The sequence below is a fragment of the Microbacterium galbinum genome, assembly GCF_023091225.1.
Taxonomy (GTDB): domain Bacteria; phylum Actinomycetota; class Actinomycetes; order Actinomycetales; family Microbacteriaceae; genus Microbacterium; species Microbacterium galbinum.
In genome coordinates, this window is sequence record NZ_JAHWXM010000002.1 from 281,893 (window position 1) to 508,095 (window position 226,203).

General features: G+C 68.8%; 218 protein-coding genes, 6 tRNA genes, 1 other RNA gene and 4 pseudogenes (2 of these 229 cut by a window edge). 66 read left to right on the top strand and 163 right to left on the bottom strand.

Annotation, left to right across the window (positions count from 1 at the left end; translation table 11 throughout):
• The 5 genes from KZC52_RS15450 to pstB all read left to right on the top strand — a co-directional run.
• Positions 1–761: the 3' portion of an NUDIX hydrolase gene (locus KZC52_RS15450; RefSeq protein ID WP_247625029.1), read on the top strand. It extends 214 nt beyond the left edge of the window; the window shows 761 of its 975 coding nt (coding positions 215–975); its start codon lies beyond the left edge, outside the window; its stop codon occupies positions 759–761.
• Positions 762–915: 154 nt separating this feature from the next.
• Positions 916–2,019 carry a phosphate ABC transporter substrate-binding protein PstS gene (locus KZC52_RS15455; protein ID WP_247625030.1) on the top strand — a complete coding sequence of 368 codons (1,104 nt, stop codon included), beginning with the start codon at positions 916–918 and terminating at the stop codon, positions 2,017–2,019.
• 100 nt (positions 2,020–2,119) lie between these two features.
• Positions 2,120–3,082 carry a phosphate ABC transporter permease subunit PstC gene (pstC, locus tag KZC52_RS15460; RefSeq protein ID WP_247625031.1) on the top strand — a complete coding sequence of 321 codons (963 nt, stop codon included), beginning with the start codon at positions 2,120–2,122 and terminating at the stop codon, positions 3,080–3,082.
• A 1-nt stretch (position 3,083) separates the two neighbouring features.
• A complete protein-coding gene (gene pstA / locus KZC52_RS15465) occupies positions 3,084–4,184 on the top strand; it encodes a phosphate ABC transporter permease PstA (RefSeq protein ID WP_247625032.1) in 1,101 nt (366 codons plus the stop codon).
• 28 nt (positions 4,185–4,212) lie between these two features.
• Positions 4,213–4,992, top strand: a complete 780-nt coding sequence (gene pstB / locus KZC52_RS15470) for a phosphate ABC transporter ATP-binding protein PstB (protein ID WP_247625033.1) — start codon at positions 4,213–4,215, stop codon at positions 4,990–4,992.
• Positions 4,993–5,100: 108 nt separating this feature from the next.
• On the opposite strand, the gene KZC52_RS15475 is transcribed toward pstB, so the two are convergent.
• From KZC52_RS15475 to sigK, 4 genes are all read right to left on the bottom strand, one after another.
• Positions 5,101–5,985, bottom strand: coding sequence for an aminodeoxychorismate lyase (locus tag KZC52_RS15475; RefSeq protein ID WP_247625034.1), 885 nt, complete (start codon positions 5,983–5,985; stop codon positions 5,101–5,103).
• 193 nt (positions 5,986–6,178) lie between these two features.
• The gene (locus KZC52_RS15480) at positions 6,179–6,808 is read right to left on the bottom strand and encodes a DNA-directed RNA polymerase subunit beta (protein WP_247625035.1); all 630 of its coding nucleotides are present in this window, start codon (positions 6,806–6,808) and stop codon (positions 6,179–6,181) included.
• Between the two features lie 29 nt (positions 6,809–6,837).
• Positions 6,838–7,638: an anti-sigma factor gene (locus tag KZC52_RS15485; protein ID WP_247625036.1), complete on the bottom strand. Its 801-nt coding sequence runs from the start codon at positions 7,636–7,638 to the stop codon at positions 6,838–6,840.
• Positions 7,635–8,234, bottom strand: coding sequence for an ECF RNA polymerase sigma factor SigK (sigK, locus tag KZC52_RS15490; RefSeq protein ID WP_247625273.1), 600 nt, complete (start codon positions 8,232–8,234; stop codon positions 7,635–7,637). The genes KZC52_RS15485 and sigK overlap by 4 nt, the downstream gene beginning before the upstream one ends.
• A 292-nt stretch (positions 8,235–8,526) precedes the next feature.
• Between sigK and KZC52_RS15495 the strand changes: the two genes are divergently transcribed.
• Both KZC52_RS15495 and KZC52_RS15500 read left to right on the top strand, forming a co-directional pair.
• Positions 8,527–9,189, top strand: a complete 663-nt coding sequence (locus tag KZC52_RS15495) for a fasciclin domain-containing protein (RefSeq protein ID WP_247625037.1) — start codon at positions 8,527–8,529, stop codon at positions 9,187–9,189.
• A gap of 136 nt (positions 9,190–9,325) precedes the next feature.
• A tRNA-Lys gene (locus tag KZC52_RS15500) sits at positions 9,326–9,398 on the top strand.
• A gap of 18 nt (positions 9,399–9,416) precedes the next feature.
• Here KZC52_RS15500 and KZC52_RS15505 read toward each other — a convergent pair.
• Positions 9,417–10,046 (bottom strand): HD domain-containing protein, encoded by a 630-nt coding sequence (locus tag KZC52_RS15505; RefSeq protein ID WP_247625038.1) that lies wholly within the window; start codon positions 10,044–10,046, stop codon positions 9,417–9,419.
• A 122-nt stretch (positions 10,047–10,168) separates the two neighbouring features.
• Here KZC52_RS15505 and KZC52_RS15510 point away from each other — a divergent pair, with 122 nt between their 5' ends.
• Positions 10,169–10,717: a type 1 glutamine amidotransferase domain-containing protein gene (locus tag KZC52_RS15510; protein WP_247625039.1), complete on the top strand. Its 549-nt coding sequence runs from the start codon at positions 10,169–10,171 to the stop codon at positions 10,715–10,717.
• A 29-nt stretch (positions 10,718–10,746) separates the two neighbouring features.
• Here KZC52_RS15510 and KZC52_RS15515 read toward each other — a convergent pair whose 3' ends face one another.
• A complete protein-coding gene (locus KZC52_RS15515) occupies positions 10,747–11,268 on the bottom strand; it encodes a CGNR zinc finger domain-containing protein (RefSeq protein ID WP_247625040.1) in 522 nt (173 codons plus the stop codon).
• Positions 11,269–11,293: 25 nt separating this feature from the next.
• Between KZC52_RS15515 and KZC52_RS15520 the strand changes: the two genes are divergently transcribed.
• Complete coding sequence (locus KZC52_RS15520) at positions 11,294–11,533, top strand: hypothetical protein (RefSeq protein ID WP_247625041.1); 240 nt, start codon at positions 11,294–11,296, stop codon at positions 11,531–11,533.
• Here KZC52_RS15520 and KZC52_RS15525 read toward each other — a convergent pair.
• The 10 genes and pseudogenes from KZC52_RS15525 to KZC52_RS15570 form a co-directional block, all read right to left on the bottom strand.
• Positions 11,523–12,056, bottom strand: a complete 534-nt coding sequence (locus KZC52_RS15525) for a DUF1697 domain-containing protein (RefSeq protein WP_247625042.1) — start codon at positions 12,054–12,056, stop codon at positions 11,523–11,525. The two genes, KZC52_RS15520 and KZC52_RS15525, sit on opposite strands and share 11 nt — an antisense overlap.
• Positions 12,053–12,634, bottom strand: coding sequence for an isochorismatase family protein (locus KZC52_RS15530; RefSeq protein ID WP_247625043.1), 582 nt, complete (start codon positions 12,632–12,634; stop codon positions 12,053–12,055). The genes KZC52_RS15525 and KZC52_RS15530 overlap by 4 nt, the downstream gene beginning before the upstream one ends.
• 68 nt (positions 12,635–12,702) lie before the next feature.
• A tRNA-Thr gene (locus tag KZC52_RS15535) sits at positions 12,703–12,775 on the bottom strand.
• A 103-nt stretch (positions 12,776–12,878) separates the two neighbouring features.
• A complete protein-coding gene (locus KZC52_RS15540; RefSeq protein WP_247625044.1) occupies positions 12,879–14,438 on the bottom strand; it encodes an alpha/beta hydrolase in 1,560 nt (519 codons plus the stop codon).
• Positions 14,435–15,592, bottom strand: a complete 1,158-nt coding sequence (locus tag KZC52_RS15545; RefSeq protein ID WP_247625045.1) for a DNA polymerase III subunit delta' — start codon at positions 15,590–15,592, stop codon at positions 14,435–14,437. The genes KZC52_RS15540 and KZC52_RS15545 overlap by 4 nt, the downstream gene beginning before the upstream one ends.
• A 68-nt stretch (positions 15,593–15,660) precedes the next feature.
• Positions 15,661–16,290, bottom strand: a complete 630-nt coding sequence (gene tmk / locus KZC52_RS15550) for a dTMP kinase (protein WP_247625046.1) — start codon at positions 16,288–16,290, stop codon at positions 15,661–15,663.
• Positions 16,287–19,133 (bottom strand): type I DNA topoisomerase, encoded by a 2,847-nt coding sequence (topA, locus tag KZC52_RS15555; RefSeq protein ID WP_247625047.1) that lies wholly within the window; start codon positions 19,131–19,133, stop codon positions 16,287–16,289. Before topA ends, tmk begins: the two co-directional genes overlap by 4 nt.
• A gap of 79 nt (positions 19,134–19,212) precedes the next feature.
• Positions 19,213–19,542: a helicase gene (locus KZC52_RS15560; RefSeq protein WP_247625048.1), complete on the bottom strand. Its 330-nt coding sequence runs from the start codon at positions 19,540–19,542 to the stop codon at positions 19,213–19,215.
• Positions 19,542–19,898 carry a TadE family type IV pilus minor pilin gene (locus tag KZC52_RS15565; RefSeq protein ID WP_247625049.1) on the bottom strand — a complete coding sequence of 119 codons (357 nt, stop codon included), beginning with the start codon at positions 19,896–19,898 and terminating at the stop codon, positions 19,542–19,544. The genes KZC52_RS15560 and KZC52_RS15565 overlap by 1 nt, the downstream gene beginning before the upstream one ends.
• Positions 19,898–20,008: pseudogene (locus tag KZC52_RS15570) on the bottom strand (DUF4244 domain-containing protein); the annotation flags it as partial. The gene KZC52_RS15565 and the pseudogene KZC52_RS15570, both read right to left, overlap by 1 nt.
• 32 nt (positions 20,009–20,040) lie before the next feature.
• Between KZC52_RS15570 and KZC52_RS15575 the strand changes: the two are divergent.
• A complete protein-coding gene (locus KZC52_RS15575) occupies positions 20,041–21,528 on the top strand; it encodes a recombinase family protein (protein WP_247625050.1) in 1,488 nt (495 codons plus the stop codon).
• Between the two features lie 64 nt (positions 21,529–21,592).
• A complete protein-coding gene (locus KZC52_RS17655) occupies positions 21,593–22,426 on the top strand; it encodes a GIY-YIG nuclease family protein (protein ID WP_372491587.1) in 834 nt (277 codons plus the stop codon).
• 359 nt (positions 22,427–22,785) lie between these two features.
• Here the strand turns inward: KZC52_RS17655 and KZC52_RS15580 are convergent, their stop codons facing one another.
• The 5 genes and pseudogenes from KZC52_RS15580 to KZC52_RS17660 all read right to left on the bottom strand — a co-directional run.
• Positions 22,786–23,439, bottom strand: coding sequence for a hypothetical protein (locus tag KZC52_RS15580; RefSeq protein ID WP_247625051.1), 654 nt, complete (start codon positions 23,437–23,439; stop codon positions 22,786–22,788).
• Between the two features lie 74 nt (positions 23,440–23,513).
• On the bottom strand, positions 23,514–24,668 hold the full coding sequence (locus tag KZC52_RS15585; protein WP_247625052.1) for a plasmid recombination protein: 1,155 nt from the start codon (positions 24,666–24,668) through the stop codon (positions 23,514–23,516).
• Between the two features lie 262 nt (positions 24,669–24,930).
• The gene (locus KZC52_RS15590; protein ID WP_247625053.1) at positions 24,931–27,648 is read right to left on the bottom strand and encodes a hypothetical protein; all 2,718 of its coding nucleotides are present in this window, start codon (positions 27,646–27,648) and stop codon (positions 24,931–24,933) included.
• Between the two features lie 239 nt (positions 27,649–27,887).
• Entirely contained in the window at positions 27,888–28,025 is a 138-nt protein-coding gene (locus tag KZC52_RS15595) for a hypothetical protein (RefSeq protein ID WP_247625054.1), read from the bottom strand.
• Positions 28,026–28,031: 6 nt separating this feature from the next.
• Positions 28,032–28,235: pseudogene (locus KZC52_RS17660) on the bottom strand (helix-turn-helix domain-containing protein); the annotation flags it as partial.
• A 451-nt stretch (positions 28,236–28,686) separates the two neighbouring features.
• Between KZC52_RS17660 and KZC52_RS17665 the strand changes: the two are divergent.
• From KZC52_RS17665 to KZC52_RS15615, 5 genes and pseudogenes are all read left to right on the top strand, one after another.
• A pseudogene (locus tag KZC52_RS17665) lies at positions 28,687–28,779 on the top strand (DUF2510 domain-containing protein); the annotation flags it as partial.
• Between the two features lie 63 nt (positions 28,780–28,842).
• Complete coding sequence (locus KZC52_RS15600; protein ID WP_247625055.1) at positions 28,843–30,006, top strand: hypothetical protein; 1,164 nt, start codon at positions 28,843–28,845, stop codon at positions 30,004–30,006.
• A gap of 105 nt (positions 30,007–30,111) precedes the next feature.
• Positions 30,112–31,203 (top strand): hypothetical protein, encoded by a 1,092-nt coding sequence (locus tag KZC52_RS15605; RefSeq protein ID WP_247625056.1) that lies wholly within the window; start codon positions 30,112–30,114, stop codon positions 31,201–31,203.
• Positions 31,200–31,847: an HNH endonuclease gene (locus tag KZC52_RS15610; RefSeq protein WP_247625057.1), complete on the top strand. Its 648-nt coding sequence runs from the start codon at positions 31,200–31,202 to the stop codon at positions 31,845–31,847. Before KZC52_RS15605 ends, KZC52_RS15610 begins: the two co-directional genes overlap by 4 nt.
• A gap of 32 nt (positions 31,848–31,879) precedes the next feature.
• The gene (locus tag KZC52_RS15615; RefSeq protein ID WP_247625058.1) at positions 31,880–32,056 is read left to right on the top strand and encodes a hypothetical protein; all 177 of its coding nucleotides are present in this window, start codon (positions 31,880–31,882) and stop codon (positions 32,054–32,056) included.
• Positions 32,057–32,167: 111 nt separating this feature from the next.
• On the opposite strand, the gene KZC52_RS15620 is transcribed toward KZC52_RS15615, so the two are convergent.
• Positions 32,168–33,700 carry a recombinase family protein gene (locus tag KZC52_RS15620; protein ID WP_247625059.1) on the bottom strand — a complete coding sequence of 511 codons (1,533 nt, stop codon included), beginning with the start codon at positions 33,698–33,700 and terminating at the stop codon, positions 32,168–32,170.
• Between the two features lie 21 nt (positions 33,701–33,721).
• Here KZC52_RS15620 and KZC52_RS15625 point away from each other — a divergent pair, with 21 nt between their 5' ends.
• Together KZC52_RS15625 and KZC52_RS15630 are read left to right on the top strand one after the other, a co-directional pair.
• A complete protein-coding gene (locus tag KZC52_RS15625; protein ID WP_247625060.1) occupies positions 33,722–34,951 on the top strand; it encodes a LexA family protein in 1,230 nt (409 codons plus the stop codon).
• 413 nt (positions 34,952–35,364) lie between these two features.
• A complete protein-coding gene (locus KZC52_RS15630; protein WP_247625061.1) occupies positions 35,365–35,967 on the top strand; it encodes a GIY-YIG nuclease family protein in 603 nt (200 codons plus the stop codon).
• Positions 35,968–36,306: 339 nt separating this feature from the next.
• Here KZC52_RS15630 and KZC52_RS17670 read toward each other — a convergent pair whose 3' ends face one another.
• Together KZC52_RS17670 and KZC52_RS15635 are read right to left on the bottom strand one after the other, a co-directional pair.
• Positions 36,307–36,645, bottom strand: a complete 339-nt coding sequence (locus tag KZC52_RS17670) for an SdpI family protein (RefSeq protein WP_372491588.1) — start codon at positions 36,643–36,645, stop codon at positions 36,307–36,309.
• A gap of 9 nt (positions 36,646–36,654) precedes the next feature.
• Positions 36,655–36,966, bottom strand: a complete 312-nt coding sequence (locus KZC52_RS15635; protein ID WP_247625062.1) for a hypothetical protein — start codon at positions 36,964–36,966, stop codon at positions 36,655–36,657.
• A gap of 377 nt (positions 36,967–37,343) precedes the next feature.
• On the opposite strand from KZC52_RS15635, the gene KZC52_RS15640 reads away from it, so the two are divergent.
• Positions 37,344–39,041 carry an AAA family ATPase gene (locus tag KZC52_RS15640; protein WP_247625063.1) on the top strand — a complete coding sequence of 566 codons (1,698 nt, stop codon included), beginning with the start codon at positions 37,344–37,346 and terminating at the stop codon, positions 39,039–39,041.
• Between the two features lie 1,134 nt (positions 39,042–40,175).
• Here the strand turns inward: KZC52_RS15640 and KZC52_RS15645 are convergent.
• From KZC52_RS15645 to KZC52_RS15655, 3 genes are all read right to left on the bottom strand, one after another.
• Positions 40,176–40,901 (bottom strand): HNH endonuclease, encoded by a 726-nt coding sequence (locus KZC52_RS15645; RefSeq protein WP_247625064.1) that lies wholly within the window; start codon positions 40,899–40,901, stop codon positions 40,176–40,178.
• A 154-nt stretch (positions 40,902–41,055) separates the two neighbouring features.
• Positions 41,056–42,594, bottom strand: a complete 1,539-nt coding sequence (locus tag KZC52_RS15650) for an ATP-dependent nuclease (RefSeq protein ID WP_247625065.1) — start codon at positions 42,592–42,594, stop codon at positions 41,056–41,058.
• A 283-nt stretch (positions 42,595–42,877) separates the two neighbouring features.
• Positions 42,878–43,735: an AbiV family abortive infection protein gene (locus KZC52_RS15655; RefSeq protein ID WP_247625066.1), complete on the bottom strand. Its 858-nt coding sequence runs from the start codon at positions 43,733–43,735 to the stop codon at positions 42,878–42,880.
• Between the two features lie 348 nt (positions 43,736–44,083).
• Here KZC52_RS15655 and KZC52_RS15660 point away from each other — a divergent pair, with 348 nt between their 5' ends.
• The 4 genes and pseudogenes from KZC52_RS15660 (at position 44,084) to KZC52_RS15670 (ending at position 47,742) form a co-directional block, all read left to right on the top strand.
• Entirely contained in the window at positions 44,084–45,190 is a 1,107-nt protein-coding gene (locus KZC52_RS15660) for a DUF4236 domain-containing protein (protein ID WP_247625067.1), read from the top strand.
• 7 nt (positions 45,191–45,197) lie between these two features.
• Positions 45,198–45,308: pseudogene (locus tag KZC52_RS17675) on the top strand (DUF2510 domain-containing protein); the annotation flags it as partial.
• Between the two features lie 231 nt (positions 45,309–45,539).
• Positions 45,540–46,736, top strand: a complete 1,197-nt coding sequence (locus KZC52_RS15665; RefSeq protein ID WP_247625068.1) for a PASTA domain-containing protein — start codon at positions 45,540–45,542, stop codon at positions 46,734–46,736.
• A gap of 226 nt (positions 46,737–46,962) precedes the next feature.
• Positions 46,963–47,742 carry a DUF4839 domain-containing protein gene (locus KZC52_RS15670; protein ID WP_247625069.1) on the top strand — a complete coding sequence of 260 codons (780 nt, stop codon included), beginning with the start codon at positions 46,963–46,965 and terminating at the stop codon, positions 47,740–47,742.
• Between the two features lie 227 nt (positions 47,743–47,969).
• Here KZC52_RS15670 and KZC52_RS15675 read toward each other — a convergent pair whose 3' ends face one another.
• The 4 genes from KZC52_RS15675 to KZC52_RS15690 all read right to left on the bottom strand — a co-directional run bounded on the left by KZC52_RS15675 (position 47,970) and on the right by KZC52_RS15690 (position 52,227).
• The gene (locus KZC52_RS15675; protein ID WP_247625070.1) at positions 47,970–48,809 is read right to left on the bottom strand and encodes a hypothetical protein; all 840 of its coding nucleotides are present in this window, start codon (positions 48,807–48,809) and stop codon (positions 47,970–47,972) included.
• Positions 48,799–49,848 (bottom strand): type IV toxin-antitoxin system AbiEi family antitoxin, encoded by a 1,050-nt coding sequence (locus KZC52_RS15680; protein WP_247625071.1) that lies wholly within the window; start codon positions 49,846–49,848, stop codon positions 48,799–48,801. Before KZC52_RS15680 ends, KZC52_RS15675 begins: the two co-directional genes overlap by 11 nt.
• 478 nt (positions 49,849–50,326) lie before the next feature.
• Positions 50,327–51,220, bottom strand: coding sequence for a type II secretion system F family protein (locus KZC52_RS15685; protein WP_247625072.1), 894 nt, complete (start codon positions 51,218–51,220; stop codon positions 50,327–50,329).
• Positions 51,214–52,227, bottom strand: a complete 1,014-nt coding sequence (locus KZC52_RS15690) for a TadA family conjugal transfer-associated ATPase (protein ID WP_247625073.1) — start codon at positions 52,225–52,227, stop codon at positions 51,214–51,216. The genes KZC52_RS15685 and KZC52_RS15690 overlap by 7 nt, the downstream gene beginning before the upstream one ends.
• A gap of 359 nt (positions 52,228–52,586) precedes the next feature.
• Here KZC52_RS15690 and acs point away from each other — a divergent pair, with 359 nt between their 5' ends.
• Positions 52,587–54,554 (top strand): acetate--CoA ligase, encoded by a 1,968-nt coding sequence (gene acs / locus KZC52_RS15695; RefSeq protein ID WP_247625074.1) that lies wholly within the window; start codon positions 52,587–52,589, stop codon positions 54,552–54,554.
• A gap of 159 nt (positions 54,555–54,713) precedes the next feature.
• Here acs and KZC52_RS15700 read toward each other — a convergent pair whose 3' ends face one another.
• Positions 54,714–55,172, bottom strand: coding sequence for a RidA family protein (locus KZC52_RS15700; RefSeq protein WP_247625075.1), 459 nt, complete (start codon positions 55,170–55,172; stop codon positions 54,714–54,716).
• A complete protein-coding gene (sp36, locus tag KZC52_RS15705) occupies positions 55,169–55,393 on the bottom strand; it encodes a Sp36 family protein (RefSeq protein ID WP_247625076.1) in 225 nt (74 codons plus the stop codon). The genes KZC52_RS15700 and sp36 overlap by 4 nt, the downstream gene beginning before the upstream one ends.
• Positions 55,394–55,482: 89 nt before the next feature.
• Between sp36 and KZC52_RS15710 the strand changes: the two genes are divergently transcribed.
• The 6 genes from KZC52_RS15710 to KZC52_RS15735 all read left to right on the top strand — a co-directional run bounded on the left by KZC52_RS15710 (position 55,483) and on the right by KZC52_RS15735 (position 61,280).
• Positions 55,483–58,023: a transglycosylase domain-containing protein gene (locus KZC52_RS15710; protein WP_247625077.1), complete on the top strand. Its 2,541-nt coding sequence runs from the start codon at positions 55,483–55,485 to the stop codon at positions 58,021–58,023.
• On the top strand, positions 58,020–58,955 hold the full coding sequence (locus KZC52_RS15715; RefSeq protein ID WP_247625078.1) for a metallophosphoesterase: 936 nt from the start codon (positions 58,020–58,022) through the stop codon (positions 58,953–58,955). The genes KZC52_RS15710 and KZC52_RS15715 overlap by 4 nt, the downstream gene beginning before the upstream one ends.
• Positions 58,956–59,008: 53 nt before the next feature.
• A tRNA-Pro gene (locus KZC52_RS15720) sits at positions 59,009–59,085 on the top strand.
• Between the two features lie 68 nt (positions 59,086–59,153).
• Entirely contained in the window at positions 59,154–59,630 is a 477-nt protein-coding gene (locus KZC52_RS15725; protein ID WP_247625079.1) for a VanZ family protein, read from the top strand.
• Complete coding sequence (locus tag KZC52_RS15730; protein ID WP_247625080.1) at positions 59,627–60,382, top strand: HAD-IIB family hydrolase; 756 nt, start codon at positions 59,627–59,629, stop codon at positions 60,380–60,382. The genes KZC52_RS15725 and KZC52_RS15730 overlap by 4 nt, the downstream gene beginning before the upstream one ends.
• A 55-nt stretch (positions 60,383–60,437) precedes the next feature.
• A complete protein-coding gene (locus KZC52_RS15735) occupies positions 60,438–61,280 on the top strand; it encodes a DUF1295 domain-containing protein (protein WP_247625081.1) in 843 nt (280 codons plus the stop codon).
• Positions 61,281–61,324: 44 nt separating this feature from the next.
• Here KZC52_RS15735 and KZC52_RS15740 read toward each other — a convergent pair whose 3' ends face one another.
• From KZC52_RS15740 to ffs, 16 genes are all read right to left on the bottom strand, one after another.
• Positions 61,325–62,605, bottom strand: coding sequence for an alpha-hydroxy acid oxidase (locus KZC52_RS15740; protein ID WP_247625082.1), 1,281 nt, complete (start codon positions 62,603–62,605; stop codon positions 61,325–61,327).
• A 10-nt stretch (positions 62,606–62,615) separates the two neighbouring features.
• On the bottom strand, positions 62,616–63,362 hold the full coding sequence (locus KZC52_RS15745) for a FadR/GntR family transcriptional regulator (protein WP_247625083.1): 747 nt from the start codon (positions 63,360–63,362) through the stop codon (positions 62,616–62,618).
• 140 nt (positions 63,363–63,502) lie between these two features.
• Positions 63,503–64,129 (bottom strand): thymidine kinase, encoded by a 627-nt coding sequence (locus KZC52_RS15750; protein ID WP_247625084.1) that lies wholly within the window; start codon positions 64,127–64,129, stop codon positions 63,503–63,505.
• 9 nt (positions 64,130–64,138) lie between these two features.
• Positions 64,139–65,566 (bottom strand): malate dehydrogenase (quinone), encoded by a 1,428-nt coding sequence (mqo, locus tag KZC52_RS15755; protein WP_247625275.1) that lies wholly within the window; start codon positions 65,564–65,566, stop codon positions 64,139–64,141.
• Between the two features lie 149 nt (positions 65,567–65,715).
• Positions 65,716–66,780, bottom strand: a complete 1,065-nt coding sequence (locus tag KZC52_RS15760) for an aspartate-semialdehyde dehydrogenase (RefSeq protein ID WP_247625085.1) — start codon at positions 66,778–66,780, stop codon at positions 65,716–65,718.
• A gap of 130 nt (positions 66,781–66,910) precedes the next feature.
• Entirely contained in the window at positions 66,911–68,191 is a 1,281-nt protein-coding gene (locus KZC52_RS15765; RefSeq protein WP_247625086.1) for an aspartate kinase, read from the bottom strand.
• A 119-nt stretch (positions 68,192–68,310) separates the two neighbouring features.
• Positions 68,311–69,234, bottom strand: coding sequence for a DMT family transporter (locus tag KZC52_RS15770; RefSeq protein WP_247625087.1), 924 nt, complete (start codon positions 69,232–69,234; stop codon positions 68,311–68,313).
• A gap of 22 nt (positions 69,235–69,256) precedes the next feature.
• Entirely contained in the window at positions 69,257–69,850 is a 594-nt protein-coding gene (recR, locus tag KZC52_RS15775; RefSeq protein WP_247625088.1) for a recombination mediator RecR, read from the bottom strand.
• Positions 69,850–72,261 (bottom strand): DNA polymerase III subunit gamma and tau, encoded by a 2,412-nt coding sequence (locus KZC52_RS15780; RefSeq protein ID WP_247625089.1) that lies wholly within the window; start codon positions 72,259–72,261, stop codon positions 69,850–69,852. Before KZC52_RS15780 ends, recR begins: the two co-directional genes overlap by 1 nt.
• Before the next feature lie 70 nt (positions 72,262–72,331).
• On the bottom strand, positions 72,332–74,839 hold the full coding sequence (locus KZC52_RS15785; RefSeq protein WP_247625090.1) for a glycoside hydrolase family 65 protein: 2,508 nt from the start codon (positions 74,837–74,839) through the stop codon (positions 72,332–72,334).
• Positions 74,836–75,597 (bottom strand): HAD family hydrolase, encoded by a 762-nt coding sequence (locus KZC52_RS15790; RefSeq protein ID WP_247625091.1) that lies wholly within the window; start codon positions 75,595–75,597, stop codon positions 74,836–74,838. Before KZC52_RS15790 ends, KZC52_RS15785 begins: the two co-directional genes overlap by 4 nt.
• 105 nt (positions 75,598–75,702) lie before the next feature.
• Positions 75,703–76,923 carry an acetate/propionate family kinase gene (locus KZC52_RS15795; RefSeq protein WP_247625092.1) on the bottom strand — a complete coding sequence of 407 codons (1,221 nt, stop codon included), beginning with the start codon at positions 76,921–76,923 and terminating at the stop codon, positions 75,703–75,705.
• Complete coding sequence (gene pta / locus KZC52_RS15800; RefSeq protein ID WP_247625093.1) at positions 76,920–79,037, bottom strand: phosphate acetyltransferase; 2,118 nt, start codon at positions 79,035–79,037, stop codon at positions 76,920–76,922. The genes KZC52_RS15795 and pta overlap by 4 nt, the downstream gene beginning before the upstream one ends.
• Positions 79,038–79,113: 76 nt before the next feature.
• A complete protein-coding gene (locus KZC52_RS15805; RefSeq protein ID WP_247625094.1) occupies positions 79,114–79,680 on the bottom strand; it encodes a hypothetical protein in 567 nt (188 codons plus the stop codon).
• Between the two features lie 110 nt (positions 79,681–79,790).
• Positions 79,791–80,387 carry a rhomboid family intramembrane serine protease gene (locus tag KZC52_RS15810; RefSeq protein ID WP_247625095.1) on the bottom strand — a complete coding sequence of 199 codons (597 nt, stop codon included), beginning with the start codon at positions 80,385–80,387 and terminating at the stop codon, positions 79,791–79,793.
• Between the two features lie 41 nt (positions 80,388–80,428).
• An RNA gene (gene ffs / locus KZC52_RS15815) (signal recognition particle sRNA small type) lies at positions 80,429–80,525 on the bottom strand.
• A 50-nt stretch (positions 80,526–80,575) separates the two neighbouring features.
• On the opposite strand from ffs, the gene KZC52_RS15820 reads away from it, so the two are divergent.
• The 4 genes from KZC52_RS15820 (at position 80,576) to KZC52_RS15835 (ending at position 88,031) form a co-directional block, all read left to right on the top strand.
• On the top strand, positions 80,576–83,470 hold the full coding sequence (locus KZC52_RS15820; protein ID WP_247625096.1) for a DEAD/DEAH box helicase family protein: 2,895 nt from the start codon (positions 80,576–80,578) through the stop codon (positions 83,468–83,470).
• Between the two features lie 115 nt (positions 83,471–83,585).
• Complete coding sequence (locus KZC52_RS15825) at positions 83,586–84,563, top strand: AAA family ATPase (protein ID WP_247625097.1); 978 nt, start codon at positions 83,586–83,588, stop codon at positions 84,561–84,563.
• Between the two features lie 8 nt (positions 84,564–84,571).
• On the top strand, positions 84,572–85,762 hold the full coding sequence (locus KZC52_RS15830; protein ID WP_247625098.1) for a DUF58 domain-containing protein: 1,191 nt from the start codon (positions 84,572–84,574) through the stop codon (positions 85,760–85,762).
• Entirely contained in the window at positions 85,749–88,031 is a 2,283-nt protein-coding gene (locus tag KZC52_RS15835; protein ID WP_247625099.1) for a transglutaminase TgpA family protein, read from the top strand. Before KZC52_RS15830 ends, KZC52_RS15835 begins: the two co-directional genes overlap by 14 nt.
• A 74-nt stretch (positions 88,032–88,105) precedes the next feature.
• Here KZC52_RS15835 and trhO read toward each other — a convergent pair whose 3' ends face one another.
• Positions 88,106–88,996 carry an oxygen-dependent tRNA uridine(34) hydroxylase TrhO gene (trhO, locus tag KZC52_RS15840; protein ID WP_247625100.1) on the bottom strand — a complete coding sequence of 297 codons (891 nt, stop codon included), beginning with the start codon at positions 88,994–88,996 and terminating at the stop codon, positions 88,106–88,108.
• A gap of 65 nt (positions 88,997–89,061) precedes the next feature.
• On the opposite strand from trhO, the gene KZC52_RS15845 reads away from it, so the two are divergent.
• Positions 89,062–89,149, top strand: a tRNA-Ser gene (locus KZC52_RS15845).
• A 101-nt stretch (positions 89,150–89,250) separates the two neighbouring features.
• On the opposite strand, the gene KZC52_RS15850 is transcribed toward KZC52_RS15845, so the two are convergent.
• From KZC52_RS15850 to KZC52_RS15890, 9 genes are all read right to left on the bottom strand, one after another.
• The gene (locus KZC52_RS15850) at positions 89,251–89,436 is read right to left on the bottom strand and encodes a hypothetical protein (protein ID WP_247625101.1); all 186 of its coding nucleotides are present in this window, start codon (positions 89,434–89,436) and stop codon (positions 89,251–89,253) included.
• A 128-nt stretch (positions 89,437–89,564) separates the two neighbouring features.
• Positions 89,565–90,167 carry a GNAT family N-acetyltransferase gene (locus tag KZC52_RS15855; protein WP_247625102.1) on the bottom strand — a complete coding sequence of 201 codons (603 nt, stop codon included), beginning with the start codon at positions 90,165–90,167 and terminating at the stop codon, positions 89,565–89,567.
• Positions 90,168–90,176: 9 nt separating this feature from the next.
• Complete coding sequence (locus KZC52_RS15860) at positions 90,177–90,842, bottom strand: phosphatase PAP2 family protein (RefSeq protein WP_247625103.1); 666 nt, start codon at positions 90,840–90,842, stop codon at positions 90,177–90,179.
• Between the two features lie 52 nt (positions 90,843–90,894).
• A complete protein-coding gene (locus KZC52_RS15865) occupies positions 90,895–92,265 on the bottom strand; it encodes a multidrug effflux MFS transporter (RefSeq protein WP_247625104.1) in 1,371 nt (456 codons plus the stop codon).
• Between the two features lie 166 nt (positions 92,266–92,431).
• Positions 92,432–93,586, bottom strand: coding sequence for a cystathionine gamma-synthase (locus tag KZC52_RS15870; RefSeq protein WP_247625105.1), 1,155 nt, complete (start codon positions 93,584–93,586; stop codon positions 92,432–92,434).
• Between the two features lie 69 nt (positions 93,587–93,655).
• Positions 93,656–95,032, bottom strand: a complete 1,377-nt coding sequence (locus KZC52_RS15875) for a cystathionine beta-synthase (RefSeq protein WP_247625106.1) — start codon at positions 95,030–95,032, stop codon at positions 93,656–93,658.
• Positions 95,033–95,100: 68 nt separating this feature from the next.
• Positions 95,101–96,072 carry a carbohydrate ABC transporter permease gene (locus KZC52_RS15880; protein WP_247625107.1) on the bottom strand — a complete coding sequence of 324 codons (972 nt, stop codon included), beginning with the start codon at positions 96,070–96,072 and terminating at the stop codon, positions 95,101–95,103.
• Positions 96,072–97,412, bottom strand: coding sequence for a carbohydrate ABC transporter permease (locus KZC52_RS15885; RefSeq protein WP_247625108.1), 1,341 nt, complete (start codon positions 97,410–97,412; stop codon positions 96,072–96,074). The genes KZC52_RS15880 and KZC52_RS15885 overlap by 1 nt, the downstream gene beginning before the upstream one ends.
• A 109-nt stretch (positions 97,413–97,521) precedes the next feature.
• Complete coding sequence (locus tag KZC52_RS15890; protein ID WP_247625109.1) at positions 97,522–98,847, bottom strand: ABC transporter substrate-binding protein; 1,326 nt, start codon at positions 98,845–98,847, stop codon at positions 97,522–97,524.
• Between the two features lie 304 nt (positions 98,848–99,151).
• On the opposite strand from KZC52_RS15890, the gene KZC52_RS15895 reads away from it, so the two are divergent.
• Positions 99,152–100,156 (top strand): LacI family DNA-binding transcriptional regulator, encoded by a 1,005-nt coding sequence (locus tag KZC52_RS15895; RefSeq protein ID WP_247625110.1) that lies wholly within the window; start codon positions 99,152–99,154, stop codon positions 100,154–100,156.
• 65 nt (positions 100,157–100,221) lie between these two features.
• Here the strand turns inward: KZC52_RS15895 and rplL are convergent, their stop codons facing one another.
• Both rplL and rplJ read right to left on the bottom strand, forming a co-directional pair.
• On the bottom strand, positions 100,222–100,605 hold the full coding sequence (gene rplL, locus KZC52_RS15900; protein ID WP_247625111.1) for a 50S ribosomal protein L7/L12: 384 nt from the start codon (positions 100,603–100,605) through the stop codon (positions 100,222–100,224).
• Between the two features lie 48 nt (positions 100,606–100,653).
• A complete protein-coding gene (rplJ, locus tag KZC52_RS15905) occupies positions 100,654–101,142 on the bottom strand; it encodes a 50S ribosomal protein L10 (protein WP_247625112.1) in 489 nt (162 codons plus the stop codon).
• Between the two features lie 388 nt (positions 101,143–101,530).
• Between rplJ and KZC52_RS15910 the strand changes: the two genes are divergently transcribed.
• Positions 101,531–102,211 carry a YqaJ viral recombinase family protein gene (locus KZC52_RS15910; RefSeq protein WP_247625113.1) on the top strand — a complete coding sequence of 227 codons (681 nt, stop codon included), beginning with the start codon at positions 101,531–101,533 and terminating at the stop codon, positions 102,209–102,211.
• 25 nt (positions 102,212–102,236) lie between these two features.
• On the opposite strand, the gene KZC52_RS15915 is transcribed toward KZC52_RS15910, so the two are convergent.
• Genes KZC52_RS15915 through KZC52_RS15935 form a run of 5 tightly spaced genes read right to left on the bottom strand, consistent with a single transcriptional unit; the run spans position 102,237 to position 105,371 of the window.
• Positions 102,237–102,716 carry a hypothetical protein gene (locus KZC52_RS15915; RefSeq protein ID WP_247625114.1) on the bottom strand — a complete coding sequence of 160 codons (480 nt, stop codon included), beginning with the start codon at positions 102,714–102,716 and terminating at the stop codon, positions 102,237–102,239.
• Positions 102,717–102,760: 44 nt separating this feature from the next.
• Positions 102,761–103,426 (bottom strand): LAVTG motif-containing sortase-dependent surface protein, encoded by a 666-nt coding sequence (locus KZC52_RS15920; RefSeq protein WP_247625115.1) that lies wholly within the window; start codon positions 103,424–103,426, stop codon positions 102,761–102,763.
• Positions 103,423–104,037 carry a signal peptidase I gene (locus tag KZC52_RS15925; protein WP_247625116.1) on the bottom strand — a complete coding sequence of 205 codons (615 nt, stop codon included), beginning with the start codon at positions 104,035–104,037 and terminating at the stop codon, positions 103,423–103,425. Before KZC52_RS15925 ends, KZC52_RS15920 begins: the two co-directional genes overlap by 4 nt.
• A gap of 34 nt (positions 104,038–104,071) precedes the next feature.
• Positions 104,072–104,728, bottom strand: coding sequence for a SipW-dependent-type signal peptide-containing protein (locus KZC52_RS15930; RefSeq protein WP_247625117.1), 657 nt, complete (start codon positions 104,726–104,728; stop codon positions 104,072–104,074).
• Between the two features lie 7 nt (positions 104,729–104,735).
• Positions 104,736–105,371: a SipW-dependent-type signal peptide-containing protein gene (locus KZC52_RS15935; RefSeq protein ID WP_247625118.1), complete on the bottom strand. Its 636-nt coding sequence runs from the start codon at positions 105,369–105,371 to the stop codon at positions 104,736–104,738.
• Between the two features lie 278 nt (positions 105,372–105,649).
• Here KZC52_RS15935 and KZC52_RS15940 point away from each other — a divergent pair, with 278 nt between their 5' ends.
• Positions 105,650–107,347 (top strand): MDR family MFS transporter, encoded by a 1,698-nt coding sequence (locus KZC52_RS15940; protein WP_247625119.1) that lies wholly within the window; start codon positions 105,650–105,652, stop codon positions 107,345–107,347.
• Positions 107,334–107,828, top strand: a complete 495-nt coding sequence (locus KZC52_RS15945; RefSeq protein ID WP_247625120.1) for a MarR family winged helix-turn-helix transcriptional regulator — start codon at positions 107,334–107,336, stop codon at positions 107,826–107,828. Before KZC52_RS15940 ends, KZC52_RS15945 begins: the two co-directional genes overlap by 14 nt.
• Here the strand turns inward: KZC52_RS15945 and KZC52_RS15950 are convergent.
• On the bottom strand, positions 107,819–108,697 hold the full coding sequence (locus tag KZC52_RS15950) for a LysR family transcriptional regulator ArgP (RefSeq protein ID WP_247625121.1): 879 nt from the start codon (positions 108,695–108,697) through the stop codon (positions 107,819–107,821). The genes KZC52_RS15945 and KZC52_RS15950 overlap by 10 nt on opposite strands.
• Positions 108,698–108,767: 70 nt before the next feature.
• Here KZC52_RS15950 and KZC52_RS15955 point away from each other — a divergent pair, with 70 nt between their 5' ends.
• The gene (locus KZC52_RS15955) at positions 108,768–109,421 is read left to right on the top strand and encodes a LysE/ArgO family amino acid transporter (RefSeq protein WP_247625122.1); all 654 of its coding nucleotides are present in this window, start codon (positions 108,768–108,770) and stop codon (positions 109,419–109,421) included.
• Between the two features lie 15 nt (positions 109,422–109,436).
• Here KZC52_RS15955 and KZC52_RS15960 read toward each other — a convergent pair whose 3' ends face one another.
• The 5 genes from KZC52_RS15960 to rplK form a co-directional block, all read right to left on the bottom strand.
• Complete coding sequence (locus KZC52_RS15960; RefSeq protein ID WP_308194267.1) at positions 109,437–110,264, bottom strand: amino acid ABC transporter ATP-binding protein; 828 nt, start codon at positions 110,262–110,264, stop codon at positions 109,437–109,439.
• Positions 110,251–110,916, bottom strand: a complete 666-nt coding sequence (locus tag KZC52_RS15965) for an amino acid ABC transporter permease (RefSeq protein WP_247625123.1) — start codon at positions 110,914–110,916, stop codon at positions 110,251–110,253. The genes KZC52_RS15960 and KZC52_RS15965 overlap by 14 nt, the downstream gene beginning before the upstream one ends.
• A 3-nt stretch (positions 110,917–110,919) precedes the next feature.
• The gene (locus tag KZC52_RS15970) at positions 110,920–111,738 is read right to left on the bottom strand and encodes an amino acid ABC transporter substrate-binding protein (RefSeq protein ID WP_247625124.1); all 819 of its coding nucleotides are present in this window, start codon (positions 111,736–111,738) and stop codon (positions 110,920–110,922) included.
• A gap of 190 nt (positions 111,739–111,928) precedes the next feature.
• A complete protein-coding gene (gene rplA / locus KZC52_RS15975) occupies positions 111,929–112,615 on the bottom strand; it encodes a 50S ribosomal protein L1 (protein ID WP_247625125.1) in 687 nt (228 codons plus the stop codon).
• Positions 112,616–112,626: 11 nt separating this feature from the next.
• Positions 112,627–113,058: a 50S ribosomal protein L11 gene (rplK, locus tag KZC52_RS15980; RefSeq protein WP_247625126.1), complete on the bottom strand. Its 432-nt coding sequence runs from the start codon at positions 113,056–113,058 to the stop codon at positions 112,627–112,629.
• A 252-nt stretch (positions 113,059–113,310) separates the two neighbouring features.
• On the opposite strand from rplK, the gene KZC52_RS15985 reads away from it, so the two are divergent.
• Positions 113,311–113,895 (top strand): hypothetical protein, encoded by a 585-nt coding sequence (locus tag KZC52_RS15985; protein WP_247625127.1) that lies wholly within the window; start codon positions 113,311–113,313, stop codon positions 113,893–113,895.
• A gap of 63 nt (positions 113,896–113,958) precedes the next feature.
• Here the strand turns inward: KZC52_RS15985 and nusG are convergent, their stop codons facing one another.
• The 3 genes from nusG to KZC52_RS16000 all read right to left on the bottom strand — a co-directional run bounded on the left by nusG (position 113,959) and on the right by KZC52_RS16000 (position 115,456).
• Positions 113,959–114,993 (bottom strand): transcription termination/antitermination protein NusG, encoded by a 1,035-nt coding sequence (gene nusG / locus KZC52_RS15990; RefSeq protein WP_247625128.1) that lies wholly within the window; start codon positions 114,991–114,993, stop codon positions 113,959–113,961.
• Between the two features lie 78 nt (positions 114,994–115,071).
• A complete protein-coding gene (gene secE / locus KZC52_RS15995; protein WP_247625129.1) occupies positions 115,072–115,344 on the bottom strand; it encodes a preprotein translocase subunit SecE in 273 nt (90 codons plus the stop codon).
• A 39-nt stretch (positions 115,345–115,383) separates the two neighbouring features.
• Positions 115,384–115,456, bottom strand: a tRNA-Trp gene (locus KZC52_RS16000).
• 192 nt (positions 115,457–115,648) lie between these two features.
• Between KZC52_RS16000 and KZC52_RS16005 the strand changes: the two genes are divergently transcribed.
• A complete protein-coding gene (locus KZC52_RS16005) occupies positions 115,649–117,481 on the top strand; it encodes an HSP90 family protein (RefSeq protein ID WP_247625130.1) in 1,833 nt (610 codons plus the stop codon).
• Positions 117,482–117,503: 22 nt separating this feature from the next.
• Entirely contained in the window at positions 117,504–120,302 is a 2,799-nt protein-coding gene (locus KZC52_RS16010; protein ID WP_247625131.1) for a hypothetical protein, read from the top strand.
• A 69-nt stretch (positions 120,303–120,371) separates the two neighbouring features.
• Here KZC52_RS16010 and poxB read toward each other — a convergent pair whose 3' ends face one another.
• The 7 genes from poxB to gabT form a co-directional block, all read right to left on the bottom strand.
• The gene (gene poxB / locus KZC52_RS16015) at positions 120,372–122,096 is read right to left on the bottom strand and encodes a ubiquinone-dependent pyruvate dehydrogenase (RefSeq protein ID WP_247625132.1); all 1,725 of its coding nucleotides are present in this window, start codon (positions 122,094–122,096) and stop codon (positions 120,372–120,374) included.
• A gap of 155 nt (positions 122,097–122,251) precedes the next feature.
• Entirely contained in the window at positions 122,252–123,616 is a 1,365-nt protein-coding gene (locus KZC52_RS16020) for an NAD-dependent succinate-semialdehyde dehydrogenase (protein ID WP_247625133.1), read from the bottom strand.
• Between the two features lie 65 nt (positions 123,617–123,681).
• Positions 123,682–125,157 (bottom strand): NAD-dependent succinate-semialdehyde dehydrogenase, encoded by a 1,476-nt coding sequence (locus KZC52_RS16025; RefSeq protein WP_247625134.1) that lies wholly within the window; start codon positions 125,155–125,157, stop codon positions 123,682–123,684.
• Between the two features lie 28 nt (positions 125,158–125,185).
• Positions 125,186–126,727, bottom strand: coding sequence for an APC family permease (locus tag KZC52_RS16030; protein WP_247625135.1), 1,542 nt, complete (start codon positions 126,725–126,727; stop codon positions 125,186–125,188).
• A complete protein-coding gene (locus KZC52_RS16035; RefSeq protein WP_247625136.1) occupies positions 126,727–127,611 on the bottom strand; it encodes a universal stress protein in 885 nt (294 codons plus the stop codon). Before KZC52_RS16035 ends, KZC52_RS16030 begins: the two co-directional genes overlap by 1 nt.
• Entirely contained in the window at positions 127,608–128,987 is a 1,380-nt protein-coding gene (locus KZC52_RS16040; protein WP_247625137.1) for a flavin monoamine oxidase family protein, read from the bottom strand. The genes KZC52_RS16035 and KZC52_RS16040 overlap by 4 nt, the downstream gene beginning before the upstream one ends.
• A 139-nt stretch (positions 128,988–129,126) precedes the next feature.
• Complete coding sequence (gabT, locus tag KZC52_RS16045) at positions 129,127–130,488, bottom strand: 4-aminobutyrate--2-oxoglutarate transaminase (RefSeq protein WP_247625138.1); 1,362 nt, start codon at positions 130,486–130,488, stop codon at positions 129,127–129,129.
• 94 nt (positions 130,489–130,582) lie between these two features.
• On the opposite strand from gabT, the gene KZC52_RS16050 reads away from it, so the two are divergent.
• Positions 130,583–132,103: a PucR family transcriptional regulator gene (locus KZC52_RS16050; RefSeq protein WP_247625139.1), complete on the top strand. Its 1,521-nt coding sequence runs from the start codon at positions 130,583–130,585 to the stop codon at positions 132,101–132,103.
• A 56-nt stretch (positions 132,104–132,159) separates the two neighbouring features.
• Here KZC52_RS16050 and KZC52_RS16055 read toward each other — a convergent pair whose 3' ends face one another.
• Entirely contained in the window at positions 132,160–133,284 is a 1,125-nt protein-coding gene (locus KZC52_RS16055; protein ID WP_247625140.1) for a DUF6226 family protein, read from the bottom strand.
• 67 nt (positions 133,285–133,351) lie between these two features.
• Positions 133,352–134,824, bottom strand: coding sequence for an XRE family transcriptional regulator (locus KZC52_RS16060; protein WP_247625141.1), 1,473 nt, complete (start codon positions 134,822–134,824; stop codon positions 133,352–133,354).
• Between the two features lie 134 nt (positions 134,825–134,958).
• Between KZC52_RS16060 and aceA the strand changes: the two genes are divergently transcribed.
• From aceA to KZC52_RS16080, 4 genes are all read left to right on the top strand, one after another.
• Positions 134,959–136,287 (top strand): isocitrate lyase, encoded by a 1,329-nt coding sequence (gene aceA, locus KZC52_RS16065; protein ID WP_247625142.1) that lies wholly within the window; start codon positions 134,959–134,961, stop codon positions 136,285–136,287.
• A gap of 61 nt (positions 136,288–136,348) precedes the next feature.
• Entirely contained in the window at positions 136,349–137,974 is a 1,626-nt protein-coding gene (aceB, locus tag KZC52_RS16070; protein WP_247625143.1) for a malate synthase A, read from the top strand.
• A gap of 76 nt (positions 137,975–138,050) precedes the next feature.
• Positions 138,051–138,482, top strand: a complete 432-nt coding sequence (locus KZC52_RS16075) for a hypothetical protein (protein WP_247625144.1) — start codon at positions 138,051–138,053, stop codon at positions 138,480–138,482.
• Positions 138,483–138,714: 232 nt separating this feature from the next.
• Positions 138,715–138,942 (top strand): hypothetical protein, encoded by a 228-nt coding sequence (locus KZC52_RS16080; protein WP_247625145.1) that lies wholly within the window; start codon positions 138,715–138,717, stop codon positions 138,940–138,942.
• A 9-nt stretch (positions 138,943–138,951) separates the two neighbouring features.
• Here KZC52_RS16080 and KZC52_RS16085 read toward each other — a convergent pair whose 3' ends face one another.
• Complete coding sequence (locus tag KZC52_RS16085) at positions 138,952–139,470, bottom strand: Lrp/AsnC family transcriptional regulator (protein WP_247625146.1); 519 nt, start codon at positions 139,468–139,470, stop codon at positions 138,952–138,954.
• A gap of 107 nt (positions 139,471–139,577) precedes the next feature.
• Here KZC52_RS16085 and ald point away from each other — a divergent pair, with 107 nt between their 5' ends.
• From ald to KZC52_RS16105, 4 genes are all read left to right on the top strand, one after another.
• Complete coding sequence (gene ald / locus KZC52_RS16090; RefSeq protein ID WP_247625147.1) at positions 139,578–140,663, top strand: alanine dehydrogenase; 1,086 nt, start codon at positions 139,578–139,580, stop codon at positions 140,661–140,663.
• Between the two features lie 41 nt (positions 140,664–140,704).
• Positions 140,705–140,854, top strand: a complete 150-nt coding sequence (locus KZC52_RS16095; protein WP_247625148.1) for a hypothetical protein — start codon at positions 140,705–140,707, stop codon at positions 140,852–140,854.
• A gap of 2 nt (positions 140,855–140,856) precedes the next feature.
• Positions 140,857–141,069 carry a hypothetical protein gene (locus tag KZC52_RS16100; RefSeq protein WP_247625149.1) on the top strand — a complete coding sequence of 71 codons (213 nt, stop codon included), beginning with the start codon at positions 140,857–140,859 and terminating at the stop codon, positions 141,067–141,069.
• Positions 141,070–141,154: 85 nt separating this feature from the next.
• Positions 141,155–142,357: a pyridoxal phosphate-dependent aminotransferase gene (locus tag KZC52_RS16105; protein WP_247625150.1), complete on the top strand. Its 1,203-nt coding sequence runs from the start codon at positions 141,155–141,157 to the stop codon at positions 142,355–142,357.
• A 27-nt stretch (positions 142,358–142,384) separates the two neighbouring features.
• Here KZC52_RS16105 and KZC52_RS16110 read toward each other — a convergent pair whose 3' ends face one another.
• The 53 genes from KZC52_RS16110 to KZC52_RS16370 form a co-directional block, all read right to left on the bottom strand.
• Positions 142,385–142,786: a VOC family protein gene (locus tag KZC52_RS16110; RefSeq protein ID WP_247625151.1), complete on the bottom strand. Its 402-nt coding sequence runs from the start codon at positions 142,784–142,786 to the stop codon at positions 142,385–142,387.
• Positions 142,783–144,171 carry an AMP-binding protein gene (locus KZC52_RS16115; RefSeq protein WP_247625152.1) on the bottom strand — a complete coding sequence of 463 codons (1,389 nt, stop codon included), beginning with the start codon at positions 144,169–144,171 and terminating at the stop codon, positions 142,783–142,785. The genes KZC52_RS16110 and KZC52_RS16115 overlap by 4 nt, the downstream gene beginning before the upstream one ends.
• Entirely contained in the window at positions 144,164–144,802 is a 639-nt protein-coding gene (locus tag KZC52_RS16120; RefSeq protein WP_247625153.1) for a phosphohydrolase, read from the bottom strand. Before KZC52_RS16120 ends, KZC52_RS16115 begins: the two co-directional genes overlap by 8 nt.
• Positions 144,795–146,639, bottom strand: a complete 1,845-nt coding sequence (locus KZC52_RS16125; protein WP_247625154.1) for a VWA domain-containing protein — start codon at positions 146,637–146,639, stop codon at positions 144,795–144,797. Before KZC52_RS16125 ends, KZC52_RS16120 begins: the two co-directional genes overlap by 8 nt.
• Positions 146,636–147,328 carry a potassium transporter Kef gene (locus KZC52_RS16130; RefSeq protein WP_247625155.1) on the bottom strand — a complete coding sequence of 231 codons (693 nt, stop codon included), beginning with the start codon at positions 147,326–147,328 and terminating at the stop codon, positions 146,636–146,638. The genes KZC52_RS16125 and KZC52_RS16130 overlap by 4 nt, the downstream gene beginning before the upstream one ends.
• Positions 147,325–148,896 carry an AAA family ATPase gene (locus KZC52_RS16135; RefSeq protein WP_247625156.1) on the bottom strand — a complete coding sequence of 524 codons (1,572 nt, stop codon included), beginning with the start codon at positions 148,894–148,896 and terminating at the stop codon, positions 147,325–147,327. The genes KZC52_RS16130 and KZC52_RS16135 overlap by 4 nt, the downstream gene beginning before the upstream one ends.
• Before the next feature lie 23 nt (positions 148,897–148,919).
• Entirely contained in the window at positions 148,920–150,098 is a 1,179-nt protein-coding gene (locus tag KZC52_RS16140) for an AAA family ATPase (protein ID WP_247625157.1), read from the bottom strand.
• Positions 150,095–150,700, bottom strand: a complete 606-nt coding sequence (gene pnuC, locus KZC52_RS16145; protein WP_247625158.1) for a nicotinamide riboside transporter PnuC — start codon at positions 150,698–150,700, stop codon at positions 150,095–150,097. Before pnuC ends, KZC52_RS16140 begins: the two co-directional genes overlap by 4 nt.
• Positions 150,701–150,707: 7 nt before the next feature.
• A complete protein-coding gene (locus KZC52_RS16150) occupies positions 150,708–151,838 on the bottom strand; it encodes a UDP-N-acetylmuramate dehydrogenase (RefSeq protein ID WP_247625277.1) in 1,131 nt (376 codons plus the stop codon).
• A 14-nt stretch (positions 151,839–151,852) separates the two neighbouring features.
• Entirely contained in the window at positions 151,853–152,251 is a 399-nt protein-coding gene (locus KZC52_RS16155; protein WP_247625159.1) for a MaoC/PaaZ C-terminal domain-containing protein, read from the bottom strand.
• Positions 152,251–152,697 (bottom strand): FAS1-like dehydratase domain-containing protein, encoded by a 447-nt coding sequence (locus KZC52_RS16160; protein WP_247625160.1) that lies wholly within the window; start codon positions 152,695–152,697, stop codon positions 152,251–152,253. Before KZC52_RS16160 ends, KZC52_RS16155 begins: the two co-directional genes overlap by 1 nt.
• Positions 152,698–152,747: 50 nt before the next feature.
• Positions 152,748–153,551 carry a sulfite exporter TauE/SafE family protein gene (locus tag KZC52_RS16165; protein WP_247625161.1) on the bottom strand — a complete coding sequence of 268 codons (804 nt, stop codon included), beginning with the start codon at positions 153,549–153,551 and terminating at the stop codon, positions 152,748–152,750.
• Positions 153,552–153,599: 48 nt separating this feature from the next.
• Complete coding sequence (locus KZC52_RS16170; RefSeq protein WP_247625162.1) at positions 153,600–154,448, bottom strand: ion transporter; 849 nt, start codon at positions 154,446–154,448, stop codon at positions 153,600–153,602.
• Positions 154,449–154,531: 83 nt separating this feature from the next.
• Positions 154,532–155,065, bottom strand: coding sequence for a 50S ribosomal protein L17 (gene rplQ / locus KZC52_RS16175; protein ID WP_247625163.1), 534 nt, complete (start codon positions 155,063–155,065; stop codon positions 154,532–154,534).
• Positions 155,066–155,098: 33 nt separating this feature from the next.
• Positions 155,099–156,088, bottom strand: coding sequence for a DNA-directed RNA polymerase subunit alpha (locus tag KZC52_RS16180; protein ID WP_247625164.1), 990 nt, complete (start codon positions 156,086–156,088; stop codon positions 155,099–155,101).
• A 149-nt stretch (positions 156,089–156,237) separates the two neighbouring features.
• Entirely contained in the window at positions 156,238–156,636 is a 399-nt protein-coding gene (gene rpsK / locus KZC52_RS16185) for a 30S ribosomal protein S11 (RefSeq protein ID WP_017829189.1), read from the bottom strand.
• Positions 156,637–156,667: 31 nt separating this feature from the next.
• Positions 156,668–157,042, bottom strand: coding sequence for a 30S ribosomal protein S13 (gene rpsM, locus KZC52_RS16190; protein ID WP_017201568.1), 375 nt, complete (start codon positions 157,040–157,042; stop codon positions 156,668–156,670).
• Between the two features lie 131 nt (positions 157,043–157,173).
• Complete coding sequence (gene rpmJ, locus KZC52_RS16195; protein WP_005050492.1) at positions 157,174–157,290, bottom strand: 50S ribosomal protein L36; 117 nt, start codon at positions 157,288–157,290, stop codon at positions 157,174–157,176.
• 64 nt (positions 157,291–157,354) lie between these two features.
• Positions 157,355–157,576 carry a translation initiation factor IF-1 gene (gene infA / locus KZC52_RS16200; RefSeq protein WP_017201569.1) on the bottom strand — a complete coding sequence of 74 codons (222 nt, stop codon included), beginning with the start codon at positions 157,574–157,576 and terminating at the stop codon, positions 157,355–157,357.
• A gap of 225 nt (positions 157,577–157,801) precedes the next feature.
• Positions 157,802–158,461: a DsbA family protein gene (locus KZC52_RS16205; protein ID WP_247625165.1), complete on the bottom strand. Its 660-nt coding sequence runs from the start codon at positions 158,459–158,461 to the stop codon at positions 157,802–157,804.
• 163 nt (positions 158,462–158,624) lie between these two features.
• On the bottom strand, positions 158,625–159,473 hold the full coding sequence (gene map / locus KZC52_RS16210) for a type I methionyl aminopeptidase (RefSeq protein ID WP_247625166.1): 849 nt from the start codon (positions 159,471–159,473) through the stop codon (positions 158,625–158,627).
• A gap of 11 nt (positions 159,474–159,484) precedes the next feature.
• Positions 159,485–160,081: an adenylate kinase gene (locus KZC52_RS16215; RefSeq protein WP_247625167.1), complete on the bottom strand. Its 597-nt coding sequence runs from the start codon at positions 160,079–160,081 to the stop codon at positions 159,485–159,487.
• Positions 160,078–161,400 (bottom strand): preprotein translocase subunit SecY, encoded by a 1,323-nt coding sequence (gene secY, locus KZC52_RS16220; RefSeq protein WP_247625168.1) that lies wholly within the window; start codon positions 161,398–161,400, stop codon positions 160,078–160,080. The genes KZC52_RS16215 and secY overlap by 4 nt, the downstream gene beginning before the upstream one ends.
• A gap of 129 nt (positions 161,401–161,529) precedes the next feature.
• Positions 161,530–162,165 carry a 50S ribosomal protein L15 gene (gene rplO, locus KZC52_RS16225; protein WP_247625169.1) on the bottom strand — a complete coding sequence of 212 codons (636 nt, stop codon included), beginning with the start codon at positions 162,163–162,165 and terminating at the stop codon, positions 161,530–161,532.
• Positions 162,165–162,350, bottom strand: a complete 186-nt coding sequence (gene rpmD, locus KZC52_RS16230) for a 50S ribosomal protein L30 (RefSeq protein ID WP_017201575.1) — start codon at positions 162,348–162,350, stop codon at positions 162,165–162,167. The genes rplO and rpmD overlap by 1 nt, the downstream gene beginning before the upstream one ends.
• Positions 162,350–163,027 carry a 30S ribosomal protein S5 gene (gene rpsE / locus KZC52_RS16235; RefSeq protein ID WP_282185367.1) on the bottom strand — a complete coding sequence of 226 codons (678 nt, stop codon included), beginning with the start codon at positions 163,025–163,027 and terminating at the stop codon, positions 162,350–162,352. Before rpsE ends, rpmD begins: the two co-directional genes overlap by 1 nt.
• 20 nt (positions 163,028–163,047) lie before the next feature.
• Positions 163,048–163,407 (bottom strand): 50S ribosomal protein L18, encoded by a 360-nt coding sequence (gene rplR / locus KZC52_RS16240; protein ID WP_247625170.1) that lies wholly within the window; start codon positions 163,405–163,407, stop codon positions 163,048–163,050.
• Positions 163,408–163,409: 2 nt separating this feature from the next.
• Positions 163,410–163,946: a 50S ribosomal protein L6 gene (gene rplF, locus KZC52_RS16245; protein ID WP_247625171.1), complete on the bottom strand. Its 537-nt coding sequence runs from the start codon at positions 163,944–163,946 to the stop codon at positions 163,410–163,412.
• Between the two features lie 6 nt (positions 163,947–163,952).
• Positions 163,953–164,351: a 30S ribosomal protein S8 gene (rpsH, locus tag KZC52_RS16250; protein WP_247625172.1), complete on the bottom strand. Its 399-nt coding sequence runs from the start codon at positions 164,349–164,351 to the stop codon at positions 163,953–163,955.
• Between the two features lie 132 nt (positions 164,352–164,483).
• A complete protein-coding gene (gene rplE, locus KZC52_RS16255; protein WP_247625173.1) occupies positions 164,484–165,074 on the bottom strand; it encodes a 50S ribosomal protein L5 in 591 nt (196 codons plus the stop codon).
• Entirely contained in the window at positions 165,074–165,433 is a 360-nt protein-coding gene (gene rplX / locus KZC52_RS16260) for a 50S ribosomal protein L24 (RefSeq protein WP_247625174.1), read from the bottom strand. Before rplX ends, rplE begins: the two co-directional genes overlap by 1 nt.
• Before the next feature lie 3 nt (positions 165,434–165,436).
• Positions 165,437–165,805, bottom strand: coding sequence for a 50S ribosomal protein L14 (gene rplN / locus KZC52_RS16265; RefSeq protein ID WP_045253838.1), 369 nt, complete (start codon positions 165,803–165,805; stop codon positions 165,437–165,439).
• The gene (gene rpsQ, locus KZC52_RS16270; RefSeq protein ID WP_247625175.1) at positions 165,802–166,119 is read right to left on the bottom strand and encodes a 30S ribosomal protein S17; all 318 of its coding nucleotides are present in this window, start codon (positions 166,117–166,119) and stop codon (positions 165,802–165,804) included. The genes rplN and rpsQ overlap by 4 nt, the downstream gene beginning before the upstream one ends.
• Positions 166,119–166,436: a 50S ribosomal protein L29 gene (gene rpmC, locus KZC52_RS17485; protein ID WP_050722500.1), complete on the bottom strand. Its 318-nt coding sequence runs from the start codon at positions 166,434–166,436 to the stop codon at positions 166,119–166,121. The genes rpsQ and rpmC overlap by 1 nt, the downstream gene beginning before the upstream one ends.
• A complete protein-coding gene (gene rplP / locus KZC52_RS16280) occupies positions 166,436–166,855 on the bottom strand; it encodes a 50S ribosomal protein L16 (RefSeq protein ID WP_247625176.1) in 420 nt (139 codons plus the stop codon). Before rplP ends, rpmC begins: the two co-directional genes overlap by 1 nt.
• Positions 166,855–167,610: a 30S ribosomal protein S3 gene (gene rpsC / locus KZC52_RS16285; protein WP_017201587.1), complete on the bottom strand. Its 756-nt coding sequence runs from the start codon at positions 167,608–167,610 to the stop codon at positions 166,855–166,857. Before rpsC ends, rplP begins: the two co-directional genes overlap by 1 nt.
• The gene (gene rplV / locus KZC52_RS16290) at positions 167,610–168,008 is read right to left on the bottom strand and encodes a 50S ribosomal protein L22 (RefSeq protein ID WP_247625177.1); all 399 of its coding nucleotides are present in this window, start codon (positions 168,006–168,008) and stop codon (positions 167,610–167,612) included. The genes rpsC and rplV overlap by 1 nt, the downstream gene beginning before the upstream one ends.
• Positions 168,008–168,289, bottom strand: coding sequence for a 30S ribosomal protein S19 (gene rpsS, locus KZC52_RS16295; RefSeq protein WP_017201589.1), 282 nt, complete (start codon positions 168,287–168,289; stop codon positions 168,008–168,010). Before rpsS ends, rplV begins: the two co-directional genes overlap by 1 nt.
• A 12-nt stretch (positions 168,290–168,301) precedes the next feature.
• Positions 168,302–169,141, bottom strand: a complete 840-nt coding sequence (rplB, locus tag KZC52_RS16300) for a 50S ribosomal protein L2 (RefSeq protein WP_247625178.1) — start codon at positions 169,139–169,141, stop codon at positions 168,302–168,304.
• 20 nt (positions 169,142–169,161) lie between these two features.
• Positions 169,162–169,485 (bottom strand): 50S ribosomal protein L23, encoded by a 324-nt coding sequence (gene rplW, locus KZC52_RS16305; RefSeq protein ID WP_247625179.1) that lies wholly within the window; start codon positions 169,483–169,485, stop codon positions 169,162–169,164.
• The gene (gene rplD, locus KZC52_RS16310; protein WP_247625180.1) at positions 169,482–170,144 is read right to left on the bottom strand and encodes a 50S ribosomal protein L4; all 663 of its coding nucleotides are present in this window, start codon (positions 170,142–170,144) and stop codon (positions 169,482–169,484) included. The genes rplW and rplD overlap by 4 nt, the downstream gene beginning before the upstream one ends.
• A 2-nt stretch (positions 170,145–170,146) precedes the next feature.
• A complete protein-coding gene (rplC, locus tag KZC52_RS16315) occupies positions 170,147–170,806 on the bottom strand; it encodes a 50S ribosomal protein L3 (RefSeq protein ID WP_247625181.1) in 660 nt (219 codons plus the stop codon).
• A gap of 8 nt (positions 170,807–170,814) precedes the next feature.
• The gene (gene rpsJ, locus KZC52_RS16320; protein WP_030147986.1) at positions 170,815–171,123 is read right to left on the bottom strand and encodes a 30S ribosomal protein S10; all 309 of its coding nucleotides are present in this window, start codon (positions 171,121–171,123) and stop codon (positions 170,815–170,817) included.
• A 777-nt stretch (positions 171,124–171,900) separates the two neighbouring features.
• Positions 171,901–172,113: a hypothetical protein gene (locus tag KZC52_RS16325; RefSeq protein ID WP_247625182.1), complete on the bottom strand. Its 213-nt coding sequence runs from the start codon at positions 172,111–172,113 to the stop codon at positions 171,901–171,903.
• A 46-nt stretch (positions 172,114–172,159) separates the two neighbouring features.
• Positions 172,160–181,351 carry a DUF11 domain-containing protein gene (locus KZC52_RS16330; protein WP_247625183.1) on the bottom strand — a complete coding sequence of 3,064 codons (9,192 nt, stop codon included), beginning with the start codon at positions 181,349–181,351 and terminating at the stop codon, positions 172,160–172,162.
• A gap of 311 nt (positions 181,352–181,662) precedes the next feature.
• The gene (gene tuf / locus KZC52_RS16335; RefSeq protein WP_042538710.1) at positions 181,663–182,853 is read right to left on the bottom strand and encodes an elongation factor Tu; all 1,191 of its coding nucleotides are present in this window, start codon (positions 182,851–182,853) and stop codon (positions 181,663–181,665) included.
• Positions 182,854–183,000: 147 nt separating this feature from the next.
• Positions 183,001–185,115 (bottom strand): elongation factor G, encoded by a 2,115-nt coding sequence (fusA, locus tag KZC52_RS16340; RefSeq protein ID WP_282185368.1) that lies wholly within the window; start codon positions 185,113–185,115, stop codon positions 183,001–183,003.
• Between the two features lie 85 nt (positions 185,116–185,200).
• A complete protein-coding gene (rpsG, locus tag KZC52_RS16345; RefSeq protein ID WP_017201608.1) occupies positions 185,201–185,671 on the bottom strand; it encodes a 30S ribosomal protein S7 in 471 nt (156 codons plus the stop codon).
• 5 nt (positions 185,672–185,676) lie between these two features.
• On the bottom strand, positions 185,677–186,045 hold the full coding sequence (rpsL, locus tag KZC52_RS16350) for a 30S ribosomal protein S12 (protein WP_017201609.1): 369 nt from the start codon (positions 186,043–186,045) through the stop codon (positions 185,677–185,679).
• 228 nt (positions 186,046–186,273) lie between these two features.
• Entirely contained in the window at positions 186,274–186,921 is a 648-nt protein-coding gene (locus KZC52_RS16355) for a spermidine/putrescine ABC transporter substrate-binding protein (protein WP_247625184.1), read from the bottom strand.
• 70 nt (positions 186,922–186,991) lie between these two features.
• Positions 186,992–187,429 (bottom strand): DUF6121 family protein, encoded by a 438-nt coding sequence (locus tag KZC52_RS16360; RefSeq protein ID WP_247625185.1) that lies wholly within the window; start codon positions 187,427–187,429, stop codon positions 186,992–186,994.
• Positions 187,430–187,494: 65 nt separating this feature from the next.
• Positions 187,495–188,544 carry an ABC transporter gene (locus KZC52_RS16365; protein WP_247625186.1) on the bottom strand — a complete coding sequence of 350 codons (1,050 nt, stop codon included), beginning with the start codon at positions 188,542–188,544 and terminating at the stop codon, positions 187,495–187,497.
• Positions 188,545–188,666: 122 nt separating this feature from the next.
• Entirely contained in the window at positions 188,667–188,819 is a 153-nt protein-coding gene (locus KZC52_RS16370) for a hypothetical protein (RefSeq protein WP_247625187.1), read from the bottom strand.
• A 116-nt stretch (positions 188,820–188,935) separates the two neighbouring features.
• Here KZC52_RS16370 and KZC52_RS16375 point away from each other — a divergent pair, with 116 nt between their 5' ends.
• The gene (locus KZC52_RS16375; RefSeq protein ID WP_247625188.1) at positions 188,936–189,424 is read left to right on the top strand and encodes a YajQ family cyclic di-GMP-binding protein; all 489 of its coding nucleotides are present in this window, start codon (positions 188,936–188,938) and stop codon (positions 189,422–189,424) included.
• Between the two features lie 42 nt (positions 189,425–189,466).
• Here the strand turns inward: KZC52_RS16375 and KZC52_RS16380 are convergent, their stop codons facing one another.
• Positions 189,467–189,982 (bottom strand): GNAT family N-acetyltransferase, encoded by a 516-nt coding sequence (locus KZC52_RS16380; RefSeq protein ID WP_247625189.1) that lies wholly within the window; start codon positions 189,980–189,982, stop codon positions 189,467–189,469.
• A gap of 265 nt (positions 189,983–190,247) precedes the next feature.
• Here KZC52_RS16380 and KZC52_RS16385 point away from each other — a divergent pair, with 265 nt between their 5' ends.
• Positions 190,248–190,880, top strand: a complete 633-nt coding sequence (locus KZC52_RS16385) for a GntR family transcriptional regulator (protein WP_247625190.1) — start codon at positions 190,248–190,250, stop codon at positions 190,878–190,880.
• A 27-nt stretch (positions 190,881–190,907) separates the two neighbouring features.
• Here the strand turns inward: KZC52_RS16385 and KZC52_RS16390 are convergent, their stop codons facing one another.
• The 5 genes from KZC52_RS16390 to KZC52_RS16410 form a co-directional block, all read right to left on the bottom strand.
• Entirely contained in the window at positions 190,908–191,930 is a 1,023-nt protein-coding gene (locus KZC52_RS16390) for an alpha/beta hydrolase (RefSeq protein WP_247625191.1), read from the bottom strand.
• A gap of 24 nt (positions 191,931–191,954) precedes the next feature.
• The gene (locus tag KZC52_RS16395; protein WP_247625192.1) at positions 191,955–193,328 is read right to left on the bottom strand and encodes an FAD-dependent oxidoreductase; all 1,374 of its coding nucleotides are present in this window, start codon (positions 193,326–193,328) and stop codon (positions 191,955–191,957) included.
• Positions 193,329–193,391: 63 nt separating this feature from the next.
• Complete coding sequence (locus KZC52_RS16400; RefSeq protein WP_247625193.1) at positions 193,392–194,453, bottom strand: polyprenyl synthetase family protein; 1,062 nt, start codon at positions 194,451–194,453, stop codon at positions 193,392–193,394.
• A 20-nt stretch (positions 194,454–194,473) separates the two neighbouring features.
• On the bottom strand, positions 194,474–195,205 hold the full coding sequence (locus KZC52_RS16405; protein ID WP_308194268.1) for a class I SAM-dependent methyltransferase: 732 nt from the start codon (positions 195,203–195,205) through the stop codon (positions 194,474–194,476).
• A gap of 9 nt (positions 195,206–195,214) precedes the next feature.
• Entirely contained in the window at positions 195,215–195,808 is a 594-nt protein-coding gene (locus KZC52_RS16410) for a DUF402 domain-containing protein (protein WP_247625194.1), read from the bottom strand.
• Positions 195,809–195,844: 36 nt separating this feature from the next.
• Here KZC52_RS16410 and KZC52_RS16415 point away from each other — a divergent pair, with 36 nt between their 5' ends.
• On the top strand, positions 195,845–197,104 hold the full coding sequence (locus KZC52_RS16415; RefSeq protein WP_247625195.1) for an isochorismate synthase: 1,260 nt from the start codon (positions 195,845–195,847) through the stop codon (positions 197,102–197,104).
• A gap of 26 nt (positions 197,105–197,130) precedes the next feature.
• Here the strand turns inward: KZC52_RS16415 and KZC52_RS16420 are convergent, their stop codons facing one another.
• From KZC52_RS16420 to KZC52_RS16430, 3 genes are all read right to left on the bottom strand, one after another.
• Positions 197,131–197,973 carry a PPK2 family polyphosphate kinase gene (locus tag KZC52_RS16420; protein WP_247625196.1) on the bottom strand — a complete coding sequence of 281 codons (843 nt, stop codon included), beginning with the start codon at positions 197,971–197,973 and terminating at the stop codon, positions 197,131–197,133.
• Positions 197,974–198,169: 196 nt separating this feature from the next.
• Entirely contained in the window at positions 198,170–199,879 is a 1,710-nt protein-coding gene (gene menD, locus KZC52_RS16425) for a 2-succinyl-5-enolpyruvyl-6-hydroxy-3-cyclohexene-1-carboxylic-acid synthase (protein ID WP_247625197.1), read from the bottom strand.
• The gene (locus KZC52_RS16430; RefSeq protein WP_247625198.1) at positions 199,876–200,274 is read right to left on the bottom strand and encodes a PLD nuclease N-terminal domain-containing protein; all 399 of its coding nucleotides are present in this window, start codon (positions 200,272–200,274) and stop codon (positions 199,876–199,878) included. Before KZC52_RS16430 ends, menD begins: the two co-directional genes overlap by 4 nt.
• A 74-nt stretch (positions 200,275–200,348) precedes the next feature.
• On the opposite strand from KZC52_RS16430, the gene KZC52_RS16435 reads away from it, so the two are divergent.
• Complete coding sequence (locus tag KZC52_RS16435) at positions 200,349–200,738, top strand: hypothetical protein (RefSeq protein ID WP_247625199.1); 390 nt, start codon at positions 200,349–200,351, stop codon at positions 200,736–200,738.
• A gap of 75 nt (positions 200,739–200,813) precedes the next feature.
• Positions 200,814–201,506 carry a DsbA family protein gene (locus tag KZC52_RS16440; RefSeq protein WP_247625200.1) on the top strand — a complete coding sequence of 231 codons (693 nt, stop codon included), beginning with the start codon at positions 200,814–200,816 and terminating at the stop codon, positions 201,504–201,506.
• A 30-nt stretch (positions 201,507–201,536) separates the two neighbouring features.
• Here the strand turns inward: KZC52_RS16440 and KZC52_RS16445 are convergent, their stop codons facing one another.
• Positions 201,537–203,405: a glycerophosphodiester phosphodiesterase gene (locus KZC52_RS16445; RefSeq protein WP_247625201.1), complete on the bottom strand. Its 1,869-nt coding sequence runs from the start codon at positions 203,403–203,405 to the stop codon at positions 201,537–201,539.
• Between the two features lie 52 nt (positions 203,406–203,457).
• Between KZC52_RS16445 and KZC52_RS16450 the strand changes: the two genes are divergently transcribed.
• Positions 203,458–204,264 carry a tyrosine-protein phosphatase gene (locus KZC52_RS16450; protein WP_247625202.1) on the top strand — a complete coding sequence of 269 codons (807 nt, stop codon included), beginning with the start codon at positions 203,458–203,460 and terminating at the stop codon, positions 204,262–204,264.
• 15 nt (positions 204,265–204,279) lie between these two features.
• Here the strand turns inward: KZC52_RS16450 and KZC52_RS16455 are convergent, their stop codons facing one another.
• Positions 204,280–205,377, bottom strand: a complete 1,098-nt coding sequence (locus KZC52_RS16455) for a PQQ-dependent sugar dehydrogenase (protein ID WP_247625203.1) — start codon at positions 205,375–205,377, stop codon at positions 204,280–204,282.
• Positions 205,378–205,447: 70 nt separating this feature from the next.
• Here KZC52_RS16455 and KZC52_RS16460 point away from each other — a divergent pair, with 70 nt between their 5' ends.
• Positions 205,448–207,535, top strand: coding sequence for a bifunctional lysylphosphatidylglycerol flippase/synthetase MprF (locus tag KZC52_RS16460; protein ID WP_247625204.1), 2,088 nt, complete (start codon positions 205,448–205,450; stop codon positions 207,533–207,535).
• A 146-nt stretch (positions 207,536–207,681) separates the two neighbouring features.
• Complete coding sequence (locus KZC52_RS16465; protein WP_247625205.1) at positions 207,682–208,830, top strand: baeRF2 domain-containing protein; 1,149 nt, start codon at positions 207,682–207,684, stop codon at positions 208,828–208,830.
• A 93-nt stretch (positions 208,831–208,923) separates the two neighbouring features.
• Here the strand turns inward: KZC52_RS16465 and KZC52_RS16470 are convergent, their stop codons facing one another.
• From KZC52_RS16470 to KZC52_RS16485, 4 genes are all read right to left on the bottom strand, one after another.
• Positions 208,924–209,592: a magnetosome magnetite crystal formation protein family gene (locus tag KZC52_RS16470; RefSeq protein WP_247625206.1), complete on the bottom strand. Its 669-nt coding sequence runs from the start codon at positions 209,590–209,592 to the stop codon at positions 208,924–208,926.
• Between the two features lie 116 nt (positions 209,593–209,708).
• Positions 209,709–210,173 carry a hypothetical protein gene (locus KZC52_RS16475; protein ID WP_247625207.1) on the bottom strand — a complete coding sequence of 155 codons (465 nt, stop codon included), beginning with the start codon at positions 210,171–210,173 and terminating at the stop codon, positions 209,709–209,711.
• 92 nt (positions 210,174–210,265) lie between these two features.
• The gene (arfB, locus tag KZC52_RS16480; RefSeq protein WP_247625208.1) at positions 210,266–210,706 is read right to left on the bottom strand and encodes an alternative ribosome rescue aminoacyl-tRNA hydrolase ArfB; all 441 of its coding nucleotides are present in this window, start codon (positions 210,704–210,706) and stop codon (positions 210,266–210,268) included.
• Positions 210,707–210,731: 25 nt separating this feature from the next.
• Positions 210,732–212,033, bottom strand: a complete 1,302-nt coding sequence (locus KZC52_RS16485; protein WP_247625209.1) for an MFS transporter — start codon at positions 212,031–212,033, stop codon at positions 210,732–210,734.
• 70 nt (positions 212,034–212,103) lie between these two features.
• Here KZC52_RS16485 and KZC52_RS16490 point away from each other — a divergent pair, with 70 nt between their 5' ends.
• Both KZC52_RS16490 and KZC52_RS16495 read left to right on the top strand, forming a co-directional pair.
• Positions 212,104–212,727, top strand: coding sequence for a TetR/AcrR family transcriptional regulator (locus tag KZC52_RS16490; RefSeq protein ID WP_247625210.1), 624 nt, complete (start codon positions 212,104–212,106; stop codon positions 212,725–212,727).
• Positions 212,728–212,749: 22 nt separating this feature from the next.
• Complete coding sequence (locus tag KZC52_RS16495; protein WP_247625211.1) at positions 212,750–213,970, top strand: alpha/beta hydrolase family protein; 1,221 nt, start codon at positions 212,750–212,752, stop codon at positions 213,968–213,970.
• A gap of 23 nt (positions 213,971–213,993) precedes the next feature.
• Here the strand turns inward: KZC52_RS16495 and KZC52_RS16500 are convergent.
• The 6 genes from KZC52_RS16500 to KZC52_RS16525 form a co-directional block, all read right to left on the bottom strand.
• Positions 213,994–214,069, bottom strand: a tRNA-Met gene (locus tag KZC52_RS16500).
• 94 nt (positions 214,070–214,163) lie between these two features.
• On the bottom strand, positions 214,164–215,585 hold the full coding sequence (locus tag KZC52_RS16505) for a DUF6716 putative glycosyltransferase (protein ID WP_247625212.1): 1,422 nt from the start codon (positions 215,583–215,585) through the stop codon (positions 214,164–214,166).
• On the bottom strand, positions 215,582–216,454 hold the full coding sequence (locus tag KZC52_RS16510; RefSeq protein ID WP_247625213.1) for an N-acetylneuraminate synthase family protein: 873 nt from the start codon (positions 216,452–216,454) through the stop codon (positions 215,582–215,584). The genes KZC52_RS16505 and KZC52_RS16510 overlap by 4 nt, the downstream gene beginning before the upstream one ends.
• A gap of 96 nt (positions 216,455–216,550) precedes the next feature.
• On the bottom strand, positions 216,551–217,759 hold the full coding sequence (locus KZC52_RS16515; protein WP_247625214.1) for an acylneuraminate cytidylyltransferase: 1,209 nt from the start codon (positions 217,757–217,759) through the stop codon (positions 216,551–216,553).
• Position 217,760: 1 nt separating this feature from the next.
• Positions 217,761–219,137 carry a polysialyltransferase family glycosyltransferase gene (locus KZC52_RS16520; RefSeq protein WP_247625215.1) on the bottom strand — a complete coding sequence of 459 codons (1,377 nt, stop codon included), beginning with the start codon at positions 219,135–219,137 and terminating at the stop codon, positions 217,761–217,763.
• Positions 219,134–220,114, bottom strand: coding sequence for a glycosyltransferase family 2 protein (locus KZC52_RS16525; protein ID WP_247625216.1), 981 nt, complete (start codon positions 220,112–220,114; stop codon positions 219,134–219,136). The genes KZC52_RS16520 and KZC52_RS16525 overlap by 4 nt, the downstream gene beginning before the upstream one ends.
• Positions 220,115–220,238: 124 nt before the next feature.
• Here KZC52_RS16525 and KZC52_RS16530 point away from each other — a divergent pair, with 124 nt between their 5' ends.
• Complete coding sequence (locus KZC52_RS16530) at positions 220,239–221,129, top strand: hypothetical protein (RefSeq protein WP_247625217.1); 891 nt, start codon at positions 220,239–220,241, stop codon at positions 221,127–221,129.
• A gap of 46 nt (positions 221,130–221,175) precedes the next feature.
• Positions 221,176–221,484 (top strand): DUF4229 domain-containing protein, encoded by a 309-nt coding sequence (locus KZC52_RS16535; RefSeq protein ID WP_247625218.1) that lies wholly within the window; start codon positions 221,176–221,178, stop codon positions 221,482–221,484.
• Between the two features lie 57 nt (positions 221,485–221,541).
• On the opposite strand, the gene KZC52_RS16540 is transcribed toward KZC52_RS16535, so the two are convergent.
• From KZC52_RS16540 to KZC52_RS16550, 3 genes are all read right to left on the bottom strand, one after another.
• Positions 221,542–222,537, bottom strand: a complete 996-nt coding sequence (locus KZC52_RS16540; protein WP_372491589.1) for a 1,4-dihydroxy-2-naphthoate polyprenyltransferase — start codon at positions 222,535–222,537, stop codon at positions 221,542–221,544.
• 62 nt (positions 222,538–222,599) lie between these two features.
• Positions 222,600–222,890: a DUF4287 domain-containing protein gene (locus KZC52_RS16545; RefSeq protein ID WP_247625219.1), complete on the bottom strand. Its 291-nt coding sequence runs from the start codon at positions 222,888–222,890 to the stop codon at positions 222,600–222,602.
• A gap of 19 nt (positions 222,891–222,909) precedes the next feature.
• Entirely contained in the window at positions 222,910–223,365 is a 456-nt protein-coding gene (locus tag KZC52_RS16550; RefSeq protein WP_247625220.1) for an Lrp/AsnC family transcriptional regulator, read from the bottom strand.
• Positions 223,366–223,437: 72 nt separating this feature from the next.
• Between KZC52_RS16550 and KZC52_RS16555 the strand changes: the two genes are divergently transcribed.
• Together KZC52_RS16555 and KZC52_RS16560 are read left to right on the top strand one after the other, a co-directional pair.
• Positions 223,438–224,877 carry a DUF6421 family protein gene (locus tag KZC52_RS16555; RefSeq protein WP_247625221.1) on the top strand — a complete coding sequence of 480 codons (1,440 nt, stop codon included), beginning with the start codon at positions 223,438–223,440 and terminating at the stop codon, positions 224,875–224,877.
• Between the two features lie 31 nt (positions 224,878–224,908).
• Positions 224,909–225,550, top strand: a complete 642-nt coding sequence (locus KZC52_RS16560; RefSeq protein WP_247625222.1) for an SDR family oxidoreductase — start codon at positions 224,909–224,911, stop codon at positions 225,548–225,550.
• Between the two features lie 28 nt (positions 225,551–225,578).
• Here KZC52_RS16560 and KZC52_RS16565 read toward each other — a convergent pair whose 3' ends face one another.
• A protein-coding gene (locus KZC52_RS16565) for an MFS transporter (RefSeq protein WP_247625223.1) crosses the window boundary here: on the bottom strand, positions 225,579–226,203 show its 3' end. The gene runs 767 nt beyond the window's last position; 625 of the gene's 1,392 nt are visible here — the last part of the coding sequence; its start codon lies beyond the right edge, outside the window; it ends in the stop codon at positions 225,579–225,581.

A 226,203-nucleotide genomic window follows, 5' to 3' on the forward strand; every position in this document is an offset into this window, starting at 1 on the left:
GCATCCGCGTCTCCCTGGGCGTTCCGGTGGGCGTGAGCCGCTACAACCTCGCGTCGATGAAGCAGAAGGTCGTGCACTACTGGGCCGCCGAGGCCACCGACGACGCGATCCGCGCGTCGACGTTCGTGCCCAACCGGGAGATCGCGGCGATCGAGTGGGCCAGCGTGAAGAAGGCCAGGGAGCGCCTCAGCTACCCGGTCGACCACGAGATCCTCGATTTCTTCGCCCGTCTGGTCGAGGACGGCGCGCTGCGTACGTTCCCACTGATCGTGCTGCGGCACGCCAAGGCGTTGTCGCGTTCCGAATGGGACGGTACGGATGCCGAGCGCCCGCTCGCCGATCGCGGGCGCCGACAGGCGAAGTCGATCGTCGGCCCCCTGCGCGCCTTCGGCGTGCGGAAGATCGTGACGAGCGACGCCGTCCGATGCGTCGAGACCGTGAAGCCGCTCGCCAAGGCGCTCGATCGCAAGGCCGTGCGCACCGAGCTCATCAGCCAGGACGCCTGGGAGGACGGAACCTCCGATCTGCGCTCGGTGGTCGGGCGGCGCGTACGCTCCGGCAAGCCCGCCGTGCTCTGCAGCCACGGGCCCGTTCTGCCCGGCCTCCTGTCCGAGATCGCGCTCGCGACCGCGACGATCCAGGGCTCCTACCTCAGCAGCGCGGCCGACCTCGAGCCGGCGGCGTTCTCCGTGGTTCACCTCTCGGCCACGAACCCCGGATCCGGCATCATCTCGATCGAGACGCACATTCCGAAGGTCTGACGCGGCCCGGAATTCCGGGGCTTGCACCCCAGAGAGTCGACAGCCGTTCACCTTCCGTTCACCCGCGCGGGAGAGTCTCGTTAACCGCCGCGCTTAGCGTCACTGTGTGCCCTGCACCGGGCCTCAACCCCTCCCACGATCGAACGGATCCACAGTGAAGATCTCCCGAATCGCTCGCATCGGCGCCATCGGCGCCGTCGCTGCTCTCGCCCTGGCCGGTTGCGCCGCGAACGAAGGCGGCACCGGCGGCTCGTCCGAAGCCCCCTCCGACTCCACGCTCTCGGGCACCATCGACGCCACCGGCGCGTCGTCGCAGACCGCTGCGCAGGAGGCGTGGGTCGCCGCGTTCCAGACCGCGAACCCCGACGTCACCGTCAACTACGAGCCCACCGGCTCCGGCACCGGCCGCGAGAACTTCCTCGAGGGCGGCAGCAACTTCATCGGCTCCGACCGTGCGTTCAACGACGAGGAGATCGCCGCCGGCGGCTTCGGCGCCTGCGTGACCGACGACATCGTCGAGGTCCCGCTCTACATCTCGCCGGTCGCCGTCGCGTTCAACATCGAGGGCATCGACACGCTCAACCTCGACGCCGCCACGATCGCGGGCATCTTCGCCGGCACGATCACCAACTGGAACGCTCCCGAGATCGCCGCGCTGAACGACGGCGTCGAGCTGCCCGACCTGGCGATCTCGCCGGTCCACCGCTCCGACCCCTCGGGCACGCAGGAGACCTTCACCAAGTACCTCTCGGCGACCGCCGGTGACGTCTGGACCTACGAGCCGGCCGATGTCTGGCCGATCGAGGGTGGCGAGGCCGCTCAGGGCACCTCGGGTGTCGTCCAGGCCATCACCGCGGGCAACGGCGCGATCGGCTTCGCCGACGCCTCGCAGGTCGGCGACCTCGGCCAGGTGCACGTCGGCGTGGGCGGCGACTTCGTCGCCTACTCGGCCGAGGCCGCTGCCGCGCTCGTCGAGGGCTCGCCCCTCGTCGAGGGACGTGGCGCCGGAGACCTCGTCTTCGACGTCGACCCGGCATCCGCTGCCGAGGGTTCCTACCCGATCGCCCTGGTCAGCTACCTGATCGCGTGCGAGCAGTACGAGGACACCAACGTCGCCGAGCTCGTCAAGGAGTACCTCACCTACATCGCCAGCGCCGAGGGCCAGGAAGCCGCCGCGGACAACGCCGGCAGCGCCCCGATCTCGGACTCGCTGCGCGAGCAGGTCCAGGCCGCGATCGACCTGATCCAGGTCGGCTGATCCAGCCGATCGACTGATGGCGGTGCCCCCGCGTCCCGATCGGACGCGGGGGCTCCGCCCGGTCAGCCCCCGTTCCACCCCGCCCCGAAACAGGGAGACCATGAGCACGACCGCGCAGGCGCCCGCAGCGCCGCACGCACCGATCAAGGCCAAGCAGCGTCTCGGCGACCGGGTGTTTTCCGGTACCGCTCTCGGAGCGGGGATCATCATCCTCGTCGTCCTCGCGCTGGTCGCCGCCTTCCTCATCATCCAGAGCATCCCGGCGTTCCAGCTCGACACCACCGGCAACCACATCCTCAAGGGCGAATCCTTCTGGGTGTACGTCTGGCCCCTCGTCTTCGGAACGCTCTGGGCCTCGTTCATCGCGCTGCTCATCGCCGCACCGATCTCCATCGGCATCGCGCTCTTCATCTCGCACTACGCGCACCGTCGCCTCGCCGCCTTCCTCGGCTACGTGATCGACCTGCTCGCCGCGGTCCCCTCCGTCGTCTTCGGTCTCTGGGGCGGCCTCGTGCTCGCCCCCCTCCTCCAGCCGATCTACGCCTGGCTCAACACCCACGCCTCCTGGGTGCCGTTCTTCGGCGGCCAGGTGTCATCGACGGGAAAGACGATCCTCACGGCATCCCTCGTGCTCGCCGTGATGTGCATCCCGATCATGACCGCCATCTGCCGCGAGGTCTTCCTGCAGACGCCGAAGCTCCACGAGGAGGCGGCGCTCGCGCTCGGCTCCACCCGCTGGGAGATGGTGCGGATGGCCGTTCTGCCGTTCGCCCGCGGCGGTATGGTCTCGGCGGCGATGCTCGCCCTCGGCCGCGCACTCGGCGAGACCATGGCCGTGACCATGGTGCTGTCGCCCTCGGCCGTCGTCAGCTTCCTCGTGCTCACCGCGACGAACCCGACGCCGATCCCCGCCAACATCGCCCTGGCCTTCCCCGAAGCGCACGGCACCGGAGTCAACACGCTCATCGCGACCGGCCTCATCCTCTTCATCGTGACCTTCGCGGTCAACGCGTTGGCGCGATGGATCGTCGCCCGCCGCGCCGAGTTCTCGGGAGCGAACTGACATGACCGTCCTCACCCCCACCCCGACCGCCGTCGCCTCGGCCCCGGCAGCGTCGCTCACCGCGGGCAAGCTCCCCCGGTGGGCCCCGTGGGCCCTGCTCGGCGGATCGCTCGCGGTCAGCGCCGCCGTCTTCGGCGTCGCCGCGATCGGCACCAGCCTCGCGGACTTCAACATCGCCGGCACCGTCATCATCGGGCTCCTGCTCTACATGGTGCTCATCACGGTCATCTCCTCGATCGTCGAGAGCCGCCGCAAGGCCGTCGACCGCCTCATGACGGCGCTCGTCGCGACAGCGTTCCTCATCGCCCTGCTGCCGCTGATCTCGCTGCTGTGGACGGTCGTCTCCAACGGCATCGAGCGCTTCGATGCCGAGTTCTTCAGCTACTCGATGCGCAACGTGATCGGCGACGGCGGCGGCATCGTCCACGCGATCTGGGGCACGCTGCTCATCACCCTCACGGCGACGGTCATCGCGGTGCCGATCGGACTCATGACCTCGATCTATCTCGTCGAGTACGGTCGCGGCAAGATCGCGAAGGCGATCACGTTCTTCGTCGACGTCATGACCGGCATCCCCTCGATCGTCGCGGGTCTGTTCATCTACGCGGTCTTCGCTCTGATCTTCAAGCCGGGCATCTCGATGGGCATCATGGGCGCCCTCGCCCTGGCCGTGCTGATGACCCCGGTCGTCGTGCGAGGCAGCGAGGAGCTGCTCAAGATCGTGCCGAACGAGCTCCGCGAGGCGTCGTACGCACTCGGTGTGCCGAAGTGGCTGACGATCCTCAAGGTCGTGCTCCCGACGTCGATCGCCGGCATCACGACCTCGGTCATGCTCGCGATCTCGCGCGTGATCGGCGAGACGGCTCCCCTGCTGCTCACCGCCGGGTTCACGCAGAGCCTGAACACGAACATCTTCAACGGCCAGATGATGACCCTGCCGGTGTTCGCCTACAACCAGTACATGAATCAGGGCACCAACCCGGACGCTTCGCTCGCCCGGGCCTGGGCCGCTGCTCTCACCCTCATCCTCATCGTCATGGTGCTGAACCTGCTCGCGCGCCTCGTCGCGAAGCTGTTCGCCCCGAAGACCTCCGGCCGCTGAGCGCCCGACCACTCAGAACAGGAAACACGTGTCCAAGAGCATCGAAGTCAACGACCTCAACGTCTACTACGGCAACTTCCTCGCCGTGGAGGGCGTCTCCCTCGACATCCAGCCGCGCAGCGTCACCGCGTTCATCGGCCCCTCGGGCTGCGGCAAGTCCACGTTCCTCCGCACCCTCAACCGCATGCACGAGGTCATCCCCGGCGCTCGCGTCGAGGGCGAGGTGCTCCTCGACGGCAAGGACCTCTACGGCCCCGGCGTCGACCCCGTGCTCGTGCGTCGCCAGGTGGGCATGGTCTTCCAGCGCCCCAACCCGTTCCCCACGATGTCGATCAAGGAGAACGTGCTCGCGGGCGTCAAGCTCAACAACAGCCGCATGTCGAAGAGCGACCAGGACGACCTCGTCGAGAAGTCGCTCACCGGCGCGAACCTGTGGAACGAGGTCAAGGACCGCCTCGACCGTCCGGGTTCCGGCCTCTCGGGCGGACAGCAGCAGCGTCTCTGCATCGCCCGCGCGATCGCGGTCTCGCCCGAGGTGCTGCTGATGGACGAGCCGTGCTCGGCCCTCGACCCGATCTCGACCTACGCGATCGAGGAGCTGATCGGCGAGCTCAAGAATGAGTTCACGATCGTCATCGTCACGCACAACATGCAGCAGGCGTCGCGCGTCTCCGACAAGACCGCGTTCTTCAACATCGCCGGCACCGGCAAGCCCGGCAAGCTGATCGAGTACGACGACACCACGTCGATCTTCACCACCCCGTCCGTGCAGGCCACCGAGGACTACGTCTCGGGCCGCTTCGGATGATCTGACGCCGTCGGCCGTCTGACAGGGCTCGGGGACTTCGGTCGCCGAGCCCTGTCGCGTGCCCTCCCCGCCCCGACCCCGCACGACTTCGGGGACCTGGTGCCCGCCTCAGTCGCGGGGCGAGAGCAGGTACGTGTTCAGCTCGTCGGTCAGAGGCTGGTCGACCGGGAGAGCGGCGCCGTCGACGGCGGTGATCGCCGCCGCGAGGCGCACGCTCGACACGAGCCACGCGGCATCCGCCCGGGGAAGATCGGATGCCGGGATCCGGTCATACCCGACCTCGAAACCGCGGGCGGCGAGGTGCTCGTAGACGCTCAGCTGCGTGGTGCCGTGCAGGATGCCGCCGTTCGGCGCCGGCGTGACGAAACGGTCTCCGAACCGGAGGATCAGCGACGCGGTCGGCGCCTCGAGCACGAAACCGTCGCTGGAGAGGAAGATCGCGTCATCCGCGTCACGGCGGAGCGCCTCCCGCAGTGCGGCCATGTTCACGGCGTACGAGAGGGTCTTCGCCCCCAGCAGCAGCCACGGCGCCCGTTCGGCGGCGCCGAGGTCGTAGCCGCGGTCGAGGGTCACCACACGCACACCGTTCGCGCGCACGGCACGGAAGTCCGCCGCCGGGGCCGCGGTCACCCATGCCGTCGGCGTCGGTCCGTGCTCCACTCCCCTGCTGAGGATGAGCTTGATGACGGCCTCACCCTCGCCGCACTCGTCGGCGGCCTGATCGATCGCCTGCCGCCACTGCGCCAGGTTCGGCGCGGGCAGGTCGCAGAGGCGTGCGGAGTGCGCGAGACGCTCGAGGTGCGGCAGGACCTCCTGGGCGTGTCCGTCGACCACTCCGATCGACTCGAACACGCCGTCGCCGCGCTGCGTGCTCAACTCGCCCACGCTGAGGGCGGGAGCCGCCGCGTCGACGTGGGTGAACGTGTCACCGTAGTCGGCACGCTGCTCGTCGGCGGTGACGGGATCGATCATGAGTGCGAAGCGCCGGTTCATGATCCGAGCCTAGAGCGCCGGGAATACCTTCGCTCGTCTCGCGTTACACTGGTACAGGCCGGGCCGCATAACCCCGGGCTCCATTTTTCGCCGCTGCGAGCGGCCTTCCGCCGAGAGGCGTTCTTGCGGCCCGGTCTTTTTTCTTGCCCGGACTTCTTGCCCGGACTTCTCCCTCCGGGCCGCACTCGTTCGCTCAGGCCAGCGCGCCCGACCGCCACAGCACACTCGCCGCGGAGAGGTCCTGCGCATAGCTGCTCAGTCGCAGCGCCCGGGTCGTCAGTTCACTGGCCCGCCCCGGCTCGGTCGCCTCGTAGTCGTCGGCCGTATGCGTCGCTCCGGACGCCTGTACGCGGCAGAACGCGGCCGCGCGCTCGAGCGCCACCGCGAAGTCGCCGCGGAACGCTCCGCGCAGGATCGTGTCGACCAGCGCGACGATCTCCTCCGGGCTCGCCGGGACCGGGGCACCGGCGATGGCGGCGTCGACCGAGGGAAGCTCGACCCGTCCGCGCTCGTACAGCAGCGCCGAGGTCTGCGGATCGGTGTGGATCGCCAACTGCAGCAGGTACAGCCGCCAGAGCGCACCGGGAAGCGTGCGCGAGGGCGCCTTGGACCACAGTTCCGCGATCTCGTCGATCCCATGCTCGGCCGTGAACGCCACCAGGCGATCGGCGCTCACACCGCTCTCGTCGGCGCGCACCCGCGCCAGCAGGGCGGATGCCGTGGCGTGCGCGATGCGCGTCTCCTCGGCGGGATCGTGCGCCCCGACGAGGTTGTCGAAGGAGGCGGAGGGGCGTCGCACGGGGCGGTGGTGCTGCTCGGGCATCCCACCAGGGTACGCGCGATCGGTGACGCTCAGGCCGTGGGGATCGCGATGATCGGGTCGGTCGTGGGCAGGCCGCTCGGCGAGCCGCCCTCTTCCTCGACCGTGACGGCGATGACGTCGCCCTCGTGCATCGAGCCGGAGAGCACGGCAGTGGCGGTCGTGCCATCGGCGTCGAACACACCGGCCGGAACCGGGGTCTCGCCGCGCACGAACCACATCTCGTACGTCTTGCCGTCGGCCGGAGCAGCGAGACCGTCGGTCACGAGCACGGCGGAGCCGAGCGATGCCGACCAGTGGGCCGTGGCCGTGGTGCCGTCGTCGAGCGTAACACTCGCCTGCGCGGCATCCGACGCTCCCGTGATCTGCTCGAGGGCCACGACGCTCGCCGGACGGTTGAGGTAATCGTTCAGCGCGACGGAGCCGATGCCGACGCCGACCAGGAGTGCGAGGCACGCCGCGAGCGCGAAGATCGCGCGTGACCATCGGCGGGGCGGGCGGATGCTGTCGACCGTCGAGGTGTCGGCCGATCCGGAGGACGCTGCGGCAGGCGCGGCCTGCTCATCGTCCGTGCGGCCGTCCTGCGGCATCTGCACGCCCTGCACCTGCGGCGTCTGCGCGATCTGCGAGAGCAGCGCGGCGCGGATGTCGGGCCGGGGCACTTCACCGGTGAACGGGGCCGAGAGTGTAGCGGCGGTGGCGGCATCCGCCTCGACGATGCGCTCCCACTCGGGGTGCTCGTCGAGGGTACGACGGAAGCGCGCCTCGTCCTCAGGAGAGAGCGCGTGCAGGGCGGCGCCAGCCGCGAGCTCTGCGAAGTCCTTCTCGTTCATGCCATCACCCCCATCGCCGACCGGAGCCGGGTGAGTCCATCCCGCATCCGTGTCTTGATCGTTCCCAGTGGCGCCCCCAGGAGCGCCGCGATCTCGTTCTGACTGTAACCGCCGTAGTAGGCGAGGACGATCGCTTCACGCTGAGCTTCGGGTAGGCCGGAGAGTGCGCCGACGACGCGCTCACCTTCCATGCTCAACTCGACCTGCTCCGCCACGCTGTCGTGGGCCACCCCGATGTCCCGCAGTCCCGCCCGGACATCTCGATCCGAACTGGACTGCGAGGATCGGACGCGGTCCACCGCCCGGCGGTGCGCCATCGTCATGATCCATGTTCGTCCTTGCCCCTTGTTCGGAGCGAAGCGCGAAGCGGATTGCCAGATCTCGAGAAAGACCTCCTGGAGCACTTCCTCGCTCTGCGAGCGGTTCACGAGGACTCGGAGGATGAGACCGAACACGCGGGAGGAGAGGAGGTCGTAGAGCTCCGCGAAGGCCCGCTGGTCGCCGGCGGCGATGGCGAGGAGGAGGTCGGCGACGGCATCCCGCGCCGCGCCGTCCTCGGGAACATCCATCCCATCGATGACCATCTCCATAAGCATGCCGTATTCCACCCCTCCTGCTCTGCATCCGACGCCCGATATCCGCTGATTCCTCGCGGAATTCTCGAAGATTCCGCGGCCCGCGCCCCGCATCACGATCGCGTCACGCTCGCGCGCGTGCTCCTTTTCCGTCGGATGTCGTTCGTGCTGGTGCGCCGATCGGATCGGTGGGGCCGTTCGAGACGGATCTCGAAGAAATCTCGAATTCTTCCCATCCGATCGGCGAGGGGTTCCGAACACCTGTCAACGCCACGGAGAGGCCGTGGCGGTAGTTCATCTGAAGGAGCTCGAAATGTTCAGCACCAAGAAGAAGGTCACCGCAGCACTGACGCTCACGGTGGCGAGCGCGTTCCTGCTCTCGGCATGTTCCATGGGCAGCGGCGAAAGCACCACCGAATCCGAGGAGCCCATGGCGCCGGAGAGCTCGCAGTCGTCCGAGCCCATGGAGATGGACCCCGCGGCCAACCTCGTGGGCCCCGGTTGCGCGGCCTACGCCGAGCAGGTTCCGGACGGCGCGGGTTCGGTCGAGGGCATGTCGAAGGACCCGGTTGCGGTCGCGGCATCCAACAACCCGATCCTCACCACGCTCACCGCAGCGGTCAGCGGACAGCTCAACCCCGACGTCGACCTCGTCGACACGCTCAACGGTGACGAGTTCACGGTCTTCGCACCGGTCGACGACGCCTTCGCGAAGATCGACCCGGCCACCATCGACGCCCTCAAGACCGACAGCGCCACGCTGAGCTCGATCCTGACGTACCACGTCGTCCCCGGCCAGATCGCGCCGGACGACATCGTGGGCACGCACCCGACCGTCAACGGAGCCGACCTCGAGGTCACCGGTAGCGGCGACGAGCTGCAGGTCAACGGCGCCAACGTCATCTGCGGCGGTGTCCAGACCGCGAACGCCACCGTGTACCTCATCGACACGGTGCTGATGCCCCCGGCTGAGTAAGAGCGGGAGAGTGCCGATGGGGACCTCGGCACGACGACCTCCGTCATCCGGGGAGGGATGACGCGGGGCTGAAGAGGGCCGTTGACGATAGCTGTGTCGTCAACGGCCCTCTTTCTGCGCCCTAGACTGGGAGCACGGGCCTCTAGCTCAGTTGGCAGAGCATCGGACTTTTAATCCGCGGGTCGTGGGTTCGAGCCCCACGGGGCCCACCGCATTCCCCTCACCGTTCATCGGTCGGGAGAGACCTTCCACGCATCCTCACCCGTGGCGATTCGCTTCGAGGCGTTGAGCCTCGCTGCGGCCGTCGCGGGTTTGCGCGCCGCCTGGTCGGCGATCGCGGCCGAGAACTCCTCGGCGAACGTCAACCGCGGCACCCGCCGCACGATCTCGGCGATGAGCTGCGCATCCCACAGATCTGCCGCAGCGTGCGCGACATCGAGGCTGGTCGCCGCCTCCAGCAGGTAGCCCTCGGGATCCTCGTCGACGTCGACGCTCACCCACATGTGCCGCTGGATCACCTGGCCGAGCCGCTCGCGGCGGTGCTGCGACCACCCGGCTCCGGCAGCGAAGACCTCCGCGACTGCCGCCCCCGCATCTTCGAAGGCCACCGTGTGGCTGTCGAAGGCGGGCACGATCCCGACGTCGTGCAGGACGGATGCCACGAAGAGCAGTTCCTCGTCGATTTCGAGGCCCCGCGAGTCGGCGAGGGCTTTCGCCCAGACCCACGAGCGGAGGGAGTGGTTCAGCACGGCGGGCGTGCACCACTGCCGCGCGACCTCCAGCGCACGCTCCGACGCCGCCGTGGGCGGCACGAGCAGACGGTCGGCGACGGCGGAGACGGGCGCGGGGGTCGACATGGTGCGAGCCTAGCGGCGCGGCCGCTATCACCCCTGCCGCGCACTGGCCACCCCCTTCACGGCATCCGCCCCTCGCGGCAGAGTCGGAGCATCCACTTCCCCCTCCTGAAAGGACGACGACCATGGCGACTCTCACCGGAAACCGCGTGGCATTCCTGGCGACCGACGGCTTCGAGGACAGCGAGCTGACCAGCCCGTGGGAGGCGGTGACGGCCGCGGGTGCGAGCGCCACGTTGATCGCCCCGGCGGCGGGCAGCATCACCGGCAAGAACGGACACGAGCAGGCCGTCGACCTCATCTCCGGCGACACCAGCGCCGATGAGTTCGAGGCGCTCGTTCTGCCGGGCGGCGTGGTGAACGCCGACCACCTGCGGCTCGACGAGGCATCCGTCGCCCTCGCGAAGGAGTTCTTCGCACAGCACAAGCCCGTCGGAGTCATCTGCCACGGAGCCTGGATCCTCATCGAGGCCGACGTCGTCGACGGGCGCACGCTGACCAGCTACCCGAGTCTCAAGACCGACCTGCGCAACGCCGGAGCGACCTGGGTCGACGAGGAGGTCGTCGTCGACGCGGGCCTCGTCTCGAGCCGCACCCCGGACGACCTGCCGGCGTTCAACGCGAAGGTCGTCGAGGAGATCGGCGAGGGTCGCCACGAGGGCCAGACCGCCTGACCCGCATCACCATCGCGCCCGGGGCAGGATCAGGCACCTCCCCGGGCACGATGCCGTCGTACCGCGGCCCGGTTCGCGCATCGCACCGAACAGAATCGTTGGCGGCCGTTCCGGGTGACGTCGGCGACGACGTTCGTGCAGGGGGATGCCGCGCAGCGGCCGAGCCTGCTCATGCCACGAGTGACCAGGTGGAGCGAGGTGCCCAGGTTGATGATCGCCCGCAGCACATACGGAAGCGAGGGCACGTCGTCGCGGTAGTGCAGGTGCCAGCCCTCTCCGTCGTGATTCGTGAGCCGCGGGTACGCAGCCGCCTCCGCGAGCTGGGCATTGAGAAGTTCTGCACGCGCGTCGGGGGCGGCTTCGTCGACGATCCGGAGCCAGTCGTCGATGACGTCGCGCACGCGGGCGTGGTCGTCGGCGGCGGGCGGGAACGTCATCGTCATGCCCATCTCGATCGTGCGCTCCTCGATCCCGGCACGGTCGGCGGGCCAGTCGTTGGCGAGCGAGGTCGCCAGGAGGACCGCGTACTCTCCGTAAGGGTTGAGATGCATAAGGCCATTACATCACGCTGGTCTCATGACCTCCACGGACACCCTCCCGATTCTCCGACCGACCACCGCCCCGATGGCGCACGAGCACTTCTGGCTCACCGAGTCCCGCCATTCGACGAGCGAGGGCATCGTCGTCTACGTGCGGTGCGGGGCGTGCACCGCACGTCGCATCGATCTGCGCCCGTCGAGCGCTGCGCCGTCGACCTCTCTGCCGCCGATCGCGATGAGCCGCAGCGTCGGAGAGTCGCCGAACGTCAGGCCGTGAGCTCTGCGAGCTTTCTCACCGTGCGCAAGTTCCGCGCCGTACCGGCGACCCCCAGCGCGCGATCGAGAATGGCTTTCGTGAGCTTCGACGCATGCACTCCGGACTCGGCGTAGGAGACCCACAGATCGTGCCCGACGAGGGCGATCTCCTCCCCCGGCACCAGACGCTCACGCAGCGCCGCGACCGCACCCTTCTGCGGAGCGCCCTCCAGGAACATCGCATGCAACAGCTTCTCGACCGGATCGACGAACGGCTGCGTCGCGAGGGCTCGCGCGAGCGCGTCGTGCGTGCGCAGGATCACCGGAGTGTCGACTCCGAACTCGTCATGGATGAGCGATCGCACGCGCGCGCAGGCCGCGACCGGATCGGACGGATGCCGACACACGATGTTGCCGCTCGCGATGTACGTCGAGACGTCGTCGAGCACCCCGGCGTCGTTCAGCGCCGAACGCAGCTCGGCCATCGGCACGCGATTGCGACCGCTGACGTTCACGGCCCGCAGCAGCAGGACGCTGCGGCTCACGCCTCGGCGCTCACGACGAGCTCGGCGCCCGCGTGGGCGAGCTCGATCAGCGCAGCCTCGCTCGACTCGGCACCGACGCCCGCGACCAGATCGGTGAGCACCCGCACGCGCACCCCGTGGGCGACGGCATCCAGAGCGGATGCCCGAACGCAGTGATCCGTCGCGATCCCCACCACATCGGCGCTGATCACCCCGGCCGCCGTCAGCACGGCTCCGACCGTCTCGCCGGAATCCGTGACACCCTCGAACATCGAGTAGGCGGGCAGCCCCTGCCCCTTTCGCACGTGGTGGGTGACGGCATCCGTCTCGAGCAGCGGGTCGTACTCGGCGCCCGGCGTGCCCGCTACGCAGTGCACCGGCCAGGAGTCGACGTAATCGGGGCTCTCGGCGAAGTGCCCGCCATTGTCACCCTCGGCGTCGTGCCAGTCGCGCGAGGCGACGATCACGTCGTAGTCGCCGGCGTGGGCGGCGAGGTATGCCGAGACCGCGGCGGCGACCGCATCACCGCCCGCGACCGCCAGGGCACCGCCCTCGGTGAAATCGTTCTGGACATCGACGATGAGAAGCGCTCTGCTCATGATTCGAGACTACGCCGCCGGGAAAAGGAAAGCCCCCGTGATGTTCTTCGCATCACGGGGGCTGTCGGAGCCGCTTGTCAGAATCGAACTGACGACCTTTTCATTACGAGTGAAATGCTCTGCCGACTGAGCTAAAGCGGCGTGCGACGGACGAACCGGCGCGATCACCGATATTACCCTGTCTCGCGCTCGCTCGCGAATCGAGCACGACGCACGCGCGTGTCACGCGCGTGAGTCGCGGACGTCACTCGCAGCGGAGGCCGTCTTCGGGCACGACGTCGTCGAGGAAGAACGCCTCCACGGCGTTGTCGACGCATCCGTTGCCCTTGTTGTAGCCGGTGTGCCCCTCGCCCACGCGGGTGATGAGCACGCCCTCGTCGAGCTGATCCGCGAGCGCTTCCGACCACTCGTAGGGCGTGGCCGGGTCGTTGGTCGTGCCGATGACGAGGATGGGTCCGGCACCCTCGGCCGTGATCTCCCCACGGGTTCCCGTGGGCGGGTAGGGCCACACCTCGCACGAGTCGGGGCCGGTCCAGTACGGCGCGATGGTCGGCGCACCCTCTTCGATCTTCTTCGTGGTCGCAGCTTCGGCGGCGGGGTCGTCTTCGACCGGGTAGTCCATGCAGTTGTAGGCGCGGAATGCCTCGGTCGCGTTGTCGGTGTACGAACCGTCCTCGCGACTGTTGTAGAAGTCCGCCAGCACGAACGCCGTCGACGGGTCGCCCTGCAGCGCCTGGTCGAGCGCCTGCGTGAGGAACGTCCAGCTGTCCTGCGAGTAGAGTGCCGCGATGATTCCCGTCATCAGGGAATCCGCACCGAGCATCCGTCCGTCGCCGTTCTCGAGCGGCGTGCGATCGACGCTCGCGAGCAGCGCCCCGAGATCCGCCATGGCGTCGTCCACCGAGCCGTTGAACGGGCAGCTCCCGGAATCGAGGCAGTCCTGCATGTACGCGCGGAGCGCGGATTCGAATCCGAGAGCCTGCGTCGCACCGACCTCGAGCCCGGGAACCGACGGGTCGATCGCGCCGTCGAGCACGAGGCGCCCGGCCTTCTCGGGGTAGAGGTTCGCGTAGGTCGCGCCGAGGAAGGTGCCGTAGGAGTAACCGAGGTAGTTCAGCTGCGAATCGCCGAGCACGGCACGGATCAGGTCCATGTCGCGTGCCGCGTTGATGGTGGTGATGTACGGCAGGATGCCGTCGCTGTTCGCGTCGCACGCCTCGGCGAACGCGGTGTTGCGCTCGGTGAGCTCGGCCTCCCACTCGGCGCTGCCGCGGGGCGAGGTCGGGACGTCGTAGAGGTAGGCGTCCATCTCGGCCGCGTCGAAGCAGCGCACCGCCGTCGACTCGCCCACGCCGCGCGGGTCGAAGCCGATCACGTCGTAGTTCTCGATGAGGTCGGCGCCGACCGCGTAGTCGAGGCTGTCGCGGATGAGGGCGACGCCACTGGCGCCGGGACCGCCGGGGTTGGTGAGCAGGGAGCCCATCGGCGTCTGCTCGGCCTGGTGCCGGATGATGGAGAGCTCGATCTCGCCCTCTGCGGGGTTCTCCCAATCGAGGGGTGCGGTGACCGTCGTGCAGTCGAAGCCGGCGCTGCCGCAGGACTCCCAGGTCAGCTCCTGCGAGTAGAACGGAAGGAGTTCTTCGGATACCCCGTCGGTGTCGGGCGCACCGGTCGCCGACGGGCGCGTCGCCGTCTCCTCGGGGATCATCGAGTAGAGGCAGCCGGAGAGCGCCACGGCGGCGACGGCGAGGCCGGCGACGAGTGCGGCGGCACGGCGGAGGCGGGAAGTCTTGCGGATGTTCACGGTGTCCTCCCGCTCGTGATGGTCACGAGCAAGCTCTCAAGGGCGAGCAGCGGTGCGACGTTTCGCTCCAGCGCCTGCCGGGTGTCGGCCAGGTGGTCGAGTACGACCAGCGTACGGGTCTCGGGCCAGGCTTCGGCGAGCGCGCTCAGCTCGGCCCGGAGCTCACGGTTGATCAGTTCGTCGGTGCGGCCGAACTGCAGCATCACGACGTCGCGGAAGAGCGACTGCATGTCGGTGAGCACGCGGTCGATGCCGTCGCGCAGGCTGCGGGTGGCGCGCTTCTTCTGGTCGTCTTCCAGGGCCGAGAGCTGGGAGCGCAGTGCCGGGGGGACGGCCTGCCCTTCGGCGACGCCCACCATGCGCAGCAGGTTCGCCCGCTCGGCCGCGTCGCGCTCGGCGGTCAGGGCCTTCGCATCCTCGGTGGCGGCCTGGATGATGCGTCCGGCGACCTCGACGGCATCGCCCACACCGCGCACGCCGATCACCGAGCGGAGAGTGTCGTCGCGCCGGCGACGGGCGGCCTCATCGGTGGCGAGTCGCTGCGCCATACCGATGTGCCGCTGGGAGTGGCGGGCGGCCTGCTCGGCCACGACCTCGTCGACACCCGTGCGCAGACTGATCAACCGCGCGACGTCCGCGACGTCCGGTTCGCGGAGCCGCAGCGAGCGCACGCGCGAACGGATGGTCGGGAGCAGATCGGCCTCGCTGGGGGCGCAGAGGATCCAGACGGTCTTCTCCGGCGGCTCCTCGAGCGCCTTCAGCAGGACGTTCGAGGTGCGCTCGACCATGCGATCGGCATCTTCGACGACGATGACGCGGTAACGACCGGCCGAGGGAGCGAAGTACGAACGCTCGACCAGGGCGCGCGCCTCGGCGATCGTGATGATGACTTTGTCGGTGCGCAGCGCCGTCACATCGGGGTGCGTGCCCGCGAGAACCTGCCGCATGGTCGCCTCGTCATCGGGCCGGTCGGCGACCAGCGCCGCAGCGAAGGCGTAAGCGAGGGTCGAACGCCCGGACCCCGGCGGACCGGTGATCAACCAGGCGTGCGACAGCGCCGACGGATCGGATGCCGCGTCGCGCAGAGTCTCGACCGCGGCATCCTGCCCCCACACATCGGCCCACGGGAAAGGGGCGGCGATGGTCTCAGGCATGCACTCAGCCTAATCGGCACCACCGACACCGACCGCATGCGGTCGTGGCGCTGTGCGGAGGAGGGGGCTCAGGCCAGGAACGACGCGACCCGCGCACGGATCTCGCCGGCGATCACGTCGACCGGCGAGGAGGCGTCGATCACGAGGAAGCGTTCCGGTTCTGCGGCGGCGAGCGCAAGGTACGCATGGCGCACTCGACCGTGGAATTCGGCCTTCTCCGCTTCGAGCCGATCGAAGGGCTTGTCTGCCGAGTCGAGCCGGGTGCGGGCGGTCTGCGGGTCGAGGTCGAGCAGCACCGTGAGGTCGGGCAGCGCCCCCTCGGCGGCCCAGAGCGACAGCTCGCGGATCTCGGTCGCATCGAGCACGCGGCCCGCGCCCTGGTAGGCGACGGACGAGTCGAGGTATCGATCCTGCAGCACGATGTCGCCCCGCTCGAGCGCGGGGCGCACGACGGTCGCGACGTGATGCGCCCGGTCCGCCGCGTACAGCAGGGCCTCGGCACGCGGCGCGATGTCGCCGCGGTGGTGGAGCACGATGTCGCGGATCAGCTGGCCGACCTCCGACCCGCCGGGCTCGCGCGTGCGTACGACCTCGTGGCCTGTCTCCGACAGCCAGGAGGCGAGCAGGTCCGACTGCGTGGTCTTGCCCGAGCCGTCACCGCCCTCGAGCGTGATCCAGCGACCGCGGCCTTCCGTCACGAACCGGCCTTCTTCGCGGCGGCGTTCGCGGCGCGCGTCGCGGCCGCCTTCTTCGCCGCAGCCGAGCGTGCGGCCGCCTTCTCGGCATCCGTCGGAGCCTTCTTCGCTGCAGCCTTCTTGGCCGGAGCCTTCTTGGCGGGAGCCTTCTTGGCGGGAGCCTTCTTGGCCGGCGCTTTCTTCGCCGCCGCACGCGAGCCGCGCTTGGGAGCGGGGCCCTTCGCGCGCTTGTCGGCGAGCATCTGCACGGCGATCTCGAAAGTGATGTCCTCGGGCTTCTGGCCGCGTGGGATCGTGACGTTGGTCTCCCCGTCGGTCACGTAGGCGCCGAATCGACCGTCACGAATGCGGATCGGCTTGCCGCTGACCGGGTCGGCGTCGAACTCGGCGAGCGCGCTGGATGCCCGTCGGGCACCGTACTTGGGCTGCGTGTAGATCTCGAGCGCCTGCTCGAGGGTCACGTCGAAGATCTGCGATTCGCTCTCGAGCGAGCGCGAATCGGCGCCCTTCTTCAGGTATGGACCGAAGCGGCCGTTCTGGGCGGTGATCTCGTCGCCCGATTCGGGGTCGACGCCGACGACGCGAGGCAGGGTGAGCAGCTGCAGGGCGGTGTCGAGATCGATCGCGTCGACCGACATCGACTTGAAGAGCGATGCGGTGCGCGGCTTGGGCGCGGTCTCCTTCTTGGCACCGCGCTTCTTCGGAGCTTCGACGACCTCACCGGTCGTCTCGTCGACCGCGGCGTCCTCGGACACCGGGTCGTTCTCCTGCACGTAGGGGCCGAAGCGTCCGTCCTTGACGACGACGATCTTGCCGTTCTCGGGGTTCTCTCCGAGAACGCGGTCGCCGGCGACCGGAGCGTCGATGAGCTCCTGCGCCTTCTCGGCCGTGAGCTCGTCGGGCGCGAGGTCTTCCGGGACGTTGACGATGCGCGGCTTGGCCTCGGGGTTCTCGGGGTCGGCGACCTCGAGGTAGGGGCCGTACTTGCCGAAGCGCAGGGTCGCGGTGTCGGTGATCGGTGTCGAGTTGAGCGCTCGCGCATCGATCTCGCCGAGGTTGTCGACGACCTTGCGCAGGCCGACGTGCGCGTCGGAACCGAAGTAGAAGCCCTTCAGCCACTCGACGCGGTCCTGCTCGCCGCGTGCGATCGTGTCGAGGTCGTCCTCGAGCGAGGCCGTGAAGTCGTAGTCGACCAGCTCGGCGAAGTGCTCTTCGAGCAGGCGGACGACGCTGAAGGCGAGCCACGTCGGCACGAGCGCCTGGCCGCGCTTGACCGCGTAGCCGCGATCGAGGATCGTCTCGGGGATCGTCGCGAACGTCGACGGACGCCCGATGCCCTTCTCCTCGAGCACCTTCACGAGCGATGCCTCGGTGTACCGCGGCTTCGGCGTCGTGCGGTGCCCCTTGGCCTCGGCTTCGGCGACCGACAGCTCATCGCCCACGGCGACGGCCGGGAGCGACTGGTTCTCGGCGGCATCCGCATCGCCGCGCTTCTCGTCGCGACCCTCTTCGTAAGCCTCGAGGAATCCCTTGAAGGTGTAGACCGTTCCGGATGCTGTGAACTCCGCGACCTGCCCGGCAGCGTTCACCGCGATCGTGACGGTCGTCGTCTCGTACTTCGCGTCGGCCATCTGGCTGGCGACGGTGCGCTTCCAGATCAGGTCGTAGAGGCGCTGCTCGTCACGGTCGAGCTCGGACGAGAGCGACGCGGGGGTGCGGAAGTTGTCGCCCGAGGGACGGATCGCCTCGTGCGCCTCCTGCGCGTTCTTGCTCTTCGACTTGTACACGCGGGGCTTGAGCGGCACCGCGGAGTCACCGTAGAGCGCGACCGCCTGGCTCCGCGCCGCCTGCACCGCCTGGGTGCTCAGCGACGTGGAGTCGGTACGCATATAGGTGATGTACCCCTTCTCGTAGAGGCGCTGGGCGACGCTCATCGCCTGCTTCGCCCCCATCGAGAGCTTGCGCCCCGCCTCCTGCTGCATCGTGGAGGTGGTGAACGGGGCGTAGGGGCTGCGGGTGCCGGGCTTGGCCTCGACCTTGGTCACCGTACCGGCGCCGGCCGATTCGACGGCCTGGGCGAGGGCCTGCGCCTTGGCTTCGTCGAGGACGACGACGGCCTTCTTCAGGGCACCGCGGTCGTCGAAGTCGGTGCCGCGAGCGAGCTGTCCGCCGTCGACGCGCACGAGGCGGATGCGGAACGACGTTCCGGTCGCGGCCGCAGCGGCGTCGACGTCCCAGTACTCGGCCGAGACGAACGCCATGCGCTCGCGTTCCCGGTCGACGATCAGGCGGGTGGCGGCGGACTGCACGCGGCCGGCTGAGATGCCGGTCTTGACCTTGTACCAGAGGACGGGCGAGACATCCCAGCCGTACAGGCGGTCGAGGATGCGGCGGGTCTCCTGCGCATCGACGAGCGCGTGGTCGAGCTCGCGGGTGTTGCCGACGGCTGCCTGGATCGCGTCCTTGGTGATCTCGTGGAAGACCATGCGCTTGACGGGGACCTTGGGCTTGAGGGTCTCGAGCAGGTGCCAGGCGATCGCCTCACCCTCGCGGTCCTCATCAGTGGCGAGCAGGAGCTCGTCGGCGGTCTTCAGGGCGCGCTTGAGCTCGGCGACCGTCTTCGTCTTGCGATCGGAGACGACGTAGTAGGGGTCGAAGCCGTTCTCGATGTCGATCGAGTACTTCCCGTAGGCCTCCTTGTCGGCGGCCGGGATGTCCCGCTTGTCGGCGAGGTCGCGGATGTGGCCGACCGAGCTGAGCACCTCGTAGCCGTCTCCGAGGTATCCCTGAATAGACCGCATCTTCGTCGGAGACTCGACGATGACGAGCTTCTTGCCTTCAGCCAAGGGGGCGTCCTTTCTTCGAAGCACACCATACACACCCCTGCTATCCGGGTGCGTCGCAGTGAGGAGGTACGTTCTGCCGTCATTCGCCCTCGGGTGGCCCGGCACGGGCTCGGGAGACGGCAACGACTCCAGCGTACGCCGACTCCACCTGCACGGTCGCCACGAAGCCCTCGATCGAGCATCCGGTGAGGGTCGCACCCGCAGCCCCGGCCACCCGCGCGGCGACGGCGCAGGGCTCGTCGGCGACGACGACGGCACCGCTGACGGCATCCGCCGCGGCGAGCGCCGCGGCATCCGCCGCGCCGGCGACCCGTTGCGCGGTGACGGCGGCGCCACCGACCGCGGCAAGGCCTATGGCGAGGCCGGCCGCTGTCACCAGAACGCCGGTGGCGAGCGCGGATCCGGCCATCAGAGACCACCTGCCAGGGCGCAACTCGATGCCTGCAGCGGCACGGTGAGGAGATTGCCGACGGCCACCTCCGCGTGCGCCGTCACGCAGACGAGGTCGCCGGAACTCGCGGACGACATGGTGGCACCCGGCGCCGCGCGCGCCACGGCATCGGCGGCGCGCCCCGTGTCTTCGCCTCGCCCGAGGAGGCGGGCGGCATCGGCCGCCGCATCCTGCAGAGACACCTGACGCGTGGCGGCGCCGAGCGCTCCGACGCCGAGGGCGAGCACGAGGACGACCGCCGGCAGCGCGAGGGCCAACTCGGCGGCGACCGATCCCCGGTCACCGCCGAGCCGTGCGAGTCGGAATCGCGGCATCACGCCACGGTCAGCGCCCGGCGCACCAGGTCGGTGAGGATGCCGCGTACCTCGTCGGAGCGCATGATGACGACGAGCAGACCCGCGAAGGCCACGGCGGCCACCGTGGAGGAGTGAAGACATACTCTGGGAGGATGGCCGTATGATCCTTTCAGACCCTTACGTCCCGCGCGTTGCAATCTACGCCAGGCAGTCAGTCGATGAGGATCAAGGCATCGCTCAGCAGCTCGACGATTGTCGCGCAGAAGTGCAGCGCCGTGGATGGCGCGTCGTCTCGGAACACCAGGATAACGACACCTCCGCGTCCAAGGAACGAGGACCGAAGACCGCGTGGTCAGCGATGCTGAAGGCGTTCGACGCCGGTGAGTTCGACACCGTCATCGTTACCGAAACGTCCCGCATCACGCGCAGCCTTGTCGACGTGCTCGACATTCGACCGCCGCGCCGCGACATCCGCGTCGTCGTGATCCGCGAGGGCATCGATACTGAGCTCGATGATTTCATGCTCAAGCAGCTCGTTCTCCTGGCGGAGCGTGAAGTCCGAATCAAGACGGAGAGAGCCGCACGCTATGCCGTGGGGCGGCGGCTCGCAGGGCATCCCACGCCAGGCAAGCCCCCACACGGGTACAGCTGGGTGCCGAGCATCGAACGCGATGCTGCCGGCACGAGGTACAGAGTCAACGACGCCGAAGCAGCAGACGTTCGACACATCTTCCGCGAGTTCCTCGCTGGGGCTCCACTCGCTCAGATCGCTCGAGATCTCAGCGACTCTGGCAGGTTGACGCGACGAGGCGTGCGCTGGCAGTCAACGACAGTGCGACGGGTCCTGCTGAACCCGCTCTACGTTGCGCTCCTCCCGCCAGCTCAGCCGACGGGCGAGTTCGACGCGACCGCCATCGACCTTGAGTCATGCACGCCTGGCGCATGGGAACCCATTATCGAGCGCGAACAGCTAGTTGCAAGCCGGGGACGCCTGATCGGCGTACGACCGAACCACAGCGGCACTGCACGAAAGTGGCTCCTATCCGGGCTCGCTGTGTGCGCGATATGCTCGCGCTCCGTCCGTTCGGCCCGCGGCGAAACCCATCCCACAGGACGTAAGGGTGGCGGTGGCGCGGCGCCGTCGCGTCGCTACCATGCGTATCGGTGCCCAAATAGTCACTTCATGCGCAACGGCGACATCATCGACCAGTACGTCGCGGAGGTCTGCATCGCGCGCCTCGCAGAGAAAGACGCTGCCGACCTCGTGGCCCCGCGTTCAGACTCGATCGACATCGCCATGCTGAACTCGACGCGCGAAGCGTTGAAGCGCCGCCGACAGTCGATCGCGAGCTTTGTCGCGCGCGGGCTGATGACCGACACCGATGCAGACGAGAGCCTGGTGAGCATCGCAGGCGAGCTACAGACCATCGACGACCAGATAGCGCGCGCTGTTCTGAATGACCCGCTGGCTGAGCTGGCGCTTGTCGACGACGTCCGAGCATGGTGGGGTGGGGCGACTTTGGCTCGACGACGCCTCCTCGTCGAGACGCTCATGGTGGTCAGAATCCACCCGGTGGGCCACGGCAAGCGAGTCACGAATCTCGACGATGCCGCAGACAGCGTCACCTTGCAGTGGACCAAGAGGTGAAGCGTATGCCTGCGGTCTCTCGGCGGCCTTCCGCCTGGTTATCGACGGCGGTATGGTGCACCGCATGGCTCCGAACCAGCACCTGTACTTCTTGGTACACGCCTCGCATGAGCGGTTCAAGGTTGGCCTAGCGACGAACCCCCGGTTGCGCTGGGCCGGGATCCAGCCTCGTGCTCAGACAGATTTCGCGAAGTCGCTCGTATTCGACGTCAGCGGCGAAGTTCGAGCCAAGTGGACCGAGGAGACACTCCACCGTGCGTTATCCGACTCGCGCTTCAGGATGCCCTCCAACATCGCCGGCCACAGTGAGTGGTTCAACTTCACTGCCTTCGACAGAGCGCGCGCGTACGCGAGCTCGAACCGCGAATTCCTCGGCATCAGCGAGGGGTACACGATCCCCGCTCAGCCGCGGCCGCCCTCTGGAGGGGACGGAGGTACGCGAACTACGTCGCGAATGTCTCTAGCAGAGCGGATTGCACTATCCGCTGTGTACAACGCATCCACTGCGGACAAGGTCGAGGCATACACATCAAGACTGATCGCTAGCGGCGCACTTCTCGGTTCCGCTGCCGATGAGCGCGGGGAGATGAATCTCTATCTGCATCTAGACCGCATCACACTCGAAGAGGTTCGTTCGTCAAACCAAATCCCTATGTGGGAATCCGGCCCGCGATTCGCGCACATCTTCGGGAGCATGAGTTGGAACGACACCTTCATCCAGCTTGCCGTCCACTCGCCGTTCGACGGGTCAGCGGAGCGCGACTTCGCTACGTGGATACCGACAGCTCCCGGATTCGAACGAGTTCGTTTGGCTATTGACCGCCTCATAGCAGCGACGCCCACCCTCCCCGTTGCGCACCCCGCACGCGTCCTGGATTCTCACGATTTCTGGCCGTAGCCAACTCTGTGCAAGCCTCGGTACAGGCTTCGGAGGACCAACGATACGAACCACGTTGACCGCGCCATCATGACACGTCTCAAGCTATACCGACAGGTGGTCTCCAACCGGCCTTGACGTGACCACTATATGGTCACGATGTCGGATAGGGTGATTGAGATGGTCGGCATGTGGCCACCTCATGGCCGGGCGAAGACCAGGTCGCGGCCACTTTGCGACTCCCTCATTTCTCGAGTTCGCAGGTGTCCACTATGTGGTTTCTTGGTGGTCTCCCGGTGACCACGGGGAGACCACTAGGGTAAGTCGCCGCAGCACGCGTACAGCGTTAGCGCAGGCACCGTACCGAGCGATCCGATGTATCAGCGCCACCGCTGTGCCTCAAGGGTCCTTTCGAGCGCGTCGATCCCGCCGCCGATTCGGAACCATTCAACTGGCGTGTGCTGACCCTCGGCGATCATCGTTGATTGAGGCGTGGACATCAGCCCAGATACCGAGATCCAGTGCTGGCCCCCAAGGAGCGCGATGATCTCGGTCAGGTGCGGCAGAAGTTTGCCGGGTGACGACAGGCTGAACTGCCACCACGGGAAGCGGCGATGACCCGCGACATCGACGGCGTAAAGTCTCCCCGCGGTTACCAGGTCGTCGAGTTCCTGATCGTTGAGATCCAAGAAGCCTCGAACGGCGTCGTCCGACATGCTTCGGTGAAGCCCCGCGACGAGGGTGTTCGCGGCGATGGCGGGCAACGAGCCCCGACGCACTCGTAGCTCGATGTCGTCGAATTCCTCGGCAGTGAACTCACCGGAGGTGATCAGGAAGTTGATCTCGTCGGGGGACAACGATGGCTCGTCGACTATCGGGCGTTCGGCAAGAAGCGACTCGGTCAGCGCCCGGGCGATGTAGTCACCGTCCCCGTTGAGGCGGGCGATCGCATCCTCCAACGCGCGCATCGCGTCTTCTGAGGGACGAGGCGTCAGGTGTGCAGTGGCTCTCGATCGGGATTCGTCTTTGGTCATGCGACCAGCGTAGAAGCGGCCGGGGACGTTGAGGAGGCGCAGCCCTATTCGGCTGCGCCTCCTCCAAGCGAGCTCTAGAGTTCGAGTGCGTCGCCCGGATTGTCGATCTGAGTCGAATATGGGCCTAGCTTGTCTCTGATCTCGCTACGCATCTTGATCCGATCCGCTTCGAACCGCTTTCGGATCGGCTGCCCCTTGACGGTCGTCTTGTCGAGCCAGTGCTCGAAGAAGGGCGGGAGGATATCCAGACGCTGATTGTTCAACGCCAGGCGGTCGCGCTCGGCTGCGGCTTCTTCGCGAGCACGTTCTGCCGCCAAGTGCGCCTCGCGAGCGCGTAACGAGGCGGTTCTTGCCGCCGCAGCTTCATCCGCCGCTCTTGCTTGCGCGGCAGCAGCTTCTCGTTGGCGCTCGGCAACCAGCATCTCGCGTTCCGCAAGATCCTTCTCCCGCTCATCCAGGGCGGTGGAGCGGTTGGCGAGGCTCTTGTTTCTCTGCAGACTTACGTCCAGTTCGAACTCGAGTGCACTCGTTGCGTCACGGAGCCGGTCCGCCTTCGCCTGGAACTCACTGCTACTGAGGTGCTCGCGTGAACGCTCGGTGACCCGATACTCAACGTTGTAGCCTCCAGCGGCCACGGCGTCGCGGACTCCCCGGTGCTGCCGCTTAAGGTCCGCCGGCCCCTTAAAGAAGTCCTTCTGGGCAAGCCGTCCGTCAGGCGTGATGGGGGTGATCATGAGCTGCAGCCCGGGATTCACCTCATCGAGGTGCATCGACATGCCAATGATGTTCTCTTCTCCGAACTCGCCACGAGCCCAACGGATCGCAGCGTGCGTGTACTCGGCTGCTCGCCGATTCAACCCCTCCTCGCGCCAATCGGGGTTGTGCTCTTCGAACCACTTCGGATCGAGCTGGAGCACCACGCCTCGGATGAGAACGGCATCCTTCCGCAGCGCACGCGTGACCGTGCTGAGACGCTGCTGAAGGTAGTCATCGAACTCGTCGCTCGGCGGCCGACCGTCGACCGACTGAGGACGCCTGTAGCCGCCCTTGCCGTCGTTCACGAAGGTGCTGTTCAGTACCGTCCGGTCCGTCACGATGTTGCGATTGGCCTGAGGAAATGAGAAGCCCGCCGCTTGATCCACGTCTCTCGCGATGTGTCGGAAGAAGGCCTTCGCGTGTCCTCCGCGTCCCACCTTGTGGGACACGTCGTAGGTCATGGTGTAGCTCATGCGTCGCTCCTCTCGACCTCTTCCGTGGCCTGTTCCGTCCTCGACGCAACAGACCACGGAGCCTCCGGCGGCTCTCCCGAGGGGCTTCTCCTGTCGCTCATCCGAACACCACCCCTGTGCTTCCTTCGGTGGGTGGTGTTCTCCTTCGCGTCAGAAGAAGGTGTAGCCCCATACACTTCTGAGCCCGCTTCGCTCGTCAGAAGCTCCTGGTGCCCTCCGGTGGCCGCTGCGCGGGGCAGGCAACAACAGCGTCGACGAACGCTCATGACGCGCCTCCCAGGGCCGGCAGCGGAAGATCGTTGATCCGCGCGGTCATCATCTGCGAGAGCCAAGGCTCGAGCTCTGAGAGGGGCAGCATCTGAGATGTTCGCTCAGGTCGACGAGCGTTCTTCCAGTCGCCTTCGCTCACCGTGCCGAGCCCCCATCGCGCGAGCCACTCGAGACGCTCGGCAACGGTGAGCTCACGAGTCGCCAGCGTTGGAATCGTGACGACGCCCTGTCGGTGCGCCATGACGATCGACATCAGCACAGCGCGACGAGGGGTGACGATCCTGTGCCCTTTGCCGTGAGCGAATCGAACGTGCCAATCCCTCCATTCGTCGACTGTTCGTAGACAGCCAGTGTTCGCAATCTCTCGAGCGATGGCTCGTGCGCGCAGACACTCCTCGATGGTTTCCCACGGAGCTGTCGGGAAAGTCGCCAACTCGTGTGTGGACCCGTCTGGCAGAGGAACTCGCTCTGCCACGATCGAATCCATCAGCGGTCGACGTTTGAGGTCGAAATCCATGCTGACGGCACGCTCGACGTGGGACGGAACGAAATCCTTGCGCCCTTCCTTCCGAGAGAGTTCCTGAAAGCTAGGGAATCGCCGGTAGGCGTTCTCGACCCGACCCTCGCGGGTGACAACGCTCGCCAGGAGTTCTTCACGATCCTCTCGACTATCGGCGGTGATCCCCTCCGAGCGCTTCAGCCCGTTATGCGCACAGACGCCGTTCACGCTGAGCGAGACGTTGCCGCGCGTGGTGAAGTTCACCAGGTCGTTCTGCTCGTGCTTGGCCTCCCAGATGGTCGGGTCTCCGGTGAGCGCTGTACGTGCCTCCCTGAGGTGGCCAGCGAGACCGAAAAGATCAAGAGCTTCGACGTCACCTACTGTCCAATCAGTGATGAAGCCATCTGTCGTGACCGAATACACCTGGCCGCCTCGTTCAGCGATCTGATTCATCGTCGCCAGAAGTTGGGCCCGGACGAGGCTGGTCGTGGTCGCTGCGTGAGACGGGCTCGAGATCGCGGATCCACCCACGTTGTCCATCTCCTGCTTGTAGGCATCCCACGAGCGCTGTTCCGCGACATCCTGCGCGGTCTTCCCGTAGATCGTGTTAACACTCGTCTTGAGCGTCTGTTCTTCGAGCGATCCCTTCCCGAAGAGACGTTTGGCGGTCGCCCGGTCCTCGATCAGTTGGCGCACACCATGACGCAGCGAAAGGCTCAGCGAGCCATCGGAGCGTCGAGCGACTCGTCCGGCAAACCCGATCTGGCAGAAAACGGTCGCGCCGAGCTGGAGCGCGAGCCAGAGTTCAGGCCCGCAGACCCAGGTACCGGCTACTCCCTCGCTCGTGCGCGGATAAATGAGCGTTCCGTCTCCCACGATCGGGAGCGTCGGATAAGAGACATTCTCGGGGAAGTCGAACGACACAAACCCGACGAAAGAAGAGGTGGGTTCCGGCACGTCATCGCGAGTCAGATGCCGCTCATGGATGACGTTCTCGATGCACCCCGTCTCCCAGTCGAGATCGGGCACGAGCGCCATGGCTGTTGGGTACGCGTTTTTCGCATCGATGTCGATGGTGCGCATTGGGTAGTAGCCCGGCGCAGGACAGCCGTTCAAGCCGCCGTGATACGCAGAAGCGAAGGCTTTGCTGAGCTGAGCCGCAGCGCCATCGACAGGCGCCCGTCCTCGCTTCGCGTAGAACGTCAATTCGTCGCCTTCCTCGACCACATCCACCGCTTCCTCCTCAACGAGCCCCGAGAATGCGAGCCTGAACTCCTTTGGCGTAGTAACCCCGAAGTACTCGGACCCTGAGGCAACAAGGGACGCGGCGGCGCCACCGCCGAGCGTTACGGGAGGGAGCACGCCTTCGCCCCAAATTCGCGCAAGAAACTCCACGACGATCTCCGCGTCGTTCACGCCGTAGTCCAGAAATTCGCTGAGATGATGGTGGCGGTATTCAGCCATCCGCGAGATCCAGTCGCCTGGCACTTCGAGCTTCTCGACGCCAGCGGCCATGCCGATGGCCGCGAGCGTCCTCTGCCCTGCCGGAGCGTGTGTCATCGTGTCGCGGACGGTGACGCTCAACGACCGCCACCAGCCGTAGTCGTCGCCTCGCTGATCGCCGTTTTGAAGGCGGAAGGGCAAAAGCGTAACGAGCCCGCCGGCAGCGGACGTCAGCCGCGTGAGGTGATCCGTAACCCGGCCGCCACCTCGGAATGTCGTGAGGTCTGCCGCACCGAAGTGACAGGCGAGCACGATGGGAACGCGCCAGGGTGCGAGCGCAGCCGCGCGCGCCTCCCAATCGCGTGGATCGGCGGCCCAGGCGCGAGCGGCATCCCCGGAAGGCCCGGCGCCAGCGCGCTCAAGGACAGTACTTCGGCGCACGCCGCGGTCGTCCACGCCGTCCCGAACGAGAGGCGATCGCCACAGAGACGCAGCTTGAACGACCTCCCAGAGGGCAGTGTGCATCCCGATGCGTCGCCCGTTTAGCGGCAAGATGACGATCTGAACCATCAGCGTCGGATCATTCAGGTCGGGCGTCGCGAACTGCCAGCTGTCAACGTTCCGCACGCCCCCGAGGGTCGTGAACTCCGTGTCGAAGCCCACGATGATCGCTCGGCGCTCAGTTCCCATCGAGCGGACCGAGACAAGATCACCGAAGTTGGCGCCCGCGCTGGCGAGAACGCGGGAGTTCGCGCGGCCGGCGGACACGGGGTCATAAGCACGGGGACCCATAGGGGGCTTATGACCCCGCGGCGAGATCCGCGGAATATCAAGGGTTTCATGCGCTCGCTTGCGCTCGATTGCTGGGGGTCTTGTTTGAAGACCCCCAGCAATCGAGCGCATCTGAGCGGTCGGCACTTGACGCGGTACCCGGCGGCTAAGTACCTGGAACCGACCGCCGGCGTCTGTCAGCTCTTTCGCTTTCCAGCCTGAGTGAAAGGGAGTGTTCATGCGGCACCCCCGATGATCACGGCGAGCCGCTCGCGTTGCTCCGCAGTGAGGCGGGGAGCAGCCGCGACGACGCGCGCAACGGCGGAGTCGATCTCCTCAGCTGCGCGCGGTCGGCCGATGGCCGGGGTAGCCATCGCATCGAGGTGTGCGGACTGCACATAGATTCGGCGACCGATTCGCTCTGCCGGCAGCGTGCCGTCAGCGATCCACTTACGAAGTGTCGAATAGCCGATCCGTCGAGCGTGGGCAGCTTCCTGGAGGGTGAGTAGTGGCCGGGTCTGGGTTACGGCGTGAGCAGGCAAGCCCGCTCCTCTCTTTCGAGAAGGAGCACCTGCATGTCTCACGGGACACCTGCCAGTGCCACCCCGCCAGGATCGCGTCTTTACAATCCGTTGTTCACCAGAGCGTTGACCCAAGGTTCAAGCACGCACTGGTGATCGCATTCGCCTTGGGCTTTGGCCTCTTCTGTAAGACGGGCGGGCGGCCATCCCCGGTTCCGTCTGGTGCAGCCCGAAGCTTTATCGAACCGCTACTAAATTAGCGATCAGTAGCGCTCATGTCAATCGAATCTGCTCATCTACGAGCAAGAAATCCATTATCAGCGAGTCCCGCGGTTGTCTTCGTATTGCTGAGCCCGAAACGAAGCTGATGGCACGGGGCTCGTCGACGATCGCGGGTGCGTGAAGTCTTGACGCGGCCAATTGAAGGTCGATCCGACTGATCCGACTCTGTTGGCACTGGGCTGATGGTGACCGCACCGCTGTGAGTCGATCGTCTCGGTCCTAGAATGTGCGCGTGACCTCGATACCAGCTGATTGGCACCCCGACCCGACTGGCCGATTTGAGCGGAGATTCTGGGACGGAGCGGCCTGGACCGAGCATGTATGGACCGCAGGTCGACAATCGGTCGACCCTTTAGTGTCGTCGGGAGTAGCGCACGAGAGTCGCGACGTGGTGCACAGCAGAACGGTTGTCCGTCAAGGTTTTGCCACCCCGGATGCTATCGGGCATCAGGCACCGAACGCCGGCAGTGTCGTGGAAGCGAGAATAACCGCGGCGACACCGCTGTCGTCGCGCTCTTTCCCCGGATGGCCTGAAAAGAAGAGGGCACGCAAGACCGCCGAGGTCGTCCGATTCCTCCTCCCCGACGAATCCATAATCTACTTCGGTCCCGGGTCGAGCCTGCGACCAGCAGGGAACGAACTCGTAATTACCAACGTGCGGGTGTTCACGTACCTACCCGAGCGGATAGCAGCATGCATGGTGCTTGATTCGATCGCCGACATGCAGGTCCTTGACTCCAAACGGACACTGTCTCTAACGGATCACGCGGGACGCGCGATGAAGGTGAGGGGGTTCGCGGCGGGAGAGGCACCGCACATCCAGGCCGCCCTAGAGGCAGCGCGGGCCAGCCCACGGCCAAGCAAAGCGCTAGATGCCATTCGACATGCCGAGGAGACAGCCGCGGAGGCAGCTCGTGTTGCTGCGATGACGATGCACGAGCGCTGGCCGCGAGCAACGATTCTCGGTAAGCAAACGCGCAAGGGCGAAGAGGCGATCAAGCGGCTGAGCCTCGGGGAGGAAGCCCCGTGGCTTGTGCTTGCTCCTGGCTTCGCTCAGGGGTTGCTCGTCGCCTTCGAAGACCGTCTCGCAATCATCAAGACCGGTGCAGCGACGAGCTTCATGGCGGGCTCCCTCGGAGGCGAGCGAAGCACGACCTTCTACTTCACCGACATCAACGCCATCGAGTACAACTCCGGAATCGCCTCCGGGGTGCTCGAAGTGCTGACAGCCAGCTACCAGGGCAGTGCGAACAAAGACTTCTGGCGCGGCACGATGGACTCGCGAAATGCGGACAAGAACGACCCGTACACGCTCAGCAACACTCTGCCAATGGCGAAGGTCGTCTACAACGAGTGGTCCTCGCACATCCAGGAGCTACGGGCACGAATTTCGGCGTCGAAGCGCCCAGCATCAATCGTCATGGCCCCGGCGCCACGCGAGACGTCTTCGGACCTGGTCAGCCAACTGGAAAGGCTCTCGGCGTTGCGAGCCGCAGACGTCCTCACAGATGAGGAGTTCGTCGCAGCCAAGGCGCGTCTGATGAAATCCTAGCGAGGCGCCCAGCGCGGTCGGTGGCGCACACTTTCTGCACGACCATGATCATCTCTCAGCCGCCGGGGCCCGAGCCCGCGTTGCTTCCCGTGAGATCCTGGCGACATGGACCTCGAGATCACCGTCACCCCGCGCGAGACGCTCGTCTGGGCACCAAGCGCCACCGAAGCAGAGCGACTCCGTCGCGGTCTCAGCGATGACGGTTACCTCGTGCTCGACGCGGTCCCGTTTGAGCTGACCGAGGCAGGGCTCATCCCTGAAGGGGAGCACTCCGAGTTCGACTCGACTCGGATCTTCAACGTCACGACCGGTCCCAACGCGAATGCGACCCTGCATGCCCTGACCGACGACGGGCACCGCCTCATCTGGCACCGATTGCAGACGAAGCGACTCGCTCGCAAGGTCTGGGGTGTCACCGTGGCGATCCCCCGCAAGAACCAGCCTCGGCCCGGGTCGACCGAGAGCGCTACGCACTTCGCGACCACCGTGCGCAGCACTCGCGGCCTCGGCCTGCGGATCTCTCGCGACACCTACGCGACGATCAACAAGCGCGTGTCGACAGCGCGCTGGTCGCGGGACGACGACCCTGAGTTCTGGGATGCCGTCGACTGGAAGTACGAGGACGCCGAGCACCGCATCCACACCGACGAGTGGTGCGAGAAGCACCGCGAGCGGGCCCTGGCGAACTTCGACCTGAACATGGCTCACTTCGCCTCCCTCGACCGCGATGAGTTCGAGCAGGCTCTGCAGGAGGTCGTCGCCAGCAACCCCGGCATGGTCGAGGTCACGGATCTCGCGAAGTGGGACGGCGTCGGCGGGCTCTACATCATGGTGCTCGACGAGTACCGCCAGGTGTACGTCGGCGCCACGAACGAGTGGACGGGGATCGCCAAGCGCATCCGCCAGCACTGGACAAGGCAGAAGCACTTCGACCGCCTCATCTGGGGCGACGTCGAGTCGTCGATCCTCTCAATCGACAGCTTCCGCGCCCTCGACACCACCCGCATCTTCGCGCTGAAGAGCGCGCGCTCTTTTGAGAGCGAGGACGACCTGCTCAAGCAGTTCCCCGCGAAGTACACACTGAATCGCGTCATGGGAGGCCGCAACGTCGCCCGCTTCGCCACCTTCGCCGGGCTCTCCTATGTGATGCGCCTCCGCGACGGCGACGGTGCTGGCGAGGAGTTGGATCCGTCGTGACACGCGAGATCCACGCGCTCCGCGACGATGCGGCTGCCTGGTACAGCAGCATCCTCGACGAGGTCGCCGCGGCGCTGCCGTCGTCCCTCGATCGTGCCCGCCAGCTCCTCGAGCCGATCGCCGGTGAGGTCTGGATGGGCAGCCTCACCCTCCACGGCACGACCACGATCGGCACCGACGCGCGCACCTCGCGGCGAGTCCCCGACCGCACGCGTGCGGAGGTGTTCCTCCGCGACGGCTTCACCTGCACATATTGCGGCGGCCGCACGATCCCCCGGTGCGTCCTCGTCGCGATCAGTGACGTGTTCCCCGACGACTTCCCCTACTACGCGCACTACCGCCGCGGCACCGTGCACCCCGCGTACTGGGCGCTCGCGCCCGAAGCCGACCACGTGCTTGCGCACGCCAACGGCGGCTCCAGCGACGCGGCGAACCTCACGACCCTGCACGCGATGTGCAACACCCGGAAGTCCATCCTCGCCGCAGACGCCCTTCCCATGGTCGACGCGACGCCCATGCGCGATCCGGAATGGGACGGACTACTCTCTCGATACGCGGATATCGTCGTCGCGGGTGAGGCTCATGGCCGTCGTCATGCAGCGCCGAACTATCACAACGCCTGGCTGCGCCGCTTCGGACGGTAGTCAGATGCGGCCCGCCTTCGAAAGGAACGGCCATGACTGAAATCGACGACACCAACCGTCGCTCGCGTCTGCGTCAACTCCGAGCAGGCCTAGAAGAGCTTCACGCAGTCGCCCTTGCCGAGCGCAACGGTGAAGCCTTCACAACCAAGGAGACGCTCGTTCACATTAGTCGAGACCTCGTCACCGAGACTACGGCGAGCTCGGTCTAGGACCTGCCCTCTGCTCCCTAGGGCGGATTCCTCGTATGTGTGTGGAGACTGACCTATCGCGGACCTGTTCGAGCAGGCAAAGCAACGAGCTTGCGTCTCCGATAGGTGTCGTCACCGCCACACTGGCTCAACACGCTGTTCGTTAAGTTCTCGTCGTCCCCGTTTTGCTCGTTCGAGGCGATGGACGCGTGGCGTCAGGACCGCGCGAACGATTCTGCGCTGATCTGCGAGGTCCAGCTCTTTCCACTGGACGTCAGGTTCGCCGCGATCAATGAACTCGCGAACGTACGGGTCGATCGCCGACATCTCTGCGAGTGCTTCGCGGCAGTCACGGATCAGGGGTTGCAGGCGTGACTCTTGGTCGATAATGAGGTCGAACCGTTGTAGCGCGGCCGCGTCCGCCCGCACGGAATCTAGGTAGTCCTCGTACGCGGCGATCTCATCGATGAGGCGACGACGTTCCGTTTGAGCTTGCTTACCTTGGTTTGCGGTACCCGACGTGAAATCGGCCGAACTGAGCCGTGCGAATAACAGCTCGCAGACGATCTCATCGAGCGTCTGCACGCTGATGCTGACATGAAAGCCTCTCGGCTCGTCGGGTGCTGCCAGCCCTGGAAGCCTCCCGCACGCGTAGTTCAGATAGCCCCTTCGCGGCGCTGGCGAACCGTCCGAGAGTGGCTTTCGCGGCGTGTAGTGATTCGTCCAGCACTTCAGCGGAGCGTTGCATACTCCGCATCGGGCGATCGTCGACAGAAGATGTTTAGCCGTGTGATCGCGCGGACGTTTCCGATCGCTCTGGCAAAGGATTGCCTGCAGCTCTTCCCAAGACTCGGGGTCGATCAAAGGCCCCCAGATAGCATCAGCAACGACATTCCCCCGAAGCACTCGCTTCCCCACATACGCTGGTTGGCGCAACATCGCTTTGATCGCGGCGGGGTTCCAGCCCCCTGTCCCATCCAAGGGGTGCTGTCTAGGGCACCTTGGTGGCACACCTCTCCGATTGAACTCTCTAGCAACGGAGTAGATCGAGTCGTGGCGCATAATGCGCATTGCCGCTTCCTTGACGATTGGCGCCTGATCCGGGTGCTCTTCGACCCGAACAAGTTCGCGCGTCTGCTCGTCGTACACGCGCCGGTAGCCGTACAGGTTTCGACCGTGCGGGCGTCCTTGCTCAGCAGAGGCGCTCGAACTCCTCCGCCGCCGTTCAGAGGTCTTCTCAGATTCGTACTCTGCGTCGACGGCGTCCTCGAGGAGACTGCGCCGGTCGCGGGCGTTGGCGGGGTCATAGAGGCGGTTGTGCGTAGTGACCCAGATGCGGACGCTTCGCTCCCTGCAGAGGTCCACGAGGTCTACCCACTCGCCCACGCGACGCGACCCGCGGCTCGACTCCCAGATCGCAAGGACATCGGCATCGAAGGTGCCTGACTCAAGGTCCCCGATCAAACGCTTGAAATCCTCGCGCTCCTTTCTCGCGTATCGACTCGCACTCCGGTCGGCATCTCGGTATGGCGCGGCGGAGTGAAGGGCCCACCCTTGAGCCTCAATCGACGTCTTGTTCTCTCCATGTTGTTGATCCGGGCTTCTGCCCGTGTCATGGATATCCCTCGACACCCTCAGATACTCACGAACCGATAGCCGCTTCATTCGCCCAGTAGACACCCACACGTGCCGCTCGACCAGGGGTTCCCGTCGACCGCTCAGGAGTACTACGACGGCCAGATCGACCTGACTAAAATGCTCATCGACGACCAAGCCGCGACATTCGTCGTCCGCGCGGCCGGCGACTCGATGCTCGGCATCGACATCAGATCGGGTGATGAGAGCCTCATCACCCGATCGAAGCATCCGCTCAATGGAGGATGTCGTGGTCGCGATCCTGAACGGCTAGCTCACGCTGAAGCGGCTTTTCCTAATGTCGGCATCCAGAGTCGCCCCGCTCAGCGCCTTCTCGAGCAGGTTCGCGCACAGTTCCTGAGGCACTTCGAAGCGCTCCATGTTCTCCACCAGGAACGTCGTGAGTTCAGCGTCTCGGAGCAAGGTCGCATCGCCTATAGCGTTCGCGCGGCATACACCGCCGCGCACAGACGCACCCTCGATCAGATCGAGGGTGTGAGGCAACCGCTTCCACTCGGTAGATTGCTGCGCATGACTGAAATGTGGGCCGCGCTAGCTGGTGCCGTTGTGGGTGCCATTGTCGGTGGCTTGCTCTCCGCGTGGGTCGGCTCGAAGCAGACGGCAAAGGTGCTGAAGCATGAGACCGACATGGCGGCCGCCGAGCGGAAAGAAGCACAGCGCGCCGATGAAGAGCGACGGCACTCAGCGGCCGCTGACCACCTGATCACAGCGCTAGCCGAGTACATGACCCTGAGTGGAAGCGTGCACGATGGCGGCCGCGCGGTGGAGCACTTTGTGCGGATGGCCACGACAGCAGACGTTCATCGTGACAGGGACCGCCGAACGGCAGCTCTCCTTCAAGCGAGCGCAAGCTACGCCCATGCACTGCCTGAAGAAGTGCGCGAGAGGTGGGACGCCTTGATCTGGGTGGTGCGCTTCAACTCAGCCAAGCAGTCCGAGCGGTCGGACGGAGATCGGCGGCGCGACTACAGCGATCTGAGGAACTACAGCGAGTACGTCCGCCGCTCGCTCACCGCTGTGACCGCGAAACATCCAATGCCGCCTCACTACCCTGCCCCGGACGTTCGCCGCGAAGAGCGCAAGCCATGGGGCTACTCGCCAGAGGACGCCGAGAAGGAACCTGACCTTACCGACTGGCAACTCAGCGACCGTTTGGTCGGCAGGGTGTCCTTCTCCACAGGAGAGCTGCGGTGGTACGGCCCCAATGGCCTAGTTGAAGATCTTCCCCGAGCAGAAGCCGCGCCCACTGCGGAGGATTAACTGTATGGGAGGTCACCGACTTGATCTTCGGCGTGGGCGACAAACTGCAGGTAGGTCTTGTGTCGGCGAAAAGTGCTCGTGCATGGGCGACGGCCAGTGAGGCCTGGGTCGCTGACGCCAAGTAACTCGCCGGGAACCACCCACCGTCCACGCCGCTAGGGTCCGCGCCGTGCCACTGTCTCCAGGTCGATAGTCTCAGACGCATGTCCGTGACGCTCGTAACGATCCTCGATTCGGAGTCGCTGCCTCTCCAGGATGTGCTGGTCATCAGGCACGCCTACAACGCCGAGCCTGCGTCGAGCCGCCTTGCCGGTGTCCAGGCAAATTCGACGGACGACGATATCCTCGCGTACACGCGCCGCCAGTCAGCGAAGCCACGAATTTTCCCAGTCACCCCTCCGCGATGGTGGGTCGTGCTCCTTCCGGAAGGCGGTGACCGCGGACGCCTCTGGCGCGTCGTCGAGAATCGAGGGGAGATCTCGAACGACGGTGAGCTCCGAGAGTTCGACCTCGTCTACAGCGATCACCTGCAGGACTTGCTCGGCCGACTTGTCATCGGTTGGAGGGCGGGTCGGGTGTGGCGCGTCCGTGGCACGACGGCAGCGACCTACCCGGTGCTCGAGATCGCCGACGCTCAGCCTCCCCGCTTCCCGGGCTTCGACAAATTGATCGTCTCGTACGAGATGTTGCAGGCCGTGGTGAACGAGCGCCGGTACGCCGCCTGGCAGACAGCGCTCTCATCGATTGTCGGTATCTATCTGATCACCGACACCCTCGACGGGCGGCACTACGTCGGCAAGGCAGACGGCGCCGAGAACATCTTGCAGCGATGGCGCACCTACGCCACCAACGGGCACGGCGGCAACGTCGCCCTGAAGCTGCGGGATCCGTCGAGCTTCCAGTACTCGCTGCTGCGGGTCTTCGACCCCTCGACGCCACTCCGAGATATCAACGCCGCAGAGAGCCACTTCAAGCGCGCACTAGACAGCATCACCCACGGACTCAACCGCGGCTAAGGAGCTCGGTGTAGTCGCTCACTGCGAGAAGTCGCTCAGCGCGGGAAGCTCTCGGCCTTCCACAGCTGACTCTCGGCACAGCAGCACAGCACCGCAGAGGCGACGACGAGAGGCGAATCGTTCGCGACTTTCTCGCAGGCCTAGAAGACAGCGATCACCGCCCCGCCTGATCCGCTGACAACCTCCAGGAGATGATGGCGACCCCGAACTACAGCTACGACGCGCAACTGGGTAGGACACGCGCTCCTCACCAGTTGGAAGGTCACCAGTGGCGATCGCTGAAGGAGATCAAGCGCGCGCTGAAGGCGGACGAGATCGGGTGATCCGGCCGGGCCTCGTTTAGGGCGACGTGGACGCCCTGCCTGCGCGATTCGCTACAACGAGTGCGATCACCGTGGTGAGGACGAAGATGACGACAACCGCGATCGCTCCGATCGTCGTCACGATCCCGCTGCTCGCGAAAGATACGACGGCCGCAATCACACTCGCAGCGAATCCAACCCAGACGGAGGCTGACGCGGACCGGTGAGAGGCAGTCCAGGAAGCGTCGCTTCTCATGGTCGCGACCGTGCGGATGCCGGCAAGACGATTCCGTCGGAGATCCCCCCGCGCGGCGAGCTCGACTACGATCCCGGTCACCAAGAGCAGGACTGGGAACACCCCTGCGATCACCTCCACGGGAACACCCTACGAAGCCTCATTCGAGCGTCCAGCGCGAGCGACGCGACGATTGTGCAACGCCAATACGGCGAAAGCCGCTGCGGGGCCACCGATGACGATCATCATCACCCACTGCCACCCCTCGCCTGCAACGAGCACTGCGCCCAGCACGATCAGCCCTGCGCCGATCCCTCGCATCGTCGCGGATCCGCGCGGCGAGGTCTGCGGGCGCTTCCCGAACGGGATCGGCGTCAGCTCGTTCGCTCGAATGGTTCGAGAAAGCGCTGTGTGAAACAGCACGATGCCGGCGACTGACGCAACGATTCCGACTACGAACATGCCCTCGACGGTATCAGCGGAGCCCGGACCTGTCGCGAGGCCAGCGACCTCACGGTACGACTTTGCGACGGCGCGAACCCTCGCGATCCTGCTCGGCGACTGGCCAAGAGCCGTACACCAACTCAGCCCCATCTCACTTCAACGTCTGGCCCATTACCGACGATAAGAACACTTATCCGGACTATCGGCGCAGCCGAGCCTCAATCACCGGCGGGCCCACACTCCGATAAGGCGCCAGGAGGGCCTTCAGCGCGAACCCGTGTCTCGTGGGCCGGGGTCCACGACCCGCCTCCGACACTCGCATGCATGCTCAACAGGTCTAAGTTCATGACCCGCGGTTCATGTCGGGAACTGCGGGCCTCCGCGATACTGGGTTGGTGACACTCATCGAGGGTTTCCGCTTCCGCGGGTACCGCAGCTTTCCTTCGGACGACCTAGCCACTCTCGCCCCCTTGAACAAGATAAATCTGATCGCGGGGCAGAACAACGCTGGGAAATCCAACGTGCTCCGAGTAGTGATGAATGCGTACTCCCGAGAGAATCAACCGTCTTCCACATGGGACCGACCGCTACTCGACGCAGATCATGAGTTCCGAAGGTCTCAGTTGTACCGCGTCGCCGAGGTCATGACATGGCCGGGGCTGGCACAACTTGACCAATACGTACGCGACCGCCTCCGTGACTTCTTACACGCTCCCTTGCTCGGAGGCTCCGACGGTCAACTCTGGTTGCCTATCGCCAGTGGGGGGAACGTGGACGATACGGCGCTCCGTGACGTCTCGTTGCGAGTCGGCGACAGTCCCGTTGCCTCAGACCTTTCCATGACGTTGACCCACACCGGCGGCGGGGGGCAAGGCGAGGACGCCTATCGGATCCTGCAGCACGTAGCGGCGGCGAAGCCCGTGCCTCCGGAGGCGTTCCTCATCGGCGGTGTCCGAAACATCTCGCAGGAGAGCGATCAAACGCCGGACCTCAATGGATTGAGCATCAAACGTCGGCTGATGGAGCTGCAGAACCCTGCGACCGAACGGCTGTCAGACAAGGAGCGGTTCGTCTCTGTGCAGGAGTTCGTGCGCGCTGTGCTCGAAGACCCGACAGTAACGATCGAGGTGCCACACGATCTGTCGACGATCCACGTCACGCAGTCCGGGCGCACACTCCCGATCGAAAACTTGGGCACAGGGGTACATGAGGTAGTCATTATCGCCGCTGCGGCGACGGTGATCCAGGATTCTGTCCTGTGTATCGAAGAGCCAGAGGTACACCTACATCCCGTGCTGCAGCGCAAGCTCCTTCGATACCTCGCGACAAGCACAAGCAATCAGTACTTCATTGCTACCCATTCAGCGCACATGCTCGACTCATCGATTGGTTCGATTTTCCACGTAACCATGGACGAGGGACGATCTCGGGTCCGTTATGCGGGTATGGCACGCGACAGATCGCTAATTTGCGCGGACCTCGGCTACCGCCCGTCTGACCTGGTTCAGACGAACGCCGTGATCTGGGTCGAAGGCCCTTCTGATCGGATCTACATCAAGTCGTGGATAGATCGGCTCGCGCCCGAGGAGTTCGCAGAGGGAACTCATTATTCAATCATGTTCTACGGAGGAGCGCTTCTAAGCGAATTGTCGCCACTGGATACCGATGAAGTGCAGGAGTTCGTAAGTCTGCGCAGCTTGAACAGATACATGGTCGTCGTCATTGACTCGGACCGGCAGAGAGCACGATCGAAACTAAATCGAAGCAAACGTCGAGTAATCGAGGAACTCGCACAGGATCCCCAATCCGGGTTCGCTTGGGTGACCGCGGGGTACACGATCGAAAATTACGTGCCGGAGCAATTACTCGATCACGCAATCCGCGTGGCGCATCCGTCAACATCCGCGCGGGCCTTTGACGCGCAAGATAGATGGGTCAATCCTCTCACCGAGCGGAGGCTCGGAATCCGCCCCAGCAAGGTCGCGATTGCAAAGATCGCGATATCCGGTGACGACACGTCGTGGCCATACGATCTGAAGACTCGCGTGCGGGAAATTGTCGATCTTATTCGCAGGGCCAACGGTCAAATCTAGGCGCTTCATAGTGCGTCTATCGCGTGGGCTAGCGTCGGCACCATCCGCGTATGCGCATAGGGAATACAACGCGGGTCGGGAGGGTTGAAGGCCACGTGCAGGGACACCAACCTACTAATCCGCGGACGCATGCGAGGTCCGGAACTTGTACCATCTGCGGTCGGTACGCCGAGTTGACGTTTGCGCATGTACCACCCAAAGCTGCATGGAATCGGGGACATTTTCGGCGATCGGTGGCTACTTCCAATCGCGAAATGAAGTTCGATCGAGGACGCGACGGCGGCGTAGGGCTGTATGCGCACTGCGAAGAGTGCAGAATCTTGACGTCCCCTTGGGATGACGAGTATCTTCGGTGGGCTCAAGCGGTCGCCCGCATCGCGATCTCATCTCCAGGGCTCGGTCAGCGGACTGCACTGAACTTGGTCGCGGCATCGGCGCGGCCCGGCCGCTTCGCTCGGGCGGCGATCGCTGGGTTAACGAGCCTTACAGACGGACTTCGAGCTTCGGATCCTCGCTTCGTTGATGCTGTCCTTACCGGAGCCTGCGTCCCGCCGACCGCAGATACTGAACTCCGATTCTTCCTCGCTGTAACCGAGTCGGTCGCTGTGCCGCTGATTCAGGGGTCGCACAGGGCAGAAGGCGTTACCGTGAATCTCCGTGAAGGGTCGGTGAAAAGTCACCGAATGGTGAGCGCCGTGTCACACTTCCCGCCATTCAGCGCAATCTTGGCCTATCGTGCAACCGAGATTCACCGAACACATCGAGACTGTACGGATTGGCTCCAGTACTCTCCCGACGAAGTCGTCGAGAACTTTCGGATCACCTTGCCTGTTGTCCGCCTGGTTGAAGGGGCTGTCGCCAGCGTGCAACCTATCGCGGCACGAGCCTTCGAACCAGGATCGATCTAGCCGTTCCTTGCCACTCGTCGCTTCTCTGGGGACAAGAGCTGAGTTGGTTCGTGCCGGGCTGCATGCTGAGGCTAGCCACCTTCAGTGCTCGGTTCAGCGTCGCCGCACTTCCCATCACCAGACCGGACGGTGCGCCTTGGGAAGAGTGAGACTCCAGCTGCAGCGGGACGGGGGTGGCCGATGAGTGAGTCGGCCTGACTTGGATTCATCGTCACTAGGACGCGAGTCAAGCTCCCAAGGAACAGAACCACGCGCTGCCCGCGAGCGCCTCGTACACCACGCCTCGTCTGCTGTTCGCATCGACACGAAACGCGATAGCCGCTGTCTCGGCCAGCAGAGCCGAAGCAACTTCTGCTGAATGCCCAGCCACAATCCGTGGATCGGCCTCGCGGGCCTCGCGTTCTGCCTCTTCGTCGTCCGGACGAGGGGGAGTTCCTCGAAGGCTTTCTCGCGCCTCGGCGATATCTTTGCCCGACACCGAAGAAAAGAGAAACGCGAGTCCCAAAGTTTTGAATTGGTTGCTGATCCTTGCGCGTTCATCCTCCTCAAGGTCAGCCGCAGGCGCGGCGAAAAATTCGAGCGCACCGCTTCCCTTTTCTATCACGCGGGCATACAGCCAACGAGACTCGACTGACTCAAAGAACGGGTGAAACAGCTCTGTGGTGCTCTCCGTCGCGACATAGTCACCCAACTTGTGATTGCACTGATGACACGCCGGGACGAGGTTCCATGGCTCAACCGCAAGCCCCCCAATGATGCTCTGCGGCACGAAGTGGTCGAGAGTTTTAGCATGCCCGTACTGGCAATAGCTACATAGCTCAAAAGTCGCCGAGGCTACGAGGCGGTCATAGTGATCGCGCGCCCCGCCGGTGGGCTTTGACATGTGATTGTCGTACACCCATCTCATTTCGTCGTCGGTGACTTCGGTCAACCCATAATCGGCAGCGCGCATTTGTCGGCACCCGTCGCCGATGACTTCTGACCCATACCTCTCATGGTTGGCTTCTAGTTCAGACCTGGCGGCACGAACTCGATTGCGAAGGTCGGGGTTTCGGATCTTCCTGGCCGCATCAGTGGCGATCTCTGCGGCTGAGATGTCAGTGGTCTCAACGGCCCACATGTTGCCGTCCCATGACTTCGATCATGGATCGGAGAACTGAACGTCCCTCGGCTCCGACTTGCCCTCCAAGCGACTCCAGTGCGGCCTCATATCCCTCGGCGGCGAAGTTTCTCGCGGTTTCGAGGAGGATTCCGTGATAGCCGGTGGCAGTGACTTCCAAACCGAAGAGTTCGCTTGTGAGTGTTCCGACGTTCTCGCCAAATGTCTCGATCGCCGGTCGGCGGAGCGTCGTGACGTCACCCTTGCGGTTCATCTTCCACACACAGTCACGCGGTACCTCTTGGAGGACTACCGGGGAGTGCGTGGCCACAACGGCAACGCCATTTCGATTGAGAAGGAGGTCGCTGAGGGCCCGCACGAACGCGGAAAGTAGCGGGGGATGAAGATGCGCCTCGGGTTCATCGAGTAGAACGAGACTCTTCTCTGACACAGTCTCGACGAGTTTCGTGGTCGTGAGCAGGACGATCTTATGGCCCGAACTCAGTCGCTTGAACAGACGGCCCAAGCGGTTGAGTGTCTCATCCTCGGAATCCGTACTCTCATGCCCCTCAACTACGTCCGCGATGCCCGATGCGGCGAAGACCGGGTCGCTTTCGAGCAGCCGGAGCGCTCCTGCGAGCCGATCTTTCCGCGCGCCCCGTAAACAACTCCGCGATGACTTGGTGAACTCGCTGGCGATCGCCCGAGGCCCTTTGATGCGATCGGCCTCGTCCTTCGAGGCGCCGACCAGCTTAAGGCCCACGTAGTGATAGGTGAGGCTCTTGGTGCGATCCTGAGCAACTGACAGCGGCTCGAATGCATCGAAAGCACTGAATGAAACAGAAACCAGGTTCGATATCTGACCACCACTTTCGCTCCGCGACGCATCCGACTGCACGAAATGCGTCGCCAGCGAGTTCAAGAATGTGCTCTTGCCGACGCCATTCCTCCCTACGATCACGTGAATGTTGGTCGGAAGGGCGGAGTCTGGGTCGACCGCGAACGTGACCGACGGGGTTCCGGGAGCGTATGTCAGCTTGTATCTCAGATTAAACTCAGTCAACTTAGCGCCACCCTTCGCTAACCGGGAGAACTGCTCCTTGACGGTTAGCAGGGGGACATCTCGAAGAAGAGAAACCTTTGTGACGGGTTCATCCTGAGCCTTCTCAAGAAGGCCAGGCACATAGGCGAGATCGCGTAGTCCATCGAGAACCTCGTCCCGGGTCGATCCACCCAGGGCCGTGAGCGATTCGTAGAACGACGAATCTTGGGCGAGCGAGAAGAACTCTGTCCCCAGGCGCTTGAAACTCTGCGGGGGGCCTGGCCGTCTTGAGACGCCCTCCTCGCCTTCGCCTCGTCCCGCTGGAGCAAGCCCAAATTTGCCGATCTTCGTTGTTCCGATTCGGTGTCGCGTTCCGTTGGCATCAACATAAGAAACAAAGAACGTCGTGGCGAACTTGAACCAATCGTCCCAGTCCTGCGATCGCAAGTACACAGTGTTCGGCCGGTCAAGGATCGTGTCGGAGCGAACACGTATGAACTTCAAAGCGTCACCTGTTTCGTCTGGCCCAGCGAGTTGGTATCGAGCATACGAGAGTCTGTATCCCTGTCTCCTAGTCCGCGAGCCACGGCGAAACCTGATTGAAGGTGGCTCAGGGAGGTGCCTAAAGCCGGCCCTCGGTGGTGGGGTGTGCACTGGCGCGCCAAATCTCAATCGGGATACTTGTGGCACCCATCGCCCGCAGACACGTCGGTGTGCACCATGCGCTTGCTTCACGACGACTAGTCAAATAGACGCGCGGCCGAGTGCACGCGGCGGCGAGGTGTTCTCAGGAGGCGTTGGCCGGCTCGCCTGGCTCATCGGAGGCCTCCGGGTGGACGTGTTGCCACAGTGCCAGGAGCTCTCGGTCCTCGGCCTCGTGCCCGGGGTTGCCCACGGTCGCGAAGGGGTTCTCCGGTAGCTCGAATGCGTACGCCGGGTTGTTGAGAATCTTGCCTTTCTTCCCCTCGCGCATGGACTCGAGTATCCGATCGCCCATTGCCTGATCCAGGCTGAGCATGATCCGGCACATGTTCTGGATCTCCTCCTCGGTCGACGGCGGGACGTCCTGCTCGGCCTCCAGTCGGCGCTTGCCCTCGATGTGCTCGCCGAGGCGCAACTGCCATCCGATCTGGTGGACGTGCCCGATCACCTCCCGCACGGCGTCGACGTCGGCGATGCCCTCCGGCGTTACCGGATAACCCTGGGGAGAGACGTCGACGTAGAACCCGCGCTGCTTCAGCAAGTTGTGGTCCCGCCGCCACTCCTCGATCGCACCGAGGACACGAGCATTCTCTTCCGGATCGGATGGCTCCACTCCAAACCAGTACTGCTCATCCACGAGGAATCTGTGCACGACCTCGAGCTTGAGTCCGTGGTCCCCCCAGACCTTCTTGAGCCAATCGTCGACGAACGGCTCGCCCTCTGGAGCGTATGCCATGCGGACGCGGCGCTCGTGCAGGGCGATCGCCTTGCCCGACTCCTCCATACCGAGAATCGCCAGCGACCTTGCCAACGGGACGCTGTCGCCCTCGAGCATCGCCACGGCCGCCTGGAGCAGGCGATCGGCGTTGGAGAGCAGCGCGTCCTGCAGGGCGACGACCTGAGTGGGCTCAAGGTCATCCGGGAGAAGCTGTCGACGGGCCATAGACCCAGTCTCGCCCCTACCTCCGATAGACGGTAGCCGGGGCGAGCCTGCCGGTGGTCTCGCAGCCAGTTCAGGATGCTCCGCGCTGTTCCAGCTGGAGCCGGTGCAGCCCAGCGTGCGCTGAGCACGCGCGGCTACCCTCGCCTGTCGGCAGCGGAGCCGACGCGGCCTCAGCTGACGGCTGACGCTACGGCCGCAATAAGTTGCGTGCTGCGCGAAGTCCCGAGCGGTCTGAGCACTGTATACCGGCGGACCCGCAGCCAACCATCAGATCAGTAGACCGCGGCCGGTCTCCGGATGTGTCAGGATCATGCCATGTCGGCTCGGAGGTCGATGCGAAAGGAAGACATGGGCTTCTCCATCAGGATCGCGCCGGGGGTGCGGGTGCGGGCCTCGTCGCGGGGCGTTCGCACGAGCATCGGGCCGCGGATCGCGCGTGTACACGTCGGGGCAGGGCGGACGGGGTTTTCCACCGGGGCCGGACCCATCGGCTACTACACGTCTCTCGGCGGAGGGTCGCGGACTCGCGGCACTCGACAGGGCACCGGCTACGCGACATCGACTCTGGCAAGTGCCGCGCGCCTGGACAAGATCGACCGCACTATGGCACTCGCGGCGGCTCTAGATGCGATCGCCAGCCTGCACCAGGAGAAGTTCACTCTGGCGCAGCGCCCGGTCCTCCCTCCGCCTCCACCGGTGGACCCGGAGGCTGTGCGGAAGAGCCACGTGGATGCCGCCCTGAAGCGGATCAGCGCCTTCAAGCGGGCTGAGCGCCGCGCCGCCACTTCCAGCGCGATCGCGCACGCGGATCAGGCTGTCATGCAGGAGACGCATCGGCGCGTAGGGGCCTGGAAACAGGAGCAAGCAGAGCTCGATCAGTTCTGGGCGGCACTCCTCGCGAACGACCCCGCAACGGTCATGGACCAGCTCGCCTCGGCGTTCGAGGACAACGCGGCTCCCGCGGCGCCGCTGGCCGTCGAAGGCTCCGAAGCGACCCTAACCGTTCTTGTGCCCGACGAGCGGTCCTTGCCCGACCAGATGCCAGGGGTCACGGCCGCGGGCAACCCGAGCATCCGCAAGATGACAAAGGCGGAGCGGGATGGCTACTCCCACCTCCTCGTGTGTGGCTACCTGCTGGCGACCGTCAAAGAAGCGTTCGCCGTCGCCCCGGGGCTCACGAGCATCCGTATCCTCGCGGTGCGCAGCGCCGGGATCACCGCATACGGCGAGCGACGCGGCGAGGCGATGGCCGCCGCCGTGATACAGCGCACAGCGCTCGACGGCGTCCGCTGGAAGGAGGTCAACGCCTCCGTGATCCTGATGGACGTGGCGTCCCAGCTGATCCTCAATCAGCGTCCTCCGAGCCCGGGGCTGCGTCCTCTCGATCTCGACAAAGAGCCCGAGATCGTCGCGATCATGGAGCGTATCGACTTCGACGACCTCGGAGAAGGCTGAACCGTCCATGACGCCCGCTCCGAAGAACCCGCGCCCCGGGTGGTACCCCGACCCTGAAGATCTCACCCGGCAACGCCGCTGGGATGGGAACGACTGGACAGGCGAAACCCGGGAGACGCCTTCAAGCTCTGCACCCCCCGCGCCGGGCCGGCGCGACCGAGCACCTGAGCTGCCCGCACCACAAGCGCGCGGAGTCTCCTCCTCCCCGCCGCCCACTGAACTGGCGCCGGAGCCCCACGTCGCGGGGCCCGGGCGTTCGGGCCTCATCGCGCTGATCCTCGGCATCGTCGCCTTCCTCACCGGGTGGGCACCTTTCCTCGGAGCCGCATTCGGGATCGCAGCCATCGTCGTGGCTCTCGTCGCCCGGCGACGACGCCAGCGCAAAGTACTGTGGGTCACCGGGCTCGTGCTCGCCTCCGTCGCGACGATCACCTCGGTGATTATGGCGGTGTCCTTCATGACGTTCCTCGCCGCGCATCCGATCGATACGTCCGCTGGCGAGGTAGCCGCCGAGAGCAGTCAGCCGTCGCCGGAGGTCTTAAGCCCGTACTCCGAGAGCAAGCCTGACAAGGGCGAGCCGGAGACGGACGAGATCCGCGAGTACTGGCCGATCTCCGGCGACCTGCGGATGCCGCAGTTCGTCGGCATGAACCTCGCGGACGCGCTCGACGAGGCCAACCACCTGCGCCTCACCCTGCGGTACGAGGACGAGCGCAACGACCGCGCCGTCTTCATGCCGTCGAACTGGACAGTGGTGTCCCAGGACATCGCCCCGGCGACGGACTCCCGAGAAGGAGACTGGGTCGAGGTTCGCGTGCTCAAGCACGGCGAAGTCACCGACGAGGTCACTGAGGCACTGGCCTACGACCTTCATCTCGGCGAGCGGAGCTTCACGGGGACCATCACGGGCTACGAACGCGACATGACCCTCGACGTCTCCACCGTGCTCGTCGACGCAGCACCGGTGTCGCTGGATCTGATCTCCCCGCTGGCGCCCCTCTGCGGCTCTCCATTGAAGGACGGCCTGACCGCGGCGGCCGCCGAACTCGAGAAGCAGCTGCCGATCGGGCAACGCGTGCTCGTGGTCATGAGCCGCACCGGCGAGTCCCACGGGTTCATCCACCTGCTGGGACCGGACGACGAGACCGAGACAGTACCTCCCGCCGACTCCGTGAACGAGCGACTCATACGCACGGGCTGGTGGGTGCCTGACGCCTCACAGATGGAAGGCGGCGTGGGCGTCGAGGGCTGGGGCAGCGAAGTGGTCGCCTTTACACCCTATGCACCGCGATACACCGCCGAGTCTCAGGCTGTCGACTACGTGCCGTTCATCGCTCAGGCAGGCGACCAGGCTGTGGCTAATTACGCCGGCACGATCGGTGACTGCCGTCGCGCGGCAGAATCAGATGCGAACGCCTACGTCGCCCGCTGGCAGGAAGCCGAGCGGGAGCGGGAGAAGGCGATCGCCGAGATGGAAGAACTCATCCGGTCGGGCTACTACCTCTGCCGCGACGGCGACGGTGACGGCGTCTGCTACGAGCACTGACGGGGAGTGTACGGGTTGCCTCCCTGAAGGAAGGGCTTCGAGCTCGGCATCCCGCCGGGGGTCTGCCCAGACGCCGTCCTTAGATCCGGATCTCCGCAGGTGCCCTGCGCTCGTCCTGCCAGGGAACGCCTAGCCATCGCGTTCGTTCGTCGACCTATCGCATTGCCGTTATGCTCGCGATAACCCGGCGATGAATCGTTCTCCCGGGATCTCGAGCGGGAGAACCATGACAGACAGTGACGTGCGCGCTGAGGCCGAGGCCATCAAATATGAGACTCAAAGCGTCAAGGCGGTGCGTGGCACCGAGAACCGCACGATCTCGAAATGGGAGAACGACGGTTGGGAGCTGGTCACGCAGACTCCGGGCAAGCTCCGCTCGGAGCTGGTCTTCCGCAGACCACAACGGAAGCCGCCGTGGAAGACACTCGCAATCATCGGCGGAGTGCTCGTCGCTCTGGGCATATTCATCGGCATCATGGTCGCTGTCACAGGCGGAGACAACGATGACGCCGCCGAACCCGTCGACACACCCAGCGCAGAACCAATCGTGCCTGAGGACGAGCCCGCGCCAGAGCCAGAGGGGCCCGCAAACACAAAGCCCATCGAGACAGAGCCCACCGAGCAGGCTCCGCTGACGATGGAAAATAGCCCTGAGCTCGCAGCACTGCTCACCGGACCGGCGGACATCCCCAGCGTTGAGGCCTTCGCTGAGCAGTATGCAGGCCAACTCATCGAGTTCGATGGCTCGATTGGTGCAATGCACAACCACGAGGGCTATACGACGCGGTACGACATCCTGGTCACGTACGGCGACTACAGCGAGACCCACTCGAACGGCGGGCCGAGCTTCCAATTCCGAGACGTGAACATCACGAGCGACCTGAATCTGACCGGCGACGTACCTGACACGATAGGCGTCGGCGACAACGTCCATGTCATCGCGCGCGTCGGACCGTTCAGGGACCCGCTGTTCCAGCTGGAGCCGGTCGAGACCCGCGTACGCTGATACGCCCCTCAGGTCGGGTTCGTCGATCGAGGGCTACTGATCGCCTCGCTCACGCGACTCCTCCGCCAATCTGCTCGCCCCCGCCACGCAAGAGCCCGGGGCTGTGGCACTTGGTGCTGCTCCGCCGGAACGAGGCCGGCGGAACAGCCGTCCGACTGGGCCAAAACTCGGCCGCTGGGTGGACGACACGGCGTCGGGTGTGAGTCCTGAGCGCGCGACGACTACTGCTAGCTGTTGAGCTCCTCCAGGAACGACCGCGCCCCTTCAGAAGCGTCCGTGCGGAGCTGCTCCTCAGGCGCTGTGTCACCAGTCTCAATCATCATCTGCGCGAATGTGCCCGTCCACGCGCCCCGTGCGTCGAGATAGTTGTTCATGGCGCCTCGGATCTCTTCCGGATCGGATGAGTCCTCGGTGGCGACGAGTTGGCGTGCCACAGCACGGGCGGCCTCCCGCGGCCCACCCGCGTTGTACAGGATGACGTACATGAGGTCGTACTTGTCCTTCTCCAGCCTGCGTTCCAACGCAGCGGCCGTCTTGGCGAGGAGGTATCCGCCGAGGTTCGCGAACCGGATGCTCACCGTCTCAGGAGCATCGAGTACAACGGCTCGTACGACATCTGAAACGCGAAGCTCACGCACCATGGGGGCGTGGAGTGCTGCGGCAGGACCGGCGATTTTGCTCGCTACTGCGGACCTGGAGCGCGGAAGCGGGACCGTGTCATCAGTGTGATCCCACACGTCGCACAGGAACTCCAAACGCACCCGTGCGCCCCCGAGCATGGCGTCCCAGCGCCACATGTTCACAGAGGAAAACCCGCCGGCCTCGAGCGCCTCGTCGATCCAGGAGTAGTCCGGCGTCGCGGCGACGTTGTCGAAGCCGAGCGCGAAGAGCAGATCGATATCGGTCGTTCCCTGGTGGGGGACCGGCGCCCGCGTCGCCAGGAAGTCAGGGTTCAACCCTCCGATCACGACGAAGTCGATGGCGCGATCGCCGGCGAGCAACACGAACCTGACCAGCGCATCCTCTGCACGTTCGCGAGCCTGACGGCTTCGGATCTCAGAATGCAATGACGCTCTCCCTCAGATGCTCTCCCGCCTCAGCTGCGCGTCCCCGGCTGCGCAGAAGGTCCGCGTACACGCGTACCGGCGAGCAGAGGGAGACGCCGTCACGATTGTCGGTCAGACCGAATACGAAGTCCTTCTCGGTGAACACCCGAATGCGGCCGCCGTGCGCGACTTCACGCACGTCGTCCTGACTCGATACACGGCGGCGGAGGTCCTGCAGGTCATCGAAGGACACGTACACGTCGACGGTGGGGATGCTGGTCAGGAACGGCGCGATGCGTTCCGCGGCCACGGTTCCGGTCACTGCCCAGTTCGTGCCTTCTAGCGACGATGTGAGCATCGAGAGCGACTCCTCGTGGTCGCGCCACGGCACATGGAACTCCACCACGGGCGTCGCCGCGCCCAGCGCGTACTGCCCTGCCCAGTCGCTCAACATTCGCCCCGGGTCGCGTAGCTCGCGTGTCGCCGTGCTTCCTCGTTCTGCTCCGGTCTTGATCGTGTAGTGCTGCTCGTCGAATTGGCGCAGGACGCGCGCCGCGTGAGCGACGGAGACGTCCGCGGCTTGAGCGATGTCTGCGACCTTTCCGATGGAATCGGGGACGTCGCGCCCGTAGCTCACCCGCCACGACAGCAGCGTTTCAGCGACCGCCTGCGCGGCCCCCGACCAAGTGAACTGCCGCCTCGCGTCGGCGGGGACCGGGTCGAGGCGCGTAATGTACACCTCGCCGGGGATCACGATGCGCGCTCTCCCGCTCCCATCTGCCCACGAGAGTCGTTCCTCATCGAGGATCTCCCGTGCGCCGGCACTCATGCGCCGAGCTGTGATTACGGTAAGTGCGTCAGTGGGCGCATCGACATGCATGAGCATGTTACGCGCGCGCTGCACGTCTGCGGCCAGACCTTCTCCAGCCCAGATCGGACGGACCATCCAAGTTCGGCCGTCGAGCGTGAGACGGACCGAATCGAAGCCGACCTCGGTGTCGAACTCCGGAGGGAGAGCGCGAACCAGGGCGGCGACGGCGGAGTTTTCTCGCGAAGCCATGGTTATATCCTATCGTGATCTTTACTTAGTAAATGCAATTTTACTGCATAAAATCACGCCGTGAGAAAAGGATCTTACTAAGACCGCCGGCCTAGCTTGGATGGCGCCGCCGGCGCGGACGCTCAGTGCGCCGCGCCGTATGCCTCAAGTACGCCGTCTGGCCCACGGCCCCGGTCAACTCCTGGCACCTGCTCTCCTTCGCCCAACGTGCGCACCGTCGCCAGATCCCGGTTCGGAGGATTGGTGATCCTACAAGTCCCTTACACAGAGCTCATAGCGGTCAGGCATCTTAGCGAATGGGGACACTTCAAGTATGTTTTAGAACATCCACGGTAGCCATCGTGGTGATCGCGTACTCGGCCGTCGCCGCTCCGGTTTCGTCGCCGAACAGCGATGCGGCCCGACGCCGGTCGAGTGGGGGAAGTGCGTGCATGGTGTTCCTTCTTTCTGGTGTGACGCGGTCGCGTCGTCGTTCCGCTCATGTCGGGAGCGGCGTGGAGGTCAGGACGCTGAGGAGCATCGGTGCGACGCCCAGCAGCAGGAAGGCGGGGAGCGTGCAGACGCCGAGCGGGAGGAGCAGCCGTGTCGAGAGACGCGACGCGCGCAACCTGCCCTCGACCCGCGACGTGTGGCGCTCCTGGGCAGCCGACGCACGGAGGAGCTCCACGGCGGGCACGCCGGCCGCGCGCGACAGTTCGAGCACGTCCGGCACACGGTCCTCTCCGCCGTGCGCGATCGATCCGACCGCGTCGAGGAGTCCCAGTGCCCGGTCGATCGAGGCTCCACCCGCCAAGGCCACGGCGACGAGTTCGGCGCGCATGCCCGGTGTTCCCGGTGACGGCCGCGCACGCCGGAGCAGGCTCGCCGTCCAGGCCCGCGCGAGGAGCACGAGCGCTCCCCCGGCGAGCACGCAGGCGGCGCCGATCGGATTCCGAGTGATGACCCCGATCGTGTCGAAGCCCAGCGCGAACCCCAGGAGAAGACCGGCGAGCGGCATCCACAGCAGCAGGCGCGCCGTGCCGGCAGGCTCGGTGAGGGCGATGCGCACGTCATCGGCCGCGGACGCGGCGTCGCGCAGGGTCTCGGCCAGCGTGCGCAGCACCTCGGCGATCGGTGCGCCCACCGTGGTCGCGATCTCCCAGGCGGCTGCGAGATCGACCCACACCCCGCCCTCCGCCTCGATCGCGGCGGCGATGGGCTCGCCCGCGTCGATGCGCGACACGATGGCGATCGCGTGCCGGTCACCGGTCTCCGCGAGATGCCGCCAGGCCACCGTCGGCATGGCTCCCGCCTGCAACAGCACGGCCAGCGTCTGCACGGAGGTCGCGGCATCCGCACCGTGCGTCACATCCCGTACTCGCCGCCTCACCATGGCCGCACCTCCTCGATCGTCAGCCGCTCGTCCGCGAGCGCGAACACCCCGGCCTGCGCGATGCGCCGGGTTCCGCCGGGATCGCGCACGAGATGCAGCACGGTGCTGAAGGCGCTCACGGTCTGCCGCGCCAGCGCCGTGGCATCCATCCCCGCAAGTGCCCCGAGTGCTTCCAGTCGCGCCGGCACATCGGTCAGTCCACTCGCGTGCAGGGTCCCGGCGCCACCATCGTGCCCGGTGTTGAGCGCGGTGAGCAGTTCACGGATCTCCTCACCGCGGCACTCGCCCACGATCAGCCGATCCGGCCGCATGCGCAGCGACTCCCTCACCAGACGCGCCAGGCTGATCCCTCCCGCGCCCTCGAGGTTGGCCTGGCGTGCTTCGAGGGCGACATGGTGAGGATGCCGCGGCCGCAGCTCGGCGACGTCTTCGATCGTCACGAGACGCTCGGAGTCCGCGGCTTCTGAGAGCAGCGCGGAGAGCAACGTCGTCTTGCCCGTGCCCGTGCCTCCGGTGATCAGCAGATTCGCCCGCTCATGCACCAGGCTCATCAGCCACCGCTGCATCCGTGCGTCAAAGCAGCCGAGCGCCGCGAGCGCATCGAGGTCGGCGGCGCGCACCCGAGGGATGCGGATCGAGATGGCGGTGCCGCTGGCCGCGACGGGGGCGAGTACGGCGTGCACGCGGATGCCGGAGTCGAGCCGCACGTCGACGCACGGCGACTGGTCGTCGAGATGGCGCCCTCCGAGACCGACGAGCGCGACCGCGAGATCGCGGACCTCTCGTTCGGATGCCCGCCACGCGGAGACGGGTTCGGCGCCCTCGCCCCGATCGAGGAACAGCCCTCCGTCGCCGTTGACGAAGACATCGGTGACGGCGTCGTCGGCGCAGTGCTCGGCCAGCATCCCGAACGCGGGGTCGATCCGCAGCGGGGCCGGCGGAATCGGCACCGAGGCGCCGTGCGGGCTCTCGGCGCCCCGGGGCTGGAGGATGAACGGATCGGCCATGCCCCGACGCTAGGCAACGGGTGGGACCCCGCTCGTCCACGGATGCGGTCGCTGTGCAGAACCCACGGCATCGGCGCGCCGTGCAGAACCGATCGCGGCGCCTCGCCGTAACAAAAAAGGCGGCACCTCACGGGGGGAATGAGGTGCCGCCCGGGGCGGGCACCGATCGGGGGAATCGGGCGCGCCAAGGCCGGAATGAGTATTCGGCTGAGGTCGAGTGTACGCAAGGCAACCGTCCTGACAAAACCGACGCGACTACCGACTTTCGGCAGTATTGATCCCCCGTGCGCGAGACTAGATTCGCCCTGTCCCGGACGCACCACCCGGGATCGACCCCAGCCGCAAAGGAGCGTCTGCCGATGAGCAGTCAGATCGACCACCTTCTCGATGAGAACCGCCAGTTCCCGCCGTCCGAGGAGTTCGTCGCCCAGTCGATCTCCTCCCCCGATCTCTACGAGCGCGCCGCCGCGGACCGCGAGGGCTTCTGGGCCGATCAGTCGCGCGAGCTGCTGCACTGGCACACGCCGTTCACCCGGGTTCTCGACTGGTCCGCCCCGCCGTTCGCCAAGTGGTTCGACGACGGCGAGCTCAACGTCGCCTACAACTGCCTCGACCGCCATGTCGAGCAGGGCAACGGCGACCGCGTTGCTCTGCACTGGGAGGGCGAGCCCGGCGACAGCCGCAGCATCACCTACGCCGAGCTGACCGACGAGGTCAAGCGCACGGCCAACGTGCTCGCCGATCTCGGCGTCGGCCAGGGCGACCGCGTCGCCATCTACCTGCCGATGATCCCCGAAGCCGTCGCCGCGATGCTCGCCGTCGCGCGTCTCGGCGCCATCCACTCGGTGGTCTTCGGCGGATTCAGCGCCGACAGCCTGCGGGCGCGCATCGACGACGCCGGCGCCAAGGTCGTCATCACCGCCGACGGCGGTTACCGCAAGGGTCGCGTCTCGGCGCTCAAGCCGGCCGTCGACCAGGCGCTGAGCGACCGCGGAGACGGCGAGCAGCTCACGGTCGAGCACGTGCTCGTCGTGCGTCGCGGAGGCAACGAGGTCGACTGGGTCGACGGTCGCGACGTCTGGTGGCACGAGGCCGTGCCCGCGGCATCCGCCGAGCACACCGCCGAGGCGTTCCCCGCCGAGAACCCCCTCTTCATCCTCTACACCTCGGGCACCACCGGGAAGCCGAAGGGCATCCTGCACACGTCCGGCGGCTACCTCACGCAGGCCGCGTATTCGCACAAGTACGTCTTCGACCTGCACGCCGACAGCGACGTCTACTGGTGCACGGCCGACATCGGCTGGATCACCGGGCATTCCTACGTGACCTACGGCCCGCTCGCGAACGGAGCCACGCAGGTCATCTACGAGGGCACCCCGGATGCCCCGCACCCCGGCCGCTGGTGGGAGATCATCGAGAAGTACAAGGTGTCGATCTTCTACACCGCCCCGACCGCCATCCGGTCGTTCATGAAGATCGGACGCAGCGTCCCGCAGAAGTTCGACCTCTCGTCGCTGCGCGTGCTCGGATCGGTGGGCGAGCCCATCAACCCCGAGGCATGGATGTGGTACCGCGAGGTCATCGGCGGGAACCGCGCCCCCATCGTCGACACGTGGTGGCAGACCGAGACCGGCGCGATCATGGTCTCGCCGCTGCCGGGCGTCACCGCCACGAAGCCGGGCTCGGCGCAGGTGCCGCTCCCCGGCATCCGCATCGACGTCGTCGACGAGCAGGGTCAGGAAGTCGGCAACGGCAACGGCGGCCTGCTCGTGGTGACCGAACCCTGGCCGAGCATGCTGCGCGGCATCTGGGGCGACCCGGAGCGCTTCCGCGAGACCTATTGGGAGAAGTTCGAGAAGCAGGGGTACTACTTCGCCGGCGACGGCGCCCGCCTCGACGACGACGGCGATCTCTGGCTGCTCGGGCGTGTGGACGACGTGATGAACGTCTCGGGCCACCGTCTCTCGACGGCCGAGATCGAATCGTCGCTCGTCGCCCACGAGGCCACCGCCGAGGCGGCCGTGGTCGGGGCGTCCGACGAGACGACGGGCCAGGCGGTCGTCGCCTTCGTCATCATCAAGGAGAGCTACCTCTCAGCGCACGACCCGGCGGGTCTCGCTCAGCAGCTGCGCCTGTGGGTCGGCGAGCAGATCGGGGCGATCGCCCGCCCGCGCGACGTCTACATCGTGGGCGAGCTGCCCAAGACCCGCTCCGGCAAGATCATGCGCCGTCTGCTGCGCGACGTCGCCGAGGGTCGCGAGGTCGGCGACACGACGACGCTCGCCGACACGGCCGTGATGACGATCATCTCGTCGCAGCTCAAGTAGTTTCTCGGGGGTCCGCTCCGCGATGCCCCTGCGCCGGTCGAGACGGGGACCCCTGCACCCCGATCGCCCGGCGCAGGGGCATCGCTGCGCTCACCATCGATCTGCTGCGACCAGGCTTCTCGCCTCCCGGTAGGGAGAGAGGCGGATGCCGCGGGCCGATCAGGCGAGGAGGAAGGTGACCTCGACCTCGACGGGGCTGTCGAGCGGCAGCACGGGCACGCCGACGGCGGCGCGGGCGTGACGGCCGGCGTCGCCGAAGATCTCGCCGAGCACTTCGCTCGCGCCGTTGATGACGCCGGGCTGGCCCGAGAACTCGGGAACGGATGCCACGAAACCACCGACGCGCAGGACCCCGGCGATCCGGTCGACACCGCCGGCGGCATCCGCCGCGGCGGCGAGCGCGTTCAGCGCGCAGGTGCGGGCGTAGGCCTGGGCGTCGGCGGCGTCGACCGCCGCGCCGACCTTGCCGGTCGCGGGAAGGGCGCCATCGGTGAACGGGAGCTGGCCCGAGGTGTAGACGACCCCCGCGTGGACGACGGCGGGTACGTAGGCGGCGACCGGGGCGGCGACGGCGGGCAGCTCGATGCCGAGCTCTGCGAGGCGGGCGGAGATGCTCATGCGGCACCGCCCTCGAACTGGCGGGCGGCCTGGGCGGCAGCCGCGAGACCGGTCTCGTTGGATCCGTCCTGCGTGACGGGGCGCTTGAAGTAGGCGACGAGTCCGCCCTCCGGACCCTGCACCACCTGGACGAGCTCCCAGCCCTGCTTGCCCCAGTTGTTGAGGATCGCCGCGGTGTTGTGGATCAGCAGCGGCGTGGTGAGGTATTCCCACGTGGTCATGGCACTCCATCGGATCGTCGTGCGGGCGCAGCGGACGAACGCGGGCCCGTCAAAGGCGGTATTCAGGGAACTCCCCTACGATCAAGCGTATGCCTCAAAAGAACCGTACGGTGAAAGGCGTGCTCGGCGGTCTGCTCGGGCTCGTCGGTCTGAGCGCCGTCGCCGGCCTTCTTGTCACCACCAGCGTCACGCCCGTCCTCGCGATGGCCGGCATCGCCGGCAACAGCGCCGTGACGCTGTTCGAAGAGCTCCCCGCGAACCTCGACGTCAACGCTCCGATGGAGCAGTCGACCATCTACGCGACCGACCCGAACACGGGTGAGAACATCGTCCTCGCGTCGTTCTACGAACAGAACCGCGTGCCGGTGACGTACGAGCAGCTGTCGCCGACGCTCATCAACGCCATCCTCTCGAGCGAGGACAAGAACTTCTACAGCCACGGCGGCGTCAACCTCGGCGCCACCGTCAAGGCCGTCATCGACAACCTGCGCAAGACATCGAGCCGCGGTGCGTCGACCATCACGCAGCAGTTCGTGAAGAACGTGCAGATCCAGGAGTGCGAGCAGAAGGCGGACGCCGCCTCGGACACCTACTCGGAGGACCTGCAGCAGTGCTGGCTCGACGCGACCAACGCAAAGGGCGCTGACGGCATCGAGCGCAAGCTGCAGGAGATGCGCTACGCCATCCAGATCGAGAAGACGTCGTCGAAGAACGACATCCTGCTCGGCTACCTCAACATCGCGAACTTCGGCGGCACCGTCTACGGCATCGAGGCCGCTGCCAAGTACTACTTCTCGGCATCCGCGTCGAACCTCACGATCGCCCAGGCCGCGACGCTGGCTGGCATCGTGCAGAACCCGAACAACCTGCGCATCGACCGCTCCGAGGGCGAGAACTCCGCGGCCGACGGCTACGCCGATACCCTCAACCGCCGCGACTACGTGCTCGGCCGCATGCTCGCCGACGGCAAGATCACGCAGGCCGAGCACGACGAGGCCAAGGCCTCGCCCATCGAGCCCAAGATCACACCGTCCGTGCAGGGCTGCGCCACTGCCGGTCAGCAGGCCTACTTCTGCCAGTACGCCAAGTCGATCATCGAGAACGACCCGATCTTCGGCGAGACCCGTCAGGACCGCAGCGAGCTGCTGCGCCGCGGTGGCCTGAAGATCTACACCACGATCGACATGCGCGTGCAGGGACCGGCCGCCCAGGCCATGGCCGAGAACGCCCCCGGCAACATGGACAACAAGTACTTCGGTGCGGCCGGCGTCTCCCTCAACACGACGAACGGCAACATCATCTCGATGACGCAGAACACGACGTTCAGCGAGACGAAGACCGACGACCAGGCGTTCACCTCGCTGGTGTTCGCCGGTGACCGCGCACACGGAAACTCCGACGGCTTCCAAGTCGGATCGACGTACAAGCTCTTCACCCTCATCGACTGGCTCGAGAAGGGACACTCGGTCAACGAGGTGCTCAACGGCGCCGTACAGAAGAACCTCAAGATGAACGTGTGCGGTGCAACGCAGACCGTCGACACAGCGGAGATCGGCAACTTCGGCGGCGGCCGCGGATATACCAGCAACGTTCGCACCTTCACCGCGCAGTCGCTCAACAGCGGATTCTTCGCGATGGCCGCGAAGCTCGACATCTGCGAGATCAACAAGGTCGCCGACCGCATGGGCGTGACGCTGGCAACGGGCGGGAAGGTCACCGACCAGAACGTGCCGTACGACGTGCTCGGGCCGAAGAACATCTCTCCGATGGCGATGGCCGCCGCCTACGCCACCGTCGCGAACGGCGGCACCTACTGCGCCCCGCGCGCGATCGAGAAGGTGCTCAATGCCGACGGCACGGAACACGAGATCCCGCCGGTATCGTGCAAGGAAGGCGTGCTCACGCCCGAGGTCGCCGCGACTGCCGCCTATGCCCTTCAGGGCGTCATGGCAAGCGGTGGCACCGGTTCCCGCGCCAACCCCTACGACGGCACGCCGTTGATCGGTAAGACCGGAACACACGACCGCTGGTCGACCATGATGATCGAGTCGAGCACCCAGGTCGCGACTGCGGTATGGGCCGGACGCTGGCAGGGCCAGGAGAACGTGTTCCAGGTACCGTCTCTGCTGGGGTCGTACCTCAACGACGTGCGTTACCCGATCGCGAGGGCCGCGCAGGCCGCGGCGAATGACGTCTACGGGGGAAACGCGTTCCCACAGCCCGACCGGAACCTCACCCGCCAAATCCTCGTCGACGTGCCGAGCGTGGTCGGGATGACGATCGACGAGGCGACCGCAGCTCTCGAGGGCGCCGGATTCGCGGTTTCGGTCGGAGCGCCGGTCGACGGCTCGCAAGCGACCAATATCGTCGCCGCGCAGGATCCGTCCGGTCAGGCTCCGACGGGCGCCAACGTCACGATCTCGCCCAGCAACGGACAGGCCACGACGGTCCCGGCCGACCTGATCGGTAAGTCGCGAAGCGCCGCCCAGGCCTCGCTCTTCGCCGCCGGGTTCGAATCGCTCCAGTTCGACGCCTCCTGCAACGGCGGAGGCAAGAAGGTGATCAGCACCGACCCGGCCCCGGGCAGTGCTGCGAGCAAGACCACGACCGTGACCGTGGTCTGCGAGTGACCCGCACCTCTTCGGTGCACCCGGCCCTCATCGCGCTCGGCGCGGTGGGGGCCGTGGGCGCTGCAGCGGCGATCTGGGGCATCGGCATCGAACGCTACCTGTTCACAGTGCGCGAGGTCGAGGCATACGCTCTGCCGCCCGGCTCCGCTCCCCTGCGCATCCTGCACCTGTCCGACGCCCACATGGCGCCCTGGCAGCACCGCAAGCAGGACTGGCTCGCCTCGCTCGCCCAGCTGAAGCCCGACCTCATCGTCAACACCGGCGACAACCTCGGGCATCGCGAGGGGCTCGACGGCATCCGTCGTGCGTTCGATCCGTTCGTCGGCATCCCCGGCGTCTTCGTGCACGGCTCGAACGACGTCAACGAGCCCTCGCCGCGCAACCCGTTCAAGTACTTCACCGGTCCGTCGAAGCACACGAGCGCCCCGCGCCTGCTCGACACCGACGCGATGGATCGCTACTTCACCGACGAGCTCGGGTGGACGGGGCTCGACAACACCGCCGCGCGCCTGTCGGTCGCCGGGCGCGACATCGACCTCTTCGGCGTGAACGACGCCCACCGCGACTGGGACCGCCTCGACGACCTGCCCGACGCGATCGCGGCGCTCGGCCCGGCACCCGCCGGCACACCGGTGCTCGGGGTCACGCACGCGCCGTACCAGCGGGTGCTCAACGGGTTCATCGACCTCGGCGCCGACGCGATCCTCGGCGGCCACACGCACGGCGGCCAGGTGTGCCTCCCCGGCTTTGGTGCCCTGGTCGCGAACTGCGACATCCCCCTGAAGCAGGCCAAGGGGCTGAGCACCTGGACGCACGGCGACCGCGCCGTGCCGCTCAATGTCAGCGCGGGCTGCGGGCACTCGATCTACGCCCCGGTGCGCTTCGCCTGCCGTCCGGAGGCGACGCTGCTCACGCTCACCGCGCGGGCCTGAGCGCTCGATTGGGCGCTCGCGACTTTTCCTTGTAGACTCGGAGGGTTGCAAAACGGGGTGTGGCGCAGCTTGGTAGCGCGCTTCGTTCGGGACGAAGAGGTCGCAGGTTCAAATCCTGTCACCCCGACCAGTAACACCGGAAAGGCCGCCCTGCGGGGCGGCCTTCTCTGTACCCCGACCGCGGATCGAAGGGACGACATGGGATCGCTCCTCCCCCCGCCGCGTCGCCGCACACGCGCCTGGGCTCTGGGCCTCGGCATCCCGTTCCTCGCCGGGCTCGTTGCACTCACCCTCACGCCTTCCCGCGTCGAACAGCGTCTGCCCAACCTGCTCGACCTCGTTCTGTCGACCGCGCACCGTCTCGGCTGGGCGTCACTCGATTTCACCCGCCTCGAGATCCTCGCGAACGTCTGCGTCTTCGTGCCGGTGGGAATCCTCGCGTTCGTGCTCCTCCCCCGCCCGGTCTGGGGCCTCGCCTTCCTCGTCGGTCCCGCGATCTCGATCGGCATCGAAGTGTTCCAGCGTCTGGTGCTTCCGCACCGCGCGGCGACCGTCTCCGACGTGATCGCGAACTCGACCGGAGCGACGATCGGCGTCGTCCTCGCGGTGTTGTCCGCACTCCTGGTGGCCGTGCTCTCCGGCCCCTCGCCCTCTCGTAGGCTGGAAGCATCATGACCGCGCCCTCTCTCGTCGCCTTCGACCTCGATGACACGCTCGCCACCTCGAAGGCGGCGATCACCCCGCGCATCGCCGCCCTGCTCCAGGCCCTGCTGCATCGGGTCGACGTCGCGATCATCTCGGGCGGCAACGAGACGCAGTTCCGCACCCAGGTCGTCGCCCAGTTGACCGATGCGGATGCCGCCGAGCTCGGCCGACTGCACCTCCTGCCCACCTGCGGCACCCGCTACCTGCGCCACGACGGCACCGCGTTCGCCACCGTCTACGCGCACGACCTCACCGACGACGAGAAGTCCGCCGCCCTCACCGCCCTGCGGGAGGAGGCCGAACGCCTCGAGCTGTGGGAGGCCGAGCCCTGGGGCGAGATCCTCGAGGACCGCGGCTCGCAGATCACCTTCTCCGCCCTCGGACAGCGCGCGCCGAGCGACGCCAAGCACGCGTGGGACCCGACGGGCGCGAAGCGCGCCGCGCTGCGCGATGCCGTCGCCGCCCGCCTCCCCGGCCTCGAGGTGCGCTCGGGCGGGTCGACGTCGATCGACATCACCCGCGCCGGCATCGACAAGGCGTTCGGGATGACGCGCCTCGCCGACCTCACCGGCATCCCCCTCACCGACATGCTCTTCTTCGGCGACCGTCTCGACGAGGGGGGCAACGACTACCCCGTGCTCGCGATCGGCGTGCCCTCGGTCGCGGTCGAGGGCTGGGAGGACACGGCCGACAAGCTCGACGCCCTCCTCCCCACGCTCTGATCGACCTTTCGCAGGCATCCGCCGCTCACGCCCGCTCCGGGCCTAGCATGGCGGCATGGACGCTCTGCTCATCGTCATCATCGTGGCGGCCGCTGCCAGCCTCGTCTGCTGGGTGCTGTCGCTGATCACCCGCGACACCTCCTGGGTCGATCGCGCGTGGTCGATCGTCCCGGTCGCATACGTCTGGATCTTCGTGGGCGTCGCCTTCGCCGAGGGCGACGGATCGGCGCGGCTCGTCGCGATGGGGCTGCTCGCCACGGCCTGGGGCGCGCGCCTCACGTTCAACTTCGCCCGCAAGGGCGGCTACACCGGCATGGAGGACTACCGCTGGGCGATCCTGCGCGCACGCATGCGCCCCTGGCAGTTCCAGCTCTTCAACCTGTTCTTCATCATCGCCTACCAGATGACCCTGCTCGTGCTCATCACGCTCCCGGCGATGGTGGCCGCGCGGCATCCGTCCGCGATGACCGGCTGGGATGTGCTTTTCATCGCCGCCTTCCTCGCCTTCCTCACCGGTGAGACGATCGCCGACCAGCAGCAGTGGGTCTTCCACCAGCGCAAGAAGGCGGCGGGAGGCACCCTCTCCCCCGGTTTCGCGACCACCGGGCTCTTCCGTTACAGCCGCCACCCCAACTTCTTCTTCGAGCAGGCGCAGTGGTGGGCGTTCTACGCGCTGGGCGCCAGCGCGGCCGTCTCGGGAGGCGCGGGACTCGTCGGGGGCGTCCTGAACCCGACGATCGTCGGAGCCGTGCTGCTCTCGCTCCTGTTCATCGGCTCGACGATCTTCACCGAGTCGATCACCGCCGCGAAGTACCCCGCGTACGCGGAGTACCGCCGCACCACCTCGATGCTCGTGCCCTGGCCTCCACGCCGAAGCGCCGTCGCACCCCAGACCTGAGCGGGGCACGACGGCGCTTCGTCGTTCGACAGTACGGATGCGCCTCAGCGCACGACTGCCTCGGCGGCGGGGCGAACCACCGGAACGAGGCGCTGCAGCTGGGTGACGTGTCCGGGCTCGAGCTCGGCGAGCGTCGAGACGCCGAGCAGACGCATCGTGCGCTCGATCTCGCTGCGCAGGATGGCGATGGTTCGGTCGACGCCCTGGCGTCCGCCGGCCATCAGACCGTAGAGGTACGCGCGGCCGATGAGCGTGAAGTCCGCGCCGAGGGCGACCGCCGCCACGATGTCGGCGCCGTTCATGATGCCGGTGTCGATCATGACGGTGAAGTCGTCTCCGACCGCCTGGCGCACGCTCGGCAGCAGGTGGAACGGGATCGGCGCGCGGTCGAGCTGGCGCCCGCCGTGGTTCGAGAGCACGATGCCGTCGACACCCGCATCGCGCAGGCGCACGGAGTCCTCGACGTTCTGCACGCCCTTGATGACGATCTTGCCGGGCCAGATGTCGCGGATCACGGCGAGGTCGTCGTAGCTGATGGTCGGGTCCATGGCGGCGTCGAGCAGCTCGCCGACGGTGCCGCCGGTGGTGCTCAGCGAGGCGAACTCGAGCTTCGGAGTGGTGAGGAAGTCGTACCACCACCAGGGGCGCGGGATCGCGTTGATGATCGTACCGAGGGTGAGCTGCGGGGGGATGCTGAAGCCGTTGCGCTTGTCACGCAGACGGGCTCCGGCGACCGGGGTGTCGACCGTGAACTGCAGGGTGTCGAATCCTGCGGCGGCCGCACGACGGGTGAGCTCGTAGGAGATCTCGCGGTCGCGCATGACGTAGAGCTGGAACCAGTTCCTTCCGGGAATCTGTCCCTGAGGCTCTCGAAGGGTGGCAGCCTTCACGCCTTCGATCGAGGTCGTGCCGAGCGTCGACAGCGTGAACGGGATGCCGGCGGCGGCCGCGGCACCGGCACCGGCGGACTCGCCTTCGGTCTGCATCAGCCGGGTGAAGCCGGTCGGGGCGATGCCGAACGGCAGCGCGGAGGGGCCGCCGAGAATGTCCACGCTCGTGTCGACGGTCGGTGCCGGGCGCAGGATGCCGGGGTGGAACTCGACGTCCTGGAAGGCCTGGCGTGCGCGAGTGAGCGAGAGCTCCCCCTCGGCCGCACCGTCGGTGTAATCGAACGCGGCCTTCGGAGTGCGGCGCTTCGCGATCAGGCGCAGGTCGTCGATCGTGAGCGCGGCGTCGAGGCGACGCTTGCGCCCGTTGAACTCGGGCTTCTTGAACTTCATCAGGTCGAAGAGCTCGGCGGGCTTGGGCACCTGGCGCTGAACCATGGTGGTCCTCTCAGTTGTCGGGGGTGCTGTCGGGGATCGTGTCGGTCGAGGCCGTGCGGGTCAGGCCTGCGGCGGTGTAGTAGCCGGTGATGTGCGCATGCACGAGGGCGCGAGCGGATGCCGCGTCGCCGGCGTCGATCGCCGCGACGAGGGCGCGGTGCTCCTCGCGCAGGCGGGAGGCCATGTCGTCCCAATCGGGGATCGACGCGGCGCCGGCCTGCACGTACGACTCGATCGATGAGCGGAGGCCCGCCATCATCGCGGCGATCACGGTGTTGCCGCTCGCCTCGGCGAGAGCGAGGTGCAGCTGCGCGTCGAGGGCGAGGAACTCCGCGGGGGTGAGATCGGGCGCGTCCATGGCGGCGAGCATCCGATGGGCGGCGGCGGTGTCGCGGTCGTGCGCCGTCGCGAGCGCGTGGGCTGTGGCGTCCTCGAGCACGAGTCGGGTCGCGACGACATCCGCGAGCGGGAAGCCGTGCGCGGCCACCTGCAGGCGCAGGAGCTGCGACATGCCTCCGGTGGGCGTCGCGATGACGATCGCGCCCGCCTGCGGCCCGGAACCGGTCGCGGTGCGGATGAGGCCCATGACCTCGAGCACGCGGAACGCCTCGCGCACGCTGGAGCGGCCTACGCCCAGGTCCGTGGAGAGGTCGCGCTCGGAGGCGAGCCGGTCGCCCGGGTTCAGGCGCCCTTCGAGGAGGTCGCGCTCAATGTGGTCGAGCACGACTCGCCACGCACGCACCGGCTGCTCCGCCATCCGCTCTCTCCTCGGTCGCACCGCGCGCGCCCATCTGTGGTCCGCGCTGTGGTCTGACCACACTCTACGTCGTGTGGTCAGACCACGCAACGCGCGTACGCGAGATCACCGCTCCGGAAGAGCGAAGGGAGGAGGCGGGCTCAGCCCAGGCGCCCGCCGGACTCCTGCAGATAGCAGGTGCCGCACAGCGACTCGTAGGTCGTCACCTCGGGAGCGGCCTGGCCGTCGGCCCCCTCGTCGATCGCGACCTGGTCTCCGTCGAACACGAAGCGCCCGCCGATCACCCGACCGTTGAACACGGCCTTCCGGCCGCAACGGCAGATGGTCTTGAGCTCTTCGAGCGAGTGCGCGATCGCCAGCAGGCGAGCCGACCCGGGGAAGGCATGCGTCAGGAAGTCGTTGCGGATGCCGTAGGCGAGCACCGGAATGCCCTCCTCGACCGCGATGCGGAAGAGGTCGTCGACCTGCTCCGGCGTGAGGAACTGCGCCTCGTCGATGAGCAGGCATGCGATGTCGTCAGCGTGCGCCCGCGCATCGTCGCGGCGAGCGAGGAAGAGCTGCTTCGCATCGTCGCCGGGAGCGATGAGGAAGTCGACCTCCCGCGTCATCCCCAGACGGCTCGAGATCTCGGACGCGCCCTTGGTGTCGATCGCGGGCTTGGCCAGCAGCACCCGCTGCCCGCGCTCCTCGTAGTTGTAGGCCGCCTGCAGAAGAGCGGTCGACTTGCCCGAGTTCATCGCGCCGTAGCGGAAGTAGAGCTTCGCCACCGGCCGACCTCAGACGTTGATGCCGAGGGTCGCCGCCGTCGCCGTCGTCGACTCCTTCGCCAGCGCGGCATCCTTGTTGAGCTGCTCGCCGAACGTCGGGATGAGCTCTCGCAGCTGGGGCTCCCAGGCCACGTAGTCGTCGGGGAAGCAGGTCTTCAGCAGGTTCAGCATGATCGGCACGGCCGTCGAGGCACCGGGCGAGGCGCCGAGGAGCCCGGCGATCGAGCCGTCGCCCGCGGCGACGACCTCGGTGCCGAACTGCAGGATGCCGCCCTTCTTCGGGTCCTTCTTCATGACCTGCGCGCGCTGACCCGCATCGATGAGCGTCCAGTCCTCGTCCTTCGCCGTCGGCATGAACGTGCGCAGGCTGTCGACCTTCTTGCGGTGGTTCTTCATGAGCTCGCCGACGAGGTACGTGATCAGGTCGGGGTTCGCGAAGGCGACGCGCAGCATCGGCCACAGGTTGTGCGTGCGTACCTGCGAGACGATGTCGAGTATCGAACCGTTCTTGAGGAACTTGGGGCTGAACGTCGCGAAGGGCCCGAACATCAGCGAGGCCTCGCCGTCGACCACGCGCGTGTCGAGGTGCGGCACCGACATGGGCGGTGCACCGACGGATGCCTGCGAGTAGACCTTCGCCTTGTGCTGCTCGACGATCTTCGGGTTGCTGGTCTTCAGGAACTGTCCGCCGATCGGGAAGACTCCGTAGCCCTTGATCTCGGGGATGCCCGAGTTCTGCAGCAGCTTGAGCGCCCATCCACCGGCGCCGACGAACACGAACTTCGCCTTGACCTCGTTCGGGGTGCGACCGATCGTCGTGCGGTACTTGACGAGCCAGGTGCCGTCCTTCTGGCGCTTGAGCGAGCGCACCTCGTGGTTCGTGCGCAGCGTGACGCCCGAATCGGTGAGGTGGTCGAAGAGCTGGTGGGTGAGGGCTCCGAAGTCGACGTCGGTGCCGGCGGGCACGCGCGTCGCGGCAAAGGGCTCACCCTTGCGGCGCTTCTGCATGAGCAGCGGCGCCCACTGGTTGATGACGCGCGAGTCCTCGCTGTACTCGATGCCATCGAACAGGGGCTGCTTCTTGAGCACCTCGTAGCGATCCTTGAGGTACGCGACGTCCTTCTCACCACGCACGAAGGTCATGTGCGGCGTGGCGTTGATGAAGGTGGAGGGAGCGTCGAGCACGCCCTTGTCGACGAGCGACGACCAGAACTGGCGGCTCTGCTGGAACTGCTCGTTGATCGAGACGGCCTTCGCGGGGTCGAGGGGCCCGGTGCCCTGCGGCATGTAGTTGAGCTCGCAGAGGGCGGCGTGCCCCGTGCCGGCGTTGTTCCAGGGGTTCGAACTCTCCTGGGCGACATCCGAGAGTCGCTCGAAGGCGACGATCTTCCACTCCGGCTGCAGCTCGTGCAGCAGAGTACCCAGGGTGGCGCTCATGATGCCACCGCCGATCAGGACGACATCGACTGTTTCGGTCACCACGACAGTCTAGTTCGCGGACGCGACCGGGCCGACCACCGGGGCCGGCCCGATCAGACCGCTTCCGCATCGCGGGGATGCCGTCGCGCTATCGCGCGCGGACCCGCTCAGGCGCTCAGGCGCTCAGCGAGGATCTCCGCGATCTGCACTGCGTTGAGGGCCGCGCCCTTGCGCAGGTTGTCGTTGCTGACGAAGAGCACCAGGCCCTTGCCCGCCGGAGCCGACTGGTCGGCGCGGATGCGACCGACGAAGCTCGGGTCCTTGCCCGCGGCCTGCAGCGGCGTCGGCACCTCGTCGAGCACGACGCCGGGAGCAGCCGACAGCAGCTCGGTCGCGCGCTCGGGGGTGATGTCGTTCGCGAACTCGGCGTGGATCGAGAGCGAGTGCCCGGTGAAGACCGGCACGCGCACGCAGGTGCCCGCAACGAGCAGGTCGGGCAGCTCGAGGATCTTGCGGCTCTCGTTGCGGAGCTTCTTCTCCTCGTCGGTCTCGTTGTCGCCGTCGTCGACGAGATTGCCCGCGAAGGGGATGACGTCGAAAGCGATCGGGGCGACGTACTTCTCGGGCTCGGGGAAGTCGACCGACGAACCGTCGTGCACGAGGCGCAGGGTGTCGCCCTGGGCGAGCACGCCCTCGACCTGGCCGAGGAGCTCCTGCGCACCCGCGAGGCCGGAGCCCGAGACCGCCTGGTAGGTCGAGACGATGAGGCGCTCGAGGCCCGCCTCCGCGTGCAGCGCCTTCAGCACCGGCATCGCGGCCATGGTCGTGCAGTTGGGGTTCGCGATGATGCCCTTGGGGCGCTCGTCGATCGCGTGGGGGTTGACCTCGCTGACGACCAGCGGCACCTCGGGGTCCATGCGCCACGCGCTCGAGTTGTCGACCACGACGGCGCCGGCGGCGGCGAAGCGCGGCGCGTAGGCGCGGCTGGCGGTCGCGCCGGCCGAGAAGAGGGCGATGTCGATGCCCGCGGCATCCGCCTGCTCGACGTCCTCGACGATCACCGACGTGCCGCCGTACTCGATCGACGTGCCGGCCGACCGGGCCGACGAGAACAGGCGCAGCTCGCGGATCGGGAAGGACCTCTCGGCGAGAATCTCGCGCATCACGGTGCCCACCTGGCCGGTGGCGCCCACGATGGCGACGGAGAGTCCTGAGTCGGAGATGCGGGTCATGATGTTCCTTGGCGTCGTGCGGTACTGCGTACGAGGCGCAAGGCGCGGCGTCGGGATGCGGATGCCGCGCCTGGCGCCGATGTCAGGGTTCCGGCGAGTCTATCGCTCAGCCGGACGGCCGGGCGCCGGGTCAGCGACCGGTGCCGGCGTGGACGACCGCTTCGGTGTCGCCGTCGAGGCCGTAGGCGGTGTGCACCGTGCGCGCGGCCTCGAGCAGGTCGCTGCCGCGGAGCACCACCGAGATGCGGATCTCGGAGGTCGAGATCATCTCGATGTTGATGCCGCCGGCCGACAGCGCCTCGAAGAGCACGGCCGAGACACCGGAGTGCGTGCGCATGCCCGCGCCGACGACGGAGAGCTTGCCGATCTGGTCGTCGTGCACGAGGTTCTGGAAGCCCACCTCGGCCTGGTCGCCGGCGAGGGCCTTCAGCGCCGCCGCGGCATCCGCCTTGGGAACGGTGAACGAGATGTCGGTGCGCCCGGTGGCCGAGACGTTCTGCACGATCATGTCGACGTTCGCGCCCGACTTCGCGACGATCTTGAAGATCTCCGCCGCCTTGCCCGGCACGTCCGGCACACCGGCGACGGTGATCTTGGCCTGGCTGAGGTCGGTGGCGACGCCGGCGACGATCGGTTCTTCCATGGCTGCTCCCTCGGCTTCGCGGGGGTTCTTCATACCCTCGCCCAAAACGTACGTACCCTCGGCCGACGAGAACGACGACCGGGCGTGGATGAGCACGCCGTGGCGGCGTGCGTACTCGACGGCGCGGATGTAGAGCACCTTCGCCCCGTTGGCCGCGAGCTCGAGCATCTCCTCGCTCGAGACGTGGTCGAGCTTCTGCGCACCCGGCACCACGCGCGGGTCGGAGGTGAAGATGCCGTCGACGTCGCTGTAGATCTCGCAGACGTCGGCCTTGAGAGCGGCGGCGAGGGCGACGGCGGTGGTGTCGGAGCCGCCGCGGCCGAGCGTGGTGATGTCGCGGGTGTCGCGGTTGAAGCCCTGGAATCCGGCGACGATCACGATCGCGCCCTCGTCGAGAGCCTCGCGCAGACGGATCGGCGTCACATCGACGATGCGTGCGGCACCGTGCTGCGAGTCGGTGATCATGCCCGCCTGGCTGCCCGTGAACGAGCGGGCCTCGAAGCCCATCGAGTGGATCGCCATCGCGAGCAGCGCCATCGAGATGCGCTCACCGCTCGAGAGCAGCATGTCGAGTTCGCGCGGTGCCGGGATCGGCGCCACCTCGTTCGCGAGGTCGAGGAGCTCATCGGTGGTGTCGCCCATCGCGCTGACGGCGACCACGACGTCGTGACCGGCACGACGGGTGTCGACGATGCGCTTGGCGACGCGCTTGATGCTCTCTGCGTCGGCGACGGATGAGCCGCCGTACTTCTGCACGATGAGGGCCACGTTCACTCCCGGGGATGTCGGGCGGATCCGCCCACCGCTCATTCTACGATCGCGCCATATGCTCCGCTGTGCATGTGACGCCGCAGCCGGGGCCGGACGATGTCGGTCGGGGCCGGTCGTCAGGGCACCGCGGGAGGAGGGAGAGCGGATGCCGGCGGCCGCAGCCGTCCGCCGGTGGCGGCGAACCAGCATCCGGCGATCACGAGCGGGAAGCCGATCAGCAACCCGGGGGTGAGCGGCTCGGCGAGCACGATCGCGCCGAGCACGATCGCGACGATCGGGTTCACGTAGGTGAACAGCGGGGCGCGCACGGGACCGACCTCGCGGATGAGCGCGAAAAAGGCGAGGAACGCGACGGCGGTGCAGATCACCGCGAGGGCGAGCAGGGCGCCGATCGCGGGGAGGGTCGGCACCTCGTGCTGGGTGAGCAGGCCGATCGGGAGGTAGAAGACGCCGATCATGAGGAGCGAGAGCGTGATCGTTCCGAGGGAGGGCACGTCGGCGAGCTTGCGCGCGACGATGAACGGGGCGGTGGCGTAGAGCACCGCGACGAGCAGCACCTCGCCGGCGGCGATCAGGCTGACCTCGCCGCCGAACAGGCCGGGGCCCGCGACGACGATCGCGACACCGAGGAACCCGACGAGCAGTCCGATCGATCGCGCCGGCTTGAGCACTCCGCGATCGCCGCCGCCGAGCGCGATGAGCGCGGCGAACAGCGGCACGGTCGCGACGAGGAGGCCGGTCATGCCCGACGGCAGCGTCATCTCGGCGTGCCCGAGGAGCAGGAAGGGGCCCGCCATCTCGACGGCGCCGAAGGCGAGCACCCAGGGCCAGTGCTTCCATGCCGCCTTCAACGCGCCGTTGCGCAGCGCGAAGGGGAGCAGCAGGAGCGCGGCGATGAGCGTGCGCCCGGCGACGATCGCGGGCGGCGAGAACGACTCGACCGCGATGCTGATGAACAGGTACGGCACGCCCCACAGCAGAGCCATGGCCCCGAAGAGCAGCCATCCGCGTCGCGAGAATCCGGTGTGCTGCGCGTTCATCGTCGAACCGCGCGAGGGGTCGTCACAGCACGCGCCGCCCTTCGAAGGCGCGGCCGAGGGTGACCTCGTCGGCGTACTCGAGATCGCCGCCCACGGGGAGCCCCGAGGCGAGGCGCGAGACCGTGATCTGCATCGTGGTGAGGTAGCGGCTCAGGTAGCTCGCGGTGGCCTCGCCCTCGAGGTTCGGGTTGGTGGCGAGGATGACCTCCTGCACCGTGCCGTCGGCGAGGCGGCTCATGAGCTGCGCGATGCGGAGATCGTCGGGGCCGATGCCGGCGATCGGGCTGATCGCTCCGCCGAGCACGTGGTAGAGCCCGCGGAACTCGCGCGTGCGCTCGATCGCCGCGACGTCCTTCGCGTCTTCGACCACGCAGATGAGCGCCTGGTTGCGGCGCGGGTCGCGGCAGATCGCGCACCGCTCCTGCTCGGCCACGTTGCCGCACACCTCGCAGAAGCGCACGCGCGTGCGGATGTCGCTGAGCAGTTCCGACAGTCGAGCGACGTCGAACGTCGGCGTCTGCAGGATGTGGAAGGCGATCCGCTGCGCGGACTTCGGACCGATGCCGGGCAGGCGCCCGAACTCGTCGATCAGCTCTTGAACGATTCCGTCGTACATCAGGCGAACCTCGTCGGGGGCTCATAGGGCTCTTCGCGCACGAACGTCGCGCCGAGCACCTGGCGGATCACGGCCTCGCCGTAGCGCTGCACTCCCCCGGGCGCCGGCGCACGCTCGGTGACGCGCGGAGCGGCGTGGGCCGAGGCGACCCGCGCCGGGGCGTTCGCGGGCGCGGCGGAGGACGGTGCGGCGGCGGGTGTAGGTGCGGCAGGTGCCGGTGCCGTGGACGCGGCGGGCGCCCGCGCGGCGGAGACCGGTACCGGCGGGGCCGAGTGCGGAGCGGGCTCGTACGAGGGGTCGTACGGCGGCTCGTCGTCGGGGAACGGCGCCTCGTCGTCGCCGGGAAGCGGCGGCTCGTCGCGATCGATCGTGCCGTCGGTCGGAGGGACGGGCGCGGATGCTGCGGCCTCGACCTCTTCGGGCTCGTCGTCGACCGGCAGGGACGACACGGGGCCGACCGGGGTCGTCACCGCTTCGGGCGCGGCGTCGGACGTCGGGATCGCGGCGACGGCCCACTCGGTCACCGCGGCGGGCGCGGGAGCGGACGAGGGGCGCGGGCTCTGCGGTCGGGAGGAACCCGCAGGGGCAGGCTCCGTCGGGGCGGGCTCGGCCGGGGCCTGGGCACCGCCTGCGGACCCCGAGGATCCCCCGGAACGCGGTGCGCCGCCGGTCGACGCGGCACCGCCGGTCGGAAGCGGGGCCGGCCGGTACTTGACGACCACACCGAGCTCCTGCTGGAGAGCGGTGCGCAGGTGATCGGAGGTGCCGGCGCCCGGCGTGGTTCCCTTGAACTTCGCGACATCGTGCTGGCTCGCGAAACCGATCGTGAGGACCTCGGACTCGGTGTCGTACGCCAGGGGCTGCACGGTGGTGACGACCAGCCACGACGAGCGGCTGATGCTCTCGAGGCGCGTGAGCACGGCCGGCCACGCGGCGACGATGCGATCGAGCGTCACCGGACCCGATGGTGCCGCGGCGGGCGCGGGCTCGGCGGCGGCGGCGGCAGCAACCGGCTCAGCGGCGGCAGCAAGGCGCTCGGCGGCGGGCTCGGCGGCGGCAGCAGCCGGTGCGGCGGAGGCAGCCACCTCTTCCGGCGTGGACGTCGGGGCCGCGGCTGCGGTGGGTACTGCGACCGGCGCGGCCGGGGCAGCGGCGGCCGGAGCAGGAGCAGTCGGAGCGGGCGCCTGCGCTGCTGCAGGTGCAGGTGCAGCCGACGGTCGCGGAGCGGCGTGCGGCTGTGCCGCTGCTGCGGGCGCGGCGGCGGCCGCGGGCGCCACCCCGGTCGCGGCATCCGCTCCCCCGGCCAGTACGCGGGCGACCATGAGCTCGAGGTGCAGTCGCGGCGAGGTCGCGCCCGACATGTCGTCGAGCGCGGCGCTGACGACGTCGGCGGTGCGCGAGAGTCGTGCGGCGCCGAAGGCGGCCGCCTGCGTGCGCATGCGCTCGAGCTCGTCGTCGGCGATGCCGCGGAGCACGGCGGAGGCGCCGTTGCCGACGGCGGCGATCACGATGAGGTCGCGCAGGCGCTCGAGCAGGTCGTCGACGAAGCGGCGCGGGTCCTGACCGGTCTGCACCACCCGGTCGATGGCGGGGAATGCGGTCGCCGCATCGGCGATCGCCAGGGCGTCGACGATCTCGTCGAGCAGGGCCGCGTGCGTGTAGCCGAGGAGGGCGACGGCGCGTGCGTACGCGACCGTGACCGTCTCGGAGCCTGCGGGCGAGTCGGAGCCGGCGATGAGCTGGTCGAGCAGCGAGAGCGTGTCGCGCGGCGAGCCGCCACCGGCGCGCACGACGAGCGGCAGCACACCCTGCTCGACCACGACGCCCTCTTCGACGCAGAGCTTCTCGACGTACTCGAGCATGGCCGCGGGCGGCACGAGACGGAACGGGTAGTGGTGCGTGCGCGAGCGGATCGTGCCGAGCACCTTCTCGGGCTCGGTGGTCGCGAAGATGAACTTCACGTGCGGCGGCGGCTCCTCGACGAGCTTGAGCAGCGCGTTGAAGCCCTGGGGCGTCACCATGTGCGCCTCGTCGAGGATGAAGATCTTGAACCGGTCGCGACTCGGGGCGAAGGTCGCCCGCTCGCGCAGGTCGCGCGCGTCGTCGACGCCGTTGTGGCTCGCGGCGTCGATCTCGACCACGTCGAGCGATCCGCCTCCGGCACGCGAGAGCTCGACGCAGCTGGGGCAGGTGCCGCAGGGGACGTCGGTCGGCCCCTCGGCGCAGTTCAGGCACCGCGCGAGGATGCGCGCCGACGTGGTCTTGCCGCACCCGCGGGGGCCGGAGAAGAGGTAGGCGTGGCCGACGCGGTCTCCGCGCAGCGCGGTCATGAGCGGGTCGGTCACCTGGGACTGCCCGATCATCTCGCCGAACGTCTCGGGGCGGTAGCGGCGATAGAGGGCTGTGGTCACCAGAACAGCCTACGGCGTGCCACGGACATCGCGGCAGGTGCGTCGCCGGAGACGCACCTGCCGCGCGCGATCACTCCGGCGGTGCGAGCACCGGGATCGACGTGGTGATCACCGGGACGGATGCCGAGAGGCGCGTTCCGTCCTCGCGACGGGCATCCGCGAACTGGCGCAGCGTCGGGCGACCCGGGATCAGCGGGCCCTGGTCGGCGAGCGGGACGACGACCTCTTCGCCCTCGGTCGCGATGTAGGCCTCGTCGCGCACCGTGAACGGCACCGGTGCGCCGGAGCGCACCCGCAGACGCAGTTCATGGGCCGTGATCGTGACCGTGACCTCGGACTCCTTCCACTTCATCGGGAAGGTCAGCGAGGGCCAGGCCGCGGGCAGACGCGGGTCGAAGCTCAGCTCGCCCTCGTAGTCGCGCATGCCGCCGAAACCGCATACGAGCGCGGTCCACACGCCACCGGCGGAGGCCACGTGCACCCCGTCGGCCGCGTTGTTGTGCAGGTCGTGGAGGTCGACGAAGATCGACTCCTCGAAGTACTTCAGCGCGAGGTCCTGGTACCCGACCTCGGCCGCGAGGATCGACTGCACGACCGCCGAGAGCGTCGAGTCACCCGTGGTGAGCGGGTCGTAGTAGTCGAAGTCGGCGCGCTTCTCCTCGGGCGAGAAGTGGTTGCCCTGCAGGAACAGCGCGAGCACGACATCCGCCTGCTTGAGCACCTGGAACCGGTAGATCACCAGCGGGTGGAAGTGCAGCAGCAGCGGACGCTGCGACGACGGCGTGTGCGCCAGGTCCCAGACCTCGCGCTCGAGGAACAGGGAGTCCTGCGGGTGGATGCCCAGGCTCTCGCTGTAGGGGATGAACATCGCCTCGGCGGCGCGCTCCCACGACTCCGCCTCGCCCTCGAACAGGCCCGTGCGCTCGACGAGGTCGCGGTAGTCCTCGGGGTACGTCTCGCGGATCTCGCGCACGACCTCGGCCGCGAAGCGGAGGTTGTAGCGGGCCATGACGTTCGTGTAGAGGTTGTCGTTCACGACGGTCGTGTACTCGTCGGGACCGGTGACGCCGTGGATGTGGAAGGTCTGCAGACCGTCGGCGGCATCCGCGTTCTCGACCACCTGCGCCGAGCGCCAGAAGCCGAGCGTCGCCCACAGGCGCGCGGTCTCTACCGCGACGTCGGCGCCCTCGCGGCGGAGGAACTCGGTGTCTCCCGTCGCGCGCACGTACTTGCCGAGCGCGAAGCTCACGTCGGCATTGATGTGGTACTGCGCCGTGCCCGCGGCGTAGTAGGCCGAGGCCTCCTCGCCGTTGATCGTGCGCCAGGGGAAGAGCGCCCCCGCCTCGTTGAGCTGGGCCGCGCGCCGACGCGCCGCCGGCAGCATCAGCACGCGGGCGCGCAGCGCGTTGCGCGCCCACTGCGGCGACGTGTACGCGAGGAACGGGAGCACGTAGATCTCGGTGTCCCAGAAGTAGTGGCCGCTGTACCCCGACCCGGAGACGCCCTTGGCGGGGACTCCGGTGCCGTCGGCGCGGGCCGCGGCCTGCGCGAGCTGGAGGAGGCACCAGCGGGTCGCCTGCTGCAGGTCGTCGTGACCGCCGATCTGCACGTCGCTGCGCTCCCAGAACGCGTCGAGCCAGTCGCGCTGGCGCTGGAACTGCGTCTCGACGCCCTCCACGGCGACGCGGTCGAGGGAGCGGCGGCAGCGGTCGACGAGCTCGCGCGGAGGCACTCCGCGCGAGGTGTGGTAGCTCACGAGCTTGGTGACGGTGATCGGCACTCCGGCCTTGGCCTGCACCCGGAAGACGTTCTTCGCGATGTCTGCTTCGACCAGGGCGCGGGCGCTGTACTCGTTCTCGGTCTCGAGGATGTGGTCGGCGACGACGGCGACGGTCATGCCGGAGTCGGCGACGCGGTACGACAGCGCCGAGCGCAGGCCGTCCTGCCAGTGCTCACCCGGCTCGAGCACCCGATCGGCGATCTTCTCGGCCTTGCGCGGGTCGAAGCCCGGCTTCTGGGCCTGGGTCGGGGTGCCGGCGTAGACGCCCGCACCGTCCTGGCGATTGAGGATCTGGCAGCTGATCGTGACCGGAGCGTCGGAGTTCTCGACGACGACCTCGAGGCGCAGGATCGCGAGGTGGCGCTCCTCGAAGCTGACGATGCGCTCGTCGCGCATGCGCACGCGCTTGCCCGACGGCGTCTCCCACACGACGAGACGCTCGAGCACACCCGTGCGCATGTCGAGCGTGCGGCGGTACTCGCGCACATCCGCCTCGTCGAACGAGATCGGCTCGTCGTCGACGTAGACGCGCATGACCTTGGCGTCGGGGGCGTTGACGATGGTCTGGCCCACCTCGGCGAAGCCGTAGGCCTGCTCGGCATGACGGATCGGCCACGTCTCGTGCAGCCCGTTGATGAAGGTGCCGTGCTCGTGAGCCCCGCGGCCCTCGATGTGATTGCCCCGGAGACCGAGGTATCCGTTGCCGATCGAGAACAGCGTCTCGCCGACGCCCTCCTCGGAGTAGCGCGTCTCGATGAGGCGCCACGGGTCGACGGGGAAGCGGTCGCGGTCGATCATGCGGTGGTCTCCGGTGCAGAGTTCGGGGTGGTCGGGAGGAAGCGGTCGAGGTCGTTGACGACGACGGTGGCGCCCGCGGCGCGCAGCGCGTCGGCCCCGGTGCCGCGGTCGACGCCGACGACGTGCGCGTAGCCGGCGGCCGATGCGGATGCCGCGCCCGAGGTCGCGTCCTCGACGGCGACGCTGCGAGCGGGGTCGACGCCGAGCGCCACGGCGCCGGCGCGGAACATGTCGGGCGCGGGCTTGGACGCCAGACCGTCGCGCTCGGCGACGACGCCGTCGACCACGATGCGGAAGTACGAGCGGAGGTCGGCGGCGGCGAGGACCTCTTCAGCGTTCTTCGAACTCGACACGACGCCGAGCGGTACCCCGGCCGCGTGCAGACGCTGGACCAGTGCGAGCGAGCCCGGGTACGGGGCGATGCCGTCACGGCGCAGCTCGGCGGCGAAGGCGTCGTTCTTGCGGTTGCCGATGCCGCAGATGGTGTCGGCGGAGGGCGGGTCGTCGACCTCGCCCCAGGGGATCTCGACGTTACGGCTGTGCATCAGGCTCGCGACACCGTCGTAGCGCTTCTTGCCGTCGACGTAGTCGAAGTAGTCGGCGTCGGTGTAGGCCGGCGTGATGCCCCACTCGGCGAACACGTCGTCGAACACGGCTTTCCAGGCCCGCATGTGGACCTCTGCCGTCGGCGTGAGCACGCCGTCGAGGTCGAACAGCACCCCTTCTGCGGCGAGCAGATCGGGCAGGTTTTCCGGCACAGAAGCCTCCAGGGAGAAGGTCGAGGGTTTCGGCACTCCTCCGTGCCACCATGACAGCGTAATGGGGAGCCGCGCCCCAGAGTAACCCCTGCGGAAACCGTGTGCTCAGAGCATGTCGGCGGTCTGCCGGGCGATCTGCAGTTCCTCGTTCGTCGGGACCACCAGAACCGTCACCGTCGAGGCATCCGTGGAGATCCTCCGGATGCCGCGACCGCGCTCGGCGTTGCGCCCGTGATCGACCTCGACGCCGGCGAATCCGAGGGTCGCGAGGGCCTCCGCGCGCACCCGGGCCGCGTTCTCGCCGACGCCGGCGGTGAACGAGATCACGTCGACGCCGCCGAGCTGGGCGATGTACGCCCCGGCGTAGGCGCGCAGGCGGTGCACGTAGACGTCGAAGGCGAGGGTCGCCGCCTCCTCCCCCGCATCGACGCCCGCGAGGATGTCGCGCATGTCGCTGCGTCCGGCGAGGCCCTGCAGTCCGCTGCGGGTGTTCAGCAGCGCATCGAGCTCGTTGATCGAGAGGCCGGCGCGACGCGACAGGTGCACCAGAGCCGCCGGGTCGAGGTCTCCCGAGCGGGTGCCCATCACCAGGCCCTCGAGCGGGGTCAGCCCCATCGACGTCTCGACCGAGCGCCCTCCGTCGATCGCGGTGACCGACGCTCCGTTGCCCAGGTGGAACACGAGCTGGCGCAGATCGCCGAGGTCGCGGCCGAGGTACGCCGCGGCCGCCTCGCTGACGAACTGGTGACTGGTGCCGTGGAAGCCGTAGCGCCGCACGCGGTGCTGCTTCGCCAGTTCGGCGTCGATCGCGTAGGTGTACGCAGCGGCGGGCAGAGTCTGATGGAACGCGGTGTCGAACACGGCGACGTGCGGCACGCCGCGGAAGACGGCCTGCGCCGCGAGGATGCCGGCGAGGTTGGCCGGATTGTGCAGGGGCGCGAGTACCGACAGCTCCTCGATCTGCCGCTCGACGTCGGCATCGATCAGGGTCGGCGCGAAGAAGCGGGCCCCGCCGTGCACGACGCGGTGCCCGACGGCGACCGGCGGATGCTCGGCGAGAGAGGGGCCGTGCTCGGCGAACTGCTCGAGCATCACCGCGAAGGCCGCATGATGATCGGGGATCGAGCGCTCGTCGCTGTACGTCGCGTCGAGCATCGTGGGCACGGCATCCGCATCGGTGTCGGGTCGCACCGTGTGCGAGGCCGCACCGGTGTCCTGGCCGATCCTCTCGATGAGGCCCGAGGCGAGCTCGTGCTCGCGCTCGATGTCGAGGAGGCTGTACTTCAGCGACGACGAGCCGCTGTTGATCACGAGGATCGCGCTCATGCGGTCTCTCCCTGCGCCTGGATGGCGGTGATCGCCACGGTGTTGACGATGTCCTCGACCAGCGCGCCGCGCGAGAGGTCGTTGATCGGCTTGTTGAGTCCCTGCAGGACCGGTCCGATCGCGACCGCGCCCGCGGAGCGCTGGACGGCCTTGTAGGTGTTGTTGCCCGTGTTCAGGTCGGGGAAGACGAACACGGTGGCACGACCCGCGACCGCGGAATCGGGCAGTTTCGCCTTCGCGACGGCGGCATCGGCGGCCGCGTCGTACTGGATCGGCCCCTCGACCAGCAGCTCGGGAGCGCGCTCGCGCACGAGCGCCGTGGCCTCGCGCACCTTGTCGACGTCGGCTCCCGACCCGGACTCGCCGGTCGAGTACGACAGCATCGCGACGCGCGGATCGATCCCGAACTGGCGGGCGGTCGCCGCCGACGAGATCGCGATGTCGGCGAGCTGGACGCTCGTGGGATCGGGGATGACGGCGCAGTCGCCGTAGACGAGCACCCGGTCGGCGAGCGCCATGAGGAACACGCTCGAGACGACGTTCACGCCCGGCTTCGTCTTGATGATCTCGAAGGAGGGACGGATCGTGTGCGCCGTCGTGTGCGCCGCTCCCGAGACCATGCCGTCGGCGAGACCCAGGTGCACCATCATCGTGCCGAAGTACGAGACGTCGGTCACGGTGTCGGCGGCCTGCGCGAGGGTGATGCCCTTGTGCGCCCGCAGTCGTGCGTATTCCTCGGCGAACCTCGCGACGTACTCGGGATCGGTGGGGCTGATCACCTGGGCCGTGGTGATGTCGATGCCGAGCTCGACCGCGCGGGCTCGCACGGCGGCCTCGTCGCCGAGGATCACGAGATCGGCCACCTCGCGGGCCAGCAGCGTGGCGGCCGCGCGCAGGATCCGGTCGTCGCCGCCCTCGGGCAGCACGATGCGCCGGCGGTCGGCGCGGGCGCGCTCGATGAGGCCGTACTCGAACATCAGCGGGGTCACGACCCGCGATTCGGCGAGCCCGAGCTGCGTCGCGAGCTCGGCGATGTCGACATGGGTCTGGAAGAGTCCGAGCGCCCGGTCGTACCGCGCGCGCGAGTCGGCGGAGAGCCGGCCACGCGCGCCCATGACCCGCACGGCGGTGTCGTAGGTGCCGAGATCGGTGGCGATGATCGGCACCGTCGACGGGAACCCGTCGAGCAGCTGCGTGATCGGCTCGGGAAGGTCGAAGGGCCCGTTCAGGATGATGCCGCTGACCCGGGGGAAGGTGCCGGAGGCGTCGGCGAGAAGCGTCGCGAGCAGCACCTCGGTGCGGTCGGCCGGAATCACGACGACGGATTCCTCGGTGATGCGCGGCAGCACGTTGACCATCGACATGCCGGCGACGACGATCGACAGCGCCTCGCGGGTCAGCCGCCCCTCGTCACCCTTGATGAGGCGGCCGTCGACGGCGGCGAGGATGCCGCGGATCGACGGCGCCACGAGCGTGCGGTCCTCGGGGATCGCCCAGACGGGCGTGCTCCTGCCCGGCCGCACCCCCCGCACCGCCTCGATGATGGCGTCGAGCTCGGCGGGGTCCGAGCGGTTGACGATCGCGGCGAACAGCTCGGCGCGCTCCTGCTCGAGTTCCGTGAGCGCGAGCGCGGCGATCTGCCCGACCGCGGCCGGCACCCGGGCGGTCGTCGTGCCGAGCTGCTCGGCCTGGCGCTGCTGGTCGCGTCCCGACAGCACGAGCAGCACCGGAGCTCCGAGGTTCGCGGCGATGCGGGCGTTGACGCCGAGCTCGGCGGGGCTGGCGACGTCGGTGTAGTCGCTGCCGATGATCACCACGGCATCGCACTGCGCTTCGACCGCTTTGAACCGTGCGACGATCGTCGACAGCGCGTGCTCCGGGTCGTGGCGCATGTCGTCGTAGCTGACGCCGATGCAGTCGTCGTAGTCGAGGTGCACGCCGTCGTGGGCGAGCAGCAGCTCGAGGATCTCGTCGCGCTCGGTGACCGAGCGCGCGATCGGCCGGAACACGCCGACCCGCGGGGTGACGCGCATGAGCGCGTCGAGCACGCCGAGGGCGATCGTCGATTTTCCGGTATGGCCTTCGGCCGAGGTGATGTAGATGCTCCGCGCCACGATTCCAGCTTAGGCGCACCTCACTCGGCACGCCCTGGGAGCGGACCGGACTTAATCCCCGTGTGATTCCCGGAGGTCAACACGGCGCCGACAGCGCGTCGACGACGGCGGTCGCATCGGCGGCGTAGCGGGAGTAGTAGGTGGGATCGAGATTGATCTGCACGCGATGGATCGCGAGCGACGGGTCCATCGAGGACCACCCCGGCACCCGCGCCAACCGCTCGTAGAAGAGCGTCGCGGACGTGGCGGGATCCATGCGCTGCTCGACGCTCCCCCACCACTCCTGCTGCTGGAACAGGCCGATGCTCGTGGTGCGCGAGCCGTCGGGATTCGTGAATCCGCTCGTCTCCCAGTCGCCGTAATCGATGTTGCGCAGGCTGCTCTCGCCCATCGCGGTCATCACGCCCAGGATCTGCCCGTCGCGCGCGAAGCCCAGGGCGGATGCCGTCGCCATGATCGTCGCGGCGTTCTCGAGCTGCTCCCCGCGCCACCCCTCGATGCCGGCCGAGGGGTAGGTGCGCGGGTCGCTCGCGCAGATCGCGAGGGGCTTCTCGTGCGCGAGCCCGAGCGGCACGAGCACGGCGATCCCGGCGAAGAGCGCGACGGCGACGGCCCCGATCAGCACACGCCGGAGCACCAGCATCCGCCGCCGACGCCGGGCGGCCCGTGCGCGGACGCCCGGTCGGCGCCGGGCCGCGGGCCGACGCTTCTTCCGGCGTCGAGCGGGTGTGCGCGAGCGCGACCGCGGCGCGCTCACTCCGCGGAGCCCCCGCGTCGCCCGACGAACACGGCGAGCGCGCCGCCGATCGCCCCGAACAGGTGCGCCTGCCACGAGATGCCCTGGCTCACGCCCACCACGCCCGCGAGCATCGTCGCCCCGTACACGCCGATCACGACGAGCGCGATGACGGCGTATCCGATGCGGTGGGCTACGCGGCCCGGCGCGAAGACCCGCACGACCGTGTAGGCGAAGTAGCCGAACACGAGCACGGATGCCCCGACCGTCACCGTTCCCGGGGCGTTGAAGACCCAGGTGCCGAGGCCGCCGACGACGGCGACGATCGCGGTGACCGTCCAGAATCTGCGGGTGCCCTCGACCGCGACGAGCAGTCCGAGCACGAGGAACGGCACGGAGTTGCCGATCAGATGCGCCCAGTTCGCGTGCAGCAGCGGCCCGAGCACGATGCCGAGCAGACCCTCGGGATCCCAGGAGCGGATGCCGAAACCCGTGAACGAACCCGGCAGGAGCGCGTCGGCGAACTGGATCGCCCACATCGCGGCGAGGAGCAGCACGGGTGAGGCGAAGCGCGAGAGAGCGCTCTGCCGCGGAGGAGTGGTGGCGCCGGTCACATCACGATCCTGACAGGACAGCCCCGGAGGAGGCTGAAAAAGAAAGTGACCCTCCGCGCACCCAGCAGAGCCCGGTTACCCTTGCTGCGTTTCCGCCCTGGGGGAATTGGCCTGGATGCCGCCACGCGGAGAGCCGTCGACAAGTCTAACCGATGAGCGGGCGCACCTTTTGACAGACTGGGGAGATCATGCCGCCCGAGCCCGTCGCCTCCCCACTCACGGGCTGGATTTTCACGGGCGAACTGCGCACGTACCAGGCCGAGGTCCTCACCCGGCTGCCGGTCGGCGGTCGGGACCCGCTGCACGTCGTCGCCCCTCCCGGATCGGGCAAGACGCTGCTGGGTCTGCTGCTCGCGGCGCGCGAACGCCATCGGACCCTCGTCCTCGCCCCGACCGTCACGATCCGTCAGCAATGGGTCCGCACCGCCGTCGACCTCGCCCCGGATGCCGGCGCCGTGTCGGACGACCCCGAGAGGATCGCCGACCTCACCGCTCTCACGTACCAGGCGCTCAGCGTCACCGGCGACGGCTCGCCCTTCGACGACCTGGCGCGGGTGGTGTGGGCCGAGGAACTGGTCGAGGCGGGGCGCAGCGACGCCGATGCCGCGACCTGGCTCGCCGAGCTCGCGATCGACAATCCGGCGCAGTACCGCTCCGGCATCCGTCGTCGCACGCGCCGATTGCGCTCGCAGTTCGCCCGGCGCAATCCCGCCGAGCTCGCGCGCGTGCTGCATCCGAACGCCACGGCGCTCATCGACCGCCTCGTCGCCGCCGGGGTGCGCACGGTCGTGCTCGACGAGTGCCACCACCTGCTCGACCACTGGGCCCTGGTCGTGGCGTACCTCGCCGCGCGCATCCGCGAGACGGGGGTCGAGCCGCTGCTGATCGGTCTCACCGCCACCCTGCCGTCGCCGGACGACGAGACGGAGTACGAGAACTACAGCCAACTGCTCGGAGAGGTCGACTACGAGGTCCCGACCCCGGCGGTGGTGAAGGAGGGGCACCTCGCCCCGTACCGCGACTTCGTTCTCCTCACCGAACCGACGCCCGCGGAGGCCGGTTTCATCCGCCGGCACGAGGCGCTGCTGCACTCGATGATCGTCGACGTGCTGTCGACCGCCGACGGCATCTCCTTCCTCGAGGAGCAGCTGCAGCCCGCCGACGGACCGCCTGACGAAGACCCGCTCGCCCGCATCGACCGGGCACTCTCCGCGGACTTCGCCCTCGCCCGCTCGTGCGCGGTGGTGCTGCGCGAGGTCGTGCCGCAGCATCCGCTCGTCGCCGCCATCCCGCAGGTGCTGCTCGACCGCTGCACGACCGACGATCTGCTCACCGTCCTCGTGCGGTTCGCGCAGGCGCGCCTGCTGGCCGATCCGTCGGCCGCGAACCAGTGGGAGCACGTGCGGCGCTCGCTCGCCGACTTCGGCTACCTGCTCACCGACCGCGGGCTGCGCCGCGGGCGCAACCCGGTCGAGACGACACTGGCCTCGTCGGAGGCGAAGGATGCCGCGGCCGTCGAGATCCTGCACCGCGAGCTCGCGAGCGACGACGGCGAGCGCATCCGTGCCGTCGTCGTCACCGACTTCGTGACGCACGGCAATCGGCGCGGTGCGGATGCCGCGGCCGGAGCGCTGCGCACCTTCGACGCCCTCGTCGCTGATCCCGTCGTCGCGGGGCTGCGGCCGGTGCTGCTGACCGCGCAGTACCTGCGCGTGCGCGCCGACGACGCCGCGACGCTCGCACCCGCGCTCGCGGATCTGCTCGGGGTGACGGTCGATATCGGCGAGGCCGCCGGGGCCACGCGCGACCTGCGCGCGTCCGGCGCCGGCAGCGGACGCATCGTCGCCGCGGTGTCGGAGCTGATCCGTCGCGGAGAGGTGCGTGTGCTCGTGGGTACCCGTGGCCTGCTCGGCGAGGGATGGGACTGCCCCGCCGTGAACACCCTCATCGACCTCACCGCCGTCGCGACGTCATCGGCGACGCAGCAGTTGCGGGGCCGCACCCTGCGCCTCGATCCGGGGTGGCCCGAGAAGGTGGCGCACAACTGGTCGGTGGCGTGCCTGATCCCCGCCGATGTCGCCCTCGACGACGCGAGCGAGCCGGATCGTCTGCGCCGCAAGCACTCGCATCTGTGGGGCCTGAACGCCGACGGCGACGGTCGGATCGTCAGCGGACTCGCGCACGCACTGCCCTCGGCAGCGGCCCAGGCGTTCGAGGCGGTGCTCGACAAGCATCCGGATGCCTCCATCCGCGGCGTCGATGATCTGCTGCGCGCCGCGTGGCCGGCGCGGACGACCACGCGCGCCGAGTGGCGCATCGGCGAGCCGTACACGTCCCGCGAACGCGACGAGATCACGGTGCGGCAGGTCGCGGCGGCTCCCCTGCTGCGCACCACCCAGGTCGCGCGCGCCGACGGCGCGACCTCCGCCGTGGGCGGGGCGCTCGGCGTCGGCCTGCTGCTCGCCGTCCTGGCGGGTCAGGGACTCGCGGTGCACCCGGCGCTCGGAGCCGCGCTCGTCGCGGCCGGTGGGGCGCTGGCCGCCGCGACGACGCTCCTGCCCCTGCTCGGGCGCACCCTGCGCGATCGCCGCCACCCCGCCGAGGTGTACCGGCTGGCCGCCCTGGTCGTCGCACGCACCCTCCGTGATGCGGGGCGCATCGGCCCCTTCGACGACACCGACATCGTCGCGCACGTCGACGACGACCGCACCCGAGTGCGCATCGAGCTGGGCGGCATGCCCGCGGATCGTCGAGTGGTGACGGATGCCGTCGAAGAGCTGTTCGCGGCGGTGCGCACACCCCGTTTCCTGCTGCGGATCGATCGCGGCGCCGCGGGGTCGACGCGGCTTTTCGAACGCCTCGCCGACCGGCTCTCCCCGGGGCGCACCCTCCTGCCGGTTCCGCGCGCGATCGCACGGCGGCGCGGCGATGCCGAGCAGTTCGAGCGCCACTGGCGGCAGGCCATCGGCACGTGCACGCTGCACGAGCTGCAGGGCGCGCAGGGTCTCGCCCTGCTCCGCGTCGCCCGCAGCAGCGAGGGCCGTGTCGACGTCGCACGGCCCCGGGCCCGCGTCTGGGGCTGACGGGTGTGCGGGGCGCCCGCGGCCCGAGGAAGCACAGCGATCTGCCAGCCCCATGCGAATGCCCTGCGGGTTACGATCGAGTAACGCGCGCTGCAGCGCCGACGAGAGGGAACGCATGACGGACAACTCCCCCCTGATCACGGCCGAACAGTTCGCCGCCCAGACCTCCGCGATCCTCGCCTCCGTGGGAGAGGTGATCGACGGAAAGCCCGATGCCGTGCGCAGTGCGCTGATCTGCCTGCTCGCCGAGGGCCACCTGCTCATCGAGGACGTGCCCGGGGTCGGCAAGACCATGCTGGCGCGCGCCCTCGCGGCCAGCGTCGACGCGACCGTGCGACGCATCCAGTTCACCCCCGACCTCCTCCCGGGCGACGTGACCGGCGTCTCGGTCTACAACCCGGTCGACCGCGAGTTCGAGTTCAAGCGCGGCGCGATCTTCGCGCACATCGTCATCGCCGACGAGATCAACCGGTCCTCGCCCAAGACGCAGTCGGCACTGCTCGAGGCCATGGAGGAGCGTCAGGTCACCGTCGACGGGTCGACGCATCCGCTCCCCTCGCCCTTCCTCGTCGTCGCCACCCAGAACCCCCTCGAGATGGAGGGCACGTACGCCCTGCCCGAGGCGCAGCGCGACCGCTTCATGATGCGCATCTCGATGGGGTACCCGGATGCCGCGGCGGAGGCCCTCATGATCCGACAGCGCGACGTGGTGAACCCGCTCGCGGCCGTCGCCGCGGTCGCCGATGCCGGCTCGATCTCGCAGCTCATCGCCTGGGCCCGCGCCGTGCACGTGGCGCCCGCGCTCGAGGAGTACACGGTCGCCCTCGCGCAGGCCACGCGCACCGACCCGAGCCTGCACCTCGGGGCGAGTCCGCGCGCGACGCTGCAGCTGATCCGTGCCGCGAAGGTGTGGGCGGCGCTCGACGGCCGCGACTTCGTGATCCCCGACGACGTCACCGCCCTCCTCATCCCGGTGTTCGCGCACCGGCTGCTGCCCGCCCGCGGTGCGCACCGCGCCGGCGCCCAGCCCATCGAGACGGCCCTCGCGCACATCGTCGAGCGCGTGCGCGTGCCCGTCGCGAGCCGCGTCTGAGGCATTCGATGCGACGCCGCCGATCCCTGACCCGCCGCGGTGCGGGCGCGCTGGTCGCGGCGCTGCTGTGCGTGATCGGAGCGAACCTCGTCGCCGCACCGATCCTGCTCTACATCGGGGCCCTGCTCGCCCTCCTCACCGGCTTCTCGGCGCTCATGGCCTGGCTCCCGCGGCGCACGGGCACCGTCTCCCGACAGGTGTCGACCGACCTGCTCACGGTCTCGGAGACCTCGCGCGTCAGCATCCGCTTCGCCCTGCGCTCGCTGCGCGTGCCGCACGCGCTGTGGCACGACGTCCTGCCCGACGCCGTCAGCGGCGACGCCGGCGGCGAGTATCCGCCGCAGTCCGGGCAGCTCGGGTACCGCATCACGGGCGTGCGTCGCGGTGTCTGGCCGATCGGGCCGCTCGTGCTGCGCACCGTCGACCCCTTCGGTCTCGCGCGGCGCGAGCAGGAGTTCGGCGATACGCGCACCGTCACGGTCGTACCCGAGGTCTTCGCGCTCGAACCCCTCGCCGTGCGCGTCGGCGCGGCCGGCGGCACGGCGCACACGTCGTCGACGCGCCTCGGCCAGGGCGCCGACAACCTCTCGCCGCGGTTCTACCTGCCGGGCGACTCGATGCGCCGCATCCACTGGCGTGCGACCGCGCACCGTGGGCAGCTCATGGTGCGGCAGGAAGAGGAGGAGTCGAGCCCTGATGCGATCGTCGTGCTCGACCGCAGCGCCGAGCGGTGGGATCGACCGGGGGACGACGCGGATGCCGCGTTCGAGGCCGCGGTCTCGCTCTGCGCCTCGTCGGCCGTGCATCTCGCCGATGAAGGGTACGGCGTCGACGTGATCGACAGCGCGGGCGTGCTGCTCGGCACCCTGCGCGGTCACGAGGACGACCGTGACGCGCTGCTCGTCGCCCTGGCACTGATCGCGCCGCGGGGCGACCACCGCGACGTGGCGACGCTGATCGGCGGCGCTCCTCCCGGCCCTCTGGTCTACATCACGGGCAGGCTGACGGAGGACGACGCGGCATCGTTGCGCACCGCCGGCGCGGCCGCGGGCATCCTCCTCGCCACCGGGCCCGAGCAGGGTGCGGCAGAGGCGGCGACGCGCAACGGCTGGTCGTTCGCCCCGCTCGGTGATGACGTCGCCGCGGCATGGGCGGACGCCCTCCCGGAGCGGATCGGAGTCGGCGATGTTCCGGGCTGAGCAGGCGACGGGCAGCGCCTCCCGACGATCACGATCGCGCTCGCGCTCGCGCTCGAAGGTCGCGTGGCACCGCGACGAGGAGACGCCCACGGCGATCCTCGCGCCGTCGGTGCTCGCGGCGGTCGGCGGTCTCGTCGCGATGTGGCCCTTCACCTCGGTGATCGAGGCGGGGGCCTGGTCGTTCGCCGTCGTCGCGGCGGTCACGCTCCTTCCGCTGACCGGGCTCGTGATGCGCGTGCTGCTGCGTTACCGCCGCGCGTGGCTGCGCGATGTCGGCACCCTCCTCGTGCAACTGCTGGTCGGGATGGCGCTCGTCACCCAGGTGACGGCGGGCGACTCGGCGCTGTTCGGGATTATCCCATCGCCCACCACGCTCTCGACGTTCGGCGCCTTGACGGGCGCGGCCTGGCAGGAGGTCGCGGTCGGGTCCGCGCCGCTCGCCGCCTCGCGCGGGCTCGCCGCGACGATGGCGCTCGGCTTCGCGATCGTCGCGGTGCTGCTCGATCAGCTGGCCGCGGCTCGTGCGGCGATCCTCCCGATCCTCCTCGTCGGTCTCGTCGGATCCGTCCCGATGATCGTCACCCTCGGCGACGCGAACGTGGTCTGGTTCGTGCTCTTCGCCCTCTTCGTCCTCGCGCAGCTGCGCTACGCGACGCGCGCCGATCCGCAGACACCGCGCCGCACCTCGGCATCCGTCGCGGTGGGCATCGGTGCCGCGGCGATCGCCGTGACGCTCGCCATCGCACCCGGTCTGCCCCTCGCCGCCGGACTCACCGGCACCGGAACGGGGATCACGGTCGACGCATCGCTGCGGCTCGGCGACGATCTCCGCCAGCCCAACCCCGTCGAGGTCCTGACGGTCGCGACGGCGGGCGGCGCGGCGCCGTATCTGCGGCTCACGACCCTCTCCGACTTCGACGGCGAGGTGTGGCAGCCCGACCGAGGGGGCCTGCAGTCGCAGGCCGACGGATTCGGCGACCCCGAGTGGGGTGCCGACGTCGAGGTGACGGAGACGACGACCTCGATCCGGATCCTGCGGATGTCGAGCTCGTGGCTGCCCGTCCCCTACCCCGCGACCGACATCCAGGGCGTGCCCCGCGCCTGGCGGGTGATGCCCGACAACCGCACGCTGGTCTCGCGCAATGCGGATGCCGTCGGCGCCGACTACACCGTCTCCTCGGTGCGCGTGACCCCCACGCTCGAGCAGATCCGCGCGGTGTCGGCGGCGGAGTCCACCGCAGAGACCGATGACGTCGAGATCCCCGACATCGTCGGCGAGTTGGCCCGCGAGGTCACGGCAGACGAGGGTACCGACTACGACCGCCTGCTCGCTCTGCAGGACTGGTTCCGCAGCGACTTCACGTACTCGCTCGACACCCCGGTCGAGGAGGACTTCGACGGCACGGGAGCCGAGGCCGTCGCCCGGTTCCTCGACGTGCGCTCGGGGTACTGCGTGCACTTCGCCGGCGCCTTCGCCCTGATGGCCGAGAGCCTGGGCATGGAGACCCGGATCGTCGTGGGGTACCTGCCCGGTTCGCTCACCGGCGAGAAGCGCGGCGACGAGTCGATCTACTCCGTCACGAGCGATCGCCTGCACTCCTGGCCGGAGGTGCTCTTCCCGGGCATCGGCTGGGTGCCCTTCGAGCCCACGGCCTCGCTCGGGGTGCCGACCGAGTTCCGCACGGCGGTCACGGGTTCCCCGGGATCGGGCACAACGCCGTCGGGCACCCCGGAGACCACGGCTCCACAGGCCGAGCAGACGACGGCCCCCGAGGTCGATCGTCAGGATGCCGGCGACAACAGCTCCTCCTCGGGCGAGTTGCGCACGGTCGACCCGACACCGGTGATGTTCGCGATCTTCGGCGCGGTCGTGGTGCTGCTGCTCCCCGCCCTGATCCGCACCCTCGTTCGCGCCCGTCGCCGGGATCGCGCGCGCGACGGCGACGCGGGCGCCGCCTGGACCGAGGTGCGGAGCACACTCGTCGATCTCGGCATCCCGCCGTCGGATGCCGATTCGCCGCGCATGCGTGCGGCCGCGCTGATCCGCGAACGCGGCGTCGATGCGACGGCGATCGGACGCCTGGCCGATGCGGTCGAACGCGCGACCTACGCCCGATCCGGAGCGGATGCCGCCGACCTCGCGTCGGATCTGGGCACCGTGCTGCGCGATCTGCGGCGCAGCGTCGATGCACCGGCGCGCACCCGGGCGCTCCTGGTGCCCCGCTCCCTCTTCGTCGCCCGAGGAGTCGACACGCTCGCCGCGACCTAGGGTCTCGACCGGTTCCGACCGGTTCCGACCGTTTCCGACCGGTTCCGACCGGTTCCGACCGTGGATGCGGTGCGTCAGGCGGCGTGCTGTGCGCAGGCGACGCGGTCGCAGTCCTCGCACACGACGAACTGCGTACGGCACGAGAGGTCGGGGCAGTTCGCGGTGCGCGAGGTCGCGGCGCCGCATCCGACGCACTCGCCGATCACGGCCGCATGATCGGAGAAGTCGATCGATCCGCGCTTGTCGAAGACGTACAGCGAGCCGTCCCACAGGCCGTCGTCGCCGTACTTCTCGCCGTAGCGCACGATCCCGCCCTCGAGCTGGTAGACCTCGCCGAACCCGCGCGCGGTCATGAGGCTCGACAGCACCTCGCACCGGATGCCGCCGGTGCAGTAGGTCACGACGGGCTTGCCCTTGAGGTCGTCGTAGGCGCCCGAGTCGAGCAGGTCGACGAAGTCGCGGGTGGTCTCGGTGTCGGGAACGACCGCGCCACGGAAATGCCCGATCTGCGCCTCGAGCGCGTTGCGGCCGTCGAAGAAGACGACGTCGTCGCCGCGCTCGGCGACCAGGTCGTGCAGCTCCTCCGGGCTCAGGCGGGTCCCGCCGCCGACCACGCCGTTCTCGTCGACTCTCAGCTCTCCCGGGGCGCCGAACGAGACGATCTCGTCGCGCACCTTCACGCTCAGCTTCGGGAAGTCGAGGCTGCGCCCCTCGGCATCGACGCCGGTACCCTCGCTCCACTTGATGTCGGCGTTCTTGAAGGGCGCGTACGAGCGGAAGGAGCGCGCCCATTTCTTGAGCGCGGGGAGGTCGCCGCCGAGGGTGCCGTTCACTCCGTCGCCCGAGATCAGCAGCCGTCCGCGCAGACCCAGCGCCTCGCCGAGGTCGCGCTGCCACACCCGGATCGCATCGGGGTCGGCGAGCGGGGTGAAGACGTAGAAGAGAACGATCTTGGGGGTTGCCACCTCAAGATCGTACGCCGCGTCACGGAGCATCTGCCGCATCGGATAGGATGGACAAGTTGTTCCCTGGTGACGTGTCCGAGCGGCCGAAGGAGCACGCTTGGAAAGCGTGTGTTGTGCAAGCAACCGCGGGTTCGAATCCCGCCGTCACCGCCAGATGACGAAGAAGGCCCCGCATTCGTGCGGGGCCTTCTTGTTTCCGATGTGCGGGGTGTCCACCGCGACGACGTCCGTGGCGATCACGCCTGACGCCCGCGTCATCCGCCCGACGGGTTCTCGAGGGGCATTCCGTCGTCGTCGGTGCTCTCGTCCCGGAGCATCTTCTCGGTCTCCTCCGAGGCTCCGGTCTGCTCCGAAGCTCCGTTCTCCGACGCGCCACCGGATGCGGCGCCTGCGTCGTCATTCGCCCCGGGGGTTCCCTGCGTGTTGCGGGAATCGCTCATGGTCCAGCTCCGATCTGTCGCGAACCAGGAACGTTACGGGCGCCGTCGCTCCCGCCACAGGGCGTTGACCAGCCCGGACGCCAGCGAGACACTACCTTCCGCGCACGCGCCCGTTCGAAGGGAGAGCCTCAGCCCGCGAAGGTCACGCCGTAGCTCTGCCCGCCCGGCGCGGTCGGGAGCGGCGTCATGCCGAGGCGCTCGTAGAAGGCCGCGGCACCGGTGTTCGCCGGATCCATCCCGAGATGCAGACCCTTCACGCCGCGGCGCGAGAGCTCGTCGAACAGCGTCTCGACGAGTCGGCGGCCGAGGCCCTGCCCCTGCGTCTCCGGCAGCAGATCGATGTGCAGATGCGCAGGGTACGCAGCGGCGTTCGGCTCGGCGCCGGGCCGGCGTCCGTAGGCGTACGCGAGCATCTTCTCCTCGCGCGTCTGCGGCTCGACGGGCTGCGGGAAGCGGTCTGCGAACCGCGGCCACCATTCGTCTCGGAACCACTGCTCGAAGGCATCCGTGTCATCGGTCGCGACGATGTACCCGACCACGCGGCCGTCGTCCGATTCGACGACCCACGCCAGGCTCGGGTCGCGCTCGACGTACGGCACCGCGAACAGCAGGCCCCAGAGCTCGTCGTCGGAGAACACACCGGTGGCGTCCTCCCCCGCATCGGCGGTGCGCACGCAGACGTCGAACAGCGACGCGCGATCGGACGGACGGTACGGGCGGATGCTCGACACGGGGACTCCTCAGTGAGTGGGTGCGTCGGTGAGTGGGGCGTCGTCCAGACTATCGGCGGGCGGTTCCGCCGCGCCCGGGCGCCGCACCCACGGCAGCAGCCACGCCGCCAGCAGCAGCACCACCCCGGCCCCGAGCAGAGCGCCGCCGATCGTGTCGGTCGCCCAGTGCACCGAGAGGAAGGTGCGCGACAGCGCCATCAGCACGATCCACAGCGCCCCCGCGATGCGGATCCACACGTTCGGGAACAGCACCGCGAAGACGAGGGCGAGGGTCGCGGCATTCGCAGTGTGCCCGGAGGGGAACGACCCGTAGTCGCTGAGCACCAGCATGTCCTCCGGCCGCGCGCGCCCGAAGAGGTGCTTGAGCAGCTGCACCGCTCCGGCGCTCGCGAGGAACGCGAGCGCCGCGAACACGCCAGATCTCCAGCGGCGTGCCAGCAGGAACGAGATGATCACGACGAGCGGCACGAGATACACCGCGACCCACCCGCCGCCGACCGTGTCGAGGGCGTGCGCGAAGGCGACCAGTCCCTCCGAGCGGAACGACACCACGACGTCGTTCCACCAGGCGTCGAACACGAACGGGTGCGCGACCCCGAGGGTGATCAGCGCTCCCAGCGCGAAGGTCAGCGCGACGCACCCGACACCCGACCACACCAGCATCCGCCTGTCCATCGCCCCATTCTGTCGGAGCGCGCCTGGGAACCCGGGAGGTGCGCCCGCCGCGTCAGGGAGTGAGCAGGCCGACGGTGCGCGGGCGCACGACGAACCAGAGCGCGAGGATGCCGATCGCCGCGCACCCGGCCATCACCGCGGCCATCGTCGTGGCCGTGATGCCCGCGTCGTGCGAGACCCAGCCGACGACCGGCGAGATGAGACCGGCGACGCCGAAGTTCGTCGCGCCGAGGATCGAGGCAGCGGTCCCGGCCGCCTTCCCGTGGCGGTCGAGCGCCAGCACCTGCACGTTCGGGAACGTGAAGCCGCACGCGGTCATGAAGACGAACAGCGGGATGACGGTGCCCCACAGTCCGAGTCCGAGCTGATCGGTCACGATGATCGCGGTGCCCGCGAGCAGCAGCACCGAGGTCGAGTGCGCGAGCACCCACTGCGGGCCGAAGCGCGCGGCGAGGCGCGAGGCGGTCTGCACGCCGACGACGACGCCGAGCGAGTTCACGGCGAAAAGCAGACCATACTGCTGCGGGTCGAGACCGTGCGTCTGCTGGAACAGGAACGGCGAGGCCGACAGGTACGAGAAGAGACCCGAGAAGGTCATGCCGCCGATCACGAGCACCCCGAGGAACACGCGGTCGGAGAGCACTGAGCGGTAGCGCTGCAGCACCGTGGCGCCGCCGCCCTGACGACGGGCCGCGGGGAGGGTCTCGGGGATGAAGATCAGGGTCGAGATCAGCATCACGACGCCGTAGGCCGCGAGCACACCGAAGATGCCGCGCCAGGGCATGAGCGTCAGCAGCCACGAACCGATCAGCGGGGCGACGACGGGCGCGACGCCCGAGACGAGCGCGAGGCGCGAGAGCATCACCACGAGTCGGCGCCCGCCGAACAGATCGCGCACGATCGCCATCGCGACGACACCGCCGGCTGCGGCGCCCATGCCCATGAGCACGCGCGAGGCGCTGAGCAGCTCGAGCGTGGGCGCGAACGCGGCGGCGAGGCTCGCGAGCACGTGCAGCGCCGTCACGATGATGAGCGGGAGCCGCCGGCCGATCTTGTCGCTGAGCGGACCGACGAGCAGCTGCCCCACCGCGAAGCCGATCATGGTTCCGGTCAACGTGAGCTGGATCGCCGCGGCGGTCGTCTGGAAGTCCTCTTCGAGCACCGGGAAGGCCGGGAGGTAGAGGTCGATCGTGAACGGCCCGAGAGCGGTGAGCGCTCCGAGGAGGATGATGTACAGCGCGCGCCGGCCGTTCGAGATCGAGTCTCCCGGGTGCAGCATGATCGGCGCCGTGATCGGGTTGGACCCGAGCGTGCGAATCGCTCCCGTCGCGGCGGGGATGCGGATGCTGCCGGTCGCCGTGCGTTCGGGCGCGGCGTGTGCGGGGATCGTCGGGACGGAGTCGGTGCGAGGAGCGTCGGGCACGACGGCCTTTCGGAGCGAGGGCGGACGGTCGAATCGATTCGACCCAGCCACCCATTCTACGTGCACGCCCGCGCGGGCGCGCCGAGACACCACATCCGCGACGAGACACCAGGGCCCCCGTGGTGTCTCGCGAGGGATGTGGTGTCTCGCGCTCCGACGCCCCGCGTCAGGAACTGATGCGAGCGAGCCCCTGTTCGAGGTCGGCGATCAGGTCGCGCACGTCCTCGATGCCGACCGACAGCCGCACCACGTTCTCGGGGACCGCGAGAGCGGTGCCGCGCACCGAGGCGTGCGTCATGTCCGGCGGGTAGCCGATCAGCGACTCGACGCCGCCGAGCGACTCCGCGAGCTGGAAGATCTCCGTCGACTCCGCGAACGCCTTGGCTGCGTCCGGGCCCGCGGCGAGGGCGAGCGACAGCATGCCGCCGAAGCCGCTCATCTGGCGGGCCGCGATGTCGTGGCCCGGGTGCGAAGCGAGACCCGGGTAGAAGACCCGCTCGAACTCGGGACGGCTCTCGGCCCACTCGGCGATCGCCTGAGCGTTCTCGGAGTGCTGCCGCACGCGCACCGCGAGCGTCTTGATGCCGCGGGTGGTGAGCCAGGCGTCGAGCGGGGCCGACACGGCTCCCACGGCGAACTGCTGGAACTTGATCGCGTCGAAGTGGGTGTCGTCGCCGAACACCACCGCGCCGCCCAGCACATCGGAGTGCCCGCCGAGGTACTTGGTGGTCGAGTGCACGACCAGGTCGGCCCCGAGGGCGAGCGGCTGCTGCAGCGCCGGCGAGGCGAACGTGTTGTCGACCACGACGACGGCGCCGGCCGCGTGCGCGACCTCCGCGACGACCGCGATGTCGACGATCTTGAGCAGCGGGTTGCTGGGCGTCTCGAGCCAGACGATCTTGGTCTCGGGGCGGATCGCCGCGCGCACCTCGTCGAGGTCGCCGAGCTCGACCGTGGTGGTCTCGATGCCCCACGGTGCGAGCACGCGGGTGAGCAGGCGGTAGGTGCCGCCGTAGACGTCGTTGCCGAGCACGACGTGGTCGCCGGGCTTCAGGATGCCGCGCAGCAGCGCATCTTCGGCGGCGAGCCCCGAGGCGAACGACAGCGCCGAGACGCCGCCCTCGAGGGCCGCGAGCTGGGTCTCGAGCGACGACCGGGTGGGGTTGCCCGCGCGGTTGTACTCGTAGCCCTCGCGGAAGCCGCCGATGCCGTCCTGCACGTGCGTGGAGGCCTGGTAGATCGGCGGGATGATCGCACCGGTGCGGGGATCGGGTTCCTGACCTGCGTGGATGGCTCGGGTGGCGAAGGAGTGCTCGGACATGCCCCTCAGCCTACGTGCGGGCTCCGGAGCGGCGGCGATCCTGTTACGTCGCGCGTCACTCGTCGCGCGTCACTTCGAGAGGTACGCGAGCAGATCCTGCCGGGTCAGGACGGTGTGCGGCTTGCCGCCCTCGGTGACCAGCAGCGCATCGGCGTCGGCGAGCGCGGCACGAGCCTGCGCGACGGACGCGTGGATGCCGATGAGCGGCAGCCGCTCCCCCACGTGATCACCCACGGCGTCGGCCGGGTTGGCGTCGCCGCGGAACAGCAGGTCGAGCAGACCCTTCTCGTCGACCGTGCCCACGACCTCGCCCATCATGACGGGCGGCTCGGCGCTGAGCACGACGAGCTGCGAGACGTCGTACTCGGTCATCATGCCGATCGCCTCGAGCACCGTGTCGGTCGGGTGCGCGTGCACGAGATCCGGAATCGCCTCGCCCTGGCGCGCGGCGCGGGCGGCGATCACGTCGGCGACGGTCTCGCCCTCCTCCACCTCGCTGAACCCGTAGGAGCGCATCCAGCCGTCGTTGAAGATCTTGCCGAGGTAGCCGCGACCACCGTCGGGCAGGAGCACGACCATCACGGCATCCGCGGGCAGGTCCTTGGCGATGCGCAACGCGCCGACGACGGCCATGCCGCTCGACCCGCCGACGAGGATGCCCTCCTCTCGGGCGAGACGGCGCGTCATCGCGAACGACTCCGCATCGCCCACCGCGACGATCTCGTGCGGCACCGCCGGATCGTACGATCCGGGCCAGATGTCCTCGCCGACGCCCTCGACGAGGTACGGACGCCCGGTTCCACCGCTGTAGACGCTGCCCTCGGGGTCGATGCCGATGATGCGCACGCGGTCGTCCGACACCTCGCGCAGGTAGCGCCCCGTGCCGCTGATGGTTCCGCCCGTGCCGACACCGGCGACGAAGTGCGTGACCGTGCCGTCGGTGTCGCGCCAGATCTCGGGACCCGTGGTCTCGTAGTGACTGCGGGGACCGTTGGGGTTCTCGTACTGGTTGGGCTTGAACGCGCCGGGGATCTCACGCGCCAGCCGATCGCTCACGCTGTAGTACGACTCCGGGCTGTCGGCCGGCACCGACGTCGGCGTCACGACGACCTCGGCTCCGTAGGCCCGCAGCACGTCGATCTTGTCATCGCCGACCTTGTCGGGCACCACGAAGACGCACGCGTATCCGCGCTGCTGGGCGACCAGGGCGAGTCCGACACCGGTGTTGCCGCTCGTGGGTTCGACGATCGTCCCACCGGGCTTCAGCTGCCCAGCCGCCTCCGCCGCATCGATGATGCGCGAGGCGATGCGGTCCTTCGACGAGCCGCCGGGATTGAAGTACTCGAGCTTGACGAGCACCGTGCACGCGACGCCCTCGGTGACGTGACGGAGCTTCACGAGGGGCGTGTCGCCGACGAGGTCGACGATCGAATCTGCGTACTTCATAGGTTCAGCGTAGAACGACGGATGCCGTGGCGCAGAAGTGTTGCGCCACGGCATCCGTCGTTCAGGCGTCAGCCCTTGGTCGCGCCGGCCAGCAGGCCGCGCACGAAGAAGCGCTGGAGGGCGAAGAACACGATCAACGGGATGATGATCGAGATGAACGTTCCCGCCGACTGCAGGAACCATTTGTTGCCCCACGTGCCCGACAGCGAGTTGAGGGCCTGGGTGATCGGCAGCGCGCCCGGCGAGGCGAAGATCGTCGCGACGAGCAGGTCGTTCCACACCCACAGGAACTGGAAGATGCCGAACGACGCGATCGCGGGAGCGGCCAGCGGCAGGATGATCCGGAAGAACACCTGGCCGTGACCGGCGCCGTCGACACGGGCCGCCTCGATGATCTCGCCGGGGATCTCCGAGATGAAGTTGTGCAGCATGAACGTCGCGAGCGGCAGCGCGAAGATCGCGTGCGCGATCCAGACGCGGGCGAAGCTGTACTGCACCTCGTTCAGACCGAAGCCCGGGAAGATCGGCACGTCGTTGATCGACAGGCCGTCCGAGAACAGGCTCAGCAGCGGCACGAGGGCCATCTGCAGCGGCACGATCTGCAGCGCGAAGACGAACACGAACAGCATGTTGCGACCCTTGAAGTCGATCCATGCGAACGCGTACGCGGCGAGTGCCGCCATCACGATCGGGAACACCGTCGCGGGGATGGTGATCGCGAGCGAGTTCACGAACGCCGAGGCGAGCGTGGTCGAGGTGCCGCCCGAGTTCCAGGCCTGCACGTAGTTGTCGAGCGTGAACTCGGGGTTCGTGAAGACCGTCCACCAGCCCGAGTTCTGCGTGTCGGCACCGGGACGGAACGAGGTGACGAAGAGGCCGAAGGTCGGGATCGTCCAGAAGATGGCGATGATCGCGGCAGCGATCGTCGCGCCCTTCGACGTCAGCTTCTTGTGGGCGATCGCCTCGTTCTTGCGCGTGTCACGGGCGACCTGCCGCTTGGTGCGGTTGTCGGGCGTGACGACGAGTTGTGTGGCGCTCATCAGCGGATCTCCCTCTGCTTGGCCATCGATCGGGCGTTGTAGACGATCAGGGGCAGCACGAACAGGAACAGCACGACGGCCAGCGCCGAGGAGTGCCCGTAACTCTGGAACCTCTGCTGCTGGTTGACCATCTCGAATCCGAGCACGCTCGTCTCGTCACGACCACCGGTCATGACGGCGACGATGTCGTACACCTTCAGCGAGGCGATCGTGATCGTGGTGAGCACCACGATCAACGAGGAGCGGATGCCGGGCACGGTGACGTTGCGGAACCGCTGCCAGGCGTTGGTGCCGTCGAGTTCGGCGGCCTCCATCTGCTCGATCGGCACGGCCTTGATCGCGGCGGAGAGGATCACCATCGCGAAGCCCGTCTGCGTCCAGATGAACACGATGAGGAGCATCAGGGTGTTGAGCACCGGCTTGATGGCGAGCCACTGCACGGGGTCGCCGCCGAACGCGGTGACGATCGCGTTGAGGAGACCGATCTGGTCACCCTGACGCGCGTCGTACATGAACTTCCAGATGATGCCGGCGCCGACGAACGAGATCGCGACGGGCATGAACACGAGCACCTTGAGGATCTTCTCGCCACGCGCCCGGTCGATGAACACGGCGTAGGCGAGACCGATGACCACCGAGACGGTCGGGGCCAGGAGCGCCCAGAGGATCGTGTTGATCACCGAGGAGGTGCCGACGGGGTTCGTGAAGACCCAGACGTAGTTCTCGAAGCCGACGAAGTTCGCGCCGGTCTTGTCGAAGAACGACTTGAAGATGGTCGAGATCGCCGGGTAGATCAGGCCCAGGACGAGCATGATCGAGGCGGGTGCCATGAAGAGCACGAGCTGGAAGAGGTAGCCGGCTCCCTGGCGGGCGCGGAAGTCCGCGAAGAAGAGCAGAGCGCCGACCAGCAGGGCGATCGCCACGACGTAGAGCACGGCGTTCTGGTACGGACGCAGCAGCAGGAAGGCGAGCACCGGGATCACCAGGCAGGCGACCAGCCGCATGATGAAGTAGCCGCGGCCGGGGCGCGGGGCGAACTCGATGAGCACCAGGATGATGGCCACCACCACGCCGAAGACGGCGAGGATCACGGGGATCTGCACGAGCGGGTGCATGCCGCCGAGGGCGACGAAGAAGCTGTTGAGCGAGAACCCGATGGTCGTGCGGGCGGATTCTTCGGTGGAGGTGGTGAAGACGAGCAGGAGAGCGAGGGCGACGAGCACGACGAAGCCGATCGCGAGGACGGCGCGCGTGATCGCGCGCCCCTTCGGATCGGCGCCGTGCCTCGTCACCGGAAGTTCGTCGGCTTCGACGGACTTCTCGATGGTCGCTTGCGACATGGGAGTCCCCTTCTGAGTACTGCCGCGTACTCGAGCGAATGGATGGGAGGAGCGGGGCCGGGCTCTGGAGCCCGACCCCGCTCAGCTCACGCTGATCGTAGCGAGACGATCAGTTCTCGTAGCCGGCCTGGATGTCGGAGAGCACCGTGTCGGTGTCCTTGCCGTCGATCCAGTCGACCATTCCCTTCCAGAACGAACCCGAACCGACGGTCGACGGCATCAGGTCGGAGGCGTCGAAGCGGAACGTGGTGGTGTCGCTCTGCATCGTCTCCATGGCCTCCTGGAGGAACTCGCTCGAGGCGAGGCTCGGGTCGGCGTTCTTGTTGGCGGAGATGACGCCACCGAGCTTCACGCGTGCGTCGGCGAACTCCGGCGAGGCCATGAACTCGAGAACCTGCTGGGTCGCGTCGTCGTCGGAGAATCCGGCGACGAACTCGCCGCCACCCTCGACCTGGACCTCGCCGGCCGTCTCGCCCGGCATGATGAACGCGTAGACGTCACCGTCGGGTGCGACCTCGGGCGTGTTGCCGTCGGCGGTCTGCGCCTCGAGGAAGTTCGCCGAGAGGAACGACGCCTGGTGGGTCAGGGCGCAGTCGCCCTTCGCCAGGGTCGCCGCCACGTCGCCGAAGGCGGTGGAGTTGATGCTCTTCACGTCGCCGTAGCCCGCGTTGACGTAGTCCGGGTTGAGCAGGATCTCACCGACGGCGTCGAAGGCATCCTTGATCTCGGGGTCGGTGAACTTGACCTCACCGGCCACCCACTGGTCGTAGACCTCGGGGCCGGACTGACGGAGCACGAGGTCCTCGATCCAGTCGGTTCCCGGCCAGCCGGATGCCGCCTCGGACGAGAAGCCGGCGCACCAGGCGGGGCCATCGGTCGTGTCGACGATCGTCTGGGTGAGAGTCAGCATCTCGTCCCACGTCTGCGGGACCTCGACACCCCACTCGGCGAACTGCTTGGGCGAGTACCAGACGTAGCCCTTGAGGTTCGCGAGCATCGGAGCCGCGTAGAACGTGTCGTCGAACGTGCCGTACTTCTTCCAGTCCTCGGACCAGTTCTCGTCGACCGCCGCCTCGACGGCCTCGGGAGCCGCCTTCACCTTGCCGGTGTCGACGAGGGTCTTGAGCAGACCCGGCTGGGGGACGATCGCGATGTCGGGGGCGTCGCCACCGGTGACCTTGGTCACGATGTTGCCCTCGAAGCCCTTGTCGCCGGTGTACTCGACGGTGATGCCGGTGTCTTCGGTGAACTGCTCGAAGGACTTATTCAGGTCGTCAGCCTCGACGCCCGTGATACCTCCGGAGATGCGGACCGTGGTCTTCGCATCTCCACCGCCGTCGCCGCTGCCGCCCTCGGCGCAGCCGGCCAGAACCAGGGTCGCTGCTCCGACGAGCGCGATCGGTGCAAGAAGGCGGTATCGCTGTGACAAAGCCATTTACTTCTCCTCTTCAGGTGGATCATCGTCCGCCCAAGGGAGCAATCGCCGCAACCATTGGGGAACCGATTCCAGGTAAACCTACTGGCCTTTCCTCCCGCGGCACAACTGGGGAAGGTCACAAGATCGCATCCTTTCGCGGCATATCGGGATGCGGAATGGGAGCGCTCTCATCGTTTTCATGTGGAACCGGTTCCTTTTCGGCCCCGTCACGCACTACGCTGACATCGGCGCGTCCCCCCGCGCGCCGGCGTCGATGCCATGGGCGAGAACCCTCGATGCCGAGATTGGTCGAGGAGGACCGATGAGCAAGATCGCCGACGTCGCAGCCCGCGCCGGCGTCTCGAAGGCCACCGCGAGCAGAGCTCTCAGCGGACGCGGCTACGTCTCGGACGAGACGCGTCAGCGCGTGGAACAGGCCGCCGCAGAGCTGTCGTACGTCGCCCACTCCTCCGCCACCAGCCTCGCCACCGGCCGCACGCAGACGGTCGGGGTGGTCATGCCCCCGGTCGACCGCTGGTTCTTCGCCGAGCTCCTCGCCGGCATCCAGGAGGCACTGTTCGCGCTCGACTACGACCTGGCCCTCTACGGGGTCCCCGAGGGGTCCGAGACCCGCGAGCGTCTCTTCTCGAACGTGCTCCCCCGTCGCCGCTTCGACGGCATCATCGCCGTCGGCATCCAACCGAGTGCTCACGAACTCGAGCGGTTGCAGCAGACCGGGCGACCGCTCGTCAGCGTCGGGCCCTACAGCGAGGGATCGAGCGCCGTCTCGATCGATGACGCCGCCGCCGCGCGCATCGCCACCGAGCATCTGATCGAGCTGGGCCACACCGCGATCGCGTTCGTCGGCGGGACGACGGATGCCGCGGCGCTCAGCTACGGCGACGAGAAGCGCATCGACGGCTATCTCGCCGCGCTCGGCACCGCCGGGATCGCCGACAAGGCGCGCGTGGCGGGATCGGGCCCCACCCTCTCCGACGGGTACGCCGCGGCCGTCGGCATCCTCGGAGATCGGCGGCACCGCCCGACCGCGATCGTCGCGGTGTGCGACGAGGCCGCGATCGGTACGATCATCGCCGCCCGGCGCCTCGGCATCGCCGTGCCGACCGAGCTCAGCGTCGTCGGCATCGACGACCACGAGCACGCCGAGCTCTTCGCCCTGACGACGATCCGGCAGTCGCCGCGCGACCAGGGTCACGACGCCGTCCGCCTCCTCACGCAGCGGATGGACGATCCGGATTCAGCCGTCGAGCAGGTCGCCGCGGCATCCGCCCTCGTGGTGCGCGGGTCGACCGCCGCACCGCGCTGACGCCCGCCGTTAACGCACGAATGCCCCGGCCGGAGCCGGGGCATTCGTGAAGCGTTCAGACGCGATTACTTGAGGGTAACCGTGGCGCCTGCCTCTTCGAGAGCAGCCTTCGCCTTCTCGGCGGTCTCCTTGTTCGCGCCCTCGAGCACGGCCTTGGGAGCACCGTCGACGACGGCCTTGGCCTCGCCGAGGCCCAGCGAGGTGAGCTCGCGGACCGTCTTGATGACCTGGATCTTCTTGTCGCCAGCCGACTCGAGGATGACGTCGAAGGAGTCCTTCTCTTCCTCAGCCTCAGCAGCGCCTGCGCCACCCGCAGCGCCGGCAACGGCGACGGGTGCAGCAGCGGTGACCTCGAACTTCTCCTCGAACGCCTTAACGAACTCGTTGAGCTCGATGAGGGTGAGGCCGGCGAACTGCTCGAGCAGCTCCTCGGTGGAAAGCTTCGCCATGATGTATCTCCTAGATAGATGGGGTTTGTAGACGAGATCGCCGGACGCTTACGCGGCCTCTGCGGTCTCCAGCTTTTCGCGAAGCGCGTCGATGGTGGCGGCAGCCTTGCCCATCGTCGCCTTCATCATGCCCGCAGCCTTCGCCAGCAGAACCTCACGGCTCTCGAGCGAGGCGTACTTGTTGACCTCGTCGGCGGTGAGGGCTTCGCCCTCGAAGATGCCGGCCTTGATCACGAGAAGCGGGTTGGCCTTGGCGAAGTCACGCAGAGCCTTGGCGGTGGCGACGAAGTCACCGTGCACGAACGCGACGGCCGACGGACCCTTGAGGTCGTCGTCCAGCGCGGTGATGCCGGCCTTGTTGGCCGCAAGCTTGGTCAGCGTGTTCTTCACCACGGCGTACTCAGCGTCCTGACGGATGCTGTTGCGCAGCTCCTTGAGCTGGGCAACCGTCAGACCGCGGTACTCGGTCAGCAGGACGGCGGACGAGTTCTCGAATGACTTCGTGAGCTCGGCGACCGATGCATCCTTCTGCGCCATGGTCACTCCTTGGTGTGTACGAGGCGCCGCACGGTGGTGGGGCGCCGACCTGGACCGCCCGCAACAACAAGAAGAGCTCCGGCGCAAGCGCACGGAGCTCTGAGAAGATCGTGACACCTGCGCGGGCCCCTGCGATGCAGAGCTTCGATCGACATGTACTCACGCACACGACGATGACCAGCGGTCTTCGGTTGGTTCAACTGTACCCCACGGCATCCGCTCCCCCAAATCGCGGGGGCTCTCGCCGGCGCCATGGTCGCCGAGACCCACCGCAAGCAACGTCGACGTCGGTGGGTCTCGACGCGCGTGGTGGGTCTCGACAACGGCACGGCGCGGACGAGCGGCGTGTGGGGTCGGCGAGGTCGGAGGGCGGGGTTACGCTCGATGGGTGACCCCCGAACTCGCCGCACGCATCGTCGCGGACTCCCGCGACCGCGTCGCCTGGCTGCGGGCCCGGTCACGAGGCATCACCGCCACCGACGTCGCCGGACTCACCTCCGAGAGGTCGATCGCGCGCGCGGCGGAGTCCAAGCTCGGCGGCGGACCCCGCTTCGGCGGCAACGCCTACACCGATCACGGCCGGCGCCGCGAGCCCGAGATCGCCGCCTGGGTGGCGGCGACCCACGGTATCCTGCCCTCGTCCGCCCTGTTCCGCGCCGAGGTCGAGCACCGGCACCTCGCGACCCCCGACGGCATCGCGGTCGACGCCGACGGCCGCATCAAGCTCGCCGAGATCAAGACGACGAACAAGGCGTTCCGCGGCATCCCGCGCACCTACCTCCGTCAGGTGTGGTGGCAACAGCACGTGCTGGGTGCCGAGCGCACGCTCTTCGTCTGGGAGGAGCACGTCGACTTCGCCCCCATCCACGACGAGCCGCGCTGCGTGTGGATCGACCGCGACGACCGTGAGATCGCGAAGCTCGTGGGCCTCGCGACCGACCTCATCGACGAGCTCTACCGGCGTACGACCGGCCAGCAGGTTCCGACCCGCACGACGGATGCCGCAGCCAGCCGCCGCGAGCAACTGCGCGAGCGCGACGCGTTCCGCGCGCTCGCCCTCGCGGACTGACGTCTCAACGGCTGCGTTCCGCAGCTCAGGTGCACGTGTTGTTGCCGCCGAGCCCGAGCAGTCCGCCCACCGACAGCATGCGGGTCGCCGCCACCGATGCCCAGGTCGTGCCGGACAGCAGCGCTTGGACGCGAATGGTGTTGCTCGCCCCCAGCAGTCCCCCGGTCAGGAGCGTTCCCAGCAGTCCCGACGAGATCGTCGAGGTGTACGTGTACGGGCCGGTGCCGCTCTGCGTCACGTTGGTGTTCGGCACCACCACATCGTTGATGGTGAACCGCTGCTGCGCGAGAAGGTAGGGCGACGTCCAGGTGATGGTGAAGCCGGTGAACGTTCCCAGCACGCTCGTGACCGTGCAGCTCGTGATCGCAGGCATGGGCACGGTGAACGCGGTGAACGTGCCCGAGGCGACGAACTCGGTGTCGGTGAACCGCGCATCGGTGGACTGCACCGTCGCGATCGTTCCACCGGCGACGAGCATCGACAGGCCCACGACACCGGCGAGCATGCGCCGTCTCCTCCCACCCCGCGACCGGATCCGCTCCCGCCCGCTCATGCGTCACCCTCCGGGATCTGCGCGCCGCGGCGGTCCCGCCGGCGCAGCACCACGAGTCCGATGCCGGCCACGGCCAACCCCACGCCCGCCCCGGTCGCCCACGGCGCGATCGTCCCGCCCGTGGCCGGGAGAGGATCGCCTCCGGGTCCGGTGACCACCGCCTCCCCCGCGCCCTGCGCGTGCACCCGCACATCGGTGATGCCGTCGTCGTCATCGGCGTCGAGAGTGATCCACAGTCGCAGGTGCGCGACGTCGGTGGAGGGGAATGCGGCGAGCGCGACCTCGGAACCGTCGCGCGGGATGCTCCACCCCGACTCGAGCTCCTCGGCCCCGCCCGGGCATCCGCTCTCCTGCCATTCCTGCATGCAGAGGGCCGCGTCGACCAGTAGCGGCGCGTCTCCGGCAGCGCTCACGGCGATCGTGACGGTGCCGGGATCGGGCGGGCTCGCACTCACCGCGACGTCCCACTGGACCGGCTCGCCGGGCAGCAGCCGCGAGGCCTGCGCCCAGTCGGCGACCGAGACGAGGCGCAGCACGCGCCCCTGGATCACCTCGGTCGTCGGAGCGGCCCACGCGGGGGCGGCAGCCAGGATGACGGGGGCGGCCGCGAGGATGCCGGCGGCGACGAGCACCGGCGGGAGGATCGCGAGTCGGCGCCTCATGTGAGCCCCTGCTCCTTGCGGGTCGCGGCCGATCCCGACCGCGGCCAGAACGCCCAGATCACGAGCACCGTGGCCCCCGCGGTGAGTCCTCCGAGCACCCACGGGTCGCCCATTCCGACGATCACGCTCGCGATGCCGGGGATCGAGAAGAGCACGGTCCGCACCGAGGTCACGGTGTAGGGGAAGGGGTCGTCGGTGGCGTTCGCGTCGCCGCGCATCGTGATGATGCGCTCGGACTCGCTCGCACCAGGTTCGACCGAGGTGACGCGGTGCGTGACGGGCAACTCGTCGTCGCGGTCGACCGTGACGACGTCTCCGACCTCGACCTGAGCGGCATCCACCCGCTGCACGACGGCCACGGATCCTGCGGGGATCGTCGGAGACATCGACCCGGTGCGGAACATGATGAGCGTGATGTTCGCGGTCACGGCGAGGATCACGAGCACGATGCACACGACCCCGGCCGCGGCGGCGATCCACAGGCCGAGGTCGCCGAGCATCCGTCCGATGCCGCCGCGGCGGCGGGGCACCGCGGGCGCCGGCACCATCGCGGGCGCGCCCGACGCGACGGCCCGCTCGCGCAGGCCCCGCCTCGTGGTCGGCGTGCTCATCACCCCTCCTCGCGTGGTCGACCGCTGCGGACGGTCAGGTGGATGTTCCCTGGATCTGCCACGTCTGCGTCATGGTGAGCCCCTGCGCGGCGTTGACCGCGGTCGTCGGAAGCGTCACGGCGACGCAGTAGTTCAGCTGGTTGCCGCCGTTCGCGGTCACCGCCTGGGGTACGGTGCCGGTCGCTGCGCCGTTCGTCGTCAGCGCCGACCCGTCGGCGACGACGATGGACGACGAGGCGGATGCCGCGGCGTACGTCGCGGCCGTGCACGACAGGCTCGGGGTCGCCGCGGTCGGCACCAGGCGCACCCCGTAGGTGAGGTACGCCGCGAGACCGGTACCCCCGGGGGTTCCGGCGGTCAACTGCAGCGTGCCCGCACCGGACGGGTTGGCCGTCTTGACGCTGAACAGTGCATACGTCGTCGTGCCGGGCACCATGGCCGTGGGCGCGACGGCGAAGCTCAGCGTCGCCGCAGCTCCCGTCGTCGCATGGCTCGAGAACGTGGCCCCGTCGGTCGCGCCGACGATGTCGAATCGTCCGGCGGTGAACGTCGCGGTCGCGTACTCGGAGTCGTTCCAGGCGGCGAGCGTCATGGCCGCGCCCACGCCGAAGACGAGTCCGCCCGCGAGGACGGCCCGTATCCGGCGGGAGCGCAGTCGCTTCGCCTCCCGCATCGCTCTGCGGGTCTGCATGACGGACTCAGCTCGTCGACGTCGCCGTGAACTTCCAGGTCGTCGTGGTCGCGACGCCCTGCTTCAGCGCCGTGCCGGCGGTCACCTTGAAGCACAGCTGAACGGCGGTTCCAGCGGTCGCGGCATCCGCTCCCTGCGTGAGCGTCATCGCGGTCACGCCGGTCTGCGCGTCCATCGTCGCCCCGGTCGCGACGGGGGTGCCGGTGGCGGATGCCGCGTTGCAGGTGGCACCGGGTGCGAGTTGGTACACCTGGTACGACAGGTTGCCGGAGTTCGTCGTCGCGGCGGCACCCGTCGTCGTGCCGGCGGCCGAGAGGCTCGCGCCCGTCGTCGTTCCGGGAGCGAGTCGCACCCAGAAGCCCGCGTAGACCGCGTCTCCCGGTGCCATGTTGCCGACGACGCCGGTGGGCAGCGTGAAGGCGAGCGTGGCCGCCGTTCCTCCGGTGTCGACGTTGTGGTCGCTGTAGTTGGCGCTCACGTCACCCGCGGTCGAGCCCTGCAGATTGAACGAGCCGGCGGTGAACGTGCCGGTCGCGAACTCGGAGTCGTTCCAGGCTGCGAGCGTCACCGCCACTCCGACGCCGAGCACGAGCCCGCCCGCCAGCACGGCCAGAGTCTTGCGCTTCCGATCCTTCGTAACCATGTGCGATTCCCCCTCAGGAATTCTTATCGGTCGCTCCGGTACGTCGTATGGCCACCCCTCAGAGGCCGCGCACCGTTGCGTTCCGGCCATCCTTCCCGAGACTGCACGGTCATTCAAGGTATCTTTCGCCTGCGATCCCGATCGTTGCGCGTTCGCGACCTGACGCGGATCGATAGTTGACGAACATCAACCACCGCCCTATAGTTGACGAAGTTCAACCATCTTCGTGCGCGCCAGAGCTGTCGCGGCATCCACTCTCCGACTGCGAAAGGTCCTGCATGTCCACGGACTCCGCTCCCGCCAAGATGACGCACCGCCAGGTGCTCGAGGCCCTCACCGGCCTCCTGCTCGGCATGTTCGTCTCGATGATCGCCACCACGGTCGTCTCGACGTCGATGCCCGTCATCGTCCACGACCTCGGTGGCGATCAGGCCGCCTACACCTGGGTCATCACCGCCACCCTGCTGACCACCGCGATCTCGACGCCGATCTGGGGGAAGCTCGCCGACCTGTTCAACCGCAAGCTGCTGATCCAGATCGCGATCATCATCTTCGTCGGCGCGACCGCCGCGGCCGGCTTCGCGCAGGACACGAACACCCTCATCGCCTTCCGCGCGATCCAGGGTCTCGGCGGCGGCGGACTCGCCGCCCTCAGCCAGGTCATCATGGCCGACATCATCAGCCCCCGCGAGCGCGGCCGGTACATGGGCCTCTTCGGCGCCGTCATGGCCGTCGCGACGGTCGGCGGACCACTGCTGGGCGGATGGATCACGGATGCCGCGAACTGGCGCTGGAACTTCTTCGTCTCCCTGCCGTTCGCCGTCGCCGCGCTGATCATCCTGCAGCGCACGCTGAAGATCTCGACCGAGCGCACCCGCAAGGCGTCGATCGACTACGTCGGCATCGTGCTGCTCTCGGCCGCCGTGTCGCTGATCCTCATCTGGATCACGAACGCCGGGTCGACCTTCGACTGGTGGAGCACCGAGACCGCACTCATGGTGGGCGGAGCCGTCGTCGCCGCGATCGCGTTCGTCATCGTCGAGCTGAAGGTGCGCGAGCCGCTGATCCCGCTCACGCTGTTCCGCGGACGCACGTTCACGCTCTCGGTCATCGCGTCGATCTCGATCGGCGTCGCGATGTTCGGCACCTCCGTCTACCTCGCGCAGTACATGCAGCTCTCGCGCGGCGCGACGCCCACCGAGGCGGGTCTCATGACGCTGCCGATGATGGCCGGACTGCTGATCTCCTCGATGGTGATCGGGCAGCTCGTCACGCGCTTCGGCAAGTGGAAGGGCTACCTGGTGCTCGGGGCCGTGCTGCTGATCGCCGGCTCCGTGCTGCTGTCGACACTGCACTACGACACGGACTTCGTGCTCGTCTCGATCTACATGTTCCTCATGGGTGCCGGCGTCGGCATGACGATGCAGAACCTCGTGCTGATCGTGCAGAACGTCGCGAAGCCCAGCGAGATGGGCGTCGCGAGCTCGGGCGTCACCTTCTTCCGCAGCCTCGGCGGCACCGTCGGCGTCTCGGTGATGGGTGCGGTGCTCGCGAACTCGCTCACCGGCCTGTTCGCCGACGGCAAGGAGCGCCTGGGCGCCGCGATCACGCAGCTCGGCGAGAAGGGCGCCGATGTCGCGGCGCAGCTCACCAGCGGCACGCTGCCCGAGGTGCGCCTGCTCCCCGAGCCCGTGCGCTCGATCATCGAGGACTTCTACGCTCAGGCGATCTCGCACGCCTTCGTCATCGGCATCCCGCTCGCCATCATCAGCCTCGTCGCGATCCTGTTCCTCCCGAACCGGCCGCTGACGACGATGACCACGAGCGAGCGAGCGTCGGCGGATGCCGCGGCCGACGGTGCCGGCGAGACGGCGATCGCCGACTCCGTCGCCCTCTCGGGTGCGGGGACCACCGGCTCCCTGACCGTCGTCGACGGCCGCGGCTCGACGGGAACGGCATCCGATGACCGCCACTGATCACCCGATCGACGCCTCGGAGGCGCGGACCGCTGCGGTCCGCGCCCTCGAGGCGGAGTTCAGCGATCTGATCACGCACTTCCGTCGCCTCATCCTGGAGAACGCGAACCGGGTGAGCCCCGGCATGCTCCCCGGGGCATACAAGGCGTTCACGACGATCGCACGCTGCGAGCAGGCGACCGTGTCGATGCTCGCCGAGCGGATGCTGATGGACAAGGGGCAGGCCAGCCGCACCGTCCGCGAGCTCGAAGACCTCGACCTCGTCGAGCGCACGGCCGATCCGACGGATCGCCGCTCGTCGATCCTGCGCCTCACGCCCCACGGCCAGGAGCGCCTCGCGCTCGCCCGCAAACCCCAGGAGGGGATGCTCATGCAGTCGCTCACCGACTGGGACATCGACGACATCGAGAGCCTCACCCGACTCCTGCACGCCCTCGCCTCCGGCGGGACGCCCGGCATGCCGACCGCCGCTCAGGGCTGAAGGACCGCCCGCGCCTCGGCGGCGATCTCGGCGGCGATCGTGTCGAGCAGTGCGGAGCGCAGGTTCCACTGCTGCCAGTAGAGCTGCACGCGCAGCGCCGGGGCGCCGAGGTGCACCAGCCCCGCGGCCTCCTGCACGGCCGGGACCATCCCCCATCCGAGCCCCAGTTCGACCGCGCGCGCGTAGTCGTGGGATGCCGGGACGTAGTGCCGCGGGATGCCCTCGGGCGAGACGCCCTGTGTGCGCAACCACTCGTGCTGCAGCGTGTCGCGGCGGTCGAAGTCCACGAAGGGCGCGACGGCGAGAGCAGCCGCCGTCACCCCGCCCGGGAACCATCGCTGCGCATACCCGGGGGCCGCGGCCGCCCGGTACTCGAGCACCCCGAGCGGCGAGACCGAGCAGCCCGCCACCGGGGCGCTCTCGCTGGTCACCGCGGCCATCACATCGCCGGACTCGAGCAGGCGGGCGGTGAAGTTCTGATCGTCGCGATGAAGATCGAAGTCGATGCCATGCCGCTCCGCGAGGCGAGCGAGCGGGGGCAGGAACCACGTCGCCATCGAGTCGGCGTTGACGGCCAGCGGGATGACGGGCCTGCTCGTCGGGATGCCGTCGTCGACACCGAGTCCGGTCAGGGCATCCTGCTCGAGCAGAGCGATTTGGCGAGCGAGGCGCACGACCGACTCCCCCGCCTCGGTGAGCCGCACGGGCTTGGTGCGCACGAGCAGGATGCGCCCCAGCTGCTGCTCCAGCGTCTTCACCCGCTGGCTGACCGCGGACGGGGTGATGCGCAGGGCGCGGGATGCTGCGTCGAGCGTTCCTTCGTCGGCGACGGCGGCGAGAGTGGCGGCCAGTTCGGGATCGATCCTCACATTAGCGATGCTAATGGTTCTGAAGGAATCTGCGCTGGCCCTTTATCGACGCGCTTTCTACGCTGAGACCATGCTCTCGGTGCTCTCCGGCCTCGGCCTCGGACTCTCCCTCATCGTCGCGATCGGCGCGCAGAACGTCTTCGTGCTGCGTCAGGGCATCCGCCGCGAGCACGTTCTCGCGGTCGTCGTGATCTGCGCGCTCTCGGATGCCGCGCTCATCATCGCCGGCGTCGCCGGGCTCGGATTCGTGATCGCCGCCGCCCCCTGGCTCGTCGTCGTCGCCCGCTGGGCCGGGGCGCTCTTCCTGCTGACCTACGGCCTGCTCGCCGCCCGTCGCGCCTGGCGCGGTGAGGGCCAGGCGCTGGATGCCTCCGAGCCCGCGGGCGAGACCGCCCCCACTGCGGGCGGCACGGCCACCGCGACGCGCACCGCCCTGGCGCCCGTGGTCCTCACCGTCCTCGCCCTCACCTGGCTGAACCCGCACGTGTACCTCGACACCGTGCTGATGCTCGGCTCGATCGCCGCGACGCACGGCGAGGAGCGCTGGCTCTTCGCCGCCGGCGCGGTGACGGCCAGCATCCTGTGGTTCACCGCTCTCGGCTTCGGCGCCCGCTACCTGGGCCGTTGGCTGCGGACGCCGCGCTCGTGGAGGATCCTCGACGCGCTCATCGCCGTCGTGATGATCGCCCTCGCCGTCAGCCTCGTGCTGCCCGTTCTGGGTTGAGGGCGCGCTCCCGGGTCAGATGCCGTCGAGGGGGCGCAGGATGCGCGTGAGGAAGCGCTGCGTGCGCTCGTGCTTCGGGGCGCTGAAGAGCTCGTCCGGCGGCCCCTGCTCGACCACCACGCCGCCGTCCATGAACAGCACGTGATCGGCGGCCTCGCGGGCGAAGCTCAGCTCGTGGGTGACGACGGCCATGGTCCAGCCCTCGTCGGCGAGCTCCTTGATCACCAGCAGCACCTCACCCACCAGCTCGGGGTCGAGCGCACTGGTCGGCTCGTCGAACAGCAGCAGGTCGGGCTTGAGAGCGAGTGCACGCACGATGCCGACACGCTGCTGCTGACCGCCCGAGAGCTGATGGGGTCGAGCATCCGCCTTGTCGGCGAGACCCACGCGGTCGAGCAGGGCCCGCGCCTCGGCCACGACCTCGGCCTTCGGGCGCCCCTGCACCCGCCACGGACCCTCGATCACGTTCTCGAGCACGGTGAGGTGCGGGAAGAGGTTGTGGTGCTGGAACACCATCGCCGAGCGGTCGCGCAGGGCGAGACGCTTCTGCTTCTGCACGCGCGGCTTCGGGCGAGCGTCCGGGGCGAAGTCGATGTCGGGTCCACCCGCGACGACGATCGTGCCGGCATCCGGGGTCTCGAGGCCGTTGAGCGCGCGCAGCACGGTCGTCTTGCCGGAGCCGCTGGGGCCGACGAGCACGACGACCTCGCCGCGGTGCAGCGTCAGATCGATGCCGCGGAGCACCTCGTTGTCGCCGAAGCTCTTGCGGAGGCCGCGGGCGGCGAGCAGCTCCTCGCCCTGCGGGGCCTGGGGCGGGAGTGCGATCGGGTCAGTGGGCGACACGGCTGTCGAGCCTCCTCTCGAGGGCGCTCTGGCCGAACGACAGCACGAGGCAGAACACCCAGTAGACCAGCGCCGCGGCGAGGTAGAGCACCATGAACTCGTAGGTGGTCGAGGCGATCTGCTGCGCCACCTTGAACAGCTCGGTCACGAGGATCAGCGACGCGAGCGAGGTGTCCTTCACGAGCGAGATGAACGTGTTCGACAGCGGAGGCACCGACACCCGCGCGGCCTGCGGCAGGACGATGCGGGTCAGCGTGCGGGTGCGGTTCATGCCCACCGTGTACGCGGCCTCCCACTGCCCCTGCGGCACGGAGAGGATCGCGGCACGCACGACCTCGGCGCCGTAGCCGCCGACGTTCAGCGACAGGGCGATGATCGCACTCGGCCAGGGATCGATCGTGATGCCGATCGAGGGCATGCCGTAGAAGATCACGAACAGCTGCACGAGCAGCGGGGTGCCGCGGATCACCGAGATGTAGAACCGGGCGATTCCCGAGACGATCGGGTTCACCGAGATCCGCATCAGGGCGACGCCGACCGCGATGAGGAGCCCCAGGGCGAACGACGCCAGCGCGAGCGGGACCGTCGCCGTCAGACCCGCCAGGGCGATCGGCCCGAGCGAGTCCAGGAACAGCTGCCAGGGGCTCTCCATCGGTTACTGCGAGACGTCTTCGCCGAAGTACTTCTCGCTGATCTCGGCGATCGTGCCGTCTGCGCGCAGCTCTTCGAGCGCGGCGTCGACGGCCTCGACGAGCGATTCCTTGTCCTTCGTGAAGGCGAAGGCCTGCTCGCCCGCCTCGTCGGTCTCGGCTGCGATCTTGAGGCCCGTGGGGCTGTTGGTCGTCTCGTAGTCGAGGAAGGTGAGCTTGTCGTTGATGGTCGCGTCGACGCGGCCCTGACGCAGCAGCTCGACGGCCTGCGCCCAGCCCTCGACGCCCTCGACCTTGGCGCCGGACTCCTCGGCGAGGTCCTTCCAGTTGCTCGTCAGCGACTGGGCGGTGGTCTTGCCCTCGAGGTCGGCGAACGACGAGATGGAGTCGTCGTCATCGGCGACCACGATCACGCCGGGCGAGACGGTGTACGGCGTGCTGAAGAGGTACTTCGCCGTGCGGTCGTCGTTGATCGTCACCTGGTTCGCGATCACGTCGAAGCGACCCGCGTCGAGCCCCGCGAAGATCGCGTCCCACTGGGTCTCCTCGAACTTGATCTCGAGGCCCAGCTTGTCGGCGACGGCCTCGATGATCTCGACGTCGTAGCCGGTGAGCTCGCCCGCGCCGTTGTCGTCATGGAAGCTGAAGGGGCGGTAGGTTCCCTCGGTGCCGACCGTGAGCGTGCCCTCCGTCGCGAGACCGAAGTCGGAGGATGCCGAGCTCTCGTCGCTCGACGTGCTGGCGGGCGTGCTCGAACCGCTGCAGGCGGTGAGTGCCGCGGCGGCGACGACGAGTGCGGTGATGGCGATGAGACGACGGGACATGAACCCTCCTGGGGCATAAGGTGCGCGGTGCGATTTTACGCGACCGCGGCGGGACTCCCCCACAGTACGTGGAGTCGAGGCGGTGGCGGGCCGGCGATGACGTTGCGTTGCGGTTTTGGTATATCGCGTGCGGATGCCGGGACGCAGAAACGCCCCCGGGCGGACCCGGGGGCGTTTCGGTGACTCAGCGTCAGATGGAGTTGACGTCCAGCGGGATGCCGGGGCCGAACGTGGTCGACACCGCACCCTTCTGGATGTAACGGCCCTTCGAGCTGGACGGCTTGAGGCGGACGATCTCCTCGAGCGCTGCGCCGATGTTCTCGTCGAGCTGCTCGGCGGTGAAGGAGGCCTTGCCGACGACGAAGTGCACGTTGGCGTGCTTGTCGACGCGGAACTCGATCTTTCCGCCCTTGATCTCCTCGACGGCCTTGGCCGTGTTCGGGGTCACGGTGCCGGTCTTCGGGTTCGGCATCAGGCCGCGCGGACCCAGGACCTTACCGAGACGACCGACCTGGCCCATGAGCTCCGGGGTGGAGACGGCCGCGTCGAACGCGGTCCAGCCGCCGGCGACCTTCTCGATGAGCTCGGCGCCGCCGACCTCATCGGCGCCCGCAGCGATCGCTGCCTCGGCCGCGGGGCCGGTGGCGAAGACGATGACGCGGGCGGTCTTGCCGGTGCCGTGGGGCAGGATGACGGTGCCGCGCACCATCTGGTCCGCCTTGCGGGGGTCGACCGAGAGCTTCAGCGCGACCTCGACGGTCGAGTCGAACTTCGACGAGCCGGTCTCCTTCGCGAGGGCGACTGCCTCGGTCGGGGTGTAGAAACGGTCTGCCTCGATCTTCTCGGCGGCAGCCTTGTAAGCCTTGGACTTAGCCATGATTATTCTCCTCAGCCCTCGACCGTGATGCCCATGGAACGGGCGGTTCCGGCGATGATCTTCGAGGCGGCCTCGATGTCGTTCGCGTTCAGGTCGGCCTGCTTCTGCTCGGCGATCTGACGGACCTGCTCCTTGGTGATCTTCGCGACCTTGACGGTGTGCGGGGTCGACGAGCCCTTGGGCACGCCGGCGGCCTTCTTGATGAGCTCCGCTGCGGGCGGGGTCTTCAGGATGAAGGTGAAGCTGCGGTCCTCGTAGACGGTGATCTCGACGGGGATGACGTTGCCGCGCTGCGACTCGGTCGCGGCGTTGTACGCCTTGCAGAACTCCATGATGTTGACGCCATGCTGACCGAGCGCGGGGCCGATCGGCGGCGCCGGGTTGGCTGCACCGGCGTTGATCTGAAGCTTGATCAGGCCGGTCACCTTCTTCTTCGGTGCCATTTCCTCTTCCTTTCCTCGAACGGATACCGGATGCATCCGCTCTCCCGCGATCCGGCGATTCCGGACAGCGGTGATGCTCGCGCGCACGCAGAAACGGCGCACAAACCATAGAAGTCTACCGGATGGATGCCGCCGCTCGCACCTCGCGCGACGCGCGGGTGTTCCCAGCCGGAAGTCGGATACGGATGCGAGGGTGAACGGGTCAGCCACCGCCACCTCGGCACGAGAGGTGGCAGGAGAAGGAGAGCACGAATGGGACTGTTCCGCCGCACGCCGAAGACCCCGACTCCCCCACCCGCACCGCGCGTCGAAGCCGCGCCGCCGACGACGGCGATGCCGATCGTCCGCGGCGACCTCGAGGTGGAACTGGCCGCCGAGCTCGACGGCGGTGCTCCGGTTCGCGGAGCCGCGTTCTCCGGCCGGGGTCTGCGCCTGCAGCATCCGCCCGAGGCGGAGTTCGCCGCAGCGCACGCGCAGACGTTCGCCGACGCCGTGCGGAACATCGACGGCATCACTCTCGACTACTCGGTCGAGAGTCTGCGCACGGTCGACGGCGTGCTCGGGAACTTCGAGGAACCCGGCAGCGACGCCGTGGCGGAGACCGTGCTCGCCGCCGGGTTCTACGTGGGCGAGGTGATGGTGCGCCAGCACGGCTACAGATGGGTGAAGACTCCGGAGGACGTGCCGCTCCGGGCTCCGTTCGACCTTCTCGTCGTCGGCCCGAAGGGCGACTATTCCAATCCGCTGAGCAAGGCGTTCAAGCGCGTGGAGAACGGCCCCGAGGACAGCGTCGCGTACTTCGTGGTCGCGATGGTCGCCGCGGCTGATCGCGACTAGCGACCGAACGCGGAACGCCCCGCCGGACGGACCGGCGGGGCGTTCTGCAGGAGGAGTTCCGGGTCAGATCATCTTCGTGACCTGGTCGAACGACAGCTCGACCGGGGTCTCGCGCTCGAAGAGCGAGACGAGGACCGTGAGCTTGCCGCTCTCGGGCTTGATCTCGCTGATCGAACCGGGAAGGCCCGCGAACGAACCCTCCTTGATCGTGATCGTCTCGCCGACCTCGAAGTCGACCTCTGCCGGCAGCGGGCGGGCGACGGCGACGCCGCCCTTCGACGCGATGTTCTTGGCGGTCGGCACGTCCTTGACCTCGACGAGCGACTTCAGCATGTTGAAGGCCTCTTCGAAGCGCAGCGGCGTGGGGTTGTGGGCGTTGCCCACGAAGCCCGTGACACCCGGGGTGTGGCGCACGACCGACCAGGTGTCTTCCGTGAGCTCCATGCGCACGAGCACGTAGCCGGGGATGCGCACGCGGGTGACCATCTTGCGCTGGCCGTTCTTGATCTCGACGACGTCCTCCATCGGGACCTCGACCTGGTAGATCTCGTCCTCGACCTCGAGCGTCGACTTGCGCTGCTCGATGTTCGCCTTGACCTTGCGCTCGAAGCCCGCGTACGAGTGGATGACGTACCACTTGCCGGGAAGCATCCGCAGGTCGAGGCGGAACGCCTCGTAGGGGTCTTCCTCGGAGTCCTCGTCGTCCTCATCGGCCTCGACGTCGGCGGCGGGACGGTCTTCCTCACCGTTCACGTCGGGCCCGTCGTAGGGGGTGACCTCGTCGGCCTCGGCGGCCTCGAGCTTGGCCGTCTCTTCGGCCACTGCGTCGTTCAGGACCTCGGCGGCGGCTTCGGACTCCGCTGCCTCGTCCAGGTTGAGAGCGTCGTTCACGATCGCGTCCGCCTCCGGGTCTTCGATTTCGATGTCGTCGTCGGTGTCATCGCCGTCTTCGTCCTCGACGTGCACGGCCACGTGCTCCGCCGACTCGGATGCGCGCTCTTCCGCGGCGAGGATGTTGCCCTCCTGGGCCTCGTCCTCTTCGCTGGACTGCTCTGCGGCAGGTGCCCAGTCGGCGTCGTCGGAATATCGTTCAGACACGTTGCTTCTTTCCACTCACCGCGGCGAGAGCCGTGGAGACTTGTCGGTCAGCCTGCGGCGCGAGCCGCGGGGGTGTCATCAGCCGGGGATACCGAACACGTAGTGCGTCACGAACGCGAAGAACGTGTCGAGGCCGTAGACGATACCCATCACGATCAGGACGAAGACGAGCACGACCGCGGTGAACTTGAACAGCTCTTTGCGGGTCGGTGTGACGACCTTGCGCAGTTCGGAGATGACCTGGCGGATGAACAGGGCGATGCTTCCGAAGAACCGGGAGAAGGGGTTGCCCTTCTTCTCGCGGGCGGCGCCAGCCGCGATGACCTCGCCGCGCGGTTCGTCCTGACTCATCCTGAATGTACCTTTCGTGTGTCAGCGTGCGCTGACGCGCAGGGCGGACAGGAATCGAACCTGCAACCTGCGGTTTTGGAGACCGCTGCTCTGCCAATTGAGCTACCGCCCTAGAGACCGGGAGGTCTCGGGGTGTTCCCACATCCTTTCACGGAATGACTCGGAGTGACCCGGGGCACGGCGAAAGAATGCAGAGAACAAACTGCTCCCCCAGTGTACGGCATCCGACGTCGCCCGCCGAACCGGGGCGACGTCGGCGCCCTCTTGTAGGCTTCGATGCGGGGAATCTCTGGGAGGGGTGTCGATGACAGCGGATGTGCAGCAGTTCCAGGTCGATCTGCGCGGCGTCGTCGACCTTCTGAGCCGCCACATCTACTCCAGCCCCCGGGTCTATCTGCGCGAGCTGCTGCAGAACGCCCGTGACGCGATCACCGCCCGACGAGAGGTCGACGGCGGGGGCGGACGGATCCGCATCACCCCGCTCACCGCCGAGAACGGCGAGTTCGTGCTGCGCGACGACGGCGTGGGACTCACGCTCACCGAGGTCGCGGACCTGCTCGCCACCGTCGGCCGCAGCTCCAAGCGCGACATCTTCGACCTGCCCCGCAGCGACTACCTCGGCCAGTTCGGGATCGGCCTGCTCAGCTGCTTCATGGTCGCCGACACCATCGTCATCCGCTCCCGCAGCGCGAAGGGCGGGGCGTCGGTCGAGTGGACGGGCAGCTCGGACGGCACCTTCCACGTCGCCGAGATCGACGAGGAGCTGCCGATCGGCACGAGCGTGCACCTCGTGCCGCGCTTCGACGCGGGCGACCTGCTGCGCCCCGCCGCGGTGAACGAGCTCGCGACCGCCTTCGGCGAGTTCCTCCCCGTGCGGGTCACGATCGACTCCGGCGCGGGCGACATCGACATCACGCACCCGGCCCCGTTCCTCGACGGCACCCCCGAAACCGCCGTGCAGTACGGCCGCGAACTGCTCGGCGCGGCGCCCCTCGACGTCATCGAGCTGCACGAGCCGGCCACCGGCACCCGCGGACTCGCCTACGTGCTGCCCTTCGCTCCTCCTCCCGGCGCACGGCAGGCCACGCGCATGTACCTCGGCCGGATGCTCCTCTCGGAGCGCGCCGCCGACGTGCTCCCCGACTGGGCGTTCTTCGTCAGAGCGGTCGTCGACTCCACCGGGCTCGCGCCCACCGCGAGCCGCGAATCGCTCGTCGAGGACGCGGCACTCGAACGCGTGCGCGAACAGCTCGGCGCCGGCATCCGCCGCTGGATCCTCGAGCTCGGTCTGCGCGAGCCGCACCGGCTGGCCCAGTTCGTCGCGATCCACGAGCTCGGGCTCAAGTCGCTCGTGCGCCACGACGAGGAACTGGCCCGGTTCATCACCCGGTGGCTGACCGTCGAGACGACCCACGGCACGATGCAGCTGGGCGACCTCGTCGAACGCTACCCGCACGTGCGCTACGCGTCGTCGGTCGACGAGTTCCGCCAGGTCGCCGGCATCTCGCCGGCATCCGAGGTGCTCGTCAACGGCGGCTACCTCTACGACGCCGACCTCGTGCGCATGCTGCCGGACCTCTACCCCGCCGTGACGATCGAGAAGGTCGACGTCGCCGGTGAACTCGACCGGCTCGACCCTCCGCCGCTCGACGACCGCGACGCCGCCGTCGCCCTCGAGGCCAGGGCGAGCGCCGTGCTCGCGGCCTCGTCGTGCGCGGTCGTGGTGCGATCGATCGACCGCCCCGACCTGACCGGCCTGTACGTCGCCGATCCCGACGTGCTGCGTGCGATCGACCGCGGCCGCACGAAGGGCATCACCGGCTCGCTCTGGGGCGGTGTGCTCGACAAGATCGACCAGACGCTGTCTTCCGCCCGCGACGACGACCTGAGCGCGCGCCTGTGCCTGAACTGGTCGAACCGCGTCGTGCGCGCCCTGGTCCGCGTCGATGACGACGCCGTGTTCGCGCGCACCCTCCAACTGCTGTACATCCAGGCCCTGCTCGCCGGGCACCACCCGCTCAGCGATGCCGACCGCACGCTGATGACCACCGCTCTCGGCGACCTCGTCTCGCTCTCGGCCGGTCTCGAAGAGGACGCGTTCCCCTTCGAGGGCACCGCCGACGGGCCCACCCGCTGATTCCCGCACCGAGGAGATGTCCATGACCCGTCCGAAGAAGCGCTTCTCGCAGCTCATCGAAGAGATCGACCGCACGCCCTGGGGCCCCGCCGAGCAGACGCTCGTGGCCGAGGCGGTCGCCCTCGCGCAGGAGATCGGCGACGAGCAGCTCGAGTACCAGGCGCGCATGCGGCAGACCGCGTCGGCGAACATGAACGGCGCGACCGACGTCATGCTCAACTCCTTCGCCTGGTGCCTCGCCCGCCACGACGCCGACCCCGGCCGGTTCCCCGCCGACCTCGAGTACGGCGGTGCCGACCTGATGTGGCAGTTCAAGTGGATGGCGTCGTCGCTGCGCTCCTCCCCCGCGTTCTCGCAGGAGCAGATCGCCGCGGTGCTCGACGACATGGAGACCCACTACCGCGCGGCCGACCTCGGACTCAGCGGCGTGCTCACCGCCCGCTTCGAAGACGCGTGGGACGCGGGACGCATCGACGATGCCGAGGCCCTGCGCGTGCAGCTCGAGGCGACCCCGCGCGATGACCACAGCCACTGCGACGCCTGCGGGCGCAGCCAGTTCGCCGGGTTCTTCGCCGAGACGGATCGGGATGCCGACGCCATCCGCCTCGTCGAAGAGATGATCGAGGGCGGCTTCTCGTGCGGCGAGGAACCCGAGCACGCCCTCTCGCGCGTGCTGGTGCCGTACCTGCGCAACGGGCGGGGCGAAGAGGCCAAGACCGCGCACCTGCGCAGCTACCGGCTCGCGAAGGACAACCCCGACAACCTCCGCATCGTCGCGAACAACATCGTCTTCACCGCGATCACCGGCAATGAGGCGCGCGCACTGTCGCTCGTCGAACGGCACATCGGCTGGCTCGCGCACGACGGACTCAACGTCGACGCGCACTTCGCCGCCCTCGCCGCGTTCGCCGTCGCGCTCGACCGTGTCGCCGCGACCGGCCACGGTGAGACCCCGGTGCGGGGAGCGGATGCCGCGGCCCTCGTGCCGTTCTTCGGACCGCATGACGGCCCCTGGAGCGCCGCCGACCTCGCCGCAGCCGCCTGGGCGACGGCCGAGCGCCTCGGTGCGGAGTTCGACCGCCGCGACGGTACCGACGGTCACGCCCGCGCGCTCGAGCGGATGCGCGCGCTCGGAACCGAGAGCTACGACGTGCCGATCCGCTCGGATGCCTTCGTCGCACAGCCCGCCACCGTCGATCCGACGGACGCCGACGGCTGGTACGAGCGCGCGATGCAGCTCGCCCAGTACGGCGACGAGCAGGGCACCCTCGCCGCGCTCCCGCACGCCCTCGAGGTCGCCGACCCCGAGAAGCGCGCGCAGCTGCTGTCGATGCGCCTCGGCATCCTCGTCGCGCTCGATCGCGCCGAGGAGGCGTGGCCGGTGCTTCCCGAGCGCATCGCCGCCCTGCGCGCGGCGGGGAAGGCCGAGCAGGCCGATCTCGAGGAGCGCCTCGGGCTCGCGACCTTCGGCCTCGCCACCCCCGAGGATGCCGCTGCCCTCGACCGCGAGCTCGCCGACGCCGCGGCTCTTCCGGCGTGGTCGCGGGGAGATCTCGCCCTGAGCCGGGCATCGCTGCACCTGCGCGGCGACGACGCCGACGCCGCGCTGAACCTCGCCGAGCAGGCGGCGCGCGCATTCGCGGAAGCCGAGGACGCCCGCCTGTCGAACACGACGACGCTCGTCGCGATCTCGGCGTTGCTGCACAAGGGCGACACCGAAGCGGCATCCGCTCTGCTCGACCGACTGATCGCGCAGGACGACCTCAGCACGGGCCACCGCGCGCACGCGCTCGAGACGCGGGCCCGCATCCGTGGCGGCAGCGGCGACTTCGCCGAGGGCGCTGCCGATGCCGACGAGGTCTGCCGCCTGATCGCGGGCCTCGGGGCCACCCGTGCACTCGGCTCGGCGCACCTGCTCGCGGGCGCACTGTGGGAGGACGCCGGCGAGCCCGAGAAGGCCGTCGCGCGGTTCCGGGTGCTCGCGCGCATCGCCGCACAGGAAGGAGCGGATGCCACGGGCGCCGACTTCCGCCTCGCGCGCGCGATGCTCGCGGCCGGCGATGCGGAGGAGGCCGCCGAGCTGTTCGGTACCGTCCTCGAGCGCGAGGAGAAAGCCGAGGTCGAACCCGCCTCGCGCGCCGCCACGGCGATGCTGCTCGCCCGCTCGCTCGCCACGGCGGGAGAGTTCGGTCAGGCGGTCGGCGCGTACGGCTACGCCGCCGACCTGTTCGGCCAGGGCGAGGAGTACGCGGATCAGGCCAGCGCCATGAGCGAGCAGGCCAAGATCCTCGCCCGCTTCGACGAGAACGACGATGCGCTCGCGCTGCTCGAATCGGCCGCCGACATCGTGCGTCGCGCACCCGACGCCGTGGGCGTCATGGCCGATGTGCTGCACAACCTCGGACAGGCCTACGGCGGGCGCGGCGACGAGCGGGCGTTCGCGCTCTTCGACGAGGTCGCAGCCCTCGCGACCGAGCACGAGGCCGACTGGCTGCGCGCGGATGTCACGGACTCCCGCGGGCGCGCGCTCGCCCAGCTCGGACGGATCGACGAGTCCGTCGCCGCCGCACTCACCGCCGCCGACGCCTTCGCGACCATCGGAGACAACGGCTCCGCCGGGGGCTCGGAGCTGTTCGCGGCCCGCGTGCTCGTCTCGAACGAGCGCGGTTCCGATGCGGTAGCCGTGTACCGCAGTGCGATCGAGCACGGGGCGGAGTTCCCGCAGCTGCGCCAGGTCGCGGCCCTCGAACTCGGCGACGTGCTCGAGGGGCTCGGCCGTCACGGCGAGGCCGCCGAGGTGCGGGCACTCGTCGAGAGCTGAGTCTCTCGCGGCGGGCCCTTCGACAGGCTCAGGGACCCAGGTTCCTGGACCCCTGAGCGCAGCGGAGGGTCAGAGGAACTGGCGCCAGTTCGCGCGGGCCAGGTCGAGGAGTTCGTCGCCACGTCCCGACATGACCGTGCGGATGGCGTAGAGCGCGAAGCCCTTGACCTGCGCCGCCTCGATCGCCGGGGGCATCGACAGCTCCTGGCGCTCGGTGACGACGTCGAGCAGCGCGGGGCCATCGTGCGCGAGGACCTCGCGGACGGCATCCGGCAGGTCCTCGCTGTTCTCGACCCGACGCGCGAAGATGCCCATCGCCTCGGCGATCGCCGCGAAACTCGGGTTCGTCAGGTCGGTGCCGTAGGTGACGAAGCCCGCCGCCTTCATCTCGAGCTCGACGAAGTTGAGCGAGGAGTTGTTCACGACGATCGTCTTCACCGGCAGGTGGTTCTGGGTGAGGGTGATCAGTTCTCCGAGCATCATCGCGAGTCCGCCGTCGCCCGCGAGCGCGACGACCTGCCGCTCGGGGTGTGCGACCTGCGCCCCGATGCCGTGCAGCAGCGCGTTCGCCATCGACCCGTGCGTGAACGAGCCGATCAGACGGCGCTGCTCGGTCATGTGCAGGTAGCGGGCCGCCCAGACGGTGGGAGACCCGACATCCGCGGTGAAGATCGCGTCGTCTGCGGCGTGGTCGTTCAGCAGCTTCGCGAGGTACTGCGGATGGATCGGACGCCCCGGCTTCGTCGGCACCGCGAGGTCGTCGAGCTTCGCACGGGTCTTGCGGTAGTGCGCGAGGGCGTCGTCGAGGTGGCCGCGGTCGTCCTTGCGGGCGATGCGCGGGAGAAGGGCTTCGGCCGTCGCACGCACGTCGCCGACGAGGCCCAGATCGAGCGGGTGCCGCTTGCCGAGCTGCGAGCCGCGGATGTCGACCTGGATCGTCTTCGCCTTGTCGGGGTAGAACTGCTCGTAGGGGAAGTCGCTGCCGAGCACCAGGAGCGCGTCGGCGGACTCCATCGCGCGATAGCCCGAGGCGAATCCGAGCAGCCCCGTCATACCCACGTCGAACGGGTTGTCGTACTCGATGAACTCCTTGCCGCGGAGTGCGTGGACGATGGGTGCGCCGAGAGCGTCCGCGAGGGCGATGACCTCGTCGTGCGCTCCCTCGACGCCGGCACCCGCGAGGATCGTGACCTTCTTCGCGGCGTTGAGCAGGGTCGCCGCCTTCTCGAGCTCGGGGCCGCTGGGCACGACGACCGGGCGGGTGCGCTCGATCACGACGCTGCGGTCGTCGGCGATCTCGGAAAGTGCGACGTCGCCCGGGATCACCAGTACGGCGACGCCGCGCTTCTCGATCGCCGCGCGCATCGCGATCTCCATCAGACGCGGCATCTGCTTGGTGTCGGCGACGTACTCGACGTACACGCTGCACTCGCGGAACAGCTCCTGCGGGTGCGTCTCCTGGAAGTAGCCCGTGCCGATCTCGTTCGTCGGGATGTGCGCGGCGATGGCGAGCACCGGAACACGCGAGCGATTGGCGTCGTACAGACCGTTGATCAGGTGGAGGTTGCCCGGCCCGCAGGAGCCCGCGACGACCGCGAGGTCGCCGGTGGTGGCGGCATCCGCAGCGGCGGCGAAGGCGGCAGCCTCCTCGTGGCGCACGTGGACCCAGCGGATCGTGCCGTCCTTCCGGAGGGCGTCGGTGAAACCGTTGAGCGAATCGCCCGGCAGTCCGTAGACCCGGTCGATCCCGTTGGCGTGCAGAGTCTTGACGATGTTCTCAGCGACATTGGCCATGCTTCGACCCTACGCCCGCCCCGACCCGCGCGGTCTGATCGGGTGTCGAGTGCCGGCTCGGCATCCGTCGGGTCCTTCGTCTCGTCGCTACGCTCCTCGCTCAGGAACCGGAGCGTGTTCCGGTCCCTGAGCGAGCGCAGCGAGACGAAGGGCGGTCAGCCGATGCGGATGAGCTTCTTGTTGACGAACTCGTCGGCGGCGAGGTGGCCGAGCTCGCGCGAGGTGCCGCTGCGCTTCACGCCGCCGAAGGGCAGCTCGGGGCTGTCGGCGAGCACGAGGTTGACGTAGACCATGCCGGCCTCGATCCTGTCGGCCACGCGCTCGGCCTGTGCGGCATCGGTCGTGAAGACGTACGAGCCGAGACCGAAGGTCGTGTCGTTCGCGAGATCGACGGCGGCATCCTCGTCGGCGACGCGATACACGACGGCCGCGGGCCCGAAGAGCTCCTCGCGGTAGACGTTCATCGCGGGCGTGACGTCGGCGAGCACGGTGGGGGCGAAGAAGGCGCCCTCGCGGGTGCCGCCCGTGAGCAGCGTCGCGCCCTGCTCGACGGCCTGATCGATCTGCTTCTGCAGGTTCTCGGCCGCCGTCTCGGACGACACCGGACCGAGGACCGTGTCGTCGAGCGTCGGGTCGGATGCCTCGACCGCCGCCATCGCCGCCGTGAACTTCTCGACGAAGGCGTCGTAGAGGTCGTCGACGACGATGAAGCGCTTGGCGCCGTTGCAGGCCTGGCCGTTGTTGTCGAGACGCGCGTCGACACCGGCCTGCACGGTGGCGTCGAGGTCGTCCGTCGACAGCACGATGAACGGGTCGGACCCGCCGAGCTCGAGGGCCACCTTCTTGAGGTTGCGTCCGGCGATCTCGGCGACCGCGGCACCGGCACGCTCCGATCCCGTGAGCGAGACGCCCTGCACGCGCCAGTCGGCGATCATCGTCGCGATCTGCTCGTTTGTGGCGAGCACGTTCTGATACGCGCCCTTCGGGAATCCGGCGTCGTGGTAGATCGCCTCGATCGCGGTCGACGACTCCGGGCACTGCGGCGCGGGCTTGAGCAGGATCGTGTTGCCCACGATCAGGTTCGGCGCTGCGAAACGCACGATCTGGTACGCCGGGAAGTTCCACGGCATGATGCCGACGAGCGGTCCGAGCGACGAGCGACGGATGATCGCCGAGCCGTCGCCGAGGATCGCGATCGGCTGGTCGGCCATGATCGACTCCGCCTGATCGGCGTAGTACTCCGCGATGTCGGCGGCGAAGTCGACCTCACCCAGAGCGGCCTCGCGGGGCTTGCCCATCTCGCGCACGAAGATGTCGGCCAGCTCTTCGCGGCGCTCGCGGTGCAGCTCGGCTGCACGGCGCAGGAGCGCGGCGCGCTCGGCGACGGTCGAGGTGCGCGACCATTCGCGGTGCGCCTCGTCGGCGGCGACCAGTGCCTCTTCGATCTGCGCGTCTGTGAAGGTGTCGAAGGACGCCAGCGTCTCTCCGGTGGCGGGGTTGATGACGGCGTAGTCGGTCATGGCGTGTCCTCTCGTGGTGGCGTGGGACCCTTCGACGGGCTCAGGGACCCACGCCGGTGTCTGGGTCAGGAGACCGGGATGAGCGTGTACTTGGTGGACAGGTATTCGTGGATGCCCTCGAATCCGCCCTCGCGGCCGACACCCGACTGCTTGACGCCGCCGAACGGTGCCGCGGCGTTCGAGACGACGCCCACGTTGAGACCCATCATGCCGGTCTCGAGGCCGTCGATCATCCGCTGCCCGCGCTGCAGGTTCTCGGTGAACACGTACGAGACGAGCCCGTACTCGGTGTCGTTGGCGAGACGCACGGCCTCCTCCTCGGTGGAGAAGGTCGAGATCGCGAGCACCGGTCCGAAGATCTCCTCGCGCAGGATCGCACTGCCGGGAACGACGTCGGTGAGGACGGTCGGCTCGTAGTACGTGCCGACGCCGTCGAGGGCCTTGCCTCCGGCGAGCAGCTTGGCGCCGCGCGCGACGGCGTCGCCGACGAGCTCGGAGGCCTTCGCGACCGCGCCCTCGTCGATGAGCGGGCCGATCGCCACGCCCTCCTCCGTGCCGCGACCGACCTTCATGGCGTTGACGCGCTCGGTCACCTTGCGGGCGAACTCGTCGGCGACGTCCTCGTGCACGATGAAGCGGTTCGCGGCCGTGCACGCCTGGCCGATGTTGCGGAACTTCGCCAGCAGCGCACCCTCCACGGCCTTGTCGAGGTCGGCGTCATCGAACACGACGAACGGGGCGTTGCCGCCGAGTTCCATCGACACGCGCAGCACACCCTCGGCGGCCTGGGCGATGAGCTTGCGACCCACCTCGGTCGAGCCCGTGAACGACAGCTTGCGCAGCCGCGGGTCGGCGATGATCGGCGCCGAGAGGGCGCTCGACTTCGAGGTCTGGACGACGTTGACGACGCCCTTCGGGAGCCCCGCCTCTTCGAGCAGCTTGGTGAAGAAGATGGTCGTCAGCGGCGTGAGTGCCGGGGGCTTGATCACGACGGTGCAGCCCGCGGCGAGCGCCGGGGCGATCTTGCGCGTCGCCATCGCGAACGGGAAGTTCCACGGCGTCACGAAGAACGACGGGCCCACGGGGCGCTGCGAGACCACCATGTGCCCGGTGCCCTCGGGGTTGATGCCGTATCGGCCGCTGATGCGCACGGCCTCCTCGCTGAACCAGCGCAGGAACTCGCCCCCGTAGACGACCTCTCCGCGCGCCTCGGCGAGCGGCTTGCCCATCTCGAGCGTCATGAGCAGCGCGAGGTCCTCCTTGTGCTGCTGCACGAGGTCGAACGCACGGCGCAGGATCTCACTGCGCACGCGCGGCGCGGTCGCCGCCCACGACTCCTGCGCGGCGACGGCCGCGTCGAGGGCGCGGATGCCGTCGTCCGGCGTCGCGTCGGCGATCGTGCGGATCACGGCCCCGGTAGAGGGGTCGGTGACGTCGAAGGTGCCGCCGGCGGAGGCATCCGTCCATTCGCCACCGATGAAGAGGCCGGTGGGAATGCTGTCGAGGAGGGCCTGCTCGGCCGGTGCGATCTGCGTGGTCATGGTTCTCTTTCTCTGAGGAGGCGAGGGGTCAGCGGCGGCGGAGGCTCGGCGGGGCGTCGATGCCGAGGGTCTGCCCCCGGAAGAACGCGGGGCGCTTGACGGCGTTCCAGATCATCACCGCGATGCCGACGACGATGATGATCATGCCGAGGATGAACACGATCCCGACGCCGCCGACCTGGGCGCCGGAGCCGTAGGCAGGGTCCATGGAGTCGATCAGCGTCGTGACGAACAGCACGGCGAGGATCGCCCCGCCGACGAGCGGGAACAGGAACGTGAAGAACACGTTGCGCACCGAGTCGAACCACTGCTTGCGGAAGTACCAGACGCAGGCGAACGCGGTGATGCCGTAGTAGAAGCAGATCATCATGCCGAGCGTGAGGATGGTGTCCCACAGCGTGTTCTCGCTGACTACGCGCATGACGGCGTAGAACGCCGAGGCCACGATCGCCGACACGATGGTGGCGTACCCGGGGGTGAAGAAGCGGGGGCTGACCTTCGCGAACGACTTCGGCAGGGCGCCGTAGTGCCCCATCGCGAGCAGCGTGCGGGCGGGGCCGACGAACGTCGACTGCAGCGACGACGCCGAGCTCGTGAGAACGGCGAGCGAGACCAGGAACGCGAGCGGTCCGAGGATCGGCCCGGAGAGGTGGAAGAACACGTTCTCCTGGATCTCCTCGTTGCCGAGCCCGAGTTCGCCCGTTCCGACGCCGGCGAACATGATCATGGCGACCGCGAGCAGCAGGTACAGCGTCACGATCGTGACGACGGTGACGGTGGCCGCGCGACCCGGGGTCTTCTCGGGGTCCTTGGTCTCTTCGTTCATCGTGAGGGTGACATCCCACCCCCAGAAGATGAAGATCGAGAGCGAGAGCCCGGCGGCGACCGCGCTGAAGGACGAGATCGCGAACGGGTTGAACCAGTTCAGGTCGAAGGGCTGGTAGTCGAAGCCGTTGCCGCTGACCGCCTGCACGATCGCCGCACCGGCGAAGAAGACCAGCACGAGCAGCTGGAAGCCCACGAGCCAGTACTGCAGCTTCTGCGTGGTCTGCATGTCGCGGTACGACACGAGGGTCGCGCCGAGCATGAAGAGCAGACAGACGCCGATGTTGATCCAGGTGACGCTCGCGAGGTCGGCGATGGCCGGGTTGTTCGTGATCTGGGAGATCAACAGGAAGAGGAAGTCGACCGCGATGCCGGCGAGGTTGGAGAGGACGAGGATCGTCGCGACGACGAGGCCCCATCCCGCCATCCACCCGATCCACGGCCCGAACGCGCGAGTGGCCCAGGTGAACGACGTGCCCGAGTCGGGCATCCGGTTGTTGAGCTCGCGGTAGCCGAAGGCCACGAGGAGCATCGGAATGAAGCCGACGAGGATGATCGCGGGGATCTGCGCGCCGACGGTGGATGCCGTGGGGCCGACCGCGGCGGTGAAAGTGTACGCCGGGGCGATGCACGAGATGCCGATGACGACGGCTCCGATGAGGCCGATGGTGCCGGCGCTCAGGCCCTTGCTCGACAGGCCGGTGGTCACTGCTTCGGGCTCCGTCGCCCGATTCGTGCTGCTCATCAGCGGTCTCCTGCTTCCCCGCGCGTGCGCGGGACGACGATCATGGGAACGGGCAGCTCGTGCAGCATCTTCGCCGCCGTGCTGCCCAGGAACAGGCGTCGCGGCTGTGCGAGCCTGCTGGAGCCGACGAGAACGACCTCGCCGGGGAGCCAGGAGAGATTCGAGACGGCGTCCTCGACGCTGTCTCCGGGGGCCTCTTCCACCACGGCACCGAGGGTGTCGGGAAGACGGTCCTTCGCCCGGGCGAGCACCTCGTGGGCGTGCTCCTCGCCGACGACGCGGATCGCGCCGGTGTCGAGTCCCGGGGGAACGTCGAAGGGTACGAGCGAGACGAGTCGCAGGTCGACGCCTCCGTCGGCCGCGAGCGCCGCCGCCTCGTCGAGCAGCACCTCGGCTCCCGGTCGGGTTCCGACGGCGGCCGTGACCCGCGGCACGACGTGGTCGTCCTGCGTCGCCGTGCCCGCGGGTGCCAGCGCGACCGGGATGGTCGAGGAGTGCAGCAGCTCCGAGGCGACCGAGCCGAGGCGGTGCCGGCCGAAGAGGCTGCCGGCGGCCGCGCCCACGACGATCAGGCGGGCATCGAACTCCTCGCCGGCGGCGATGAGGCCCTCGGCGAAGGATTCGGCGATCCGCACGTGACCGCGGCTGTGCACCTCGTGTGGAAGGCGCAGGATCGCGTCCTCCAGCCAGCGCTTCGCCTGGGCGCGGATGTGGTCCTCATAGGCCCGCTCGGGCGGGACGACCGGGCTGCGCGTCCCCTCGGCTGGGAGCACGATCACCAGGTGGAGCGTCGCATCAAGGCTGCGCGCGAGACGCGCGCCGAGGGCCGCGGCATCCGCCCCGGCATCCGTCGCCGTGTACCCGACGACGATCGCGGAGGTCATGCGCCGCTCGCTGCCGTGCCGGCACGACCCGCGTCGATGATGTTCTCGGCGGCGAGGTGACCCATGCGGATCGCGCCGTCGACGTGCTGATACCCCGCGCCGGCCATGTCGCTGCAGGCGAAGTGGATCGGGCCGACCGCAGCGCGCAGGTCGGCGCCGTAGCGGTGCAGACCACCCATGTCGAAGCTCGCGGCGTAGGCGCCGCGCGTCCACTCCTCGGTGCCCCAGTCGCTCTCGTAGTAGACGACGGGGTTCTTGGCCTCGGGGCCGTAGTAGTGCGAGAGCGACTCGAGGATGCGCTCCTTGCGCTCCTCGGCCGACAGCTCGAACAGGTCGTCGGCGTTCTGGTCGGAGACGAAGCCGACGAGGGTGCCGCGTTCATCGCCGTGGTTGGTGTTGTCGTAGGCCTCGTGCGACAGCTCGTACGGGCTGAACGCGGTACCGCTGAGTCCCTGCTCGCGCCAGAACGGCCGGTCGTAGACGGCGTGCACCTTGATGACGAAGCCCATCGACAGGTGCTGGTGCAGCTGATGCTGACGGCGCGGAAGCGGCGGCACGAACGAGATGCGGCTGTAGAGCACGGGCGCGTGCGCGAGGATCGCGAAACGCGCGCGGACGGTGAGGTCGTCGGTCGTGGCGGTCACCCCGGTCGCGCCCCATTCGAGCGAACGCACGGGCTGGTTCAGCAGGACGTCGTCGCCGAGCCGCTCGGCGAGCAGGATCGGCACCCGCTGCAGACCGCCCACGACGCGCTTGTCGAGGATGAAGTCGGCGTCGACGAGGTGGGAGTAGGAACCCGCGGATGCCGCCATCAGCAGCGACTGCAGCAGCGAGAACGCGTGGGTGGGCTTGGTGAGCATCGCGGAGCCGGTGGCGAAGGCCAGGTTGCGCACGGCCTCGTCGTCGTCGGTCTGCTGGCGGAGCCACGCATCCCAGGTGACGGCGTCCCACTCGGCGGCCTTCGGGTGCGCCCAGGGACGGTCGGGGTCGATCTCGGCGACCATCGCATCGAGGCGCTCGGTGATCTCGGCGATCGCCTTCTCGGTGGCGGCGGAGACGGGGAACATCTCGCCCGTGAACCGCGAGGTCTTGCCATCGGGCCCGACGTAGACGCTGTCGCCCTCGCGGTAGCGGCTGTAGGTCTCGAGGCCGAGCTCATCGATCGTGTCGATGAGAGCCTGCTGGTCGGGTGAGACCCACTGGCCGCCGATCTCGAGCATGGCGCCGTCGATGACATCGGTCCACAGACGGCCGCCGACGCGGTCGCGCGCCTCGAGGACGGCGACCGACAGTCCCGCCTTGCGCAGGTCGTTCGCCGCCGTGAGGCCGGCGGCGCCGGCGCCGATGATGAGGACGTCTCGCGTGATCTCAGCCATTGCAACTCCTTCGTCGGATGAAACTGTCGGGTGAATCTGTCGGGGTGGATCTGTGGTGAAGAGTGCCGGCCGCGACCCCCAATCCCCCGATCAGGGTCGCGGCCGGACGTTTTCCGGGTGGCGCGAACGCGCCCGTCGGTTACGCCGCGGCGAGCGCCGCCGCCACGATGTCGAGGCCCTCGTTCAGCAGCTCGTCGCCGATCGAGAGCGGCGGGAGGAAACGGATGACGTTGCCGTAGGTGCCGCACGTGAGCACGATCACGCCCTGCGCGATGGCGGCCTTCGCGACGGCGGCCGTGAGCGCGGCATCCGGCGCCTTCGTCTCGGGGTCGACGAACTCGGCGGCGATCATCGCGCCGTGTCCGCGCACGTCGCCGATACGGGCGTCGCTCTTCTGGATGTCGAGCAGACGAGCGGTGAGGATCTCGCCGATCTCGCGTGCGCGCTCGATCACTCCATCGTTCTCGAACACGTCGATCGAGGCGAGAGCCGCGGCGCAGGCGATCGGGTTGCCGCCGTAGGTGCCGCCGAGTCCACCGGCGTGCGAGGCGTCCATGATCTCGGCGCGGCCGGTGACGGCGGCGAGCGGCAGACCGCCGGCGATGCCCTTGGCGGTCGTGATCAGGTCGGGCTCGATGCCGAAGATCTCGCTCGCGAACATGTGCCCCGTGCGGGCGAAACCGGTCTGCACCTCGTCGGCGATGAAGACGACGCCGTTCGCGCGGCACCACTCGGCGATCGCGGGGAGGAAGCCCTCGGCGGGCACGATGAAACCGCCCTCGCCCTGGATGGGCTCGATGATGACGGCGGCGAGGTTGTCGGCGCCGATCTGCTTCTCGAGCTGCAGGATGACGCGGGCCGCGGCCTCTCCGCCCTCGAGACCGTCGCGGAACGGGTACGACATCGGTGCCCGGTAGACCTCGGGCGCGAAGGGACCGAAGCCGCTCTTGTACGGCATCGACTTGGCGGTGAGCGCCATCGTGAGGTTGGTGCGGCCGTGGTAGCCGTGGTCGAAGGCGACGACGGCCTGACGACCCGTGTACTTGCGCGCGATCTTGATCGCGTTCTCGACCGCCTCGGCTCCCGAGTTGAACAGGGCGCTCTTCTTGGCGAAGTCGCCGGGCGTGATGCGGTTGAGCGCCTCGGCGACGCCGACGTACGACTCGTAGGGCGAGATCATGAAGCAGGTGTGCGTGAACTGCGCGGCCTGCGCGGCGACGGCGGCGGCGACCTTCGGGTGCGCGTTGCCGACCGAGGTCACGGCGATGCCGGAACCGAGGTCGATGAGCGAGTTGCCGTCGGCGTCGACGACCACGCCGCCACCCGCGGCGACCGCCGCGACGGGAACCGTGTGACCGACACCCGCGGCCACGGCATCCGCCTTGCGGGCCAGCAGCTCGGCCGAGCGCGGGCCGGGCAGGTCGGTGACCAGGCGACGCTCCTGGGGGAGCTCGGGTCCTCCGAGGGGGACGACGGGGGATGCGGTGTCGAGGAGTGCCATGTCGCGAGCGTACGACCGGGCACCGACATCGCGCATTCGCCCGGTTGTACAATCGATGACGAGACTTCGCCGGGACGTACAAGAGAGGCGCCGCATGGCCGATCAGCCCACTCTGCAGGCCCTCCTCCGGCGACGTGATCTCGACCTCCGTCTGGTGTCGCAACCGGCCGCGCTCCCGGTCGCCGCCCTCGAGAGGCCGTTGCGCTGGGTGCACAGTTCGGACCTCGCCGACCCCACCCCGTTCCTCTCCGACGACCTCGCGCTCCTCACCACCGGCACGCAGTTCGACGCGGCATCCGAAAGAGACGCGGCATCCGACATCGGCGCGTACGTCGCCCGACTCGCCGACCGCGGCGTGCTCGGACTCGGGTTCGGCACGGAGGTGCACCGCTCCGGCATCCCCGATGCCCTGGTCGACGCCTGCGCCCTGCACGGCATCCCGCTCTTCGAGGTGCCCTATCGCACCCCGTTCATCGCCATCGCCCGCGCCCATTCCGAAGCCATCGCCGCGCAGGCCTACGCGCGACGCTCCTGGGCGCTCGACGCGCAGCGCGGGCTCGCACTGGCCGCCCTCCGCCCCCGAGGACTCGATGCGATCATCACCGAGCTCAGCCGTCGGCTGGGCGTGTGGGCCGGGATGTTCGACGCGGCGGGCGCGTTGCTGCATTCCCCCGCGCGCGATGCGGCCGACCGCGAGCTGCTCGACGCCCTGGGCGAGCGCGTCGCTGAGGTGCTCGCCCGCGGGCTCGAGGCCGGGCAGTCGCTCACGATCGACGGGCGCACCTTCCTGCTCTCGACCGTCGGCCGCGGCGGGCACCTGCGTGGAGTGATCGCCCTCGAGATCGACACCCTCGACGCCGAGGCACGTGCCGTCGTCACCTCGGTGATCGCGATGTCGGGGCTGGCGCTCGAGCAGAGCGAGCAATTGGCGCGCAGCCGGCGACGCCTGCACTCCCAGTTGCTGCGCTCCCTGCTCACCGATGACCCGTCGATCGCGCGGCGCGTGCTCGGGGCGCTTCCCGTCGCGCCGATCGTCGTCGCCGTCTCCGGCGATGCCCCCGCCACCGCCCTCGTGGACTGGTGGGAGCGTCAGCGCACCGAGCACGGGGTGGCGTCGTTCCTGGCCGAGTCGGACGACGGTGTGACGATGTGCGTCGCGGCCGACGACGACGCGCTCCTCGACGAGCTGGCGGCGCGTTTCGGCATCCGTATCGGCGTCTCCGAACCCGACTCCTACGCCGCGTTTTCCCGCTCGCACGCCCAGGCCCTCACCGCTCTGCGCCAGCGGAGCACGCCGGGCGCCGCCCGATTCGCGGATGCCGCCGGCTCGAGCATCCTGTCGGCGCTGGCCACCGACGAGGCACGCCTGGTCGCCGAGTCGCGCCTCGCACCGCTGCGCGCCCACGATGCCGGTACCGGGTCGGGGCTGGAGCAGTCTCTGCGGGTGTGGCTCGAGAACGATGCACGCGCCGAACAGGCCGCGACCGCCCTGGGGGTGCACCGCCACACCCTCCGCTCGCGCATCGCTCAGGCGGGCACGCTGCTCGACATCGACCTGTCGTCGTTCCCGGCGCGCGCCGAGTTGTGGGCCCTGCTGGAGACGGCGCGCGACTGAGGCGCGGAGAGCGCGTTCCCGTCGCAGCGCGAACGCGGGGTCGACCCGCGAACGCGCTACACGGGCGGCGCCGCCCGGAGCGGCCAGGCGGGCCACCAGCCGTCGTCGAGATCGCGCAGCACGGCGGCTTTCTGCTCGCGCACCTCTTCGGGCAGTTCCGGAGCCGCCCCCGAGCTGCTCGATCGCCCCTCTCCGCCGAGGGAGACCAGCTGCGTGAGCTGCCAGGCGCGGCGTCCGACGGGGAACCGCTCACGGAGTCCGCCCGCAGCGATCGCACGAAGCGTCCTCTCGAGCTCATCCGCCGCGGATTCGGCGGTCTCGTCGCACGCATCGCACGTGCAGGAGGGGATGATCGCCCGGAAGAGCGCACCGGCCTCCACCTCGACGCACGGCCCGGTCTCCGTGAGCGCGATCGGAGCACCCGTGCGCGGTTCCAGCACGATGCGGCGGGCGCCCTCGGGCCCTCCCTCCTCGCGCACCTCGGTCTCGTACCCGCTGCGGAGGTGGTCGACGAGGGCATCGACGACGAGGCGAAGCGGTTCGAAGCGCTCCGGATGCGACTCCCGCGAGTACGCGTCCTCGGGCGGAGCGCCGCCCGCCCACCGGCTTCCGTACCGGATGATGCGCCCTTCGTCATCGGCGTACTCGCGCGCCGGAAGAGTCGGACGACGGTAGTCGACCGGCGGGACGATCAGCGCCGGCTCCGGCAGGTCCCGGGTGAGGGCCTGCATCTCCTGGTCGTCGAGATCGTCCTGCTCCCAGGAGGCGAGCATCTCCCGGAAGTCGTCGAGCCGCTCGGGGTGCGCGAGAATCCCCTGCACGAGACCCGCCACCGGGATCGAGCGCGTGTTCGTGCCGATCTCGAGCTCGGGAGTCGCTCGCCACCTGGCAGCGGGATGCAGGACGGCGACCGCATTACCGAGGAACCGCGCCGCGGACTCCGCCAGTGCGGCCGAATCCGCGATGCTCGGATGCTCGGCGATGAACCTCCACAGCGCCGGGAAGTCCTCCGCCAGCTGCGTCGGAACGGCTCCTTCGCGTTCGACGAGGTCCGCGAAGGATTCGAAGCCCTCGATGAACCGCACCGGCCCCGGAGCGGCGGTCAGCGGACCGAAGCTCAGGATGGCGGAGGCGGCCCCCGGCGGCGGGCCGACGGGCCCGGGAAAGACGTCGCTGGTCATCGTGTCGCTCCTCTCCTCGCCCCCGGCGTCGTCATCGCGCCGAGTCCGATGAGCCTAACGAGCACCCTCACTCCGGCGCGTGCGCCTCGAGGAATTCGTACACATCGGTCGTGTCGACGCCCGGGAACGATCCGGTCGGAAGCGTTGCGAGCAGCGTGCGCGGGGTCTTCACGTTCGGCCAGGAGTTGTCGCGCCAGCGCTCCTCGAGGTCGGCCGGGGCTCGGCGGCAGCACACCTCGACCGAATGCTTCGAGACTCCGCGGTGGGGAGTGTCGCGTCCGACGAACCACTTGGTGTCGTCGAAGCGCACGCCCACGCTCACGGAGTGCAGCCCCTCGCTCGACGCCTCGACCCTGGCCGTGCACCAGTAGGTGCCGTTGCCGGTGTCGGTGTACTGGTAGTAGGGATTGAAGCGGTCGTCCTCGTCGAACACCACCCGGCTGGTCCACCTGCGGCAGCACATCTGCCCTTCGATCGCCCCGAGGCGGTCGGCGGGGAAGTTCACGTCGTCGTTCTCGTACGCCTTCGTGATCGTGCCCGACTCGTGCACCTTGAGGAAGTGCACGGGGATGCCGAGGTGCCGCGTCGCGAGGTTCGTGAAGCGGTGCGCGGCCGTCTCGTACGAGACGGAGTAGGTGTCGCGCAGATCTTCGATCGAGATCGCCCGTCGCGCCTTCGCGTCGCGGAGCGCCGGGACGACGTGCGCCTCGGGGATCAGCAGCGCACCGGTGAGGTAGTTGGTCTCGACCCGCTGGCGCAGGAACTCGGCGTAGCTGCGAGGCTCGGAGTGCCCGAGGATGCGGCTCGACAGCGCCTGGAGCACCGCGGTGCGGGCATCGCCCTTGGCCGGCACACTGCTCGACAGGTACAGGCGCCCGTGCGCGAGATCGGCGACGCTGCGGGTGGTCTGCGGCAGGTCCGGCGCGTAGTGCAGGGTGAAGCCGAGATAGGCGGCGATCTCGGATGCCGTGCGCTGAGTGAGAGGGCCGCCCGGGTGGCCGACCGCGTCGAGGATCTCGGCGGCCTTCTGCTCGAGGTCGGCGAAGTGGTTGTCCTGCCGGCGCATGAGGTGACGCAGTTCGACGTTCGCCCGCCGGGCCTCCTCCGGCGTCGCCGCCCGCTCGTCGCGGAGTCGGTCGATCTCGCCGTGCAGCGCGAGCAGGGCGGTGAGCGCCTCGGTCGGCATCGACTTCGCGATACGGAAGGGCTCGATGCCGAGCGCCTGGAACGTCTGCCCCTTCATCGCGCGTTCGAGCGCGATCTCGATCGCACTGCGCTCGTCGAGCGGCTCGCCCTCGAGCAGAGCGTCGAGCGTCACCCCGAGGGCGCGCGCGATCGCCTGGAGCTGCGACAGCTTCGCCTCGCGCTTACCCGTCTCGATCATCGACAGCTGACTCGGCGCACGATCGACCGCGGAGGCGAGGTCGTCGAGGGTCATCCCCCGCGCGGTGCGCAGACGGCGGATACGCCGCCCGATCGTGAGGGCGTCGGTCTCTTCTGCGGTTCCCGCCGGGGTCCCTGAGCCGGTCGAAGGGTCCATGACGGCGATTCTGTCACAGAAACAGAATTTCGACCGATCTTCACAGGGAAACCCTTCATCGAAGCATCCGTTCTTCACCCACAGTGGATCACACGCCACCCGGCACCGCCGCCGGATCGACCGAAGGAGACACCATGACGACGCACGCACCCCGCCCCGCAGGTCTGCGAGCCGGCGACCAGGTCCAGACCGCCGCCGAGCTCCAGGAGATCTGGGACACCGATCCCCGCTGGGACGGCGTCGAGCGCACCTACACCGCCGCCGACGTCATCCGCATCCGAGGGTCCATCCGCGAGGAGTCGACGCTCGCCCACCGCGGCGCCGAGAACCTCTGGAACCTGCTCCACACCGAGGACTACATCCGCGCACTCGGGGCCTACACCGGCGGCCAGGCCGTGCAGCAGGTGCGCGCCGGGCTCAAGGCGATCTACCTCTCGGGCTGGCAGGTCGCCGCCGACGGCAACCTCGCGGGCCAGACCTACCCCGACCAGTCGCTGTACCCGGCGAACTCGGTGCCGGCCGTCGTGCGCCGCATCAACAACGCGCTGCTGCGTCAGGACCAGCTCGAGCACGCCGAGGCCGCGGCGGGCGAAGGAGAGATCACGCAGGACTGGCTCGCCCCGATCGTCGCCGACGCCGAGGCCGGATTCGGCGGACCGCTCAACGCCTACGAACTCGCTCAGTCGCTGATCCAGGCCGGCGCCGCCGCGATCCACTGGGAGGACCAGCTCGCCAGCGAGAAGAAGTGCGGCCACCTCGGCGGCAAGGTGCTCGTGCCCACCCAGCAGCACATCCGCACGCTGAACGCGGCGCGGCTCGCGGCCGACGTCGCGGGCGTCCCGACCGTCATCATCGCCCGGACGGATGCCCTCGCCGCCGACCTGCTCACCAGCGACGTCGACGAGCGCGACCAGGCGTTCACCACCGGCGAGCGCACGCCCGAGGGCTTCTACCGCGTGACGCCGGGCATCGACGCGGTCATCAGCCGCGGCCTGGCCTTCGCCCCCTACGCCGACCTGCTCTGGGTCGAGACGGGCGAGCCCGACATCGAGCTGGCGCGCGCGTTCGCCGCGGCGGTCCACGCCGAGTTCCCGGGCAAGCTGCTCGCCTACAACTGCTCACCCAGCTTCAACTGGAAGCGCCACCTGTCGGATGCCGAGATCGCGACGTTCCAGCAGGAGCTGGCCGACCTCGGCTACAAGTTCCAGTTCATCACGCTGGCCGGCTTCCACGCCCTGAACTACTCCATGTTCGACCTCGCCCGCGGCTACGCCGATCGCGCCATGAGCGCGTACGTCGAGCTGCAGGAGGCCGAGTTCGCCGCCGAGGCCGACGGCTACACCGCCACCAAGCACCAGCGCGAGGCGGGCACCGGCTACTTCGACGTGATCTCCACGGCGCTCAACCCCGACAGCGCCACTCTCGCCCTCGCCGGCTCCACCGAGACCGCGCAGTTCCACTGACCCTCCCTCTTCACCGGGTTGCTGAGCCTGTCGAAGCACCCCCACGAGACAAGGACCCATCATGACCATCACACCCCCCACCCCGACCCTGCAGGGTCCGGCGATCGAGATCACCGGTACGCTGCACGACCGCTACGACGAGATCCTCACGCCCGCGGCGATCGCGTTCCTCACCGAACTGCACCACCGGTTCGCATCGCGTCGCCACGACCGCCTGGCCGACCGCATGCGCCGCCGCTTCGAGATCGGCAACGGGCACGACCCGCACTTCCGGGCCGACACGGCGCACATCCGCGACGACGCCTCGTGGCGCGTCGCCGGTGCCGGGCCCGGCCTCGAGGACCGTCGCGTCGAGATCACCGGACCGACGGATCCGAAGATGACGATCAACGCCCTCAACTCGGGCGCGCGCGTCTGGCTCGCCGACCAGGAGGACGCCACGAGCCCCACCTGGAAGAACGTCGTCGAGGGCCAGCTGTCGCTGCGCGATGCGATCCGCGGCGAGCTGTCGTTCACGTCCCCCGAGGGCAAGGAGTACCGCGTCACCGCCGAGCGCACGCCGACCATCGTGATGCGTCCGCGCGGCTGGCACCTGCCCGAGAAGCACATCGCCTTCATCGACCGCGCGGGGCGCCGCACCGCGGCATCCGGATCGCTGGTCGACTTCGGCCTCTACTTCCTGCACAACGCGCAGACGCTGATCGAGGCGGGGCGCGGCCCGTACTTCTACATCGCGAAGCTCGAGTCGAGCGACGAGGCGAAGCTGTGGGACGACGTGTTCTCGTTCAGCGAGGAGTACATCGGTCTCCCCCACGGCACGATCCGCGCCACGGTGCTGATCGAGACCCTGCCGGCGGCGTTCGAGATGGACGAGATCCTCTACGAGCTGCGCGACCACTGCGCGGGCCTCAACGCCGGACGCTGGGACTACATCTTCTCGATCATCAAGAACTACCGGGGTCGCGGCGCCCGCTTCGTGCTGCCCGACCGCAGCGAGGTGACGATGACGGTGCCGTTCATGCGGGCGTACACCGAGCTGCTCGTGCAGACGTGCCACAAGCGCGGAGCCTTCGCGATCGGCGGCATGAGCGCCTCGATCCCCAACCGCCGCGACCCCGAGGCCACGGCGCGCGCGATCGAGAAGGTCGCGGCCGACAAGAAGCGCGAGGCCGGCGACGGCTTCGACGGCACCTGGGTGGCGCACCCGGATCTCATCCCGACCGCGCAGGCCGAGTTCGACGCGGTGCTCGGCGATCGGCCCAACCAGGTCGACCGGCAGCGCGACGACGTGCATGTGCAGGCATCCGATCTGATCGACCTGCACATCGGCCGACCGATCACGGCGAAGGGCGTGCGCGACAACGTGTCGGTCGCGATCCGCTACCTCGAGGCCTGGTTGCGGGGACTGGGCGCGGTGGCGATCGACAACCTCATGGAGGATGCCGCGACCGCCGAGATCAGCCGCTCGCAGGTGTGGCAGTGGATCCACCAGGACCGCACCACGGAGGACGGCACGGCGATCACCGCCGAGTACGTCGAGGAGCTCATCTCCGCCGTGCTCCGCGAGGCGACCCGCAGTGCCGACGACCGGTTCGACGACGCCGCGGAGATCTTCCGCGAGGTCGCGCTGCGCGAGGAGTTCCCCACCTTCCTGACGCTGGGCGCCTACGCCCGGTATCTCGACTGACGTCCTGACCGTGAGGAAGAGCGGATGCCGCAGCTGAACCGGCCGCGGCATCCGCTCTCGGGCGTAGCCTGAAGACATGACCGAGTTCTGGGGCGACATCGCGAGCGAGTTCCTGCACCTGTACCCGAACGGCGGGCGCCTGCTCGCGGTGGCGGGGGCGGATGCCGAGCGCTCGCGCCGCGCGGCCGACGATCTCGCCGCGGCGCTGACCGCCGCAGGACAGCGCGTCGAGCGGGCGCACTCCCCTGCCGGTGACGAGGACGCGCTGCGCACCGAGGTTATCGCGCCGTTCCGCACCGAGCGCAGCGACCGCGTGCTCGTCGTCTCAGGCCCGGCCTCGCTCGTGAGCGCGAGCGCCCGCGGCCTCTGGAACTTCGCGATCTGGCAGCTCGCGGGCGACGAACAGCCGCACACCGCGGCATCCGTCATCGTCGACGTCACCGACCCGGACGCCCCGACCCGCCGCTTCGCGGACTACTGCGCCCTGCCCAGCGCCTTCGGCGCCTGAACTTCTCGACGCGCGCAGGCTCCCCGTCTCACAACCCATGCCGCTCCGCGCATACGCGCTGTGGCACGGTGGGCCGATGACGAACGACGCCTCGGATCCACGCCCCTCGATGTCGCTCGCCGCCTACCTTCGGGAGAATCCCCTTCGCTCGTTCCCGCCGAGATATTCGCGGGCACAGCGGGCGAGGAGTCGGACGGCGGAGATCCTCGGTTGGATCTCTGCGGTCGTCCCCGTGGGGGCAGCCCTGCTCTCGCTGGCGCTCTTCCCCTTCCTCGGGATCACGACGTTCCTCTTCCTGGTTCTCATCCTGGCGACATCCGTGATCTGGGGTGCGCTCGGCCTGGTCGCCCTGCTCCTGACGATCCGCGCCGGTGACCGCGGCCGCATCGTCGCGGTGATCGGCATCGTGGAAGCAGCCCTCCTCGTCGCGATCGGCATCGCCATCATCCGACCGGTGTGATGCCCCGGGTCACGTGAACGACGCGGCGACCGAGTTGCGGTGGTAGTCGAACACGATGCTCGTACGCGTCGAGGCCACGCTGCTCTGGGCCGAGAGGTGCTCGAGTACGAACTCGCGCATCTCCGAGGAGTCCGCCACCGCGATGTGCAGCAGGAAGTCGTCGTCACCGCCCAGGAAGAACACCTGGATCACCTGCGGCAACGCGCGCACACGGTCGGCGAACTCGACGATGCTCTCGCGGCGGGCGCTCGGGCGCAGGCTCACGCCGATGATGGCCTGGAGGCCGGCGCCCAGCATCCGCTCGTCCACGCTCGCGTGGAACCCCGTGATCACGCCGCGCTCGATCAGCGAGCGCAACCGCGCGTGCGCCGTCGACGGGGCGACGCCGAGCGTGCCGGCGAGCTCGGCGTTGGTCATGCGGCCGTCCTCCGCGAGCAGCGCGACGATGCGCTGGTCGACCGGGTCGAGCGCGGGAGCCCGAAGAGTGTTCGGTCGATCCGGGGTCGTAGAGGTCTCCATGCGAATCATTATTCAGGATTCGGACGATTCGCGAATGATCTTCGTGAAATCTGTTGCCCTGCCGATGTTTCTGCGATCCTGTTCTGCAACAACCGCCCCTGAGCAGTGGAGTATCGATGAAGATCGGCGTGCCGACCGAGGTCAAGAACAACGAGAACCGCGTCGCGCTCACCCCCGCGGGCGCGGACCGTCTCGTCCACGAGGGACACCGAGTGCTCGTGCAGTCCGGCGCCGGACTCGGGTCGCGCATCGATGACGACGCCTACCGCGCCGTCGGCGCCGAGATCGTCGACACCGCCGCCGAGGCCTGGGGCGCGGCCGACCTCCTCCTCAAGGTCAAGGAGCCGATCGCGCAGGAGTACGGCTTCCTGCACCCCGACCTCACCCTCTTCACGTACCTGCACCTCGCGGCCGACCGCCCGCTGACCGAGGCGCTCGTCGCCGCCGGCACCACCGCCGTCGCCTACGAGACCGTGCAGCTGCCCGACCGCAGCCTGCCGCTGCTGGTGCCGATGAGTGAGATCGCCGGCCGCCTGTCGGTGACGATGGGCTCTTACTCCCTGCTGCGCTCGAACGGTGGCCGCGGACTTCTGCTCGGCGGCATCGCGGGCACCCCGCGCGCCAAGACGGTCGTGATCGGCGGCGGCGTCGCGGGCGAGCACGCCGCAGCGAACGCCCTGGGCCTGGGCTCGCAGGCCACGGTCTTCGACATCTCGCTGCCGCGCCTGCGCGACCTCGAGCACCGTTACGGCGGCGCGCTCCAGACCCGCGCGTCGAGCCGCTACGACATCGCCGAGGAGCTCGCGACCGCCGACCTCGTGATCGGTTCGGTGCTCATCCCGGGCGCGGCCGCTCCCAAGCTCGTCACCGACGACATGGTGGCCGGCATGAAGGCCGGCTCGGTGCTCGTCGACATCGCGATCGACCAGGGCGGATGCTTCGAGGGTTCGCGACCCACGACCCACGACGACCCCACCTTCGCGGTGCACGACTCGATCTACTACTGCGTCGCCAACATGCCCGGCGCCGTTCCCGAGACCGCGACCCGCGCGCTCACGAACGCGACCCTCCCCTACGTCTCGGCGATCGCCGGGAAGGGCTGGGCGCAGGCATCCGCCGACGACGCATCGCTCGCGAAGGGCCTGAACGTGCAGGGCGGGCGCATCACCCTCGACGCGGTCGCCCGCGCGCACGGCCTCTGAGGGGTCGCGCACCCGCCCCGTGGCGGAATAGTATCCAGCGCATGGGCACAGCCAATCCCGCCGAGACGAAGCGGCAGCTCCCCCTTGGCACCCGGATGATGCTGCGACTGCTGGCGCACCTCGGAGCTGGTGCTGCTTTCGCGCTCTTCCTCACCTGGCCGCTGATTCTGCTCGCCGGTTGGAGAGCGTAGTCATGGCCGCCCCTCCCGCCGAGCGGCCCGACGATCCGCACGCCCTCGATGAGAACTCGACGGAGTCGACGCCTCTGTTGGCGAAGATGACGTTCGGCCTTCTGACGAGCGTGGCGGGTGGCGTCGCTCTCATCGCGATATTCCTCGTCACCCTCTTCGGATTCTTCGGCATCCCGTACCTCTTGCTCTACGGACTCACCGCCTGGTGGGACTGACCGTTCGCTCGGGCGGGCAAGAATCGCGGAACTTACGCCGGTCGCGGCCCGCACAACGCCCGCGCCCCCGAGTACGCTCGTAATCGTGACCGAACGCGCTCCTCTCTCCCGCAAACTGTCCGCGATCGCCGAGTCCGCGACCCTCAAGGTCGACGCGAAGGCCAAGGCACTGAAGGCGGAGGGCAAGCCCGTCATCTCGTATGCCGCCGGCGAGCCCGACTTCGCGACGCCGCAGTTCATCGTGGATGCCGCGGCCGAGGCCCTGGCCGACCCCGCGAGCTACCGCTACACGCCCGCCGCCGGCCTCCCGGCGCTGCGCGAGGCGATCGCCGCGAAGACGCTGCGCGACTCGGGTCTCGAGGTCTCGCCGAGCCAGGTGCTCGTGACCAACGGCGGCAAGCAGTCGGTCTACCAGGCGTTCCAGACCGTGGTGAACCCCGGCGACGAGGTGCTGCTGCCGGCGCCCTACTGGACCACGTACCCCGAGGCGATCCGTCTCGCCGACGGCACGCCCGTCGAGGTGTTCGCGGGTGCCGACCAGGACTACAAGGTCACGGTCGCGCAGCTCGAGGCCGCCCGCACCCCGCGCACGACCGCGCTCGTCTTCGTGTCGCCGTCGAACCCCACCGGGTCGGTGTACACCGCCGAGGAGACGAAGGCGATCGGCGAGTGGGCCCTCGAGCACGGCATCTGGGTGATCAGCGACGAGATCTACCAGAACCTCACGTACGAGGGAACCGCGGCGGTCTCGATCGTCGAGGCGGTCCCCGAGGTCGCCGGCCAGACGATCCTCGTCAACGGCGTCGCGAAGACCTACGCCATGACGGGCTGGCGCGTGGGCTGGATGGTCGGCCCGGCCGACGCGATCAAGATCGCCGGCAACCTGCAGTCGCACCTGACGAGCAACGTCAACAACGTCGCCCAGAAGGCCGCGATCGCCGCACTCAACGGACCGCAGACCGAGGCCGAGCAGATGCGCGAAGCCTTCGACCGCCGTCGCCGGCTCATCGTCTCGGAGCTCTCGAAGATCGAGGGCGTCGTCGTGCCGAACCCCCTCGGCGCCTTCTACGTGTACCCCGATGTGCAGGGGCTCCTCGGCCGCACCTGGGGCGGCGTCACGCCGACCACGTCGCTCGAGCTCGCCGACCTCATCCTCGAGCAGGCCGAGGTCGCGGTCGTCCCGGGCGAGGCCTTCGGCCCGAGCGGCTACCTGCGCCTGTCGTACGCGCTCGGCGACGACGCGCTGCTCGAAGGCATCCAGCGCCTGCAGCGCCTGTTCGCCTCCTGAGGCATCCGGGTGTCACCCGGAGGAGCCTCACTCCTCCGGGTGGTACCCGATCAACCAGCGGATGCCGTAGCGATCCACGAGCGACCCGTCGACGTCGCCCCACGGGCGGGTGGTCAAGGGCGAGATGACCCGACCTTCTGTAGCGAGCGCGTCGAACCAGCGCGTGAGGGTGTCGGCATCCGCCGTTCCCAGCAGCGAGAAGAACATCCCGCCCATCTGCACCGCGTCGTCGTCGGCCCCGGCATCCGCCCCGGCGAGCTCGACGACCCCGCGCAGCATGCCGTGCCCGATCGCGTCGGCGGGACCGTCGTGGCGACCGAGCTCGGCGTAGTCGAAGAGCTGCAGCTCGCCACCGAAGATGCCCTGGTAGTGAGCGAAGGCCTCCGCGGCGTTGCCGGGGAAGAGGAGGTAGGGGATGAGTCCGCTCATCCCGCGAGTGTACTGCGGTAGCGTCGCGGCTTGCCCTCGCCGAGGTCGATCACCCGCGCCACGGCGGTGACCTCGACCGGCACCGCCAGCAGCGCGGCGAGCGCCGCCTCGATCGCCGCGGCGTCTCCTCCGGCGATCGTCGCGTGCACGACCCCGTCGTCGCCCTGCACGACCGACCACCCCTCGGCGCCGTGCGCCTGCAGGTGCTGGGTGAGGTCGACGCTGGCGACGAGCGACCCGTCGCCCGCACGGAAACGGGTGTTCTCGCGCCCCTCGAGGTCGGCGATCCCCACCGCGCCGTCGGCCGACCGCACGAGCCGCCCGTAGTCGCCGGTGCGGTAGCGCACGAGCGGCAGCAACGGGTTCTCCCCCGCGGTCACCGTGATCTCGCCGACCTCTCCGTCGGGCACCGCGATGTCGCGCCGCGGATCGAGCACCTCGACGAGGACCCGACGATCGAGCACCCGGAACGGGCCGTCGTCGGCGCGCGCGGCGATCGGCCGGGTCTCGTGCAGCCCGTAGACGTCGATCACGGGGCACCCGAACGCGTGCTCGAGCCGCGCGCGCAGCGGGGCCGAGAGCGCCATCGCCCCCGAGAAGATCACCGAGGGATGCAGCACCCCGTCGAGTCCCGCATCGACGAGCTCGGCGAGGCTGGTCGGGTGCCCGCTGAGGATCTGCGGGTCGGCGTCGGCGAGGAATCGGCGTCGGGCGTCGGCATCCGGCCACGCCGACACGTGCAGGTTGAGCCGGGCCATCGCGCGGTGGGCGAAGCTGCTGATCACCGAGACGTAGGTGAACGCCTGGCGTTGGAAGACGAGGTTCGCGACCGCCATCCGCTCACCGTCGTCGCTGACGGTCGCGCCCTGCTGTGCGGCCAGCGCGCGCAGCAGGTGGAACCCGCGTGCGACCTCCTCGACGTCGTCGGGGATCAGCAGGGCGGCACCGGTCGACCCCGAGCTCGTGCCGTGCAGCATCCGTCCGAGGTCGGCGTCGAGCGGCACGTGCGCACCGAGGTCGGCGACGAGGTCGCTGCGGCGGGTGGTCGGGTAGTCGACGAGCGCGGCATCCGCGGGCATCGCGCGGTGCCTCAGCGTGCGGCGAACCGCGGCCAGGTGATCGGCGAGCCATCCGTCCGTCGGGAGCGGATGCCGTACCCGCTCGACCTGCGCGGCGCTCAGCCGGTCACCGGTCGCGTGCGTCCACTGCGGGGCGTCGGGATGCCGTCGCCACCGGGTGAGGCGGGCGGCCCCCGCATCGTCGAGGGTCGGCCAGCGCTCGGCATCCGTGAGCACCGCTGCCGCCCCGGGTGCGTACTCGGCGAGTGCGAGCGGATCGATGGCGTCGGGGTCGTCGGGAACGCCGACCCCCTCGGCGTCACTCACTGGAGTACCGGGCCGCCGCCTCCTTGCGACGCGCCTCCTGCAGCTTGCGGGCGATCTCGGCGCGATGCCGGTGCCCCTCGTAGGCATCCGCGAGCGCCTTGTCACGGGCGAGGGAGTCGACCGCGGCGAGCAGAGACGAGGCGGTCTGCGCGTCTTCGCCCTCCGGCAGGTATCCGCGCCAGAGCAGGAACGTGCGCGCCGCCTCGATGCGCCGCTCGTCGTCGGAGATCCAGCTCAGCGGGTCGGACACGGGGGCGAGCCGCAGTGCGAGCGCATCGACCGCGAGGGCAGCGGCGCCCCCTCCCACCGGGGAGGAGAACGGGGCGACGAGCTCCTCACTCGCGACGATCCAGAGCGCGATCGCCGCTCCCCGGCGCACGCGCTCATCGTCGGCGAAGCGCACGCAGGCCGGCGCCATCCCGAGCACGTCACCCCCGAGCGCGCGCACGGAGACGCGGTCGTCGAGGAACATCTGCGGCACCGCCGAGAGCCGGGCGGCGATCGCGTCGAGTGCGGGGCCCGGGCGGGCGCGCGTCCACGCCTCCTGCTCCCCGCCGGACCGCTCGCTCCAGGCCGCGAGCAGCTCTTCCGTCGACGCCTGCTCGTTCTCCGCCCGCTCCGTCTCAGCCATGCAGTCGCTCCGCGAGGGCGGCGCAGGCCGCGGGGGCATCGTCCATGCTCGACAGGTACACCACGTCGTACCCGTCGCGCCGGGCGAGGTCGGAGACGCGGTGGAGTCGGTCCATGAGCACGAGCGTACCCGTGGTGAGCTTCTCCCTCACCGCCCGGGCGACGCCCGCGAAGGGCTCGTTCCCGACGCCGAACATCGACACGAGCCCGTCGTCGGAGAGCACCACGACATGGCGCTGCACCTCCTCGGTCGCGCGCGGCAGAGCCGCGTAGCGGGAGCCGTACAGATCGAGCGGGAACGAAGTGCCGCCGCCGAAGAACACGCAGAGGGCGCCGACGATCTCGGCGGGGTCGCGGCTGGCGCGCTCCATGCCCGCGACCTGCCCGGCGGCGGAGAAACTGGTCACGCGCACGCGCCCGCCGCCGCGGAGCACCGACAGCGCGAGGATCGTGCCGGCCAGCACGGCCGGAGACCCGGCGCGGGGGTTGCGCATCGACCCGGACGAGTCGATGTAGAGGTCGATCTCGATGCTCGTCTCGCGCACGACCGGGTCGTCGTCCAGTTCCGAGCGGCGCCGCGTGGTCACCCCGGGAATGACCCGACCGCCGCGCAGGGTGGCGGCCCAGTCGATGTCGCCGATCGCGTCTCCGGTCTCCCACAGTTCGAGCGGCCCGGGGAGCCCTCCGGCGGGCTGCGCCGGCGCGCGCCGCGTGTAGGGGCGCACCCGACTCGCCGCCTCGGTGCGGTACCAGGCCGCGAGCACCTCGGCCTGATCGAGGTCGGAGTAGAGCCCCAGCGTGCGGGCGACGTCGAGGCGCTGTCCGGGCTGCGACGACTCGTCGTCGTCAGGCTCCACCGCCTCCGCCGCCCCCGGATGCGCCGGGAGGTCGCCGCGCAGACGCTGATCCGCGAGGATGCGGCCGAGTTCCTCGGCGCTCGGCCCTTTCTCGTCGGCCGCGCAGCCGACCCCGCCGACGGTGGGCACCTCGCGCGCGGCATCCTGCCGTTCGGCGATGTAGGGCGCCGCGATCACCCCGAACCGCACCGCACCCGACACCGGGTCGGCGCCGAACGTGCGCACCGCATCGGCGACCAGCGCGGCATCGACGACGGGATTCGTCGTGCGCGCGCCGGCGAGCTCGGCGGCGATGCGCGCGCTCTCGGCCTTGCGCTCGCGCAGGATGCGCTCCTTCTCACGGTGCCTCTCGGCGATCGTGTCGAGCGGCGGCAGCTGTTCGTGCGCGACGGCGGGCGGCGGGGCGGGCGGGGCGTCGATCGCGCAGAGCGTGCCGGCCGGCAGCCGCCACAGGATCTCGTAGGCGCGGCAGTACACCCACCACAGTCGATCGGCGCTGCCGGCGGGTGCGGGGTACAGCACACGACCGAGACGGATGATCCCCGGCTCGCCCGCGGCATCCGCCTCGGCCCGCTGCAACTGCGCGAGCCGGGTGTTGACGAGCAGATCGTTCCAGAGGTTGGCGAGCAGGCCGATATCGGATGCCGCGGGCGCGCGCGACGAGACCGCGGCGAGCGCCCGTGCCATCTGATGCCGCACCTTCAGCCCGTCGATCCGGGTGCTCGGGGCGAGCACGTGGTGTCCGACCTCGTGCGCCAGCATGCTCCAGAGCTCGTCGGCGAGGCCGCGGCCGGCGAGGTAGTCGGGGTCGATCGAGACGGACGGTGGGAAGGTGAACCAGGCGGGCGCCCCGGCTTTCGCGTGCGCACCGGGCAGCACGATCGGGTCGTTCAGTCGTACACCCCACAGCGTGAGCGCGCGCTCCCAGGCCGCGCGCACGGTCTCGTCGACCGCTGCGCGGGGAACCTTTCCCGTCCTCACGCGGCGTCTCGCACGTGCACCCAGGCGAGGTGGGTGTCGGGCCCGATGACGACGCTCACGCCGTCGGTTGCGGGGGTGGATGCCGCGGGGTCGGAGGCCGCAGCTTCGGGCTCGACGGACGCCGTGAGCCGGGCGCCCCACACGTCGGCGTCGAGACGCCACCACTCCCCCGCGACGAGGATCGCGAACGCTCCGGCATCCGCGAGGCGCACGACCCGGTCCGGCGGACGGATCCACGCGCCGCCGACGCCGCGGAACCCTCCGGTCGCGAGCACGTATCCGCGCTCGTCCGCACGCCCGGGCCACCAGAACCGGTCGGTGCGCTGTCGGCGCAGGAACGCTTCGAGGAGCTCGATGCCGATCCCGAGGGTCGCGGCGGCCGCCCGCCGCTCGACCGCCGGCTCGATGCGTTCGACCCGGGTCAGGGCGTCATCGCGCAGAGCCAGGGCGCCGGACCGCCACGCCGCGATCGCGACGAGGTCGAGAGCGCGCTCGCGATCGGCCGCCGCATCCGCATCCTCCGCGAGGCCCGCGGCGAGCGCTCGGACGAACAGCCCCACCTCGCCGTGCGCGCGGCGCACGCCCTCGATCGCGGCGGCGATGTCGAGTCCCGCGGCCGTCAGGTCGGGCGGCGAGGCGGGCGGGAAGGAGTCCCGCGCATTCGCGAGCTGCAGCGGGCGGCGGATCACCCGCGGGTCTCCTGCCAGCGGGCGAACGCGGTGTAGCGCTGATGGAGGTACTTGAGCGCGATCACGTCGTCGAAGTCGCGGCCGTAGAGCTTGCCGACGCCGGCGATGCGGCGCAGCTGCGCCTCGATCGCGGTGATCCGGCGCGAGACGTCGAGAGCCGAGACACCGTCGAGTCCTCGGTCGAGTTCGCCGAGGAGCGCGGCCACCGGGTCGTCGGCATCGCGGCCGAGCATGTCGTACTGGCGGCACGACTGCACGAACAGGTCATTCAGCCAGCTCACGGTGTCGGTGGCGAGTTCGCGCTCGGCACCCACGTCGAAGCGCGGGTGGGTGTCGTTGGGCAGCAGTTTTCCCCGCAGCACGAAGGGCAGGATCGCGGCGATGTCGGCGAGCTCGACGGCATCCGCTCCTCGGAACCAGGCCATCGCCTTCGCGTAGAGGATGAGGGTCTGCAGCGCGCGCACCGAGAGGCCGTTGCGCGTCTGGGCGCCGAGGTCGACCTCGAGGTCGGCGCCGCTGTTCGCCTCGATGACCTCGCCGACGCTGCCGCCCGCGGTCGTCACGACGTCTTTCGTGCGGTACTCGAAACGGCGTCCGCCGTGCTGCACGAACTCGAAGTGGCTGAGGAAGAACCGCAGGCGGTGGCGCACGCCGTCGGGGATCGGCACGGCGCGGATCAGGGCGCGCATCCGCTCCTGTTCGGCCGCATCGAAGCGCAGTTCCGTCGGCACGTGCTCCTCGGGCTTCTCCCCCGCCTCGACCCGCGTGATGAGCTCGTCGAGGAAGCGGCTGTTGAAGCCGGCGGCCTGCACCGTGACGTCCATGCGATCGCGGAGCGCCTGGATCACCGGGAACGTCCCCCCGCCCGCATCGTCGTTCGCGGTGAAGAACCAGCTCTCGACGCCGCCGTGCGGTGCGGTGCGTCGCATCTGGTCGTGGCTCTCGACGTACCCCTCGGCGACCATCGTCAGCAGCGCCGACTGCGTCTTGGTGGGGACGCGGTTGTACTCGTCGATGATCTTCACCGGGAGGCCGAGCCAGTCGCGCCACGCGATGCGGATGTCGCTGAGCTTCTCGGCCTCGACGAGGTCGCGCGGCAGCGGAATGCCCACGAGGTCGCTCACCGTGAGCTGCGGCTGCCCCTGCTGCACGGCCCGGCGCACGTCGTCGGCCCCGGTGCCGGCGAGCACGCCCATGAGCACGGCGACCGTCGTCTTGCCGCGCCCCGGCCCGCCGATCAGGAGGCACTTGCCGCCGACCGCGAACGTGAGCAGTGGCAGCAGCACGTTCGACGAGAAGGATGCCTGAGTGGGCAGCGAGACCTTGGCATCGGCGTCGCCGAGCGCGATCGAGAGCGGCTCGCCGTGCGAGAACTCGATGTCGTAGTACGGGGAGATGACGGCCCGATTGACCATCCAGTAGTAGGCCTGGCGCAGCTTCTCGTCGAGGGGCACCGCGGTCGCCGCCGCTGCCGGGCGGAAGAGCTCCTCGGCGGTCATCTGCCCGACGCCGTGATCGGCTCCCGGGTTGGTGGGCGATGCGGACACGCGGCTCCAGCGATCGGACATGCGATCATCCTACGGGCGGCGGCTCAGGGCCTCCCGTCGCCCTCTCCGGTCCGACCGCCCGCACCGTGCGCGTCCGCGCGGTTCGTTGCCGACTCGTGCGCAGCCGCGCCGTACGCAGCCGACCCGTGCGCGGCCGCGCGCTGCAGGGCGCGCTGCTCGTCCATCGGGCGCGCCTCGAGCGGGATCGCGAAGCTGAGGTGCGCGGCCAGCAGCGGTTCGAGAGCGGATGCCGCGGCCTGCACGCGCGCCGGCACGTCGCCGCGCACCTCGAGCCAGGGCACCGGCTGCGCGGCGAGGACATCGCGGAAGCGCTGCTGCATGTCGTGGCGGATGTGCTCGCCGTCGCGCATGCCGTCCTGTTCGAACGGGATCTCGTCGCCCGTGAGCACGTAGAGGAGGGGGCGGTGGCCGTCGGCGGCGCGGTGCAGGCGCTCGGCGACCGTGCCGACGTAGCGCTCGTGCCAGAGCGCGGTCGCGAGCACATCGGTGTCGCACACCAGCACCGGGCGCGGCACACGGCGCAGCGCCCGCTCCTCGAGGGCGATCTGCCGGTCGACGATGAGGTCGAACTCGTCGCTGCGCCAGGGCGCCTCGAGCCCGCCCTCGCGCACTTCGGAGTGCTCCCGCCCGTACTCGGGAACCCACAGCGTGCCGAGGTGCGCGGCCAGCGCCTCGGCGAGCGTCGTGGACCCGGTCGACTCGGCGCCGAGAACGACGACCCGGGGAGTGAGCGACGCCCGCACGGCCGGCGCGAGCTCGTGCCAGAGCGCCGCGGGGTCGGCGCGGATCGCCGTGCCCGACACCGGGTTGATCCGTCGGCCCTCGTCGATGCGCACCCAGTGCGCACCGAGGCGCTGCGCGAGTTCTCCGCCGTACGCGTCGCACGAGTAGACGGTGTCGACGGGTCCGTCGAGCAGCGACTCGATCACGGTGAGGTGCTCACGCCACGCGGCATCCGATCCGAAGTCCACCGGGGCGTCGTCCATCGCCGCCACGACCCGCGCGCCGGGGTGCGATTCACGGATCCAGTCGGCGCGCGTCTCGAGCGGGATCGATTCGACGGATGCTCCGAGCACCTGCACGGTGACGCGCTCGCTGCGCCGTTCGGCCTCGCGGATGAGGTGCGAATGCCCGCTGTGGAACGGATAGAACTTGCCGATCACGAGCCCGTGGCCCTCGCGGCGCGGTGCGGCGGCCGTCACGCGGGCGCCTCGACGCGTTCGCGCTCCCGCTCGTCGGCCGCCACTCGGCGCCACGAGGTGAAGCCGAACACGCACAGGCCGATGAAGAGCAGGTACAGCGCCGCGATGACCCACAGCCCGGTGACGATCGAGATGCCGATGATCACGACGTCGACACCGATCCAGACGAACCAGTTCTGGATCCACTTGCGGTTGAGCATGTACTGCGCGACGAGGCTCGCCGAGGTGGTGAGCGCATCCGCGACCGCGACCTCCGAGTCGGTGAACGACGTGAGCACCCACACCAGCACAGCGGCACCGGCGATCCCCGCGAGCACCAGCCACGGCACCGCCCGGCGCCGAGTGCTCGCGATGTAGGTGCGACTCTGTTCCTCACCCCGCGTCCACCGCCACCAGCCGTGCACGCCCATCACGAGGTAGACCGCCTGCAGACCGGCGGCGGCGTAGACACCCGCGCCGAGGAAGACGACGAAGAGCACGACGTTGTTGGCGATGCCGATCGGATACGTCCACACGTTGCGGAGCCCCGCCAGGAGCACGCAGACCGCGCCGGTCACGAAACCGAGCACCTGCTGCCACTCGGCGATCAACCAGTCGAGCACGACGGGCCTAGAGCTCGACGCCGACGAGAACCGGCTCGGGCTGCAGCACGAGACCGAACTCGCTGTGCACCCGGCTCTGGATGAAGCGCGCGAGCTCGGCGACCTCCGCGGCGGTCGCGCCGCCCCGGTTCGTGAGGGCGAGCGCGTGCTTGGTCGACACCGAGGCGCGCGAACGCGGCAGCTTGAACCCCTTGCGGATGCCGGCCTGCTCGATGAGCCACGCGGCGCTGACCTTGACGTCGGCCGCTTCACGCGCCGGTGCCGGGATCAGACCTCCGTAGGACGCGAGCGGGATGACGGTGACGGTGTCGAGATCGGGTGAGACCGGCCAGCGCGGACACTCCGGCGGGAGGGCGCGGGCGACGGACTCCGTGACGATCGCGTTCTGGAAGAACGACCCGACGCCGTGCGTATCGGGATCGACCCGGTCCCACAGCATCCCCTTCGAGGCGCGCGTGGCGAGGATGCGCTCGCGCACCCACGACAGCGGCACGGGGGCGTCGTCGCCGAGGGTCAGCGCCCGGCGCAGCTGCTCACCGCGCACGATGCGCTCCCGCGCGACCAGCAGATCGACCGTGATCGACAGGATCACGGCCCGCCGCTCGGGCTCGCTGCCGTAGTGGTGCTTGAGCACCGAGGTGCGGAACCCGAGGCCCAGCTCGGAGGCCGGGACCGTCGAGATCTCGCCGGTCGCCGCGTCGATCAGCTCGACCTCGACCAGGGTCTCCTGGATCTCCTGCCCGTACGCCCCGATGTTCTGCACGGGAGCGGCCCCGACGGTGCCGGGGATGCCGCTCATCGCCTCGAGCCCGGCGTAGCCGTGTTCGACCGCGTACGCGACGAGTTCGTCCCACCCGTGGCCCGCCTGGGCGCGCAGCCGGATGCGGCCCTCGTGGGGCGAGGGCAGCTCGTCGATGCCGCGGGTGAGCACCCGGATGACGGTGCCCTCGAACTGCTCGTCGCCGACGAAGAGGTTCGAGCCTCCGCCGAGCACGAACCACTCATCGCCGCGCGACCACGTCTCGCGGAGCGCACTGACGAGCCCCTCGGCGGTCGTGGCGTCGAGCATCCGCTCGGGCGCACCGCCCGTGGCGATGGTGGTGAGCGCGGAAAGCGGGATCGGCGTGATCTCGTGCACCTCGGCGTCGCCCATCAGACCGCGATGCGCAGCTGCGCCTTGACGAGCACAGTGGCCTCGCCGAAGGTGACCTTGAGGTCGACGCGCGCGGACGCCTCGTCGACGGCGCCGATCGTGGCCAGCACGTGCACGTCGGCACCGTGCTCGGGGTCGACGACGACGGGCTTCGTGAAGCGCACGCCGTAGTCGAGGATGCGGGTCTGCGGGTCGAGGGCCGCGACGACCACCGACGAGGCGATGCCCATCGTGAGCATGCCGTGCGCGAGCACGCCGGGCAGCCCGACGGAGACAGCGACGTCGTCGCGGTAGTGGATGGGGTTGAAGTCGCCGGAGGCCCCGGCGTAACGGACGAGCGACTCGCGCGTCAGGTGCACGGTGCGCTCAGCGATCACGTCTCCGATCGAGTACGCCATCACTCCCCCTCTCCGACCAGCAGCACGCTGGTCGCGGTCACGACATGGGCACCTGCGGCATCCGTGATCTCGGCCTCGCTCGTGATGAGCGCGTTGCCGGCCATCATGCGGATGCCGGTGACCCGCAGTTGCGCGCTGAGCTCGTCACCCGCGACGATCGGCCGCGTGTACGAGAAGCGCTGCTCGGCGTGGATCGTGCGCGCCAGCACGATGCCCGAATCCTCGGCGCCCAGGAGCTGCTGGAGCGTGAGGTCCTGGATGACCATCGGGAACGTCGGGGGCGCGACCACGTCCGCGAAGCCGGCCGCGCGGGCCGCCTCGACGTCGGTGTGCTGCGGAGCATCGGCGAAGACGGCGCGGGCGAACTCGCGCACCTTCTCACGACCGACGAGGTACGGGGGCGTCGGCGGGAACTCCCGGCCGACCAGTTCTGGGTTCACTGGCACCCCTCGATCCTATCGAGGGTCGCCGACAGCCGCCCCGCCCGCCGGTGCAGTCAGTCCTTCTTCTTGCGGCCCCGGATCGCCTTGAGCGCCATCTGCACAGCGATCACGACGAGATATGCCGCGAAGAGGATGTTGCCCGTGCCGGGATCGATCAGCGTCGCGAGCCAGGCGCCGAGCGCGGTCGTGGTGCAGGCGGCGACACCGATGAGAGCGGCGGCGAGCAGATCGACGTTGCGGTTGCGGAGGTTGCCGAACGTGCCGGAGACCGCGGTGGGGATCATCATGAGGAGCGACGTTCCCTTGGCGACCAGGTCGCTCGTGCCGAAGGCGAGCATGAGCACCGGAACGACGATCACACCCCCGCCCACGCCGATGAGGCCCGCGAGCACACCGGTGCCCACGCCGACGACGACGAGCGCGATGCCCGAGATCCAGGTGAGATCGAAGGGCGCATCCCGCGAGGGGATCACGAGGAAGAGGCTCACGATCACGACGAGGAGGAAACCCACGAAGCCCCAGCGCAGGGCGGTCTGCGAGATGCGCGGCAGCAGGCGGGTGCCGATCTGGGCGCCGACGACGGCGCCCGCGGCGAGGATCAGGGCGGGGACCCATGCGACGGACCCCGAGGCGGCGTACGAGATCACACCGACGGCCGCGGTGGGGACGATCGCGGCGAGCGAGGTACCGGCCGCGAGGCGCTGATCGAAGTGCAGGAACAGCACCAGCAGCGGGACGATCACCGTGCCGCCGCCGACCCCGAAGAGTCCGGAGAGGAGGCCGGCGAGCAGGCCGATCCCGATGAACGTCGTATAGGCCCGCGGTCCGCGGAACGGTCTCGTGGCCGCGTCGTTCACGTCTCTCCTTCACACGCGGCCCTGGACGTGGCCGCACCGTCCGCCAGCCTACTCCCGCGCGGGGCGTGCGCCGGACTCGAGGCTCTGCGTCAGCTGCGCGACCTGCGCGCGCAGCTCGCGCAGCTCGGCGAGCACCGCGGCCTCGCCGTGACCGCCGACGGTCACCTCGTGGACGGGGGCCTCGCCGTTGCGGACGCGGTCCTCGTCGAGGCCCTGCATCGCGTCCACGATCACCGCGATGAACAGGTTGAGGACCGTCAGCGCGCTGATCAGCACGAAGGGCACGAAGAACGCCGGCGCCCAGGGAATCTCGGCGCTCACCGTCCGCGCGATCGCGCTCCAGGAGTCGAGCGTCATGATCTGGAAGAGCGAGAAGAGCGACGCCCCCATGTCACCGAAGTACTCGGGGAAGCGCGCCCCGAACAGCATCGTCGACATCACCGCACCGACGTAGAACACGATCACCAGCAGCGCCGCGATGGAGACGATGCCGGGCACCGCGCGCACGAGCGCGTCGACGACACGACGCAGCGAAGGGATCACCGAGATCAGACGCAGCACCCGCAGCACCCGCAACGCCCGCAGCACCGCGAAGCCGTCGGCGCCCGGGATCAGGGCCACGCCGATCACCAGGAAGTCGAACACGTTCCACGCGTTGCGGAAGAACCCCAGGCGTTCGGCGTACAGCTTGAGCGCGATCTCGATCAGGAAGATGCCGAGGCAGATCTTGTCGAGCACGTGCAGCAGCCCGCCGAACGACTCCGTCACCGCCGGGGAGGTCTCCAACCCGAGGATCACGGCGTTGACAAGGATGACGACGATGATGAAGGTCTGCACCGGCGACGAGAGCACGAAGCGTCCCACCGCCGCTCGCGAGTGCCAGGCGTCCGTTCGCATGACGGAATCCTTTCATGCCGTCCGCCGTACACGCGAAGAAGCCCGCCACCTCAGAGGTGACGGGCTTCTCTCGAGTCGAGTGATTACTCGGACTTCTCCTCGGCGGCAGGCGCCTCGGTGGTGTCTTCGGCGGCGGGAGCCTCCTCGGCGGGAGCCTCCTCGACGACCTCGGCGGTCTCCTCGGCGGGAGCCTCCTCGACCGGCTTCTCCGCCTGGGGGGCGGCAGCGGCCTTCTTGGTCGACTTCGCCTTCGGCGTGACGGGCTCGAGGACGAGCTCGATCACGGCCATGGGAGCGTTGTCGCCCTTGCGGTTGCCGACCTTGGTGATGCGCGTGTAGCCACCCTCGCGGTCAGCGACCAGCGGAGCGATCTCGGTGAAGAGCGTGTGCACGACTTCCTTGTCACCGATGACCGAGAGCACGCGACGGCGTGCGTGCAGGTCTCCGCGCTTGGCGAAGGTGATGAGACGCTCGGCGAGCGGACGCAGGCGCTTGGCCTTCGTCTCGGTCGTCTTGATCGACTTGTGGGTGTACAGCGCAGCGGCGAGGTTGGCAAGCAGCAGGCGCTCGTGGGCGGGGCCGCCTCCGAGGCGGGGACCCTTAGTGGGCTTGGGCATAATCGTCTAACTCCTGGTCAGAAAGGTCGGGTATCAGAAGGACTCGTCTTCGCTGCCGCCGTAGAAGTGGGCGCCGTCGAAACCGGGCACCGAATCCTTGAGCGACAGACCGAGCGAGATGAGCTTGTCGCGCACCTCGTCGACCGACTTCTGGCCGAAATTGCGGATGTTCATGAGCTGCGTCTCCGACAGGGCGACGAGCTCGGAAACGGTGTTGATGCCCTCACGCTTCAGGCAGTTGTACGAGCGGACCGACAGGTCGAGGTCCTCGATCGGCATCGACAGCTCGCTGGAGTTCACAGCCTCCACCGGCGCCGGGCCGATCTCGATGCCCTCGGCCTCGACGTTCAGCTCGCGAGCGAGACCGAACAGCTCGGTGAGCGTCTTGGCAGCCGAAGCGACGGCGTCGCGGGGGCTGATCGAGTTCTTCGTCTCGACGTCCAGGACGAGCTTGTCGAAGTCGGTGCGCTCCCCGGCACGGGTCGCGTCGACGCGGTAGCTCACCTTGAGGACCGGCGAGTAGATCGAGTCGATCGGGATCTGACCGGCCTCGGCGTACTCGTTGCGGTTCTGCGTCGCCGAGACGTAGCCACGGCCACGCTCGATCGTGAGCTCGAGCTCGAACTTCGCGGTGTCGTTGAGCGTCGCGATGACGAGCTCGGGGTTGTGCACCTCGACACCGGCCGGAGCCGAGATGTCAGCGGCGGTCACTTCGCCCGCACCGGTCTTGCGCAGGTACGCGGTGATGGGCTCGTCGCGCTCGGAGGAGACGACCAGCTGCTTGATGTTGAGGATGATCTCGGTGACATCCTCCTTCACACCGGGGATCGTGCTGAACTCGTGCAGCACGCCGTCGAGACGGACGCTGGTGACAGCGGCACCGGGGATCGACGACAGCAGGCTGCGACGCAGCGCGTTGCCGATCGTGTATCCGAAGCCGGGCTCCAGAGGCTCGATGATGAACCGGCTCCGGTTCTCGACGATCTTTTCCTCGGTGAGTGTGGGACGCTGTGCAATGAGCACTCTGTGTTCCTTTCGATCACATGACCGCTATATGACATGTGGTGGGTGAGGTCTTGAGTTGTGGAAGTCGATGCCCGCGAACGGGCGGGCGAGCCGCTCGGCCCCGACCGCTCAGAGAACGGGACGGGGCGAGCGGCTCGCGAGCCGGATCAGACGCGGCGACGCTTCGGCGGGCGGCATCCGTTGTGCGCCTGCGGGGTGACGTCCTGGATCGAGCCCACCTCGAGGCCGGCGGCCTGGAGCGAGCGGATCGCGGTCTCGCGGCCGGAGCCCGGACCCTTCACGAGGACGTCGACCTTCTTGACGCCGTGCTCGGCGGCCTGGCGGGCAGCCGACTCGGCTGCCATGCCGGCGGCGTACGGGGTCGACTTGCGCGAGCCCTTGAAGCCCACGCCACCCGACGATGCCCACGCGATGACGGCGCCGGACGGGTCGGTGATCGAGACGATCGTGTTGTTGAACGTCGACTTGATGTGGGCCTGGCCCAGCGCGATGTTCTTCTTTTCCTTGCGGCGCGGCTTGCGCGCGGCGGCCTTGGGTGCAGCCATGAAAGTGTTCTCCTAGTCCCTGGGGCCGCGCTTAGCGGGCCTTCTTCTTGCCGGCGACGGTGCGCTTCGGGCCCTTGCGGGTACGGGCGTTGGTCTTGGTGCGCTGACCGCGGACCGGGAGACCACGACGGTGGCGGATGCCCTCGTAGGAGCCGATCTCGACCTTGCGGCGGATGTCTGCGGCGACCTCACGGCGGAGGTCACCCTCCACCTTGTAGTTGCCTTCGATGTGGTCGCGGAGGGCGATCAGCTGGTCGTCGCTGAGGTCCTTCACGCGGATGCTCTCATCGATGTCGGTCGCCTTGAGGATCTCGACCGAGCGGGTACGGCCGACGCCGTAGATGTAGGTAAGGGCGATCACCACGCGCTTGTCGCGCGGGATGTCAACGCCGGCAAGACGTGCCATGCGGTTCTCCTGGGTGTTGTGGAGGTGTGGAACAGGATCGGTGCCCGGGCCTCCGCCCCGAGGTGTCCCCCACTCGCGTGGGATCTGATCCTGCCGTTCGTGTATTCAGTTGTGTCAGATCAGAAGAGTGATCAGCCCTGGCGCTGCTTGTGGCGCGGGTTGCTCTTGCAGATCACCATGACGCGGCCGTGGCGGCGGATCACCTTGCAGTGATCGCAGATGGGCTTGACGCTGGGGTTGACCTTCATGATGTTTCCTGTTCGCTGTCTTCGTACCGCCCCGCTGCGGGGCAGGCCGTTACTTCTCGACCGATCAGCGGTAGCGGTAGACGATACGGCCGCGGGTGAGGTCGTAGGGGCTGAGCTCCACGACCACGCGGTCCTCGGGGATGATACGGATGTAGTTCTGCCGCATCTTGCCGGAGATCGTTGCCAGGACCTTGTGTCCGTTGCTGAGCTCAACGCGGAACATCGCGTTGGGAAGAGCCTCGGAGATCACGCCCTCGATCTCGATGACACCGTCTTTCTTAGCCATAGCCTCGCTGACGCTTCTGCAGACCGGTCGATCTGCGGTGGGTGATTGGTTTGTTGGTGCTGCGCCGACGGACACGCCGAATCAGTGCGCAAGGCACCAAAGATCTATGTTAGACGACGCGGGGGCATCCGGCAACCTGAGCCGGAAGCATCCGCGCGTCGCCCGCCGTGCACGCCACGAGGGCGGCCCCGCGACAGGACCGCCCTCGTCGTGATGCGGATCCGCTCAGGGCAGGATCTGCGCGAAGCGCGACTGGATGTCGGCGTTCTCGATGCGCTCACCGTTGATCTCGACGGTGGGCGTGCCCTGGATCTCGTGCTGGTTGGTCTGGTCGCGAACGAAGTTCATGTAGGTGCCGTCCGCGATGCAGTCGGCTGCCGCACCCGCCCCGACCTGCTCGGCGTAGGACGCGAGCTCTTCGTCGGTGTAGCCGGCGGTGTTCTCCTGCGGCTGGTTGGTGAACATGAAGTTGAAGAAGTCGAGGAACGAGTCCGGCGCGTTCTCGGCGACGCAGTACGCGGCGCCCGCGGCACGGGTCGAGTACTTCGTGTTCTGCGAGTACCGGTCGAGGATCGAGATCGGGTGGATGTTCAGCGTGATGTCATCGCTCGCGGCGGCGGACTGGAGCTGCTCGCCGTACGCGTCTTCGAAGTCGCCGCAGATGGGGCACATGAAGTCGACGAAGACGTCGACCTCGTCATCGCCGCCACCGAAGCTGATCGCGCCGGTCTCCTGGTTGACGTTGCCACCCTCGGGGGCGACGCCGGGGGCCGTGGCCTGGTTGTTCAGGAACACCACGAGCCCGCCGAGGACGACCAGCACGACGACGACTGCTGCGGACACCCCGATCGCGAACCAGTTGGTGTTGCTCTTCGCCGCTGCCATTGTCTTCCGTTTCTCTCGGTCTCGCCGCAGTTATTGCGGACGCAAGTACCCTGTGATCTTCCTGCATCAGCCTATGGGGTTCGTGTGAGGCGAACCTTGCCTGCAGTTCACGCTTGCGTAACGGATGCCGGGGGCAGCCGATGAGACGAGATGCTCTGGAGCGTCAGGCGACGGGAACCGGCGTCACGCCGAAGGGCGCGAGGCCCGCTGCGCCGCCGTCGGGGGCGGTGAGCACCCAGAGCCCGTTCTCATGCACGGCGACGCTGTGCTCCCAGTGCGAGCCGTCCGAGCCGTCGACGGTCGAGACGGTCCAGTCGTCGTCCTCGATGAACGTCTCCTCGCCGCCCGCGGTCACCATCGGCTCGATCGCGAGCACGAGGCCCGGCTTCACCTCGGCTCCGGGGTCGGGCGTGCGGTAGTTGAAGACGCTCGGCGCCTCGTGCATCTTGCGGCCGATGCCATGGCCGACGTACTCGCGCAGGATGCCGTAGGTCTCCCCCGACACGGCGGAGGGGCCCTGGGCCTCGATGTACCCCTGGATCGCGGCGCCCAGGTCACCGAGATGCGAGGCGGTCGCCATCGCGGCGATGCCGGCCCACATGGACCCTTCCGTCACGCGCGAGAGCTCCTCGCGATTCGCGACGACGTCCGGTCGCGTCTCATCGGGGACGACGACGGTGATCGCACTGTCGCCGTTCCACCCCTGGTACTGCGCACCGCAGTCGACCGAGACGATGTCGCCGGGCTGCAGCACCAGATCGCCGGGGATGCCGTGCACGACCTGCTCGTTGACCGAGACGCAGATCGTGTGGTGGTAACCGCGCACGAGCTGGAAGTTCGATTCCGCGCCGCGAGCGAGGATCACGCGATTCGCCTCGGCGTCGAGCTCGAGCGTCGTCACCCCGGGGCGGATCAGCGGACGGACGGCGTCGAGCGCCGCCGCCGTGATCAGCCCGGGCTCGACCATCGATCGGAGCTGGGCCGGGGTCTTGTAGATCGACCGGCGGAACATCTCGGAGCCGCTCAGACGGCGACGCGCAGACCGCGTGCGTCGAGCGCGGCGACGATGCGCTCCGTGATCTCGTCGAGCGAGCCGACGCCGTCGATACGGTCGACGATGCCCTTCTCGCTGTAGACGTCGATGATCGGGGCGGTCTCTCGCTCGTAGATGTCGAGCCGGTGGGCGATCGCCTCTTCGGTGTCGTCGGAGCGCCCCTGCTCGATCGCACGGAGACTCAGACGCGAGATGCTCTCGTCGCGCGGCACGTCGAGGAGGATCACGGCGTCGAGAGACTCGCCACGTCCCGCGAGGAACTCCTCGAGGTGGCCGACCTGAGCCGTGTTGCGGGGATACCCGTCGAGGAGGAAGCCGTTCGCGGCGTCGTCCTGCGCCAGACGATCGCGCACGATCTCGCCCGTCAGCTCGTCGGGGACCAGGTCGCCGCGGTCGAGGATCGCGGTCACCTTCTGTCCGAGTTCCGTGCCGCCCTTGATATTGGCGCGGAAGATGTCGCCCGTCGAGACGACGGGGATGCCGAAGGTCTCGGCGATGCGCACACCCTGCGTGCCCTTGCCGGAGCCCTGCGGGCCGACGATCAGGAGACGTGCGGATGCCGTCATCGGAGGAGCCCTTCGTAGTGACGCTGCTGCAGCTGGGCGTCGATCTGCTTGACCGTCTCGAGACCCACACCGACGATGATGAGAATCGACGCGCCACCGAACGGGAAGTTCTGGTTGGCACCGACCGTCGCCAGGGCGATCAGCGGGATGAGGGCGATCAGACCCAGGTAGATCGAGCCCGGCAGCGTGATGCGCGTCAGGACGTAGTCGAGGTACTCGGCGGTCGGACGACCCGCGCGGATGCCGGGGATGAAACCGCCGTACTTCTTCATGTTGTCGGCGACCTCGACCGGGTTGAACGTGATCGCGACGTAGAAGTAGGTGAAGCCGATGATGAGCAGGAAGTACGCCGCCATGTAGATCGGGTGGTTGCCCGTGGTGAAGTACGTGCTGATCCAGGTGACCCACGCGGCGGGCGTCGAGCCGTCCTGCGGGGTGTTGAACTGCGCGATGAGCGCGGGGATGTACAGCAGCGACGAGGCGAAGATGACCGGGATCACACCCGCCATGTTGACCTTGATCGGGATGTAGGTGTTCGTGCCGCCGTAGGTACGGCGTCCGACCATCCGCTTGGCGTACTGCACCGGGATGCGCCGCTGCGACTGCTCGACGAACACGACGAGACCCATGACGATGATTCCGACGAGCAGCACGAGCAGGAAGACCTCGAAGCCCTTCGTCTGCCAGATGAGGCTCATCGCGCCGGGGAAGGTCGCGGCGATCGAGGTGAAGATGAGGAGCGACATGCCGTTGCCGACGCCGCGCTCGGTGACCAGCTCGGCGAACCACATGATGAGGCCGGTACCGGCGGTCATCGCCATGATGATGAGCAGCTGTGCCCACCAGACGTCGTTCGTGAGCAGGTTCTGGCAGGCCGCGAGATCGGTCGTGCCGAACAGCTGGCCGCTGCGCGCGACGGTGACGAGAGTCGTCGACTGCAGCAGCGCGAGGGCGATGGTGAGGTAACGCGTGTACTGGGTGAGGCGGGCCTGGCCGGCCTGGCCTTCCTTGTGCAGCGCCTCGAAGTGCGGGATGACCACTCGCAGGAGCTGCGTGATGATCGTCGCGGTGATGTAGGGCATGACACCCAGCGCGAAGATCGACAGCTGCAGGAGTGCGCCACCCGAGAAGAGGTTGACCAGACCGAGAAGACCCTCGGTCCCGTTGTTGGCTGCGAGGCACTCCTCGACGTTCGGGAAGTTCACGAACGGAGCGGGAACGTTGGAGCCGAGTCGGTAGATGGCGATGATGGCCAGGGTGAAACCGATCTTCCGACGCAGGTCGGGAGTGCGGAAGATCCGCGCGATGGCGCTAAACAAGAACGTGCCTCCTGAAAGGGGTTGCCGCGACCGATGGGCGGCTGAAAGACCAGAGTAACCTAAACGCGGTTCTCGGCATCCATGTGCACAGAAGGGGCCGGAGAATCTCCGACCCCTTCCCTGCTGTGGTTACTTGACGGAACCGCCCGCAGCCACGATCTTCTGCTCGGCAGAACCCGAGACCTTGTCGACCGCGACGGTGAGCTTCACGGCGATGTCGCCGTTGCCCAGAACCTTGACCTTCTCGTTCTTCCGAACCGCACCCTTGGCGACCAGGTCGCTGATGGTGACGTCTCCACCCTGGGGGTAGAGCTCCGCGAGCTTCTCCAGGTTCACGACCTGGTACTCGACGCGGAACGGGTTCTTGAACCCGCGCAGCTTCGGGGTGCGCATGTGCAGCGGCATCTGCCCACCCTCGAAACCGACGCGAACGGTGTTGCGAGCCTTGGTGCCCTTGGTTCCACGACCGGCGGTCTTACCCTTCGAGCCCTCACCACGGCCGACGCGAGTCTTGGCGGTGTTGGATCCGGGGACGGGACGCAGGTGGTGCACCTTCAGCACGCCGGGACGCGATGCCGGAGCATCCGCCTTCGGCGCAGCCTTCTTGGCAGCCGGCTTCTTGGCGGTAGCCTCCGCCTTGGCGTCGTCCGCAGCGGTCTTGGCCGGAGCCTTCTTCGCGGCGGGCTTCTTCTCGGCGGCGGCCTTGGGGGCAGCAGCCTTCTTCGTGGCCTTCTCGGCCTCGACGGCCTCGTTCTTCTCAGCCATTAGTCGATCTCCTCAACCTTGACGAGGTGTGCGACGGTCTTGACGTAACCGCGCGTCTGCGCGTCGTCGGGGCGGACGGTGGTGTCACCGATCCGCTTGAGACCGAGGCTGCGCAGCGTGTCGCGCTGGTTCTGCTTCTCGCTCACCTTGGACTTGATCTGCGTGACCTTGAGCCGGGCGGCCATCAGGCACCTACCTTCTGTGCGGCGATGGCCTCGGCCTCGGCGCGGACAAGACGCGCCGGTGCCACCTGGTCGAACTCGAGGCCACGACGCGCGGCGACCGCACGGGGCTCCTCGAGCTGCTTCAGGGCGGCGACGGTCGCGTGCACGATGTTGATCGTGTTCGACGAACCGAGCGACTTCGACAGGACGTCGTGGATGCCGGCGCACTCGAGCACGGCGCGGACGGGACCACCGGCGATAACTCCGGTACCGGCGGCAGCCGGACGCAGCAGCACGACACCGGCCGCAGCCTCACCCTGCACGGGGTGCGGGATGGTGCTGCCGACGCGCGGAACGCGGAAGAAGTTGCGCTTGGCCTCTTCGACACCCTTCGAGATCGCCAGAGGGACCTCACGGGCCTTGCCGTAGCCGACGCCCACCAGACCGTTGCCGTCACCGACGACCACGAGAGCGGTGAAGCTGAAGCGACGACCACCCTTCACGACCTTCGAGACGCGGTTGATGGTGACGACGCGCTCCAGGAACTGGTTGTCACCACGGTCGCGCGAGTTGCGGTCGCGGCCACCCTGGTTGCGGTCACCGCGGCCACCGCGACGACCGTCGCGCTGGTCGCGAGTCGGCTCTGCCTGCGTGGTGCCGGCGGCCGTCTCGGAAGTGGCAGCAGCCGCTTCGGTCACTTCGTTCTCCTTGTTGTCACTCACAGTGCCAGACCCCCTTCGCGGGCGCCATCGGCGATGGCGGCGACACGACCGGCGTAGCGGTTACCGCCACGGTCGAACACTGCCTCGGAAACGCCGGCGGCCTTCGCGCGCTCGGCGACGAGCTCGCCGACCTTGCGGGCCTTGGCGGTCTTGTCACCCTCGAAGCCGCGCAGGTCGGTCTCGAGCGTCGATGCCGACGCGACGGTGTGACCCTTGCTGTCGTCGACCAGCTGCACGAAGACGTGGCGGGCCGAACGGTTGACGACGAGGCGCGGACGCACCTCGGTGCCGACGACCTTCTTGCGAAGGCGGGCGTGACGACGCGCGCGGGCGTCGGACTTTGACTTGAGAGCCATGGTTACTTACCACTCTTTCCGGCCTTGCGACGCACGTTCTCGCCGGCGTAGCGGACGCCCTTGCCCTTGTAGGGCTCCGGCTTACGGATCTTGCGGATGTTGGCAGCTGCCTCGCCGACAGCCTGCTTGTCGATACCGCTGACGGTGAGCTTGTTCGTGCCCTCGACCGTGAGCGTGATCCCCGCCGGCGGGTCGATCAGGACCGGGTGCGAGAAGCCGAGAGCGAACTCGACCGAGCCGCCCTTCTGCTGGACGCGGTAACCGGTGCCGACGACCTCGAGACCCTTGGTGTAGCCCTGGGTCACGCCGATGATGTTGTTGTTGATGAGCGTGCGGGTCAGGCCGTGAAGCGACCGGGACTCGCGCTCGTCGTCGGGACGGGTGACCAGAACCTGGTTCTCCTCGACCGCGACCTCGATGGGGCTGGCCACCATGAGGGTGAGTTCACCCTTGGGGCCCTTCACCGCGACCTCGCGGCCGGTGACCGAAACGGTCACGCCCGCGGGAACGTCGATGGGAAGTCGTCCAATACGCGACATTTCGAATTACCACACGTAGGCGAGAACTTCTCCGCCCACGCCCTTCTGCTCTGCCTGACGGTCGGTGAGGAGACCGGAGGAGGTGGACAGGATGGCCACGCCGAGGCCGCCGAGGACGCGCGGGAGCTCGGTGGACTTCGCGTAGACGCGGAGGCCGGGCTTCGACACGCGCTTGATGCCGGCGATCGACCGCTCGCGGTTCGGGCCGTACTTCAGCGTCAGCGTGAGGTTCTGACCCACGCGGGCGTCCGAGGTCTCCCAAGCGGAGATGTAACCCTCCTGCTGGAGGATCTCGGCGATGTGCGTCTTGAGCTTGCTCGACGGCAGGGTCACGGAATCGTGGTGCGCCGAGTTCGCGTTACGCAGACGGGTCAGCAGATCTGCGACCGGGTCTGTCATTGTCATTGTTGTTTTCCTTTGTTCATGAGGTTCCGGCTGCCGTTACACGACAGACGGCCTGCGATGACACGCAATCTTCAATTGTACGCACACATCGACGGGCTCAGTGACACATGACCACTGAGCCCGTCGAGGGTGTTACGCCTGTGCGTCTTCCGAGCGGAACGGGAAGCCGAGGTGGCGGAGCAGTGCCCGACCCTCGTCATCCGTCTTCGCGGTGGTGACGACGGTGATGTCGAAACCGCGAACCCGGTCGATCTTGTCCTGATCGATCTCGTGGAACACGCTCTGCTCCTGGAGACCGAAGGTGTAGTTGCCGTTGCCGTCGAACTGCTTGGCCGAGAGACCGCGGAAGTCGCGGATACGGGGCAGTGCGAGCGAGACGAGGCGGTCCACGAACTCCCACGCGCGGTCACCGCGGAGGGTGACGTGCGCGCCGATGGCCTGGCCCTCGCGCAGCTTGAACTGCGCGATGGACTTGCGGGCCTTCGTGACGATCGGCTTCTGGCCGGTGATCTTGGTGAGATCGTCGACCGCGCCGTCGATCACCTTGCTGTCGCGAGCTGCCTCGCCGACACCGGTGTTCACGACGACCTTGACCAGTCCGGGGATCTGCATGACGTTGGCGTAGCCGAACTCGTCCTGCAGAGCCTTCTTGATCTCGGCGTTGTACTTCGCCTTCAGGCGGGGCTGGATCTTGCCAGCCACCGCGGCGTCGGTGGTTGCCATCAGAGGTCCTTACCTGACTTCTTCGCGAACCGCACGCGGACGGTGCGCTTCACGCCGTCCTTCGTCTGCTCCTCGACCCGGTGGCCGACCTTGGTCGGCTTCTTGGTCGAAGGGTCGACGAGTGCGACGTTCGAGATGTGGATGGGAGCCTCGACGGTCTCGAGGCCACCGGTCTTGGTGCCACGCTGCGTCTGGCCGACGCGGGTGTGCTTGGTGACGTAGTTCACGCCCTCGACGATGATGCGGTTGCGCTCGGCAAGGATCTCGAGGACCTTGCCCTGCTTGCCGCGGTCTCCGCCGCGCTCGGGCTTGGCGCCCGTGATGACCTGAACGAGGTCACCCTTCTTGATCTTCGCCATGACTTAGATAACCTCCGGCGCCAGCGAGACGATCTTCATGAACTTCTTGTCACGAAGCTCACGGCCGACCGGCCCGAAGATACGGGTGCCGCGGGGCTCCCCGTCGTTCTTCAGGATGACGGCGGCGTTCTCGTCGAACTTGATGTACGAGCCGTCGGGACGGCGCGTGGACTTGACGGTGCGGACGATGACCGCCTTGACGACGTCGCCCTTCTTGACGTTGCCGCCCGGGATCGCGTCCTTGACCGTCGCGACGATGGTGTCGCCCACGCCGGCGTAGCGGCGCTTCGAGCCACCGAGCACGCGGATCGTGAGCAGCTCCTTGGCGCCGGTGTTGTCGGCGACCTTGAGGCGGGACTCCTGCTGAATCACTTGGCCTTCTCCAGAATCTCCACCAGACGCCAGCGCTTCGTGGCGCTGAGCGGGCGGGTCTCGTTGATCAGGACCAGGTCGCCGATGCCGGCGGTGTTCGCCTCATCGTGCGCCTTGACCTTCGAGGTGCGGCGGATGACCTTGCCGTAAAGCGGGTGCTTCACGCGGTCCTCGACCTCGACCACGATGGTCTTGTCCATCTTGTCGCTGACGACGTAGCCACGACGCGACTTGCGGTACCCACGGGCATCCGCATCACGCACATCGTGAGCAGCGTGCTCAGCCTCGACGGCGGCTTCCTTCTTGGTGGCCATCACTCAGCCTCTTCCTTCACGGCGTCGTCGGCGGCATCCGCCTTCTTCGCCTTCGACTTGGACGCCTTCTTGGCCGGAGCCTCGACCGGAGCGGGCGTCGCACGGATGCCCAGCTCGCGCTCGCGGATCACGGTGTAGAGACGCGCGATGTCGCGCTTGACGGCGCGGATGCGGCCGTGGCTCTCCAGCTGGCCGGTGGCCGACTGGAAACGGAGGTTGAACAGCTCCTCCTTGGCCTTGCGCAGCTCCTCAACGAGGCGCTGGTCTTCGAACGTGTCGAGCTCTGCCGGAGCGAGCTCCTTGGTGCCGATCGCCATTACGCGTCGCCCTCCTCGCGCTTGATGATGCGTGCCTTCAGCGGCAGCTTGTGAATGGCTCGCGTGAGTGCCTCACGGGCGAGCTGCTCGTCGACACCGGCGACCTCGAAGAGGACGCGACCCGGCTTGACGTTGGCGACCCACCACTCGGGGGAACCCTTACCGGAACCCATGCGGGTCTCGGCAGGCTTCTTCGTGAGCGGACGGTCGGGGTAGATGTTGATCCACACCTTGCCACCACGCTTGATGTGACGGGTCATCGCGATACGAGCGGACTCGATCTGACGGTTCGTCACGTAAGCGGGCGTGAGGGCCTGGATGCCGAAGTCACCGAAGGAGACCTTCGTGCCACCGGTGGCCTGACCCGAGCGACCCGGGTGGTGCTGCTTGCGGAACTTGACCTTACGGGGAATAAGCATCAGGCAGACGCTCCTTCTGCAACAGGTGCCTCGTTGCGCGGGGCACGGCGGCGGTCGCCACCACGGTCGTCACGACGAGCCTTGGGTGCGTTGGCCTGCTCGCGAGCGAGCTCCTTCGCGGTCAGGTCGCCCTTGTAGATCCAGACCTTGACGCCGATGCGGCCGAAGGTGGTCTTGGCCTCGTAGAAGCCGTAGTCGATGTTCGCACGGAGCGTGTGCAGCGGCACACGACCCTCGCGGTAGAACTCCGACCGGCTCATCTCCGCGCCGCCGAGGCGGCCGGAGACCTGGATGCGGATGCCCTTGGCACCGGCGCGCTGGGCGCCCTGCAGGCCCTTGCGCATCGCGCGGCGGAAGGCCACACGTGCGGAGAGCTGCTCGGCGATTCCCTGTGCGACCAGCTGAGCGTCGGCCTCGGGGTTCTTGACCTCGAGGATGTTCAGCTGGATCTGCTTGCCGCTGAGCTTCTCGAGGTCGCCGCGGATGCGCTCGGCCTCGGCGCCACGACGACCGATCACGATGCCCGGACGGGCGGTGTGGATGTCGACGCGGACGCGGTCACGGGTGCGCTCGATCTCGATGTTCGAGACACCGGCGCGGTCGAGCTGCGTCTTCAGCAGGTTGCGGATCTTGATGTCCTCGGCGACGTAGTCGGCGTAACGCTGACCCGGCTTCGTCGAGTCCGAGAACCAGCGCGACACGTGGTCCGTGGTGATGCCGAGACGGAAGCCGTACGGGTTTACCTTCTGTCCCATTACTTGCTCGCCTTCTTGTTGCTGTCACCGGCAGCGGGCGCAGCCGCCTCCGGCGTCGAGAGCACGACCGTGATGTGGCTCGTGCGCTTCTTGATCTGGAAAGCGCGACCCTGTGCACGGGGCTGGAAACGCTTGAGCGTCGTGCCCTCGTCGACGTACGCGTTGGCCACGTACAGGTCCTGCTCGTCGAGGTACTCGCCGTCGCGATCCGCCTTCACCTGTGCGTTGGCCATGGCCGACGCGACAAGCTTGTAGATCGGCTCACTGGCGCTCTGCTGTGCGAACTTGAGGATCGCGAGAGCTTCCTGGGCCTGCTTGCCCTTGATGAGCGCGACGACACGACGAGCCTTCTGCGGGGTCACGCGGATGTGCTTCACGCGTGCGATCGATTCGACCATTAGCGGCGCCGCCCCTTCTTGTCGTCCTTCTCGTGGCCGCGGAAGGTGCGGGTGGGCGCGAACTCGCCCAGCTTGTGACCGACCATGGTCTCGGAGACGAACACAGGAATGTGCTTGCGTCCGTCGTGGACCGCGATCGTGTGACCCAGCATGGCCGGGATGATCATGGACCGGCGGGACCAGGTCTTGATGACGTTCTTGGTGCCGGCTTCGTTCTGCACGACCACCTTGCGAAGCAGGTGCTCGTCGACGAAGGGGCCCTTCTTAAGACTGCGAGGCATCTTCTCTTACTCCTACTTGCGCTTCTTGCCGGCGTTACGACGACGCACGATGTACTTGTCGCTTTCCTTGTTGGCGTGACGGGTGCGACCCTCAGCCTGACCCCACGGGGAGACCGGGTGACGACCACCGGAGGTCTTACCCTCACCACCACCGTGCGGGTGGTCGACCGGGTTCATGGCGACACCACGCACGGTCGGGCGAACGCCCTTCCAGCGCATACGGCCGGCCTTACCCCAGTTGATGTTCGACTGCTCGGCGTTGCCGACCTCGCCGATGGTCGCGCGGCAGCGCGCATCGACGTTGCGGATCTCGCCCGAGGGCAGACGCAGCTGGGCGTAGGGGCCGTCCTTGGCGACGAGACGGACGGATGCTCCGGCCGAACGCGCCATCTTCGCGCCGCCGCCGGGGCGGAGCTCGATCGCGTGGATGACGGTACCCGTCGGGATGTTCTTCAGCGGGAGGTTGTTTCCCGGCTTGATGTCGGCACCCGCGCCGGACTCGATGATGTCGCCCTGCTTCAGCTTCGCCGGAGCGAGGATGTAGCGCTTCTCACCGTCGAAGTAGTGCAGCAGCGCGATGCGAGCCGTGCGGTTGGGGTCGTACTCGATGTGAGCGACCTTGGCGTTCACGCCGTCCTTGTCATTGCGACGGAAGTCGATGACGCGGTACTGGCGCTTGTGGCCACCACCGATGTGACGGGTCGTGATGCGCCCCTGGTTGTTACGACCACCGGTCTTCGAGAGCGGGCGCAGCAGCGACTTCTCCGGCGTCGATCGGGTGATCTCGGCGAAGTCAGCCACCGACGAGCCGCGACGGCCCGGGGTCGTGGGCTTGTACTTGCGAATTGCCATGATTGTCCTTATCCCCCGGATCAGCCGATTGCCGTGAAGATGTCGATGGTGCCCGACTTCAGGGTCACGATGGCGCGCTTGGTGTCCTTGCGCTTGCCGGTGCCGAAGCGGGTGCGACGGGCCTTGCCGACGCGGTTGAGCGTATTGACGGACGCGACCTTGACGCCGAAGATCTTCTCGATGGCGAGCTTGATCTCGGTCTTCGAAGCACGCGGGTCGACGAGGAAGGTGTACTTGCCCTCATCGATCAGGCCGTAGCTCTTCTCGGACACGACCGGCTTCAGGATGACGTCGCGCGGGTCCTTGTTCAGGGCCGTCTGGAGAACAGATGCCTGCTCGCTCATGCGGAGACCTCCTGGTTGGCGCCGGACTTGGAGGCGATGAAGCCTTCGAGCGCGGCCTGGGTGAAGACGATGTCGTCGGAGACGAGCACGTCGTAGGCGTTGAGCTGGTCGAACGACAGCAGGTGCACGTGACCGAGGTTGCGCAGGCTCTTGAGCGCGAGCTCGTCGCCGCGCTCGATGACGACCAGCACGTTCTTGGACGTGGCGACCTGGCCGAGGAAGCCCGCGGCTGCCTTGGTCGAGGGCGAGCCCTCGGAGCCGAAGCTGTCGATCGCGTGCAGGCGGTCGCCGCGGAAGCGGTCGCTGAGCGCACCCAGGAGGGCGGCGGCGATCATCTTCTTGGGCGTGCGCTGCGAGTAGTCGCGCGGCTTGGGGCCGTGCACGATGCCACCACCGGTCATGTGCGGCGCGCGGATGGAACCCTGACGGGCGTTACCCGTGCCCTTCTGCTTGAAGGGCTTGCGGCCGGCACCGGAGACCTCACCGCGACGCTTGGTCGAGTGGGTTCCCTGGCGAGCCGCCGCGAGCTGCGCGACGACGACCTGGTGGATCAGCGGAATGTTCGTCTTGACGTCGAACAGCGCGGCGGGAAGCTCGATCGAGCCTGCCTTCTTGCCGTCTGCCTTGAGGACGTCGAGCGCGAGAGTCGAGTCAGCCATGATCAGGCACCCTTCACTGCGTTGCGGACGTAGACGATGCGGCCACGAGCACCGGGGACGGCGCCCTTGACGAGCATCAGACCCTTCTCGATGTCGATGGCGTGCACCGTGAGGTTGAGGACGGTCACGCGCTCGCCACCCATACGGCCGGCCATGCGCATGCCCTTGAAGACGCGGCTCGGGGTCGACGATGCGCCGATGGAGCCGGGCTTGCGGTGGTTGCGGTGCGAACCGTGCGATGCCGAGACGCCCTTGAAGTTGTGACGCTTCATGACACCGGCAAAGCCCTTGCCCTTGCTCGTGCCGACGACGTCGACGAGCTGGCCGGCCTCGAACGTGCCGTCGACCGTGAGCTCCTGACCGAGTGAGTAGTCAGCAGCATCCGCGGTGCGGATCTCGGTGACGTGGCGGCGCGGCGTGACGCCGGCGGCCTCGAAGTGAGCCGTGAGGGGCTTGTTCACCTTGCGGGGGTCGATCTGGCCGTACGCGATCTGCACGGCGTTGTAGCCGTCCTTCTCGGGGGTACGAACCTGGGTGACCACGTTCGGTGCGAGCTCGATGACGGTGACGGGGACGAGCTTGCCGCTCTCGTTCCACACCTGGGTCATGCCGAGCTTCGTGCCGAGCATGCCCTTGGAAATCTTTGCGTTGATGTCAGCCATGTCGAACCTCAGAGCTTGATCTCGATGTTGACATCGGCCGGGAGGTCGAGACGCATCAGCGAGTCGACGGCCTTGGGCGTCGGGTCGACGATGTCGATCAGACGCTTGTGGGTGCGCATCTCGAAGTGCTCGCGGCTGTCCTTGTACTTGTGGGGCGACCGGATGACGCACACGACGTTCTTCTCGGTCGGAAGCGGCACGGGGCCGACGACGGTCGCGCCCGCACGGGTCACGGTGTCGACGATCTTGCGTGCCGACGAGTCGATGACCTCGTGGTCATACGACTTCAGGCGAATGCGGATTTTCTGTCCCGCCATTGTCTGCTCACTCTCTTTAAGCGTCTTACCGGCCTGAACCCGGTGGCTCAGGGGCATTGGACGCACGTCGGCGCTGTTCACGCCTCGGCACTCGAACGACTCCGGGGAGTCGCTCTGCGCACCACTGTTCTGCTGTCATCCCGACCTCCGCCGCGCACGGCGAAGACCTCGAAAGGAAGGTGTCGGGGTTGTGTGTTCTGCTACCCGCGGCCTAGAACCCTGCGCCTCTCAGAGGAGACACCGTCTATGCACTGCCCTGGCAGTGATTCGGCGCACGCTGAGCGCACCGAAATGTCGAACCTGTCTATTCTGCCACGGGGTATTTCACTTGTGCAAACCCGGGCGTGTCGCGCCGCCGCCGAAGCCTCAGCCGCGAGGTGAGAACGGGGCGAGGCATCCCCATGCCTCGCCCCGTTCGGGGAGGGCGTTCAGTGCGAGGGGGCACACCGAACGCGAGGAATCCGGCGTGAAGGGACGCCGAGATCCTCGATCGAGGGCACGGCGATGACGCCGCCGTGCAGGCGGGGTGACGAAGGCGCGCAGCGAGTGCGCACGTCGCAAGATGATCCCCAAGATCGCATTCCCCAGTTGAACGCGGACGAGCCGCGTGCTTCAGGAGTCCGGACCCCTCCGGGCTCCCCGACCGCCCTATCCCCAGTGCGGTCCGCTCCAGTCTACGCATCCGCGGGTCTCCGCGCGAGCATCCGCCGGAATATCGCAGCGCACGACGGAGGGCGGCGACCTCCTTCCGGAGATCACCGCCCTCGGAGCGATCGACTACTGGTTGCCGACCTGCTTGTCGGCCGCGTCGCGGATCTCGTCGATCTTCTCGGACGCACCCGGAGCGATCTTCTTGGCGAAGTCGGCGACGCCGTCGAGGACCTTGTCGCTGATGTCCTCGGCCTGTTCGCTCTTCACGGCCTCGGCGATCTTGTCCTTGTTCTGCTCGACGAAGTCCTTGCCCTTGTTGACGGCGTCCTCGATACCCATGTGCGTCCCCTACTGGTCATGTGCTCCGGATCGGTTCCGGGCACCCTCATTCTGCATGCACGGACGCGCCGGCGGAAGAGCGTCGACGCGCGGCGACGAACAGTCCTCCCGACACCATCATCAGCAGGGCGACCGCGAGCAGACCCCAGGCCATCTCGGCACCGGTCGTGGCGAGCGGATCCGCCGCGGCGACATCGACCGTCGCCTCGTCGGTCAGCACGGCGTCCTCGGTCTGCGCGCTGGGCGAGGTGACCGTGACGACGTTGGTGACCGACGGGTACGCGGCTTCGCCGACGTTCACGCGCAGCGCGAGGGTGATCTCCTCGTCGACCGCGAGGCCGTCCTCGAGCGTCCAGGTCACGACCTGGCCGTCGACCTGCACTCCCTCGTCGGGAGATCCGGCGAACGAGAGCCCGGCGGGCAGCACGTCCGTCACGGTGATCGGCCCCGGGTCGGCGGTGGGACCGTCGTTGCGCACGACGATCTCGTACGACCCGGCCTTGCCGACCTGGAACTCCCCGACCGCGGTCTTGCTCACGACCAGCGCGGCCATCGGCGGCACCGTGACGACGTCCGACGCGCGGTTGTCGTCGGGGGTGCGGTCGGGGTGCTCCTCCGTGATCTCGGCGGCGGAGACATCCGCCACGTTCACGACCTCGGAGTAGGCCGCGACGAGCACGCGGGTGCTCACACCCAGGACGGATGCCGTCTCGCCCGGCGCGAGGGGCAGCGCGTAGCGCGCGACCACACGCGTCCCGGCCGTCGCGTCGTCCGCATCGACCGGTTCGATGCTCTCGATCGACCAGTCGGTGCCGACCTCGTCGCCTGCGACCGTCGTGACCTCGAGCCCGGCGGGCACGACGTCGGTCACGACGACATCCGTCGCCTCGGACGGACCGGCGTTGCGGACCTCGAGAGCGAACGCGAGCTCGTCGCCGATGCGCACGGCGGCTGCGTCGTGGGTCTTCGTGATCGAGAGATCCACCTCGCGAGCGACTGTGAGATCGGCCGAGTCACCGTCGTTCTCGGGGTTCGAGTCCGGGGTGCCCGACGACACGGATGCCGTATTGGTGAGCACCGTACCGTGCGCGACCGACGGGTCGACGGCGGCCTCGAACTCGATCGAGGGCGCAGCGGCGCCGTTCACGAGGCCCGCGTCCGCCGGCAGCATCGTGAAGGTCACGGTCTGCGGATCGGCGTCGTCGGGCTGCGCGGACCACGCCTCGACGGCGTCACCGGTCAGACCGGTGAAACGGATGCCGGAGGGCAGCGCGTCCGTGACCGTGATCGGCCCGACCGCATCGCTCGGTCCGGCGTTCTCGACCTCGATCCGGTAGCGCACGCTCTCCCCCGCGACCGCGGAGGTGATCTCGGCGCCCTCGGCGTCGACCGCCGTCTTGACGAGGCCGAGGTCGGCATCCGTGGAGACGTCAATCGCGGCGTCGTCGCTGTCGGAGTGCGGCGAGGTGCTGCGGCTGTCGGTCCACGACAGGTTCGCCGTGTTCGTCAGCTCGGTGCCGGTGGGCACGTTCGACTCGATGAGGGCGACGACCGTGATCGTGCTCTCCCCCAGCGGGTGTCCGCGACGGATGCAGCTCTGGGCGTCCTCGTCGCACGTCCAGCCCTCGCCCGCGATCGAGACGGGGGCGAGGCCGGCCGGCAGCACGTCGGTGAGGAAGGCGTCCGCGACGGACGGCCCCTCGTTGTCGACCGTGATGGTGTACTCGACCTCGGTGCCGGCGATCCACGGACCGTCGGCGACGTCCTTCTGCACCGTCATCTCGGCGAGGGTGACGATGTCGATCTCGGCCTCGCCGTGGTTGTTCGCGGGGTCGAAGTCGTCGGGCCCCGTCACGTCGGCCTCGTTCACCAGGGTCTGCGGGCGAACGTCTGCGGCCACGTCGGCGGTGACGACGATCTCGATGGTCGATCCGACCTCGAGGGTCTGCTCCTCGGTCAGCGCCGTCCACGAGATCGCGCGGCCGTTCTCCGACACCGTGGGGCTGGCGGCGTCTGCCTCGGCTCCCGCGATCGAGATTGTCGACGAGCTGTACGTGAGACCTGCCGGGAGCTGATCGCTGATCGTGATCGGCGCGCTCGAGAAGCTCGGCCCCTGGTTCGTCACCGTCAGCAGGAATCGCGTCTGCGTGCCCGCGGTCACCTCCGGGGTCTCTCCCTCGGCGACGGCGACGCCCTCGGCATCCATCGCCTGCTTGAGGATCGCGAGATCCGCGACGCGGTCGGAGTCCGTCGTGTCGCCGTCGCGCGGCTCGTTGGTGGCGTTGGTCGCCGATGCGGTCGCCCAGTTCTCGACGACCGAACCGGGCGCGAGCGCGGCGTCGACGTCGTAGGTCACGACGAACGCGCGGGTGTTGTCCCCCGCGGCCGCCGGCACGGTGCCGTCGACGGTGAACGTGTCGTGGGTGTCGGGGCCCGCGATTCGGGTCCAGGTGCCCGTCACGTCCTCGACGGATGCGAAGGCGAGCATGCTCGGCACCTCGTCCTCGACGCTGACGTCGCGGGCATCCGCCGGTCCGTTGTTCGTCACGACGACGCGGTAGCTCACCGTCTCACCGGCGACCACGACGGGCAGCGGCCCGCCGAACTGCGCGGCGTCCTTCCAGACTCCCTGGTCGTTCACGACGCGCGTCTTGGTGATGGCGAGGGTCGTCGCATCCCCCGGAGAGACGGTGACATCGTCGGAGTTGTTGGTGGTGGTCGGATCGGTGGTCGCCCCCGCGGTGACGGTCGCCTCGTTGACGATGTCGCCGTCGTCGGGCGTCCACGATGCGAGCACGGTACCGGTCAGCGAGAGATCCTGCGCGGGACCGACCGCGAGCTGGGTGCCCGTGAACGTCCAGGTGATCGTGTCACCGGCGGTGGCGGGCCAGCCGTCGGATGCCGAGGCGGTCCACGCCGTCAGCCCCGCCGACGGGTCGGCCACGCCGGTGATCCCCTCCGGGATGGTGTCGGTCACGGTGATCTTGTCGTCCGCCGTCGACGCCGACACCGAGGGGCCGTTGTTGCGCACCGCGATGCTCCACGTGATCGAGCGTCCGGCGGTCACCTCGGCGGTGTTCACCGTCTTCTCGATCGCGAGATCGGCAGCGCTCGAGATGGGCTTCGTGGCCGTGGCCGCGTTGTCCTTCGCGATGTCGGCCGGCAGCTCGTACGTGCGGCCGGTGACGCTCGCGGTGTTCTCGGCGGTCCCGGTGGCCGGGGCCTGGATCGTGACGTTCGCGACCAGGACGATCCGGTCGGAACCGTCGGCCTTCAGGGCCGTGCCGGTCGTACCGACGACGAACGGGTCGGCTGCCGTGCCCGCACCCGAGAGCGAGAGCGCGGTGCCCGTGGTGTCGGCGGCGCCGCTGTAGTACCGCGCGGTGAAGGCACCGGTGGTCACGCCGTCGGGGAGGACGGCCTCATCGGTCACGCGGAACGGACCGTTCGCGGCATCCGGTCCCTGGTTGGTGACCGTGATGCGCCACTGCGGCTGCGTGTACCCGCCGCGCACCGAATCGCCGGCCGTCCAGGCGCCCTGGGCGTCGCCGCCGATCGCCTGCTTGACGATCTTCAGGTCGGCACGGGCGATCTGCGCGTTCGCCTGCGCGTTCGTGTCGACGTACAGGCCGTTCGCGTTACGGGTGACGCCCGTCCGATCGGTGGCGGAACCCGTGAGGGTGTTCGTGTGGTTGGTCGCGAGTCCCGCTCCCGCCGTGGTCACGGCATCCGCGAGCGGCTTCGAGGAGAAGGTCACGACGACCGTGCGCTGGGCATCGGTCGCCCCGGCGGCGGTTCCCGGAAGGAACGCCGCACCGGTCTCCGAACCCAGCACCCAGGTGAGCACCTGGCGACCGTTCGCCGTCGTGATCGTGGGCGCGTCGAGGGCGATCGCCGCCTGACCCGCCACCGAGATGCGCGGCGCCACCGAGTCGTCGAAGCGCCAGTCCGTCGGAAGGGTGTCGGTGAGGGTGACGGTCTGGGCGGAGCCCGCACCGACGTTTCGGGCCTGGAGGGTCCAGGAGAACGCCTCGCCAATGAAGGCCTGGGCACCCGGCGTGGTGACGCTCTTCTGCAGCTGGATGCTCGGGAAGAGCGGGCTGATCGCCGCGCTGCCCGTCGTGTTGGTGGTGGGGATGGCTGCCCCACCCGGGCGGGTCGAGCCCGGACGGTAGACCCAGCCATCGGACGACGCCGACGAATACTGCGTGACGCGAACCGTGTTGTTGAGGGCGATCGCGCGCAGCGACTCCGAGGAGACGAAGCTGCCCTCGTAGACGAGGTCGCGCACGTTGGCACCGCTCGCGTTCGAGAGCGGACCGGCGAGGGTCCAGGTGATCACGCCGCCGCGGCCGTCGCGGATCGCGTCCTCATCGGAGAACACGGCCTCGTCGAACACGCTCTGCTTCGTGTCGATGCGCACTCCCGCGTCGACCGTGTCGGTGACGACGATCCCGTGAGCAGGCGCCGTGCCTGCACCGGTGGCGTTCGTCACGCGCACGCGATAGGTGAAGGATTCGTCGGGGTTCCCCGTCTTGCTCGCCGCATAGGTCGAGTCCGCGGCGCCCGTCGTCTTGACGGCCTTCGCGATCGTGACGCTGGGGTGGAGCAGAGTCACGGTGGCCGTCGACGTCGGCGTCTTGCGGTCCCCCGGTGCGGTGGATCCGTTGACCGAGCTCCAGGCGAAGGTGCCCGTGTTGCTCGGCGCCGCGGCCGTCACGGCGTTCGTGATACGCGCCTCGAACGTGACGGTGATCGTGCGGTTCGCCGACCACGCGAGGATGTCGTCGGGACCGACGCTCCAGGTGAGCGTCCGCCCGTTCAGCGACGGGGCGCCGATCACGGGCGTGTTGGGAGCGCCCGCCCAGTTCGCCGTCTCAGTGTGCGTGCCGCCCGAGAGGTACTCGACTCCGACCGGCAGGGTGTCGGACAGCACGACGTCGTAGAAGTTCGTGCTGGCCGGCAGTGTGGTGGTCAGGGTGTAGGTGACGACGTCGCCGACCGGTGCGGAGCCCGGCTCGACGGTCTTGAGGATGGATGCTTCGGGCATGCGCACCGTCGCGGAGCTGATCGCCGCGACCGTGCCGCGACGGTCCGACGTGTCGGTGTCATCGCCCACCGCGAGCGGGAGCGTGTATCCCTTGAGCTCGGCACGGTTGGTGAACGTCGACCCGCCGCCGGCCTGGGTCTCGACCGTCCCGGTGTAGGTGAGCGTGGGCGCACCGGTCGGGCCGGTTCCGTTGATCACCGGGATGGTCCACTCGATGAGCGTTCCCGGACCGGTGCCCGGCTGGATCACGTTGCCCGTGCCGATCGCGCAGTCACCGATGATGCGCGGATCACCGGACGTGGCGGAGAGGGTGCTCGGCGTGATCTCGGTCGGCACGCAGTCGAGCACGACGGCGTCGTAGAACGAGACGCGGTTCGCGCCGTTCTCCGCTCGCAACGTGTAGGTCACCGTGCCGTCGGCGGCGACCGTCGCGGACGATGCCGTCTTCGTGAGCCGCGGGGCGGGCTCGATGAACTGCACCTGGGCGTTCGCGGTGCGGGTGAGGCGCGCGTTCGTGTTCGTGCTGTTCGGGTCGCCGAAGGTCAGTGTGGCCGTGTTCGTCAGCTGCGTGCCGTTGGCGATCTGCGGCTGGCTCGCGTTGGCCGTGTTGGCGTCGCGGTCCTTCACCCACACCGAGATCTGCACGCGGAACGTCTGCGCTTCGTCCGTGCCGTTCGTGTACGTGCTCGGGAAGGTGAGCACGCCGCGCGCGGCGCCCGAGGTCTCGGCGGTCCGGAAGCCGTCGGCCTCGTCGGCCGTCTCGATCTCTTCTCCCGTCGGACCGAAGAACTTCGCACTCCCCGCCACGTACTGGTACGTGACCGCCGCGCCGCCGGTGCTGAGCGCGCCGTTGTCGGAGAGCACGGCATTGCGGATGGAAGTGCGGGCCGGGATGCTCATCGAGTACTCGAAGGTCGCGTACTCCCCCTGCACGATCTGCGACGCGGAGTTGCGCGCCGAGGTGCCGAGATCCGTCTGACCGAACGGCGTCCCGGTCGTCGGGCCGACCTCGGTCGACAGGAGCTTCTTGGCGACGGTCACGTCGGGCAGGTGCACCTCGGCGGTGTCGACCGTGTCGACATCGGATGCCGCGACCTCACCGGCCTGCGGGGTGCGGTTCGTGAGCTGCTGGCCACCGGCATCCGCCTGCGGCACGACCGTGGTCTTCGTCGACGGCGTGTTCTCGATCGCGTAGCTGACGATGCCGGCCGTGTTGACGTAGCTCTGCGTGAGCTGTGCGGCGGCGCCGCCGTTCGTCGCGCCGGCGGGAACCGTGAGGGTGTAGCCGAGCGAGAGGCCGCGGACGACCTCGGGCGCGGCGTTCTCACCCGTGGTCGCGGGGGTGCTGCCGGGAACCGAGGCGCCGACCGTCCAGACGATCACCGAGCGCCCGCTGTACGCAGGCGTCAGAGCGATCCCGTTCGGCAGCTCTCCATCGTCGTAGGCGACCGCGGTGACGTCATCCGCTGTCGTGTACGGCGACGCGGGTGCGATCGCCCCGCCGTCATAGGTCGCGGCGGTGAAATCGGCGACGTCCGCCTTCTTCACCCCTGCCGGGAGAACGTCCCACACGACGTAGTCGGTGGTCGAGTTCTGGGGGGAGGTGACGTCGATCCGGTACTCGACCTTGTCGTTCTGCACGACCTGGTTCGTCTCGGTGCGCGCGCCGAAGGTCGTACCGTTCGGGGTCGCGGTGCCGTTGACCGCGGCGATGCCCTTGGTGAGCGTCGAACCCCAGTCGAGGTCGATGCCCGCGTCGTCGCGGCGGAAGGAGATCTCGCCGTTGACGTTCACCTGCTGGTACTTCGCCTGGTTCTTCGGGCTGTCGACCTCTTCGCGGGATGCGGACTGCGCCTGCACCTCACCGCGGATGTAGATGGTCACCGTGCTGCCCGCGGGCATGAAGCGGTGGTCGCTGCCCCCGCGGTTGCGAGAGCCGAACTCCCAGGTGAGCGACGACTCGGTCGTCACCGGGTTCGGGATGAAGTCGGTGGGGAATCCGGACGAGCCGTAGGCGACCGGGGTCGTCGTCGATGCACCCGCCGGGAAGCCCGTGTAGGCGTAGCGGACCTCCTGCAGCGCGACGCCCTCGGGGAGGTAGTCGACGAGCTCGGGGTTACGGATATCGATCCCCTTCGCGAACGGGATCTCGATGCGGTACCAGACCGAGTCGCCGGGCGAGAACGGCTGGACGGCATCCTTCACCCAGGCCTCGGGGTCGGTGGTGAGATCGCTGCCGCGCTCGAGAACCGTCTTCGTGAGTCCGGTGAAGCCCGAGGTGATGATCGCGGCGGAGTCGTCGGAGACCAGGCGGGCGCCGCCGACGCGCGCGCTCAGCGCCGGGTCGTTCGCGATCGCGGCGATCGGGTCGGTCTGCGCCGTGACGGTGACGCGGTTGACGAAGCTGTCGCCCGAGCTCGTGCCGCCGCTGGCGCCGCTGTAGTTGGGGCGCTGCATGACCGAGTAGCGGCCGGTCATCGTCTCGCCCGCGACGAGGTCGTCGGCGGAGAAGACGACCGTGAACGTGCCGTCGGTGCGGTCGTAGTCGATCGAGACGACCGTCAGGTCGTCGGAGAGCACGGCGCCGCTCGCGGTGGTCGGGTAGTTGCACGCCTCGCCGGGGACCTCGGAGTTCCAGCGCTCGGACGTGACCGTCGCGCCGTCGATCATGAGGGTCGCGGCCGCCTCCCCCGCAGGGAGCGCGGGGCAGAGACCGTTCGGGATGACGTCGGTGAGAATGATGTCGCTCGCATCGACGTACTCGCTGACGTCGACCTGCATGGAGTAGACCGCCACCGATCCCGTCGAGAACAGTCCGCTCGAGTCGACGCTCTTGAGCACGCGCACGTCGACCGCCTCGATGATCTCGTCATCGTCATCGGAGCTGGAGCGCAGCGACTCGTCGCCGCCGAAGACCGGCCCCTGGTAGGTGCCGACGACCGACGCGACGTTACGGAACGTCTGCGCGGTGGCCGGCGCATCCGTGGCACCGTGGCGGGTGGAGGCGCCGGTGTTGTTGTCGAGGTTCGCCGCCTGTGCGCCGCTCTCGGCAGATGGGGCCGTGCCCGCCGCCCACTGCGCGTTGGCGAACAGCGGGACGACAGCGCGGTACTGGAGGGTACGGGTCTCGTCGGCCGCGAGGTCGCCGAGCAGCCACGTGACCTTGGTGTAGACGCCGGCGCCGGAGAGTCCGAGAGCCAGCGCCTGGGCCTCGGTGAGCGACACCGTCTCGACGGTCTCACCGTCGATCGCGCCACCGGCGAGACGAGGCGCGGTCGGGTACTCGGCACCCGGTGCCGAGTTGTCGACGGTGGTGCCGTCACCCAGGTATTCGATTCCGGCCGGGAGGTAATCGGTCACGGTCGCGCCGAGGGTCGCCTCGCGCCTCGTGTTCTGCACGGTCACGGTGTAGACGGTGGGCTCGCCGTGCGCGCCGCGCAGACGCTCGTCCTCGGCGCTGGGCTCGGATTTGGTGACGCGGAGCGCCTTGACCGGCACGTCGTCATCGGCAAAGCCCGTACCCGACGTGTGGTCGGCCGTGCGGGAGACGCTGGTCGAGCCATCGAAGGTGGGCAGACGCGCGGGGTCGTCGCTGGTGAACGCTCGGATCGAGAAGTCGATGCGGCTGCCGACCGGGTAGGCGTCGGATGCCGGGGCGATCGTGATCGTGGAGGGAACGGTCGCACCCTGCGGAAGGTCGTTGACGTTCGACCAGACCCAGACCTGCTGACCGGCGGGGACCGCGCACAACTGCGGCTGAGCGGAGCCCGTGGGGGCGGCCACGAGGCCGAGGTCGGTGCAACTCGGGAGATCGGTGGTGGCCGTGCGCGTGCGGTTGGGCAGCACCTGACCCTCGGTGAAGATCGTCGGGGCACCGAACTCGCCGCCCGAGACGAACGAGACGGATGCCGGGACCATCGCCATGAGGCTGAGGTTGAACTGGCGTCCGCCCGAGGTGTTCGAGACGGCGACGTCGAAGCCGACGTTCTCCTCGGCGAGGACGAAGTCCTTTCCGGCGCCCGAGGGATCCACGCTCTCGACCGAGACGCTGGGCGTCCAGCTGTTGGCCGATGCCATCTGAGCCGAAATACCGGCGACGAACGCCCCGGCGATCACGGAGACGATGGCGGTGATCGCCGTCAGCTTCCGGGCGTGCTGCTGCTTCTGCGGACGCGCGTTCGAACGCATGGTGATACTCCCCTTTATCCCGCGCGCCACTCCCCGGCGCGCAGGCTCTCCCCGATACAGGCAGGCGCACGCAGATCAGCGGCTCAGGGAAGCTTCGGGTTTCCCTGGCCGCTGCAGCGCCGGTTCGACCTAGGGCTCGAACACATGCCTGCTTCGCCATGCTTTCGCATAGCGGTATCACCATATCCAACACTTCGTGTTTTATTCAACTGGATAGGGGAACGAGTTTGGGATACCGGATTCTCGGGTGTCCGGGCAACACAAAAGGGGCCGGACCCGAAGGTCCGACCCCTTGTGCAGGAAGCAGATGCTTACTTGATGATCTTCGTGACCGTACCAGCGCCGACGGTACGTCCACCCTCACGGATGGCGAAGCCGAGGCCCTCTTCCATGGCGATCGGCTGGATCAGCTCGACCGTCACGTCGGTGGTGTCGCCGGGCATGACCATCTCGGTGCCCTCGGGCAGCGTGATGACGCCGGTGACGTCGGTGGTGCGGAAGTAGAACTGCGGGCGGTAGTTCGTGTAGAACGGGTTGTGACGGCCACCCTCGTCCTTCGACAGGATGTACGCGGTGCCCGCGAAGTCGGTGTGCGGCGTGACCGAACCCGGCTTCACGATGACCTGGCCGCGCTCGACGTCCTCACGCTTCGTACCACGGAGCAGAAGACCGCAGTTCTCGCCGGCCCATGCCTCGTCGAGCTGCTTGTGGAACATCTCGATACCCGTGACCGTGGTCTTGACGGTCGGACGCAGTCCGACGATCTCGACCTCGGAGTTGATGGCCAGGGTGCCACGCTCGGCGCGACCCGTGACGACGGTTCCACGACCGGTGATCGTGAAGACGTCCTCGACGGGCATCAGGAACGGCTTGTCCTTGTCGCGCACCGGGTCGGGCACGTTCTCGTCGACGGCCTCCATGAGGTCGAGGATCGACTGGACCCACTTCTCGTCGCCCTCGAGGGCCTTGAGAGCGGAGACGCGGACGACAGGAGCGTCCTCGGCGAAGCCCTGCGAGGCGAGCAGCTCGGAGACCTCGAGCTCGACGAGCTCCAGGATCTCCTCGTCGTCGACCATGTCGGACTTGTTCAGCGCGACGAGCAGGTACGGAACGCCGACCTGCTTGGCGAGCAGAACGTGCTCACGCGTCTGAGCCATCGGGCCGTCGGTGGCGGCGACCACGAGGATCGCGCCGTCCATCTGAGCCGCACCGGTGATCATGTTCTTGACGTAGTCGGCGTGGCCGGGGGCGTCAACGTGCGCGTAGTGGCGCTTCGGGGTCTCGTACTCGATGTGCGAGATGTTGATGGTGATACCACGCTGGCGCTCTTCCGGCGCCGAGTCGATGGAAGCGAAGTCGCGCTGCACGTTGGTGTCAGACGGGAACTTGTCAGCAAGCACCTTCGAGATCGCTGCGGAGAGCGTGGTCTTGCCGTGGTCAACGTGACCGATGGTTCCGATGTTGACGTGCGGCTTGGTCCGCTCGAACTTGGCCTTAGCCACTGGGTCCTCCTCAGGACGTCGTGTAGAGGGTGCCGGGCACTGGATTGCGACCGGTTCTCTACGGGTGTGAATCTCAGTTTAGTAGAGAGGGAATGTGAAGTTGTAGGGGACCTGGGAGCCGGGCCGGAACCCGGCTCCCAGAAGTTGTTACTCGCCCGCGGTCTTCTGGACGATCTCGTCGGCCACGTTGCGGGGAACCTCAGCGTAGCTGTGGAACTCCATCGAGTAGACCGCGCGACCCGAGGTCTTCGAGCGCAGGTCGCCGATGTAACCGAACATCTCGGACAGCGGCACCTGGGCACGGACGACCTTGACGCCGGCGGCGTCCTCCATCGACTGGATCTGGCCACGACGCGAGTTCAGGTCACCGATGACATCGCCCATGTACTCCTCGGGAGTACGGACCTCGACGGCCATCAGCGGCTCGAGGAGAGCCGGGCTGGCGCGGCGAGCCGCTTCCTTGAAGCCCATGGAGCCGGCGATCTTGAACGCCATCTCCGAGGAGTCGACGTCGTGCGCGGCACCATCGACGATGGTCGCCTTGACGCCGACCATCGGGTAGCCCGCGAGGACTCCGACGTTCATGGCGTCCTGGAAACCGGCGTCGATCGAGCCGATGTACTCGCGCGGGATGCGTCCACCGGTGACGGCGTTGACGAACTCGTAGGTGTTCTCGGAGTCCAGGTCCATCGGCTCGATGGTGAACTGGATCTTCGCGAACTGACCCGAACCACCGGTCTGCTTCTTGTGCGTGTAGTCGTGCTTCTCGACGGCCTTGCGGATCGTCTCGCGGTACGCGACCTGGGGCTTTCCGACGTTGGCCTCGACGTTGAACTCGCGCTTCATGCGATCGACGAGGATGTCGAGGTGCAGTTCGCCCATTCCCTTGATGGTCGTCTGACCGGTCTCGGGGTTGAGCTCGGTGCGGAAGGTCGGGTCCTCTTCAGCAAGCTTCTGGATGGCGACACCCAGCTTCTCCTGGTCGGCCTTGGTCTTCGGCTCGATGGCGACCTCGATCACGGGCTCCGGGAACGTCATCGACTCGAGGACGACCGGGGAGGCCGGGTCGGTCAGGGTGTCACCGGTGGTGGTGTCCTTCAGACCGATGACGGCGTAGATGTTGCCCGCGGTGACCGAGGGGACCGGGATCTCCTTGTTGGCGTGCATCTGGAAGATCTTTCCGATGCGCTCCTTCTTGCCCTTGGTCGAGTTGATGACCGCAGAGCCCGACTCGAGCGAACCCGAGTAGACGCGCACGTAGGTCAGACGACCGAAGAACGGGTGCACCGCGACCTTGAACGCCAGCGCGGCGAACGGGTCGTTGGCGTCGGGGTGACGCTCGATGATCTTCTCGGGGTCCTTGGGGTCGTGCGCCTCGATCGAGCCCACGTCGAGCGGGTTCGGGAGGAAGTCGACGACCGCGTCCAGCATCGGCTGCACGCCGCGGTTCTTGAACGCCGAGCCGCAGAGCACCGGGTAGATCTCCGAGGCGACCGTCATCTTGCGAATGGCGCCCTTGATCTCGGCGACCGTGAGCTCCTCGCCACCGAAGAACTTCTCGAGGAGTGCGTCGTCGCTCTCGGCGACGGTCTCGAGCAGCTGCTGGCGGTAGGAGTCGGCCTTCTCCTTGAGGTCGGCCGGGATCTCCTGGATCTCGTAGGAGGCGCCCATGGTCACATCACCCTTGGCGTCACCCGCCCACACCAGTGCGCGCATCTCGATGAGGTCGACGACACCGATGAAGTCGCTCTCCGCGCCGATGGGCAGCTGGATGACCAGCGGCTTGGCGCCGAGGCGGTTGATGATCGTGTCGACAGTGAAGTAGAAGTCGGCGCCGAGCTTGTCCATCTTGTTGACGAAGCAGATGCGCGGGACGTTGTACTTGTCGGCCTGACGCCACACGGTCTCGGACTGGGGCTCGACGCCCTCCTTGCCGTCGAAGACGGCGACGGCACCGTCGAGGACGCGGAGCGAGCGCTCCACCTCGACCGTGAAGTCCACGTGACCGGGGGTGTCGATGATGTTGATCTGGTTCTTGTTCCAGTAGCAGGTCACGGCGGCAGACGTGATCGTGATGCCGCGCTCCTTCTCCTGTTCCATCCAGTCGGTGGTCGAAGCACCGTCGTGGGTCTCGCCCAGCTTGTGGTTGACACCCGTGTAGAACAGGATGCGCTCAGTCGTGGTGGTCTTGCCAGCATCGATGTGCGCCATGATGCCGATGTTGCGGACCTTGCTCAGGTCGGTGAGCACGTCTTGTGCCACGGGAGTGTCCTTATCTTTTCTGGCAGTCGTACTGCGAAGAGGGGGTGCCCGCCCCCGACGGATGGCCGGGGGCGGGCGGAGCTGTTTACCAGCGGTAGTGAGCGAACGCGCGGTTCGACTCGGCCATCTTGTGGGTGTCTTCGCGGCGCTTGACCGCGGCACCCAGGCCGTTCGAGGCGTCGAGGATCTCGTTCTGGAGACGCTCGGTCATCGTCTTCTCACGACGACCCTTGGCGTAGCTGACGAGCCAGCGCAGCGCGAGGGTGTTCGCGCGGTGCGGCTTGACCTCGACCGGCACCTGGTAGGTCGAGCCACCGACGCGGCGGCTGCGGACCTCGAGGGTGGGGCGGACGTTGTCGAGCGCCTTCTTGAGCGTGGCGACGGCATCCTGACCGTTCTTCGCCTCGACGCCGCGGAGGGCGCCGTAGACGATCGACTCGGCCAGCGACTTCTTGCCGTCGACGAGGATCTTGTTCACCAGCGAGGTGACGATCGGAGCGCCGTAGACCGGGTCGTTGACGACGGGGCGCTTGGGGGCGGGACCCTTACGAGGCATCTAACTCAACCCTTCTTCGCGCCGTAGCGGGAACGAGCCTGCTTACGGTTCTTGACGGCCTGGGTGTCCAGGGCGCCACGGACGATCTTGTAACGCACACCGGGGAGGTCCTTGACACGACCGCCACGGACGAGCACCAGCGAGTGCTCCTGGAGGTTGTGGCCCTCACCGGGGATGTACGCGGTGACCTCGGTGCCGTTGCGGAGCTTCACACGGGCGACCTTGCGCATCGCCGAGTTCGGCTTCTTCGGGGTGGTGGTGTAGACGCGGGTGCAGACCCCGGCCTGCTGCGGGTTCGACTTGAGCGCCGGCGCCTTGGTCTTGGTGACCTTGGGCGAGCGACCCTTGCGAACCAACTGCTGAATGGTTGGCACGTTCTCTCCTCATAATGCTGCACGGTGACAGCGTGATGGGTTTCACATCATGACCCACCGGCACGTCCGAACGGACGCGCTTTTGGTGTGGTGGGTATGCCGTGGGGGCAGACCGGCCATGGGGCCGGCGCCCAGCGCGCACGTCGAGACGTGCACACACCTGACCAAGTGTAATGGCGCGTAACCTGCCGGTCAAATGACTGCGGGCTCCCCGCGCGGATGCCGTCGCTAGCTCGGGTCGGCGTCGAAGGGCGAGTCGAGCGACTGGGTCAGCTCGGCGAGGAGCGCCTCGATCTGCGGCTCGATGTGCTGCGCGATCGCGGCCTGGATCGGTAGACGGTGACGCAGCAGCAGACCGCAGATCTCACGGCCGACCATGTTGGCGTACTCATCGGCCAGACCGACCTCCTGTCGCAGCGCCACCTTCGCCTCCTCGGTCAACGGCGGCAGGGGCGGCAGTGTCTCGGCCGCGTCGTCGGCGAGGCCGGCGATCGTGAAAAGGAACGGCGCGCCCGGAACCGGGTCGGGATCGAGCGGCAACCCGTCGAACTCGGGGTCGAGGTCTTCGGCCGGGCGGTAGCTGCGCGCGCGGTTGCGGGCGGCCTGCTGATCGAGTTCGCGCTGCAGCATCGGCAGGTTGCGGGCGGTGTAGTCGGCGACCGCGTGATCGACGATCGTCTTCAACCGCGTCGAGAGCCCGTGCTGCACGCCGTGCGGCACGTTCGCTCCGATCCCCGCGGCGGAGAGCAGCGGGGAGCCGAGGCACCGGCGGCACGGCGCGATCCGACCGCGATGGGTCGCCGGCTCCCAGCGCGGCACCCAGCGCAACCAGGCCGCGACGGCCTGGTCGACCTGCGTCTCCAACGAGCGCTCCACCCCACCAGGGTACGCGCGAGCGGGCGCTCCGCGGCGACACGCCGGGAGAGCGGCGCGTCACCGCCGCTCATCACTCCGCGTCTTCGTCGCGTTCCCAGGGCCAGCGCGGATGCCGAGCGCGGGTGCGCCGCAGGGCGATCCCGGCCCAGGCGCCGATCGCGGCGGCCAGGAGCAGCACGGCACTCGCTCCCCCGCGCACCAGGTCGCCGGCGACCGCCGTCGCGAGCAGCGCGCTCCCGGCGACGCTCGCCACGGCGATCCAGACCGCGGCCAGATGCACGAGTGCCGTCGCCACCGCGATCACGAGCGCCGAGAAGAACGACGGCCCGGGGCGACGGACGACCGACCAGAGCAGGACGGCGAAGGCGAGCACGTCCGCGGCCATGCCACCGATGCCCGGCCACTGCCCCAGCCCCGGCGTCGCGATGATGTCGCTGTCGGTGAGCACGCTCACTGCACCGAGCCCGAAGATCGCCAGCGCGAAGAAGCCGATGGTGGCGAAGACCACCGCCAGGACAGGCGAAACCCCCGCGGACTCGGGTCCACGGGGGTTCGGCATCGGCGTGTGCGTCATTACCTCGACAGCGTCGGGCCGGCCTCGAGGGTGCGCTCGTACTCGCGCTGCGCCTCGAGGTTCAGCTCGGTCTTGCGGGCACCGCTGCGGGCGACCCAGGCGCCGAACCAGATGGTGAGTTCGCGGGCGAACACGAACGCGACGATCGCGAGCGGGGCGAGGAGCTGACCGCCGATGAGGTCGGCGCCCTCGGAAGCGGTGAGCGTCCAGAACTGCGCCTGGAAGAGCTGTCCGAGAAGGTGGCCGCCGTACGCGATCGCGCCGACGATGATGCCGAAGACGACCCAGAGGCCCCAGCGACCGCGGTTGATGATCGCGCCGAGCAGCCAGAAACCGAGGAAGAAGACGGCGACCGGCACCCAGTATCCCGCGGTCTGCAGCGGTGCGAGAGCGGCCTGCCCGATGTTGCTGCCGTCCACGTCGCCAGCGAGCGCGCCCAGCCCGAGCGTGGCGCCCAGGTAGAGCACTGCGAAGGCGAGGGTGGCGAGGAGTCCGATTGCGCCGGCCGTTCCACGGTTGCCGCGGTCGCGCGGCGGCTCGGGAGCCTGGACGAAGATCGGCTGCGGCTGCGGCTGGGAGGGAGCGGCTGCGGCGAACGCCGGCTCCGAGGGGACGATGGTGGTCTCGGCGTCGGCACGCGAGGAGTAGGCGGTGTCCGCGACCGTCGGCGTCTCGTCGACGTACGCGGTGGGCGCGGCGATCACCTCGGTGGCCTCGGCGCCGTAGACGGACTCGCGGCGCTCGACCGGAGCCGAGAACGTGCCCGGGTGATCGCGCTCCGCGGCCTCGAAGGCCGCGAGATCGGGGTCGACGGCTGGAGCGGCGGTCGCGGCATCCGTCGTGGCGGGCTCGGACACGGCGGCACCGGGAGCGGCGTCACTGTGGATGGCGGCGTCACCGTGGGCGGCGCCGTCACGGATCGCGGCGTTGTCGCCGGCGGGCACGTCGGCACCGGCCGCGGCGGCGGCGTCGAGACCCTCGTTCGCGCTGTCGAGGACGTCGTTGACGTCCTTCGGCCGCTCGGGCTGGGGAACCTCGGGGTCACTCATGGGGTGCGCCTCTCATCGGAAGTGTGCAGTGCGAGGGTACCGCCGCCCGCGGACGCGCTCCGGGAGGCGTGCCGACGTGTCGGCATTCACCCTCCGGGGCGTTCGGGAAGCGACGGTCCCGCTCAGGGGAAAATCGATCGCAACGTGTCGCCGGCGAATGCGGCGAGCACGGGCATCATCGGCAGGGAGAGCCAGACCAACCCGGCGACGACACCGGCGCAGATCACTCCCGCGAACCAGCTCATCGCCAGGTTGCGTCCACCGACTCGTGCCATGCCTTCACGCTACGACCGAAGTATCGGTTGCACGCGGAGCAACGCCGAGACGCCCGCGTGTCGCCGGGCCAGGGGCGCGAGGGGCGCGGGATGCGCACTCTCGGTACACTCCCTGTATGGCTGACAGTTCCTTTGACATCGTCTCGAAAGTGGATCACCAGGAGGCCGAGAACGCCCTGAACCAGGCCCGCAAGGAGATCGAGCAGCGCTACGACTTCAAGGGCACGGGCGCGTCGATCGCCTGGAGCGGCGAGCAGATCCTCATCATCGCCGGCACCGAGGAGCGCGCGAAGGCCGTGCTCGACGTGTTCCAGTCCAAGCTCATCAAGCGCGGCATCTCGCTGAAGAGCCTCGACTCCGGCGACCCGTTCGCCAGCGGCAAGGAGTTCCGCATCGTCTCGACGCTCAAGGACGGCATCTCCTCGGAGAACGCGAAGAAGATCAACAAGATCATCCGCGACGAGGGCCCCAAGGGCGTCAAGAGCCAGATCCAGGGCGACGAGCTGCGCGTGCAGTCGAAGAGTCGCGACGACCTCCAGTCGGTGATCGCCCTCCTCAAGGGATCCGACCTCGACGTCGACCTGCAGTTCATCAACTACCGCTGACCGCGTCGTCACCCGTTCGTGAAGCCCCGTCCCGGCGGGGCTTCACGCGTTTCCGGAGGCCGCTTCCCCGAGGTCGTACACCCACTCGTTGATCTCGAGCGACGCTCCGCGGAACTCCTCGACGAGCGATCCGACCTGGGCGAATCCCGCGCGACGGCACACGGCGTTCGATGCGGCGTTGTCGACGCCAGGGAAGGCCGTGAGCATCCGCCGCTCCCCCGCCTCGGCCCGCGCCTGCGCCACGACCAGCGCGACCGCGCGTGCGGCGATCCCGCGACCCTGCGCCTCGGGCAGCACGAACCACCCCGTCTCCCACGCGTCGGTGTCGCGCCAGCGAACCGGCCAGAAGCCGATCGACCCGACCGGAAGCCCACCCTCGAGGATCACCGACATGTGCGCCTCGCCCGAGGCGTTCAGGCGCAGGTAGCGCGCGTGGCGCTCCTCGACCTGGGCATCGGTCTCGGAGCCGTTCAGGTGCGACGTCATCGCGGGCGCATTGGCCCGGTGCAGGAGCGGCAGGTCGCCGGAACCCCAGGGGCGCAGAGTGAGCTCGTCCATCCCCGGAGCTTTCCACGGACCACGGACACGCACCAGAGCGACGCATCACCGCGGCATCAGCGCAGGCCAGCCGCAAGAACTCCGCAAGAACGATAGGCACGGCGACCGCACAGGTGCATGATGTAGTTTCCTGCGGGAGCGTATGGGGCGCTCGCGCAGCACAGCAGAACCGAAGACAGCAGGAAGCACGACAGCAGGCGCACCGCGCGACCGGGAGGCGCGACGCCGGCGGTGGTGAACCGACGAACTTACTGGGGGTAAGTCGATGAGCAGCATCGAAACCACACACATCGGCGAAGGAAAACAGCTCCTCGCAGACGAGGTGTTCCACCACATCGGCCAGCAGATCATCGACGGGGTGATGGAGCCGGGCCACCGCATCCGCGACGTCACCGTCGCCGACGAGCTCCACGTCTCGCGCACGCCCGTTCGCGAGGCCCTGCAGCGCCTCGAACGTCTGGGACTGGTCACGATGTATCCGAGCCGCTACACCGAGGTCACGCTCGTCACACCCGAGATCGTGCTCGGCACGCTCGAGTTCGCCGGCTACCAGGCGGGCGTCTCCGCGCGCATGGGCGTGCCCAAACTGACCGAGGTCGAGCGCGCCTACCTGGCGGGACTCGTCGAGCGGCTGCACACCACGCTCGATGATGCCGCGAAGACGTCCGAGGGCCGGTGGGCGGTCTTCTCGTACCTCACGCACCGCGCGGGCAACCCCCAGCACAGCGCCCTCGTCAACGACTCGAGCATCGCGCTGTTCCGCAACCTCCGCAACTGGGTGGTGCCCGTCGAAGACCGCGCGCACATGACGCAGGTCTACGCCGACTTCCGCTATGCGGTGGAACGGGGAGACGGCGACGACGCCGAGCGTCTCGCCCGCGCCATGTACTACGTCTGACGTCAGCGGGGCGGACCGCCGCCCGCGTCACCCGGCGGCTCGCCACCCTCTCGCCCAGCGGTCGAGCCGCCGATACGCGTCCTCGCGTGCGTCGTGCGCCGAGAGGAACACGTCGTGCAGCGCACCGTCGATCCGCTCGACGGTGACCGACGGCCCGAGGCGCAGCGCGGCGCGGGCGATGTCCTCGACGACGAGCACGGTATCCGCCCGCGTGAGCTCGTCGGACCACCGCGTCGGCGACGCGAATCGCGCCGACAGCAGCACGCACACCGGTGCCGTGATCGACAACCCCGCCGCGACCGTGCGGTGGCCGCTGAGGATCGCGTGCAACCAGCCGGCGTGCACGGCCATGGTCTGCTGCGGGCGCCAGCGGAGGTCGACCTCCATCGGGTCGTCGGGATCGGCCACCGCCTCCTGCGCCCGACTGTAGAAGCCGAGATCGATCTGCGGTGCAGCATCGAGCGGGCGCAGCCGCGCCTGCAGCTCGACCATCGGCGCGATCGCCGCGCGCGCCGCCGCGAACTGGAACTCCAACCACGGACTGTTGAGGATCACGGCATCCGCCATCCCCGGATGCCGTGACGCCCAGAGGCTCAGCGTCAGCCCGCCCGTCGAGTGTCCGAGCAGCACGAGGCGCCGAGCCGACGCCGCGGCATCCGCTCCCCGCCCCATCGCGTCGAGCGCCGCGGCGATGTCCTCGTCGTAGGTCGCGAGGTCTGTCACGTACCCGGGCGTCTGCCCGTCGCGCAGGCTGCGCCCGTACTTGCGCAGATCCAGCGCGAAGAACCGCGCGCCGCGCGAGGTCCAGAACCGTGCGAGACGCTTCTGGAAGAAGTAGTCCGACCAGCCGTGCACGTAGAGCACGTCGACATCGTGCAGGAGCGGCAGCCGTCCCCGCAGGCGCTCCCACCACCCGACGGATGCCGGGAGCGCGCGCACCAGGGTCGCGACGACCGGGCCCTGGTCGTCGTCGGCGAGCGGCAGCGTCAGCTGCTCGAACTCGTCGCCGAGGACGTCGGGGATCCAGTGCGTGGAGCCGGTGTCAGCCATGCGGCCAGGCTATCCGAGGGCGACTCACTCCCCGCGGGAGACGCGCACCATCTCGTCACGCGGCACGACCTTGACGCGCGCCCGCTCGTGCGGAGCACCCAGGGCGATCTCGTGCTCGTCGAGGCGGTGCCAGCCGTCGAGATCGGTCCACTTCACGTCGCGCTCCTCGAGCAGCGCCGGGATGGCCTCCTCCGAGGGGTCCTCCGGGTGCCACCACGAGCCCTGGTCGTTGATGATGTGACGCACGGTCTCCATCGCGTCGGACTTGGTGTGGCCGATGAGCCCGACCGGTCCGCGCTTGATCCAGCCGGTCGCGTAGATGCCGGGAACCTTCTCGTTCGAGTCCTTCGCGAGCACCTGCCCCTCGCGGTTCGGGATCACCCCGTGCTTCTTGTCGAAGGGCACGCCGGGCAGCGGCGAGCCGAAGTAGCCGATCGCGCGGTACAGCGCCTGGATCGGCAGCTCGCGCATCTCGCCGGTGCCGATCGCGCCGCCCTGCCCGTCGGGCTGGGTGCGCTCGTAGACGAGCGCCGCGACGCGACCGGTGTCGTCGGTGCGCACCTCGACCGGGCGCGCCCAGAAGTGCAGGTGCAGGCGACGGGATGCCGTTCCGCCGGCGTTGTTGACTGAGTCGAGCTTGCGCCACGACTGCAGGATGCGGTCGATGACCATGACCTGCTTGTTGCTCGCGACGGCATCCTTGGCGGCATCGTCGTAGTCGAAGTCCTCGTCGTAGACGACCATGTCGACGTCGCGCAGCTCGCCGAGCTCGCGCAGCTCGAGCGGGGTGAACTTCACCTGCGCCGGGCCCCGGCGTCCGAAGACGTGCACGTCGGTGACCGCGCTGGACTTCATGCCCTCGTAGACGTTCTCGGGCACCTCGGTGACGAGCAGGTCCTCGGCGTGCTTGGCGAGCATGCGCGACACGTCGAGCGCGACGTTGCCGTTGCCGAGCACGGCGACGGATGCCGCGTCGAGCGGCCACTCGCGCGGCACGTCGGGGTGCCCGTCGAACCAGCTGACGTAGTCGGCCGCACCGTAGGAGGCGACCGCGTCGATGCCGGGGATGTCGAGAGAGGTGTCGCGGATCGCGCCGGTCGCGAAGATCACGGCGTTGTAGTGCTTCTTGAGGTCGTCGAGGGTGATGTCCTCGCCGAAGCGCACGTTGCCGAACAGGCGGATGTCCCCGCGGTCGAGCACATCGCGCAGCGCGTTGATGATGCCCTTGATGCGGGGGTGATCGGGGGCGACGCCGTAGCGGACCAGACCATAGGGCGCCGGCAGCTGCTCGAACAGGTCGATCGAGACGTCGAACTTGCGCTCGGCCTTCAGCAGCAGGTCGGCCGCGTAGATCCCGGCGGGTCCTGCACCGACGATGGCCAGTCTGAGCTTGGTCATGGAGGTCCTTTCGTATGCCGTCGCGTGAGCCGCACAGCCGCGCCCGTCCGGACGCGGCGCCGGTCAGCTGGAGCGTTCGGCGAGGGTCTCGGCGAAGCGCGTCAGCGCCTCGCGCACGGTGCCCCGGGGCAGCGGTGCGAGCGCGGCGATCGCGTCGCGCGTCCACGTCAGGGCGAGATCGAGGGTCTTCTGCGTCGCCGAGTGGTCGCGCAGCTCGGCGAGCGGTCCGTCGAGGATCGCGGGGTCCTCGCCGTCGGCGATGCGCACGACTCCTGCGTCGATGCGGGCGGCGAGGCCGGTGGCATCCGCGTCGTCCTGCGCCTTCAGCAGCAGGTACGGCATGGTGGGCACGCCCGCGCGCAGGTCGGTGCCGGGGACCTTGCCGGTATCCTCCGGCTTGGCCGACAGGTCGATGACGTCGTCGAGCAGCTGGAACGCCACGCCGATCTTCTCGCCGTAGACCCGCAGCGGCTCCTCGTACTCGCTCGGCGCGTTCGAGAAGATCACCCCGCCCTGCGTCGCGGCGGCGATCAGCGAGCCGGTCTTGTCGGCGAGCACCTGGATGTAGAACTCGATGGGGTCGTCGTCGGGCTGCGCGCCGAGCGTCTCGTGCATCTGCCCCAGGACGAGGCGCTCGAACGTGTCGGCCTGCAGGCGGATCGCCCGCTCGCCGAGACGCGACATGAGCTGGCTAGCCCGCGAGAAGAGGATGTCACCGGTGAGGATGGCGATGTTGTTTCCCCACACGGCGTGTGCGGCGGGAACCCCGCGGCGGCGGTCGGCTCCGTCCATGACGTCGTCGTGGTAGAGCGAGCCGAGGTGCGTGATCTCGAGCGCCTTGGCGACGTCGATCACCTTCTCGGTGTTGCCGTCGCCGAGCTGGGCGGCGAGGAGCGTCAGCACCGGACGGATGCGCTTGCCCCCGGCCTCGTACAGGTACCGGCTCGCGGCGTCGGCGAGGGGATCGGCGACGCGCACGTCTTCGGCCAATCCGGTCTCGACGAGCTCGAGCCCGTCTTCGATCGCGCGCGCGACGCGCCGCGCCGCAGGACCGATGAAGACACGGTCGCTGAAACCCAGACGGCTCGCCAGTCGCGATCCCGGGGCTACGGGGCTCGAAGTCACGTTGTCAGCCTACCGTCGTCTCAGGCGGGCTTTCGCGCCCGGTGCAGGGCGACGATCCCGAAGGTGAGGTTGCGGTACGCGACGTCGATCCAGCCGGCCTCGCGGATCCATTCGGCCAGGCGCTTCTGATCGGGCCAGGCCGCGATCGACTCGTTGAGGTAGTCGTAGGCGTCGCCGTTGGTGCCGGCGACGCGGGCGACGCGCGGCAGCACCTGCGCGTTGTAGAAGCGGTAGGCGCCGCGGAAGAGCGGAGCGGGCGGCGTGGAGAACTCGTTGATCACGAGACGCCCGCCCGGCTTGGTGACGCGGAACAGCTCGCGCAGCGCCTTCTTCGGGTCGTTGACGTTGCGCAGCGCGTACGACATGGTGACGGCGTCGAACTCGTCGTCGCCGAACGGCAGCGCGGTGGCGTCGGCCTGCACGAAGGAGAGGTTGCGCATCGACCCGTGGCGGCGCTCGCCCTCGGCGAGCATGCCCGGCGAGAAGTCGGCGGCGACCACCCGGGCGCCGCTGCGGGCGAGGGATGCCGACGACGACGCCGTGCCCGCCCCCAGATCGAGGATGCGCTCCCCCGGCTTCGGCGCGACGGCGCGCGTCGTCGCCGCTCGCCACAGCACGTCGTTGCCGAAGGTCATGGCGGTGTTCGTGCGGTCGTACCCGGCCGCCACCTGGTCGAACATGCCGCTGACGCGCGCGGGGTCCTTGCCGAGATCGGCGCGGTTGGGCTCGCTGCGGGGGTCGTTCGAGGTCACCGGATCAGTCTAGGCGTCGGGTCTGTGCGCATTCTGCGGGTTGACAGGGTCGAACCCGTGCAGGTCGAACGACTCGAGCAGGTCGAGCCATCGATCCGCGGTCGCATCGTCGAAGGGCGCGACCCGGGCACGCACCCGCTCCTCGAGGTCGAGCGCCAGCGCCTCCAGTCGCACCATGATCTCGGCCGGATACCCGTAGCGCGCGCTGTGCTCTGCCCACTCGTCACGGTCGTCGACCCAGGTGCCGCGCTCGCCCTCGACGCGCACGACGTCGAGATCCATGTCGATGCCGGTCGCGAGCAGCGGATCATCGCTCCAGCGCACGTCCCAACCGAGATCGACGTAGATGCGCATGCCCTTCGAGTGCCCCCGGTTCACCGTCAGGGCGAAGTCGCCCTGGTGCGGGATCAGGGTCACGTTCGGGCCGCCGGCGAGGTAGTCCCGCCCCGGACGACTGCTGCGCCATCCGGCGGGCTGCCCCACCCAGTCACCCCAGGCATCCGCCCCGAGGTACACGCTCTCGTGGCGCCAGTGCGGAGACCCGTCCCACTTTCGCCACTGCACGATCATCGGGGTTCCCACGGCGGGACGGGCATCGCTCATGCGCTCAGCCTAGAACGCAGAGATTAGGCTGGAGCCGTGAGCAGCGCGCTGGTCGTGGAGACCCGAGAGATCGATCCGATCGAAGACCTCCTGGCATCGGCCTCCCCCTCCCGCCCCCTCGCCTGGCTGCGCCGCGGCGACGGCATCGTGGCCGTCGGCGAGCCCCTGCGCGAGCTGCGTGCCTCGGCCGGAGCGAACGGCCTGCGCAGCGCCGCCCTCGCCACCGCCTGGCGCCGCCTCGCCTCCACCGCGCGCATCGACGACCCGGTCGGCCTGCCCGGCACCGGGCTCGTCGCCTTCGGCGCCCTCGCGTTCGACGAGCGCTCGTCGAGCGACAGCGTGCTGGTCATCCCCTCGCAGGTGATCGGACGCCACGGCGACCGGTTCTGGCGCACGACCATCGGATACGCCGACGAGAACGCGGATGCCGTCGCCCCGAGCACCGTCGCGGATCACCCGTACGGACCGCACTGGGCCGGCACCGTCGGCCCCGGTGCGCAGACGCCCCAGGGCTACCAGGACTCGGTGCGCCAGGCGCTCGGCCGGATCGCCGCGGGTGAGCTGAGCAAGGTCGTGCTCGCGCGCGACCTCACCGGCAGCATCCCCGCAGGCTCCGACCTGCGCCGTCTCGTGCGCGCACTGTCGACCGGATACCCCGACACGTGGGCGTTCGCGGTCGACGGATTGATCGGCGCGAGCCCCGAGACCCTCGTCACGGTGCACGAGCGCACGGTCACCGCGCGCGTGCTCGCGGGCACCGCGGGTCGCGGAGCGGATGCCGACGCCGACACCGCGGTCTCGGCCGCCCTCGCTTCGAGCACCAAGGACCTCGACGAACATCAGTACGCGGTGCAGAGCGTGCTCGCCTCGCTGCGCCCGCACACCCGGGCGCTGGCGGCGAGCGAGCAGCCGTTCCTGCTGAAGCTGCCGAACCTGTTCCACCTCGCGACCGACGTGGAGGGCGAGCTGGCGGAGGGCGAATCAGCGCTCGACCTGGTCGGGGCGCTGCATCCGACCGCGGCCGTGGCCGGCACCCCGACGACGATCGCCATCGGCGTGATCCGCGAGCTGGAGCCCTTCGACCGCGGGCGCTACGCGGGCCCGGTCGGATGGGTGGATGCCACGGGCAACGGCGAGTGGGCGATCGCGCTGCGCTGCGCCCAGTTCACCGCGACCGACGACGACATCGCCGTGACCGCGTATGCGGGCGCGGGCATCGTCGCAGGCTCCGACCCCGAGTCGGAGCTGCTCGAGACCCGGGTGAAGTTCCGCCCTCTGGTCGACGCCCTGGCCTGAACGGGCCTCAGCGCCGCCCGCGGGGCTCAACTCGCGGCGAGCCTCTTCTTCTCGACCTCGACGTCGAAGTCGGCGACCGGCCACTGCGGGTCGATGTCCTCCAGCGCCGCGAGCAGCAGTTCCTGCACCGCGAGGCGCGCGTACCATTTGCGGTTCGCGGGTACGACGTGCCAGGGCGCGATCTCGGTCGAGGTGCGCTCGAACACCGTCTGATACGCCCGCATGTACTCGGGCCAGACGAGCCGCTCGTCGACGTCGCCGGGGTTGTACTTCCAGTGCTTGTCGGGGCGCTCGAGACGTTCCATGAGCCGCGACTTCTGCTCTTCGGGCGAGATGTGCAGCATGACCTTCACGATGCGGATGCCGGAGGCCGCGGCATCCGCCTCGAACGCGTTGATCCCGTCGTAGCGCCGCTCGATCTCCTCGGGCGGCGCGAGGGCCCGCACGCGCCCGATCAGCACGTCCTCGTAGTGCGAGCGGTCGAAGACGCCGATGAACCCGGGCTCGGGCAGCCGCTTCTCGATGCGCCAGAGGAAGTCGTGCGCGCGCTCCTCGTCGGTCGGGGCCTTGAACGCCGCGAGCGAGACGCCCTGCGGGTCGACCCCGCCCACGACGTGCCGCACGATGCCGCCCTTGCCCGCCGAGTCCATGGCCTGCAGCACGAGCAGCACGGCATCCGTCGCGGTGCCGGTGCGACTCTCGGCGAACAGGCGCTCCTGCAGATCGTTGAGTGCGACCAGTCCCTCGGCGAGGTCGCGGGCGCCGTCGGCTTTGTGCCCGTGATAGCCGGGGGTGCTCTCGGCGTCGACGTCGTCGAGACGGAAGCCGTCGCCGACGCGGAGGGTCTCGGTCCACTGGTGAGCGTTCATCTGCTCATGATGGCCGAGTCGCGGGCATCCGCGCACGTGTCGATCTGCACCGATCGGTGGGAAATGTCGGTCACCGGGCGGCAGAACCGACATTTCGCGCCGGTCGGTGGGCATGGGCAGCGAGCGGTGGGGCTCCGCGGACGAGACACTCCGCGGGCGAGACGCTTCGCGGGCGAGACGCTCAGCGCGCGGCACCTCAACGCGCGAGCGGAACCTCGATGAGCTGACGGCCGCCGACGGGGCGGGTGAGCACCTGGTCGAGCGCGGTGCGGGTCGTCACGCGCTGGTACTCCCAGCCGTAGGCGACGGCGAGGTGCTCGAGGCGCACCTGGTGCGGCGTGTAGAACGCGCGGTCGAGGTCGGCGGCCGGGGCGAGCTGCGCCACTTCGAGTCCATCGAAGATCGTGCCCCCGCCGTCGTTGCCGACGATGACCTGCAGACGCGGCTCGGTCTCGTCGGGCGGCAGCAACAGTGCTCCCACATCGTGCAGCAGGGTGAGGTCGCCGAGCAGCACCCGGGTCACGCCCGGCGCTCCCCCCGCCTGGCTCGCGAGGGCGATGCCGGTCGCGGTCGCGATCGTGCCGTCGATGCCCGCGAGACCGCGGTTGGCGTGCACGGGGATCTTCTTGCCACCGAGCACCGCGTCGGCCACGCGCACGAGACGCGACGACCCGAACACGAGCCGGTCGTGCGGCCACGTCGCCCGCCACACCGCGTCGACCAGCAGTTCGCGGTCGAGCGGCCGCCGCACGGCTTCGAGCTCGGCCTTGACGGCGTCGCGTCGGGTCGCGGAATCGGCGGACGCCAGGCCGTCATGATCCGGAGCCCGCTCGCTGAGGTCGACGGCCTGCGTGGCGGAGGCCTCGAGCCAGGCTCCGAGCCAGGTCCGATCGGCGGCACGGTCGTCATCGTTCGACGGCGCGGCGACGACGACGGATGCCGCAGGCCGCGAGCGGTGGTTCAGATCGAGCTCCTCGCCGCCGTGCCGCACCGCGATGACCTCGACTTCGGGTCGCGCGAGGAGCGCCGCGACCTCGCGGCTGAGAGTGGGATGCCCCAGCACGACCGCACGCTCGACGGCGCCACCGAGATCCGCGCGGCGCAACAGTGCGCGATAGCCGTGCACGAGATGACGGCCGAAGCGGGCACCCGACACGATCTCGGCGATCAGCGGCCACGACCCGGCGTGGGCGATCTCCTCGGCATCAGGCCCGGCATCCGCTCCGGCGATCACGACCGTACGGGGTCCGCGCGCGAGCACGACGGCCTCGCCCCGTGCGGGCATCGGAGCTGCGCCGGGAGTGACGGGGGTGACGACCGGTTCGCCCGACAGCGGCTCGCGCGCGGGCAGGTTCAGATGCACGGGGCCCGCGACTCCGGGAAGGCCGTGCGGGGCGTCCGCGCCGAGCGCGAGCGCGACCGCGCGGACGGCGAGGCCCGACCAGTCGTCCCCGGACCCCGACTCACCGGGAACCGGAGCGTCGACGCTCTCACGCACCCAGGGTGCGAACATGCCGGGCTGGGTCGTCGCCTGGTTGGCGCCGATTCCGCGCAGCTCGGGCGGACGATCGGCGGTCAGCAGCAGCAGCGGGACGCCGGCGTGGAACGCCTCCATCGCGGCCGGCAGCAGGTTGGCGGCCGCCGTGCCCGAGGTGCACAGCACCGCCGCCGGTACGCCGGTCTCGCGGGCGAGCCCGAGAGCTGTGAAGCCGGCCACCCGCTCGTCGATGCGCACGTGCACGCGCAGGTCGCCGGTGTCGGCCAGACGCACCGCGGCGAGCGCGAGCGCCTGCGAGCGCGAACCGGGCGAGAGCACGAGGTCGCGCACGCCGTGGGCGACCAGATCGGCCAGGAGGGATGCCGCGGCATCCGTCGCCGGCGACGAGGCCGGACGCGGAAGGGTCACGGGCGGGGCTCGGGCGTCGCCCCGGGAGTGGAGCCGCTGTCGTTGTCGCCGTCGACCTGCGCCTCGTTCGCGGCATCCGTCTCGGCATCGAGGCGTGCGAGTTCTTCTTCGAGACGAGCGATGCGGGCGTCCTGCTCGGTCTTGCTGATGCCGCGCAGGAACATCGGGTCGTCGTCGGGGGCGATCACGCGCGCGGGACCGGGGTCGTTCTTGCGGCGTCGGCCGATCACGAACCAGAGGACCCCGCCGATGACGGGGAGGAGCACGACGATCAGGATCCAGATGCCCTTGCGCACACCACGGTGCCGCGTCGGCGGCTGCACTGCGCAGTCGACGATGCTGAACACCCAGAACACGGCGGCCAGGAAGCCGCCGATGATCAGTAGTCTCGCCACCCCTCCAGTGTAAGCGGGTCGACGGACACGTGGCCCGGCGGGTGCAGAGGACCGCTTGTTAGACTTCGCGCACCATGACGTCGACCCGGTCGCTGACCACCCTCTTCACCGCGCTGGGCCTCGCCCTGCTGCTGGTCGTGGGCGCCTGGTCGACCTCGCACGGCGAGGCCGATGTGCACGCGTCGCTCTGCCTGGCGTCGGGGGCCTCCGCGTCGGATGCCGGAACCGGAGCGTCGCACCACGAGGAGGCCGCACCGGTCGATGCCTCCTCCTCGCACACCGCGGTGGCGGGCTTCGTCGTGCTCTGGTTCCTCGCACTCCTCGTGCTGCTCGTGCGGATGCTGCGGCGCGGCCCCGGCATCCGGCTCCCGCGTGCGAGCCTCGCCGTCGCCGCGCCGCGCGCCGGTCCCCGCCCGTCGCGCACCGCCCTCACCCTCGCCGAGCTCTCGATCTCTCGCACCTGAGCGACGACGCGTCGATCCGGCCGCTGCCGCGGCATCCTCGTCCGTCGTTCCTCTTTCTCGTGTCTGGAGACACCCATGTTCGCCACCCCCTCCCGCAACGCCCCGAAGCCCCGCCTGACCACGCCCGTCAAGGCGACCCTCATCGCTCTCGCCGTCGCCGTCGTGCTCGCGATCGCCGGCATCGTCTACGCCATCACCCAGCAGGCGCCCGCGCCCGACGTCGCCGAAGACGGCACCCTGCAGACCACCCGGGCAGACTCGCACGTGCTCGACGACGGCGGCACGGATGCCGTGACCGTCGTCGAGTTCCTCGACTTCGAGTGCGAGGCGTGCGGCGCCTTCTACCCGATCGTCGAAGACCTGCGTGCGCAGTTCGACGGCGAGATCACCTACGTGGTGCGGTACTTCCCGCTGCCGGGTCACATCAACTCGACGCAGGCGGCTCTGGCGGCCGAGGCGGCGGCGCAGCAGGATCGCTTCGAGGACATGTACCACCGGCTGTTCGAGACCCAGCAGGAGTGGAGTCACGCGACGGGCGAGACGCCCGCGGTGTTCCGCGCGATGGCCGAATCCCTCGGGCTCGACATGGCGGCCTACGATGCGGCGATCGCCGACCCCGCGACGCTCGCCCGGATCCAGGCCGACAAGACCGACGGCGAGTCGCTCGGCATCACCAGCACTCCGTCGTTCTTCGTCGACGGCACGTACGTGCAGCTGCAGGAATGGGACGACCTGGAGGATGCCGTCGCCCGGGCCGTCGAGGGCTGACGGCCCGGCCGGCGCAACGGCCGCGGTCGATCAGAACAGGGAGATGCGCCGCGCGGCGGTCGCGAGGTAGCGGCTGACGGGATTCGTCACCGTCTGCTGCAGTTCGCGGATCGTGATCGCCTCGGCGACGCGGTCGGTGATCACGCCGTCGACGCCGCGACCGACGTACTCCTCGAGGAGGGCGGGGTCGTCGACCGTCCAGACGAAGAGCTGCTTGCCCTCGTCACGCAGCCGAACGAGCATCTCGTCGGAATAGGACCAGTCCTCGATCGCGACCGCGTCGGCGGCGGTACGCGGGGCGTCGCCGATCTGGAAGCCGGTGACGAGCACCACCGTGCGTTCCGGGTCGGCGGCGGCGATCCGGTCGACGATCGCCGGGTCGAGCGACTGGATCCAGTGCCGTCGGTCGGGATCGAGGCGTTCCATGACGGCGACCACGCGCTCGGCGAAACCCGGGGCTTCGTGCCCGTGCGGCTTGACCTCGACGAGCACGCGGATCCCGAGATCGTCGGCCTCGCCCAGATACTCCTCCAGCGTGGGGATGCGGTCTTCGAACCCGCCCTGACGGACGACCAATCGGGAGAGTTCGGCGGCATCGAGGTCGTACACGTCTCGGGGGTCGCCGGCGAGGCGCTGGAGGTCGGTGTCATGGATCACGACGAACCTCTGGTCGGCGGTCTCCTGGATGTCCATCTCGACCACATCGGCGCCGGCATCCGATGCGCCCCGCAGCGACGACAGCGTGTTCTCCACTCCGAGCGCCGTGTAGCCGCGATGGGCGATGACCGCCGGCGGTTCCGCGGGAATCGCCGCGAGCGAGGCGAACACCGTGGGCGGCACGGCGAGCACGGTGAAGGCGACGAGCACGGTCACGACGAGCACGCGAGACAGACGATCCCGAACGGGTGCGCCGGTCGACGGGACCGCGCGCGTCGGAATCGACGTGCGACCGCCGGGCTCGGATGCCGCAGCACCGCGATCCAGCGCGATGAAGAAGAACGCCAGGAAGGCCGCGACGAGTCCGGTGACGACGAACCGCACGAGGTCGAGCACGGCGAGCATCGCACCGGCAACCGCTGTCCCCTCGCTCGTCCCCGTCCCGTCCCCGGTCGTCGACGCCAGCGCGACCGGGATCGTGCCGAGCAGCGCCGCCACGAGGAAGATCCCCGCCGCCACCGCGCCGACGAGCACCAGCACGAGCGCCACGTGCACCTGCGTGCGGCGAGTGAGCACCAGGCTGCGACGCATCGCCGTCCATACGCTCTGCTGCCCGCCCGCCAGCGCGGGCACCGTCGCGGCCAGTCGCAGCGCGAGGTAGACGATGCCGGCGATCGCGAGCGCGTAGACGACGGTGCCCGGGGTCGTCTTCGTGAGTTCGCCGCTGATGAACTGCGGAATCGCGATGTGCGCGGTCACCGTCGATCCGACCCCGACGTGCGACAGCGGCAGGATCAGCAGAGCGTACCCGGCGAACAGCGCGATCTGCGGACCGAGAACGCGGCGGCCCATCCGCCCCAGACCGCGCAGAAGCTCGGGCGCCGTCGGAGCTCCACCGCGCAGACAGAGGTCGGCGACGACCGAGAACACGCTCACCTCGATGAGGGCGAACAGCGTCGCGACGAGGGCGATGACGAGAAGCGCGAGCACGGCGAGCGGGCTCGAGAGGATTGCGGGCAGACCGGCGAGACTCAGACCGTCGACGCCGCCCGCGTCGAGGGCTGCGTCGAAGAGGGTGAGCAGCAGCGGCAGCACCGCCCAGACGTACAGGCCCTGCACCGCGATCGCGACCACCACGATCAGCAGCACACGTCGGCGCAGCAGAGCCCCCGCCGTCGAGGCCGCGGAGCGGACCTGCGGCCATGCTCGGGCGCTCCCGGGCGATGCGGCGTTCGTCGGCATGATCCGAGAGTAGCGAGGGAGCGAGCCCACCACCTTCGCTACGCTCGCTCGCATGGACATCTCCTCCGCTCTCACGGTCACCCACAACGCCCGCAGCCTCGAGGGGATCGCCACCTCCGACGGCGCGGTGATCGCCCCCGGCATCCTCTTCCGATCGGATGCCCTGGCGAGCCTGACCGACGAAGGCCTGCGGGCGCTGGCCGACCTCGGCATCGGCACGGTGATCGATCTGCGCACCGACGCCGAGCGCACCCGCGCCGCGGACCGGCTGCCCGACGACGGCAGCGTGACGCTCGTGCCGCTGTCGGTGCAGGGCGGGGCGATGGACGAGATGGTGCAGAAGCTGCTGCCCGCGAGCGGGCAGCACGCGCTGACGGACGAGCAGATGGCGGCGGTGCTCGATCAGGTGCCGACGCTGGAGGACCTGTACGTCGCCATCCTGGCCGCGAGCGCCCCGCAGTTCGCGACCGTGGCGCGCGCGGTGCTCGATGCCGCGGGCACCGACCGGCCGGGCGTTCTGTTCCACTGCACGGCGGGCAAGGACCGCACGGGTCTGGCCGCGGCGATCCTGCTGTCGGTCGCCGGGGTGCCGCGCGAGGCGATCGTCGAGGACTACACGCAGACCGGCACGAACCTCGCGCGCGGCTTCGCCGCCTCGCTCACGCAGCTCATCACCGCGATCGGGGTGCCGCTGACGCCGCGCCTGCGCACGCTCGCCACCGAGTCACCGGCTCCGGCGATCGAGGCCGCGCTGGACTGGATCACCACCGAGCACGGCGGCGCGACGGGGTACCTGCGCAGCGGTGGGATGACCGACGACGAGATCGCCGGTCTTCGTCGGGTGCTCCGGGGAGAGTAAGCCTCCCCGAAGGACCTATCCGAAGTCGACCCGGAGGATACGGTCGTCGCCATCCCGAGGATCGCCGCGACCGTCGGTGTTGTTCGTGAGCACCCAGACCGATCCGTCGGGGGCGGCGACCGCATCGCGCAGGCGTCCGTACTCGCCGCGCTGCTCGCCGCCGTGCAGCTCGAACGCCGTTCCGGTGTCGGCGAGCGGAACGATCCGCAGACGTTCGCCCCGCAGGTTCGCCATCACGATCTCATCCGCCGCCACCGCGATGCCGCTCGGACTCGCGGTCGACGGCGACCACTGCTGCACCGGGTCGACGAAGCCCTCGCGGTCGGCGATGCCCTCGACGGTCGGCCACCCGTAGTTCTCGCCCGCGACGATCACGTTGAGCTCGTCCCAGGTGTCCTGCCCGAACTCGCTCGCGTACATCGTGCCGTCCTCGGCCCAGGCGATGCCCTGCGGGTTCCGGTGGCCGAGCGTGTAGACCGCCGAGCCCGGGATCGGGTTGTCGTCGGGAACGGCGCCCTCGGGGGTGAGCCGGAGGATCTTGCCCGACAGCGCGTCGGGGTCCTGCGCGCTCTCGCGATCGCCGCCGTCGCCGGTCGTGGCGTACAGCAGCCCGTCGGGGCCGAAGGCGATGCGGCCGCCGTTGTGGTTGCCGGCCGCCGGGATGCCGTCGATCACCGTCGCGGCATCTCCCAGCGAGAGCGCGCCCGGGTCGCCGAGCAGATCGCGGCGCTCGATGCGGTTCTCGGTCGCTCCGCCGTCGCCGGCGTCGGCCGTGAGGTACGTGTAGAGCTGATCCTCGTGCACGGCGATGCCGAGGAGCCCGCCCTCACCGCCCGCCCGCACTCCCTCGATGCGGCCCACCTCGCGCGCGCCGCCCGTCGCCGTGATCTCGACGATCCGCGCGCTGTCGCGCTCGCTCACGAGCGCCGTCTCGCCGTGGAAGGCGATGGACCAGGGGGCGTCGAGTCCCGAGGCGACGACGGACGTGACGATCGCCGCGGCCTCGGACTCGGCCGACTCCGGTGTCGGGACCGGGGTCGGGGATGCGCATCCGGCCAGCGCGACGGCAGACACGACCAGGAGGGCGGTGGCGGTCCGGCGCGAGAGGGGCATGTCTCCCATCCAACCCTCTCGCGTCAGATGGAGGAAGACCCGGAGGGGCGCTGATCGCTACGCTGAGCGCATGCACGCAGAGCCGAACGCCTCGTCGACACCCGTGCGGTCCTCGGCGCTCTCCGTCGTGAGGCGGATGCCGGCGACGCTGACGTTCATCGCGCTGATCCTCGTCGTCGGCGTGGTGTGGCAGGGACTCTGGACCCCCTTCGAGAAGTCCGCGCTGTTCGAGACCGTCGCCTACGGGCTCCCCAATCTCGCCGACGGCAAGTGGTGGACGCCGCTGACCGGCACGTTCTTCGTGAACGAACCGTGGGTGTACATCTTCACGATCTCGGGCTTCTGGGGCATGGCGTACCTCGAGTACCGTCGCGGGTCTCGCGTCGCCCTCGCCTACTACGCGATCGGGCAGCTGTTCGCGATCTTCGCCACCGCCCTCCTGCTGCTCGTGCTCTCGCAGTTCCCCTGGGCGTGGGCGACGGCCCAGGCGCAGGCGCTCGACGTCGGGGCATCCGGCGGCACCATGGCGTGCATCGCGGCAGCCGTCGGCCTGTTCCGCCCGCCGTGGCGCGTGCGCGGCTGGTTGATCCTGCTCGGCTTCGTGTTCGTCGCCATGCTGTTCTGGGGCAAGGTCGCCGACCTCGAGCACCTGCTCGCCGTGCTGCTGATCCTGGTCGTCGACCGCTCGCTGCGCGTACGGCGCACGACGGTGCGCGAGCAGCGGCTCATCGCGGTGATGGCGATCCTCGTACTCGGCGCGGTCGAGATCATCACGACCCTGGTGCCCACCGACGGACCGTTCGGCCCAACCGATCCGGCCTCGGGCGGTTTCATCGACCTGGCGATCGACCTGGTCGTGATCCTCGTGCTCGTGAACGGCTTGCGTCGCGGACGCCGCTGGTCGTGGGTGCTCGCCGTGCTCCTCGGCATCTTCAACGTGCTGATCGCCGCCCTCGTGCTGACGCTCATCATCCTCACGAGTCAGGCCGAGCTCGACATCCGCTGGGACGGCGAGACCGAGCTCGCGCTCGCCAACGGGTTCCTCTGGGTCGTCGTGCTCGTCTACCTCGTGTGGGTGCGGCGCGCGTTCCGCGCCAAACGGCGCTCGCCCCTCGGCATCCCGCCCACGCCGACCGTCGACGACGTCAAGGCCGATCTGCGCGCGCACGGCGGCGGCACGCTGTCGTGGATGACGACCTGGGAGGGCAACAGCTACGCCCGGGTGGCCGGCGGCGTCGTCGCGTACCAGCGCCGCAACGGAGTCGCCCTCGCGCTCGCCGACCCGATCGGCCCCGCGGATGCGCGGGCCGAAGCGGTCGGGGACTTCATCCGCACGGCCGAGCAGACCGGCCTCGTTCCGTGCTTCTTCAGTGCGGATGCCGCGACCCTCGCCGCCGTGCCGTCGACGTGGCGCAGCATCGTCGTCGCCGACGACACGATCGTCGATCTTCCGGGGCTGGAGTTCACGGGCAAGCAGTGGGCATCGGTGCGCACCTCGCTGAACCGGGCGGGTCGCGAGGACATGACGTTCCGGATGACGCGGCTCGGCGACGAGTCGTGGGGCGTGAAGCAGCAGCTGCGCGCGATCTCGGAGGCGTGGGTCGGCGACAAGGATCTGCCCGAGATGCGCTTCACCCTCGGCACGCTCGAGGAGGCCGAGGACCCCGAGGTGCGGATCGCCCTGGCACTCGCGCCCAACGGCGACGTCGACGGCTTCCTGTCGTGGCTGCCGGTGTACGGCGCGGGCGGCCGGGTGCGCGGCTGGACCCTCGATCTGATGCGCCGGCGCGAGGGCGGGTTCGCACCCGTGATGGAGTACCTGATCGGCGCCTCGGCGAAGCAGTTCTCCGAGGAGGGCGCCGAGATCATGTCGCTCTCGGGGGCGCCGCTCGCCCACGACTATCCGCCGGACGCCGGGATGATCGCCGCGTTGAGCGACCGTCTCGCCGAAGCCCTCGAACCGGTGTACGGCTTCGGTTCGCTGCACCGCTTCAAGCAGAAGTTCCACCCGCGCTACGAGACCATGTACCTGCTGTTCCGCGACGAGAGCGACCTCACCCGGATCGGTGGCGCGCTGACCCGGGCGTTCCTGCCGGATGCGACGCTGCGGCAGTTCGCCGGGGCGGGGCTGGAGCTCGTGCGGGGCGGCAAGGACTAGTCCGGCGCCGGTCCGGCGCTCATCGGGAGCGCCCGATGTCGGCCCCGCGCGCGGCTAACGTCGGGCATCCGATTCGTCAACCCGGTCGACCTCTCCCCTCTCGTTTCCTAGCGTCGTGTGGACCGACGACCGATGAAGGAGAAGTCATGAGCGAACACACGCTGACCGAGATCCTGCAGGGTTCGGGCCCCTGGACCACCGCCTACGTCGACGGCACGGGCGAGCTGCCGCAGGTCGAGGAGGGAGCCCGCCACCAGGCCGTGCGCGATCAACTGATCGACGAGGTCGGAGCACCGGAAGACGACGCCGCGGCCATCGAGACCGCCCTCGGCGAGCGCAACGGACTGCCGAGTCCGTCGGCCCGCGTCGTGATCGCCCGCGACGGAGAGACGGTGCTCGATCGCAGCTTCATCGGAGCGCGCCTCGGCCCGGAGCGCCTCGAGCACGGCGCCCTGCCGTCGATCCTCCCCCTCCTGCGCCACACGGCGTCGGAGACCCGCTACCTCGTCGTCGAGACGAGCCGCGACGGCGCCGACATCCGCCTCGAGACCTCGGGACGCGGCGGCAGCGAGCGCGAGACCGAGATCGAGGGCGACACCGACGAGATCTCGAAGGTGCGCACGGGCGGCCTGGGAGATGCGAAGTACCAGAACTACGTCGAGAACGTCTGGAAGCAGAACCAGAAGGATGTCGCGGCCGCGCTGAGCGCACTCATCCGCGAGGAGCGGCCCGCGTTCGTCGCGGTGTCGGGCGATGTGCGCGCACGACAGCTGCTGGCCGAGGAGCTCACGGGCGACGAGCGCGCGCTGCTCGTCGACGTCGATGCGAACACCCGGGCCGACGGTGCCGATCGCACGGCGCTCGACGACACGATCGCCCGCGAGATCGACGAGCGTCGCCGTCGGGAGATCGCCGACGTGCGCGACCGTGCAGCCGCCGACGACGGCTCGGGCGGTGCCGAAGGCTTCCCGGCGGTCATCGAGGCTCTGCAGCAGGCCCGCGTCGACACTCTCGTGCTCGACGGGCGCCTGCTCGACGACGAGCGCACGCTGATCGCTCTCGACGGCCCGCCGTGGGTGGTGACCGACGTGGCGCAGCGACTGAACACGCAGGTGCTGGGAAGCATCCGCGCCGCCGAGGCGCTCGCGCGCGCCGCCCTGCTCACCGACGCCCGCGTGCTGATCGAGGACGACGAGTACGAGGCCTCCGACGACCGCCGCGAGGAGCGGCCCGCGCGCGAGCCGATCGCCTCGCTGCGGTGGGCGGATGCCGGGACGGACGCCGATCCGAGCTGACGCGCACCGCATGCCGCATACGAAGAGAGGACGCGGACCCGATCGTGGGCCCGCGTCCTCTCTTCGTGTGCGGTGTGGCGTCGCTTCCGCGGATCAGGCGCGGAAGAACGGGATCGCCAGGGCGGGCCGGTGCACGACCCGCTCGGAGATCACCGTGCCGCGGATGAGGGTGACCAGGCAGTAGATCCCGATTCCGATGATGAGCAACCCCGGGACGGCGATCCAGCCCGAGGGTTCGCCGCCGTCGCTGTAGCCGTACTCGTCGTACGAGCGCGGCCGCGCCGTCCCGACACCGATCGTGATGAGGAGGACGAAGAGCACGATGAGGTAGAGCACGTAGCTGAGCGCCCAGTTCGCCGCCCAGCGCGCGTTCTCACGCACGATCGGATGCGGCGAGCGCATCGCGGACGACCGCTGCACGATCCCGACGATCGCGGCGACGATCGCACCGACGTACGGGATGTACACGAGGAACAGCAGCGCCCAATAGCGACGACCGCTGATCGGCGGGTAGCCGTAGGGGGCGTACCCGGGGGTCGGGTAGCCGGGGGCCGGATAGCCGGGGGCCGGATAGCCGGTCGGAGCCTGGCCGTAGGGTGCGGACGCCTGGGCGTACGCGGGCTGCCCCGGGTACGGCGCCGGGGCCTGACCGTACGGCGGCTGCGCCGGGAGCGAGTATCCGGCGGGCGGCTGGTAGCCCGCCGGCGGCTGAGGCGCGGCGGGAGGTTCGGGCGGCTGGACGGCGTCGTTCTCTTCGGTCATCTGTCACTCCCAAGGTCGGAACCGCGCTCCCCCTGAGCGGGCCAGCGACCATCATCGCAGACAGCACGCGGACCCGCGGACGGCTGCGGACGGATCAGACTCCGCGGGCTGACAACCTAGGCGCGCAAGAACGGGATCGCCAGAGCGGGGCGGTGAACGACCCGCTCCGAGACCACGGTGCCGCGGATGATCGTGACGAGGCAGTAGATCACCAGTGCGATGAACGAGCCGACCAGAATCAGCCACACACTGAAGTTGAGGGCCTCACCGCCTGGATAGTCCTCCTGGTAGCGCAGCGCGTTCAGCGGAGCGGCGACCGCGAGGAAGATCGCGATGAGAGCGATGAGGTAGAAGGCGTAACTGATGGCCCAGTTCGCCGCCCAGCGCGCATTCTCGCGCACGATCGGATGGTGCACGTGCATCGCCGACAACCGCTGCACGATCGCGACGATGATGGCGACGATCACCCCGAAGTAAGGGATGTACATCAGGAACAGCAGCGCCCAGTAGCGGCGACCACTGATCGACGTGTATTCGATGGGCGGTTGAGGCGGCAGGACGGCGTGGTTCTCGTCGGTCATGTCTCGCTTCCAAGGTCGGAACCGCTCCCCCTGAGCGGGCCAGCGACCATCATCGCAGAGACCGCGCGCACCCGCCGACAGCTGTGGACGGGTCAGACGTCGCGCGGCCGCTGACGCAGCTGCTTCACATCGGTGCGGCGCTGCTTGGCCTTCAGCCGCCGCTCCTTCGATCCACGACTGGGCTTCGTCGGGCGACGGGGCGGCGCAGGCGTCCGGATCGCCTCGGCGACGAGCGCGACCAGCCGCTCCCGCGCCGCCTCGCGGTTTCGCAGCTGCGCCCGGTGTTCGGATGCCGCGATCGTGAGCACGCCGTTCACCAGCCGGCCGGCCAGCCTCTCGAGGATCCGCTCCCGCTGCACCGGGGAGAGCTGCGGGGAGTTCGCGGCATCCCACACCAGTTCCACGCGGGAGTCCGCCGTGTTCACGCCCTGCCCGCCCGGCCCCGAGGAGCGCGAGAACCGCCACGACAGCTCGGACTCGGGGATCGTGAGACCCGACGAGACCCGGAGGCCGGGGCGAGCTGAGGTGGACATGGCATCCATCATCCCCCGATCGGCGTCATCCCGCGATCGGCGCGGGGGCCGCGGCATCCTGCTCGTCGGTCTGCTCGCCGAGCGCGCCGCGCTCCTCCTTCTTCGCGGTGTTGACGATGTGCGCGCGGCCGACGACGATCGCGGCGACGACCATCAGGGCGACGCCCAGCCAGTAGGGCGCGGCGTGGCTGATGCCGGCGTAGAGCGCGGCGGCGATGAGCGGGGCGACCGTGCCCATCGCGGCGTTGAGCGACTGCGTCACACCGCCCAGCCAGCCCTGCTCGTCGTCGCCGACGGCGTTCGACATCGCGCCGTCCATCGCGGCGGTCGCGGCGCCCTGGCCTGCGGCGAGCATCAGCGCACCGACGATGAACACCCACGGCTGCGCGAGCACGGACGCGACGATCGCGAGCCCGGCAAGACCGATCGCCTGGGCGACGATTCCGCTGACGATCACGCCGCGCTCGCCGATACGGGGCAGCAGGATGCCGAGCAGCACGCCCTGGATGAGGATGTCGATGATGCCGACGCCCGCGGTGAGCAGCCCGATCTGCGTGGGTCCCCACTGGATCGAGTCGAGGGCGAGCACGCTGAAGTTGTTGACGAAGAACCCGAACGGCAGGGCGAGCAGCGCGAAGCCGATGAGGAGTCCGCGCAGCTCGCGGCGGGCGAAGGCGTTGCGGAACACGGCGAACGGTTGCACGTCGCGGGCCGCGATGCGGGCGATGCGGTTCTCGGGCGCGAGGCTCTCGGGCAGCAGGAAGATGCTGAGGATCGCGATCGTCAGGCCGACGGCGGCGGTCACGAAGACGGGCAGCTGCAGGCTGATGGCGGCGAGGAGCCCGCCGACGGCCGGGCCCACCATCATGCCGATGCCGGAGAGGGCACCGAGCAGGCCGAAGCGCTGCGCGCGCTTCTCGGGCGGGGTGATGTCGGCGAGGTAGGCGAAGAGCGCGGGCAGATCGCCGGCGGTCAGCCCCTGGATGACGCGCGCGAGCACGAGCACCCACAGCGCGCCGCCGATCCCGAACAGCGCCATCGAGAGCGCGGCTCCGAAGGCGGCGGCGATGATGACGGGCCGCCGACCGAAGCGGTCGGAGAGGCGTCCGAGGAACGGGGCGACGAGGAAGGCGCACAGACCGTTGATCGCCTCGAGCACCCCGACCCAGATGGCGAGGTCGCTCTCGTGCGACACGTACTGCAACACGACGAAGGGGAGCACGGGAAGGACGACCGTCATGCCGATGACGGTGAGCATCGTCAGGACGATGAGCATGATCCAGGCGCGGTTCGTGGAGCGCGCGGAGAGGAGAGAAGGTGAAGTCATACCGAAAGTGTATCCATACCAGTTTTGGTGTCAAGCCAGTTTTGTATCGAGTTCGCGATAGGGTGGAGGCATGACCGGAACGAACCCCCTCGGCCGGCGGGAGCGCAAGAAGGCGGCGACCCGCAAGAACATCTCGGATGTCGCGACGATGATGTTCCTCGAACGCGGATTCGACGACGTCAGCATCCGCGAGATCGCCGACGCGGCCGATGTCTCGCCCACCACCGTCTTCGCGCACTTCCCGCAGAAGGAGGCGCTCGTCTTCGACGAAGACGACGAGCAGCGCGACCGTCTCGTGGGCGCCGTGCGCGACCGTGCGGACGGCAGCACGATCAACCGCGCGATCCGCGACTTCTACGCCGCCGAGATCGGCGCGAACCTCGACGAGCACGGCGAGGACGTCGCGCGCATCTTCCTGCGATTCCTCAACGAGACCCCGGCGCTGCGCGACTACGCCGCCAAGATGTGGCTGCGCCACGAGGACGCGCTGGCCGATGCGATCGCCGACGAGCTCGGCCTCGACGCCCCGACGCCCGAGATCCGCGTCTACGCACGTTTCGTGCTGCAGCTGCAGCTGCTCATCACCGACAGCGACGACCAGCTCGCCACCCTCGACGCCGGGTTCGTCGTACTCGAGCACGGATGGGGCCGGGTCGAGCAGCGCCTTGTGGGCTCGGCGCACGACCCTCGATAGTGGAAACGGAAGGGAGTCCCGCATGACGCACCACGCCGCCCACATCCGCGCGTTCTCCGAGAGCGCCGACTTCGACTTCGAGATCCGCAGCGCCCTCGGCGCGAGCGTGGAGGGCGCTGCAGAACCGGGCGAGGTCCTCGCCGCCGTCGCCGGCATCCGCAACGGCGAGCACGAGGCCTGGTTCGACGCCTGGAAGGGTCTGGCCGACCGCACGGTCGCCACGGCATCCGCGAGCGCGGAGGCGGGGCACCCGGTGAGCGCGGCATCCGCCTACCTGCGCGCCTCGGCGTACTACGGGGTCGCGGTCAATGCGGCGAGCGCACTCGCCGACCCGGATGCGATGGCACCGACGTTCGCGAAGCAGGAGGCCGCCTGGCGCGGATTCGTGACGCACACCTCGACCGTGGTCGACGACGTCACGATCCCGTGCGGCGGCGGGACCCTGCCCGGATGGTTCTTCCGCCCCGCGCCGGTACCGGAGGGCGCGACGCCCCCGACGCTGGTGGCCGTCAACGGCAGCGACGGCTCGCGCGCCTCCCTCTACGCGGCCGTCGTCGCGCCCGCTCTGCGCCGCGGATACAACGTGCTCGTCTTCGACGGTCCCGGCCAGCAGTCGGAGCTCTTCGAGAAGGACGTGCCGTTCCGCCCCGACTGGGAGCACGTGCTCACCCCGGTCTTCGACACGGTCGCCCGCCTCGACGGCGTGGATGCGATGCGCATCGCGGTCTACGGCATCAGCCAGGGCAGCTACTGGGTGGCGCGCGCCCTCGCCTTCGAGGACCGTTTCGCCGCTGCGATCACCGACCCCGGGCTCGTCGACGTCTCGACCTCGTGGACCGGGCACCTCCCGCACGGGCTGCTGAAGCTGCTCGACGAGGGGCAGGTCGAGAAGTTCGACCGCGAGATGGAGCTCGGTCTCAAGCTCTCCCCCGAGACCGCGCGCACCTGGCGCTTCCGCGCACGCCCCTACGGCACGCGAGGCTACGGCGAGACGATCCAGGCCGTGCGTCAGTACTCGGTCGCCGACATCGCCGCCGAGATCACGACCCCGCTGCTGCTCCTCTCCCCCGAGAACGAGCAGTTCTGGCCCGGCCAGGCCGACCGGCTCGCCGCCCTGACACCCGGCGTGTCGACGGTCGTGCGCTTCACCGAGGCGGAGGGCGCCGACGGGCATTGCCAGCCGCTCGGCCGCACGATCACGGCGCAGCGTATGTTCGACTGGTTGGACGAGCGGCTCGGGTGACGCCCGGGTCTCGTCGGGAGAAGTGGACGCGACGGCGGGAGTCGAACCCGCAACGCCATCAGATATGAGCTGAGGCCCGGGACCGCCCGGATCGCCGCGATGGCACTGACGTTACCCGGCCGTGATCGTCAAAGCGAGGACATTCCTCGAAGTGACACTCGACTACTTCGTATGACGTCATCAAGGCACGACGTCAGCGCCGGATGGAGTCGCGCAACGGGCTCGGCTCGAGCGTGTAGTCGGTCGAGGCATCCGCCCAGGTGCGCCCGCCGCCCTGCGTGCGCCCCCGGCGCAGCGCTGAGATCAGGCGGGTCGCCGGCACACCGATCGCCAGTGCGACCGCCCCGCTGACCGACCGGTCCTCGCGACCGAGCACGCTGGCCCGATGCCACGCCTCGTGCAGCCGACGCCCGCGAGGTGCGGGCACCCGCCGGGCCGGAAGCCCGCCCGCCCGGCGCAGTGCCACGAGCTCCTCGACGCGCTCCCACCACGTCGACTCCTTCGAGGGGTGGAAGTAGTTGTCACGCAGCCAGTCGGGGTGCGGCTGACGGAACCGGCCGCCCACCACCTCGCGCCCGCCGCCGAGCAGACCGCTGCCCACGAACACCGTGTTGAGGAGCGGCTTGCTGACCCCGTAGGAGTCGAGCGCGATCACGGGCACACCCTGTGCGACGGCCTCGATCGCGGCGGTGGAGCTCACGGTGACGAGACCCGCGGCCGTCGAGAGCGCCTCGGCCATGGACGCGTACGAGACGACGAGGTTCGACGGCATCCGGCCCGCGAGCAGCTCGGGGTACGAGTCGCGTTCGAGGTGCGTCTCGGCTTCCCCCGGCCGCGAGCGCAGCTTCACCACGATGCGCCGGGTAGGGTCGACCTCGGCGGCGCGGATGAGCATCTCGGCGATCTTCTCGCGCTCGGCGCGCTCCGCGGGAACCATCGCCTGAGCCGCGAACACGACGTCGGTCGCCGGTGGGCGGTGAGCGACGGCCTCGGCAGGCTGCGGGCGTTCGGCGACCGCGACGCCCGCCACTCCCGACACCCCCGCCGCTCCGGCGGCGAGCACCCGCGCGCGATCGGCCGCCAGCATCCGCTCCCGTCCGCGCGCGAACGGCAGCGTCGCCAGGGCCATGGGGATCTGCACACCGATGCGACGACCGAGCTCGGCGAAGGCCCGCTGCTCGCGGTGCGAGTGCACGACCAGCAGGTCGGTGTGGCGCCGGTAGTCGAGGGCGCCGCGCTGCGCGGGGATCGCCATCCCCGGCAGGCCCGAGACGGTGACGGGACGCTGGGGCAGCGCGTCGATCACGCGCCCCATCAGGCGCACGAAAGGGCCGCGCCCGGCGAGCACGACGACGTCGGGCTCGTGCCGGGTGAGCCAGGCCTCGGCCTCGTGGAAGGCGATGCGCGCGACATCGGACTCACGGATGCCGGTGCCCGCGAGAGCCGTGCGCTGCTGGGCCGCGCTCGCGGTGAGCGGGGTGCGCACGAGCAGCAGCTGCGGACGGATGCCGGGCACCGCCGCGAGCAGCGAGGCCGACCACTTCACGAAGGAGTCGGCATCGGCGATCGCGACGGCCTTCAGCCCTCCGCCCTCCCCGGGGCGCAGGTCGGTCATGCGGGAACGCGGCGCAGCTTCGCCATGGGGGCGAGCTCGCTGTCGAAGACGCGCTTGACGCCGTCGCCGAGGGCCTTCTCGATCACGCGGATGTCGCGGACGAGGTGCTCGAGGCCGGTCGGCTCGAGGGAGGCCGCGTGGTCGGAACCCCACATCGTGCGGTCGAGGGTGATGTGGCGCTCGACGGCGACGGCCCCGATCGCGACGGCGGCGAGCGAGATCTGCAGGCCGCGCTCGTGGCCGGAGTAGCCGACGGGGATCCCGGCGTAGCGGTCGCGGAGCGTGGCGATCGCCCGCAGGTTCGCCTCCTCGGGCTCGAGCGGGTACGTGGAGGTGGCGTGCATGAGCACGACGCGGTCGGTGCCGAGCGTGTCGAGCGCGCGATCGATCTGCTCGATCGTCGACATGCCGGTCGAGAGGATGACGGGCTTGCCGGTCTCGCGCAGGGCGAGGAGCAGCTCGGTGTCGGTCAGGCTCGCCGAGGCGACCTTGTGCGCGACCACGCCCAGGTCTTCGAGGAAGGCGACGCTCGGCACGTCCCACGGCGAGGCGAACCAGTCGAGGCCGAGCATCGTGGCGTGGTCGCCGATCGCGATGTATTCGTCGCGTCCGAACTCGACGCGGCGGCGGTAGTCGAGGTAGCTCATGGTGCCCCAGGGCGTCTCGCGCGGCACGTCGCGCATGTGCGCGGGGGTGGAGATCTCCGGGGTGCGCTTCTGGAACTTCACGGCGTCGGCACCGGCCCTGGCCGCGACGTCGATGAGACGCTTCGCGATGTCGACGTCGCCGTTGTGGTTCAGGCCGATCTCGGCGATGACGTAGGCGGGGCGACCGCCGCCGATCACGCGCGATCCGATGCTGACAGTCATGGTTCCTCCGGTGGTCGAGCGATGCGGAAAACCCCCGCCCCTCCTGGCTACGCCTCGGGGGTGAACACCCGACGACTCCCGGGTTACCGGCACCGGTCAGTCGGGCAACACCCGTTCGACGAGCTCGCGCACGGCGCCGTTCCCCCCGGTGCGGGTGAGCACGACGCGCGCTGCGGCGAGCACGCGCGGGTGCGCGTTCGCCACCGCGACCGGCCACCCGACGATGCGCATCGCGGGCAGGTCGTTGACGTCGTTGCCGAGGTAGGCGATGTCGTCGAGGCGGATACCGGCGTCCGCGGCCCACGCGCGCAGCGCCTGCTCCTTGTCGTCGATGCCGTGCAGCACCGGCACCCGCAGCTTCTCGGCCCGGGCGCGGACGACGGGGTTCTGCTCGGTCGAGAGGATCAGCATCGGGATGCCGGCGCGCCGGAGCAGTGCGACGCCCATGCCGTCCTCCCTGCTCACCCGCACGCGCTCCCCGCCGTCGGCGTCGATGATCGCGGTGTCGTCGGTGTGCACGCCGTCGAAGTCGGTGACCACGGCGCGCACGTCGATGCGCCCGGGGGCTTCGCCTGCCCGATCGTGCACCGCGGCGAGCGCGTCGGCGATGCGGAGCTGCTGCGCATCGTCGATCTCGATCGCCGTCCACTCCGGCACCTCGGCGATGCGGATCCGGCCGAAGAAACGGTGCCGGCTCGTGCGGAAAGCCTCCGCACGGAAGACGTAGAACGCGCCGGTCTCGAGGTAGTGGGGCTCGCGGTCCTGGCGGCGCGGGCGGTGCGCGGCCTCGTGGTTGATGGCCGTGGCCTGGTCGACCTGTGATGCGCTGCCGCGGCGCCAGAGGAAGCCGTAGGTCTCGTGCGCCGAGAACACGCTGTCGGCGCGATCTGCCTGCACCTCGGCGACGGCTCCGGCGAGCGCCGCGCTCGGGAGGAACGGCGAGGTGGCCTGCACGAACGCGATGATTCCGACCCGCTCCCCCGCGGCTTCGATCTCGTCGACCGCGTGCAGGATCGCGCTCTCCGACGACGCCGTGTCGCCGGATATCTCCGCGGGTCGACGGACCACCCGCGCGCCCGCCGCCGCACTCACGGCGGCGATCTCGTCGTCATCGGTCGAGACGACGACGAGGTCGATGCCCGCGGCGTCGCGCGCGGCCCGGATCGCCCGCACGACCAGCGGCACTCCCCCGACGGTTCGCAGGTTCTTGCGCGGCACGCCCTTCGATCCGCCGCGCGCGGGGATGATCGCGACGGTCAGCCCGTCGGTCGCATCACTCATGTCATCGCTCAAGTCATCGCTCATGTCATCGTCCTCGAATCACTCGCCAGGCCCGGCCCGCACGCCGTCGCGCCCCGATCGCCGTCAACCGCAGCTCCTCCATACGCCCGGTGCCTCCGGCCGAGCGCAGCATCCGCCGCGCAGCACTCTCGGCCGGCGCCCCGGGCAGACGAAGGTCGCGCAGCCGCTCGGGCGAGAAGTACCGCTCGCGTTCCCCCGGCGTCAGATCGCGCAGCAGCAGTTCCGCGCGATCGCGCAGGTGCCCGGCGATCTCAGGTTGCATGGCGTAGCCCACCGCATCGACGAGCAGCTGCAGACGCGCAGGATCGACGTACGGGGAATCCTCCCGGGTGAGCGCGTCGACGATCGCGAGCGGTACCCGGTTGCTGTTCTCGTACGGGCGCAGGCGCCGCAGCAGCATCGACGCCCCCGCCGAGGCGATCGTCGTGCCGCGCAGAGCCTGCACGGTGGGCAGCGCGGTCGAGAACGCCGCGACCACCGCACGCGCATCGACGCGGCGGGCGAGCTGCTCGGCGGCGAGCGGCCCTCGGTAGACGGCGAACTCCACGCCGTGCGAGAGGGCGCGTTCGCGCACGACATCCGTCTGCAGCGGCGGCGCCGCCGGATGCGGTTTGAAGACGATGCGGGCGGGTCCGGCGGCAGCCGCCCGGTCGATCAGCTCGCGCTGCAAGGCGATCTCCTCGCGCGGGGTCAGCAGTCCAAGCGCCGAGAGGTACTGTCCGAGCACGATCGCGGTGGAGGCGCCGTCGTCGAGCGGATGCCCCGCCGTGTCGAGGAGGGGCTCCCCGAGATCGGTCTCGTCGAGCACGCGTCCGAACGCGGCGACGGGCACGGGAACGGATGCCGCGACCGGGCCGCCTGCGAGAGGCGCGACCCCCGGCACGACGTCGGCGTGCAGCACCCGGATGATGCGGCTGCGCACGGCGTGGTCGAGGGGCACCCGCATCGGCGAGTACGTCATGAGGCCGTCGCCCACGATCGTGATCTTCGCGCGCGGGAACAGCGACATCAGCGTGCGCGCCGGCGCGACCTGCGGGCTCTGCACGAACAGCTCGAGATCATCGGCGTCGAGGTTCCACGCCTGGGTGAACAGGCGCTCGAGCAAGGGCAGGTCGGCAGGTTCCGGCTCCCATCCGCTCGGATGCAGCGGGCCGAGCAGCGCGTCGAGGTCCTCGATCCGGTCGAAGCGAGTCCGCATCGCGGCGAGCGCCGGGTCTGCGGCGATCCCGGTCACGAGCTCGGGCACCCGCGCCGAGACGAACGGCACCAGCACCCGGTCGCCGCCCGCTCCACCGGGACGCGGCTCCAGGAGCCCCTCGTCGATCGCCGCGGCGACGGTCGCGAGCCCGTAGGCGCTGTGCAGCGCGAAGATCCGGGTCATGAGCCGTGCCCCGCCCGTCGCAGCACCCGCGCGAGCACTCGGCGCCGCGGTCCCGAGAGTCCGCGCACGGCGGCCCGCACCTCGGCGTGGGGCAGCGCCCGCAGCAGCTCGACGATCCCCGCACGCATCTCCCCGCGCAGTGCGCGCGGCATCCGCCGGGCTCGCACGAGGTGGTGCGAGCTGAGCGCCAGGGAGGAGAAGGTGATCTTCGGCAGGAATCGTGCGGCCTCGGCATCCGCCTCGACGATCGCGACGGCCTCGGCCATCGCGCGGGCGAAGTCGAGCTGCCGCCGGTCGCGCACCTGCGTGAGCGAGGTCGACACCCCGCGGCGGTACAGGAGCGCGGGGGCGTCGACCACCGCGAACGAGGAGTCCGACAGATGCAGTCGCCAGATCCAGGGGCGGTCCTCGGCGGTGTGCAGCCCCTCGGGGAAGGCGGCGAGTCCCCGATCGATGATCCGGCGGTCGAAGATGCCCGCCCAGGCGAACGGGTAATCGACCATCGTGGTCTCGGTCGCCGGCAGGATGGCGTCGCGGGCGGCGACGACGGCCTCCCGCCACGGATGCGGAGCGCGCACGAGTGCCCGATCGGCATCCGTCACCGTCACGTGATCGGTGCGCAGGAAGTCGGCATCCAGCTCCCGCAGCCGACGCGCGAGCACGGCGAGCCGCTGCGGCTGCATCCAGTCGTCGCCGTCGAGGAAGCAGAAGGCGTCGCCCTCGACGTGCGCGAGTCCCTGGTTGCGCGCGCTCGCGAGCCCGCGGGCCGAGTCGTTGCGGATGACCTCGGCGTGCGGAAACCGATCGGCGTACCGGCGCATGAGGGCGCCGGTGTCGTCGCCGGATCCGTCGTCGATCGCCACGAGCTTCAGCGCCGCCGCATCGTCGAACTGACGCGTCAGGCTCTCGAGCGTGGTCGCGATGTAGGCGCCGGCGTCCTTCGCGGGAAGGATGACGGTGACGAGCGGACTGCGCACGGGACTCCCGGTGATGGTCGGTCGGTCGGGAATCGTCTCAGGCGTTCCTTGCCGCCCGGCGACGCGCGGGTGAACGCGGGGTGTCCTGGTAGGCGGGGCCGCGCGCATCGGCGACGATGGAGCGATGCTCTTCTCACGCGGGTCGAACGGTCGACGGATGCTGCGACGACGCCATGACACCCATGATCTGCGATGGCTCTCTGCGCGCGCCTGGACGACCCGCTGGTATCCGCAGGGGATCGACATCGGCGAACGCGAGGGGCGCCGCACGCTCGCCGTCAGTTGGTTCCGCCAGGATCGGACCGGCCATCATCTCGCCTCGCGCGTCGTGCTGATCGACACCGAGCGGGCGAGGCATATCGACATCGCGCTCGCGATCGAGGACGATGCGGGCGACCTCCAGCCCGCGCAGATCCACACGGGCGGGCTGGCCTGGTTCGGCGATCGGCTGTTCGCCGCGGCGACGGGACGGGGCATCTGGGAGTTCGACCTGTCCGACATCCGCCGCGTGCACGGCCCGGTCGCCCGGCGTGTGCGCGGGATCGCCGGCCGATGGTGGCCGCGCTCCGCACTGGTCGCCGTGCGCACGCGCGTGCATCCGGTCGATCTGCGCTGCTCGTTCCTCGGGCGCGCGTTCGACGCCGACGGCGCACCGCTGCGGCGGGTGCTGATCGGCGAGTACCGCCGCGACGACGAGGGACGCATCGGCGAGTTCACGATCCCGGAGGGCACCGATGACGACTTCGTCGCTCACGAGCGGTTCGCGCCCGGCATCCCCCGCATGCAGGGTGCGGTGCGGTGGGGTGACCGGATCCTCGTGTCGCAGTCGGCGCTGAAGACCCCCGGCAGGCTGTGGACCGGCACGCGCGATGCCCTGACCCGGCACTCCTTGCCCCTGCCCGCCGGGTGCGAGGACCTCGCGCTCGATCCGGACGAGCGGATGCTGTGGACGCTCGGCGAGCATCCCCGGCACCGGGTCGTGCGCGGCATCCCCTTCGCCCGTATCGGGCTGTGAGGGTCGGCCGAGAAGTCCGCCCCGAGAACGCTCGTAGACTTGTCGGGTGAAGCCTGCACCTTTCTTCGTCTACTCCGTGCTGCGGCTGCTGGCGTTCCTCGTCCCGCTCGCGATCCTCTGGTTCTTCTTCCCAATCTTCCGGGAGTTCTGGTGGCTCGCCGCGATCTTCGCCGCGCTGATCGGCACGAGCATCTCGATGCTGTTCCTGCGCCGCCCGCTCACCGAGGCGTCGGCGGCGATCGTCGAGCGCCGCGAGGCGCGCGCGTCGACCGGCCAGGAGGATGCCGACGCGGAGGACGCGGTGGTCGACGGCGAGAGCGAGACGCGCGCCGACGAAACCCGCGACGAGAAGTAACCGCGGGAGACAGCCGGGCTCTGCCGGGCTGTGCCGGGTCAACCGGGCTCGGCCGGCTCAGCCGATGAACGCCCAGAACAGGGCGCCGGCGTACAGCAGCGACGTGAGCGAGGTCAGCGCGAGAGCGATGACGAGTTCCTTGGGCTGGCGGTAGGTCCAGACGATCAGGATCGCCGGGAGCCCCGCGAGCAGGGCGAGCAGCGAGAGCCAGGCGATCGGGAAGAGCAACGCCAGCAGGATCGCGATCGCGAACGGCGCGAGCACGAACAGCGTGAACAGCACCTGCGTCGCGCGGCGCCCGATGAGCACCGTGAGCGTGCGCTTGCCGACGACGCGATCCTGGTCGATGTCGCGCAGGTTGTTGGCGAGCAGCACCGCGCAGGCGAACAGTCCCGCGGCGATCGCCCCGAGCCACGCCTGCTGCGGCAGGTCGAAGATCTGCACCCAGGTCGTGCCGAGGGTCGCGACGAGCCCGAAGAAGACGAATACGAACACCTCGCCCAGACCGGCGTAGCCGTAGGGGCGCTTGCCGCCGGTGTAGAACCAGGCGGCGACGATGCATGCGGCGCCGACGGCCAGCATCCACCACTGCTCCGTGCGCACCACGATCGCGACGCCCACCGCGGCGGCGAGCGCGAAGAACACCAGCCCGATGATGAGCACGGTGCGCGGCTTCACGCGACCTGAAGCGGTGAGACGCGTGGGACCGACGCGCACGGCATCCGTCCCCCGCACGCCGTCGCTGTAGTCGTTGGTGAAGTTGACGCCGATCTGCAGCAGCACCGCGACCGCGAGGCACGCGAGGGCGATCACCCAGTGGAACTCGGGGCCCGTGCTGCGCGCGGCTCCCGTGCCGATGAGCACCGGCGCGATCGCGAGGGGCAGCGTGCGCAGACGCGCGGCGCCGATCCAGTCGCCGAGCGTGACGGGCCCGGCCTCGATCACGGCCTGGCGGGCGGGGTCGCCGCTCGCCCGCTTCGCCGGGTTGCCGCTCACGCGGGCCGGGTTGGTCTTGCGGGTCGCGGAGGTCTTGCGCTTCGAGGATGCTGCCACGGAGGAATCCTACTGTGCGAGCCCATGACGCCCCGGGGGCGACGGCGGGTCGGGGATTCGGGTCAGGGATTCGGGTTCGAGTCCTTGCCGTCGAGCCACAGCTCGTCGCTCTTGTCGCCGTGTGCTCCGCCCTTGCCGACGTGCGTGGAGCTGATCTTCGGCCCCTTGAGGATCACGTGCACCATCGCCTGGGCGTGCCCGTGGCCGAGACCGTAGGTCTCCTTGAGCCAGTTCAGCACGACGGTCGACTTCGTCGTGTCGTCGAAACCCTGCTCCTTCGCGAGCGCGATGAACTGCCGGGGGGTGAGACCCGTCTGGGTCTCGACCTTGTCGAGGTAGGCCTGGAACGACATCGGTGTCTCCTTCAGGGGGTCAGTCGTGCGCGATCGGGATGATCGGTCGATGCTCATAATAGGTCTGCAGCACCACGGTCGTGCGGGTGTTCACGGATGCCGCGAGCCGGATGTCGCGCACGAGCTCCTCGAGCGCCCGGGGCGAGGCCACGCGCACGAACAGCATGTAGCTCGCGTCGCCGGCGATCGAGTGGCACGCCTCGATCGCATCCAGGTGCTCGAGCTGCTCGGGGGCGATGTCGGGCTGTGCGGGGTCGAGCGGGGTGATCTCGATGAACGCCGAGAGCGGCGTGCCCACCTTCTCCGGGTCGAGCAGCGCCCGGTAGCCGGTGATCATGCCCCGCGTCTCGAGGCGGCGCAGACGCGACTGCACGGCCGAGACCGACAGCCCCACGGCATCCGACAGTTGCGAGAGCGTGGCACGCCCGTCGCGGGAGATCTCGGCAAGGATCGCGCGGTCGACAGAGTCATCCATGCGTGTAAGAATATCGTTAGCTTCCCGTTTGCACAGGAAAGTTTCCGTCTATTTCTCCGATCGGAGGTCCCGATGTCCATCATTTCCGCCAACAGTTCCGCTGTTCAGGCCATCGTCGGCGAACCCGAGGTCGTCGAGGATGCATCGACCGCCGAGTCCTCCGCCGCCTGGGCACAGCTCAAGGACGCCGCGATCGCGATCCGCGAGATGCAGATCAAGGACGGATCGATCCCCGACGCCGCGCACCACGCGACGGCCCGCGAGCTCGTCGCCGCGATCACCGCCGGCATTCGCGCCCTCGCGCCCGCCTTCCCCCATGACGCCGCCTACCTCGCGGCCTCCGTGGTCGACTTCGACCGCTGGGCCGCGGAGGACTTCGGCGTTCCGGACTTCCTCGACTCGCTCGTGGCGTTCCAGCCGCAGGAGCACCGCGTCGACGGCATCCGCCACCTGGTCGTCTTCCCGATGTACACGCAGAACGGTTCGAGCGACCGCCTCGTCGAGGCCCTGATCGTCGAGACGATCTGGCCGGAGTTCATCGGCGCCCTCGAGGCCGGCGACTACGGCAACAAGCTGTTCGTCTCGCTGCGTCTGGTCGACTTCACGCCCGGGTACGACACGAACTCGGCCGTACTGTTCCCCGAGACCGTCGCGATGCGCGAGATCCCCTCGTTCACGTGGGGCGCGATCTTCCAGGACCGCGAGGCCGCCCGCTACCGCCGCGTCACGCGCGCGGCATCCGAGATCACCAAGCTCGATCTGCCCGAACGCGCCGCCGAGATGCTCGACGACCAGGCGCTCACCGAGCGGGTGTTCGTGATGTGGGACATCATCCACGACCGCACCCACATGCGCGGCGACCTGCCGTTCGATCCGTTCATGATCAAGCAGCGGATGCCGTTCTTCCTCTACTCGCTCGAAGAGATGCGCTGCGACCTGACCGCGTTCCGCGAGTCGGTCAAGATCGAGCGCACGCTCACCGCGCGCAGCGAGGCCGGCGAGGATCTCACCGACTCCGAGCGCGAGATGCTCGAGCATGCACCTCTGGTGCAGTACGCGGTGATCTTCGACCGCATCTTCCGCTTCGCGATCACGGGTTCGCGCGTGCGCAACTACGACGGCCTCGGCGGACAGCTGCTGTTCGCGTGGCTGCACCAGCGCGGAGTGCTGCACTGGACCGACACGGCGCTCGCGTTCGACTGGGAGGGCGTGCCCGACGCGGTCGTCGCGCTCGGCGACGCGATCGACGACCTGTACTGGCATTCGATCGACCGTCCGAAGACGGCGCACTGGCTGGCCGCCTACGACCTCGTCCGCTCGGTGCTGACCCCGCATCCGGCGTCCGCCTGGGCGCGCGGACTGTCGGACGAGATCCTCGCGGGGGCCCCCAAGGGCTACACCGACGCGGTGCTCGACGACGAGTTCCCGCTGTCGATGTTCTTCGAGGCGCTCGACAAGAAGATGAAGACCGTGATCGAGTCGACCGTGGGAATCCGCGGCACCGACGACTGATCGCATCCACGGCCGGGCCGGAGTCTCGCATATGAAGACCATCGTTCTCGCGGGGGCCACGAGCACCTCCGGCCTCGCCGTGACCCGCGCGCTGATCACGGCGGGCATGCGCGTCGTCGCGACCGGACGCTCCGCCGACCGTCTGCAGCCGCTGGCGGATGCCGGAGCACGGACCGACGTCGCCGATGCGACCTCGCTCGATGACATGATCGCGCTGGCGGAGCGACTCGCGTCCGACGGCCTCGCGGTCGACGCCGTCGTGCCCCTCGTGGGCGGGTGGCGTGGGGGCGGCGGCCTCGCCGGTCAGAGCGACGAGGACTTCACGGCGCTGCTGCCCTCACTCGACGCCGTGCGTGCGACGAGCCGCGCGTTCGACGGGGCGCTGCGGGCATCGGATGCCGGACGCTTCGCGATCGTGTCGTCGACGGCCGTCGCGCGACCGCTCGCCGGCGGGGCGAACTACGCCGCGGTCAAGGCCGCGAGCGAGGCGTGGACGCGCGCCGTCGCACAGGGGTTCGCCAAGACGGCTCGGGATGCGGGAGAGCCGCTGCGCGCGGCATCCGTCGTGTTCCGCGCGAAGGCGCTCGACCCCGAGTCGCTGGCACCGCGCATCGTCGGTTTCTGGGATGCGGATGCCGCCGAGCTGAACGACCGGGTCATCGACCTGGAGTGAGCGGGGTTCGCGATCGGGAGCGTGGCGGCTAGAGCTGCGATGCTCCCGGGACGACCGGCGGGGCATCGTCGACCGACGCGCCCTCGCCCTCGCCCGGAATGCTCTGCTCGGGCGCCTCGGCGTAGAGCACCGTGAGCTTGCGGTACGACTTCGTGAAGAACGCGAGCGTCGCCGCGACCACCATGATGAGCCCGGCGAACAGACAGATCAGGGCGATGCCTCGGGCCTCTCCTTCGCCGAGCAGCCAGCCCCACTGCTGCTGACCCTCACGGCCGTCCATGTAGGGGATGATGAGGAACTCGGCGAGAGGCGCAATCAGGAACGCCGTGATGGGTGCGGCCGCCGCCTCCATCGCCGCCGCGACGCCGAAGACCCGGCCCTGGCGTTCGAACGGCACGACCTTCTGGATCACGGTCTGCTCGGCCGCCTCGACCGGCGGCACGAGCGCCATGTAGACCCACATGCCGAGCACGTACAGCCACCACCACTCGCGCAGCATGAACACCGCTCCGAGCAGCCCCATCGCGATCACGACGAGCAGCATGGTGCGCATCGGCTTCTTGCCCAGGCCGAACTTGGCCACCAGGCCGCCGCCGATGAGGAAGCCGGTCGACGCGAAGGCCAGGGCGAAGCCCCACGTCTGCGCGTCGAAC

What these genes read in the sequence shown, in the direction of transcription:
- pstC (WP_247625031.1), top strand. Translation starts at nt 2,120, where the DNA reads ATGAGCACGACCGCGCAGGCGCCCGCAGCGCCGCACGCACCGATCAAG.
- pstA (WP_247625032.1), top strand. Translation starts at nt 3,084, where the DNA reads ATGACCGTCCTCACCCCCACCCCGACCGCCGTCGCCTCGGCCCCGGCA.
- KZC52_RS15475 (WP_247625034.1), bottom strand. Translation starts at nt 5,985, where the DNA reads ATGAACCGGCGCTTCGCACTCATGATCGATCCCGTCACCGCCGACGAG.
- KZC52_RS15480 (WP_247625035.1), bottom strand. Translation starts at nt 6,808, where the DNA reads ATGCCCGAGCAGCACCACCGCCCCGTGCGACGCCCCTCCGCCTCCTTC.
- KZC52_RS15485 (WP_247625036.1), bottom strand. Translation starts at nt 7,638, where the DNA reads ATGAACGAGAAGGACTTCGCAGAGCTCGCGGCTGGCGCCGCCCTGCAC.
- sigK (WP_247625273.1), bottom strand. Translation starts at nt 8,234, where the DNA reads ATGCTTATGGAGATGGTCATCGATGGGATGGATGTTCCCGAGGACGGC.
- KZC52_RS15495 (WP_247625037.1), top strand. Translation starts at nt 8,527, where the DNA reads ATGTTCAGCACCAAGAAGAAGGTCACCGCAGCACTGACGCTCACGGTG.
- KZC52_RS15505 (WP_247625038.1), bottom strand. Translation starts at nt 10,046, where the DNA reads ATGTCGACCCCCGCGCCCGTCTCCGCCGTCGCCGACCGTCTGCTCGTG.
- KZC52_RS15510 (WP_247625039.1), top strand. Translation starts at nt 10,169, where the DNA reads ATGGCGACTCTCACCGGAAACCGCGTGGCATTCCTGGCGACCGACGGC.
- KZC52_RS15515 (WP_247625040.1), bottom strand. Translation starts at nt 11,268, where the DNA reads ATGCATCTCAACCCTTACGGAGAGTACGCGGTCCTCCTGGCGACCTCG.
- KZC52_RS15520 (WP_247625041.1), top strand. Translation starts at nt 11,294, where the DNA reads ATGACCTCCACGGACACCCTCCCGATTCTCCGACCGACCACCGCCCCG.
- KZC52_RS15530 (WP_247625043.1), bottom strand. Translation starts at nt 12,634, where the DNA reads ATGAGCAGAGCGCTTCTCATCGTCGATGTCCAGAACGATTTCACCGAG.
- KZC52_RS15545 (WP_247625045.1), bottom strand. Translation starts at nt 15,592, where the DNA reads ATGCCTGAGACCATCGCCGCCCCTTTCCCGTGGGCCGATGTGTGGGGG.
- KZC52_RS15560 (WP_247625048.1), bottom strand. Translation starts at nt 19,542, where the DNA reads ATGGCCGGATCCGCGCTCGCCACCGGCGTTCTGGTGACAGCGGCCGGC.
- KZC52_RS15565 (WP_247625049.1), bottom strand. Translation starts at nt 19,898, where the DNA reads ATGCCGCGATTCCGACTCGCACGGCTCGGCGGTGACCGGGGATCGGTC.
- KZC52_RS15575 (WP_247625050.1), top strand. Translation starts at nt 20,041, where the DNA reads ATGATCCTTTCAGACCCTTACGTCCCGCGCGTTGCAATCTACGCCAGG.
- KZC52_RS17655 (WP_372491587.1), top strand. Translation starts at nt 21,593, where the DNA reads ATGGCTCCGAACCAGCACCTGTACTTCTTGGTACACGCCTCGCATGAG.
- KZC52_RS15580 (WP_247625051.1), bottom strand. Translation starts at nt 23,439, where the DNA reads ATGACCAAAGACGAATCCCGATCGAGAGCCACTGCACACCTGACGCCT.
- KZC52_RS15585 (WP_247625052.1), bottom strand. Translation starts at nt 24,668, where the DNA reads ATGAGCTACACCATGACCTACGACGTGTCCCACAAGGTGGGACGCGGA.
- KZC52_RS15595 (WP_247625054.1), bottom strand. Translation starts at nt 28,025, where the DNA reads ATGGCTACCCCGGCCATCGGCCGACCGCGCGCAGCTGAGGAGATCGAC.
- KZC52_RS15605 (WP_247625056.1), top strand. Translation starts at nt 30,112, where the DNA reads ATGGACCTCGAGATCACCGTCACCCCGCGCGAGACGCTCGTCTGGGCA.
- KZC52_RS15615 (WP_247625058.1), top strand. Translation starts at nt 31,880, where the DNA reads ATGACTGAAATCGACGACACCAACCGTCGCTCGCGTCTGCGTCAACTC.
- KZC52_RS15620 (WP_247625059.1), bottom strand. Translation starts at nt 33,700, where the DNA reads ATGAAGCGGCTATCGGTTCGTGAGTATCTGAGGGTGTCGAGGGATATC.
- KZC52_RS15635 (WP_247625062.1), bottom strand. Translation starts at nt 36,966, where the DNA reads ATGTTCGTAGTCGGAATCGTTGCGTCAGTCGCCGGCATCGTGCTGTTT.
- KZC52_RS15645 (WP_247625064.1), bottom strand. Translation starts at nt 40,901, where the DNA reads ATGCGCGCTGCCGATTATGGGTTGACCGAAGTCACCGACGACGAAATG.
- KZC52_RS15655 (WP_247625066.1), bottom strand. Translation starts at nt 43,735, where the DNA reads ATGGCCCGTCGACAGCTTCTCCCGGATGACCTTGAGCCCACTCAGGTC.
- KZC52_RS15660 (WP_247625067.1), top strand. Translation starts at nt 44,084, where the DNA reads ATGGGCTTCTCCATCAGGATCGCGCCGGGGGTGCGGGTGCGGGCCTCG.
- KZC52_RS15670 (WP_247625069.1), top strand. Translation starts at nt 46,963, where the DNA reads ATGACAGACAGTGACGTGCGCGCTGAGGCCGAGGCCATCAAATATGAG.
- KZC52_RS15680 (WP_247625071.1), bottom strand. Translation starts at nt 49,848, where the DNA reads ATGGCTTCGCGAGAAAACTCCGCCGTCGCCGCCCTGGTTCGCGCTCTC.
- KZC52_RS15685 (WP_247625072.1), bottom strand. Translation starts at nt 51,220, where the DNA reads ATGGTGAGGCGGCGAGTACGGGATGTGACGCACGGTGCGGATGCCGCG.
- KZC52_RS15690 (WP_247625073.1), bottom strand. Translation starts at nt 52,227, where the DNA reads ATGGCCGATCCGTTCATCCTCCAGCCCCGGGGCGCCGAGAGCCCGCAC.
- acs (WP_247625074.1), top strand. Translation starts at nt 52,587, where the DNA reads ATGAGCAGTCAGATCGACCACCTTCTCGATGAGAACCGCCAGTTCCCG.
- KZC52_RS15700 (WP_247625075.1), bottom strand. Translation starts at nt 55,172, where the DNA reads ATGAGCATCTCCGCCCGCCTCGCAGAGCTCGGCATCGAGCTGCCCGCC.
- sp36 (WP_247625076.1), bottom strand. Translation starts at nt 55,393, where the DNA reads ATGACCACGTGGGAATACCTCACCACGCCGCTGCTGATCCACAACACC.
- KZC52_RS15710 (WP_247625077.1), top strand. Translation starts at nt 55,483, where the DNA reads ATGCCTCAAAAGAACCGTACGGTGAAAGGCGTGCTCGGCGGTCTGCTC.
- KZC52_RS15725 (WP_247625079.1), top strand. Translation starts at nt 59,154, where the DNA reads ATGGGATCGCTCCTCCCCCCGCCGCGTCGCCGCACACGCGCCTGGGCT.
- KZC52_RS15730 (WP_247625080.1), top strand. Translation starts at nt 59,627, where the DNA reads ATGACCGCGCCCTCTCTCGTCGCCTTCGACCTCGATGACACGCTCGCC.
- KZC52_RS15735 (WP_247625081.1), top strand. Translation starts at nt 60,438, where the DNA reads ATGGACGCTCTGCTCATCGTCATCATCGTGGCGGCCGCTGCCAGCCTC.
- KZC52_RS15740 (WP_247625082.1), bottom strand. Translation starts at nt 62,605, where the DNA reads ATGGTTCAGCGCCAGGTGCCCAAGCCCGCCGAGCTCTTCGACCTGATG.
- KZC52_RS15745 (WP_247625083.1), bottom strand. Translation starts at nt 63,362, where the DNA reads ATGGCGGAGCAGCCGGTGCGTGCGTGGCGAGTCGTGCTCGACCACATT.
- mqo (WP_247625275.1), bottom strand. Translation starts at nt 65,566, where the DNA reads ATGAGCGCCACCCTGGGTACTCTGCTGCACGAGCTGCAGCCGGAGTGG.
- KZC52_RS15760 (WP_247625085.1), bottom strand. Translation starts at nt 66,780, where the DNA reads ATGACCCGCATCTCCGACTCAGGACTCTCCGTCGCCATCGTGGGCGCC.
- KZC52_RS15770 (WP_247625087.1), bottom strand. Translation starts at nt 69,234, where the DNA reads ATGAACGCGCAGCACACCGGATTCTCGCGACGCGGATGGCTGCTCTTC.
- recR (WP_247625088.1), bottom strand. Translation starts at nt 69,850, where the DNA reads ATGTACGACGGAATCGTTCAAGAGCTGATCGACGAGTTCGGGCGCCTG.
- KZC52_RS15785 (WP_247625090.1), bottom strand. Translation starts at nt 74,839, where the DNA reads ATGATCGACCGCGACCGCTTCCCCGTCGACCCGTGGCGCCTCATCGAG.
- KZC52_RS15795 (WP_247625092.1), bottom strand. Translation starts at nt 76,923, where the DNA reads ATGAGCGCGATCCTCGTGATCAACAGCGGCTCGTCGTCGCTGAAGTAC.
- KZC52_RS15805 (WP_247625094.1), bottom strand. Translation starts at nt 79,680, where the DNA reads ATGCTGGTGCTCCGGCGTGTGCTGATCGGGGCCGTCGCCGTCGCGCTC.
- KZC52_RS15820 (WP_247625096.1), top strand. Translation starts at nt 80,576, where the DNA reads ATGCCGCCCGAGCCCGTCGCCTCCCCACTCACGGGCTGGATTTTCACG.
- KZC52_RS15825 (WP_247625097.1), top strand. Translation starts at nt 83,586, where the DNA reads ATGACGGACAACTCCCCCCTGATCACGGCCGAACAGTTCGCCGCCCAG.
- KZC52_RS15830 (WP_247625098.1), top strand. Translation starts at nt 84,572, where the DNA reads ATGCGACGCCGCCGATCCCTGACCCGCCGCGGTGCGGGCGCGCTGGTC.
- KZC52_RS15835 (WP_247625099.1), top strand. Translation starts at nt 85,749, where the DNA reads ATGTTCCGGGCTGAGCAGGCGACGGGCAGCGCCTCCCGACGATCACGA.
- KZC52_RS15850 (WP_247625101.1), bottom strand. Translation starts at nt 89,436, where the DNA reads ATGAGCGATTCCCGCAACACGCAGGGAACCCCCGGGGCGAATGACGAC.
- KZC52_RS15860 (WP_247625103.1), bottom strand. Translation starts at nt 90,842, where the DNA reads ATGGACAGGCGGATGCTGGTGTGGTCGGGTGTCGGGTGCGTCGCGCTG.
- KZC52_RS15870 (WP_247625105.1), bottom strand. Translation starts at nt 93,586, where the DNA reads ATGTCCGAGCACTCCTTCGCCACCCGAGCCATCCACGCAGGTCAGGAA.
- KZC52_RS15875 (WP_247625106.1), bottom strand. Translation starts at nt 95,032, where the DNA reads ATGAAGTACGCAGATTCGATCGTCGACCTCGTCGGCGACACGCCCCTC.
- KZC52_RS15880 (WP_247625107.1), bottom strand. Translation starts at nt 96,072, where the DNA reads ATGAGCGCCACACAACTCGTCGTCACGCCCGACAACCGCACCAAGCGG.
- KZC52_RS15885 (WP_247625108.1), bottom strand. Translation starts at nt 97,412, where the DNA reads ATGTCGCAAGCGACCATCGAGAAGTCCGTCGAAGCCGACGAACTTCCG.
- KZC52_RS15890 (WP_247625109.1), bottom strand. Translation starts at nt 98,847, where the DNA reads ATGGCTTTGTCACAGCGATACCGCCTTCTTGCACCGATCGCGCTCGTC.
- KZC52_RS15895 (WP_247625110.1), top strand. Translation starts at nt 99,152, where the DNA reads ATGAGCAAGATCGCCGACGTCGCAGCCCGCGCCGGCGTCTCGAAGGCC.
- rplL (WP_247625111.1), bottom strand. Translation starts at nt 100,605, where the DNA reads ATGGCGAAGCTTTCCACCGAGGAGCTGCTCGAGCAGTTCGCCGGCCTC.
- rplJ (WP_247625112.1), bottom strand. Translation starts at nt 101,142, where the DNA reads ATGGCGCAGAAGGATGCATCGGTCGCCGAGCTCACGAAGTCATTCGAG.
- KZC52_RS15915 (WP_247625114.1), bottom strand. Translation starts at nt 102,716, where the DNA reads ATGCTCGCCGGTGTCGTGGGCCTGTCGATGCTCGTCGCCGGTGGAACG.
- KZC52_RS15920 (WP_247625115.1), bottom strand. Translation starts at nt 103,426, where the DNA reads ATGAGGCGCCGACTCGCGATCCTCCCGCCGGTGCTCGTCGCCGCCGGC.
- KZC52_RS15925 (WP_247625116.1), bottom strand. Translation starts at nt 104,037, where the DNA reads ATGAGCACGCCGACCACGAGGCGGGGCCTGCGCGAGCGGGCCGTCGCG.
- KZC52_RS15930 (WP_247625117.1), bottom strand. Translation starts at nt 104,728, where the DNA reads ATGCAGACCCGCAGAGCGATGCGGGAGGCGAAGCGACTGCGCTCCCGC.
- KZC52_RS15935 (WP_247625118.1), bottom strand. Translation starts at nt 105,371, where the DNA reads ATGGTTACGAAGGATCGGAAGCGCAAGACTCTGGCCGTGCTGGCGGGC.
- KZC52_RS15940 (WP_247625119.1), top strand. Translation starts at nt 105,650, where the DNA reads ATGTCCACGGACTCCGCTCCCGCCAAGATGACGCACCGCCAGGTGCTC.
- KZC52_RS15945 (WP_247625120.1), top strand. Translation starts at nt 107,334, where the DNA reads ATGACCGCCACTGATCACCCGATCGACGCCTCGGAGGCGCGGACCGCT.
- KZC52_RS15955 (WP_247625122.1), top strand. Translation starts at nt 108,768, where the DNA reads ATGCTCTCGGTGCTCTCCGGCCTCGGCCTCGGACTCTCCCTCATCGTC.
- KZC52_RS15965 (WP_247625123.1), bottom strand. Translation starts at nt 110,916, where the DNA reads ATGGAGAGCCCCTGGCAGCTGTTCCTGGACTCGCTCGGGCCGATCGCC.
- KZC52_RS15970 (WP_247625124.1), bottom strand. Translation starts at nt 111,738, where the DNA reads ATGTCCCGTCGTCTCATCGCCATCACCGCACTCGTCGTCGCCGCCGCG.
- rplA (WP_247625125.1), bottom strand. Translation starts at nt 112,615, where the DNA reads ATGGCTAAGTCCAAGGCTTACAAGGCTGCCGCCGAGAAGATCGAGGCA.
- rplK (WP_247625126.1), bottom strand. Translation starts at nt 113,058, where the DNA reads ATGGCACCGAAGAAGAAGGTGACCGGCCTGATCAAGCTTCAGATCAAC.
- KZC52_RS15985 (WP_247625127.1), top strand. Translation starts at nt 113,311, where the DNA reads ATGGGACTGTTCCGCCGCACGCCGAAGACCCCGACTCCCCCACCCGCA.
- secE (WP_247625129.1), bottom strand. Translation starts at nt 115,344, where the DNA reads ATGAGTCAGGACGAACCGCGCGGCGAGGTCATCGCGGCTGGCGCCGCC.
- KZC52_RS16005 (WP_247625130.1), top strand. Translation starts at nt 115,649, where the DNA reads ATGACAGCGGATGTGCAGCAGTTCCAGGTCGATCTGCGCGGCGTCGTC.
- KZC52_RS16010 (WP_247625131.1), top strand. Translation starts at nt 117,504, where the DNA reads ATGACCCGTCCGAAGAAGCGCTTCTCGCAGCTCATCGAAGAGATCGAC.
- poxB (WP_247625132.1), bottom strand. Translation starts at nt 122,096, where the DNA reads ATGGCCAATGTCGCTGAGAACATCGTCAAGACTCTGCACGCCAACGGG.
- KZC52_RS16020 (WP_247625133.1), bottom strand. Translation starts at nt 123,616, where the DNA reads ATGACCGACTACGCCGTCATCAACCCCGCCACCGGAGAGACGCTGGCG.
- KZC52_RS16025 (WP_247625134.1), bottom strand. Translation starts at nt 125,157, where the DNA reads ATGACCACGCAGATCGCACCGGCCGAGCAGGCCCTCCTCGACAGCATT.
- KZC52_RS16030 (WP_247625135.1), bottom strand. Translation starts at nt 126,727, where the DNA reads ATGAGCAGCACGAATCGGGCGACGGAGCCCGAAGCAGTGACCACCGGC.
- KZC52_RS16035 (WP_247625136.1), bottom strand. Translation starts at nt 127,611, where the DNA reads ATGACCTCCGCGATCGTCGTCGGGTACACGGCGACGGATGCCGGGGCG.
- KZC52_RS16040 (WP_247625137.1), bottom strand. Translation starts at nt 128,987, where the DNA reads ATGGCTGAGATCACGCGAGACGTCCTCATCATCGGCGCCGGCGCCGCC.
- gabT (WP_247625138.1), bottom strand. Translation starts at nt 130,488, where the DNA reads ATGGCACTCCTCGACACCGCATCCCCCGTCGTCCCCCTCGGAGGACCC.
- KZC52_RS16050 (WP_247625139.1), top strand. Translation starts at nt 130,583, where the DNA reads ATGGCCGATCAGCCCACTCTGCAGGCCCTCCTCCGGCGACGTGATCTC.
- KZC52_RS16055 (WP_247625140.1), bottom strand. Translation starts at nt 133,284, where the DNA reads ATGACCAGCGACGTCTTTCCCGGGCCCGTCGGCCCGCCGCCGGGGGCC.
- KZC52_RS16060 (WP_247625141.1), bottom strand. Translation starts at nt 134,824, where the DNA reads ATGGACCCTTCGACCGGCTCAGGGACCCCGGCGGGAACCGCAGAAGAG.
- aceA (WP_247625142.1), top strand. Translation starts at nt 134,959, where the DNA reads ATGACGACGCACGCACCCCGCCCCGCAGGTCTGCGAGCCGGCGACCAG.
- aceB (WP_247625143.1), top strand. Translation starts at nt 136,349, where the DNA reads ATGACCATCACACCCCCCACCCCGACCCTGCAGGGTCCGGCGATCGAG.
- KZC52_RS16075 (WP_247625144.1), top strand. Translation starts at nt 138,051, where the DNA reads ATGACCGAGTTCTGGGGCGACATCGCGAGCGAGTTCCTGCACCTGTAC.
- KZC52_RS16085 (WP_247625146.1), bottom strand. Translation starts at nt 139,470, where the DNA reads ATGATTCGCATGGAGACCTCTACGACCCCGGATCGACCGAACACTCTT.
- ald (WP_247625147.1), top strand. Translation starts at nt 139,578, where the DNA reads ATGAAGATCGGCGTGCCGACCGAGGTCAAGAACAACGAGAACCGCGTC.
- KZC52_RS16095 (WP_247625148.1), top strand. Translation starts at nt 140,705, where the DNA reads ATGGGCACAGCCAATCCCGCCGAGACGAAGCGGCAGCTCCCCCTTGGC.
- KZC52_RS16100 (WP_247625149.1), top strand. Translation starts at nt 140,857, where the DNA reads ATGGCCGCCCCTCCCGCCGAGCGGCCCGACGATCCGCACGCCCTCGAT.
- KZC52_RS16110 (WP_247625151.1), bottom strand. Translation starts at nt 142,786, where the DNA reads ATGAGCGGACTCATCCCCTACCTCCTCTTCCCCGGCAACGCCGCGGAG.
- KZC52_RS16120 (WP_247625153.1), bottom strand. Translation starts at nt 144,802, where the DNA reads ATGGCTGAGACGGAGCGGGCGGAGAACGAGCAGGCGTCGACGGAAGAG.
- KZC52_RS16135 (WP_247625156.1), bottom strand. Translation starts at nt 148,896, where the DNA reads ATGTCCGATCGCTGGAGCCGCGTGTCCGCATCGCCCACCAACCCGGGA.
- KZC52_RS16155 (WP_247625159.1), bottom strand. Translation starts at nt 152,251, where the DNA reads ATGGCGTACTCGATCGGAGACGTGATCGCTGAGCGCACCGTGCACCTG.
- KZC52_RS16170 (WP_247625162.1), bottom strand. Translation starts at nt 154,448, where the DNA reads ATGCGAACGGACGCCTGGCACTCGCGAGCGGCGGTGGGACGCTTCGTG.
- rplQ (WP_247625163.1), bottom strand. Translation starts at nt 155,065, where the DNA reads ATGCCCAAGCCCACTAAGGGTCCCCGCCTCGGAGGCGGCCCCGCCCAC.
- rpsK (WP_017829189.1), bottom strand. Translation starts at nt 156,636, where the DNA reads ATGGCTGCACCCAAGGCCGCCGCGCGCAAGCCGCGCCGCAAGGAAAAG.
- rpsM (WP_017201568.1), bottom strand. Translation starts at nt 157,042, where the DNA reads ATGGCACGTCTTGCCGGCGTTGACATCCCGCGCGACAAGCGCGTGGTG.
- rpmJ (WP_005050492.1), bottom strand. Translation starts at nt 157,290, where the DNA reads ATGAAGGTCAACCCCAGCGTCAAGCCCATCTGCGATCACTGCAAGGTG.
- infA (WP_017201569.1), bottom strand. Translation starts at nt 157,576, where the DNA reads ATGGCTAAGAAAGACGGTGTCATCGAGATCGAGGGCGTGATCTCCGAG.
- KZC52_RS16205 (WP_247625165.1), bottom strand. Translation starts at nt 158,461, where the DNA reads ATGGCAGCGGCGAAGAGCAACACCAACTGGTTCGCGATCGGGGTGTCC.
- map (WP_247625166.1), bottom strand. Translation starts at nt 159,473, where the DNA reads ATGTTCCGCCGGTCGATCTACAAGACCCCGGCCCAGCTCCGATCGATG.
- KZC52_RS16215 (WP_247625167.1), bottom strand. Translation starts at nt 160,081, where the DNA reads ATGACGGCATCCGCACGTCTCCTGATCGTCGGCCCGCAGGGCTCCGGC.
- rplO (WP_247625169.1), bottom strand. Translation starts at nt 162,165, where the DNA reads ATGGCTGAGAAGAACGAGGCCGTCGAGGCCGAGAAGGCCACGAAGAAG.
- rpmD (WP_017201575.1), bottom strand. Translation starts at nt 162,350, where the DNA reads ATGGCCGCCCGGCTCAAGGTCACGCAGATCAAGTCCAAGGTGAGCGAG.
- rplR (WP_247625170.1), bottom strand. Translation starts at nt 163,407, where the DNA reads ATGGCTCTCAAGTCAAAGTCCGACGCCCGCGCGCGTCGTCACGCCCGC.
- rplF (WP_247625171.1), bottom strand. Translation starts at nt 163,946, where the DNA reads ATGTCGCGTATTGGACGACTTCCCATCGACGTTCCCGCGGGCGTGACC.
- rpsH (WP_247625172.1), bottom strand. Translation starts at nt 164,351, where the DNA reads ATGACAATGACAGACCCGGTCGCAGATCTGCTGACCCGTCTGCGTAAC.
- rplE (WP_247625173.1), bottom strand. Translation starts at nt 165,074, where the DNA reads ATGGCAACCACCGACGCCGCGGTGGCTGGCAAGATCCAGCCCCGCCTG.
- rplX (WP_247625174.1), bottom strand. Translation starts at nt 165,433, where the DNA reads ATGGCGAAGATCAAGAAGGGTGACCTCGTTCAGGTCATCACGGGCGCC.
- rpsQ (WP_247625175.1), bottom strand. Translation starts at nt 166,119, where the DNA reads ATGGCCACCAAGAAGGAAGCCGCCGTCGAGGCTGAGCACGCTGCTCAC.
- rpmC (WP_050722500.1), bottom strand. Translation starts at nt 166,436, where the DNA reads ATGGCGATCGGCACCAAGGAGCTCGCTCCGGCAGAGCTCGACACGTTC.
- rplP (WP_247625176.1), bottom strand. Translation starts at nt 166,855, where the DNA reads ATGCTTATTCCCCGTAAGGTCAAGTTCCGCAAGCAGCACCACCCGGGT.
- rpsC (WP_017201587.1), bottom strand. Translation starts at nt 167,610, where the DNA reads ATGGGACAGAAGGTAAACCCGTACGGCTTCCGTCTCGGCATCACCACG.
- rplV (WP_247625177.1), bottom strand. Translation starts at nt 168,008, where the DNA reads ATGGTCGAATCGATCGCACGCGTGAAGCACATCCGCGTGACCCCGCAG.
- rpsS (WP_017201589.1), bottom strand. Translation starts at nt 168,289, where the DNA reads ATGCCTCGCAGTCTTAAGAAGGGCCCCTTCGTCGACGAGCACCTGCTT.
- rplB (WP_247625178.1), bottom strand. Translation starts at nt 169,141, where the DNA reads ATGGCAATTCGCAAGTACAAGCCCACGACCCCGGGCCGTCGCGGCTCG.
- rplW (WP_247625179.1), bottom strand. Translation starts at nt 169,485, where the DNA reads ATGAGCGAGCAGGCATCTGTTCTCCAGACGGCCCTGAACAAGGACCCG.
- rplD (WP_247625180.1), bottom strand. Translation starts at nt 170,144, where the DNA reads ATGGCTGACTCGACTCTCGCGCTCGACGTCCTCAAGGCAGACGGCAAG.
- rplC (WP_247625181.1), bottom strand. Translation starts at nt 170,806, where the DNA reads ATGGCTGACATCAACGCAAAGATTTCCAAGGGCATGCTCGGCACGAAG.
- rpsJ (WP_030147986.1), bottom strand. Translation starts at nt 171,123, where the DNA reads ATGGCGGGACAGAAAATCCGCATTCGCCTGAAGTCGTATGACCACGAG.
- KZC52_RS16325 (WP_247625182.1), bottom strand. Translation starts at nt 172,113, where the DNA reads ATGGGTATCGAGGACGCCGTCAACAAGGGCAAGGACTTCGTCGAGCAG.
- KZC52_RS16330 (WP_247625183.1), bottom strand. Translation starts at nt 181,351, where the DNA reads ATGCGTTCGAACGCGCGTCCGCAGAAGCAGCAGCACGCCCGGAAGCTG.
- rpsG (WP_017201608.1), bottom strand. Translation starts at nt 185,671, where the DNA reads ATGCCTCGTAAGGGTCCCGCCCCCAAGCGCCCCGTCGTCAACGACCCG.
- KZC52_RS16365 (WP_247625186.1), bottom strand. Translation starts at nt 188,544, where the DNA reads ATGAGTGACCCCGAGGTTCCCCAGCCCGAGCGGCCGAAGGACGTCAAC.
- KZC52_RS16370 (WP_247625187.1), bottom strand. Translation starts at nt 188,819, where the DNA reads ATGGCACGAGTCGGTGGACGCAACCTGGCGATGAGCTGGTTCGCGGGA.
- KZC52_RS16375 (WP_247625188.1), top strand. Translation starts at nt 188,936, where the DNA reads ATGGCTGACAGTTCCTTTGACATCGTCTCGAAAGTGGATCACCAGGAG.
- KZC52_RS16380 (WP_247625189.1), bottom strand. Translation starts at nt 189,982, where the DNA reads ATGGACGAGCTCACTCTGCGCCCCTGGGGTTCCGGCGACCTGCCGCTC.
- KZC52_RS16385 (WP_247625190.1), top strand. Translation starts at nt 190,248, where the DNA reads ATGAGCAGCATCGAAACCACACACATCGGCGAAGGAAAACAGCTCCTC.
- KZC52_RS16390 (WP_247625191.1), bottom strand. Translation starts at nt 191,930, where the DNA reads ATGGCTGACACCGGCTCCACGCACTGGATCCCCGACGTCCTCGGCGAC.
- KZC52_RS16395 (WP_247625192.1), bottom strand. Translation starts at nt 193,328, where the DNA reads ATGACCAAGCTCAGACTGGCCATCGTCGGTGCAGGACCCGCCGGGATC.
- KZC52_RS16410 (WP_247625194.1), bottom strand. Translation starts at nt 195,808, where the DNA reads ATGAGCGATGCCCGTCCCGCCGTGGGAACCCCGATGATCGTGCAGTGG.
- KZC52_RS16420 (WP_247625196.1), bottom strand. Translation starts at nt 197,973, where the DNA reads ATGAACGCTCACCAGTGGACCGAGACCCTCCGCGTCGGCGACGGCTTC.
- KZC52_RS16435 (WP_247625199.1), top strand. Translation starts at nt 200,349, where the DNA reads ATGACGTCGACCCGGTCGCTGACCACCCTCTTCACCGCGCTGGGCCTC.
- KZC52_RS16440 (WP_247625200.1), top strand. Translation starts at nt 200,814, where the DNA reads ATGTTCGCCACCCCCTCCCGCAACGCCCCGAAGCCCCGCCTGACCACG.
- KZC52_RS16445 (WP_247625201.1), bottom strand. Translation starts at nt 203,405, where the DNA reads ATGCCGACGAACGCCGCATCGCCCGGGAGCGCCCGAGCATGGCCGCAG.
- KZC52_RS16450 (WP_247625202.1), top strand. Translation starts at nt 203,458, where the DNA reads ATGGACATCTCCTCCGCTCTCACGGTCACCCACAACGCCCGCAGCCTC.
- KZC52_RS16455 (WP_247625203.1), bottom strand. Translation starts at nt 205,377, where the DNA reads ATGCCCCTCTCGCGCCGGACCGCCACCGCCCTCCTGGTCGTGTCTGCC.
- KZC52_RS16460 (WP_247625204.1), top strand. Translation starts at nt 205,448, where the DNA reads ATGCACGCAGAGCCGAACGCCTCGTCGACACCCGTGCGGTCCTCGGCG.
- KZC52_RS16465 (WP_247625205.1), top strand. Translation starts at nt 207,682, where the DNA reads ATGAGCGAACACACGCTGACCGAGATCCTGCAGGGTTCGGGCCCCTGG.
- KZC52_RS16470 (WP_247625206.1), bottom strand. Translation starts at nt 209,592, where the DNA reads ATGACCGAAGAGAACGACGCCGTCCAGCCGCCCGAACCTCCCGCCGCG.
- KZC52_RS16475 (WP_247625207.1), bottom strand. Translation starts at nt 210,173, where the DNA reads ATGACCGACGAGAACCACGCCGTCCTGCCGCCTCAACCGCCCATCGAA.
- arfB (WP_247625208.1), bottom strand. Translation starts at nt 210,706, where the DNA reads ATGTCCACCTCAGCTCGCCCCGGCCTCCGGGTCTCGTCGGGTCTCACG.
- KZC52_RS16485 (WP_247625209.1), bottom strand. Translation starts at nt 212,033, where the DNA reads ATGACTTCACCTTCTCTCCTCTCCGCGCGCTCCACGAACCGCGCCTGG.
- KZC52_RS16490 (WP_247625210.1), top strand. Translation starts at nt 212,104, where the DNA reads ATGACCGGAACGAACCCCCTCGGCCGGCGGGAGCGCAAGAAGGCGGCG.
- KZC52_RS16495 (WP_247625211.1), top strand. Translation starts at nt 212,750, where the DNA reads ATGACGCACCACGCCGCCCACATCCGCGCGTTCTCCGAGAGCGCCGAC.
- KZC52_RS16505 (WP_247625212.1), bottom strand. Translation starts at nt 215,585, where the DNA reads ATGACCGACCTGCGCCCCGGGGAGGGCGGAGGGCTGAAGGCCGTCGCG.
- KZC52_RS16510 (WP_247625213.1), bottom strand. Translation starts at nt 216,454, where the DNA reads ATGACTGTCAGCATCGGATCGCGCGTGATCGGCGGCGGTCGCCCCGCC.
- KZC52_RS16515 (WP_247625214.1), bottom strand. Translation starts at nt 217,759, where the DNA reads ATGAGCGATGACTTGAGCGATGACATGAGTGATGCGACCGACGGGCTG.
- KZC52_RS16520 (WP_247625215.1), bottom strand. Translation starts at nt 219,137, where the DNA reads ATGACCCGGATCTTCGCGCTGCACAGCGCCTACGGGCTCGCGACCGTC.
- KZC52_RS16530 (WP_247625217.1), top strand. Translation starts at nt 220,239, where the DNA reads ATGCTCTTCTCACGCGGGTCGAACGGTCGACGGATGCTGCGACGACGC.
- KZC52_RS16545 (WP_247625219.1), bottom strand. Translation starts at nt 222,890, where the DNA reads ATGTCGTTCCAGGCCTACCTCGACAAGGTCGAGACCCAGACGGGTCTC.
- KZC52_RS16550 (WP_247625220.1), bottom strand. Translation starts at nt 223,365, where the DNA reads ATGGATGACTCTGTCGACCGCGCGATCCTTGCCGAGATCTCCCGCGAC.
- KZC52_RS16555 (WP_247625221.1), top strand. Translation starts at nt 223,438, where the DNA reads ATGTCCATCATTTCCGCCAACAGTTCCGCTGTTCAGGCCATCGTCGGC.
- KZC52_RS16560 (WP_247625222.1), top strand. Translation starts at nt 224,909, where the DNA reads ATGAAGACCATCGTTCTCGCGGGGGCCACGAGCACCTCCGGCCTCGCC.